Annotated in this window: 169 protein-coding genes, 1 tRNA gene and 1 riboswitch (2 of these 171 running past the window's edge); of the genes, 73 read left to right on the plus strand and 97 right to left on the minus strand. The window is 51.3% G+C overall.

Annotation, left to right across the window (positions count from 1 at the left end):
- The 3 genes in view from SH449x_RS04810 to SH449x_RS04820 are tightly spaced (at most 2 nt apart) and all read right to left on the minus strand, a layout consistent with a single transcriptional unit that may run on beyond the window.
- On the minus strand, nt 1-843 hold the 5' portion of the coding sequence (locus SH449x_RS04810; RefSeq protein ID WP_482380187.1) for a threonine synthase. It extends 267 nt beyond the left edge of the window; the window shows 843 of its 1110 coding nt (coding positions 1-843); it begins with the start codon at nt 841-843; its stop codon lies beyond the left edge, outside the window.
- Nucleotides 844-845: 2 nt separating this feature from the next.
- On the minus strand, nt 846-1616 hold the full coding sequence (locus tag SH449x_RS04815) for a CPBP family intramembrane glutamic endopeptidase (protein WP_482380188.1): 771 nt from the start codon (nt 1614-1616) through the stop codon (nt 846-848).
- Nucleotides 1617-5003: a tetratricopeptide repeat protein gene (locus SH449x_RS04820; RefSeq protein ID WP_482380189.1), complete on the minus strand. Its 3387-nt coding sequence runs from the start codon at nt 5001-5003 to the stop codon at nt 1617-1619.
- 257 nt (nt 5004-5260) lie between these two features.
- Between SH449x_RS04820 and SH449x_RS04825 the strand changes: the two genes are divergently transcribed.
- Nucleotides 5261-6247 carry an NAD-dependent epimerase/dehydratase family protein gene (locus SH449x_RS04825; RefSeq protein WP_482380190.1) on the plus strand — a complete coding sequence of 329 codons (987 nt, stop codon included), beginning with the start codon at nt 5261-5263 and terminating at the stop codon, nt 6245-6247.
- Here SH449x_RS04825 and SH449x_RS04830 read toward each other — a convergent pair.
- Complete coding sequence (locus SH449x_RS04830; RefSeq protein ID WP_482380191.1) at nt 6224-7189, minus strand: AEC family transporter; 966 nt, start codon at nt 7187-7189, stop codon at nt 6224-6226. The two genes, SH449x_RS04825 and SH449x_RS04830, sit on opposite strands and share 24 nt — an antisense overlap.
- Before the next feature lie 42 nt (nt 7190-7231).
- Nucleotides 7232-7783: a hypothetical protein gene (locus SH449x_RS04835; protein WP_482380192.1), complete on the minus strand. Its 552-nt coding sequence runs from the start codon at nt 7781-7783 to the stop codon at nt 7232-7234.
- A gap of 309 nt (nt 7784-8092) precedes the next feature.
- On the opposite strand from SH449x_RS04835, the gene SH449x_RS04840 reads away from it, so the two are divergent.
- The 3 genes from SH449x_RS04840 (at nt 8093) to SH449x_RS04850 (ending at nt 11209) form a co-directional block, all read left to right on the plus strand.
- Nucleotides 8093-8662 carry a hypothetical protein gene (locus tag SH449x_RS04840; protein WP_482380193.1) on the plus strand — a complete coding sequence of 190 codons (570 nt, stop codon included), beginning with the start codon at nt 8093-8095 and terminating at the stop codon, nt 8660-8662.
- Between the two features lie 183 nt (nt 8663-8845).
- Nucleotides 8846-9709, plus strand: a complete 864-nt coding sequence (locus SH449x_RS04845) for a tetratricopeptide repeat protein (RefSeq protein ID WP_482380194.1) — start codon at nt 8846-8848, stop codon at nt 9707-9709.
- Between the two features lie 3 nt (nt 9710-9712).
- Nucleotides 9713-11209 carry an APC family permease gene (locus SH449x_RS04850; RefSeq protein WP_482380195.1) on the plus strand — a complete coding sequence of 499 codons (1497 nt, stop codon included), beginning with the start codon at nt 9713-9715 and terminating at the stop codon, nt 11207-11209.
- 291 nt (nt 11210-11500) lie between these two features.
- Here the strand turns inward: SH449x_RS04850 and SH449x_RS04855 are convergent, their stop codons facing one another.
- Nucleotides 11501-12355: an alpha/beta hydrolase family protein gene (locus SH449x_RS04855; RefSeq protein WP_482380196.1), complete on the minus strand. Its 855-nt coding sequence runs from the start codon at nt 12353-12355 to the stop codon at nt 11501-11503.
- Between SH449x_RS04855 and SH449x_RS04860 the strand changes: the two genes are divergently transcribed.
- Complete coding sequence (locus tag SH449x_RS04860) at nt 12354-13514, plus strand: esterase/lipase family protein (protein WP_482380197.1); 1161 nt, start codon at nt 12354-12356, stop codon at nt 13512-13514. The genes SH449x_RS04855 and SH449x_RS04860 overlap by 2 nt on opposite strands.
- 35 nt (nt 13515-13549) lie before the next feature.
- On the opposite strand, the gene SH449x_RS04865 is transcribed toward SH449x_RS04860, so the two are convergent.
- Both SH449x_RS04865 and SH449x_RS04870 read right to left on the minus strand, forming a co-directional pair.
- Nucleotides 13550-14620, minus strand: a complete 1071-nt coding sequence (locus tag SH449x_RS04865) for a protein arginine kinase (protein WP_482380198.1) — start codon at nt 14618-14620, stop codon at nt 13550-13552.
- A gap of 230 nt (nt 14621-14850) precedes the next feature.
- A complete protein-coding gene (locus SH449x_RS04870; protein WP_482380199.1) occupies nt 14851-15180 on the minus strand; it encodes a HesB/IscA family protein in 330 nt (109 codons plus the stop codon).
- A 320-nt stretch (nt 15181-15500) separates the two neighbouring features.
- Between SH449x_RS04870 and SH449x_RS04875 the strand changes: the two genes are divergently transcribed.
- From SH449x_RS04875 to SH449x_RS04885, 3 genes are all read left to right on the plus strand, one after another.
- A complete protein-coding gene (locus tag SH449x_RS04875) occupies nt 15501-15599 on the plus strand; it encodes a 50S ribosomal protein bL37 (protein ID WP_482380200.1) in 99 nt (32 codons plus the stop codon).
- Between the two features lie 218 nt (nt 15600-15817).
- The gene (locus SH449x_RS04880; RefSeq protein WP_482380201.1) at nt 15818-16339 is read left to right on the plus strand and encodes a 3-hydroxyacyl-ACP dehydratase FabZ family protein; all 522 of its coding nucleotides are present in this window, start codon (nt 15818-15820) and stop codon (nt 16337-16339) included.
- Between the two features lie 323 nt (nt 16340-16662).
- A complete protein-coding gene (locus SH449x_RS04885) occupies nt 16663-17409 on the plus strand; it encodes a hypothetical protein (RefSeq protein ID WP_482380202.1) in 747 nt (248 codons plus the stop codon).
- 209 nt (nt 17410-17618) lie between these two features.
- Here the strand turns inward: SH449x_RS04885 and SH449x_RS04890 are convergent, their stop codons facing one another.
- The 8 genes from SH449x_RS04890 to SH449x_RS04925 form a co-directional block, all read right to left on the minus strand.
- Nucleotides 17619-19133, minus strand: coding sequence for an FAD-dependent oxidoreductase (locus SH449x_RS04890; RefSeq protein WP_482380203.1), 1515 nt, complete (start codon nt 19131-19133; stop codon nt 17619-17621).
- A 727-nt stretch (nt 19134-19860) separates the two neighbouring features.
- Nucleotides 19861-20901, minus strand: a complete 1041-nt coding sequence (locus SH449x_RS04895; RefSeq protein ID WP_482380204.1) for an exonuclease domain-containing protein — start codon at nt 20899-20901, stop codon at nt 19861-19863.
- A 7-nt stretch (nt 20902-20908) separates the two neighbouring features.
- On the minus strand, nt 20909-21463 hold the full coding sequence (locus SH449x_RS04900) for a cob(I)yrinic acid a,c-diamide adenosyltransferase (protein ID WP_482380205.1): 555 nt from the start codon (nt 21461-21463) through the stop codon (nt 20909-20911).
- On the minus strand, nt 21463-22707 hold the full coding sequence (locus tag SH449x_RS04905) for a hypothetical protein (RefSeq protein WP_482380206.1): 1245 nt from the start codon (nt 22705-22707) through the stop codon (nt 21463-21465). The genes SH449x_RS04900 and SH449x_RS04905 overlap by 1 nt, the downstream gene beginning before the upstream one ends.
- Before the next feature lie 52 nt (nt 22708-22759).
- Nucleotides 22760-23899 (minus strand): hypothetical protein, encoded by a 1140-nt coding sequence (locus SH449x_RS04910; protein WP_482380207.1) that lies wholly within the window; start codon nt 23897-23899, stop codon nt 22760-22762.
- Nucleotides 23809-24903, minus strand: coding sequence for a magnesium/cobalt transporter CorA (gene corA, locus SH449x_RS04915; protein ID WP_482380208.1), 1095 nt, complete (start codon nt 24901-24903; stop codon nt 23809-23811). Before corA ends, SH449x_RS04910 begins: the two co-directional genes overlap by 91 nt.
- Nucleotides 24904-24907: 4 nt before the next feature.
- Nucleotides 24908-25861 (minus strand): DUF1571 domain-containing protein, encoded by a 954-nt coding sequence (locus tag SH449x_RS04920; RefSeq protein ID WP_482380209.1) that lies wholly within the window; start codon nt 25859-25861, stop codon nt 24908-24910.
- Nucleotides 25822-26340, minus strand: coding sequence for a hypothetical protein (locus SH449x_RS04925; protein WP_482380210.1), 519 nt, complete (start codon nt 26338-26340; stop codon nt 25822-25824). The genes SH449x_RS04920 and SH449x_RS04925 overlap by 40 nt, the downstream gene beginning before the upstream one ends.
- Before the next feature lie 156 nt (nt 26341-26496).
- On the opposite strand from SH449x_RS04925, the gene fba reads away from it, so the two are divergent.
- The 4 genes from fba to aspS all read left to right on the plus strand — a co-directional run bounded on the left by fba (nt 26497) and on the right by aspS (nt 31236).
- The gene (gene fba, locus SH449x_RS04930) at nt 26497-27498 is read left to right on the plus strand and encodes a class II fructose-bisphosphate aldolase (RefSeq protein WP_482380211.1); all 1002 of its coding nucleotides are present in this window, start codon (nt 26497-26499) and stop codon (nt 27496-27498) included.
- A gap of 232 nt (nt 27499-27730) precedes the next feature.
- Nucleotides 27731-27803: transfer RNA gene (locus SH449x_RS04935), tRNA-Gly, on the plus strand.
- Nucleotides 27804-27855: 52 nt separating this feature from the next.
- A complete protein-coding gene (gene tig, locus SH449x_RS04940) occupies nt 27856-29325 on the plus strand; it encodes a trigger factor (protein WP_482380212.1) in 1470 nt (489 codons plus the stop codon).
- A gap of 114 nt (nt 29326-29439) precedes the next feature.
- Nucleotides 29440-31236 carry an aspartate--tRNA ligase gene (aspS, locus tag SH449x_RS04945; protein WP_482380213.1) on the plus strand — a complete coding sequence of 599 codons (1797 nt, stop codon included), beginning with the start codon at nt 29440-29442 and terminating at the stop codon, nt 31234-31236.
- Nucleotides 31237-31561: 325 nt separating this feature from the next.
- Here aspS and SH449x_RS04950 read toward each other — a convergent pair whose 3' ends face one another.
- Both SH449x_RS04950 and SH449x_RS04955 read right to left on the minus strand, forming a co-directional pair.
- Entirely contained in the window at nt 31562-32983 is a 1422-nt protein-coding gene (locus SH449x_RS04950) for an APC family permease (protein ID WP_482380214.1), read from the minus strand.
- Nucleotides 32980-34278 carry a NupC/NupG family nucleoside CNT transporter gene (locus SH449x_RS04955; protein WP_482380215.1) on the minus strand — a complete coding sequence of 433 codons (1299 nt, stop codon included), beginning with the start codon at nt 34276-34278 and terminating at the stop codon, nt 32980-32982. The genes SH449x_RS04950 and SH449x_RS04955 overlap by 4 nt, the downstream gene beginning before the upstream one ends.
- 168 nt (nt 34279-34446) lie before the next feature.
- On the opposite strand from SH449x_RS04955, the gene SH449x_RS04960 reads away from it, so the two are divergent.
- From SH449x_RS04960 to SH449x_RS04980, 5 genes are all read left to right on the plus strand, one after another.
- A complete protein-coding gene (locus SH449x_RS04960) occupies nt 34447-35778 on the plus strand; it encodes an MFS transporter (RefSeq protein WP_482380216.1) in 1332 nt (443 codons plus the stop codon).
- A 102-nt stretch (nt 35779-35880) separates the two neighbouring features.
- Entirely contained in the window at nt 35881-36492 is a 612-nt protein-coding gene (locus tag SH449x_RS04965) for a hypothetical protein (RefSeq protein ID WP_482380217.1), read from the plus strand.
- Nucleotides 36482-36874, plus strand: a complete 393-nt coding sequence (locus tag SH449x_RS04970; protein ID WP_482380218.1) for a transcriptional regulator — start codon at nt 36482-36484, stop codon at nt 36872-36874. The genes SH449x_RS04965 and SH449x_RS04970 overlap by 11 nt, the downstream gene beginning before the upstream one ends.
- 102 nt (nt 36875-36976) lie before the next feature.
- Nucleotides 36977-38683, plus strand: coding sequence for a DUF4153 domain-containing protein (locus SH449x_RS04975; protein WP_482380219.1), 1707 nt, complete (start codon nt 36977-36979; stop codon nt 38681-38683).
- A gap of 152 nt (nt 38684-38835) precedes the next feature.
- On the plus strand, nt 38836-40263 hold the full coding sequence (locus tag SH449x_RS04980; RefSeq protein WP_482380220.1) for a DUF1501 domain-containing protein: 1428 nt from the start codon (nt 38836-38838) through the stop codon (nt 40261-40263).
- Nucleotides 40264-40327: 64 nt separating this feature from the next.
- Here SH449x_RS04980 and SH449x_RS04985 read toward each other — a convergent pair whose 3' ends face one another.
- The 3 genes from SH449x_RS04985 to SH449x_RS04995 all read right to left on the minus strand — a co-directional run bounded on the left by SH449x_RS04985 (nt 40328) and on the right by SH449x_RS04995 (nt 44826).
- Nucleotides 40328-41326, minus strand: coding sequence for an AAA family ATPase (locus tag SH449x_RS04985; protein ID WP_482380221.1), 999 nt, complete (start codon nt 41324-41326; stop codon nt 40328-40330).
- A 75-nt stretch (nt 41327-41401) separates the two neighbouring features.
- Nucleotides 41402-42238 carry a DUF4159 domain-containing protein gene (locus tag SH449x_RS04990; protein WP_482380222.1) on the minus strand — a complete coding sequence of 279 codons (837 nt, stop codon included), beginning with the start codon at nt 42236-42238 and terminating at the stop codon, nt 41402-41404.
- Complete coding sequence (locus SH449x_RS04995; protein ID WP_482380223.1) at nt 42235-44826, minus strand: peptidase MA family metallohydrolase; 2592 nt, start codon at nt 44824-44826, stop codon at nt 42235-42237. The genes SH449x_RS04990 and SH449x_RS04995 overlap by 4 nt, the downstream gene beginning before the upstream one ends.
- Nucleotides 44827-45191: 365 nt before the next feature.
- Here SH449x_RS04995 and SH449x_RS05000 point away from each other — a divergent pair, with 365 nt between their 5' ends.
- Nucleotides 45192-46655 carry a TlpA family protein disulfide reductase gene (locus tag SH449x_RS05000; RefSeq protein ID WP_482380224.1) on the plus strand — a complete coding sequence of 488 codons (1464 nt, stop codon included), beginning with the start codon at nt 45192-45194 and terminating at the stop codon, nt 46653-46655.
- 160 nt (nt 46656-46815) lie between these two features.
- On the opposite strand, the gene SH449x_RS05005 is transcribed toward SH449x_RS05000, so the two are convergent.
- Nucleotides 46816-47520, minus strand: a complete 705-nt coding sequence (locus SH449x_RS05005; protein WP_482380225.1) for a zinc metallopeptidase — start codon at nt 47518-47520, stop codon at nt 46816-46818.
- A gap of 295 nt (nt 47521-47815) precedes the next feature.
- Between SH449x_RS05005 and SH449x_RS05010 the strand changes: the two genes are divergently transcribed.
- A complete protein-coding gene (locus SH449x_RS05010; protein WP_482380226.1) occupies nt 47816-49465 on the plus strand; it encodes a TlpA family protein disulfide reductase in 1650 nt (549 codons plus the stop codon).
- Nucleotides 49466-49472: 7 nt separating this feature from the next.
- Here SH449x_RS05010 and SH449x_RS05015 read toward each other — a convergent pair whose 3' ends face one another.
- The 3 genes from SH449x_RS05015 to SH449x_RS05025 form a co-directional block, all read right to left on the minus strand.
- Complete coding sequence (locus tag SH449x_RS05015) at nt 49473-49844, minus strand: hypothetical protein (protein ID WP_482380227.1); 372 nt, start codon at nt 49842-49844, stop codon at nt 49473-49475.
- 20 nt (nt 49845-49864) lie between these two features.
- Nucleotides 49865-50665 carry a 4-hydroxy-tetrahydrodipicolinate reductase gene (dapB, locus tag SH449x_RS05020; RefSeq protein WP_482380228.1) on the minus strand — a complete coding sequence of 267 codons (801 nt, stop codon included), beginning with the start codon at nt 50663-50665 and terminating at the stop codon, nt 49865-49867.
- Between the two features lie 198 nt (nt 50666-50863).
- Entirely contained in the window at nt 50864-52297 is a 1434-nt protein-coding gene (locus SH449x_RS05025; RefSeq protein ID WP_482380229.1) for an ammonium transporter, read from the minus strand.
- A gap of 444 nt (nt 52298-52741) precedes the next feature.
- On the opposite strand from SH449x_RS05025, the gene rpsP reads away from it, so the two are divergent.
- The 3 genes from rpsP (at nt 52742) to pepD (ending at nt 55542) form a co-directional block, all read left to right on the plus strand.
- On the plus strand, nt 52742-53065 hold the full coding sequence (rpsP, locus tag SH449x_RS05030; protein ID WP_482380230.1) for a 30S ribosomal protein S16: 324 nt from the start codon (nt 52742-52744) through the stop codon (nt 53063-53065).
- Nucleotides 53066-53304: 239 nt separating this feature from the next.
- Entirely contained in the window at nt 53305-54015 is a 711-nt protein-coding gene (gene trmD, locus SH449x_RS05035) for a tRNA (guanosine(37)-N1)-methyltransferase TrmD (protein ID WP_482380231.1), read from the plus strand.
- A gap of 9 nt (nt 54016-54024) precedes the next feature.
- A complete protein-coding gene (pepD, locus tag SH449x_RS05040; RefSeq protein WP_482380232.1) occupies nt 54025-55542 on the plus strand; it encodes a beta-Ala-His dipeptidase in 1518 nt (505 codons plus the stop codon).
- A gap of 72 nt (nt 55543-55614) precedes the next feature.
- Here pepD and SH449x_RS05045 read toward each other — a convergent pair whose 3' ends face one another.
- Both SH449x_RS05045 and SH449x_RS05050 read right to left on the minus strand, forming a co-directional pair.
- Nucleotides 55615-56682: a hypothetical protein gene (locus tag SH449x_RS05045; protein ID WP_482380233.1), complete on the minus strand. Its 1068-nt coding sequence runs from the start codon at nt 56680-56682 to the stop codon at nt 55615-55617.
- A 9-nt stretch (nt 56683-56691) separates the two neighbouring features.
- Complete coding sequence (locus SH449x_RS05050; protein WP_482380234.1) at nt 56692-57363, minus strand: metallophosphoesterase family protein; 672 nt, start codon at nt 57361-57363, stop codon at nt 56692-56694.
- A gap of 93 nt (nt 57364-57456) precedes the next feature.
- On the opposite strand from SH449x_RS05050, the gene SH449x_RS05055 reads away from it, so the two are divergent.
- Nucleotides 57457-57900, plus strand: coding sequence for an acyl-CoA thioesterase (locus SH449x_RS05055; protein ID WP_482380235.1), 444 nt, complete (start codon nt 57457-57459; stop codon nt 57898-57900).
- 96 nt (nt 57901-57996) lie between these two features.
- On the opposite strand, the gene SH449x_RS05060 is transcribed toward SH449x_RS05055, so the two are convergent.
- Entirely contained in the window at nt 57997-59358 is a 1362-nt protein-coding gene (locus SH449x_RS05060) for an alpha/beta hydrolase (protein WP_482380236.1), read from the minus strand.
- 433 nt (nt 59359-59791) lie between these two features.
- Between SH449x_RS05060 and SH449x_RS05065 the strand changes: the two genes are divergently transcribed.
- The 4 genes from SH449x_RS05065 to SH449x_RS05080 are packed head-to-tail and all read left to right on the plus strand — an operon-like array spanning nt 59792 to nt 66537.
- Nucleotides 59792-61282 carry a DUF3375 family protein gene (locus tag SH449x_RS05065; RefSeq protein WP_482380237.1) on the plus strand — a complete coding sequence of 497 codons (1491 nt, stop codon included), beginning with the start codon at nt 59792-59794 and terminating at the stop codon, nt 61280-61282.
- On the plus strand, nt 61279-62013 hold the full coding sequence (locus SH449x_RS05070) for a DUF4194 domain-containing protein (protein WP_482380238.1): 735 nt from the start codon (nt 61279-61281) through the stop codon (nt 62011-62013). The genes SH449x_RS05065 and SH449x_RS05070 overlap by 4 nt, the downstream gene beginning before the upstream one ends.
- Nucleotides 62013-65354 (plus strand): ATP-binding protein, encoded by a 3342-nt coding sequence (locus tag SH449x_RS05075; RefSeq protein WP_482380239.1) that lies wholly within the window; start codon nt 62013-62015, stop codon nt 65352-65354. The genes SH449x_RS05070 and SH449x_RS05075 overlap by 1 nt, the downstream gene beginning before the upstream one ends.
- Before the next feature lie 13 nt (nt 65355-65367).
- Nucleotides 65368-66537, plus strand: coding sequence for a Wadjet anti-phage system protein JetD domain-containing protein (locus SH449x_RS05080; protein WP_482380240.1), 1170 nt, complete (start codon nt 65368-65370; stop codon nt 66535-66537).
- Nucleotides 66538-66831: 294 nt separating this feature from the next.
- On the opposite strand, the gene SH449x_RS05085 is transcribed toward SH449x_RS05080, so the two are convergent.
- From SH449x_RS05085 to SH449x_RS05095, 3 genes are all read right to left on the minus strand, one after another.
- A complete protein-coding gene (locus tag SH449x_RS05085; RefSeq protein ID WP_482380241.1) occupies nt 66832-67047 on the minus strand; it encodes a hypothetical protein in 216 nt (71 codons plus the stop codon).
- A gap of 325 nt (nt 67048-67372) precedes the next feature.
- Nucleotides 67373-71899, minus strand: a complete 4527-nt coding sequence (locus SH449x_RS05090) for a PVC-type heme-binding CxxCH protein (RefSeq protein WP_482381808.1) — start codon at nt 71897-71899, stop codon at nt 67373-67375.
- A gap of 196 nt (nt 71900-72095) precedes the next feature.
- Complete coding sequence (locus SH449x_RS05095) at nt 72096-73184, minus strand: Gfo/Idh/MocA family protein (RefSeq protein ID WP_482381809.1); 1089 nt, start codon at nt 73182-73184, stop codon at nt 72096-72098.
- 250 nt (nt 73185-73434) lie between these two features.
- Here SH449x_RS05095 and SH449x_RS05100 point away from each other — a divergent pair, with 250 nt between their 5' ends.
- The 3 genes from SH449x_RS05100 (at nt 73435) to SH449x_RS05110 (ending at nt 77521) form a co-directional block, all read left to right on the plus strand.
- Nucleotides 73435-74634, plus strand: coding sequence for a XylR family transcriptional regulator (locus tag SH449x_RS05100; RefSeq protein WP_482380242.1), 1200 nt, complete (start codon nt 73435-73437; stop codon nt 74632-74634).
- Between the two features lie 452 nt (nt 74635-75086).
- Complete coding sequence (locus SH449x_RS05105; protein ID WP_482380243.1) at nt 75087-76121, plus strand: DUF1559 family PulG-like putative transporter; 1035 nt, start codon at nt 75087-75089, stop codon at nt 76119-76121.
- 47 nt (nt 76122-76168) lie between these two features.
- A complete protein-coding gene (locus SH449x_RS05110; protein ID WP_482380244.1) occupies nt 76169-77521 on the plus strand; it encodes a hypothetical protein in 1353 nt (450 codons plus the stop codon).
- 133 nt (nt 77522-77654) lie between these two features.
- Here SH449x_RS05110 and SH449x_RS05115 read toward each other — a convergent pair whose 3' ends face one another.
- The 3 genes from SH449x_RS05115 to SH449x_RS05125 are packed head-to-tail and all read right to left on the minus strand — an operon-like array spanning nt 77655 to nt 82911.
- Nucleotides 77655-79247, minus strand: a complete 1593-nt coding sequence (locus tag SH449x_RS05115) for a TolC family protein (protein ID WP_482380245.1) — start codon at nt 79245-79247, stop codon at nt 77655-77657.
- A 20-nt stretch (nt 79248-79267) separates the two neighbouring features.
- Nucleotides 79268-80695 (minus strand): HlyD family secretion protein, encoded by a 1428-nt coding sequence (locus SH449x_RS05120; protein ID WP_482380246.1) that lies wholly within the window; start codon nt 80693-80695, stop codon nt 79268-79270.
- On the minus strand, nt 80695-82911 hold the full coding sequence (locus tag SH449x_RS05125; RefSeq protein WP_482380247.1) for an ABC transporter transmembrane domain-containing protein: 2217 nt from the start codon (nt 82909-82911) through the stop codon (nt 80695-80697). Before SH449x_RS05125 ends, SH449x_RS05120 begins: the two co-directional genes overlap by 1 nt.
- A 220-nt stretch (nt 82912-83131) precedes the next feature.
- Between SH449x_RS05125 and SH449x_RS05130 the strand changes: the two genes are divergently transcribed.
- Both SH449x_RS05130 and SH449x_RS05135 read left to right on the plus strand, forming a co-directional pair.
- The gene (locus tag SH449x_RS05130) at nt 83132-84340 is read left to right on the plus strand and encodes a type I glutamate--ammonia ligase (RefSeq protein WP_482380248.1); all 1209 of its coding nucleotides are present in this window, start codon (nt 83132-83134) and stop codon (nt 84338-84340) included.
- A gap of 63 nt (nt 84341-84403) precedes the next feature.
- Nucleotides 84404-86128: a fatty acid CoA ligase family protein gene (locus SH449x_RS05135; RefSeq protein WP_482380249.1), complete on the plus strand. Its 1725-nt coding sequence runs from the start codon at nt 84404-84406 to the stop codon at nt 86126-86128.
- A gap of 41 nt (nt 86129-86169) precedes the next feature.
- Here the strand turns inward: SH449x_RS05135 and SH449x_RS05140 are convergent, their stop codons facing one another.
- Both SH449x_RS05140 and SH449x_RS05145 read right to left on the minus strand, forming a co-directional pair.
- Complete coding sequence (locus SH449x_RS05140; protein WP_482380250.1) at nt 86170-86997, minus strand: phosphoenolpyruvate hydrolase family protein; 828 nt, start codon at nt 86995-86997, stop codon at nt 86170-86172.
- A 75-nt stretch (nt 86998-87072) separates the two neighbouring features.
- The gene (locus SH449x_RS05145; protein WP_482380251.1) at nt 87073-88314 is read right to left on the minus strand and encodes a Tm-1-like ATP-binding domain-containing protein; all 1242 of its coding nucleotides are present in this window, start codon (nt 88312-88314) and stop codon (nt 87073-87075) included.
- A 157-nt stretch (nt 88315-88471) separates the two neighbouring features.
- Between SH449x_RS05145 and SH449x_RS05150 the strand changes: the two genes are divergently transcribed.
- Entirely contained in the window at nt 88472-88882 is a 411-nt protein-coding gene (locus SH449x_RS05150; RefSeq protein ID WP_482380252.1) for a Dabb family protein, read from the plus strand.
- 17 nt (nt 88883-88899) lie between these two features.
- Here the strand turns inward: SH449x_RS05150 and SH449x_RS05155 are convergent, their stop codons facing one another.
- The 4 genes from SH449x_RS05155 to SH449x_RS05170 form a co-directional block, all read right to left on the minus strand.
- Nucleotides 88900-92505, minus strand: coding sequence for an AAA domain-containing protein (locus SH449x_RS05155; RefSeq protein WP_482380253.1), 3606 nt, complete (start codon nt 92503-92505; stop codon nt 88900-88902).
- A gap of 167 nt (nt 92506-92672) precedes the next feature.
- A complete protein-coding gene (locus tag SH449x_RS05160; RefSeq protein ID WP_482380254.1) occupies nt 92673-93899 on the minus strand; it encodes an N-acetylglucosamine-6-phosphate deacetylase in 1227 nt (408 codons plus the stop codon).
- Nucleotides 93880-94500: an ATP-binding protein gene (locus SH449x_RS05165; protein ID WP_482380255.1), complete on the minus strand. Its 621-nt coding sequence runs from the start codon at nt 94498-94500 to the stop codon at nt 93880-93882. Before SH449x_RS05165 ends, SH449x_RS05160 begins: the two co-directional genes overlap by 20 nt.
- An 84-nt stretch (nt 94501-94584) precedes the next feature.
- Nucleotides 94585-95091: a hypothetical protein gene (locus SH449x_RS05170; protein WP_482380256.1), complete on the minus strand. Its 507-nt coding sequence runs from the start codon at nt 95089-95091 to the stop codon at nt 94585-94587.
- Between the two features lie 207 nt (nt 95092-95298).
- Here SH449x_RS05170 and SH449x_RS05175 point away from each other — a divergent pair, with 207 nt between their 5' ends.
- A complete protein-coding gene (locus SH449x_RS05175; protein WP_482380257.1) occupies nt 95299-96423 on the plus strand; it encodes a hypothetical protein in 1125 nt (374 codons plus the stop codon).
- A 48-nt stretch (nt 96424-96471) separates the two neighbouring features.
- Here the strand turns inward: SH449x_RS05175 and SH449x_RS05180 are convergent, their stop codons facing one another.
- Nucleotides 96472-97692 carry an amidohydrolase family protein gene (locus tag SH449x_RS05180; RefSeq protein WP_482380258.1) on the minus strand — a complete coding sequence of 407 codons (1221 nt, stop codon included), beginning with the start codon at nt 97690-97692 and terminating at the stop codon, nt 96472-96474.
- 465 nt (nt 97693-98157) lie between these two features.
- On the minus strand, nt 98158-100209 hold the full coding sequence (gene tkt / locus SH449x_RS05185) for a transketolase (RefSeq protein ID WP_482380259.1): 2052 nt from the start codon (nt 100207-100209) through the stop codon (nt 98158-98160).
- Nucleotides 100210-100385: 176 nt separating this feature from the next.
- Between tkt and SH449x_RS05190 the strand changes: the two genes are divergently transcribed.
- From SH449x_RS05190 to SH449x_RS05210, 5 genes are all read left to right on the plus strand, one after another.
- On the plus strand, nt 100386-101810 hold the full coding sequence (locus SH449x_RS05190) for a class II fumarate hydratase (protein WP_482380260.1): 1425 nt from the start codon (nt 100386-100388) through the stop codon (nt 101808-101810).
- A gap of 191 nt (nt 101811-102001) precedes the next feature.
- The gene (locus tag SH449x_RS05195) at nt 102002-102952 is read left to right on the plus strand and encodes an alpha/beta hydrolase (protein WP_482380261.1); all 951 of its coding nucleotides are present in this window, start codon (nt 102002-102004) and stop codon (nt 102950-102952) included.
- 269 nt (nt 102953-103221) lie between these two features.
- A riboswitch (glycine riboswitch) is annotated at nt 103222-103336 on the plus strand.
- A 317-nt stretch (nt 103337-103653) separates the two neighbouring features.
- Nucleotides 103654-106506, plus strand: coding sequence for an aminomethyl-transferring glycine dehydrogenase (gene gcvP, locus SH449x_RS05200; RefSeq protein WP_482380262.1), 2853 nt, complete (start codon nt 103654-103656; stop codon nt 106504-106506).
- A gap of 60 nt (nt 106507-106566) precedes the next feature.
- Nucleotides 106567-108456, plus strand: coding sequence for a phosphoenolpyruvate carboxykinase (GTP) (locus SH449x_RS05205; RefSeq protein ID WP_482380263.1), 1890 nt, complete (start codon nt 106567-106569; stop codon nt 108454-108456).
- Between the two features lie 489 nt (nt 108457-108945).
- Nucleotides 108946-110211, plus strand: coding sequence for an NAD(P)/FAD-dependent oxidoreductase (locus SH449x_RS05210; protein ID WP_482380264.1), 1266 nt, complete (start codon nt 108946-108948; stop codon nt 110209-110211).
- Between the two features lie 133 nt (nt 110212-110344).
- On the opposite strand, the gene SH449x_RS05215 is transcribed toward SH449x_RS05210, so the two are convergent.
- The 5 genes from SH449x_RS05215 to SH449x_RS05235 all read right to left on the minus strand — a co-directional run bounded on the left by SH449x_RS05215 (nt 110345) and on the right by SH449x_RS05235 (nt 119229).
- Entirely contained in the window at nt 110345-111232 is an 888-nt protein-coding gene (locus SH449x_RS05215) for a hydroxypyruvate isomerase family protein (RefSeq protein WP_482380265.1), read from the minus strand.
- Between the two features lie 58 nt (nt 111233-111290).
- On the minus strand, nt 111291-112457 hold the full coding sequence (locus SH449x_RS05220) for an NHL repeat-containing protein (RefSeq protein WP_482380266.1): 1167 nt from the start codon (nt 112455-112457) through the stop codon (nt 111291-111293).
- Nucleotides 112458-112610: 153 nt separating this feature from the next.
- Nucleotides 112611-116060, minus strand: a complete 3450-nt coding sequence (locus SH449x_RS05225; protein WP_482380267.1) for an efflux RND transporter permease subunit — start codon at nt 116058-116060, stop codon at nt 112611-112613.
- 3 nt (nt 116061-116063) lie between these two features.
- A complete protein-coding gene (locus tag SH449x_RS05230; protein ID WP_482380268.1) occupies nt 116064-117275 on the minus strand; it encodes an efflux RND transporter periplasmic adaptor subunit in 1212 nt (403 codons plus the stop codon).
- Nucleotides 117276-118050: 775 nt separating this feature from the next.
- Nucleotides 118051-119229, minus strand: a complete 1179-nt coding sequence (locus SH449x_RS05235; RefSeq protein ID WP_482380269.1) for an FtsX-like permease family protein — start codon at nt 119227-119229, stop codon at nt 118051-118053.
- 198 nt (nt 119230-119427) lie between these two features.
- Here SH449x_RS05235 and SH449x_RS05240 point away from each other — a divergent pair, with 198 nt between their 5' ends.
- Nucleotides 119428-119583, plus strand: coding sequence for a hypothetical protein (locus SH449x_RS05240; RefSeq protein ID WP_482380270.1), 156 nt, complete (start codon nt 119428-119430; stop codon nt 119581-119583).
- A gap of 88 nt (nt 119584-119671) precedes the next feature.
- Here SH449x_RS05240 and SH449x_RS05245 read toward each other — a convergent pair whose 3' ends face one another.
- Entirely contained in the window at nt 119672-121426 is a 1755-nt protein-coding gene (locus SH449x_RS05245) for a YeiH family protein (protein WP_482380271.1), read from the minus strand.
- Nucleotides 121427-121643: 217 nt separating this feature from the next.
- Here SH449x_RS05245 and SH449x_RS05250 point away from each other — a divergent pair, with 217 nt between their 5' ends.
- Nucleotides 121644-122966 carry a DUF3472 domain-containing protein gene (locus tag SH449x_RS05250; protein WP_482380272.1) on the plus strand — a complete coding sequence of 441 codons (1323 nt, stop codon included), beginning with the start codon at nt 121644-121646 and terminating at the stop codon, nt 122964-122966.
- Between the two features lie 299 nt (nt 122967-123265).
- Here SH449x_RS05250 and SH449x_RS05255 read toward each other — a convergent pair whose 3' ends face one another.
- The 4 genes from SH449x_RS05255 to SH449x_RS05270 are packed head-to-tail and all read right to left on the minus strand — an operon-like array spanning nt 123266 to nt 127847.
- Complete coding sequence (locus SH449x_RS05255) at nt 123266-124849, minus strand: DUF1559 family PulG-like putative transporter (RefSeq protein ID WP_482380273.1); 1584 nt, start codon at nt 124847-124849, stop codon at nt 123266-123268.
- A 48-nt stretch (nt 124850-124897) separates the two neighbouring features.
- Nucleotides 124898-126442, minus strand: a complete 1545-nt coding sequence (locus SH449x_RS05260; protein ID WP_482380274.1) for a hypothetical protein — start codon at nt 126440-126442, stop codon at nt 124898-124900.
- 2 nt (nt 126443-126444) lie between these two features.
- On the minus strand, nt 126445-127227 hold the full coding sequence (locus SH449x_RS05265) for a hypothetical protein (RefSeq protein WP_482380275.1): 783 nt from the start codon (nt 127225-127227) through the stop codon (nt 126445-126447).
- Entirely contained in the window at nt 127224-127847 is a 624-nt protein-coding gene (locus SH449x_RS05270; protein WP_482380276.1) for an RNA polymerase sigma factor, read from the minus strand. The genes SH449x_RS05265 and SH449x_RS05270 overlap by 4 nt, the downstream gene beginning before the upstream one ends.
- A 111-nt stretch (nt 127848-127958) precedes the next feature.
- On the opposite strand from SH449x_RS05270, the gene SH449x_RS05275 reads away from it, so the two are divergent.
- Nucleotides 127959-129347 (plus strand): neutral/alkaline non-lysosomal ceramidase N-terminal domain-containing protein, encoded by a 1389-nt coding sequence (locus SH449x_RS05275; protein ID WP_482380277.1) that lies wholly within the window; start codon nt 127959-127961, stop codon nt 129345-129347.
- Between the two features lie 257 nt (nt 129348-129604).
- On the opposite strand, the gene SH449x_RS05280 is transcribed toward SH449x_RS05275, so the two are convergent.
- The 3 genes from SH449x_RS05280 to SH449x_RS05290 form a co-directional block, all read right to left on the minus strand.
- Nucleotides 129605-130090 carry a hypothetical protein gene (locus SH449x_RS05280; RefSeq protein WP_482380278.1) on the minus strand — a complete coding sequence of 162 codons (486 nt, stop codon included), beginning with the start codon at nt 130088-130090 and terminating at the stop codon, nt 129605-129607.
- A gap of 54 nt (nt 130091-130144) precedes the next feature.
- Nucleotides 130145-131548 (minus strand): transglutaminase-like domain-containing protein, encoded by a 1404-nt coding sequence (locus SH449x_RS05285; protein ID WP_482380279.1) that lies wholly within the window; start codon nt 131546-131548, stop codon nt 130145-130147.
- Between the two features lie 168 nt (nt 131549-131716).
- Nucleotides 131717-132877, minus strand: a complete 1161-nt coding sequence (locus SH449x_RS05290) for an acyltransferase family protein (protein ID WP_482380280.1) — start codon at nt 132875-132877, stop codon at nt 131717-131719.
- A gap of 373 nt (nt 132878-133250) precedes the next feature.
- On the opposite strand from SH449x_RS05290, the gene SH449x_RS05295 reads away from it, so the two are divergent.
- Nucleotides 133251-133505, plus strand: a complete 255-nt coding sequence (locus SH449x_RS05295) for a hypothetical protein (RefSeq protein WP_482380281.1) — start codon at nt 133251-133253, stop codon at nt 133503-133505.
- 49 nt (nt 133506-133554) lie between these two features.
- Here the strand turns inward: SH449x_RS05295 and SH449x_RS05300 are convergent, their stop codons facing one another.
- Nucleotides 133555-134046, minus strand: a complete 492-nt coding sequence (locus SH449x_RS05300) for a four helix bundle protein (protein WP_482380282.1) — start codon at nt 134044-134046, stop codon at nt 133555-133557.
- Between the two features lie 289 nt (nt 134047-134335).
- On the opposite strand from SH449x_RS05300, the gene SH449x_RS05305 reads away from it, so the two are divergent.
- Nucleotides 134336-135580, plus strand: a complete 1245-nt coding sequence (locus tag SH449x_RS05305; RefSeq protein ID WP_482380283.1) for a tetratricopeptide repeat protein — start codon at nt 134336-134338, stop codon at nt 135578-135580.
- Nucleotides 135581-135629: 49 nt separating this feature from the next.
- Here the strand turns inward: SH449x_RS05305 and SH449x_RS05310 are convergent, their stop codons facing one another.
- The 6 genes from SH449x_RS05310 to SH449x_RS05335 form a co-directional block, all read right to left on the minus strand.
- Nucleotides 135630-136517 (minus strand): NAD(P)-dependent oxidoreductase, encoded by an 888-nt coding sequence (locus tag SH449x_RS05310; protein ID WP_482380284.1) that lies wholly within the window; start codon nt 136515-136517, stop codon nt 135630-135632.
- Nucleotides 136518-136521: 4 nt separating this feature from the next.
- On the minus strand, nt 136522-137361 hold the full coding sequence (locus SH449x_RS05315) for a purine-nucleoside phosphorylase (RefSeq protein WP_482380285.1): 840 nt from the start codon (nt 137359-137361) through the stop codon (nt 136522-136524).
- 132 nt (nt 137362-137493) lie between these two features.
- Entirely contained in the window at nt 137494-138000 is a 507-nt protein-coding gene (locus SH449x_RS05320) for a YraN family protein (protein ID WP_482380286.1), read from the minus strand.
- A gap of 35 nt (nt 138001-138035) precedes the next feature.
- Complete coding sequence (gene aroE, locus SH449x_RS05325) at nt 138036-139571, minus strand: shikimate dehydrogenase (RefSeq protein WP_482380287.1); 1536 nt, start codon at nt 139569-139571, stop codon at nt 138036-138038.
- A gap of 139 nt (nt 139572-139710) precedes the next feature.
- Nucleotides 139711-140322 (minus strand): anthranilate synthase component II, encoded by a 612-nt coding sequence (locus tag SH449x_RS05330; protein WP_482380288.1) that lies wholly within the window; start codon nt 140320-140322, stop codon nt 139711-139713.
- A 62-nt stretch (nt 140323-140384) separates the two neighbouring features.
- Complete coding sequence (locus tag SH449x_RS05335) at nt 140385-141839, minus strand: hypothetical protein (RefSeq protein ID WP_482380289.1); 1455 nt, start codon at nt 141837-141839, stop codon at nt 140385-140387.
- 285 nt (nt 141840-142124) lie between these two features.
- Between SH449x_RS05335 and SH449x_RS05340 the strand changes: the two genes are divergently transcribed.
- Complete coding sequence (locus SH449x_RS05340) at nt 142125-142832, plus strand: LuxR C-terminal-related transcriptional regulator (protein ID WP_482380290.1); 708 nt, start codon at nt 142125-142127, stop codon at nt 142830-142832.
- Between the two features lie 100 nt (nt 142833-142932).
- A complete protein-coding gene (gene tdh / locus SH449x_RS05345; protein WP_482380291.1) occupies nt 142933-143970 on the plus strand; it encodes an L-threonine 3-dehydrogenase in 1038 nt (345 codons plus the stop codon).
- An 87-nt stretch (nt 143971-144057) separates the two neighbouring features.
- On the opposite strand, the gene nadC is transcribed toward tdh, so the two are convergent.
- Nucleotides 144058-144996 carry a carboxylating nicotinate-nucleotide diphosphorylase gene (nadC, locus tag SH449x_RS05350; protein WP_482380292.1) on the minus strand — a complete coding sequence of 313 codons (939 nt, stop codon included), beginning with the start codon at nt 144994-144996 and terminating at the stop codon, nt 144058-144060.
- A 142-nt stretch (nt 144997-145138) separates the two neighbouring features.
- Between nadC and SH449x_RS05355 the strand changes: the two genes are divergently transcribed.
- Complete coding sequence (locus tag SH449x_RS05355) at nt 145139-145717, plus strand: hypothetical protein (RefSeq protein ID WP_482380293.1); 579 nt, start codon at nt 145139-145141, stop codon at nt 145715-145717.
- Between the two features lie 24 nt (nt 145718-145741).
- A complete protein-coding gene (gene nagB / locus SH449x_RS05360; protein WP_482380294.1) occupies nt 145742-146557 on the plus strand; it encodes a glucosamine-6-phosphate deaminase in 816 nt (271 codons plus the stop codon).
- On the opposite strand, the gene SH449x_RS05365 is transcribed toward nagB, so the two are convergent.
- Nucleotides 146533-148359, minus strand: a complete 1827-nt coding sequence (locus SH449x_RS05365) for an ABC transporter ATP-binding protein (RefSeq protein ID WP_482380295.1) — start codon at nt 148357-148359, stop codon at nt 146533-146535. The two genes, nagB and SH449x_RS05365, sit on opposite strands and share 25 nt — an antisense overlap.
- A gap of 295 nt (nt 148360-148654) precedes the next feature.
- Between SH449x_RS05365 and SH449x_RS05370 the strand changes: the two genes are divergently transcribed.
- The 3 genes from SH449x_RS05370 (at nt 148655) to SH449x_RS05380 (ending at nt 154859) form a co-directional block, all read left to right on the plus strand.
- Nucleotides 148655-150097: a sigma-54-dependent transcriptional regulator gene (locus tag SH449x_RS05370; protein WP_482380296.1), complete on the plus strand. Its 1443-nt coding sequence runs from the start codon at nt 148655-148657 to the stop codon at nt 150095-150097.
- Between the two features lie 296 nt (nt 150098-150393).
- On the plus strand, nt 150394-153393 hold the full coding sequence (locus tag SH449x_RS05375; RefSeq protein WP_482380297.1) for a DUF1553 domain-containing protein: 3000 nt from the start codon (nt 150394-150396) through the stop codon (nt 153391-153393).
- An 11-nt stretch (nt 153394-153404) separates the two neighbouring features.
- Nucleotides 153405-154859: a DUF1501 domain-containing protein gene (locus SH449x_RS05380; protein ID WP_482380298.1), complete on the plus strand. Its 1455-nt coding sequence runs from the start codon at nt 153405-153407 to the stop codon at nt 154857-154859.
- Nucleotides 154860-155171: 312 nt separating this feature from the next.
- Here the strand turns inward: SH449x_RS05380 and SH449x_RS05385 are convergent, their stop codons facing one another.
- The 5 genes from SH449x_RS05385 to SH449x_RS05405 all read right to left on the minus strand — a co-directional run bounded on the left by SH449x_RS05385 (nt 155172) and on the right by SH449x_RS05405 (nt 162176).
- Nucleotides 155172-156059, minus strand: coding sequence for a sugar phosphate isomerase/epimerase family protein (locus SH449x_RS05385; RefSeq protein WP_482380299.1), 888 nt, complete (start codon nt 156057-156059; stop codon nt 155172-155174).
- A 277-nt stretch (nt 156060-156336) separates the two neighbouring features.
- Nucleotides 156337-158955: a dockerin type I domain-containing protein gene (locus SH449x_RS05390; RefSeq protein ID WP_482380300.1), complete on the minus strand. Its 2619-nt coding sequence runs from the start codon at nt 158953-158955 to the stop codon at nt 156337-156339.
- A gap of 234 nt (nt 158956-159189) precedes the next feature.
- The gene (gene ribH / locus SH449x_RS05395; protein ID WP_482380301.1) at nt 159190-159699 is read right to left on the minus strand and encodes a 6,7-dimethyl-8-ribityllumazine synthase; all 510 of its coding nucleotides are present in this window, start codon (nt 159697-159699) and stop codon (nt 159190-159192) included.
- A gap of 124 nt (nt 159700-159823) precedes the next feature.
- A complete protein-coding gene (gene rho, locus SH449x_RS05400; RefSeq protein ID WP_482380302.1) occupies nt 159824-161224 on the minus strand; it encodes a transcription termination factor Rho in 1401 nt (466 codons plus the stop codon).
- A gap of 328 nt (nt 161225-161552) precedes the next feature.
- Nucleotides 161553-162176, minus strand: a complete 624-nt coding sequence (locus SH449x_RS05405) for a glycosyltransferase family 2 protein (protein ID WP_482380303.1) — start codon at nt 162174-162176, stop codon at nt 161553-161555.
- A 283-nt stretch (nt 162177-162459) separates the two neighbouring features.
- Here SH449x_RS05405 and SH449x_RS05410 point away from each other — a divergent pair, with 283 nt between their 5' ends.
- Complete coding sequence (locus tag SH449x_RS05410; protein WP_482380304.1) at nt 162460-163860, plus strand: undecaprenyl-phosphate glucose phosphotransferase; 1401 nt, start codon at nt 162460-162462, stop codon at nt 163858-163860.
- 57 nt (nt 163861-163917) lie between these two features.
- Here SH449x_RS05410 and SH449x_RS05415 read toward each other — a convergent pair whose 3' ends face one another.
- Nucleotides 163918-165306, minus strand: coding sequence for a hypothetical protein (locus SH449x_RS05415; RefSeq protein ID WP_482380305.1), 1389 nt, complete (start codon nt 165304-165306; stop codon nt 163918-163920).
- 353 nt (nt 165307-165659) lie between these two features.
- Here SH449x_RS05415 and SH449x_RS05420 point away from each other — a divergent pair, with 353 nt between their 5' ends.
- Nucleotides 165660-167075, plus strand: a complete 1416-nt coding sequence (locus SH449x_RS05420) for a phosphohexomutase domain-containing protein (RefSeq protein ID WP_482380306.1) — start codon at nt 165660-165662, stop codon at nt 167073-167075.
- Complete coding sequence (locus tag SH449x_RS05425; RefSeq protein ID WP_482380307.1) at nt 167075-169381, plus strand: heavy metal translocating P-type ATPase; 2307 nt, start codon at nt 167075-167077, stop codon at nt 169379-169381. Before SH449x_RS05420 ends, SH449x_RS05425 begins: the two co-directional genes overlap by 1 nt.
- Here the strand turns inward: SH449x_RS05425 and mutY are convergent.
- Entirely contained in the window at nt 169301-170473 is a 1173-nt protein-coding gene (mutY, locus tag SH449x_RS05430) for an A/G-specific adenine glycosylase (protein WP_482380308.1), read from the minus strand. The two genes, SH449x_RS05425 and mutY, sit on opposite strands and share 81 nt — an antisense overlap.
- A 378-nt stretch (nt 170474-170851) precedes the next feature.
- Between mutY and SH449x_RS05435 the strand changes: the two genes are divergently transcribed.
- Nucleotides 170852-171853 (plus strand): hypothetical protein, encoded by a 1002-nt coding sequence (locus SH449x_RS05435; RefSeq protein WP_482380309.1) that lies wholly within the window; start codon nt 170852-170854, stop codon nt 171851-171853.
- 113 nt (nt 171854-171966) lie between these two features.
- Here SH449x_RS05435 and SH449x_RS05440 read toward each other — a convergent pair whose 3' ends face one another.
- Nucleotides 171967-173094, minus strand: coding sequence for a prenyltransferase/squalene oxidase repeat-containing protein (locus SH449x_RS05440; RefSeq protein ID WP_482380310.1), 1128 nt, complete (start codon nt 173092-173094; stop codon nt 171967-171969).
- A 60-nt stretch (nt 173095-173154) separates the two neighbouring features.
- Nucleotides 173155-173889 (minus strand): UvrB/UvrC motif-containing protein, encoded by a 735-nt coding sequence (locus tag SH449x_RS05445; RefSeq protein WP_482380311.1) that lies wholly within the window; start codon nt 173887-173889, stop codon nt 173155-173157.
- 443 nt (nt 173890-174332) lie between these two features.
- Here SH449x_RS05445 and SH449x_RS05450 point away from each other — a divergent pair, with 443 nt between their 5' ends.
- Genes SH449x_RS05450 through SH449x_RS05460 form a run of 3 tightly spaced genes read left to right on the plus strand, consistent with a single transcriptional unit; the run spans nt 174333 to nt 176831 of the window.
- A complete protein-coding gene (locus SH449x_RS05450) occupies nt 174333-175106 on the plus strand; it encodes an arginyltransferase (protein ID WP_482380312.1) in 774 nt (257 codons plus the stop codon).
- A 22-nt stretch (nt 175107-175128) separates the two neighbouring features.
- The gene (locus SH449x_RS05455) at nt 175129-176031 is read left to right on the plus strand and encodes a serine/threonine-protein kinase (protein WP_482380313.1); all 903 of its coding nucleotides are present in this window, start codon (nt 175129-175131) and stop codon (nt 176029-176031) included.
- Nucleotides 176028-176831 carry a class I SAM-dependent methyltransferase gene (locus SH449x_RS05460; RefSeq protein WP_482380314.1) on the plus strand — a complete coding sequence of 268 codons (804 nt, stop codon included), beginning with the start codon at nt 176028-176030 and terminating at the stop codon, nt 176829-176831. The genes SH449x_RS05455 and SH449x_RS05460 overlap by 4 nt, the downstream gene beginning before the upstream one ends.
- Before the next feature lie 90 nt (nt 176832-176921).
- On the opposite strand, the gene SH449x_RS05465 is transcribed toward SH449x_RS05460, so the two are convergent.
- From SH449x_RS05465 to SH449x_RS05485, 5 genes are all read right to left on the minus strand, one after another.
- Nucleotides 176922-177470 (minus strand): YqgE/AlgH family protein, encoded by a 549-nt coding sequence (locus SH449x_RS05465; protein ID WP_482380315.1) that lies wholly within the window; start codon nt 177468-177470, stop codon nt 176922-176924.
- Nucleotides 177471-177526: 56 nt separating this feature from the next.
- A complete protein-coding gene (locus SH449x_RS05470) occupies nt 177527-179485 on the minus strand; it encodes an ABC transporter ATP-binding protein (protein WP_482380316.1) in 1959 nt (652 codons plus the stop codon).
- Nucleotides 179486-181972: an ATP-binding protein gene (locus tag SH449x_RS05475; protein ID WP_482380317.1), complete on the minus strand. Its 2487-nt coding sequence runs from the start codon at nt 181970-181972 to the stop codon at nt 179486-179488.
- A gap of 599 nt (nt 181973-182571) precedes the next feature.
- Entirely contained in the window at nt 182572-185022 is a 2451-nt protein-coding gene (locus SH449x_RS05480; protein WP_482380318.1) for a flagellar hook-basal body complex protein, read from the minus strand.
- A gap of 85 nt (nt 185023-185107) precedes the next feature.
- Nucleotides 185108-185551, minus strand: a complete 444-nt coding sequence (locus tag SH449x_RS05485) for a flagellar hook assembly protein FlgD (protein ID WP_482380319.1) — start codon at nt 185549-185551, stop codon at nt 185108-185110.
- Between the two features lie 191 nt (nt 185552-185742).
- Here SH449x_RS05485 and SH449x_RS05490 point away from each other — a divergent pair, with 191 nt between their 5' ends.
- Nucleotides 185743-186825, plus strand: a complete 1083-nt coding sequence (locus SH449x_RS05490) for a DUF3500 domain-containing protein (protein WP_482380320.1) — start codon at nt 185743-185745, stop codon at nt 186823-186825.
- A gap of 155 nt (nt 186826-186980) precedes the next feature.
- The gene (locus SH449x_RS05495) at nt 186981-187952 is read left to right on the plus strand and encodes a hypothetical protein (RefSeq protein WP_482380321.1); all 972 of its coding nucleotides are present in this window, start codon (nt 186981-186983) and stop codon (nt 187950-187952) included.
- Between the two features lie 50 nt (nt 187953-188002).
- On the opposite strand, the gene radC is transcribed toward SH449x_RS05495, so the two are convergent.
- From radC to SH449x_RS05555, 12 genes are all read right to left on the minus strand, one after another.
- On the minus strand, nt 188003-188947 hold the full coding sequence (gene radC, locus SH449x_RS05500; protein WP_482380322.1) for a RadC family protein: 945 nt from the start codon (nt 188945-188947) through the stop codon (nt 188003-188005).
- A gap of 66 nt (nt 188948-189013) precedes the next feature.
- Nucleotides 189014-189295: a (2Fe-2S)-binding protein gene (locus SH449x_RS05505; RefSeq protein WP_482380323.1), complete on the minus strand. Its 282-nt coding sequence runs from the start codon at nt 189293-189295 to the stop codon at nt 189014-189016.
- 13 nt (nt 189296-189308) lie between these two features.
- Nucleotides 189309-190577: an ABC transporter permease gene (locus tag SH449x_RS05510; protein WP_482380324.1), complete on the minus strand. Its 1269-nt coding sequence runs from the start codon at nt 190575-190577 to the stop codon at nt 189309-189311.
- 53 nt (nt 190578-190630) lie between these two features.
- Nucleotides 190631-191350 carry an ABC transporter ATP-binding protein gene (locus SH449x_RS05515; protein WP_482381810.1) on the minus strand — a complete coding sequence of 240 codons (720 nt, stop codon included), beginning with the start codon at nt 191348-191350 and terminating at the stop codon, nt 190631-190633.
- 77 nt (nt 191351-191427) lie between these two features.
- On the minus strand, nt 191428-193146 hold the full coding sequence (locus tag SH449x_RS05520) for a permuted SH3 domain-containing protein (protein WP_482381811.1): 1719 nt from the start codon (nt 193144-193146) through the stop codon (nt 191428-191430).
- Nucleotides 193147-193642: 496 nt separating this feature from the next.
- The gene (locus SH449x_RS05525; protein WP_482380325.1) at nt 193643-194851 is read right to left on the minus strand and encodes a 3-keto-disaccharide hydrolase; all 1209 of its coding nucleotides are present in this window, start codon (nt 194849-194851) and stop codon (nt 193643-193645) included.
- Nucleotides 194848-195195, minus strand: coding sequence for a hypothetical protein (locus SH449x_RS05530; protein WP_482380326.1), 348 nt, complete (start codon nt 195193-195195; stop codon nt 194848-194850). Before SH449x_RS05530 ends, SH449x_RS05525 begins: the two co-directional genes overlap by 4 nt.
- Complete coding sequence (locus SH449x_RS05535) at nt 195188-196288, minus strand: tRNA dihydrouridine synthase (RefSeq protein WP_482380327.1); 1101 nt, start codon at nt 196286-196288, stop codon at nt 195188-195190. The genes SH449x_RS05530 and SH449x_RS05535 overlap by 8 nt, the downstream gene beginning before the upstream one ends.
- 7 nt (nt 196289-196295) lie before the next feature.
- On the minus strand, nt 196296-197630 hold the full coding sequence (locus SH449x_RS05540; protein ID WP_482380328.1) for a DUF58 domain-containing protein: 1335 nt from the start codon (nt 197628-197630) through the stop codon (nt 196296-196298).
- Nucleotides 197631-197649: 19 nt separating this feature from the next.
- Nucleotides 197650-199245 (minus strand): Ppx/GppA phosphatase family protein, encoded by a 1596-nt coding sequence (locus SH449x_RS05545; RefSeq protein WP_482380329.1) that lies wholly within the window; start codon nt 199243-199245, stop codon nt 197650-197652.
- Between the two features lie 188 nt (nt 199246-199433).
- Entirely contained in the window at nt 199434-200591 is a 1158-nt protein-coding gene (locus SH449x_RS05550) for a TIGR03000 domain-containing protein (protein WP_482380330.1), read from the minus strand.
- Between the two features lie 192 nt (nt 200592-200783).
- Entirely contained in the window at nt 200784-203582 is a 2799-nt protein-coding gene (locus SH449x_RS05555; RefSeq protein WP_482380331.1) for a S8 family peptidase, read from the minus strand.
- 643 nt (nt 203583-204225) lie between these two features.
- Between SH449x_RS05555 and SH449x_RS05560 the strand changes: the two genes are divergently transcribed.
- The 3 genes from SH449x_RS05560 to SH449x_RS05570 all read left to right on the plus strand — a co-directional run bounded on the left by SH449x_RS05560 (nt 204226) and on the right by SH449x_RS05570 (nt 206512).
- Nucleotides 204226-204768: a hypothetical protein gene (locus SH449x_RS05560; protein ID WP_482380332.1), complete on the plus strand. Its 543-nt coding sequence runs from the start codon at nt 204226-204228 to the stop codon at nt 204766-204768.
- A gap of 250 nt (nt 204769-205018) precedes the next feature.
- Nucleotides 205019-206062 carry a DUF1559 family PulG-like putative transporter gene (locus SH449x_RS05565; RefSeq protein ID WP_482380333.1) on the plus strand — a complete coding sequence of 348 codons (1044 nt, stop codon included), beginning with the start codon at nt 205019-205021 and terminating at the stop codon, nt 206060-206062.
- Between the two features lie 39 nt (nt 206063-206101).
- Complete coding sequence (locus tag SH449x_RS05570; protein ID WP_482380334.1) at nt 206102-206512, plus strand: hypothetical protein; 411 nt, start codon at nt 206102-206104, stop codon at nt 206510-206512.
- Nucleotides 206513-206628: 116 nt separating this feature from the next.
- Here the strand turns inward: SH449x_RS05570 and SH449x_RS05575 are convergent, their stop codons facing one another.
- Nucleotides 206629-208905, minus strand: a complete 2277-nt coding sequence (locus SH449x_RS05575; protein ID WP_482380335.1) for a S9 family peptidase — start codon at nt 208903-208905, stop codon at nt 206629-206631.
- A 357-nt stretch (nt 208906-209262) separates the two neighbouring features.
- Between SH449x_RS05575 and SH449x_RS05580 the strand changes: the two genes are divergently transcribed.
- A complete protein-coding gene (locus tag SH449x_RS05580; RefSeq protein WP_482380336.1) occupies nt 209263-209667 on the plus strand; it encodes a BlaI/MecI/CopY family transcriptional regulator in 405 nt (134 codons plus the stop codon).
- Entirely contained in the window at nt 209657-211627 is a 1971-nt protein-coding gene (locus SH449x_RS05585) for a M56 family metallopeptidase (RefSeq protein ID WP_482380337.1), read from the plus strand. The genes SH449x_RS05580 and SH449x_RS05585 overlap by 11 nt, the downstream gene beginning before the upstream one ends.
- 16 nt (nt 211628-211643) lie before the next feature.
- Here the strand turns inward: SH449x_RS05585 and SH449x_RS05590 are convergent, their stop codons facing one another.
- Nucleotides 211644-213140, minus strand: coding sequence for an ISKra4 family transposase (locus tag SH449x_RS05590; protein WP_482376812.1), 1497 nt, complete (start codon nt 213138-213140; stop codon nt 211644-211646).
- A 763-nt stretch (nt 213141-213903) separates the two neighbouring features.
- On the opposite strand from SH449x_RS05590, the gene SH449x_RS05595 reads away from it, so the two are divergent.
- On the plus strand, nt 213904-215487 hold the full coding sequence (locus SH449x_RS05595) for a hypothetical protein (RefSeq protein ID WP_482380338.1): 1584 nt from the start codon (nt 213904-213906) through the stop codon (nt 215485-215487).
- Nucleotides 215488-215929: 442 nt separating this feature from the next.
- On the opposite strand, the gene SH449x_RS05600 is transcribed toward SH449x_RS05595, so the two are convergent.
- Nucleotides 215930-217072, minus strand: a complete 1143-nt coding sequence (locus SH449x_RS05600) for a hypothetical protein (RefSeq protein ID WP_482380339.1) — start codon at nt 217070-217072, stop codon at nt 215930-215932.
- Nucleotides 217073-217266: 194 nt separating this feature from the next.
- Between SH449x_RS05600 and SH449x_RS05605 the strand changes: the two genes are divergently transcribed.
- Nucleotides 217267-217470: a hypothetical protein gene (locus SH449x_RS05605; protein WP_482380340.1), complete on the plus strand. Its 204-nt coding sequence runs from the start codon at nt 217267-217269 to the stop codon at nt 217468-217470.
- 43 nt (nt 217471-217513) lie between these two features.
- Entirely contained in the window at nt 217514-217978 is a 465-nt protein-coding gene (locus tag SH449x_RS05610; RefSeq protein ID WP_482380341.1) for a hypothetical protein, read from the plus strand.
- A 44-nt stretch (nt 217979-218022) separates the two neighbouring features.
- On the opposite strand, the gene SH449x_RS05615 is transcribed toward SH449x_RS05610, so the two are convergent.
- The gene (locus SH449x_RS05615; protein ID WP_482380342.1) at nt 218023-219876 is read right to left on the minus strand and encodes an ABC transporter permease subunit; all 1854 of its coding nucleotides are present in this window, start codon (nt 219874-219876) and stop codon (nt 218023-218025) included.
- A gap of 172 nt (nt 219877-220048) precedes the next feature.
- Between SH449x_RS05615 and SH449x_RS05620 the strand changes: the two genes are divergently transcribed.
- The 3 genes from SH449x_RS05620 to SH449x_RS05630 all read left to right on the plus strand — a co-directional run bounded on the left by SH449x_RS05620 (nt 220049) and on the right by SH449x_RS05630 (nt 223074).
- Nucleotides 220049-220903: a hypothetical protein gene (locus SH449x_RS05620; protein ID WP_482380343.1), complete on the plus strand. Its 855-nt coding sequence runs from the start codon at nt 220049-220051 to the stop codon at nt 220901-220903.
- A 105-nt stretch (nt 220904-221008) separates the two neighbouring features.
- Entirely contained in the window at nt 221009-221425 is a 417-nt protein-coding gene (locus tag SH449x_RS05625; RefSeq protein ID WP_482380344.1) for a DUF2203 family protein, read from the plus strand.
- Between the two features lie 164 nt (nt 221426-221589).
- Complete coding sequence (locus tag SH449x_RS05630) at nt 221590-223074, plus strand: rhamnulokinase (RefSeq protein WP_482380345.1); 1485 nt, start codon at nt 221590-221592, stop codon at nt 223072-223074.
- Between the two features lie 52 nt (nt 223075-223126).
- Here the strand turns inward: SH449x_RS05630 and SH449x_RS05635 are convergent, their stop codons facing one another.
- Together SH449x_RS05635 and SH449x_RS05640 are read right to left on the minus strand one after the other, a co-directional pair.
- On the minus strand, nt 223127-224479 hold the full coding sequence (locus SH449x_RS05635) for a polysaccharide biosynthesis/export family protein (RefSeq protein ID WP_482380346.1): 1353 nt from the start codon (nt 224477-224479) through the stop codon (nt 223127-223129).
- A gap of 170 nt (nt 224480-224649) precedes the next feature.
- Nucleotides 224650-225309 (minus strand): hypothetical protein, encoded by a 660-nt coding sequence (locus SH449x_RS05640; protein ID WP_482380347.1) that lies wholly within the window; start codon nt 225307-225309, stop codon nt 224650-224652.
- A 20-nt stretch (nt 225310-225329) separates the two neighbouring features.
- Between SH449x_RS05640 and SH449x_RS05645 the strand changes: the two genes are divergently transcribed.
- Both SH449x_RS05645 and SH449x_RS05650 read left to right on the plus strand, forming a co-directional pair.
- The gene (locus tag SH449x_RS05645) at nt 225330-225608 is read left to right on the plus strand and encodes a hypothetical protein (protein ID WP_482380348.1); all 279 of its coding nucleotides are present in this window, start codon (nt 225330-225332) and stop codon (nt 225606-225608) included.
- Between the two features lie 319 nt (nt 225609-225927).
- Nucleotides 225928-228429 (plus strand): O-antigen ligase family protein, encoded by a 2502-nt coding sequence (locus SH449x_RS05650; RefSeq protein WP_482380349.1) that lies wholly within the window; start codon nt 225928-225930, stop codon nt 228427-228429.
- Nucleotide 228430: 1 nt separating this feature from the next.
- Here SH449x_RS05650 and leuS read toward each other — a convergent pair whose 3' ends face one another.
- On the minus strand, nt 228431-230686 hold the 3' portion of the coding sequence (gene leuS / locus SH449x_RS05655) for a leucine--tRNA ligase (protein ID WP_482380350.1). Its footprint extends 576 nt past the window's final position; the window shows 2256 of its 2832 coding nt (coding positions 577-2832); its start codon lies off the right edge, out of view; the stop codon is at nt 228431-228433.

The following is a 230686-nucleotide window of genomic DNA, read 5'->3' on the forward strand; positions in this document are numbered from 1 at the left end:
ATTCTTAACTGCCTCAACATGACTGCTACCACGCTCAAAGGCTCGAGCAAGCGGATTGCACCGACTCGATTGGACCGCGACGATCCGAGGCAGCTTGTCGATTAGCTTTGCCGCCATAAGCTCAGTAAAGCCGTAGTAGCATCCAAGCACTAAAGTCCCGTTCCCTACTGGCAGTATGATTGTATCGGGAGCGCGGCCTAATTGCTCCCACAGTTCGAATGCATAAGTCTTGGTTCCTTGGTAGAAAAAAGGATTGTAGACGTGACTTGCGTAGAACATTTCTTTTTGTGACGCAAGCTGCCGTGCTGCCGTAGCGGTATCCTCACGGGTTCCCGGAATCAATCGAATTTCGGCACCGAAGCTGGCGATCTGCTTGACCTTTTTGGCCGAAGTCGACTCTGGAACCAAAATGGTGCACCGAAGCTCAGCTCTCGCGGCATAGGCGGCTATACTTGTTCCCGCATTCCCACTCGAATCCTGGACCAAGTGACTTGCTCCAAGCGACTTGGCTTTTGCGACCAAGACGGCGGCTCCGCGATCTTTGAACGACAACGTGGGCATCATGTATTCCACTTTTGCGTAAAGATTCGGACACCTTCTGTCCAGCAGAATTAACGGAGTCCCTCCTTCGCCCATCGTGATCGATCGCCAGCAATCATCGTTAGATTCAAAGGGGAGGGCCTCAATGTAACGCCAAAGAGACGGCGGTCTCGAGCGGATTTTGTCCCACGGAAAGCGGATCTCGAAGGGCTCGAGATCCAGTAACTCTCCTCCTACGCCATGCCAAACCATGCTGTCCGGTGAATAGGAATGGCCACTCTCAATACCTCGATAGTTGATCATCTCTACCCACTGAAAACAAAAACGAGATGGTAACCGACCAAAAAGAGAGCTGCATCTACAAGTCCGTGCCCTATCCAAGTCGGCCACAAGCTACCCGTATACTTATACATCAAGCCCCAGATAATGCCCCCAATGGCAACCCCAGCAGAACAAAGGTAGGTCCAGACGGAATCGTATCCAAAGAATTTACCTAGGAGCAAAACGTGATGGGACATAAACCCGAGGCTGGAGAGAACCAGAGCGTACCGATCCGAAACGGTTTGACTCCAGCCTCGATACATAAAGCCTCGCCAGTAGAGTTCCTCGAACCCAGAATGGAACAAGGCGTAAAAGAGCCCGACGCCGGCCAACCCCAGAACAGACTCTCCTCCAAAGGCCGAAAGTTTTGCTTGAGACACCTCCCGAACACTATCCATTATTCCCAATGGTAACATCAACCAAAGATAGGTTCCAAATATAGCGGCTCCAATCAACAAACCACTCAATGCACCTAAGCTCCAAACCTTAGCTGATATCTTCCGCCAGCTCCCGAGCGATTGTTTGAATTCGGCTCCTAACCAGCCCAAGATGACAAATATTAGGAGAAGCAATTGCATTCCTTTGCCGAGACCGTAGCATGCCTGCTGGATGCTGGCGGGCGCGTCACCTAGCCACACAAAATAAACCCAGGTCGTGACAGTTGGCAGAAACAGACCAACTGTTAGGTAAAGCAATGGAACCTTTGCAGCGGTTCGGGATGGCAGATTCGTTCCCGCCTGGGCGTCCCCAGTCATCTATCGACTCAATTCCGCTAAGCGTTCCTGTGCTTGCTTAGCGATATCATGATCGGAGTGGTTATTGACCACAAATTCATAGAATTTGCGAGAAACCGCGATTGCCTTTGCTCTCGAATCCCCTTTCAAGTCGCTTATAAGCACCTCGCTGCACCGACCAGCTTCCCATGCAGCGAGTGCCTGCCAATTCCGAATCTCCTTGGGAGCTTGAGTTCCCCCGTAGCCGTACATCACTTTTTGGAATTCCGTGATGGCTTTCGCGTGGCTTCCCTCGGTAAACAGGACCTCGCCGATCATAAATCGAGAATGCGCTCCGATTTCCTCGCGATAGTTCTCTGCAACTTCAGTATAGAGCTCGATAGCCTCTTTCGCTTTCCGCTGCTTTTGCTTAGCGAACGCTAATTCGTAGAGCGCAAACGGCTTGTATTTCGAATCAGCAAATTTGCTTAGTAGCGCACTGGAGAGTGCCTCAGCTTCGTTCCACTTCTTGAGCTTACTAGCAGCCTGGGCACCATGGAGGTATACCAGGGCTTGAGCTTGCTCGGAAAGGGTGTTTTTGCTCGGCTCCTTCTCCAGCTTGGAACGCAACAAATTGTATTCTTTGAACGCCCCTTCGAAATCTTCTTTGGATAGTAAGCACTCCGCAATCATGAATCGTCCATCAGCTGCGAGTGGACCATTTGGGAAATCTTTTACCTGCTTGCGAAATTGCGACTCCGCGGAAGCGACATCGTTTTGTTGATAGAACGACCAGCCCAATTTGTAGAGCGATTTTTCCCCAACCCCACTGCTGACTCCCTTGGTTGCAGCTACCGTATAAGCCTTGATGGCGGAATCAAATTTTGAGCTCTCGTACTCAGCTTGTCCGACTTGGAACGATGCTTCTGCCACGTTCTTGCTTGCGGGAAATTTTTCGATTAGAGCTTGAAAGGATGCGATGGCATCTGATTGGTTTCCGACCGCCTTGTAGGCAAAGCCGAGTTCGAGCAAAGCTTCATCGAGCAAGGGGAAGTTTTTTGCAGAAGCGATCAGAGTCTCGAATACACCGATGGCATCGTTATTCCTTCTAGCGGCAACGTGGCTAAGCCCCAATTCGTAAAGGGCGTTCCATTTTTGGTTACCCTGTACCGATTCTCTGATCGATTCCAGCATCTGGATCGCTTGCTGGGCATCTCCTGTTTTCCTGAGGCAAATCGCTTTCGCGATTTTTGCTTCCGTCACGAGGAAGTCATTTTCGTTGCTTTCGCAAACAGGCGATAGCAATGCGAGGGCTCCTGCATAATCGCCTTGCTGCATATTGATAAAGGCTTTACCAAACTTTGCGTAGTTCCACTGCGGTTTCGATTGCGAAGATTGCAGGACGCTGTCGTAAGCCGACAGGGCGGTTTTGTAGTCCCCGGAATCCGCCGCGAGTTGTGCAATACGCAGCTCGGTTTGTCCTCGGAGTCTTGATTGCGGGAACTTGCTCACGGCTTGTTGCAAGGCATTGATACCATCTTTGATCCGCCCCACATTTACAAGAGCTTCACCGAGCTGCACAGCCGCTTCATCAGCCTGCGGCCAATCGCTCGAAGCGGCGACCGATTTAGATAGAGCCTCGACAGCTTCCTCGGTTTTGCGGGTTTTGAAAAGACTAAGACCTTTCAGATACAGTACCTCCGCTTGGGTCGGTGCATCAATTTGCTTGGATAGCAATCGGTTGCAGAGAGCAATACTCTTGTCGTGCTGGCTTGCGAGGCTGAGAGCCGAGGCGAGACGAAGCTCCCAAGTTGTGACGAGTGGATCCTCGGGCTGGGAAGCAATCAGCTGCTCGAAAGCATTCACAGCAGACTCGTACTGGCCCAGCTGCAAAGTGGATTCTGCCCCGACGTAAGCAACATCAGCTGCGAGAGGATCATTCGAAAATCTCTTGAAAAACGCTTCGCTCCAGCGCTGAGCATCAGCCAATGCTCCCAATTGCAACGAGATAAAGGCTGCATTGTAAGTGGCTCGTGGCGCGATAGGATCGTCTGGGTTCTCGAGAGCGATTTGTTCGTAGATTCTTTTGGCTTCGGCTCGTTGCGTTGGTAGAGAGCTTAGTCCATCTGCTAAGTCCATCTTTAACAACGTCTGCGTTGGGAACTTGGCGGCCCAGGTCAGGGCCGATTTCGCGACATCGACAACATCCTGAGGTCTACCTTGCATTATCTTTATTTGGCAGATCCAATGGGCTGCCTCCGCGCTCCGTTCATCTTTGAGGGGAAGGAGAGCATCGAATGCACGAAGTGCTTCGTCGTATCTCTTCTCGCGCATCAAAGCTTGCCCAGCAGCAAGACTCGAGTTTTGTGCAAAGCTCGAATTGGGAAATTGCTCGGCCAGTTTCTTGTAGACGGCAGCGGAGTCTTCGAAACGGCCCGATTTCGCTAGAGCGAATCCGTAGCGATACAGAGCGTAGTCCGCATTCGCGATCCTTGCTAGATTGGGATTGTTAACAAAAGGCGCAAGGATCTCAATCGCCTTGCGAGGTTCGTCTGCGGCGATAATCAAGTCTGCATATCGGAGCCGCACATCGGACGCGTAGGCATGGTTAGGGTAGCTTGCCAGGAAAATATCAAAAGTTTCCCTAGCAAGCTTTGACTGCTCCATCTCCTCGTAGGTGATCGCCATCCCAAAAATGGCATCAGGCCGGACGGAGGAACTCTCCAGTCGCTTGTTTTGGATCAGTTGTTTGTAAAGCAGCAAAGCACGTTGACGGTTCCCAAGCCGAGATTCCACTTCGGCGGCGTGCAGCAACGAGCGATCTAAGGCTCGGCTGTCGGGATATTTGTCGACGACGACCGCCAGGACCTTAGCTGCTTCGGAAAGTGCAGCCGTTGATGTTGAGTCGTCAGACAGCATCGCTTTCTGGAATAGGCTCCACCCGAGGTTGCTCAGCGCCTCCTCGCGTTGCTTTAAATCCTGATCTCTCAGAGCCAATCGAAACTGTTCAATGGCGGAGTCGTAGTCAGGAGACTCTTTCTGGATATAGCACATCGCCAGAAAGTGATGAGCACTGGACGCCAACGGATCGTTCGGAAACGCCTTCAGCATTTTCGTCCAATTCTCTATCGCCAGCTCAAACGCAAAATTGTTCTGTGCAACGGCGGCATCCGCGTAAAGTTCGCGTGCCTTTTCCGATTGCCTCTCCTGGTCCGAAAGCTTGGCCTTGACCCCTCCGGTTTGCGAACTCGACTTTTGTGGAGCCGATTGCTGAGGGCTGGTCGACTGGGCTTGTACGCAAGTCGCTGATAGGGTGGAGATCAGAATCGCCGCAAAGGTTTTTCGTGCTCGTCGACGGATTGAGCAGTTTTTTGCTGCCATCGCTCCCGATTCTGTTCCCGTTTGGTATAGTCGAGTTTGCTGATCCATATGACTTTAGCAATTCTAGGTCAGGACTTGGAAAACACTTATCGCTGGCGATAATCCTAAGAGTCAGTCTACCGCAGTAGGTTGGAATCGGAAAGTTTTCCCTGTTGCGTGAGATCAAATTAGAGTAGCGGAACCGTTTGCCACGATCTCACGAAGCAAACGGTTATATCCGCGAAACCCGTAGAGTTTACGTATTCCGACAACTGAACGCTCATCGCCATTTCGCAACTCCAAACCCATTTTTACGAAAAATCCCAATGAATATTCTGGTCACCGGCGGGAGTGGATTCATAGGTTCCCACCTTACCGATCGCCTGCTAACCGCTGGCCACACCGTCATCGTCGTCGACGATCTAAGCACCGGATCCAGACGCAACCTTAGCCATCATTCCGAAAACAATAGATTGCGATTTGTGCAGACCGATTTGGGGGACCCCGAGCTGGTTAGCCAGCTATGCGATTCGGTCGATGCGGTCTATCACCTAGCGGCTGCCGTCGGAGTCGCATTGATTGCAAAGTACCCCATTCAAACGATCCATCGGAACATTTATCCCACACAACTGTTGCTAGATGAACTGAGGCGTCAGCATCTCGCGGGCAGATCGATCCCGTTATTCTTGGCGAGCACCAGCGAGGTCTACGGCAAGAATTCCAAGCCGATCTGGAATGAGTCGGACGACCTCGTCTTCGGAGCGACCACGAAGCCGCGCTGGAGCTATGGTGCTAGCAAAGCGATTGACGAGTTTCTGGCTTTGGCCTGTGTTCGCGAGTGCCAGATGCCAATCGTGATCGGACGTTTTTTCAATGTTGTTGGCCCCAGACAAACAGGAGCGTACGGCATGGTACTGCCGAGGTTTGTCACGGCTGCCATGCAAAACCAGCCTTTGATTGTGCATGATGACGGCAATCAACAACGTTGTTTTGCACACGTGAGCGATGTGGTTACCGCGATTACCACGCTCATGGAGACGCCTAATTCCTTTGGGCGGATCTATAACATTGGCTCGGACAAGCCTATTTCCATATTGGAAATGGCTGAACGAGTCATTTCGGTAACAGGCAGTCAATCGCGGATTGTATTTCAATCTTACGCAGATGCCTACGACCAAGACTTTGAAGACATTCGAAGACGGGTTCCCGACTTAACGCGGATACGAGAGGCAATTGGATACGCTCCGAAGTTTGGGCTCGACCAGATCATCGCCGACGTTTGGGCTAGCCTACGAGAATCCCAGCCAGCTTGAACCAATCATGATCCACACCGGGATTGTGATTATGCCCATAAGAGATGTTCCGACGATGACCGTACACGCCGTCTCGACATCTTGATTGAAGAGTCGGGTCATCACAATGGGGAACGTTGCCGCAGGCATGGAGGCCTGGAGTAATAGCACTTCTTGCAGCTCTTTACTTGTGGTGGCATACTTGGCGATCACAAGAAAAACGATCGGTAAAAATAGCACTCTTACGAGCATCCCAAGAACGAACGATCGCCAAACACGTTTTAAGTTCAGGGCTTTGACGCAATCAAACACGATCGCTCCACTGAGAACTAACCCCATGGGGATCGAGCACCTTCCCAATTGCTCGGTCATTTGAATCACAGGGCGAGGCAAATAGAGATTGAAACCGGACTGGCGAATAAGCAACGCAACTGCAACGGATATCAATGGGGGACTAAAGACCATCCTTCGCCAAGAGCCCTTGAGTCCCTTTCCGCTGATAATGAACAAACCGACACTCCAGAGAGCCAAATCGACCCCGGCATTGTGCACCAAGAGGGTTACTAGGCAGGTTGGGAAAAATATCTCTGCAATCGGGATCGGGATATAACCATAGTTGCAGATCCCTGCGCTAAGCGCAAACGATCGTTTTGAGGAACTATCGATCAATCCAAACCAGTTGCCGATCGTGAAAGCGATTAGGGACGCCACTACGAATCCCATGGCGGTCATCCCAAAGCCGAAGAATGCGGGAGTCCAGGCCGCGAGCGAATTCACATCGTTTTTGTCTGTGAGGATTCGATGAAAGAAGAAGGATGGCAGCAGAACGTTTGCCAAAAACGCTGCCAAGTATCGATCTACCTCACTGGTCAGCCACTTCAGATATCTCGAGAGCGCGCCAACCGCCATCACGAGGAAGACGCCAAAAACGGTCGCTGCTATCGAAGTGTCGTACTGATTCAAAGTTTTAATTCTCCGGCCCAGAAGCCGGAGCCAAGCTGAATACTACCGCTTGGCGAACGGACTGAACCACTCGTTGAACATGGAGGTGTCGTCTCGACTAACAAGGACGTGATCTCCGGGGCGCAAAGAATAGTTTTGCCCCTCCATGACTTTTTGACCAGTGCTATCAAAGTCAACATCGAGTCTGACGGGGGGCATGTTGGAAGATGTTGGCCTAATTATTGTCAGCTTAACCTTGCCAAGACGCTTGTAGAGCTGGGCGTCAGCAACCATATCTCCCACGAACATTGGCTCGCCCGGCCGGAGTGGAATCTTCTCCACATGCCTCTTTCCGTCGCGAACCTCTAAAATAACGCAGGGTTCACCGTTCTCTGTAAGGGCAGACATCCTGCCCCTACTGGCCCCATTCGTCACCCCCGCTACCTTCATGCTGTCGGGATCTAGATTGCTCAGAGAGCTACGCGACCTGTTGAGCATGTTCGAGCAACCGGTTGACAGAACGCAGAAGGCGAGGCAGCACATGAGTCCCACCGCGCGGCACCAAGCAGAGCTGGCTTGTCTAGATGAGCTAGTTTCACGGTCGGATGCTTGCATTGCCAAAGTCCTTTAAAATCTCCGCTGGGAATCGAATATTCTTTGTTGTTATCGGACGGCTTATAAATTCACTTCAACGAAAAGTCCGCTTTATCGGAAAAATCTGTCCAAGCATCCTGAACCACCTTAACGATCCAATTTCACATGAGACTGCGTGCACCACACCCTTGTAGAGACTGCCTTGCCAATACAATGAATGCTTGTATTGTGGCCGCTTGCTGTTAAAACTGAAGAAGCGAATAATGTTTTCAAAGAACGTTGCAATAGGTTTGCAGCCAAACAATATGCCCTTTTTTGGAGAATCGAAGTATGAAACGAATTACGACAGCGGTGGTGTTAACTGGAGTATGTATCTCTTTCAGCGGATGCGAAAATGCAAAAGACGCCGCTGCAAAGGCATCCGCCGAAGCACGTTCAGCAGGGGCTGACGCAGGAGCTGCAATGGCAGAGAAGGCTCAAGAAGCCACCGAAATCACCAAGGACGCGGTATCTGATGCCGTCGCGAGTAGTGGCGTAACCGACGTCCTGAGTAAAGCAAAAGAGTCCTTAGCCTCTGTGGAGGGGGGCAGTGAGATGCTCGAGAAAGTACAAAGCTCGTTCGCCAGTTTGAGTAGTCTGCTGGGAGGAATAACTGATGAAGCGAGCGCAACCGGTGCGGTCAGCGAGCTCAATAAGCTGACGGAGTCCTTTGGAGGCATGAACGAGCTATTCGGCAAATTACCAGAATCTGCAAAAGGCATGGTGAGCCAATTATTCGAATCCTCAATGGGAGACATCAAGCCGATGCTGGAAAAAGTGATGGCCATTCCCGGAGTTGAGTCCATCATTAAGCCAGCTGTGGAAGCACTGATGGCTAAACTGGCAGAGTTTAAGGCCTAAGTCTTGGGTCGGTTTTCGACCATTTGTCCGGGGTCGGCAGCATTTGCCGGCCCGCGTTCAGGTGGAGGACTTAATTTGCGAGGCTGTCTCCCGTATCCCGCGTTGGCAGCATGCAGTCCTCGACACAAATCTTTCAATGGATCGGATGACACGGCTGTTTGTTGTCAGGTTATAATTCCATTCATGAACGCATCAGATAACCTTTCCACCTCAAATCTTGGCAACAAACTCCTGTCCAGGTACTCGGATACGGACAGTTTATTCGCAAAGCCCACCCCAGTGCCGGCCTCCGTTCGGACCATTGCGATTCCGTTGCAAAGATCGCAAGAGCTAGAGCAAGCTATCCGGCATTCTCCGGCGATCGTCGAGCCTTACATTGAGCTAACGCAAATCTACTTGCAACAAGAGCGTTGGGTTGACGCGCGACGAATCCTAGAGGCAGGGAAGCAGAACTGCCCTGAAAACGAGACGGTTCTTCTACTGCATGAAGACCTCATGCTGATTCTGTCTAATCAGCTGCTGGAGACCGCCAAGAAGGAGTTAGCCCAGCGACCGTGCGATGACACCCGTTATGCGAAAGAACAAGCAGAGGTCAACCTCATCAACGAACGCATACGTGTTTGTCGTGAACGTTACCATCGCAGTCCAGATCAGAAGGAAATCCTTATCACCTGGGGAATCGCGCTTCGTCAGCAGAAGAAATATGACGAGGCATTGACTCTTTTAGTTCAAGCGGCAAAGGACTTGACCCTTCGTTCGCGAGCCTCGCTGCAGATGGGAATGTGCTACCAAGCCTTGGATCGCCCACTGGATGCTCTGTCGAGTTTTCGTCGTGCCGCGCTGTTTCGTTCTCCTCCCCCAGATCCCAAAGTGGCATCTGTGGCGCTGGAGCTAGCTGCCGCACTGGCAGAGGAAAATGGATTAATCGATTCCGCGATTTATTATCTCGAGAACTACGCCAATCTGGTAACTGCTGCCGAGGATAAACGAGCGATTGCAGACAAAATCGAGCGCCTGAGGCCTCATCTTCCTCAAGCCCATTCCTAGATTTTGAAGCATTCATCGGAATCACAGGCGAGCAACGCAGGAAAGCCATCTTCGGCGACTTTAGGCCTCACATCGTTGGTTTGCCTAGTCATCGGGAATATGATCGGCGTCGGAGTTTACGTTTCCGCTGGCTACGCCATTTCCGATCTTCGCGATGCCAGGTATGTGCTCCTAGTCTGGTTCATCGCTGGCGTTCACGCTCTTTGCGGGGCAGTAGCCTACGCTGCAGTGGCAAAACGGTTTTCGGTTTCCGGAGGTGAGTACGCGATCCTTTCGCGATGGGCTCATCCAAGCTTAGGATTTGTTGCCGGATGGGTTTCCATCTTCGCAGGATTTGCTGCACCAATCGCTGCCTCCGCACGAGTTTTCGCCGATTACGCCTTGCAGATGGACATCTCGGACGCGAATCGCTCCACTTCGGTGCAATGGCTTGCCATTAGTGTTGTGGTAGGTGCTGCAATATTGCACTGGGTAGAGATCAGATGGAATGCCTGGATGAATAACTTGATCATCGCTCTCAAGTTCGTAGGGATTTTTGTTTTTATAGCATTCGGATTGCGCTGGCTCCTTGCAGGAAATGGTTCGAATGGAATCTTGGAAGTTGCTGGGGTCGCGGAACCGACAAGTCAAGATTTACTATGGCTGGGGCTAGGCTCTTTTTTCTACACAACGCTCGCTTACACCGGCTTCAATGCAAGCATCTACCTCGCCGGAGCCCATTCGAGAGATAGGCTATCCTCTGAGAATCGGTCCACCAAGCGTACAGAAGATTTTGGCAGTACAGAGGCGGAGTCCACACCAGAAAACCTGAGATCACCTAATTGGAATAGGCTCATTGCCAAGTCTATGATCGTATCCTGCATCTTGGTCACCGCTATCTATTTGGTCCTGAACGCGATTTTTCTCTATGCGATTCCTCCAGACCGACTCACCGGAGCAGGGGAACGTTTTGTAGGGGAGGTCGCCTTGGCAATTGGTGGCAATTGGTTTAGTACAATGATGGGGTGGCTGATCGTACTGTCCACAGGCACAAGCGTCTTGGCCATGATGATGACCGGGCCCTATGTGTACCTGCAGTTGGCCCGAGACCTAGGATGGACCAGACTTTTTGAACGAGAAAAAGCACCGACGAGAATAGCCATTGTTTGCCAAACCATCATCGCGTGTGTCATCATCTCTTTTAGCGATCTGTCTAATACGATTTCCTATCTTGGGCTTACCCTAACAGCATGCGGGGGATTAGCGATTGCGAGCATGTGGCTGGCTCAAATGCGAGGGGCATTTGGGGAACAGCTACGAATTCAGTGGTGGGAGCATCTGTGCGCGATGATCTATGTACTGGGAGCATTCGCGTTGTTGGTCATCGCCTTTATCAGACCAGAGCAACACTCCAAATTCGTTTGGAGCATGGGTACCTTTCTGCTCGGCCTGATAGTCTATGGCATATTCCGGTTATCAAGAACAGTTTATTCATCAATTGGTGCAGGCCCTAATGGATAAAGCCCAGTGGGTCGAAGGTTTTCCTGTAACCGGGGCGGCCCCTAATCTTCGCTAATCACAGATTGTTAGACGTTTCTTTTGACAATCTAAAGGTAGTGGGCTGGACGCAACTGGAGCCCAAGAGATGATTGCAATAGGCCACCGGTTTCAACTGTTGCTATTAGCCTTGCAGTCGCTTCTGAGTACTGCTTTTCTACCCCACTCTTGTAACGCGGGGTTGAGCACCTCCGATTTACCGAAGGCCCACCCTTAAAAAAAACCGACCGGCGCAGTGGAGAGATGGTAATCTCGTCATTTTAAGTGTTGCTCAAACCAGCCAATCATCCCCTGGAACATCTTGCTGTTTCCCGCACCGTCGAAGCCGTGGGCCGCCCCCTTGATGACGATTAGCTCGACCGGCACATCATTGGCTCTCAGTGCCTCCTCCATTTTCTCACTGTGCCAAATGGGAACCAATTCGTCTTTGTCACCATGTACAAGTATTGTCGGGGCATCATCCTTGGTTACATGCTTTATTGGTGAATAGCGGTCGGCTTGCTTTGGATCGAACTTGAGTGCAGGGAACTGTTCGCGAAGTGGGTTGTCGGGCTCAACATAAGGACCGAGGTCGGTCGGAGGAAAGACTGCTGCCACAGCGGCGATTCGCGGATGAGATTCCGGTGTGCCCTCGTGGTTGGTTTGCGTTCCAAGGATTAGTGTCAAGTGACCACCAGCACTGAAGCCAAAGACTCCCAGCTTGTTCTTGTCGATTTGATACGAATCCGCATTTTCTGAGATATGCTTGAGAGCCAGCTTAACATCTCCCACAATCTCAGGAATCACATACTTGGGACTGCTGCCATGACGCACTGGCAGGATGGTGTACCCCTCATTTAGCAGTGGAGCAAATAGAGCAGCTGCCATTTGTTCCGGTGGCATCCAGGTCGAAACCCAACCTCCGCTAACCATAAAAATGAGACCTATCCCCTTGGCGTTCTCTCTAGGAGTTATCACATCATACGTGAGTGCCATGCCATCCTTGTGGCCGTAAACGACATCAGGCTTGACGTCGAATTCCACTGTAGGAGATTTCCCCCAAGAGGGAGACGTTATCGTCGAAACTGCTATATTAAGAGTAACTGCAACTAGGAGGGTAAGGAGCTTCATGATAGGTTCTGCGATTGAGCAAATTAGTCTACAACAAGGTCGCCTGTGGAACACACATCATAGCACAACTCGACGAAAGGAGTCGGAGAGCAAGCCTCCGCTGCAATCTATGAGCCAAGGAATCTTTTACTCGACGCGACTATGTTTGGTTGTTTGGAGCCTGCTTGGTTGGGCGTGCTTGACCACCTTTTCCAGTGCTCGCGGACAAAATCAGGCTAAGGAGCAGAACATGGACGACGATAAAAAAGGTTGGAATGTGCCTCTACCGACGATGGGAGGAATGCAGTTCTGGACCGATTACCGATGGTGGCACGGTTGGCGTTTGCAATACAACAGAACTCTGGATCATTGGCGTTTGCTGGATCCGTCCGGAATTCGGAGAGCTTGGGGGGGCAAAAATGCTATGCTTGCGGAGCTAGAAAAAATCCAACGCCAATCACCGCCAACAGCGAAACTCGACGAAGTTGTTCTACTGGTTCACGGACTTTTTCGCACTAAGGATAGCATGGTACCCGTGCAGGAAGCATGGGAGGAAAGGAATAAACTGCATGCAGCTCTACAGCCCGGTGATAGTTTTCATGCGGGAGCGAGTCGGATTTGCTTCGCAATTTCTTATGCTAGTACCAGGGCGTCGATCGACAACCATGCTGCCGCATTTCGCGAGTTGGTTGAGAATCTGCCCGATACGCCTCGAATAAGTTTTGTCGGTCACAGTCTTGGTAACATCGTATTTCGTCGGGCGATCGGTGAGTGGCAAGCAAGCGGGGACCCTCGAGGAGTGTTGCCGAGGCTGAATCGGGCGGTCATGCTAGGGCCTCCCAATCAAGGCTCGGCGTTTGCTGCTAGCCTTTCGCGGCTAGGAGTTTTTGAAACGCTAACCGGTGCGAGCGGAATGCACCTGGGACCTGCATGGGAAAAGTTGCAAGCCTCGCTGGGGACTCCTCCCTGTCCTTTTGCGATCGTGGTCGGGGATATCTCTGGTTCTTATCTCAGCAACCCACTGCTGGAAGGGCCGAGCGATGGAGTCGTTACCGTTGAGGAGGCCCATTTGGACGGGGCGACGGAAACCAAAAACTACCCCGTGTTACATTCATTCTTGATGAACGATCCAGCAATCTTAAACTCGACTTTGTCCTTCTTGGAAGGTGGCCACCTCTAGCGGAGGGGGGTAACTGCCGCCAAACCATAGCCCGATCAATTGTTCTCGCCGCCCTGCTGATTGCGGAGGTGTTGCTGCAGATAGATGGCCCTTTCGATATTGCGATCGGCGACACTAAGCTTGTGTCCACGGAGCTTTTGCAAATGGGCCGGTTGAGTTTGGATAAATAGTTTGTTCAAGATCGGGATTTTGATGTCTTGCAAGAGACCGAGATTGACCCCCATACGCACCTTGCTCAAATAGTGCATGGTTTCTTCACTGCTAATCTTTTTGGCAGTGCAAAGAATGCCGAGCGCACGGCTGACATTGTCACTGAGATCAGCCTTACCTTGTTCGACCATAAACTCTCGTGCTCGTCGCTCGTAGTCGATGATCCTTGGAACAACCTCCTTGACTCGTTCCATCAGAGCAACCTCGGAGCGCCCGAGAGTTGTTTGGTTGCTTATCTGGTAAAAATCGCCCATGAATTGAGAGCCTTCTCCGAAAAGCCCTCTCACCGCAACGTTGATTTTGTTCAAGGCTCGAAAAACCTTGTCAATCTGTTTCGTTGCGACTAGGGCTGGCAAGTGCAGCATCACGCTGACACGGAGCCCTGTGCCGACATTGGTTGGGCAAGCGGTCAGGTAGCCCAGTTTGCTGGTGTAGGAGTAAGTAAGCTTTTCCTCGAGGATGTTGTCGAGCTCGTCCATTCGGCTCCAAGCAGACTCGAGATCCAAACCGCTCTGCATGACTTGGAATCGGAGATGATCCTCTTCGTTGATCATGATGCTAAATCGTTCTTTGGGATCTAGAATGACAGCTCGAGCCCCTTGGGCTTCACTGAGCTCATGGCTGATCAGTTGACGCTCCATTAAGAACTGCCGGTCGAGCTCGCCGAGTTTTGCAACGTCGACGTACTCCACCTCCCCCGAAATGGGAAGTCCGGTTAGCGCACTGTGGACCTCGGTAGTGATGTTGGCGCGGTCCTTAGGACTGCACTTACGGATAAAGGGGAAGCCCGCGATGTTGCGTGCGAGACGGATTCGGCTGCTGATGACGATATCGGATTCAGGGCCTTTTCCGCTCAGCCATTCCCCGCTTTGTTGAGCTAAATCGTCTAGTTTCACGTCTTGCTGACCATTTACCGAATAGACTGGATCATTCCATGTTCACGAGTGGCAGATTCTAGGCGGTAACCGTTGTCTAGGCAATTCTCGTGAAGTGCCAAATCCCAACCTTAGCGGTATTAGTTTTGGCGCGAGGTCAATAAAAAACGGGGAACTGCTAGCTCCCCGTCAGATCAATACCGACCGACAATCGCGATCGCTGGATCTATTTTGATCTAATGTATGTTGATCTACTGGAACGATTTGCCGCAACCACAGGACTTAACAGCATTCGGGTTCTCGAACGTGAAGCCTTGTCGCTCCAGGCTCTTGTGGTAGCCGAGAACGCACCCATCGAGCAAGAGAGCGCTTTTCTTGTCGACCACGAAATTGACCCCGTGCTGTTCGTATCGCGAATCTTTCTCGTCGTCGTACTTGTCGTCGAACTGCAGCGAGTACTGGAAACCGGCGCATCCGCCACCCATTACCCCAACTCGGACAAACATTTCGGGGCCAAAACTGGCCTCGGTGCAAGCCTTTTTCAGTTCTTCTGCTGCCACATCAGTCAAAGTTAGCGCCATCGCATCCTCACTAAAAACCGGGATATATTGAGCCCGCTGGGCACACCAGCGGATAAACTTGTCACAACAATAGTATAGTATCCAACACAAGCCCCCGACGGCAAGTCATTTTTGACTAGGCACTACCGTTTATCCTCGCTATCATACTCCCTCCGAAAATTCGAGGAATTTCGGTTACAAGGCCACGACGGGGGATGACGATAGTCTCCTGACTCCGTTCTGGGGCATTGTAAGTCACTTCAGGCAGCGGGCTGGAGCCATATCGTTGCGGTTGAGACAACTCACGGATTCGTAATTTTGTTGAAAAATCGGATAAAATCATGGCAAAACCACACCGAAAATTGAAAAAAGCAAACCACGGCCAACGGGCCGCCAACAGCAAAGCTCGCAAAGCAAAACGACGTAAGGTTCGAACCTAGGTTTTGACGTCTGTTGACTAGGCTCTGACGCTTTGCGTAATGGCAGAATTCAGCTGCTTGTTCATGCAGGCTTGGCTGAGGTGCGGTTCTGCGCACACCACGTAGTGGTATGGCGTCCTCAACGGGCCGAGTCGCCGGAAACAAGGGGCCACTCGTGGCGGACTATTACGAGCAGATCGAAGCCCCTACTCGGGTGATCAAACAAGGAAAAGTAATTCGTGACAGCCAAAGATTTTATCGTTGACCCAGACACCCTCGATTTTACGAAGGTGGTCGCGGACATAGACGAAATCCGAAAGTACAACCCTCAGCGTTTCGAAATGGAACAACTGACGGCGATCGTGCACGAAGATCCTGAGAAGATCATTTGCGTTGGCTATAAGGATATCACGGACCAAGAGTTCTGGGTTAGCGGGCACATGCCGGGCATGCCGCTCATGCCGGGTGTTGTCATGCTCGAAGCGGTTGCGCAAGTTTGTTGCTACTGCTGCCACAAATACAAGCTGCTTGGGGACTCTATGGTCGGATTCGGGGGGCTAGACGAGGTCAAGTTCCCTAGCCCTGTGGTGCCTGGTGATCGTTTGGTCGTCATGTGCCAACAACTCAAGCTTCGCAAGCCGAGGCTTATCATCTGTCGATTCCAGGGGATGGTGAATCGAACTATTGTCGTCGAAGGGATTCTCAAAGGGATCCCGATCCCTGTCGACTATCTAAAATCCCTAGGCACCAACCCAAGCTAGCTTGAGAGCGTAATGGCACAAGCCATACGGTGACCGGCGATGCAAAGCGAGCCGCCTTCGGCCTAGTCGAGGTAGGAACCTTATCTGCCCCACCATCGCTTTCAAGGTTACTGATCCGAACTGCTGTTATGATTGGGCGCACGGCGTGTGTCATCGAATCCGCCATGCGAAAACGGCAATGCGTTCGATCGTCGGAATCGAGCGAGTCAACGAATAATACCTTTGTTGAACGCAGCCGTTTTTCAAGCAGCCGCCGATTTTTCGGGTACGGCGTCAGCAGGTTGCTTTCTGTCCCGGTAGCACTTTGACTTAGGAGTCTCAGTATGAATCGCAAGGTAAGAAGAGCATTGTTGGTCGGTACGGTCGTTTTGGGTATGTCAACGCTGATTCCGTATGAAGCGTCCGCGCAGTTTTTCCGCGGGCGTGGATCAAGAGGATATAGCACAGGAGGGAATAGTGCTGGAGGGCAATATTGCCCTTCGGTGCAAGTATGCTGCACTCCGTCGTATAACCAGTCGTCCGTTTATGGGCAAACCGGAGTAGGCAATGGCTCGACCTCCTATACTACCGGCCAATCCACCAATTGTTGCGGAGCTACATTAACCTCGAGTGCCAACAACGACTCGGGAATGAATCAACAGGGGGGACAACAAGCTCGAAGGAGCTACGATTCGGAGGGAAATCGCACCGAGCCGAATACCCAATGGAACAACCAACAGGGTTTCGATTCCCTAGGAAATCGAATCGACACGGGTACTCAGTGGAACAACCAACAACGCTTTGACTCCCGAGGAGATCGCATCGAATCGGGTATTCAATGGAATCGCCAACGCTTCGATTCCCAAGGGAACCGCGTCGATGCAGGTATCCAAAGTAATCAGAGTGGCGCCCGAATCGATGGCAATCTCAATCGCTCACAGGGTGGCTTGGATTCCCAAGGGAGTCGCATTGACGCGGGAATCCAAAGCACTCAGGATCGCCCCCAACTCGATACCAATCTTAATCCAACATCGGGAGCTCAAGGTTCGGCCGATGTTGGTGTGACCAATCCGATTTCGCCCAAGCTTTAGTGTGTAACGGACGGTTCCAAACAAGGGGGATTCCTTGTTTGGCCGATTAGGAAAGTTTGGCAAACTTCGAAAGGAACGCGATCGATTTTGATCGCGTTCCTTTTTTCTGCTCGGTTCACGACGAAAAAAATACAAGACACCCTTTTCGCAAAAAACCAAACTTCTGTTTTGGCTAGCAAAGCGATCTCATTGCATTCACGATTTGGTGGCTATTCGACTGGCTTCAGCGGCGTTTCGGCGGGCCCAGCGATGATTTTTCCGGTCACATCAAATCGGGACCCGTGGCAGGGGCAGTCCCAGCTCGTTGCCGCTTCGTTCCAATGGACGATGCAACCCATATGGGAACAGATAGCTGACAACTTCGTGATTTGACCAGCGGCGTTTCGGTAGGCGGCAACCCGTTGGCCATCGACTTTCAGAATCATTCCCTGTCCGGGCAGGAGGCTTTCCGGCGACTGGTTTTCGCTGGCCATCAGTCGATCTTTGATCATGTAGTAGGGATAGTCCATATTCTCCGTCAGGTAGTTCCAAATACCGCCGCGCGTTTGCAGGCGACCTGGAGCAAACAAATCGCTCCATGGATTCTTGCGTCCTAGAATGGCGTCGCGAATCATCATTGCGGCCAGCGTGCCAAAAGTGATGCCATTACCCGAAAAACCGGTGGCCACGAACTGCCGCTCAACTGTCTGCCCGATCAATGGCAGTCCATCGTGGCTTTCAATGACTTGTCCTGACCAGCGTCTATCCACCTTGGCTGCCGGTAAAAATCGATTAAGCTCCCTTTCCAGCTCTAAGAAAAAATCGCTGGTCTGCAAGGCTTGTCCCGTCTTATGATCCATGCCTCCGAATATCGCGTAGTCTTCATTCGGGTGCTGATCGACGCGGAGGTAGAAGTAGGGCTGGCTGGTATCCCAGAATGTCGCGATGGGCGCGGTATTAGGTGGTAACATGGCACCAATGACGTAACTGGTGTACGGAGCCAGTTTGGTTTGAAACATTGCGGCATTTGCCACGTTGCTTAAGCCCGTCAACGGCACGTCCGTGGCTATCACAACCTGCTGGCAGGCGATCACGTACCCGTTGGCAGTGACGCGTACCTCATCTTCCCTGCTATCGTCGAACTTGGTAGCTTCGGTTAGTTCGAAGACGTGACTACCGTCGCCTGGAATCCGCGTCAACAATTCCGCGAGATACATGAGTGGATGAAATTTGGCCTGGTTGGCGAAACGGATTCCCTCGCGTCCGAACACAGGCACCTTCTCGACAAACTCGGCCTGAAAGCCCAGTTCTTGAGCCAACTCTGCTTCGCGTTGCAACTCTAGTGTCTCATCCTTTTCCTCAAGGATGCTGGCGTGGACGTACCCTGGAATCCGCATGAACTCACAAGAAATGTTCTCGGTCGAAATGATCTCATCAATCTGGTTGATGGCAGCTAGGCCCGCATCCCAAACAGCCTGCGCTTGATCGCGTCCGTGGTCCTTAACCAATTGCTGAAGCCTTAAATCCGTCACGCAGGTCAAATGGGAGGTCGTGTTTCCCGTATTCACTTGAGCACAACGGTCGCGCTCGACAAGTGCCACGCGGAGGCCCGATTGTTTGAGCAAATAGGCCGTGACAATCCCCGTGTTACCTCCACCTACAATCAGCACCTCTACCTCAAGCGATTCACTCAGCGGAGAAAATCGCGGTAACGAGTCATTATTCCAGAAAGATTGAGTAGACATAGGTGATCTGTTTTTCTAACTAGTTTTCTTCAAAGCAATTCCATCCATTTGTCCAATGCGGAATACCAACGACAGTCTCGGATTCCAAGGCATCGAGGAACATCCTCGTTTCCGCCAAAGCCGAATGGCGGATCTAACCAACTATCACCATAAAGGGTAAAGGGGTGTACTCACCGCGATTTAATGCAAAGAAGTGGTCGGCTGTTACGGACCTTGCTTTGGCAGTAGAACTTGCCAGATTCGTGCTGAATTGAGATTTAAGTTGTGTGCTTGGGTATCAGTCTGATCTCGGTCTGAATCTCGCTGCCCGCAGCTAGTCTTGAAGCCCGCCCATCTTGCCTAAATACTGTACCACGCCCTTTTTTTCGCCACTTCGCTTTCCGTTTTCTTTTTCCCGCTTGGCGAACCTATAGACTCGCGAACCCCTCCATTTCGACCTTGCGTCGGCGGGGCGATGACTAACGGGCTAGCATCACATATCTCTCTACGCATCATCAATGTCTAGCCGCAGGCGAGACCGAAGTGGTTTGGGGAAGGCATCGTTGCTATCATGTTAGTCGTGCTTCCATTGAGATGAACTCAATGGAGAGCAGACTGTGCTCGATAGTGGGTAAAAAAGTATTTGCTCGGAGACGTGAGCTTCGACCTTCGTTCGTTCCGTTTGGGGCGACATTGGCGATCTCATCACCGCTCCATTCATCATTTTGCCCTGCTTCATCAGGCTGGATTAGAACTGTCCGAGGACGATCGAGGTCGCCTCCGGAATCATCGCCAACAGTTGTCGCTGAGTGATCAAGTAGATCGGTTGACCAAGCTCCTTTCGTTTCTCAATCTCTTGAAGTTGTTTCTCGGATGCCGCATTGCTCGCGTCACCCAACGTGAGTGATGGATCGGGTCCAAGTATCACGTACTGAGTCTGCATGTTGATGCTCTTTTGGAGATTTGCACCGAGCGAACGCAAGAAATCTTCGGCTTCGGTACGCTCTAAGCCGAGTAGTGAATGGACTAAAAACACCGATTTGCCTTGAAGAGGTTTGCTGTCACCGCAATTGCTTAGGATCGTATTGGCGAGGAGACTGGCCTTTCGATTCTTGATCGGCTGCAATGGTAATCCGTCGCTCCGATAATGCCTGGGTTCGACGCGGTAGCTACCAATTTCTTGTTTTGACTCTCGCGTCAGTCTAGCAGTCCTGGGGTTGCGAACTTGATCAAAACCAAATCGACCGCGAATCAACCCAAGAGTTGCTTCAAGCTCTTCAAAGGATTGGCAATCATGAAGCTCCGCAGCACGGATGGCTACCAATGCGCTGGCACGTGCATCCTCGAGTGCGTTATGATGCCGAAACGTGATGTTCAGTCGCTCGGCGACTTTTGCGAGCCCATGACCAGAGTGATCAGGCCAAGCTCGTTTCGAGATCAAGCGGCTGCACTGAAGCTGGTTTCTTGGCGGCGCGATGTCGTAGTGCATGCAAGATCGCAGTAACACCGAAGCGTCGAAACCGACGTTGTGCCCAAGTATCAACGCTCCGTCGAGCACAGGAGAAGCCTTTTCCCAAATCGACTCCCAAGTCGGTTCGTTCATGCAATCTCGAGGGGTAATGCCGTGCACCTTCACGCAGAATGGAGAAAAGTACATGCGAGGCGGTCGGATCAACCACTCGTATTCGGCAACGATCTTCCAGTCTTTGACTATGACGATTCCGAGTTGGCAAGCCGAATTGGGTTGGTTGTTTGCCGTTTCGAAATCGATAGCAGCGAAGCACCCCATGACCTAACTACTTTCTCGGACTTTCCCAGATCACATCTTCCACACCCATGATCTTGTTAGCGTATCTCGCCATAACAAACAGCAAGTCGCTCAACCGATTCAAAAAGATAATAATGTGAGAGGCCTCGCTGACACGCCCCGAGTTGTTAAAGCTTACAATTTCGCGCTCGGTTCTGCGGCAGACGGTACGTGCGATGTGCAATTGAGCTGCCTGTAGGCTCCCACCGGGCAGAATAAAGTTTTGGAGCGGCGAAAGCTCTTTTTCCAATTGATCGATCCAATTTTCCATTTGAAGAACATAACCCTCGCTTTGCCATTTCAAGCCATGCTTGTCGGGGTCGGGAGTCGCTAGCTCTGCGCCGATAGAGAACAGTTGGTGCTGAATCATGGCCAACATTTCGTCGACGTTGTCAGGTTGCTTGTAAGCCCTCACGACACCGATGGCTGCATTGAGCTCGTCAATCGTGCCGTAGGCCGAGATTCTAGGATCGTCTTTCGGGACGCGTGGGCCTCCGAACAAACCTGTCGAACCGGCATCACCCGTTTTGGTATAAATTTTCATTAAACTCGTCCTGCTCGTATGTTGTCTGCCATGATTTCGTAAAGATCGAGATTCTCGCGGCCTCCCAGGATCGCGAACAACTCGCGGATCGATTGGTGACACTCCTTCAAACTCGAACCCAGCGAGATCGTCGTTTGTTCATCGGCACGGTCAGATCCAGAACCAATAACAAACGGCGAGTCACTCTGATCACCTCGCAATCGATAGTAACCAGGTTCGTGTGTGATAAATCGATGTGCGGTGCCATCCTGTAGAGTGAAACTCGTTGTGTCTAACTCGGGGAAGCCGGGCGCCTCGCGACCTGGAGTTCTTCGCACCAATTCATCGCACGTCAGCTCTGTGATCGTTTCATCAGAACGTACGCACTGCAAATGCCACTTTCCATCCACGGACCTTCGAACTTTGTCGACTCCCAATGTAGCCAGCAATTGCACTGGTCCAGCGGGGTCAGATTGTATCAGCTCGGCGAGCCTTTTCATTCCAGCAGGCCATTTCTCGCGATCTTCAGGGACTAGCCACAACAACTTAGTGCCGGGATAATCGACGCGAGCATCCCAGAATTCCTGCGCGAAAAGGGTCGCGTGCCAGGTCGAGCCTACCAAGCAAATTGACTTGTCTCGGATCGATTTAGCCTCGAACTTGCGGTCCTGAACGGAGTGTTTTAGCAAATGGGATTCGAACTCCTTCTCGCCTATGGCTTGGCCGCCTCCGGGTCCCATGCCTGACTGGCTTTGGAAGCACCCTCGGCAATCGAGAACAACATCCGCTTTGGAGATCCAGTCTCCTCGATGTTGGCCCGCAACGAGCAGCCGAAACTCATCGTTGCATCGTTCTTGCAGATCCTCGATCGTTTCCCGGTCGGTCTGACAGCGCGACACGTCTCGAACAGGGCTAAGAAAGTGGATATCGTCGAAGAGTAGATCGGTCTTCGCGAGAGGGATCAAATACTCCTCCGCGAACTCTTGTCCGGTCCAGATCTTATCCAGTGGCGGAAATTCATACTCAGGGTTTTGTGCCTTGATCGCAGCTAAGCCAAGTGGGGTAGTGCACTCTGAAACCGCGACTCCAAGCGGTCTGTTGTGCCAGTCATGCATGCGATGCCCCACGCGGCGAGTCTCGAATATCGAGACATGGTAACCGAGGAATCGGGCATAGATCCCCGCTTCGATACCGACGGGGCCACCACCGATAATCGCGATAGTAGCCGGGGTTTCAACTTCTGGATCCCAGGGGAGTTCGATCATAAAACATCAATAAAAGTGTCGGGAAAATCGCTTCGCCATTCAACGCTGATTGTCAAGGCAAGTTATCAAGTAGGTGTTGTAACGCGAGTCGAACGTCTTCGCGAGTTCCAATCGGAACTAAGACGCGGAAAGAATGCTCTCCGTGGGGTATCCCGTCAGCTTGAGATAGCCGAAAAACACAGTTCCACTTGACAACGTTCTCTTCACGGAACCGAAAACGACCGTATCCAGGCCCGTTATAGTTTCCAGCAGGAGACGCAACACATAGACATCCCATGGCATGATCCCCGCTCGAGGTTGAGAAAACGATAGGCATCGATTGTTCGCCTGGTCCATCACTTAGCTTCACTAAATTCTTGGAATCGAAGTCGAATCCCCAAAACTCGGAAAACTCAGGGGGCATGTAACCGGTTAGCACCTCGAACTGAGCGAATTGGTGAGGCTCATCTTCAGGAATCCGAAACGTAACGCGATAATCGATCACATTGGAAAGCAAGCGACCGTTCCATTCGGTTCCTATTTTCACATCTTTCGCGATGACGTGTTGGGAACGGACCGCAGGGTTCAGGGCGGAATAGCCCCCAGACGATTCGCCCGGGGCCAACCAAAATGCAGCCTCGATTGCTGTACGAAGGCGATTAGATTCCACCTCAATGCTCAGTAGCTTACTGGACGAGCGGTCTCCTGTTCCATCGCGACTGGATCCGGCTTCAGTGGGGTTAAATCTTTCCGACCAGAACGGATTTGGCTGGCCGGCGTCGAAACTCGATGCGCTTTGCAATTGCCGTCCATGATCATAACTGTCTATGAACTCCTGCCCGTTCCATTGAACCGAGTCGATGGCACCTGCAAGCCTTTGAGTCGTGCGGATTTGAATTGGGAAACCGCGAAATTCCCCTCGGATTTCCGCATCTCCCGAGGGGGCCTGGACTTCATGAAGTCGTGGCGGGTCGATTGGCATCCCGTACATGGTTGATGCCGCAGTGGGGACAAACCATCCCAATATGACAATGGTCAAAATTCGACTGACCAATACTTTTCTTGATAGGAACATTTCAGTGCACCGAACGGCTTCAATTGAGTTGATAAGGCTAGCTAGGGCTATATCCACTTTCTCCTCCAGAACGCGAACAAGAGTCCGAGCGAGATGGCGAGCATGATGGCTAACGCGAATGGGTAACCAAAGTACCATTTGAGCTCCGGCATATTCCAGGGGGATACTTCGCCATCGAAATTCATGCCATAAACACCAGCCACGAAAGACAGCGGAATGAATATAGTCGAAATAATGGTGAGCAACTTCATCACCTGACTCATGTTGTTATTCATAGTCGACATGTAGTAGTCACGCAAATCAGCCGTTAACTCGCGATAGGTATCCGCAGCATCGAGAAGTTGCGTAACGTGGTCGTAGCAATCGCGAAGATGGACTCGCGATTCCTCGGAAAAGCGGTCAGAGGAGTCACGAATCAGTTCATTGATGAGTTCTCGGTGGGGGCGGAGGGAGCGACGAAGCGCCAGTAGTTGACCTCGAAGCTCATGGATCATTCGCAGTTGCGATGGAGAAAATTGGTTACTGATATCGTCTTCGAGTACATCGACGGTATCGGAGATTTTTTCCATAAAGGGAAAGTAGCTATCGATGACCGAATCCAGTAGTGCGTAGAGCAAGTGATCGACCCCCGAGTTAACCACCTTGCCATGTTTCGATCGAATCCGCTGCCTAAGCGGCTCCCAGCAGTCGCCGGGACGCTCCTGAAAGGAGACTAGAATACCGTTCATCATAAAGAACGATAGCTGCTCTGACTCGCGAGCATCGTCTCCGTCGATCATTCGAGCAACTACGAACAAGTGGTTTTCAAAGCGATCCAGTTTGGCACGTTGATGCACATTGATTACATCCTCCATGGATAGAGGATGAAGCTTCAAGAGTTCTGCTAGGTCGCGAAGCGCACGCTCGCCGCCGAGACCGGTCACATCGATCCAAAGATTGCGAAACTTACCTATATAGCCATTAAGTTCCGAGACGTGCGCGATCGCTTGTTCTCTGACGTTTTGACAATCGAATGCAAGCACCCGAATAGAGGTCTCATGAGCGTTAGGATCAATGATCAAGGTGCCGGGAGCGGCCCCTGGGCTGGATCGTCGTTTCGCTAGGCCGTGGCTTAGCCGTTTGCGCTTGAGCTTTTTAACCATGTTCCTATCTGAACCGATATTCAGGATTTTCTACGTCAAAGTCGAGATCGGTCAGTGGTGGATTGAGCACTAAGTCGTCGTACTGGTATTCCTCTTCTAGCAGTGGCTCACCATCAACTTCATCTGGCCATCCGTAGCTGGCGTATTTAATGGGAAGCATGATGGACTCATCAAACCAAATGCGCGCAATATGAAACTCGTAGGGAATGACTTTGTCGCCTATGGTTACCGATTTCTCGTTATGAATCACCTCGATCAATTCGCATGATTTGTCTCCGACCATTTCGCCGGAGCGGCGATTCACGGTGCAATCGCCCAGCTTCAAGTCCCTTTCCCCTTTTTCGATTAATCGAACTAGTAGTTTTTCCAAACCAACGTCCGTGATCGGGTAGCGATTGCCCATCATGGCGATACGACTGTTGGGAGCGAGAGAAACAGTGATCAGACCAAAGAACCCGCCTTCGTGCGCTTGTAGCAAGTTGTCGTTCTTGCCGTGTTGAAAGATAACTTCGCGACCTTTCTGGCTCGAGGGGGCTATGAAGTCTAGATAGACAGCTACATTGCGTAGCTCGCTTCCTTCATCTGGTGGCAGATATCGGAGCTTTAGTTTCATGGTTGCCTGGGGAGAGAGCTTGCCGTCAATACGCTCAGTCTTGAGCATCGTGGCAGTGTAGCCCGTGTTTTCCGCCCGATGTCGAGCGAGAGCTTCCCGGGCCATCTCCAGGACGGGTGCTAGCGGATGCGACTTTAGTGCATCCGAATCCAGCACGGGCGCATCATTTTGTTCAGACTCGTAGTTTACGGGTTCGTTAACGCGGGAACTCGCTGCGCCGTTTGGGGGGGCGGGAGAGCGGGTGAGTTGCTTCCAGGCCGTGTTTGCTCCGATAGCGAGTAATCCAGCTACGACGGCAATAATTGCTATTCGTGTAATCCAAATTCGGTTCCTTTGTCCAGCCATGGTTGAACCTCCTCCTTTTCTAGTTGGCGTGCGAGTTCGAAACCTTTGCTCGTTAGGGAAAAGTCTCGATAAATGTGGTGCATAACCAGTCCCATCGAGCAAAGCTGACGGAAACCTTCGAGAAATCGGACGGTAATCTCAGGCACGCGTGGGTCGCGAAAGGCGATGGTTTGCGTTTCGTCGACCTCCACGTAGACCGCAATCATACGCGAGGGAGCCTCAAAGGCAGCGTTTTGGGCCTTTAATTCAATCATGCCTCGATCACGGGCGGCGTACAAAATCGCCTTGGCTTCTGGCAGAAGCCCAGCTGATTCTATCACCAATGCGTCCAAGTTGGCCATTGCTTGGCTACTAAGTTGGGAAAGGGCGACCAATACGGGTGCGCCGGCTCCCAAGGCTTCCCAGCTACCGCTCAAATAGCTGTCCACCGGTTGGAGTTTAGTCACCTTGGAAATGGGTTTCGAAAATTCGTCGTCCATGAGTGTTCGTGCCGAAATGCGGGTTTATGTATTGTCGAGCCGTTCCGGAAACGGATAATCCTACGCGAAATCGATGTCGATCGCACGACCAAGCAGCGAACTAGATCGTAATCGCTCCCCATTATTCCTCGAAATCCTCTCGGAGATCACACCGCTATGGCACTAGTCCCACTAAGAAAAGTTTTGGATCACGCAGCAGAGCACGGCTACGGAGTCGCTGCATTCAATGTGAACAACATGGAGCAGATCCAATCGATCATGGAAGCGGCCAAGGAGACGAACTCTCCCGTGATCATCCAAGCCTCGCGAGGGGCTCGATCCTATTCTCAAGACGCGTACCTTCGACATTTAATGCTCGCCGCCGTCGAGCTTTATCCAAATATCCCAATCGTTATGCACCAAGATCACGGGAATTCGCCTGCGACTTGCTTGTCCGCGATCGAAAACGGATTTACCTCGGTCATGATGGACGGCTCGTTGATGGAAGACGGCAAAACCCCCGCTTCCTTTGAATACAACGTGGCTGTCACCAAAGAGGTCGTCAAGCTGGCTCACGCACGCAACGTATCAGTGGAGGGTGAGCTCGGATGTTTGGGATCGCTCGAGTCTGGCATGGGTGAGGCTGAAGACGGCCACGGTGCAGAAGGTGCTTTGAGCCACGATCAGCTTTTGACCGATCCCGATGAAGCCGCACGGTTTGTCGAAGAAACCAACTGCGACGCCTTGGCCGTAGCGATCGGAACCAGCCACGGGGCTTACAAATTCACTCGCAAGCCGGACGGCGAGGTTTTGGCCATGTCTCGGATTGAGGAAATTCACCGAAAACTCCCCAATACTCACCTGGTTATGCACGGCTCCAGCAGTGTGCCGCAAGAGTTGCAGGACATCATTAATAAGTACGGTGGCCAGATTAAGCAGACGTGGGGTGTTCCTGTCGAGGAAATCCAGCGAGGAATTAAGAGCGGCGTTCGCAAAATCAATGTCGATACCGACTGCCGTCTTGCCATTACAGGGGCGATTCGCAAGGTTATAGTGGAATCCCCAGAAAAATTTGACCCTCGGGATTTCTTGAAACCAGCCCGCGAAGCTATGAAAAAAGTCTGCATGGACCGCATGGTTCAGTTCGGCCAAGCAGGAAATGCAGACAAAATCAAGTAATCTCGATCGGATGCCGATGATAGGGTTCCCCGGGACGAAAACCAAGTGTTTCCCGGGGAGTCCGAATGTTGAAAGCAAAATCATCGGTTCGCACTTGCAGCCAATCTCGGGATTCCTATAATTGCGATCCCGCTCAGGCGAAAAAGACTCGTTCCAAAGGATTTTTGAGGCGAGTGGCGTAGGTTTGAACCGGGAAACAGATTTGCAGCGGGCATAATTAGACAGGTCTCATGCGGGTGTAGCTCAGTTGGTAGAGCACAACGTTGCCAACGTTGTTGTCGTGGGTTCGAATCCCATCACCCGCTCTTTCTGTCTTGTTATGCCTTTTTTTCTTCATCTACAGGACGATAGTTAGAAATGTCAGCCGTCGAGACCCAGGACGATAGCAAGCTTCTTTTGAATGTGAAGATTGATCAGCCGTCGAGCTGCGTTCGTCACGTCGTGGTTACCATACCTCGATCGGAGATCGAACGATATTTCCGAAAGGTCTACGACGAAATCGCTCCGCGAGCTGACTTGCCAGGCTTCCGTGCCGGCAAGATTCCTCGCAAGTTGCTGGAAAACCGGTTCCGGCAAACAGCCACCGAGCAAGTTAAGAGCAGCTTGGTCATGGATTCGCTTCAACAAGTCACAGAGGGGGGCGAGTTTTCGGCAATCTCCGAGCCTGACATGGATTACGGTGCCGTTGACATCCCAGCCACTGGCGATTTCACCTACGAATTCAAGATTGAAGTTCGTCCAGAGTTCGAGACTCCGAATTGGAAGGGCTTGGAACTCAAGAAAACCGAATTCAAAGTAACGGACGAAGAGGTCGACCTGCAGCTACACAGAACGCTGGAACGCATTACTCAAGGCGAAGCGGTCGATGACACAGCCAAGCCAGGGGACAGAGTCGTCGTATCGATCGACTTCAAGCACGAAGGAAAGGTTGTAAGCTCTGTCGACGAAGTCGTAGTCACCTTGCGAAGCAAATTGAGCTTGGCGGACTGCATCATCGAGAACTTTGGCGAATTGCTAACCGGTGCCAAAGAGGGTGAAAAGCTTTCGACCAAGGTCAAGATTTTTGAAACGTCACTGAACGAAGCTTTCCGTGGTGTAGAGGTCGACGCCGAGATTTCTGTAGAAGAAGTGCGTCGGGTGAACGTCGAGGGCATGAGCAAATCGGTACTTGATACGCTGGGCTTCGACACGACCGAAGAGTTAAAAGACTTCGTGAGAGCGGAGCTTGTACGTCAGTGCGAGTACCACCAAAACCAATTGATTCGAACCCAGGTTTCCAGCCTGTTAACCGCTGGCGCCGATTGGGAGCTTCCTCAAGCTCTGGTACGCCGCCAAGCCGACCGCGAAATGCACCGTCGAGTTTTGGAACTCCGCCGAAGTGGTTTCACTGACGATCAAATTCGCTCTGTCGTCAACAACTTACGCCGCAACATCGAAGAGACGACCAAGGTAGCTCTCCGAGAGCACTTTGTACTCGAGAAGATCGCGGAAGATCTGACTATTGAGCCAACTGAGGCAGAATATGACAGCGAAATCGAGCTGATCGCACAGCAGAGTGATCTGTCGGCTCGCCAAGTTCGCGCTAAGCTGGAACGAAACGGTCAGATGGATGCTCTTCGCAACCAAATCCTGGAACGTCGCGTTATCGATACGATTGTTGCCGAAGCAAAGGTAACTCCAGAGGATGGCGGTTCGATTCTTAAGGAAGAAGCGGATGAGTTTGCACTCGAGCATTTAGTCGCTCCCGTTTCGCAAATTCTTCCCGAAGCTCGATACGACGAGCAGCCAGAAGACGGCTCCGAAAACAAGTCTGTTAAGCCAACTTAATTGATAAGTTGCTGACCAAAACTATCGTAAAGCACCTCTTCACAAGAAGAGGTGTTTTTTTAGGTATATCACGGAAGCGATTCACCGCGATCAACTCGAACGGGTACTGAATTCATGCACAGCTATCGAAGCCATCACTGCAACCAACTAACGATCGAAAAAGTCGGAGAAACGGTTCGTTTGTCAGGTTGGGTATTCCGAGTTCGGGACCACGGCAAACTTGTATTTATCGATTTGCGCGACCACTATGGCGTAACTCAGATTGTAGTGGACAAGGACAGCGACGCCTTCCATCTGGTGCAAAGCTTGAACTTGGAGTCTGTGATTCGGGTAGACGGCAAGGTTCTGGCCCGCAGTAACGACCAGATCAATCCCAATCTGCCGACTGGTCAAATCGAGGTTCGGGCTGCTACGGTTGAGCTGCTATCGGCAGCAGCGGAACTGCCGCTTCCTATTGCTGGCACCGCTGAGTATCCAGAGGAAATCCGCCTAAGAAATCGATTCTTAGATCTGCGACGTGAAAAGCTTCATGCCAATATCGTTCTGCGGAGCAACGTCATTGCAAGCTTGCGACGACGAATGATCGCTCAAGGATTTACGGAGTTTCAGACCCCTATCTTGACCGCCTCTAGTCCCGAGGGAGCGAGGGATTTTCTGGTTCCCTCTCGTATACATCCTGGCAAGTTTTACGCTCTGCCTCAAGCGCCTCAGATGTTCAAGCAACTTTTGATGGTGGCAGGCTTTGATCGATACTTCCAGATCGCTCCATGTTTCCGTGATGAGGATGCACGTGCGGACCGATCCCCGGGAGAGTTTTACCAGCTCGACTTTGAGATGAGCTTTGTGACGCAAGACGATGTTTTCGCGGCGATCGAGCCGGTACTGCACGGAGTTTTCGAAGAGTTTTCCAACGGCAGATCGGTTACCCCGCCGCCGTTTCCCAGGATTACTTACAAGGATGCGATGCTAAAGTATGGATCCGACAAGCCAGATTTGCGGAACCCCATCGAGATTTCGGATGTCACTCACATATTCCGTGGAGGCGGGTTCGGGGTCTTTGCGTCTGCCATTGAGGAGGGGGCGGTGGTTCGTGCCATACCTGCACCGGGGGCTGGCGTCCGAGCTCGCAGTTTCTTTGATCAAACTAACGCATGGGCCAAGACGGAAGGCTTTGCAGGACTCGGGTATATCAACTTCAAAGGTGGCGAAGGCGGAGGGGGGGTTGCCAAGAATCTCGGTCCGGAACGTGTTGCCCAGTTGGTCTCCGAAATGGGGCTCGGGCCGGATGATGGAGTCTTTTTCGCGTGTGCAAAGGAAGCCACAGCGGCGAAATTGGCGGGTATGGCGAGAACTCGCGTTGGTCAAGAGCTAGATTTGATCGAGCCCAATGCATTCAAGTTCTGCTGGATTGTCGACTTCCCTATGTTCGAGTGGGATGAGGTAGAGCAGAAGGTTATTTTCAGCCACAATCCATTCTCCATGCCGCAAGGGGAGATGACCGCGCTGGAAACGATGAACCCACTCGACATCTTGGCTTACCAGTACGACATCGTGTGCAATGGCATTGAGCTATCCTCAGGCGCGATTCGAAATCACAAGCCTGAAATCATGTACAAAGCCTTTGAGATTGCTGGCTACGACCGAAGTGTGGTTGACGAACAATTCAGCGGCATGATCAATGCGTTCCAGTATGGTGCACCTCCGCATGGTGGCTCAGCACCAGGTGTTGACCGAATTGTGATGTTGCTGGCTGATGAGCCCAATATCCGTGAGGTTATCCTCTTCCCAATGAATCAAAAGGCAGAGGATCTCATGATGGGAGCACCGTCGGCGGTGTCTCCCAAGCAACTTAGAGAGCTTGGGATCAAGATTGCAGCAGAACCCAAGCCGCCCGCCGCTGCTGGCAACTGATTACGGGTACGGATTCGTTTGCCTTAGCTTCTTAAGCGAGCGGCAAATAAAATACCTCCGCACCAAACTGGGCTGCATCGCGAAGCGATGCGAATAGTAGCGGACAGGGCGCAAGCCCTCCGGTAGGGTGTAAACTAATCAATCACCTATCAGTTAAACCAGTGATCCTTCTCCCCTGGTCTGACGAAACGGTTGAAAATCATAGAGGCAGAACAGAACCCCCGGCTCGCATCGCATCAACCTTCACCGTACAGACTGCACCGTGACGCTCCCATTTGCGAACTGGGCCGTCCTTACAACTCGAGGTAGATCTTCATCTGCCGATTTACTTACTAGTTCTTTGGAACAGGAAGTAAAACGGAGCCCCTAAGGCAATCAAGAACAATCCTAAGCCCGCCTCTCTGGGACGTTCTATCAAGGTATTGATGATCAGCCCGCTGCAGAACAATACGTACAGGATCGGGACGACTGGGTAGCCAATCGTCTTGTAGGGACGCGGGGCGTCGGGCATGCGATATCTCAGCACGATAACACCAGCTACCATCAATGCATAGAAAATAAACTGGGCAAAGACCAGCATGTCCGTCAACTGGTCAAACGTTCCTGAAAAGACCAAAAAGCAGGACCAAATGCCGAACATCCAAAGGGATTTGGCTGGGCTCTTGTTCTTTGGGTGCAAGTCTCCTGCGGACTTGAAGAACAACCGATTCTTGGCCATGGCATAGTAGATTCGCCCTGAGGTAAGAATTGTGGCATTGGTGCATCCAGCCGTTGTCAAAACAATCAAAATGGAAATAGCCCAAGCTCCCAATTCTCCGGCGGTTCCTCTCACGACTTCCACCGCCGCAACTGAGTTGCTGGTGCTTCTTATGGCTATGAAGTCATCGATTGGCTTCGCATAAAGGAACGATGCGTTCACAATCAAATAGATCGTAATGATTCCCAGCATGCCAAAGATCAAAATCTTAGGGATATTTCGTTCTGGTTGACGAATCTCGTCACCTACAAAGCCAACGTTAATCCACCCCTCATAAGCCCAGAACGATGCGAGCATGGTCAAAAACATGACCTTGACCCAACCATAGCCTCCCACCATCCCCTCAGGTGGGTAGGTGCTCGAATTGGTGACTAAGTTTTTTACACTGCCGGTGGGGGAGGAAAAGTTAAGGATCACCATGATCGCCAAGCTGATCAAAACCGTTACCGTAATGATGTTGCTGGCCCCACCACCTTGTTTCACTCCCATGGAGTTCAAAAAGGTCAACACCAGGATCAATGCCACGGCCGCCAGCTTGACTCCTATCTCGGCAAACGGCGTAAAGATCCACAGAACCGTCATCGATTCCCATTCACCTCCGAACATAGGAAGTGGAACAACTGCATTCAGGGATTCCGCAAACACATAGGCGATCGCAGCCGTGCTCGCCGACTGGATACACGCAAAGCTAGCCCAGCCATACGCGTAGCCAACCATCGTCCCGTAGATTCGGTGCAAGTAGATGAAAGTCCCGCCAGAATGGGGCAGCAGCATCGCGATCTCCGCCATCGCGAACACTCCCAGCATGGTCACCAAGCCCGCTAATCCCCAGGCTAAAAGCAACATGGTGGGAGATTGGCAACTGAGCGCCATATCACCCACCTTTTTGTAAATCCCCGAACCGACGATCGAGCTGATGATGAGAATGATCCCTGTCCACAACCCGAAATACTTGATCATCGAATCGCTGGAGTGCTCTTGATCGCTCATACAGCACCTCCGCTAACACTCGATAGGGCAACGAAGAAGCCAGCAATTGTTCCTGACATAAGATTCGACAGTGTCCCCGCTAGAACAGCCTTGAGCCCCAACCGAGCGATATCCTGGCGTCTGTCAGGAGCCATGGCACCTAAGCCGCCGATGAGGATTGCAATCGAGGACAAGTTCGCGAATCCGCACAACGCAAACGAGATGATAGCCTTGGTGTGTTCCGACATGGCTACCCCGTCGATCATCATGGTGTCACTTAAATAGGATTTGAAGTTCAAGTAAGCCACGAATTCGTTCACGATGAGCTTCTGACCAATGAAGGAACCGGCCACCGAGGCCTCCTCCCAAGAGACTCCGATCAGAAACGCGAGAGGGGCAAAAACTTTGCCGAGAACCCACTCCAGACTCAGACTCGGCATACCGACAAAGGAACCTGCGAAGCCGAGCATACCGTTGATAAGCGCGATCAAGCCCACAAAAGCCAGAAGCATGGCACCGACGTTGAGAGCCAGCTTCAGACCATCCCCAGCTCCCATGGCAGCGGCATCAATGACGTTGCTAGCCGACCCGAGATCCCCCTCCGTTGTCTCGATATTGGGATCATCGTTAGGTTTCTCGGTTTCGGGTATCAGTAGCTTGGCGAAAAGCAGTCCACCTGGTGCTGCCATAAACGATGCTGCGATCAAGTACTCCATCTTGACCCCCATGCTCGCATAGGCTGCCAGGACCGAGCCCGCTACGGATGCCAAACCACCGCACATCACGGCGAATAACTCAGACTCCGTCATCTTGCTGATATAAGGCCTAACGACTAGCGGTGCTTCTGTCTGGCCCACGAAAATATTTGCCGTTGCTGACATGGATTCCGTGCGAGATGTTCCCAGCAATTTCTGTAAGGCGCCTCCCAGGAAACGAATGACCAATTGCATAACGCCAAGATAGTAGAGCACCGATATCAACGATGAGAAAAAGATGATCACCGTCAACACTCGGAACGCGAGCACAAAACCTTGCCCTGCACCGAACGTTGTTTCCATTAGATCGTTGTTAACCAACGGTCCAAAGACAAACGAGATTCCTTGCTCACCATACGCTATGGTATGAGCCACCGCACCGGAGATGCTCTCAAGTACTTTTTTTCCCCAGGGTGTGAACAGAACAAAAGCACCTAAGCCCAATTGGATCAGAAATGCTCCCAGCACGGTTCGAACATTGATCGCTCGACGATTACTGGAAAATGCAACGGCGATCGCCATTAAGACTGCCATTCCGACGATACCCATCACTATTTTCACTGACAAAACTCCCAAGATGACGGCGTAAGATCGCGTAGTTATACTAAGCTTTTTGTCAAAAGTCGATTTAATAGCAAAATGTGGCGGTTGATATTTTGTCAGCAAGATGCCGTACCATTTTCTCTCGATTGCCCACCTTAAACATCCTCCCAATCCAATCGACCTCTCATGGCTCCAACACCCTCCCAGCGTCCGCCACTAGACCGCGCTCGATTCAAGGCATTCGTCAGATTGATGCCGATCCTTTTCGTGTGCTACGTCATCGCCTATATCGATCGCAATAACGTCGCGATTGCGAAACTGACCATGGGAGAGGATTTACCGGCCTTTGATAGCGCAGTGTTCGGCTTTGGCAGCGGAATCTTCTTTATTGGCTATTTCCTTCTCGAGATTCCGGGGTCCTTGATCGTGGAGCAATGGAGCGCTCGAAAATGGATCTGTCGAATCATGGTGACCTGGGGCATCATGGCATCCGCCACAGCCTTTGTAACGACACCCACTCAGTTCTACATCGTTCGCTTTTTGCTCGGCATGGCGGAGGCTGGATTTTTTCCTGGGGTGCTCGTCTATTTGACCCACTGGTTCCCTGCTAAGGATCGAGCCAAGGCGATCTCAATGTTTTTGGTCGCCTCCCCGATCGCCATGATCATCGGCCCAGCCATCTCCCAACTCTTTATCGAGATCGGTAGAACGACCATCGTCGAAGGTGTTCCTGTCACGAACCCAGATCTGATCGGGCTCAAGGGGTGGCAATGGATCTATCTTTTCTGGGGACTGCCCGCAGTGGTGGCCGGTATAGTTGTTCTCCTCTTCCTGACAGACAAGCCCAAGCAAGCTCGCTGGTTGACTGATGAGGAAAGGATCGCGCTCGAAGAAGAACTGGAACGTGATCGATTAGCCAAGGGCCCGAAGAGTCATCTGCCCCTAAGAAAAGCATTACTCAATCCCAAGGTTTTACTACTGGCACTCGCTTATTTTGGCATCGTTACGGCCAATTACGGGATCGAGCTATTTCTCCCTAGCATTCTGAGAGATTGGCACAATCTGGAGCCGAAGCAAGCGACACTGCTCGCGATCATTCCGCCGCTTCTAGTTATTCCTGCCCAATTGTTTAATGGATGGAATTCAGATCGCCTGCAAGAACGGCGATGGCATGCCGTAATTCCCGTGGTTTGCGGCGCGTTGCTCATTAGCAGTGCGACGCTCGTTCAGCATAGCTTACCGCTAACGATTGTTTGCTTTACGCTTGGGGCGGCTGGCATGAAGGCTTATATGCCCGCCTTCTGGAGCTTGCCAAGTCTCTTTCTGTCTTCAACCGCTGCCGCTGGAACGGTAGGTTTCATAAACTCCGTTGGAAATCTAGGTGGATTCCTGGGACCATCGGTGCTAGGTTTTGTTCATAAGAATCTGAATTCGTACGATTACGGTCTCTACTTTATCTGTCTCACGAGCTTGTGCTCTGCGGCCCTGATTTGCGTCATCCCATTTCGCAAAGCTTGAGAATTCTTTCAAAACGTAGAAAAAATGCTTTGCAACGCAAAGCTTTCTTGCTAGATTAGTCGGAACGTTCGAAAAGGAAAATTATCTCGAGGAGATTCAAGCATGCAGCTCCAACGCGCTATTTCGGATTTGCATTGGATTCATGAGCGGTTGCGATTCGCGGAACGGGCGAGTTGTTTTCGGCCGGGCACGATTGCCTTGGTCGGTGTCTCTGCGGTGCTTGCCGGATGGATTCAACCACAAGTGGCTTTGGAATCTGGTGGTGAACCATGGAGTTTCTTTCTCTATTGGACATCCGTAGCAGCAGCGATCGTTTTGGCAGTCAGTTTGCAGATTGCGTGGCGATATGCATTTCGGGCGGGGGAGCGTGAACGTTGGCTCGCGAGGCAGTCGCTGCTCGACTTTGCTCCATGCTTGATGGTCGGCGGTGTTTTGAGTTTGTCGATCATGTTGTCGACGCCTCAGCACGCAGCACTGCTTCCCGCAATTTGGTGTAGTTGCTTTTCCTTGGGAATCTTTTCGCTGCGTCATCGATTGCCAGAGGCGATGCTTACTGTGGCTGGATTTTATATGCTCTGCGGTATGCTTTGCGTCCATTCCTCCTTGTCGGCATGGGCCTATTCTCCGTGGACGGTGGGCTTGCCATTTGGTATCGGCCACTTCCTGACAGCAGGGATCTTGTATCGCTATGAGCGGGTGAAACATGCGCAATAAAGAAGAATCACCGATCCCCAGTCCAGGGCGATTCGCTTACGAGGGATTGCAGAGAGCTTTTCACGAAAAGGCAAGGCTCAGCATCATGACTTCGCTCGTGACTTATCCCACCGGACTGGCTTTCTCAGAGTTAAAAGATCTCTGCGCGTTGTCCGATGGAAATCTGAATCGTCATATCGAGGTCCTCAAGGAGGAAGGATATGTTCAGGTGGAAAAGACTGGTGCAGGAAGAACGGCCAAGTCAACTTGCACTGTGACATCCCTCGGGCGCGAGCGTTTCATGGAATACCTCGACGAGCTGCACAGAGTTATCGAGGATGCGGCTCGCCAATCCAAGAACACACCTGACCTGGTAGCACGCGGAAAATTGCGGCTGACCTAACTCGCGATAGCAGTAAAGTCCAGTTGTGGCCTTAAGGCAGTATATCCTTTCTCTATCTTGGTTCTTTATCCCACGTTAATATACTTTGCGAAACAAAGCTTTATGTCAAACGAAAACAATGAGCACACTCAAGATTCTCCGCTTCAAGCTGCTGTTTCGGCGTTTCCTGTACAGGAGCGAGTCGACTCTGCGTCCATCCTGAATCAGCAATCGATCGTTCCAACCGTTCGAATTCTAGATTTGATTCTCGTGATAGGGATGGTTGCAGTGAGTGACTGGATTCTCTTTCGGCATTTCAGTGGCTACGCTGGATGGGCATGCTGGGGGATTGTGGCTGCGGTGCTGCTGGTGATCGGAATTGGTAGCCGTCTGAAGTGGGAGACATCTAAGCCACTTACATGGCTAATCGGTGGAGCGGTCCTCTTTGCGTGTGGACGACTGGTTTGGCAAGGGGACTGGTCAATCGTTCTCGTTCTACTCGCCCTACTGATTATGCTAGTCATGGTGCTTCACGATCTGCGGTTGAAGGCGTTACCTTTTTTTTCGCTTATGGTTGGGTGGCTTCCCAGTGGCCTCGTGGCGTGGCCTGGAGCATTGTTCAGTTTATCGGGATGTGCCCAAGATCGTATTCGACGACGTTATGTCGAATGGGGAGTCCCCTCGGTGATGGGACTTGTTTTCGGCGGTCTTTTTCTCAAAGCTAACCCAGATGGATTTCTGCTTTTCTGGGAGTGGTACACTGAGCAGATGGATGTCCTCTACCAGTGGATGCATGGATTTTCCGTTGGACAAGCCTTGTTCTGGATCTTCGTGAGCTTGGTCAGCTTTGGGGCCTTGATGCCAACGCTGATGCCAACGCTGATGCCAATAACCGGCAAAGATCTCGAGCCTCCCCCAACCTATGATCGCACCACTCGTGGTGAGACGAACCCATCAGCAGTGAAATCTACCTACGCAATTAGTCGAAATACATTGTGTTGCCTAATTGGAGTCTTCGGAGTTTATCTTTGGATGGAGTTCCAAAACATGTGGTTTAGGGAGTTTCCGGAGGGATTCTACTTTTCAGGCTACGCCCATCAAGGAGCTGCATGGCTGACGATCGCATTAGGGCTTACGACGATAGTGTTGTCTATCATCTTTTCTCATCACAGTCAGGAAACTGCCATTAGCAATGACTCTAGCCTCTACACTCTCCGGCTCCTTGGGCAAATCTGGTTCATTCAAAACCTGTTGTTAGCGCTCTGTGTCTACAACCGAATGTACGTTTATATCGACTTCAATGGTATGACCCGTCTGCGCATCTTGGGATTGCTCGGCATAACCTGTGTCGTTGCAGGACTTGTTCTGGTGCTGATAAGAATTTATCGAGGCTGGAAATTCTCCAGTTTGGTGTATCGTCAGTTCTGGACGATGACCTGTTTTCTATTTATCTACCTGCTGATCCCGCTCGACGCAATCGTTTACCGGTACAACGTCCGGTGCATTCAATCGGTCAACCCGCGTCCGAGCGTTCAGATCGTAGCGCATGATCTCAGCCCAGAGGGAGTAATGGAGTTGATTCCCCTAGTCCACGCCAGTGACGATATTATCCGGGAAGGAGTGCGGGCGTTTCTGGCACAGAAGCAAATCGAGATCCAGGGGAGGTTGACATTGGCAGAAGACAATTGGCAATACTATCAAGGTGCGGACGCTCGGCTCATCGCGAAGCTGGATGCAATCCGCGAAGAATTGCATCTTTATCTTGACCCCGTATCCGACCGACTGACTCCGATCGAACGGTTTCGCGAGTTCGCCATGCGTTGGTACTAGCAATTTTTCCATAGACGCGGCAGTTTTCGATCCAACACAGCTTGTCATCACAAACTGTGTTATAATCCAGGGAGCCGCCATCTGCTCCATATCCATCCCAACCATACCCCCCTCCCACCTTGTTCGGCCTCCTTCCCTCAAAGGATCCTGCCATGCTTTCCTTTCAATTTCCTGGTGCCACCCGGTTTTCTGGAACGACCCTCTGCGATGGTATTTCTCGTCGTGAATGGTTGCGAGTCGGCGGATTGAGCGCTTTGGGCCTGTCCCTCCCGATGCTCGAAGCGGCTCGTGCTACGGCGACTTCTCCAGCCCCTGCCGTAAACGCACCAGGATTTGGCAAGGCGAAAGCTTGTATTTATCTGTTTTTACTTGGTGGCCCACCGCAGCATGAAACATGGGATCCCAAGCCCCACGCGACCGATGATGTTCGTGGAGATTTCCAACCGATCTCCAGCGCGACGCCAGGGCTGCAAGTGTGCGAACTGATGCCGCAGACCTCAAAACTAACCGAACAAATTGCCGTGTTGCGTGCGATGGCCACCGACGATAACGCCCACTCGTCCAGTGGATATTGGATGCTGACTGGGCGGCCGCACACTCCTAAAAATTTTGAGAACGCTCCTGCCGGTGCTCCCAACGACTGGCCTTCGATCGCTGCCGTAGTTCGGAAACTACGTGGCGATCAAAACGGTTTGCCAGGAGCGGTCTGCCTACCGGAAGAGATATGGAACACCGGACGAATCGTGTGGCCTGGGCAAAACGCAGGATGGCTGGGGGCAACAGCAGATCCGTGGCTACTAAGCTGCGATCCAAGTGATGCGGCGTTTCGCGTTCCCGATGTCAGCCTGCCCGTGAATATGACCCCTGAAAGGTTCGAACAACGCCAAGCGCTGCGTCAATTGATGAACCAACAATTTTCGACACTTGAACGATCCGCTTTCCAAGGCTGGTCGCAGTGGCAAACCAAAGCGTACGACTTGATCAATAGCTCATCGACTCAAGCTGCATTTGCCATCGACCAAGAGCCCGATTCGGTTCGCGATCGATACGGGAGAAATCGATTTGGTCAAAGCGTGCTCATGGCTCGTCGCATGGTTGAAGCAGGTGTGTCTCTCGTGCAAGTCAATTGGACTCGAGGCAAAGACGACGAAGACGTCGCTCCCGCTTGGGACACTCATGCAAAGAATAGCGAACGACTAAAGAACGCGCTCATGCCTCCTATGGACCAAGCCTACTCGGCGTTGCTCGAGGATTTAGCCGATCGCGGTATGCTGGACGAGACGCTGGTTGTCTGGGGAGGAGAGTTTGGACGATCCCCCAAGATCAATCCAAGTGGTGGACGAGATCACTGGGGACACGTGTATTCCGCCGCGCTGGCGGGTGGTGGAGTCCGAGGAGGAGTCGTTCATGGCCAGTCCGACAAACAAGGAGCCTATCCGATCGAAGGCCGCGTCGAGCCTCAAGACTTAGCCGCTACCATCTTTCACTGTTTAGGGCTACCTCCAGAAACCATGGTTTACGACCGAGCCAACAGACCGATGCCTATCTCCAACGGTCACGTCATCGAAGCGGTTCTTTAGCCAAAAGCATCAAGCGCCGCGCAGACGGTAGCTGATCGAGAAATTAGCTCAAGTCACTCCGAGGTTACTTTATTTCGGTGATAAGTCTTGAGATGCAATCCTCCATCGTGATTCCTTCTGCTTCCGCTTTGTAGCTCAAAACGATTCGGTGTCGCATAACAGGATGAACCAGTGCACGAATATCGTCGATCGATACATGGTTCTGTCCCGAAATCAGGGCTCGAGCTTTCGCTCCCAACACCAACATCTGAGCCGCTCTCAGACCGGCCCCCCAGCTAACCCATTGATTGACGAAATCCGGCGTGCCCTCCCGACCTGGGCGGCTCGCGTTGACCAGCTTTACAGCATAACCAGCGACCTCGCGGGCAATCGGCATCCGGCGGACCATTTCATGGAATTTGAGAATATCTTCGCCGGAAAAAAGTGGCTCGATTGGTTCTGGACGTCGGCTCGTGGTGTCCAATACAACCTGTAGTTCATCTTCAAAAGGCAAATAGTCGATCATTACATTAAACATGAAACGGTCCAACTGCGCTTCTGGTAGCGGATAAGTCCCTTCCATCTCGATTGGGTTTTGCGTCGCGAGCACGAAGAAAGGTTCCGGCAGTGCATAGCGTCTACCTGCCGCAGTCACCTGATGCTCCTGCATGGCTTCCAACAATGCCGCCTGGGTCTTGGGGGGAGTCCGATTGATCTCGTCCGCCAAAATCACGTTGGCAAATACAGGCCCTTGCACAAACTTCATCATGCGTTTGCCATCTTCCTCCTCGAGGATTTCGGTGCCAGTGATATCCGCTGGCATCAAGTCCGGTGTGAACTGAATGCGACGAAATTCTAGATGGAACACCTGCGAAACGCTTCGAACCAACAATGTTTTAGCAAGCCCTGGGGCTCCCGTGATCAAACAGTGAGTGCCGGAGAACAAACAGATCAGCAATTGTTCGATCACATCTTTTTGACCGACAATCGTCTTGGACAACTCTTTAGCAATTCGATCTCGACCTTGTCGAATTTGGAGAACGAGGGCCTCTTCTTCTTCGGTGGTTAATTGGAATGCACTCAAGGTAATAGCTTTCTAGTTATCGAACGGTCTGGATAGTTGAGAATAGGATGAGGCGATGACAACAGCGAGCTGTCGTCAGTGTGTCATGGCATAAGTAACGATGTTGATTCCTAAAGGATACGCTTTCTTGACAGAGAACTCTTCAAAGTACCAAGAATCCTCTCCCTCACGCTCCCAGCCGTCACCCAAATCAGTGTTATGACAAATAAAAACCATCATGCGTCCCTCCTTGTCAAAGATTGCACGATAATTCGCCTTGGTTGTATCCGATCCGTATCGTTGTTCCCATGTGATGCCGTAAGGGCGGCCGCGTCTAGCTATCTCGATAGCGGGAATTTGCGGTTTTTCTTTTAATGCATACACACACTGAAAAATCTCATGTTCGAGTGGTACGTCCTGAGGTTCGAACTCAGGGAAGACCATTTTCATTTCTCGATAAAGATTCTCGTACTCTTGGTCTCCCCAGAAATCATCCACCATGAGAAAACCACCATTAAGCAAATACTGACGTAAAGCGGTCGCTTCCTCGGGACTAAAGTACAGATCTCCAGGTTCGATAATGTAGATGAATGGATAATCAAAGAGACTCGGATCGGTCAGTTCCAAAACGATCGGTTCGGGGTTGACCTTGAGCGTGGTCATTTGCTGAAGTCGCAAAGAGAAATTAAGCTCGCTGTCACGAAAGTCTGTTGCCCAGCGATCACGATAACTTCGTGAGTTGTATTTAATTCGGACAAAGGTAAACGCATCTTTCGAAAACGATTTCTCTAATTCCCAGGTTGGAACTCCCTGGCGTCCCACCGATCGCCAATCCTGTCGCCAGCGTCGTTGGAAAGCGGATGCGACAGTCGCGAGGGCAAACGCGAGTATCCCCAAAGCTAAAAGTGTCCTAGATGGTATCCAACGACTCATTGCTCCTCGCCCTCCCTTTGCGATTCCTCTTGAACAGTTTTCTCAGCCTGCTTTGCCTTCAATTCTTTCAGCAGACGGAGCGCATCCATAAATCGTGGTGACTCCTCCAGTGCCAAAAGCACGCGAGTTCGTGCCTCGGTGAGCCGGTCGATTTTAGCCAGATTGAAACCTATCTTATAGTTCACCAAAGTCGGGTCGATCGGATCCAACTCAAAACAAGCAGTCCAAGCATGATAGGCTTGCTCGTGTGCACCGATTTGTTCATGCGATAACGCTCTGGTTTCTTGAACATCGTAACGCATAGGCTGAATAGCATGCTGATGTGCAGTCCATCTCGCGACAGACTCCCAATCCTGGCGTTCTGTATCGATAGCAACCAGACGTGTTAGTGCATCAAAAGGTGCACTGGCTAGTTCGGCAAGTGTTACTAGCGAGGATCGCTCCTCATCGGTTTTCTCGAGTCCACGATAGGCGATTGCTAGCAAGGCGTGGCAACCATCATCGCGGTGATCTTCTGGCCAAGCCTCTTTCAGCTTCGCGGCAAGCTCCAGCACATCATCCCATTTCTTTTGCTGAACCGCTTCGGCAACTCGCTTTTGAGTAACCCAATACGATTCTGGTTGATCGGCTGTTGTTTCGGATTCTTCAGCGGACTCGCTTTCGGATTCGGGTTTGGTTAAATCAAGGCTAGTGGCATCAGGCCGAGTCCAATTTACTTCAGGGCCGAACTCGTTCGCTTTGGCCCGAGCGTATTGTTCGAAGCCTGCATCGAGAGTTTCTAGCGAGCCAACCATACGTAGCAGTGCATCTTTCGTGGGGATCCCCAGAGCCAGATCGTCGAGCAGTCGTAGCATGGCCGGCATACCATGTGCTTCGATCAAGTACTCCACAGCTAGCGAGGATTCGAAATAAGCGAATTGCAAATGCATCGGCGTCTTGGGCTTTAAGAAACCGCTACTCAACTGACTTGCAGGAATAAAGTCTTCGTCGCTCAAGAGCATTTGGCGATAAATAGGATCCATCGGTTGTCCCCAACGGTTATCCTGAATTCGCTCCTCGTAAACCGATAGACCTTCGGAGAGCCAGCGGGGCATCTTGTTCTTGGTCTTGTTAAGGGTGATGACGTGGCAGTACTCGTGCCAAAGAACCGACTGCCAATTGGATTTGACCTGTAGGGCGGCTGGCGAATTAGCGGTTATCAAACGACCAAAGCAGACACCGAGAAAGCCTTCGCCGCCTGGCAAGCCGAACGTGCGGATGGCAAAGTCCTTTTGCTTGGGGAAGATCTCAACATAGATCGGCTCCTCCAGGGTTACCTCGTACTTTTTCGTGAGGACCTCTCGGGCTTCCGATAGCAGCTCCACCACTTCTGGGCCGTAGATCTTTGCCTCCTTTTTGTCCATGCGAATGATAAAACCGGGAGCGAGCAAAGTATCCAGGCTATCGAGTCTTTGCTGCAATTGCTTCAGATTAAAGATGGTGACGTCGTATGGGTCTTTTTTTCGAACTTGTTCGACCATCGTCCAGCCTTCGTCGCTTTGACCAGCCCGCAATTGATCTTGGGCAAGCTGGGCCATGGCCGGAACGAAGCCAGGGTCCATCTTTAAGGCTCGCTTTTGGTAAGTGATCGATTCCTCAAATCGATAGTGCAAGGCTAAGTGCTTGCCGATGAGATGGTCCACTTCCGGATTCAAAGCCCAGGTTTGTAGGGCATTTGTTCGGAACTCCCCTTCTAGTTCGTACTTCCCTTCGAGATGAGCGATCGCTGCCCGCAGAGCCCATAGTTTTGGATGCCGCGAGTTAATTTTTTCGATCGACTTCAACAACTCTTCCGCTTCACCATATTGTTCCTCGTTCATGCGCGACTCGGTCATGGCGAGAAGACTGGGGACAAAGTTCGGGTTGAGTTCGAGCGATTTGGCCAAGCTAGCTGTGGCACGTTTTCCGTCGGTAGAACGCCATGCCAAGAAATCCAGGTAATAGATTTCGGGATCCGATTGGTCTTGCTTGAGAGCTTTATCGGTAGCTTGCGATGCCACCTTGGCGTCGTTCTTGGAGAGAGCCATTCGCGCGGTCGCGACATGGGCAGCGGTGAGAGAAGGGTTTATCTTGAGAGCTTGATCAAAGCAACTCTTGAGAACTTCCTTCGGGTCTTCTCCGACGAGTAGAAAATACTCGCCGAGTGGAATGAGTTCGGTCGAACCGGTGAAACGAGCGGGCATGCGTCTGAGCATTTCGTCGATGATCGCAATTTGCTCGCGAGCTTTGGCATCCATATTGGTGAATCGACAGATTTCAATACCAAGCAATCGCAGCCGGAGGCTAACAGGGAATTGATCGATGGCCATAAGCCAATTGGCCAAGGCCCCTTCGTACTGCCCGCGAATCAGTTGGGCTTCGAGCAGCAGTTCCGGCCAGCGTTCGTTCCAGACCTTGCGATCGACTTGCATCTGGGCTATTTCGATACAGCGGTCGTACTCCCCTTTGCGTAGCAGGTCTCGAGCTTCGTTAACTGTTGGAATCGCGTCTTGTGCGTGGCAAATGCCGGCACAAGCAACAGTGATTAGAAGGATGGCTCCAAGTCGCATGGCTAACTGGTATTTCTGGGTAACGGGGGCGAGACCTCTCCGGACCAATATAACATTCTTGAGGGTCCCCCGCAGAAACCTTTGAGAAAATGTCAGGCTAATCTGCTTGGGTTTAGATATTCACGGTCGATCCAGCTATTCCGCATATCTCCGGAAATTAGGGCGGCTCCGCAAAGTTTTGGGAAAAGTTTGCCTCGCTCCAAATAGCCTGATAGCATAACGACTATCGTCGAGCGATGATGCAGCTTCGTCAGGCTTGTTCGAATGGATTGAGTTCCAGTTGGACAATTCACAACGCTTGGACTGCAACCGTCTCGACACCGGGTCTATGATCAATTTTTTTCTTAAGGAGTGTAGCGTCTATCATGCTTCACAAAATCGCATTCGTATCGTTCAAGCAACCAAGCCTCGCTCACCGGTTTGCATTGGTTGCCTTGCTGTCAGCTGCCCCCATGTCGCTAGGAACATCAACACTGTGTCTGGGACAAGATGAGGAACAGGGGGCGGTCGGTACAGCGGATACTTACAACCGCGATGTTTTCATGAAACTCATTCGCGATCAAAAAATCGCAGAAGCAGCTACCATGATGGACGCGGCCTTGGCAAAGGATCCGCTGAGTATCGAGCTTTTGCGGGACAATATTACAGTGATTTCCTCATTGATGAGAAGCGACCGAAACGCTGCTGCGGAACGCACGGTAACTCAACTGAAGAAATTTTCGGATGCCGACAGCTTGAATCCGAGTCAAGCATCAATTTACTTAAGCACTTTGAGTATTTACTCGGTTGTTGCGAATGATCCCGCTGCAACGCTCGCACAGATGGAGATAGCTCGGAAGAAGTTTCAGGGAACACCGCTCGCGAGTTCTTTTGTGACCATGATGGTTCAGTCTCTCGTTCGGGGTGGTCAATTCGACGAAGCTAAGAAAGAACTAGATGAATTGATTGCTGCCGCCGATGACGACAAGGCTTTCTTGTCCGTTGCTACAATTTACACGCAATCTTTGGCAAGCCATTTCCCTGAAGAGTCCAGTCAAATCGATACCAAAGCGACCAAGATCGCCGAGAGTCTCGTGGCATCGGAGGCGATTACCAAACCGGACTTTGATACCTACGCAAACTTCGCTCAATCCCGTGCGAGCCGCTTGTCGCGTAGCAATCCTCAAGAAGCACAGAAGCAATTGGAATCTCTCGAGTCCAACCTAGAGCGATTCCTGACAGCCAATCCGACCATGAGCTCAGAAGCGAGCCTCAAGAATGTCAGTCGTAGTCTTGAGAGTCTCAAACGATCCATCACGATGGAGCTGAAGCGAGCCGAGATGGTCGGGCAACCAGCCAAAGACTTTGGTGATTTCGGGGATAGAAATCACTTCGTAGCCATGGAGGCCAAATCGCTCGAAGAGCTAAAGGGTAAAGTCATCCTACTCGACTTTTGGGCGGTCTGGTGCGGACCATGTATCGCGACGTTTCCACATCTTCAAGAATGGCACGACGCTTATTCGGAAAAGGGGCTAGTCATCGTCGGAGCAACGAGACTCTATAACTACGATTGGAACGCGGAAACGGGCAAGGCACAGAGGTCGGAGGGGCAAGTCTCGGTGGAAGACGAGTTGCGGATGCTAGAGAAATTCCGTGAGTCCTATGAGCTCAAGCATGGTTTTGTCGTAACGGCAAATGAGGATGCGTTTGGCGATTACTATGCTGTGACAGGTATTCCGCAGGCGGTTGTCATCGACAAGAAGGGAGCCGTGCGGCTCGTTCGTGTTGGTTCCGGTGAAGCGAATGCAAAGGATTTGCACGATATGATCGAGAAGCTACTCGCCGAGTAGCAAGGTCGAAATTGAAGGGGTCTCGGTTGCAGTTCTTTAACTCAGCCCCCTTTCGAGTAGGCGGTATATTGGAATATTGGACGAGATGGCTGACTGCTAGGAAAGCCATCTCGACCTTACGGGCTCTGGCGAGCACGGTGCACACGATTTCTACCGACTTTTAGTCCCTGCTTCCCGACGACGTAATCAGCACGAACTGCAGTACGTAGTAGGCCAGAGTTGCGACCGATTGCAAAGTCGCTGCAACATAGGTCAAAGCCGCTGCACTAAGTACTTTGCTAACGTATGGGAGTTCGTTGTGGGTAACGATGCCCAACCCGACCAACTCGGTCTTGGCTCGACTGCTGGCATTGAACTCAACCGGCAGGTTCACGAGTTGGAAGAATACTATCGCTCCAAAACAAACGATGGCAGCTAACATCGCAAGCACACCGAGCTGACCCAAGCCAGCAAACATGAGACCAAAGGCTGCCAACAGCAGAATCGTTGACAAGCCACTCCCAAAGCTGGCAGCCGGAACTGCTAGGTTTCGGATGACAAGCGGTGCGTACTGCTTGGCGTCTTGCAAGGCATGTCCTACCTCGTGAGCGGCGATACCCACAGCCGACATGGTGTAGCCTTGGTAAACCTCTGGACTCAATCTAACCACCTTGGCAGATGGATCATAATGATCTGAGAGGTGTCCGGGAGTTTGCTCAATCGGCACGTTGTAGAGCCCATTGGAGTCCAGGATACGACGTGCGGCCTCCGCACCTGACATTCGGGCAGGCACCTGGTTCATTCGTCGATAAGCCGAGTGCACCATCCACTGTGCAAGCAACGCCAACAGCATAGGTGGAACTAGGAACAGGAGGTACAGGAGCATGGTTTTCCCTTTCTAGGAGCCAAAGTTTTGCGAAATTGACCGTGTTGTGAATTTGACAGTGACATCTAACATTATGATGTAAAAGCAGCAATTGATATGCCAATTGCTCCGAATCACGCCAACAATGGACTTGCCACAGTCAACTAGATCGGTAAAGCTTTTTAGGTTAGGAATCATCAAAAAGTCAAGCGACGCGGCGATTGATTTCCTTTAATATAGGACGGTCTCAATTTGAGAAGACTTTCCTCTCAATGTGTTACGTGTTACGCAATTCCGACCGCAAAGGTACTGTTCCGTGAAGAAATATTTCCAGCAAATCCGGTTTTCCCCCCTCAAACACGCACTTATCGCGGCAGTCCCTTTGCTGGGAATGATCGGCTGCAATTCTACCGAAACGAATGAAATTTCGGCCGAGACCAGCGGTTACAAGCCTGCTACAGCAGCTAGGGAGTCAGGTAACCGCCCCAGTGCGACAGATCCTGCTCCGGCTGATTCTGCTGACCTCAAAAATGAATTGGCGAGCCAGCCAGCCGCTCCCACCCTGCCCGTGGCCCCGAATCTTCCGGATATCCGAGTGGGAATGACCGATGCCGAAGCTGCCAAGCTCGACTTTATGACACTCGAGATTCCTACGACCGAGGATCCCGAAAAAATTACGGAGTACATCCGAGAGAACACGAGAGCAGTTCAGTCGGTCATGGAGGCAACATCTCAGCAAAAGCTGACTCGCGAGGCGGCGTTGAAGCGGGTCATGACGCTGGGACGCGATATGGTCACCGCCTCGACTCTGCTTGCAGCGAATGCGACAACGGATGAGCACAGAATCAATGCTTCCCTTTCGAAACTTCAGGCCTTGGCCCAGATGATGGCCATGGGGGACGTATCGTCTGCGGATGATCTAAGAACAGCAGCTGCGGAGGAAGCCTCGAGCGAGATCGCAGAAATTTCTGAGCAAGCGACCGGAATTCTTTTGGCACTTTCTCTAAGCGATTATGAAAAAGGCACGCTATCGCAACCGGTCTTAGTCGCCCAGCTCGAAAAGGCCTTGAAACTCCCAAGCGTCGGCCAACCCACTCTTGAAGCAGTAGCGACAGGGATTCAGCTTATCGAGAGCAAGACTGGAGAGAAGCAGTTCGATCTTGCCAAGAAATTGGCGAACGCGTTTCGTGATTCTGAAGATCCTCGCCTAGCTCTATCAGCGTGGAACCTTGCTGCTCAGCAAGCGCCATCGATGAAAATGCTCCAGCAACTCTTTCAAGCCAAGGAAATCGAAGACACTCAGGCGATGGAGGATGCCATCAATGCCCTCATCACGGAACTTGACTCACCTTGGACAGCTGCGTTTCTCGCTGATATCACGACCCAATTCGAGTACACGGGAAAGACCGAGCTAGCGGCGAAGTTGGTGAAGAAAGCCGAAGAGTTAGCAGCAGGTCTCAATTCCGAGGCTGCCAAACAACAGATTGCGGAAAGTTGCTCCAAATTCTGGAAGCGGGCCAGCGTCCTAGGCTCGGAGATTCCCTGGGATGGCCTCACCGAGCTGGATGGCAAGCCTTTTCAATTCGATCAATACAACGGCAAGATCGTCATTATGGACATTTGGGCCACATGGTGCGGCCCGTGCATTCGTGAGCTTCCTAATCTGAAAGAGGTTTACGCCAAATATCAGTCGCAAGGAGTTGAGGTTCTCGGGGTTAACATCGATGAGGAGGCAGATGAACTGAGTGCTTTCCTCGAGCGCGAAGAACTGCCTTGGAAAACGATTGTCTCTGGTGAAACCGCTAAGAGGGGATTCGAAACTCAGCTTGTGCAAACCTTAGGTATCACGGGGATCCCATTTATTGCGATCATCGATCGCGATGGGAAAGTTGCGGCCCTGCACACGCGAGGACCGGCTCTAGCGGAAAAAATCGAGGAACTGCTCGGATCGGCAAAAAACGACTGATTGCCCTTCAGTCCTTCCACCGCCCAACAACTTCGGGCAGTGGATAGTCGACGACAGCAAGGGAGCTCTTGCGACTTTTGCGGATCTCCCAGAGCCTAGTGTAGCCCCTAGAGACCAGTTCCCTACGCTCAGCAACGTAACTAGGGTCGAGATGCTGGGCGCCGAACAAAGGATCGTCGTAGGAAACCGGAGGAAACCGATCGTCGACGATGAATTGGGCGATGGATGGTGCGCAAGTCAAATGGCACTCGGGAGCTGTGTGAAGGATTTCTGGATCGACCTCGCCAATAACGAATCGCAGATAAAGCTCGCTATCGGTGATTTTTTCGACTTCTTCACCGCAAACACGGCAGAGATAGCCTTGGTCGCAACGAGCCATGCTGAGGGTCCTTGGATACCTTAGAGTCCTAGAACATCGAACATGTTGTACAGTTTGGCGGGTTTGCCCAAGAGCCATTTCGCAGCAGCGATCGCTCCTGTGGCGTAGCAATCACGATTGGATGCTGCCACCCTAAGTTCGATCGTCTCCCCCATCATTCCGAAAACAATCGTGTGTTGCCCGGCATCATCTCCAACCCGAATGGCATGGTATCCGATCTCGTTGTGAGGACGCTTGCCGCACAATCCTTCACGCCCGTGAACATGACGATCGAGTCCCATTTGTTCAGCAACAATTTGCCCAAAGCGGAGGGCAGTTCCGCTCGGGCTGTCCTCTTTGAATCGGTGGTGCCTTTCCAAGATTTCTACATCAGCACCACCGGGCACATTTCGCAGCGCTTGAGCCGCTTGTTCTACGAGCTTCATGGTTAAATTGACCGCAACGCTCATGTTGGGTGCAAAGCAAATCGGAATTGCCCTCGCTCCCTCAATAATGGCAGCAACCTGTTCCTGGGTAAGCCCTGTGGAAGCAATAACCAGCGGGACACTGTGTTTCACGCAATGATCGAGAGCGTCCATGCACCCCTCGGGCGATGAGAAATCGATGGCGGCATCAGCTGTCTCGGGCCAATTGCTAGACAGCGGCAGTCCAAGCGGAGATATCCCAGCGATGGAGCCCGCGTCTTGGTTGAGATAGCTTGATGAGCCGCGGACGATTGCCCCGACGATCTTGACCTCAGGATCGCAGCTACCCAGGGCAATAAGCCGCTTGCCGTTCCGCCCAGAAGCGCCGTGAATGACCAGTTTGCAAGGGGAAGACATGGTTGAAGCTGCTATTTTATCGTGTCAAAGGCTCGCGTGATTTCACCGTTCCACACCAGTTTGAACAAATTGCAGATTTCGTACAGCCCCAAAAAGAAACGGCAGTCCATGACTGAACTGCCGCCCTTTTGGTATGCAACCTTGCTCCAAGTCAAAAACCGGTAGCCGCCTGTTTCCATTGCCGAGTGGCAACCGACCTTACGAAATGGTGTACGCCGTTTCCGCGTGATCGCTCAGGTCGAGCCCCATCTTTTCCGCATCCTCGGTGCATCGGAGTCCGATGGTTAGATCGATTACCTTGAGAAGGATGAACGAAACGACCCCGGAATAAACAATCGTTACCAAAATGGCCCAGGCCTGAAGCCCCACTTGTGCGGAGTTTCCTTCGATGAGGCCCCCTAGCTGATCTTTACCGAAGCCCTTCATCGCAAATACGCCAGTCGCCAGTGCTCCCCAAACGCCGGCCATGCCGTGGACGCCGAACACGTCGAGAGAGTCGTCATACTTGAACATAGGCTTGATAATCGCAACGAATAGATAACTGACCACAGTGCCACCGACTCCGATGATCATTGCGGAGCCAGGGCTAACGAAGCCAGCAGCAGGAGTAATGGCGACCAATCCTGCAACGGCACCGGTGATCATGCCTAAAGCCGTGATCTTGCCATTGCGAACGAGCTCGATGATGGCCCATGTAAATCCAGCGGCTGCCGTAGCGACTTGCGTGGTAACAAACGCCTGAACCGCTTGTGAGCTAGCACCGAAAGCACTGCCACCATTGAACCCGAACCAACCGAACCAGAGCAAACCGGCACCTAGCACCGCAAACGGTAGGTTGTGGGGCTGAGTCATTTGTGCAGGATAGCCACGTCGAGGCCCTAGGACTAAGCAGCATACCAAAGCAGCGATACCGGCATTGATGTGAACAACGGTTCCTCCGGCAAAATCGAGGGCCCCTTCCGGGGTTCCATCGACGGCGTTAAAGGATCCTAGTCCAAATATGGCCGAATCGGGCCCGAACCAAACCCAGTGACAAACCGGGGAATAAACGATCAGAGACCAAGCTCCAATGAAAATCATGTACGCGATGAACTTCATTCGCTCGGCGAATGCGCCAACGATTAGTGCGGGAGTGATGATGGCAAACATCATCTGAAAGACCATGAAAAGCTGCTGACTGATACCCAGCTTTGTCTCCCCAGCCACCAAGGACTTAACAGCGTCCACGCCAGCAGCCATAAAGTGGGTCATCGGGTTCCCGCAAAAGCCCCCACCGAGCTCGTCACCGGAAAACGCGATGCTATACCCGATCGTGATCCACAATAACGTAATTAGACACATGCTCATAAAGCACTGGACCAAGATGCTGAGCACGTTCTTTCTGCCTACCAATCCTCCGTAGAAAAAAGCAAGTCCAGGCGTCATGAGCAATACCAGGGCGCAACTGGTGAGCAGCCAAGCCTGATCGCCCGTGTCGAGCGGGTCGGGAGCAGCAGTAACTTCTGGAGCCGCAGGTGCTTCGGTCGTCGTGGCAGCCGTGTCGTCAAGTGGCCCGGACTGCGCCGCTATCGCAGCACCAAAACCAAACAAAAGTAAAACGCACATTCCTGCGTGCGACAGAATTCGAAACATATTATTCTCCGCCTTAGAACAAAACATTACTGATGCGACTTCGTTACGCACGATGCCGTGGCAAAAGCAGTAAGCAAAATCTGGTCCGAGATCTCAGATTCTTAGAAAACTATTTGCTAGCAACGAAAAACGCACCCTTTTTAGGCATATTACTGTTTCTGATGACAATATCAGTGAAGTATTGCCCACAAATTTAGCACTTGATCTCTAATCATGCCAAAGGTTTGCACAGACTGCCAGCGGATTGCTGTGCATGGGAACTTGGGCGTACCCTATTGAATGGCAGTGACCGGATCCTGCCCCTTGTGGACTGCTCATGGTTCAAGGGATGGAAATTTTTGAGAGGTGTGTGGAAATTTTCTTGAAAAACGACTCGTCACTCTCTCGATTACCCGGTATTATCTCAGCCCTTGGTTTTTAAAAAACAGATGGAGATCATTAGACGTGGCAGTACGTATTCGAATGAAGCGAATGGGACGAAAAGGCCGTCCTTTTTATCGAGTTTGCGCAGTGGATCAGAGAAATCCTCGCGATGGACGCGTTCTCGAGGAACTAGGTCACTATGACCCCATGTGCAAGGAAGTGGACGCACGAGCGGTGCTGAACGGACCACGTATCGATTACTGGGTTAGTGTTGGCGCACAACCTAGCGAGAACACTGCGGTACTGATTAAGAAGTACGGCAGCAACGGAACCCATCTTCAGCAGCAGCAAGAGGCTCTACAGAAGCTAGGTCGTAAGCCAGTTTCGGCTCCCGTGGCTTCGTAGAGGCTTAGCAGCACGATTTTCCGTGCTGAAATTTTTTAGTGTATGCAATGCGGGTTGGGTGTCGCTGCCCATCCGCGATGCACGAGTTCGGGAGAGAGCAACCAACCTGCTACCAGTTCGAATAAGGTACGGTTTATCGACGCTATGCGTCAAGGTTCTGGCTAGACCCATTTGCATTAACCACGCCATCTACTCTCACCAAACCATCTGCTCAAAGCACCACGTTGGCGAGTCACCGAATGTTCCGGGTTGACATCATCACTTTGTTCCCCCAAATCTTCTCGGGGTACCTTACGCAAAGTTTGCTCGCCAAAGCGATTACCAAGGGGCTAGTAGACATCCAGACCCACGACCTGCGCGACTGGTCCGTCGATGAAAAGCATCACAAAGTGGATGATCGCCCCTACGGCGGAGGCCCGGGAATGCTCATTTGCGCGGAACCTGTTATCCATTGCGTTGAAGCAATCCAGCGACTCGATAGCCGACCGGCTCAGGTCATTCTGCTCACGCCCCAAGGGGAGCGGTTAGAGCAACGCGGGGTCGAGAGGCTCGCCCAAGTCGAGCGACTGATTGTTCTTTGTGGTCGATACGAAGGCTTCGATCAGCGTGTAATTGACATATTAAAGCCAGTTGAGCTCAGCATCGGAGACTACGTACTCAACGGCGGAGAAGTGGCCGCCATGGTACTGGTAGACTCGACGATTCGCATGATTCCTGGCGTGCTGGGAGACGAGTTCAGTTCCTGGGATGATTCTTTTTCTCGCGGAAACCGCTTGTTAGAATTTCCACAGTACACTCGACCACCAGAGTTCCGTGGGCACCGTGTCCCGGATGTCCTGGTTAGTGGCGACCACAAAAAAATCGCAGACTGGCGACAAGCTGAATCTTTGAAGAAGACGGAGCTTCGGCGCAAGGATTTGCTCACCCCTCCTTCAGAAACCAACACTTAAAGAAGAATAATGAAACCGACCTTCCCAACCCCAGAGCCCACCACAGTTTGGAATCACTTCTTCGATTTGGTTGCAACCCCACGTCCGTCCAAAAACGAAGGGGCAGCGGTTGACTTCGTCGAAGCCTGGGCGAGCAAGCTGGGATATCGCACTTGTCGTGATAAAGCAAACAACATTGTGGTGCACGTCCCCGCTACTGCTGAATTTACGGCACCACCAATCATCTTGCAGTCTCACGTCGATATCGTCTCAGTGACTAAACAAGGCAACACGGTGGGTGCCGATGCATCAGCTGGTAAGATCCCGTTGGCGCGAGGCGATTTCGACCCAACCAATGAAAAGCAACTCATTCCGAACGACAAGGGGGATTGGATCAACTCTCCTTACACGACCCTCGGTGCAGACAATGGCATGGGCGTCGCCATGATGATGGCTGCTGCTGAGCAAGTCACTCGTCCCGTTTCGATGGAACTCCTGTTCACAACCGACGAAGAGCAAGGCATGACAGGTGCCATCGGAATGGAACCCGATAAGCTAGGGTTATCAGGAAAGTATCTGATCAATATCGACACCGAGGACGACGATGAAATCACCATCGGTGCAGCAGGTGGTCGCGACGTCGATCTGACCTTTTCCGGTGAATGGGCCCCCTGCGACAACCTAGCATTCGTAGCACTCCACCTAGACGGCTTGAAAGGTGGGCATTCAGGCGTCGAAATTAATCAAGCCCGAGCCAATGCTAACCGCTTGCTCGCACGTATTCTACAAAAGCTCTCAGACACCATCGACCTTCGAATCGTCGAGTGGAATGGAGGAAGTCGCCGAAATGCGATTCCTGATAAGAGTACTGCAATCATTGCCGTGCCAGCGTCCGACTTACCAAAAGTTAGTCAGCTCGCTCAGGAGTTTACTCACGAACTGAACTGCCTGTATAGCAACCGAGACAACCCTCTTCATCTAGAGGTTGCCGGGAACAAGGCTGCTGAGGGGCCTGCATTGACGCTCGCTTCGTCGACCACATTTATCCAGATTCTACAAGCGATTCCGACTGGCATCTGCGAAATGACTCCCGAGATCCCCGGTTTGGTGGAGGCGTCGTGCAACATGGCCATCATCGAGCTTGCTCCTGGACAGACCGGCAACGTAACGTGCAGCGTTCGAGGCACCACCCCCGAAGCTCTCAACGATGTTACGGCAAGCATTTTGGCAATCGCGAAACTAACGCAATCATCGGTCAAGGTGGCGGATGGCTATCCAGGCTGGAAACCCCACCTTGACTCACCTCTGCTACAAGCAGCGATCGCCACCTACAAATCCTTGTTCAAGGAATCACCCAAGGTGCACGCTATCCACGCAGGCTTGGAGTGCGGACTGCTGATTGAACGTATGCCTGGGCTGCACGCTATTTCGATTGGACCAACTATTAAAGGGAACCATGCCGTCGGAGAGCGAGTCAGCATATCCTCCGTCGCCAAATCCTATGAGTACTTGATTCAGCTTCTTAATGAACTGAGCAAAACTGCGTAGGGTCACAGCGGCGTGAAACCCTCGCCAAGCCACTGGCAACGAGACCTGTCACGTGCCTCGTTGGCTGGCGAGTTACTTAATTCGCCACCAAGCCGACTTCTCAGGTCCATGGTTCGTGGACAGGCTTTCGATTTCCCTAGCGAAACGCATAGCGTCGACGTAGTAACCTGCTGTTGGTTTCGGTACCGCATAGCCGTGTGACTCGGACTTGCGAGCCCAGTAAGCATTCAATGCCTTCATGCTCGTTTCTCGGGTCCATTTGGCCAATATCGAAGCAGCAGCCGACGGGATAATGGAATCTCCCTCGACGCGAAACTGAATCATGAGCGGGTGGTCTGCCCAATAGGCGGTGTATCTCGAGAGTTGGCTATTCTCGGCGAGAGCTTCAAACCACTGTCCGTCGAACGCCTTCATCAAATGAGCTTGGTATCGATTCCTGCCACCGTGTTTGTCGCAGTAGATTTCAACAGGTTCGTTAGAGGTGGCATGTGCAGCCACAACATCACGAGCGAGTCCTAACGAAAGCTCGCTGAGAACCAAACTCTTGTTTTGATACTGCTCGATCAAGCGATTCCATTCGATCTCGTCGATTAAACGTCCGCTTGCCCCGATCAGTTCTATCTCTAGGCTGTTAAGCTTTGACGCGCCAAGTTGTAGGAGTTCGTGGGAATCCAGTGCAGGCGACTTGCTCTGAGCCACGCTTGTTTGCAACTGGAGATCTAGCTCCTGCAACCATGGAACATTCTTGATCCGGTGCCAGTCACGCGGGTATAGCCGAGAGCCCAACGACATGTTCTCTGGTTCTAAATAGTCCGCCGCGTCAACAAGCTCGGTATCATGAGACGCTCGTTTGTTTGCAGGTGAGACCGACTCTAAAAGAAAGCGAGCCCCTAGTTGGAGGCTTTCCTCTGCATGTTTGCCTGCGTAGATCTTTTTTGAGTCACCCAGCGGAATATGGGATGGATTTGCGGCACGAACCGCTCCGAGCGGGCGAGATTGAAATTCCGGATCGAGCCGTTCTTCCAAGTCCTCAACGGATAATTCGGAGGGAACACGCCAAGCTGTCGCGACGACTACAAACGGCCCCATGCTTGGTCCATAGCCAGCTTCATCGATACCAATAACGAGCTTATTGGCCATGACTAGACGCTAAATCGGTTCTGGCTGACGAACCAGTTCACCGGCGGGAGTGCTCTGCCAAACTTGCCCGTTATCCAGATCTAAGGCCGTTAGCCAACGCCCACCGTAGCAATAGGTATCAATACAAACGAGGTGCGGCACCTCGAATATGCGGCCCTCCCGATCATGGGTATGCCCGACAACCGCGCGCTTGCCTGAAAAGTGAGGGCCTGGCAGATGCTGAGAAATCTTGGTCCATCGCAAAAGATCGAGAGGCTGCTCATCCAGGCTTAGCTCCTCGTCGTAGTTCGCATGCACACAAAAATGCGTCTCGTTTTCGAAGTAGTTCGCCATTCGATCGAAAAAATCTAAATGCTGCTTGGGGATACAGTTCAGATCCCCTACGAAGCCATAGGAGTCCATCGTATCGACGCCACCGTGATTGAGCCACGAATAGGGGGGAATGCTTCCGGAAATCACCTCGAGCAACATGTCTTCGTGATTGCCTCGCAAGGGAACTAGATTTGTTCTTTGCTCCAAATCCAGCAGTCGGTCGATGACCCCTTTTGAATTTGGGCCGCGATCCACATAATCTCCTAGCGTTACAATCGTATCGTCTGGTTTCGGGTTGATAGCCGCCAGCACTGCATCAAATGCTGCCAGGCAGCCGTGAATGTCACCAATTGCGATTGTTCGAGCCATATTAGAAAAATGAGTGGGGAGGAACGGTTCCTACGGTCCACTAACATAGGCGACCTTTCCCGTCTGGAACATGCCAAATCAAGCAGCAGCACGATGAACATCGATTACCTAGCGGACCATATCACTAGCCTCAAGGTTAGGTATTGCGAAATTGACGGACAAGGCCGCGTCCATAATTCTCAATATTTGAATTATTTTGAGAGGGGACGGGTCGAAATGCTCCGTTCCTTTGGCATCTCCTACAAGGAGCTCGAGACGACCGGCATCATGCTCGTCGTCAAAACGATGGAGGTTGAATTTCACTCCCCCGCAGAATTTGACGAGGACCTAAAACTCTACACGAAACTAACTCATTGCTACGGAGCACGTATCCATCATGAGTATCGAATCTGTCGCGAGATCGGACCGCAATCCGATCTGCCACAACTTGTGGTGTCGGGGCGAAGCAGCATCGCCTGCGTGGATCGGAGCGGCAAAGTCAAAAAGCTCCCAAAAATATTGCAAATTTTTCGAGGCCAAAAGGAACTGGACACCTAGGTTTTTTGCGATATCGAAAGCTATCGAACGGGCTTCACCAGTTCGATAGCGCATGGCACTCCGCAACGTGTAGCGACTCGGATGATTATCCAATGGCTACTCTTTTCTCCCCACCCAGCGAGTATCTCGTTGCGTGCCCCCCATAACATTCATCGACCAGCCCTCCAAGCGATCTCCCTTGACCACTCCGGAGTATGTCGTTTGCATCTGCATGTCACGGAATCGAGTCATCGCGTTAAAGCTCACCTTGTTTCCACTTAGAACGAGATCCGAGATCGGCTGGTCCACCGCTTCGCCATCCCCTCGTTTGACCACCAGCTTGCCGGTCAACTCTCCGCTCTCCTTACTTAGGTTCAGCTCAAAACGGCTGCTACCATCCCGTCCAGGACGCTCCCAACTCCACACACCAGACGGATCGACCTCAGCGTTTGCATCAAATCCAGGAAACGGGTCTTCAATCTTAGGAGCGATCGCTGCCGCTTGAGCAACCAGGTCATCGCTTGTTGTCTCAATTCCTAGTGCATCACGCCAAATCCATCGCAACATCAACGGCAACATGGCTCCGCCATGATCATCCGAATGCCCGCCTTCTCCTAACACGCATGCATAATCGTATCCCTTCTCCTCGAACGCTGCTTTCATCTTCTGATTCTGCAGATACCAATCTCTCTCGACGTTCTGTGGGCTTCGCAGATCATGGATTCCGTCTTGCAGGAAAATACGGATTGGCTTTTTGTCTTCTTGTCTTACCAAGTCTGGGTAAACATGTCCTCCGTGAATATTGGTGTAGCTGCCAATCAAACTGATAACGTTTCGAAATTGATCAGGTCGATGCCAAGCTACTGTGAAGGCACAGATCGCACCGCTGCTCGAGCCACCGATCACCCTCATGGCGGGATCGTCCGATAGCTTGTATTTCTCACCTACTTCAGGCAGCATCTCGTCGATAACAAATCGTGCGTAGCGATCATCAAGCACGTCGTACTCGCGATCACGATTGTTGGGGTTGCCTGTACCTATGCTTTCGGGAAACGTATCACCTCGTTGCCCCGGAGTGATGAAGATCCCGATCGTCACGGGAATCTGATTCTTGGCGATCAGATTGTCCAAAACGTTTTGCACTCGCAAGACTCCATTTGGATTCGTCGCTCGCGCACCATCTTGAAACACCATCACTGCAGCCGGTTTCTCGCCTGAATACTCTTGTGGAACGTAGACCCAATACTTGCGGACGGTATTCTCGATTATCTTGCTATGAAACAAAAACGGCCCCTCGAGACGACCTCTTAGGGAATCCCCTTTTAGCTTCGAATCCTCCTGAAGCGGGTAGGAGACGATAGCCTGAGGAACGAGGTGAGTCGCCTTGTCTTGTGCGCAGCATGTTCCAGGCACAAAGGCAACGCTCGCAAAAGAGGCGACATAGGACGATGCCATGAAAAGAAGAGTGACTTTTCGCATAGTGATTGATAGGTTGAATAGAGAAGTGAGAGGAGACCTACTCGGCAAACTTTCGATATAGTTTAGCAATCAATTCATTGCTTTTGTTCCAGGGTTACCCGGCCCGACAAAAAAGTTGCGAAGAGTTCTAACGCGAGCAACGAATGGAAAGCGACCGGGTTGCTTCACGCCGAGAGACCATCAGAAGCGGAAGGCCGAAAGGCCTCCGGTCGGGCCCCAGCGTGCTCACCGCCCTTCAACACCGCCAGCGACTATTCCCTGCGCAGGGCCTCAATCCCGCCTAAAATTTCCACAGGCATGAGTGGAATTCGATGGGAAACCGCACAAAAATGCTGGAAATCTTTCAAAAACAACATTCTACAGTGCGGTTTCGATAAGATAATGGAGATCGTATCAGCACCGCCCCGCAGCACCCCAGAAAAAATGCCGTGCAATGTCACGAGAAATCGTCAACCGGTTTATCGCTCTTCGTCGCAATCACCCCGCTTGGTTATTGCTAGCCTCCGCAAAAGGGCCGCTCATTCTGGCTAGCTTGAAAGGTCTGATGGAGACCAATCCCAACGGAATCGAATTCGAGGAAGCGGTGGAACGATTGGCTCTCGTGTTCGCGGATCACGCCAACGATTCCGATTTTGACTTGGGGGACGATCATCCGCTAGCCGCTCGACGAGAACTGCGGCAGTGGATCAAACGGGGACTTATCGTCGAACGCAGCGGAAAAATCATGGCGACCGATGCGTTCCAGAAATCGCTGATGTTCCTTGATTCTCTCGAGGATCAAACAATGACCTCAACGGCCTCGCGACTCGCAACCGTTCAACGTGCTATCGAAATTTTAGAACTGCAGTTGAGCCGAAGCCAAGACGAAAGAATCCAATCACTTCAGACCCGCATCACACTCCTGGAACAAGAGCTTAAAGCGGTCCAAGAAGGTAAGTTTGAAATCCTCGATGGCATCAAAGCCGAAGAAGGAATTCGTGAGGTCTATCAACTAGCCATGAGCCTCCAAGCGGACTTTCGTCGCGTGGAGGATTCGTATCGTGAAGCCGATCGCGTGCTCCGACAACGCATCATTAGCGAGAACCAAAATCGGGGTGAGATCGTCGACGAGTTGCTCAATGGTCATGAGCAATTGGTGAAAACGATCGAGGGCCAAGTCTTCGAGAGCTTCCATGCCCAGTTGGTCAAGACCTCCGAGTTGCAAGAAATGAAAGCTCGAATAAGAAACATTTTAGAGAATATCAATTCGGAACGGGCTCTTGCTCGAAAGCAAAAGGCTGAACTCAGACAATTGGTTTCAAGATTGGTTCAGGAATCCGAGCGCGTCATTCAAGCTCGGGCCCGAAGCGAACGAGATGTGCGAGGTTTCTTGAAGTCGGGATTCGCAGACGAACAGATGCGCGTCGGTGCTTTGCTTCAAGAGATCTTTCAGAACTCCCTGGATCTCGATTGGCAATCTCAAAAGCTGCGACGTTCCCTGGGGCCTCTCCCTCCTATCGCGATCTCGCTCGCCAATCTTCCACTCATCGAGCGATTGCTTCCTAAACAAGTTGACGAGGAGAACGAGAGTTCGCTAGACCTGGATGTTGCCGAGACAGATCCTACGATGCTCGACGACGAGTTCTGGCGTGCCTACCATGCTCTGAATCGGCATGAGTTGTTCCAAAAAACTCTCGAGCACCTCTCTGCACGTTCCGAGCAACTCTCACTAGGGCAGCTTGCAGAAGCACTACCACCAACGCATGACCTAGAGACTCTAGCATTCTGGCTAGCCATGGCGCGACAAGCGGGCATACCTCTCGAAGAGGGCACGGAATCGATCGAACTGTCGAATGAAGAAAACGAACGTACTCGATTCCACGTACCTGCGGTCAAAGTAGACTATCCGACGGTAAAAGAACTACATGTGGAGAGCCTCGAGTGAGCAATATCTTTGATCAGTTCGCACAGGAAGCGACACACGAGGAATCGCGAAGCATTGCTCCTGCCTTTTCCTCTGAAGCATCGGATGCTGAATCCGCCACTCCCACTCCTGGCACTTCGGCCGATCTAAAGCTCTCGATACAAGAGCTCCTGCGTTACGGTTACCTGGAAGAAGCGAATCGGAACGATGTGTTTCGAAAAGTCATTGTGAACGCGCAAGCGATAGAGACCGCGCTCGAGCCGCTAGGTCTGTCTCTCCGAATCGATTCGCATCGTGGGGTCGCTTTCCTTGTGTTGGCACCAAATCCTCAGGGCACGCCAGAAGCATCGGAGGAGGAAGATTGGAGCCATCCGTTGGTCAGGAAACAACGTCTCACGCTCGAGCAGTCGCTGCTGCTGGCGATCTTGCGACAAGCCTTCGCAATGCATGAGCAAGAGTACGGCGTTGGGCAAGCGAATGCAAAAATAGCAATCGATGAATTGCTTCCTCTCTTTATGACTTACGTCGGAGATTCAGGAAGTGATGCAAAGAACGAAAACCGTCTCTTGCAACTCCTTGACCAATTAAAGACCCACGGTGTTGTCTCGGAAGTGGACAAGAAACAAGAAGTCACAATTCGACCGTTGATCGCACATCTTGCGAATCCGGAATCCCTTTCGGCACTATTGCGAGTGATCCAAGAGAAAAAGAACAACAATAATCCCGTCCAAGATGGCGAGGTTGAGGAATAATGCTTGATCGATCGCGTGAATCCGAACTAGACACCCAAAAACGCGGCCCAACCTCGAGGCAAGATCTGGATCTTGACGATATTAGTCTGGAGAATTCCGATCATTCGTACACGTTGAGCCAATTAGAGGTCTACAACTGGGGGCCTTTTCGAGGGCTGCACCGTGCAGATTTCGATCCAGCAGGAACAGCAATCATCGGTCCCACGGGTAGCGGCAAAACGACCTTGGTTGACGCCTTGATGACTCTGCTCGTGTCGCAACCTCGCTACAACCTTGCTTCCACCGGCGGTCATGAAAGTGATCGCACTCTGATCGAATACGTTCGTGGCGTTCTGGGTGGTGATGGTGCGGATGGGCGATCGGAAGTTGCTCGACCGGGCAAAACCATGAGCGGAGTCTGCGCCACGTATGTAGGTGGCGATCGGATCGTCAAGTTAGCAGGACTCTTTTGGACCGAGGGGACGGGTAACTCTGCCGAGGACCTTAAACGAAGATGGATTTTCTCGCTAGCACCCGATCAAACGTTAGAGAAATGGTTGAGGATGCTCCATGACGATGGCATTCGAGATCTGCTGAAAATGGGCCGAGAAACTGCCGACCTTCGGTTCTTCGACAGCAAGAAATCGTACTTGGAACGCATTCGCAAATTCTTTGATGTTAGCGAAAACGCATTCACACTCCTTAATCGCGCGGCAGGGCTAAAACAGCTCAATAGCATCGACGAAATTTTCCGTGAGCTCGTATTGGATGACCGATCCGCTTTTGATCGAGCGATTGAAGTCGCCAAGGAATTCGACAACCTATCAGAGATTCGAGCCGAACTGGAATTGGCGCAGAAGCAGCAAGAGTCGCTGCTTCCTGTTCAAGAAGAATTCAACAGACTTAGTAAGTCCAAGAAAGCAACCGAGGATTGTCGGGTACTCAGACGTGTGGTTCCCATCTGGTTCGCTGAGATTGGTGTTCGGAAATGGAGCGAAGAAGTTCAAAGGCTTGAGGGGGCAATCGCAACCTCCGAGAAAGCTGTAAGGGAAACGGAAGCCAAGATCGAAGTCATGGCAAGCCAAGTGGATTCCTTAAAAGATCGGTACTTTGAACTCGGTGGCAGCGTTATAGGCGAGCTAGAAAATACCATCGCAGTCCAAATAAAATTGGTCGACGAGCGACAAAAACATGCCCGGCAGTATCAGGCCATGGCGGACCATTTTCAATTGAACAACGAACTTTCTCAGACAGCACTCATCGCAAACCAAGCGATTCTTGCTGAACGACAAACAAAAGAGCAACAGCAGTACGATGCTTGCAGGGAGGCTACACTCGACTCGCTAGCCAAGCTGCGAATCCAAGAGGACCGAGTTCAACAGATCGAAGAGTCGCTTCGCAAAGTCAAAATGCGCCCCGGTTCCAACATACCACCTCATTTCCAGGACTTCCGATCGGATCTAGCATCCCAGATCGGCGTGCTGGAGTCCGATGTCCCGTTCCTTGCGGAGTTGATCGAGGTACAAGCGAACCAAGCCGATTGGCGTGGTGCCATTGAGCGAGCGATCGGTTCGGAACGGCTTCGTATCCTGGTTCCGGAAGAGTATATCAACGACGCCTTGCGTTGGGTCAACCATCGCGACAATCGGCTTCACGTAAGATTGCAATCAGCCGGCGTTCCTAAAAAAGGCATTACATTCTTCGATGATGGCTACGTGAAGAAGCTTAACTTCAAATCTCATGCGTTAGCATCTGCTGCAAAGGAAATGCTTTCCGAACGTGATCTCCATTGCGTCTCGTCCCCTGATGCGTTAAAGAAAACGGAACATGCCCTAACCAAAGAGGGAATGATATCGGGCCGAAGGGGAAAATTCGAGAAGCAAGATCAACGTCGACTTGAGCAAGATTGGATGACCGGGTTTGATAACAAAGATCAACTAGAGATGCTGGCCCGTCAATTGATCGATGCACGCCAGGAAGTAGACGGCGCCGAGATGTTGGCTCGCAAGAACGAGCAAGCGATGAAGCAGTCGGAGGATTTGCTGAAGATGCTTGAGGCTCTGCTCGCTCTCCAGTTTTCGACGATCGACTTGCCAAGTGCGGAATCCGATTTGCAGCGATCGCAAGAGCGATTGAAATCCCTCCTCGATCCGAAATCCGATGCGAGCCAGGCAAAAACGCGATACGAGAAGGAGAAGAAAATTCTCGAATCGCTCCGTCAAACATTGACTGAGCAGCGGACCGAGATCGGTGTCTTCGAAAGCAAACTGAGCGAAGCCCGACAGTTGCTAGTCATGGTACGCGAACGGCTTGGAACGGGCCTTAGCGAAGACGAAGCAGCTATAGCTAAGAAGCACTTAAATATCGATTTGGATTTGCCGCCAAAGAAACTCGATATGGAGGAGCGACGCATCTCGAAGGAGGTCGAGGAACAACTCAACAAGCAAATCGCACGTGATAGCGAGATCGAATTGCAATTGGTTCGCCGCATGGAGAATGCTAAACGAGTCGACACCGGTGCGCTCGTTGAGATCGGTTCTACCATCGACGATGTGCCTCATTATTTGGAGCGATTGCGAGTCCTTACCGAGGAAGCTTTACCGGAAAAGCGAACGAGGTTCCTGGAATACCTCAATCGTTCATCGGATCAAGGAGTAACGCAATTGCTGGCTAGCATCGACGAAGAGGTCGATGCTATCGAGCAACGGATCGCAGAGTTGAATCAAACGTTGGTCAAAGTCGATTTCCGTTCGGGCCGATATCTACAGTTGCAACCGGTTAGAATGAAGGATGAGAGATTGCGGGCTATCAATATCGCGATGCAAAAAGTTCGGAGTGCGGCTTTAAAAGATGACGGTGGCGAAAGTCACTACAAAGCCTTGCGAGAGATGGTCAACATTCTCAGAGATGCGGGAGAGAATCGAAGATTGCAAGGCTCTCGGGCTTTGCTGGACCCCCGATTTCGATTGCAATTTTTCGTTGTGGAGGTGGATCGCAAAACGGGTGATCGCTCTCCGCCTCGCACCGGTTCGCAAAGCGGGAGCGGTGGAGAAAAGGAACTCATGGCAAGTCATATTTTGACAGCCTCCTTAAGCTACGCGCTTTGCCCACCCGCTGCGACTCGGCCGTTGTATGGTACTGTTATTCTCGACGAAGCCTTTTCCAAGAGTTCACCATCTGCGGCGAGCCGCATCATTGAGGCATTACGCATCTTTAGTTTGCACCCCATCTTTGTAACTCCCAACAAGGAAATCAGCTTGCTCAAACAGCATACGCGCAAAGTCATCTGCGTTCAGCGACCTGGGAAGGAAGCTAGTTTGGCATCTATCTCATGGGAAAAGCTCGAAGCACTCGCGCGGTGAGACGGACGGCAGCATGTTAAAGTCCCCGGCAGATCTGAGAGTTGTGCTGCGAAGGCAATGGGAGAACGCGAACTATCGCGAGGCTCGTTTGCTCGGCACGCAAGGCGCTTGGCCCATTTCTCTATCGATAGGTCGTCCAACGTCCCGAATGGTACGGGATGATTTGGACACTGTGAAACGACACATCGAGGCTTGGAGAAAGGTCTCTATTGGCGAAGTGATCACAGAACAGATCCCTTATCGTATTGCAGCCGAGCCGATTTCGATTCCCATAGCTTGGCAGTTGTCCAAACCGTCGGAATGGATCGAAGCCACAGGTGACAGATTGATTCGTAGCGAGTTCGAAACCCTTGGACGCATTGTCCAGGGGGCGAATCCGATGTTTCATTCGTTGCTTTTGCGTAAGAGATCCCTTTGGTCGGGACGCTCTATCGATGAGGTGATCGTAGCGACCAAGATGGCCATGCGATTGGAGCCAGGATGTGCGGAGGGAAGGCCACTGAGGACATTTACTATTGAGGGGATTGATACCAAGTTTTTCGAGCGGAATGCATCGTTAATTACTGCACTGCTCGATGTTCGATACGAAGGCGAAGTGAGTCAACTCGGGCTTGGAACCTTTTTGAACGCCTTTCAAGAGGGAGAGCATTGGTTATTGATGGTCGATTTGGATGGCGGCTTGTTGCCTTTTCAGAAGATGAGGGTCCGTTCATCGGAATTGCGAGAGCGACAGGTTGCTGGTAGCCGATTGATTCTGATTGAGAACGAATCGTGCCAGCATCACTTGCCGCCCGTTACGGACGCCATTGCTATTCTCGGAACCGGTTTCGATTTGACTTGGACCGATGCATCATGGTTGGCAGAAAAGCAAGTTGCCTATTGGGGAGATATCGACACATGGGGATTGCAATTCTTAGCTAAGGCACGAACAGCCATCCCGCATTTGGAGCCGTTGATGATGACAGAACAGGTCTTTGATCAATACCAATCGTCGGCCGTTTGCGAACCCGTGATTGCTGGATCACAGATCCCCGAGGGGCTCTTGCCCAACGAAGCAAAACTTTACGCGAAGCTTTTGGAATCGGAACGCGGCCGCCTGGAACAAGAGTTCCTACCGATAGACCATGTCCAGCAGGCCATTGCAGCTTGGACACTCACGTCCGATGCCTCTCACATGTTCTAGGGTATCGTTGAAACAAATTGAAGCGATACCAATCAATAATTGGCAAACGTTTTATTCGATTCTGGCAACTGACCGACGGAGCGGTCAGCGACAATGTCGCGGATCGCTCCGCCGATCCGACTCTCCGTATCCCAGTTATCCCAACAACTATTTCAGCCACCACGCCGTGAAAGGATACCCTGAATCATCGACATCGAGAGACAGTACTGGATTCTGCCAAGCGACCAAAAGCCGCCGCATCTCCAAGATTTCGACCTGCAACCTGGGCGTTATTTCTTTACACGCATTCAACTATCAATTCGTTGGTTCCAGTTGTTCGATCTTGCTCATTGTGACCAAAGGGTAGACATGATGCCGGTATTTTCCATCATCACATTTCACTAAGACAACGGCACTCATCGAGCTAACCAACACCATTTCACGATGCAGAATATCGACCTTATTACCGCTATTCATCGTAATCCGAATCGGCCCCCGCCGAATCCACTCGTTTAGCTCTTCTCGATCCATAGCACCTCCCAAAGCTTTTACCGAACCCAGCCTATTATAGTCTCTTAGCTTAAAATCCGAAGTCTTTGCGCTCGTTGATCCAGGGCTATTCAGTTTCGAAGAATGCTAGTGGACTTCGCCATAATGCCAGATGACAAGGATTGGAATTGCAGGATTACTCAATGATTTTGACAATAGGTCAGTCGGCCATTCGTAGGCCCGTTTGAAGATCGCATCCTATCGTTCTCTCGACTGTCCGCTGATGGAGAACGAAAAAGGCCGCAACAGCATGGAGCTTGTCACGGCCTGAATTCACTTTGGAGCTTGTTGTTCCAACGAACGAATACTACTCCGTCGTCTGAATCGTAATGGCCATCACAATCGGTGCCGTTACGTCGTTACCCTTGATCAACTCTAGCTTCTCAAGCGGTTCTCGCGACTTTGGAATAATCGACAGATACCGTAGCTGGCGTCCGCCCAAGTTAAACGCAAACTCGCTCTTGGGGACATCCACGCGGTTGATGTAATCCGCAAAGTGGACACCGTTAAGCAATTCGTGATCCTCTGTCTGACCGTTCTCGTAAGTCAAACGAACAATCATCGACTTGGTGCCGACTTCAGCAGCAGGGTGCCCCCATCCAGCGACGCCACTTAGCATGTGAATCGCAACGGCAGACGTTCGGCATGGCAGCTCCACTTGCTTCGGCATCTTCGGTGCCTTAATTCCATACGGACCGTAGAGCATGATCGCGTTTGGCTTAGTGCTTCCTTGAGGATCGACCAACGTGAATGGAATGTCCTTAAACTTCTTCTCGCTCCAATCGCGGAAAACTAGTCGCTCGGACCGTCCCTCATCATCAAAGAACATGCCCTTTGTCGTGATCGAGGTTGCAACGGTGTCAATCGCCAGCGGTACATACTTGCCCTTGCTGGTAAGGAACTCCAGCAAGTCTCTCATTTCAACCTTGGTCATCTGATTCTCGAACCCTTCGGGCATCAAGCTCTTCTGGGAGGCGACCAACTGATCGATGTCCTCTCGCAAGACGACCTCTTTCTTTCCCTGAGAATTGATAATCTCAAGCGCCGTCTGGCTTTCCCCTGCCAGCATGCCTGTCACGATGAGGTCATCAACGGTGCGAATACTGTAGGTTCTGAAGTTTCCTTCGACGCTTCGGCTCGGATCAAGAATGTGAATCAGGAGTTCCTCTTTAGGGTGAACTGCCATGCCGGTCAAGTTTGGACCGATTTGAACACCGACAGTCCCGTGCACATGGCACAAGGCACAGTGCTTAACGTACATGGCTTTACCGTTCTCAAACTCACCCACTTCATGAGTGATATCCATCCAAGCGTCAACGACCTTTTGGCGGTCGGCATTCATAGCCAAGCCTTTGGATTTTAGCAACTCATTGGCACGCTTTTGAATCGTGGCAGATGGATGGTCCCTAAGGGCCTGCTTTTGATCGAGCTGGAAATCATTCCATGTCAACTCTCCGCCTTCGATTAAATCCAACAGTTCAACTGTTGTTTGAGGCCGAGCCAACAAAGCGCGGATCGCATTGCGACGAAACTCGGGTGGCATGTTCTTGCTCTTGTCAACAAGCTTCTTACCCAAGCCTTCGATACGAGCGGCACCGACACTTTGTAGGACCCCATCGTAAAGCTCAGGGCTGCTTTGGGCCGACAACTGCTCGACCAATTGATCTACCAATGCTGGATTGTCCGACTGTAGAACCATCGCTTGCTTAGCTGCCGCGACGCGGGCCGCTACGGTGCGCTCCGAATCGGTCGCTGCATCCGCGAGTTCCGATACGATCCTCGACAAAGCCTCGGTGACTTCCTTGATGCCTGCATTGTTTGCCACCATCAAAACTTGGCTCTTCACGTCGACTGGTACATCCGATCCCAACCAAACCTCGGTGATCTTTTCGCCCAGCCCCGCAGGTGCTTTGAAGTCGTAGTCTCGCGGCCACCCCTTTGCGATACCAGCCACGATGGAGCTAGCCACTTCAATTTGGGCGGGCTTTTGACCTAGCAATGCGAACGACTCGGGAGACATGCGTGATCTCGATGCATGTTCAGCCACGATGGCGATTCGCTTCAAGGATTCGTCTGCTTGACGCTCCTTGGTCTCGAGCAACTTTGGTAAGACGGCTTCCCAATGGGAACTCGCCGCACTTGTCCATGCATCGAGCAACCACGAGTCAACCTTGTTGGTACCAGGGAGCGTAGCCACAAGGGTAGGATTAGCAAGGGAATCCGCAATTAGGGGATCTATCACCTTGCTATCCGAGACCTTTAGCAGAGCTGCCAAGCGAACTTGAGCATCCACATCAGCCAAAAGATTTGCACTAGCCATCACCTGCGTGGTTGCAAGCGAGTCGTCCGCGGTTTGAATACCATTGCGTCGAACCGCTGGGCTCGGGTGAGCCAGAACGGTGGCAGCCGGCACGGTGGCTCCAATACCCTTCATCACCCAAAGGGCGTGAATCGCACCAACGTTCAAACCAACCGAGTCAATCGACTGATCTGCCAATAGATCCGCGAGGGCAGCCATCGTGTCTCCGGAGAGCTTGCCCTTTTCGATCAACAAACGTTGAGCCGTCTTACGCCACAAAAAGTTGGGGTGCTCTAGAGCTGCAACGAGTTGCAACTCGTTCGCAGGGTCCAGGCCCGAGGCAACCATTCGGTTAGCTTCTTCCAATTTCTCCTTGGCTAAGCCATCGTTTCCTTCATATACAACTCGATAGATTCTCGCATGCTTCTTATCTCGCAGCTCGCTTTCGTACGCATTGCCCTTACCGGTCTTGAAACCTTGCGGTGTTGGATTGTGCTGAATAATGAAGTTGTACCAATCGATGACCCAAACGTTTCCATCGGGGCCTACCTCTGCCATGATCGGCGAAGCCCATTCGTCAACACTTGCAAGCAAGTTGAATGGACTGGTGCTCTTATAGCCTGCACCATCACGACTCAGAACGAACGAGCCCACCAAGTGGCCGGTCGGTTCGCACACGAACGCCAAGCGATTCCACCAATCCCGAGGGTAGTTTCGGGCCGTGTACAAAGCGTGTCCCGCTCCTGCGGTATAGCCATCAAAGAAGTCCACTTGTCGGACCTTGGGAGTGATAGCTTGGAACTTAAAGGTATCCGCGATCGGTCCCAGCACTTGAGCCGACCAACCATTGACTCGTTCGTAATAACGATTCGCGATTGGCATGAAATTGCTCGGGTTGCCGTTCGCCGTCGAACCGAAAATGAGTCCCTCTTCGCTGATTCCTATCCCCCAGGTATTGTTGTTGGTCGAACGAACAAACTCCAGCTTGGTCACGCGGATGCTGTGCTCGTCAAAATCCTTCGACTTCTTGAGAGTATTCACACCATTCTTCATCTCGAACACCGGCGCGTTGTCGTCTGATGCTCCCGCTTCGACGGCAAATCGCCAGAAGCCTTGGCTGAATCCTTGGTGTCGCTCGCCGTTGAACATTGGACGAGAACGGTTGTAGCCTTGCATACCCCAGATCCAATTATCCAGGCCATACTTGAAGTTGCTAACGCCACCGTGGGTATCACCCATCGCCCAACCGGTGATCAACTCTTGACGGAAATCTGCGACATCGTCTCCATCGGTGTCCTTTAGAAAGACCGTCGTGGTACCATCTTGAACAATGACTCCACCACGATAACAAACGATAGCAGTCGGAATACTCAAGCCAGATGCAAAGACGGTAAACTTGTCGGCTACACCATCACCGTTCGTGTCTTCGCAGATACGGATTCGATCCCGTCCTTGACCGACGGGTTGCAGTTCGTTGGGGTAATCGATCGTTTCACATAGATAGAGACGACCTCGATGATCCCAGGTCATAGCCATTGCTTTGCCCGCCAAACCTGCGAACGAAGAACGCTCGGATCCACCAAGGGAATCGTCTTCGCTAGCCCACAGCTTCAATGAGAATTCGACCGGAGTGGAGTAACGCTTAACCGAATCGACGGCTAGTAAAGGATTTTGCATCTCGCTAAGGATTTTGCCGTCCTCTGACCGCTGCCCTCCGCGATAGTTTGGGATGGCATCACCGACATTAGTGAATGTGAACGGAGGCAGGTCCTTGGCGATCTCGGTCATATTAGGAACAGAGAACAGACTCTCGTCCTTGAACGGCGCAACCTTGTCAAGCGGCTTCTTGGCGGCCCATCGGATCCCGCGTTCCAGTAGATTCACGAACCCCTTTTGCCCCCAGGTATCCATATTGTGTCCCCAGGCGGTGTAGAACACTCGGCCTTCACCTTGGGTGCGAATCCAAGTCCACGGTTCTTCAGTAGTTCCTGGAGCAAGCTTACCTTGACGCCGAGCCTCGAGAACCGTCCTGCCTTCGGGGTTGTGTTTGTGGTGAATGTAGGTCTCGTCCCAGCTTTCGAAGCCTTCAAAGCCCTTCATGAGTTCATGATCTGGTGCTACGATCGCGGTGCGGAATCGTTCGCCACCGTGCTCCTTGAACTGCCCCCCGGTGAGAGCGATGAGCTTCGGTGAGTTCAAAAAACAATACGAGGCGCAGTGAACGGGGACGTAAGCTCCCCCGTTTTCGACATACTCCAACAGTGCAGCCTCTTGTTCTGGAGTAACGTTGTTGATGTTAGCGTAGACCATCAAGGCGTCGAATTGTGTTAGTCGATCCTTAGACAGAGACTCAGCAACATTTTCGGTATACTCGATTGCAATCCCGTTCTTAGACAAAGGTTCGCGGATTGCTCGATAGAAGTCGGAGGGACGATGATGCCCATTGTCACCCAACAACAAAACCTTGATCGGTTCCTCAGCCTGCAAATTCGTGCCTAGCGGAACACTGAAGAAAGCGACCAATAACGCGAACATCGCGCCAAAGGCCCCTATCGGATTACCTGACCGGACACCCGTGAGGCGGGTAGAGTTTGTCTGACTCATAGATTGGTTTACCATGGAAAATAAGGGTGGGATGGTACTCGGCTCGAGGGGCAGTAGCTCCGAACAAGCTGCTGCTTTTGGGTTGTACACAAGTCTACTCTAATAAACCGGCGTATTACTTATAGTTTCACTCTAGAGTAAAGGCTGGCAATTTTACAACCTGACCGCCTGCCACAGCGCTTTCATGTGCACAAAGACCAACGCACGTCCAGTTTGCACTGGTAACCGCATTGGGCCACGGATCGCGATCCTCGACCAAGGCACTTACAAACTCGTGGACCATGTGTGGGTGAGAACCTCCGTGCCCCCCACCCTGGATAAAGGATAGGTGGTCGGCGTCTTGGATGGATTGCGTAAACGGGCGAATCGGTTCGGGCAATAAGTGGGCATAGTCCGGAACCTCGACCTCGGAAGCGATCTCGTGCTCAGGCAGCTTAGCGGTGTGCAAGATGTGTTTCTTTCCCTCAACCAATGACCACTCAAAGCTCTTCTTGGTCCCGTACACATCGAAACTTTCTCGATACTGTCTAGCGGTGTCGAACAAGAACCGCCAGATGTGTGCAGAAATATCCGAGTCTTTGATTTTGATGTGGCAAGTTTCCACGGCGAATCGATTGCCTGATTTCTTGGCAAGATCATCCCGGATCGAGCCAGAACCGAAGCAAGAAACGTACTCTGCACGCCCATTAACCAAACCGAGAACTGGTGACACGACGTGGGTCGCATAATGCATCGGGATCATTCGCTCCCAATACTCAGGCCAACCGTCCATATCTTGCGGGTGACTGGCTGACATGTACTGGATTTTGCCCAGATCGCCACGTTCGTAGAGTTCTTTAATAAAAAGAAATTCCCGGCTGTAGACAACCGTTTCCGCCATCATGTACTTCTTGCCGGTGTCCGCCACCATTTGGCAGATCTTGTCGCATTCCTCAATGGTGGTCGCCATGGGGACGGTGCACATCACGTGCTTGCCTGCTTGCAAAGCCCGCATGCTCATCCAAGCATGGTCAGGGATGGGAGAGTTAATTTGCACAAAGTCCACCTCTGGATCTTCGAGCACTTTATCGAATTCTTGGTACCGTTTCGCAATGCCGAACCTATCGCCAACCTCGTTGAGATCGCGTTCGTTGCGTCGGCAAATCGCGATTACATTCGCATTAGGGTGACGCTGGTATATAGGAATAAACTCGGCACCGAAACCGAGCCCGACCATGGCGACATTAACTTTCTTAGACACAACAACAAATCCTAGAACGGTAAGGAAGGAACGGGGAGGGAACCGGCCCCTGGCATACGGCACAGGAACACCCTTGGCGAGCCATGCAACACTTTTAGTGAGCCTCCACAATCCACTAGGCACCCAACAAATGTCACGAACTCGCCATTAACCGTGTTTAAATAATGGATGAAAGCGATGACAAAGGCTATGATAAAATGCGCAAAAAAATTGAGGTATTTTACAAATGGCCAAAAAACGAAGAACGGTAGCCCTTTTAATCGAGACATCGAACGCCTACGCGCGCGGAATTCTGGAGGGAATCGTAGAGTACCAGAGGACGAGAGACCAGTGGTCGATTTTCCTTCCAGAACTGGAACGAGGAGCTAGGCCGCCGAGCTGGCTTTCTCGATGGAAAGGGGATGGAGTGATCGCCCGCATCGAAACGGAGGAGATCGCGAAAGCCGTTTCCGGCCTGAGGGTTCCCACTATCGATGTCAGCGCAGCGCGGAGAGTGCCTCGGATTCCGTGGGTCGAAACAAACGATATCAAGGTTGCGGATTTGGCATTCGAGCACCTACGGGAAAAAGGCTTCAGACATTTCGCCTACTGTGGTCCTCAGGGATTTAACTGGGCTCTATGGCGAGGTGAACAATTCGAGCGACGCTGCCAGGAGCAAGGACTCGATTGCGCAACTCATTGGACGGAGTTTCAAGCTAGGAGTCAATTCCTCGGATCTCCTTCCAAAAAATCGCCGGAGTCACCACTGGACCATTGGCTTATGGGACTGCCGAAGCCAACGGGTGTGTTCTGTGCGTTTGACATCCAAGCCCAAATTGTTCTTGATCATTGCCGCAACCTAGGAATCCAAGTCCCCGAGCAACTGGCAGTGGTCGGGGTTGATAATGATTCGATCGTTTGCAATTTAGCCCACCCCTCCATTACCAGCGTCATCCCCGATTCCAGAGGTGCTGGCCAATGGGCAGCGAAACTGTTGGATGAGTGGATGGAGCAGAGTCCCAACCGCACCACCGATGGACCACCGGAAGCGATGCAGGATTCCGTGCTCCTCGAGCCGTTAGGAGTCGAAGCACGCCAGTCGACCGACGTGACCGCGGTTGCTAATCCTGAGATTGCGGCTGCCATTCGGTTTATCCGCGAACACGCTTGCGATGGCATCGATGTGAGCCACGTTCTCGAGCAGAATCCGCTTTCGCGACGCAAGCTTGAGTATCAATTTTTAGAAGCGACCGGAATCACTCCGCACGAAATGATCACTCGGGTTCGGATGGAAAAGGTCCGGCAATTATTGCAAGACACCGAACTATCTCTTGAACAAATCGCCGATCGGTGCGGCTTTGAACATCCCGAATACATGAACGTGGTCTTCAAACGGCGCTACAAAATCACCCCGGGGAAATTCCGCAAGCAACAAAGCATTGGATAGTTACATGCCGACTGTGAGCGACAACTCGCGTGTTCGTAGTGGCCAAGGCGACAAGGCCAGCCCCCATAACACGATTCTGATTCTGCTCACCACTCATAACGAACAGCCGGTCACCTTCGATCCGCACGGATTTTCTGGACCTTACCAAGTTTCGCATCAAAAGCGCTCGCGAGATAAATTGCTTGCTTCGAGAGGCAGATGGCCGTGCAAGCTCTTGGAAGTTGCCGACACTTAGAGACCTTGAAAGTCCCTTTGCCGACGAAAACTTGCGAAAAATGGGTGCACAGCACAGCCCCCCGCTACTGGATGAGCCCTAATCCCGATTGCTTTTGCAATTGTTTTGCAAAAAACAGAACAAGCATCTTGACTTTAGTAGGTTTTTGCAATTCAATTGCAGAGTGTCCCGATTTCAGATATTCCGTTTGCATGGATTACCAATTTTAGGAGTAACAATGAAAAGCTACTTGGTCCGGCGCAAAGCATTCACTTTGGTGGAGCTCTTGGTTGTCATTGCGATTATAGGCATTTTGGTTGGATTGCTTCTGCCTGCCGTACAAGCTGCGAGAGAAGCAGCTCGAAGGATGTCTTGCTCGAATAACGTCAAGCAGCTCAGTCTCGCGACGCTTAACTACGAGTCGGCATACAGACGGCTGCCGGGGCTGATGGGATCGAGTACCTATTCTGTTCATGCAAGATTACTGCCTTTCGTGGAGCAGGGGAACATGAACAACCTTCTCGACTACTCTAGCCCACTATTGCTGGGGCCAGCTTGGATGGCGCGATTCGATATCCGCCTTATGGGGCCGGTTTCGACCCCACTGCCCATGATGCTTTGTCCAAGCGATGGAGAATCACCTCTGTTTCCTGTTGTCTTTTCCGATGGTACCCAGGGAATGTCGGCAGGTACCAATTACCACTTCAGTATCGGAAGCGGTCGCGATACCCATTATGACGATCGCTTTCCAACGGACGGTATGATTTGGGAACGATCCTTTGCATCATTAGCTCGTTGCACAGATGGAACCAGCAACACCGTCCTTCTATCCGAGGGGCTCCTCGGTAATAAGCAAACGCAAACCGTAATGCCGGATCGACAAGCACTTCGCCGAATGAGCGCTAATTGGGGCGGCACGACCAGCAATCCGAACGGCCCTGGCTTCATGAAGGGCGGTCTCATTGCTAATCCCGATCTAACCACGATCGTCCCGGCAGAAATCGTCAGCTATACAGGTACGCGGGGGCAAAGCTGGATTCGCGGCGTTCCTTTTGCGACGATCACTAATGGCTACATGACTCCAAATCACCCATTGCCAGATGTCGCGATGCACGGGCGAGGTTTTTATTCGACTCGCAGCAATCACACTGGGGGAGTCCAAGTCGGCTTCCTAGATGGGTCGGTGCGATTCGTATCCAACAACGTTGATACGATTGCATACCAGAACACGTTTTCAGCGAACGGCGGGGAACCGCTTGTTATCGCTGATTAATTACCTCCGTTTCGTGAACCTTTTTCTCAATCATACAACGTGATCTAATGAAAACGAGCATCAAATTTCTAAGCCCAATACTATTGGCATTGATTGGGTTGAACACGACCACAGCACTATCGCAAGATAAACCTGCACGAACCATGTTTCGCCTGTTCTGGCAAGACAATGAGGCGAACAAGCTCATGTGGGGAGACGTTAAGCGATCTGATGCAGGATGGACAATCGACGCACAATCTGTTCCTGGCTTTCCGAGTCTAGATGCAGAGCGACAAAGCCTCGTTCAGTCGCAACCGATCGACGGCGTTATCGTGGTGGGAGTACGCGACGACGATTCCGGAAATTTCCAGAGCGGTTGGGTCGCGATCGAATCCGGTGTGACTGTCGAGGATCACGGTGATCACTCCCATTGGTACTACAAGGAGGCCCCCAAGGTCTTGGCCTCTCGACTGGATGACCAACAGGGTAACCCAGCTCACGTCTATCTGTACGATGAGCAAGTTGTCTTGGCCAACGACTCCAAGAACGGCTTCACGATTCTCACCAAGGATCAGCTCAAGTCGGGTAATGCTAACGCGGCTGGTACCTTTTTCTCCGGTGGTGGCAGCCACATCACCTTGGCAGCTCATGCGAAGCAGGTTGTTTACTCAACATGGGTCGATCGAGAAGGAGACAACATGGGCAGAATCGATGTGGTAAACATCGACTCCTCGCGAACCAATCCAGGTTACTCCTGCAAGCTGCCTGTGGGTGGTCTTCATGGAGCAACTGCCGCTGCCGGCCGCGTCTTCTTTGCCCCGAGCGACGGCGTCTACAGCTTGAAAGCTGACACAGCATTGCAGAATCCCCCTACAGATTCAGACTGGGAGCACATCTCCTTGGGGACCGATTCAGCGACCGGGCGACCTAATCGAACGGGAGCGTTTGCAAACCTCGACTCATGGGTGCTGTTCACCTACGGCTCGGGCGATGATGCGAAGATCGGCATGTTGGATGCATCCAAGCCGAAATTGAACTTGGTTAGTCTTGAGCTACCTGCTGGCGATGGCTTGAGCTTGGTCACGCCGACTGTCTTTCAAGCGAACGATGGACGCAAACTAGCGTTGGTTCCGCACGATCGCAAGCAGAGCGACAATCAAGAAAAGGTCTCCGTCATCGACCTGGATCCCAACAAGGACTCTGACTTTTCCGACGCAAAAGTGATCGGTTCGTTTAAGGTAGGTCCTAGCCAGATCGACGGTCACTCAGGACACCATGACATCTCGATTACGCCGAACAAACGCTTAGCATGCATCACCAATTCTGGGGATGGGTCGATCTGGATTGTTTCTCTAAATGATCTTTCGATCCAAGCAAAGCTAAACGTCGGTGGCTCACCTGCTCGAGCGATCGCTCAGTAGTAAACGTTATGGATAGGCCTGTCCCCCGACTCTCAACCAATAATGGCTGAGGCAAGAGATAGGTATGATATCGGCACCAAAGTCCATCGGCTTTGGTGCGTCTTACTCAGCCCCGAACTTTGCAGATTCTCAACTAGCGGGCGATGATCAGTTCTGCTTGATCCAATGGATCTAGGCCTAGTGTCGCTTGCATCGCTGCGAGCGATATGAAATACATACGCTCAGCTTCTAGCAATTTGAGTTCGCTGTCTGCGACTTTGGATTCTTGCTCTAGCAAAAGAATGAACTGAAAATCCCCTTCTTGAAACGCCTTTTCAAGATACTCAAGTAACTGACGGCTCGATTTAAGGAGCGATTCACTGGCTTTGACGTTTGCATAAGCGAGTTCCACGTTGTTTCTTGCTTGATTGAGTTCTGAGAACACTTTGTTTCTAAAGAACTCCTGCTTTTGAGCCAATTGCGATAGCTTTCCGTTCAAGCTCTCGATTTTACCGAAAGCTTTGTTTCGCTGAATTGGGACCCCACCAACAATACCCGCTTCGAGTTCGAAGCGACCTTTTTCGTTGATGGGGGTAAGCCTCGGGCCAACATCCTGAGATCCCTGCAACGTTACGTCAACTTGCGGCAAAGTCTGGTTTCGCGCCAGTTCCAAATCCCAACGTGTTTGCTGGATGTCGAAATTAATGAGTGCCAACTCAGGTCTGGTATTGAACGCGTTGCTTAATGCTTGATCGAGTCGTTCCATTTCAATGTCGACGACTTCGGGGAAACGACGAGGCAACCACTCAGGAGGTGGGACGATCGGTTGTCCCTGCTCATCCCGAAGGAATAGGGATAACTTAAACGCGGCATCTCTGAACTTAATGACCGAGTAATTGTAGCGTATTTGGCGTTCAAAGATTTGAACGTTGTTGGCTTCCAGAAACACCAAGGTACCGACCCCTAGGGCTAACTCCTGTCGAATCAGGTTGTCTCTTTTCAGGGCGAGATCGAGCAACTCCTTCAATACCAACATCGCATTCCCCTGCTCGACCCAATCCCAATAAGCAAATGCTGCATCTCGTGAAGCAACGAGAATTTGGAATTGCACTTCAGGGCCAACTGCTTGACGACGCAGGTTCGCCTGGAACAACTCGACTCTTTGCGGATCTATGGCGCGGCCTTGCAACAATGGCTGCTGGAGAGCAACTTTAAATTCGCCCCCTTCGTTCGTCTCACGCTCTTTGTACCAAGGCTCGAAGGTACCACGACCGTTGCGATATCCTGCCCCTACGTAGCCACCGTACCATGTTTGCCTAGCGACACCAATCCCGTTTCTGTAGGTATCATAGAACCCGACAGGCTGATTCAACGAGTAGTACTCGATTTTTGTATCGTAAGCACCGATCGCGGATTGAATCTCACCTCGAGCAACTAGCTCCTGGAGCCTCGCGATTTCCACTAATGGGAATGCTCTGTACAACGAGGCCACGATATCAGCAAGCTGTAGCACCTCGGTAGGATCACTAGGCTGCCCGAGACGCATGTCGGGAGCCTGTCTAACCGTCGATTGGGGCCCCAACCCCATCGGGCCTGTAGGATTGGTCGATGTCGCAGTAGGGTCTGCTGGCTCTGCCAATACACTCTCTGGTAAGCCTGAGCCTGGATTAGGCTGGCGAGGTGACGGGATAGTTGGCGGAATGGACGAATCTTGGGCCTGGACGGTGCTAGGGACCGTCCAAGACAACGAAATGAACAATAGGCTAGCTATTTGAGCTTGGGAGCTTTTGGCTCTTTTTCCTTTTTGCCTTTGTCTCCCAGGTCGCGGGTCGCTGGGAATCCGTTTACTTGTCGCCATATTTCGAAACCGAGGGAAACAGTATCCATCAATACCCAAGCGTTTGCCCGAACCCCCTGTTTCAGGTAATCCTTGCTCGGCCAATCATCTTTCGACACGTCCGCCGGGTCAGGCCCAACAAAGATCTTAAAATTACCGGATCCTCCATCATCGGCAGGATTGATAGCACTCACCACGCCGCCGAATGTTCCTTTCGCAGCACTTGGCCAGCCAACAAACTGGATGGCAGGCCATCCTTCGAATTGAATCCGAACCTTGTCGCCGACATGAACGAGGGGCTGATCCATACCCCGGACGTTCAGTTCAACCCACAAATCTTCTGTATCAGGAATGATTTCGAATAGGGCTTCACCGTTGCTTACGGCTCTGCCAACTTGACCGATGATAGATTGGACCCAACCCGTGCTGGGACTCTTGATCTCCAATTGCCGCAGTTCCTGTAAATCGATAGTCAGTTTACTATATTGTTTCTCATAGTCAGCCAGCTTTTGGCTGTATTCGTCTACAGACTGGGTCGCTTTGGCAATCGAATCCCGTACAACTCCTCTCTTGCTTTCCAACTCCTTCGTTTCCGCTTGCCAGTCTTCGTAAGCCTGTGATGCTGACTGTTCCAAGTTCAGAAGTTTTTGTTGCTCTGAAAGAAGTTTATTCAGCAGTCCTTCATACTGGACTTCAGATACGGTGAGGGTGCGTAGTGACTCGCGTTGCTTCACTTCTAGTTCCGCTTGCTTCACATTCGGCTTTTGAGCTTCTATGTCGGAAAGAGCCTTTTCATGCTTGAACTTGGCAGCATTAACCTTGAACTCGGCTGCCTCGATCGACGCCCTCCCATAATCCCTTGTAAAATCGACCCTCTCTCTCGCCTGATCTAATTGTTGTTGAGTCAAGACTCGTTGAGTTCCAATTTGGACCAATTGATCCTGTATCAATTGGAGCTCACCTGCTGCGATGGTATCGAGTTCCATGATGATCTCGCCTTCTTCAACCCACGTGCCTTCCTGCAAGCCAGCCTTCTGGCTCTTGATCACCCCTTTTACAGGGCTCAAAAAGAATTGCCGTCTATCGTTGGGATTTCGAGCTACTACTAGCCCTTCACAACGCGACGACTGCTGCCATGGCAGAAGGGTCGAAGCCAGAATGAACACAACCAATAGCCAAAAAAGCACGCGACCGGTCGCTCTCGCAAACCAACTAGACCGGACTAAATGCATGGCGGGAAGCCTATCCCCCAGCGAATCGCTCGGCTTCAGCCGAATCATTCTGCGCTCAGTCTTACGATCACGCTGAGGAGCAACGGCAGTGTCAGTACTCGGGTGTTCTTGTAAATTGGTTGCCATTATTCGATCTCCAGTTTTCCGTCACACTCGTCAACAATCGATTGTTCATGGGTTGCAATGATCAGCGTCCAAGGCTGCTTGCGATCCTTGATCTCACTCCAAATGGATTCTCGCAAATCCGCAGATACCAGATCCAAAGCTCCATCAATCAGGAGTAACCTCGGCTTGCCTGCGATAGCGCGTGCGATCATGAGGCGCGCCTGCTGCGACTTACTTAATGGGTATCCGCCTGTCTGCATCATAGTCTCGACACCTTTTGGCATCGAAAGCACATCGTTCCAAAGACCGACTCGTGTCAATGCCTCCCGAACATCCGCAGGGCTGACCGAGCTTCGGTTCAACGAAACGTTTTCCTGGATCGTTCCGTGGAACACCTCGGGAGCAGAAGCAATCGATACCATCGAACCGTCTGCAAATCTATTTACGTCTCGCGAGTCTATTCCTCCGATTTCAATCAAGCCCTCCTCCGGCTCGCGAAGACCGCATAACGCATGCATCAAAAGTTCTGCAGTTTGATCCCCACCACTCACTGCAAACCGCTCGCCACTGGCGACACGCAATGAGTCGATGTCCAGCGAGGATGCCCGTTCCGGACAAGGGATATGCAAACCCTTAATTCGTACATCCGCAGGGCCAATTCCCGCATGCATAGTCCGGGAGGGGGGCAATGTGGGAAGATCCAGCAAATGCCCAACCTTGTCCATAGAAGCCATGAGGTCGTAGAACGACTCGAGTGCTTTGCCGACCTTCGCAAACGCACCGACCACCAACGCGATAACAGACACGCTCGCGACCAACTGTCCAACCGTTAAGTCTTCCGAAATCACCAGCCATAAACCGAGCGATAATATCGAGGTTAGTGCCACGGCGTAAAGCATCAAGGCAAACAAGGTTTGCCGAATCAGAATGGTAAAGTGCTTTCGCCTAGCTGATAAATATTCTACCGTAAAACGGTTCGCACGATCGGTCACTAGATCCATTGCTCCGTGTACCTGAAAAGCCTTGGGAGCACCGATAACGTCTTGAAGCCAATGAGCTAGCTTATACTTTACAATGGACTCGTTTATCGAAGTCTTGATCGCGTTCCGTCCAAGTGCCAAAAGTATCAACGTCATGCAGAACACGAGAACGACGTCATAAAGCAATAAGAACGGACTGTAGACCGCGAGAAGAACCATCCCCGTCGTCGTCTGGATGACTAGGAACAACCCCTCGATAAGCAACGTCGAAGTCGCCTTTTGGATGGACATAATGTCAAAAAAGCGGTTCGCCATCTCCGGGCCGTGAATTCCTCGCATGGCATTTCGGTCCAGCCGGGGGAATCGCTCGGTCAAGTCCCCCACGATGCGTACAAGCAAACGCCGCTGCAAAATTTCTATGACGAAGTACTGCAACCCTTTGATCATGGCGGAGAGCGAAAGCACGCAAAACAGCAATAACGCCAACCAGAATAAAGGTTGGGCAGCCATGCTGGCAAATCCGATCGTCGTCACCATCTGCTCAATGGCGAGAGGTGTCGCCAGATCAAGTACACCGACGATGAATCCGAAAATCGTCAGCATCCAGATATCGTTCTTCTCAATCCGTAGCAGCTTGAAGTATCGATTCAGAGGTGATAAATGCTCATGATGATGGTCGTCGCCGTGACCATGACCGTGACCATGGCCCCCACCGTGACCTCCGTGGGCCGTGTTCGCATGACTGGTGGAGGAATGTCTGGAGGATGCTTCGTCGCAAGTTAGCGAGGCTTCTGCGACAAAAAAATGTGCCCCGTTATCTACTAACGCCTTGACCCCCTTGATCAGACGCCCTCTCGTCATCGACTCGGACTCCATGGCGTCTCTAGTGCATGGGATCTTAGACACTTCCATCCTACCGAAGTGAATCTTGCAAAAGATCCAGCTCGATGGTGCACGCTCTCTAATGTCGACCGCGATCACCGTGAAGCCCTCGGAGACCAACTCCCAGATCTCTCCGCCGTATACATCCACGGGCGCCAGACGAATCCCAATCCCCCTAGCTGCACGCATCAGCAAGTAATCGGAGTCGTCAAAATTTTCCACGGAATAAGAATTTTTAGAGTCGGCTAAAGCCTGCATCAATAGGCCAGACTCAATCGGGATATCGTTTCTTGCAGCTACCTCGACGAGAGTCTTTCTCATCAGCTCTATCAGCTGCTCCTCAGTCCTTGCTGTTGTTCCCTCGGCCTTTAGCATAAGTTTTCCTTATGTAAAAAATCTTTCCCTTTCAGATTACCCCTCATTATTCCTCCCAGATTGGAGTGGCAAGTTCTAAACCCCATTTTTTTGTTCCGATTTGGCCCGATTCTTGCCATTCTCTTCCTGTCGTAAACCTGTCGAGGTTTACAATTCGGCTCTCGGAACGACTGGCTGGACAATTTAAGGCGTGGATTCTCATAGGAATTGGGGTGTTGGTTTGAAACCAAAAGCGGTTTTGGCGTATTGTCGAGAAAAAGGTATTCGAACCATCGATCTTCGATTTACAGATTTGACCGGGGCTTGGCAACATCTGACGTTCCCTGTTTCTGCGATTTCTGAGGTTTCGTTCGAGGATGGGTTTGGACAGGAAGTTTCCTTTGGCTTGGAAGCGAGCCCGCCAGGTACGGCCGAAATGGCCTATGTCGTCCTTGTTCCTTACAGCGAAGCCAATTACCTGGACGCTTCGACAGATCCCCCTACCTTGGTGCTGCTCGCAGGGATCCAAGACATCCTGCACAGACAGGAATCTCCTTGGGACTCTCGAAACGTTGCCAACCAAGCAGTTCGGTTTCTCGAGTCGACTTCTATTGCCGATGAACTGTACGTGAGAACGCTATTAAAGTTCGACCTTCATCACAATTCCGACAAACATTCAGGGTCCGGCTTCGATAAAGCCTTTCAATTCCGATGCCAACTAATGAATCGAGCCATCGATGCGGGAGTTAATGTCGAACGACACTTTCACTATTCATCGGCAGGATCCTTCATCGCTCTTCAACCAACGAAAATACTAGAGTGCTGTGACGATATCGCGATGACTCGATATCTAATGGAACAGATTGCCGCCGAGGAGGGCGTTTCTGTCGATCTTTCCAGCCACTATTCGGCGACGCAATGGAAGCTCGTCAAGAATGGCGAGCCGGTTTTCCCTGGCAACTCGTCGCGGGGTATCAGCGATGTCGCACGATACGCACAAGGGGGAATCGTCAAACATGCTGCCAGCTTAGCTGCCATTTTCTTAACCCCAGTGCTCGAAAATGCAGCAATGGATTTCCCTTTTGCCGCGAATGCAGCAGTCGATACCCCTATGTCGCTGACTCGATCTCTGCAAGATAATCAATCTTCTCGATCAAGAGTGATCGAAGTTCGCGGAATTCCAACCCATGGAAACCACTATCTCGCTGCCGCAGCCACTTTGATGGCTATGATCGATGGCATCCTCAACAAAATCAATCCTGCTCCATTCGATTCTCCTCCGACTCGCATCATCGATCCTTCAGTCTCGGTCTCAGAGCGAGCTCGAGTCCTATCTAAAGCACTCAGTTCCGATACCGATTTTCTGCTCATGGGCGATGTGTTTAGCAACGAACTCCTCGACTCGATTTCCGCCTATCTTGACCACATCGCTTCCACCAATTTTTTTTAGCAAAGCCACGCCCTGGCCAGCGTTCCTCACCCCTCTCCAAACTCGCTTTGCACCACCTGTCGCATGAATATTGCAAGTCGGTTAAAAGTCCAAGCAGAATCAAGCCCTAACCAGATCGCCATCGCGTCTGCGACCGATCGATACAAACCGTGCCGCACCAGAAACTACCGAACCGTATCGCTTCAAGATTTGGACGCGCGATCGAGTTCGATCGCAGCCGGGCTCCAGTCAATGGGAATAGGTCCAGGGAAACGTATCGCACTATTAGTTCGATTTGGCGAAGACTTCATTACGCTCGTTTTTGCCCTCCTTAAAGCAGGCGCGACCATGATCCTGGTCGATCCCGGGATGGGAAAAAAGAATCTGATCAAATGCCTAGAAGCAACCCAACCAGATGGCTTTGTCGCCATTCCCATGGCCCACGCAATCGTTAAGGTTCTCGCCAGTCGCTTCCCTAAAGCCAAGCACAATGTTCTCGTCGGCCCCTGGCTACCATTTCTCCCCACGATCACACTGGCCAAGCTGGAGAGGCATCGCGAATCGGACTACCGAGATCCCATCCAAGACAGTTCTGCCGAATCGGCAATCATCTTTACAACAGGTAGCACCGGTCCACCCAAAGGTGTTCTCTATTCGCACCAAACCTTTCTCTCTCAAGTGGACTTGATCTCAAGCCATTACGGTATAACCGCAGGCGGGAAAGATCTAAGTTGCTTTCCACTCTTCGGCTTATTCAATGCGGTGATGGGAACGACAACCATCCTCCCCGATATGGACCCGACTCGCCCCGCCGATGTTGATCCACCGCGCCTGCTCGATGCAATTGATCATTGGCAGATCAACCAGTCATTCGGATCGCCTGCCCTGTGGAACAAGCTGGGCCGATACTGCGAAGAAACCGGTCGACGTGTCCCTTCGCTAACCCGAGTCCTCTCGGCAGGAGCGCCAGTCCCTCCCAAAGTTATGCAAAGAATGCGAAATGCCATCCATCCTGATGCATTGTTCTTCACTCCCTACGGAGCAACGGAAGCCTTACCGATCGCCTCAATCGAGTCTCGGACCGTTCTCGAGGAAACAGCTACCAAGACCGAACGAGGCGGCGGCACCTGCGTCGGAAATCGCTTTCCCTCCATCGAGTGGCGAGTCATCAAAATTAGCGATTCGCCGATGACCGAACTCGGCGAAACCGAAGCTTTGCCTAGGGGAGAAATCGGAGAGCTCGTTGTTTCTGGTCCCGTCATATCCGAGCGATACGTGACCCGCACCGAACAAAACGCCCTCCATAAACTAAACGACAACGGTCGCGTTTGGCATCGTATGGGGGATGTGGGCTATCTCGATGAACAGGATCGTTTCTGGTTTTGCGGACGCAAAACCCATCGGGTCGAAACGAAACAAGGTACGATCTTTACCGAGCCAATCGAGGGCATCGCTAACACACACCCCCAAATCTATCGTTCAGCACTAGTCGGCACGGGAAAGGCTCCCGACCAATCACCATTGCTCATCCTCGAACCAACCTCTAAGTCTCATGCCTCCACGCCTCATGCCTCGACGTCTCATGCCTCGACGTCTCATGCCTCGACGTCTCATGCCTCGACGTCTCATGATCGTTCGGAACAACAACTCATCCAAGAAGTCCAGAAGATCCTCACTTCACACCAGGTTTCAAACGGGATCGATCGGATCGTTGTCTATCCAACCAAACTCCCAGTGGATATCCGACACAACTCCAAGATCTTCCGCGAACAGTTAACCGATTGGGCTAACCAGAACCACCGTGCTTAAGCAGTTGCAAAACAACGCATGTCGGGACTTCGTTCGATTGTTCATCGCTTGAGTTGCATGAACTCGGATACTTGCTGCTTAATCGCTAACTCGGTCGGTAATCTCTCCATAGAACTGGCTCCATAAAAGCCATGGATGTCGCATCGATCCAAAACGTATTGAGCGTCCTTGGGCATCGCGATAGGACCTCCATGGCATAGAACGATCACATCGGAGCGAACCGATCTGCCAGCGTCGGCGATCTCGCTAACTCGTGCGACGCAATCATCGAGCGTTAAAGCGGACTCGGCCCCGATGGCTCCCCCCGTGGTGAGCCCCATGTGAGCGACCAAGATGTCCGCCCCCGCCTCCGTCATCCCGATCGCTTGCTCGGTGTCGAACACATAAGGGGTTGTGAGTAATTCGAGCCGCCTAGCAGCCGCAACGCAGTCGACTTCCAGAGCGTATCCCATTCCGGTCTCTTCCAAGTTGGCTCGAAACATGCCGTCAATGAGCCCCACGGTAGGAAAGTTCTGGATCCCAGAAAACCCGAGCTCGATCAGCTCTTTGAGAAAGTGATCTCGAATCATAAAGGGATCGACCGCGCAAACCCCCGCAATCACCGGCGTCGAGTTGACTACAGTTAAAACCTCCCTCGCCATCTCCTTCACGATCTCATTGGCATTACCAAAGGGAAGCAACCCCGACAGCGAACCTCGACCCGCCATACGATATCGGCCAGAGTTGTAAATCACGATCAGGTCAATGCCCCCAGCCTCTTCGCATTTGGCGCTGATACCCGTCCCCGCCCCGCCACCGACGATAGGCTCGCGCCGATCGATCTTTTCTCGCAGGCGTGCCAAGATCTCTTCCCTGGTTTGTCGTGCCATTTCTATTGTCCCGAATTCCTTCTAAGTATCGTATTGCTGCGAAAGTGAAAGTTTACAGCAAACGGGTAAATGTGACTATTCTGGCTGATGCTTGAGGGCTGACTGGCGTTCCCAAAGCTCTAGAAAGTTCCCGACCAACGCCTCAGCAAACTCAGGTTCATTGATGTGGTAAGGCAATCGAATGATTTTGCGATCGTCTTGGCAAACAAGGCATCGCTCCAACTCATCAATCAGTGCTCGGTCCGCATCCGGGTCATGAAAAATTTGGTCAGGTGCGTCGAGCGAGGATACGCCCCCCATCGGTACAAGAATCCTGAACGGTGAACGAGAACTATTGAGCTTATCTGCAATGAAGCTAGCTGCTCGCAAATTCTCATCCACCGTAGTTCGCATCAATGTTACTTGTGCATTGTGAACATGAAGCAATCGATTGCGATACGGAATAGGCACCGTTTCCTTTGCCCCAAAATTCACCATATCTAATGCCCCTAAGCTGAGCACTAGAGGAATCTGAGCCTGTAGCAATTTCTCAAAGCGATTCGGTCCGCAGGAAAATACCCCGCCAGCGATTTGGTCCGCGACCTCCGTCGTTGTGATATCGAGAACTCCGTTGATCAAGCCCGATGCTACTAACGATTCCATCGCCCGCCCCCCACTACCCGTCGCATGAAAAACGAGGCAATCAAAACCTCGCTCTTCCAAGGCTTTGCGAACCTGATTCACACACGGCGTCGTCACACCGAACATGGTCATTCCAATAGTCGGCTTGTTACTTATCCGAGCAATCGGATGCCGCACCATTCCCGCCATGGCATGCGCCGCATTGCTCAATACAACTTGCGAGACGGCATTGACGCCCGCAATATCCACTACGGAAAACAGCATGAGAATATCGCTGCAATCGACATAGGGAGCGATGTTACCACTCGCCACTGTCGACACCATCAATTTTGGAAACCCGATTGGTAACGCACGCATTGCGGTTGTAATGAGCGATGTCCCGCCGCTCCCCCCTAGCCCGACGACCCCAGCAATTTTTCCGTCAGCAAGTTCTTTCAAAAGAAAAACTTTCAGAGCTTCGGCCATCTCAGCAATGGCGGTCCCCCGATCAGTTGCACCAGTAATCGCGAGCCTTTCCATTCCAGCAGCTGCGAGCACTTGATCTCGATCAATATCAGGCGACACCGTAGGCGGTTGCAGCGTTCCGACGTCGACCATCCGGACAGCGATTCCTAAATGGACCAGCCGGTCTCGCGCAAAAGCGAGCTCTTCCCCCTTTGTGTCCATGGTCGCTACCAAATATACATATGCAGACATTGTCAGTATCTCATTCAGTATCCCATTGTTGTTAACTTCTCCCTTAGGGTAGCAAAAAACGCTCGATTGCTACAGCACCCTTTGCAACAGGTACTCGAGGCAGGTAAGCTTTGCGGAAGAGTTTTCTCTTTCCTTTCAATTCGTTTGTGAGTCAATTATGAAGAACCAGCTCAGTTCCCGAGTCCTGTTCGCAATCCTAGGCTTCACTGTTTGCAGCCTTGCCCTGACCTTTTCCCTACTAGTCGCACAAGAAAAAGAGGATCGAATGTTGCGTCACGTTGTCTTGTTCAAGTTCAAAGAGACCAGTTCAGCAGAAGAGGTCCAAACCGTCGTTGACGCGTTCCGATCTTTGAAAACCTCGATCCCAGAGGTCGCAGATTTCGAATATGGTACAGATAACAGTCCAGAAGGGCTGTCGAACGGTTTTACACACTGCTTCTTGGTGACATTCAAAAGCGAAGCGGATCGCGACGTCTACTTGCCTCACCCAAAACACAAGGAGTTTGTCGAAGTCCTAACGCCACATCTCGATAAAGTGCAAGTCATCGACTACTGGGCAACCAAGTAGCTTGATTCTAAGCTGCCTCATCGCCCGATGGTGAGAATGACAACGCTACGATCCTCCAACTCTTGCAGGACTCGCTGAGGTAGAGGTTCTTTTCCAAAACACGCATAGATCCTGCCTATATCGCGATACCAAAAAAGAGGTTCGGCGATAATCTGTCCGTTCTGGTCCGTTATAGGTTCATGCGAGATCAAGTGACCTGCCCACACACGTTGTAACCATTTTCGATGTTCCGAACCGATTATTTGCAGGATATCCTCCATGTCATCCTGTTGGCTACTCTCCGAGTCGATTTGTGATGTTTCCTGCAAGCAGTTCAAACACAATTCGACTGCTCGGAATATCTTCATGGCTTGCGGATTCGCATTACGATGTGCAAACAAAGTTAAAATCGAACGAGCCCGGGTCATGGCCACATAAAGACTGCTCGCAAGCACCCCCTTATCCTGGGCACGAAAGAAATCGATCCCTGGAATGATCACGACCTCTGAATCGTACCCTTTAAATGAAGCAGATGTGGTTGCCAAAATCGCATGGGGGCTTCGCTGAAACGCCTGATTGGTCTGAACGCTGAGCTCGACATTAATGCCCTTCAAAACCGGTGCAACGATTTGCTCCAAACGTGCTCGAATAAATTTAGAATTGTAAATGATGGTGATATCCGAGGGGCGGACACCTTCGTTCTGGATCAATTGTCGACAATACTCCGCCAGAGCGAGAAACTCTTGGTCTAGCGTCTCAAATTTTCGAAACTCCGGTTTCGGTCCATCTACTTGGTTAAAACGAACGCTCCACCAGTCGATTCCACATTTTTCCACCTGCTCGATCAAACCGCGAGCTAGCAACTCTTTATAGTCCTGGTTGTCTTCTTGGGATTGCAACTGACACAGGACATTCAGTGCAAATTCGGTGATTGGTTTCGTGCTTCGAAAGCTCTCCTTCATGACCGTCGAACGTCCACGCATATCGAGCCCTAGTTCGGACCATTTGGGAACGCCGCGATCATAAATATTCTGGGCGTTATCGTAGAATATGTTGACGGATCGACTGTTAGCGTCGATCAAATTGGTCTGCCTCGTCAACGCCGTGAGAAGCTTTAACGTAGAGGGTCCCATATCCTGTGCTTCATCAATGAACAATGCGTCGCACCGAGGTGCAATCTCGCTCACATCAACGCGATCCAAGTAAGCTTGGGCAGCCAAATCGTAGTCGAAACCGAAGCTCTGTGCGCTTAAGCCCACCTCTGGTAGCACGACTTGCAACAAATCCCGAATGTGTTGCAAAGAGACGCGATTCCAAGGAAACGGTTTTCCGCCGGTCGTTTGCTCCCACGCTGCTAGAATCGATTCGGAGATGAGAGTTTGAAGGGATCGATTCGCGAAAATAGCCCAAATTCGAATATTCTGTTCCTGCCGCAACCGGTTCACCGTTTGCATCAACCAATGTGCAAGTACGACGGTCTTGCCGCTACCCGCTACCCCACGGACAAGACGCGGCTTTCCATCTAGCTCCAAACCACATAACCGCTGTTGTTCATGAGACAGGACCGGACGCAGCTCCTGTCTCCTGGTAATCTGATACCCCACGCTGGTTGTTTCGTTGACCACCATCGACTGCGGTGGAACATAATCGACCGCAACAGGTACTTCTTCCCATACATGAGCTCGTTGGGAACTTCTAAGAACCAAAGGCTTTAGATGTCTAATCAACGGCTTGAGGTACGGTTCGTTCATTTCCGCCCGGCTAGCGAGCAAGATCAACGACTCCCGTGCACGACTCATGGCGACGTTTATCATCCGCTGCCATTCATCATACGGCCAGCTATAACTCCCAGCGTTGACCGTATCAAAGATGATGATATCCGCTTCGGAGCCTTGCTGACTGTGTACTGTGGAGGCGGTCCAGTTTTGAATATGATTCTCCGCAATGTATTTTGTAACCCATTGCGTTTGTGCTTTGAACGGAGAGAGAAACAATCCGTGACACTCACGAAACGGCATATGGGAAAAGAATCGATCGAGAATATTCAGCGTGGCTCGTCGGATCCAACTCCGGTTTCCAGGCCCTCGCTCCGCTCGAATCGACGGCAGATCGGCCCCATCCTCATCCAGTACATACCAAACAGCCCGCGTCTCGTTCGTCAACGGGGTTGGCAATTGGTAGTGTCGATCCCGCACTTCGGGAGCTGTCACTAACTGGGAGTCGTATTTATAACTTGAAACGATCCGGCAAATGTCCTCGTGCATCCTGCGTTGCTCGCGCAGGACGTGCACTCCGTCGAGCTCTGTTGTGACGGTATCGAGATGACTCAAACCGCTCATGGCGAGCCATTTCATCTGATTGGTCGGCAAGATTCTACTGATGCGGCTGATCGGTGCTAATTGTTGGGAATCTCCAACCAAAACGATCCGTCGACTGGCCAAAAGCGATAAGGCAGCAATCGCAGTCCGGGACAACAACCCGGCTTCATCAATGAAGACCGACGTGAACGGTGCATATCCGCTCTCGATACTCGACTTCACCTCGGGACGTTTTATCAGAGTGGTCGCTTTAAAAGCCGTGGTAACAATGACTCTAGCCTTGGAGTCGAGAAAGTTCTTCAGCGAAGAATCACGCATCTCGCGGCTTAGCGTCTTGATTTGGCTCCGTAGTACTGCTTTCTCCTCCGAGTCTCTCGCCCTAGCGAGTTCATGCGAAAGAAGCTCGATTTGTCCCAGATACTCAGTCTCTGTTCCGCGAAGCATATCGACGAGCTTTTCCGATTGATAACGTTCCAGCGTCGCCCCTTTGCCAACCCTTAACAAGCTGCCTGCCGCCAACTCTTTCGTGCACCCCATGTTTTTCGCAGCTCGACCGACCGACAAAGCCACTGCATCGGTTGCTCGATTCGTCGTGGAAACAATCAAAATACGTTCGGTCGGGTCCGAAAGAACGGCTGCTACCTGTCGACCGGTCGTGTAGGTTTTGCCAGTACCAGGCGGCCCCCAAAGCACACTCCACGACTTGTTCCACCAAGTCCTCAAGTGCTCTAAGCCTGCCTCGCTCGGTTGGCATACGTTGGGATGGATCCCACCCTCCGACGCGAATAGTCGGTTCGGCAGCAGTTGGCGAAGGGAGTCGTAAGCAGGCTCGTTAAATATCGAGTTCAGAAACGCAAGAAACTCGAACGGTCGAACAAAGAACGATCCTTTCGTCGGCGGATATTCCGGATTCGAGACAGAAACAAAAATTCTCCCACCCGCCTCGTCAACCTCGAGTACCTCGCCAGACCAAAGAATGGAGTCTTCGGCTTCATCGTCTTCGGAGCGTTGTTGATCAAAAAGGGATTGGGTGTGTAGTCTTTCCTCGAGCATGTGGACCGGTCGGAATGCCATCGAGCCTTCCCAAGTCCAATCGAATTCGACCGAGTGCCCGACATGCAAAACATAGATTGTGCCACTTTCGGATTCCGAGAGCAGGCTTACTTTGCGGCACCGTAGCTGTTTCCATTGGACGGAGTCACGGTACTCACGCTTGATGGCTTGCTGAGCATCGGCAAGTGTTGAGTTCGGTGCATCCGGCAGTTCGATCTGAATCGGGAAACGGGCTTGTTCGAATCGATCGTCTTCTAGCTCGTCTCTTAGCATAAGTGATAGAAAAACCGAGCTGTCAAGTTGGATAAAAAGGGTAGACGGGGAAAGCCGGTTGAGACGCCCGCGATTGCTGTTTCATTGCGAATCATGCGAGCCCTCCAAAATGTAACAATACAATCGAACTTAGAGTAATCCAACTTGCTGCCTGTGACTAGCCGTAGCTAAACAGCTCGCTGGCCTCCGAGATAGACTCGCTCAACCTGCAATTGATCAGACAAAACCACAAAATCAGCCAGTTTGCCGACCGCAATGCTCCCCACGCGTTCCGCAATTCCCGTTCGTTCCGCTGGCGTCAACGATGCCATGCGAACGATTTCATACAAGGGAATATCAGTCCAGTGAGCCATGTTCCTAACCATGCTGTCCAACGCCACCACAGAACTGGCCAATCCGCCCCCTTCGCCACGTCCAACACTCCCGTCGCTGTAGATCCAGTTCTCGTCCCGTTGGTCGCCAAAAGCGTACTTGCCTGGGGGCATGTCTAAAGCTCGATTGCAATCACTGACCAGACACAACCGACGGCTCGTTTTCATTTGCCATGCAAATCGGAGCAGTTCCGGGCTAAGATGGCAGCCATCCGCAATCACCTCGGTGCTCATCTCGGGATTGGCTAGTACAAACTCCGTCATGCTAGCTTGCATCGGAAAGCCGAACCTGGGACGCAACGATACCACCGAACTCATGGCACACCAAAAGTGATCGACATGCCGCATGCCAAGGTCAAAAGCGGCTTGCATCTCCGACCAACTAGAATTGGAGTGACCGCAGGTGATGAGGCACCCGTAGTGAGACGCGAGTCGATAGAAATCAGCTGCACCAGGTAATTCGGCCGCACAAGTTGCAATCTTAACGATCCCTGTATCGAAATATGCTTTCGATTCCCTCAGAGTCGGCGGACGGCATCCTGCCTTCGTATGGCAACCCGCTTTATCCTCGGCAAAGTAAGGCCCATAGAGATGAACCCCCGGCAACCGAGGTAGGAATTCTCTATCTTCATCCGCTTGCATTCCAGTCTTGGACCCAAGGGCATTAATTTGTTCCATCACCTGCTTTGTGCTGCATAGCATCTCCATAATTTGCTCGTGAGTTCCGGTTGTGCAAGTCGGAAAGAGCGATGTAACCCCGTGCCGGAGGTGCGCTGCCGCAGCCTGTCGGATTGCAGACTCGGTGCCATCCATAAAATCGTGGCCACGCCCACCGTGTACATGAATATCGATAAATCCCGGTGCGAGATATCCACCTGCGAGCGAGATAGTCTCGGTCTCAGCAGGCAAGTTGTTTGGCAAAGGGCCAATGTAATCAACTATACCATCCTTACAGATTACACATTGGTCCGAGACGACGCCTGACTCAAGTATGACGCGACCATCATGAAACAGGCTTATCATTTTTTGCCCACCAATCGTACATGTCGAAGAGAGATTCTCGGAGGTTTTGTTCATGCTTGGTTCGCGATTGCTTCCAGTCTTGAGAAGCGAGCGCGCTCTCGACCGATGAGGAGTCCCGTTCGCCAAGCAATCTTTGTATAACCCATTGCTCGGTTGTTTGATCGACGTAGGTACGCCATATCACCTTGCATCCAGGGAACGGTCGATGGGAGGTTGCGATCACAGGCTTTCGATGGCAGTATGCGTACGCAACCACTCGAAATCTACGTAACAACGACAATTGCTCAATGCCATCCAACAAAACCATGTCGGCCTGTTTCCAAAATGGAAGGGATTGAACAAAATCCTGCGTCGCTCTCCCGTTGTCGTGAAGGAATAGGCTCGCGATCCTTATGTCAACCTCTGCTTTTTCCAATCGTTTCTTCAGCGTCATGAGCAGGGTCGACTTGCCTGTTCCGTGGGGGCCAACGATCAAAGAGCAGCCATGGCTGTTACGGCACGATCGCGCGAAGGTATCCCATTGCTCTTTCTCGAAAAACTCGTACTCGATCGCTCCCGGTAGAAAATACTTGGTGCAGAATGGATTGGAGTGCTCTTGCAAAACTCAAGCCCCGTCGAGAAACCATCAATTGGAACCGCCCGATCCGCGACAACTTAGTGGGACATTATGGACGAATAGCATAGTTTATTTGGAACGCCTTGTAGAGGTAGGCGTGATGCTCCATACTGCCAAAGCACCAAGCCAAACGGGTACCAGCAACAGCCAGATGCCGAACCCCACTGAGTCGTAGGTTGTAGCACCGCTGGTTGTCATCGTTCCATCCTGAATCTGCTGAGGACCTAAGTCCGGGTGGGTCAACGCGCTAGCCAAGGCCGGGGAGTTTGTGGTGGAAACAGGCATACCCGGCATGGTTCCCATACCGTTCTGCTGTTGGGTAAGAGGGTTCCCCCAAGGATCGAGAGGGGGTTGATCGAATTGAGATCGTGCGGGATCCATCCCCATTCCAGCACCCTGCATATTCTGCTGCTCCCAGGCATTAGAAGACATGGCAGCGTCGGAACGCATCCCGTTTTGGCTTGGATTGCCTGATAAATGCCTGGGGAACGGAACCACCCCAATCGCAGGTAGAAACAATGCCATCGAGCTGGTCGCGCACAAGACGATTAGACTTATGAACTTGATCGACTGCATGCTGACTCCCGGAAATGGAACAAACGAACCGAGCATTGACTTATGAATAGGCAACGCCGCCCGGGAAAATACCAAAAACACTCCGTCAAAATCGATCCGAATAGGGAGTTCCGAGCCGAATTCCAAGCAAATTTCGGGGAAAAAGTCGCATCGGGTACTATAATCGAGCCGTACACAACGTTTCGAACCATCAGGAGTCTATCAGGCATGTTCATCAAGCTAGCAAAATCCGCTTCGCAATTGGCTCTCCCCATTTGCGCGGCCATGACTCCGTTCTCTACAGCTTTTTTGCTCTCCACCGACGGGTACGCACAAACAACGATTAACCGCTACAACGTTCCAAACCCCTATTCAAGGCCCAGCCAAGCTCAGCCACCCAGCCAAGTTCGGCCCCTTGAGATCCGTCAGTATTCTGTGAGTCCCAGCAATACTCGAGTCTATGAAACAATTCCTCGGCAAGCCATACCGCCTCGAACCATTGCACCTGGGCAAGGACCTCAACCCGCGCTTGGACTTGCTCAGCCAACACCCCAATTGCAAGTCCCGCAGTTGCAATCGCCGGCGAATTTTGCAGATGTTCAAGTGGTCGGACGCGGGCTCGGGACGCCAGGCTTAATCACATCAGGTGCAGCGGAGCGTATGCAGCAATCGGGACTTGTTGTGGAAGAGTTTCGTCCACCGCAACCTCGAGTCGAAGACTTTTCGCTTGATGGGTTACCTCCCGAAGCACGCCGACAATTCTACCAACAGCTCGATCTACCTGAGGGAGCGCGTGTCATGTCCGCACGCATCGTCACGGCTGATCAACAAGAGTTGTCAGTGCAAGATCCGGTACCGCTTGTTGCACCCGCACCACCAGTCTTGCCATCAGTTTCGAGTGAGACCACCCTGCTGCCTGCTGTACGAGACGCAGACGAATCACAACCCGAGCCAGCGGCTGCAAGTTATGCATCGTCGGAGTTAGTTCAAGAGCTATCGAATCAGAATATCGCACTCCTCAAAGAAATCCAATCGATCAACGAGCGGCTAGCGAAATTGGAACAAGCGTACCATCTGCTTGAAGTTCAAATGATTCAAGTCAAAGAGAGTTTGCCAGCAACCATTGAACCCGTTACCGAAGTACAAAGAACCGAACCGGATACTGCACCACCCGCGACAGAGCAACCAGCCACAGAGCAACCAGCCACAGAACAACCAGCCACAGAACAACCAGCCACAGAACAACCGGTCGAGGATAAGCCCGCAGCAGAGAATGACACCGCATCTGGTAAAGAGAAGGCTCCTGGAAAGAAAAAGAAGAACAAGAAGGTCGCCGAGCGAATCGAGGTTTGATTGGCGTAACGCGAAAGCGGCCTCAGAAGTCTCCGAAGGATGCTGACGTCATTTGCTCGAATCGCTTGCGCCCACAGCACCGTTTTCTAGTCGCTCGCGAACTCCTGGTATCACCCGAATCGCGTTTTCGTAATAGATTCGCCTCAGCACATCGTCAGGCAAATCAATCCCATAAATTCTCCACAGACCTTGGGGAGGAATAGATTTCTCCGAGTAGGAGAAGTACTCGTCTCGAGATTCCAAGAAACGCCAATAAGCCTGATACCTTTGTTCTGGCCATGGGCCATCGGTTCCGAAGAGTATGCGCTCGGAATGAGACAGAAAAAAATCTCGTGCTGTGTAAGGCTGGCGTCCCAATTCGCTGATCCTTGAAGCGAACTCGATCACGACGTTCGGGTGTCGAGCCAACATCGCCGCCGTTTCTTCGAGATCCTCAGCATCGTTTCCAAAGTGGGCTGCGATAAATGTTGTTCTAGGATGTTTTGCGAATAATCGATCTCTTGCTGCGTGCAAGTCTTTGCGGCGTGGAAACTCACCTTCTGGGAAATGCCATCCCGGGCGTCGCGAAAGTTCTTCGTATCGTTCGTTACTTGGGTCGATGGGTTCGAAGAATGCACTCGGATCGGCCGTGTGCATTATGACAGGCAGGCCAAGCTGACCACATACTTCCCAAATGGGATCAAAGCGTTCATCGTCGATGGCAATGAACGAACCATCTGCATTCTTCAGCTCCAATCCGAATGATTTAAAGACTTTGAGGCCCGAGATACCACTCGCTTTCGCAGCTTCCAGTTCTCGAACAATCTTCCGAGCAAAACCGGGTTGGTTACAGTCCCATGATGCAGACTCGTCGATTCGACCTCGTCCTCTCCAGTCGATATTGGTGAAGATGAGGAACCGGTTCTTATGATTTGTCCACAAATACGATATATGGTCCTCAAGCTGTTGGCCGAGTGTTCCGTCCAAACTCACACTGAGGGCGATGTTATTCCGCTCCATAAGCTGAACGAAATGCTCCAGAGCATCTGTATCATGCTTTAGTCGAATCGAAAAATGGGAGTGTACGTCTACAACCGGGAAGCGTGCTCGTTCGATGCGAGTACTTTTTACTCGCAATCTAGGGTCTGGAGTGAATTCACCGATCGATAACGGTGACACCGATTCGTTAGTTTGACCGTGCCCCCATCTCGGAAACACCAAAGTGCCTGAGATGGCGAAAAACGCTAAACTGCACCGTAGCAAACAAATCACGAGTAGCTTTGTACGCATCACTAAAGGATTCACCCAAACGCGAAATCGGATGAGTCCGGGAAACAACTCAGACTCGTCGACGACCCCAATATAGTCCCCCTTAGATCGTTGTTGCCAGATAGAATCTTAACTTCCAGTATCCCGGTTTCAGAACGAGCGCAGGCAAATTTAACTTCCGGGGATAATTCCCGAAAATAGACGGTTCGTCTTAGTGGTCTGATTTGCCGTTCTCTTAATCTTTTCTGGATAGGATTTGCAATCGTTCGGATCGGGGCTCAAGCGAGCCGTTAGACACCGAGTTCGAGCATTTTATCGCCCCGAATTCGATCGTCCGCTCTCCAATGAGTTCATCTCAGTGACAGCACGACTAACAAGCTAGCCACGATGCCTACCCCTTAGCTGACACCCTCGATCATTCAAAAGTACCTCTATTTTGAAAATCAAAATACATCCGTCGGCCCTCTACAGCCATACCAAGCAAACTTATCCGCCGATCTGCGATTTTGCCTGCAACACAATGTTTGCCGACGTAATTCCAAAGTGCTCGTACAACAAATTAAACGGTGCAGAAGCCCCAAAGCTCGACATTCCGACAAAGCTACCCTTCACCCCAAGGTACTTGTCCCAGCCTTGTCGAATCCCTGCCTCGCAAGCTACCCGAGCGGTGACACTGCTCGGCAATACCGACTCGCGGTACGCTTCTGGCTGCTCGTCAAACAGCTCCATACATGGCATCGAGACGAGGCGCGACTTGATGCCCGCCGCTGTCAATTCCTCATGAGCCTTGATTAAAATCGGAATCTCGCTTCCTGTTCCCATCAAGATGACTTGAGGCACTCCCTCGCAATCCGCCAAAACGTAACCACCCTTCTCACATCCCGCAGCATCACCCATCGTGCTGCGGTCCAGAGTAGGAACGTTCTGACGCGAAAGTACCATCGCCGATGGATTCTTCTTGAGCTGCATCGCTGCTCGGTAACAGTAAAGCACTTCGTTCGCATCGCCAGGCCGAAACACATATAGACCTGGGATCGCTCGGCATGCGGCCAAATGCTCAACTGGCTGGTGGGTCGGTCCGTCTTCTCCAAGTCCAATCGAATCATGAGTCAAAACATATAAGACTGGTTGATGCATGATGCTGCTCAATCGCATCGATGGTCGCATATAGTCTGTGAAAACAAAGAACGTAGCACCGTACGCACGCAAACCGGACAAACTCATGCCGTTGAGAGCAGCCGCCATACCGTGCTCGCGGATGCCGAACCGCATGTTCCGCCCTGCAAAGTTCGAGGCGGAGAAGTCACCTTGTCCGTCGAGCAACGTCATCGTCGATGGAGCCAAGTCGGCTGAGCCACCAATCAAGGCGGGTAGGTGCGGCGCTAACATGTTAAGAACCTTGCCACTGCTGACGCGTGTCGCCAGCCCCTTGGGATCGGCCGCGAACGGCTTGAGACCAGCGTCCCAACCCGATGGCAATTCCCCAGAAACGATCCCCTCGATTTCCGCAGCTTCTTTCGGAAACGCCTTGGCATACTCCGCAAATTGCCCGGACCACTTTGATTGCAACTCGCCACCACGTTTGCCCATGGTGTCGGCAAAGGCCTTTGTAGCGGCCTCTGGAACCAAGAACTTCTCGTTCTCCGGCCAGCCATATGCTTGCTTGGTCAACTTGATCTCATCGTCGCCTAGTGGAGCTCCGTGTGCACCGTGCGTGTTTGCCTTGTTCGGCGAACCAAAGCCGATGACCGACTTTACCACGATCAATGTTGGCTTGTCCGTCGTCGCTCGGAAAGTCTCGAGAGCCTTCTTCAACGCATCCAAATCGTTTGCGTCAGCTACCGATACGACGTTCCAGCCCAAGCCACGGAACTTCTCTGGCATGTTTTCGCTGAAAGCCAGGTCGGTATGCCCCTCGATGGTGATGCCGTTGTCATCGTAAATCCAACATAGATTCGAAAGCTTTAAGTGCCCTGCCATCGAAGCAGCTTCGGTGGCAACTCCCTCCATCAAGTCTCCGTCTCCGCACAAAGCGTAGACGTTATAGTCGAACAACGTATAACCAGGCTTGTTGTATTTGGCTCCCATATGCTTGCTCGCAATGGCCATTCCCACCGAGTTCGCAATACCTTGCCCCAAAGGTCCCGTCGTGGTCTCGATACCAGCCGCATACCCATACTCAGGGTGACCCGCACATGGGCTATGCAATTGGCGAAACTTCTTGAGGTCATCTATCGTGAGGGAAGGTTCCGCTGTTGGTTTGCCAGAAGCATCCAGTTTGCGAATCCCGGCTAAGTGAATCAACGAATAAAGAAGCATCGAGGCATGCCCGCAAGACAGCACGAAACGATCGCGATTCGGCCACAATGGCTGCGCAGGATCGTAGTTCATCGCTTCGGTCCAAACTTGGTAAGCCACCGGAGCCAATGCCATCGGTGTGCCCGGGTGACCACTATTGGCGGCTTGGACCCCGTCCATGCTCAAAGTGCGAATGGTATTGATCGCTAACTGCGTCGCGCTGAGTGCCGGTGCATTCATGGTGGCTTTATGACCTCTGCTTATTTTGGGCTCAAGAAAAGTGATTGATATGATCAGACGAAAGGGTAACCCTTTTTGGATTGAGCTGCAACGGCTAGAAAGCTCCCCCATTGCTCTGTTAGAATCCCTGCTCGAACAATCGTTAGATTCCTCGTGGATATGAAGAAAGCGTGAACATGGCCGAATTTAGAACAGAAGTGGACTCGATGGGCGAGGTTCAGGTACCAGCCAACGCCTATTACAGTGCTCAAACCCAGCGAGCGGTCGAGAACTTCCCCATCTCGGGGTGGCAGCTTCCAGTACCTTTGCTGCGTGCCATGGGGCGTGTGAAGCTAGCGTGTGCAGTCGCCAATCACGACCTCGGTAAGCTGACTGGGACCGGAAAGAATCCGCTCAACGAAGAGCAAGTCTCGGCCCTCAAGACCGCTTGCCAAGAGGTCATCGATGGCAAAATGGACGGCGAGTTTCCCATCGATGTCTTCCAGACAGGCTCGGGAACCTCGAGCAATATGAACGTCAACGAAGTCATCTCGAACCGAGCCATCGAGATGATGGGCGGAGATCGATTCTCCAAGGTGAAACCAATTCACCCCAACGATCACGTCAACATGGGGCAAAGCACGAATGACACTTTCCCAACCGCGATCCATGTCGCCACGGCAGTCGAAATTCACAATACGCTGCTTCCACAACTCAAGCGGCTCCACGAGTCGCTCAGGGACAAGGCTGCGAAGTGGGACAAGGTAATCAAGATCGGACGAACACACCTCATGGACGCCACTCCGCTCCGTCTCGGACAAGAGTTTGGCGGCTTTGCGCGACAGATCGAGCTATCGATTGGCCGAGCAGAACTCGCAGCAAAAGCGGTTTACGAACTACCAGTTGGCGGGACTGCCGTTGGTAGCGGCATCAACACCCATCCAGAATTCGGGGCGCGAGTGGCTGCCTCGTTGCAATCGCAAACCGGTATTCCATTCGTGGAAGCGGTCGATCACTTCGAAGCCAACGCACAGCGCGACGGATTGGTAGACAGCCACGGCTACATCAAGACGATTGCGATGACCCTTTTCAACATCTCGAACAACATTCGTTGGCTTGGCTCCGGACCTCGCTGCGGCTTCAACGAAGTGATCCTACCCGACCGCCAACCAGGTTCGTCGATCATGCCGGGTAAGGTGAATCCGGTTATGTGCGAAAGTATGATGCAGTTGACGGCACGCGTCATGGGTAACGACACCACCATGACCATGTGCGGCGCATCGGGCGGTAATTTCCAGCTCAACATCATGATGCCAGTCATGGGGCACGCGATGCTCGAAAGCTTGATGCTCCTGTCAAACGGAATCAGTGCCTTTATCGAGTTCTGCATGGACGGGCTCGAAGCCAATCCAGAAGCCTGCGAAGCCGCCGTTGAGCAAAGTTTGTCGATGGTTACCAGCCTTAATCCGTACATTGGCTATGAGAAAGCTGCTAAACTTACCAAAGAAGCGTTTGCCTCCGGTAAGACGATTCGCGAACTATGCCTGGAACAAAACGTGCTTCCGAAAGAGACGCTCGACAAAGCACTCGATCCATTTGCGATGACCGAGCCACAAGCGTAAGTCCCAACTGGTAAGAAATTTTTCCTTTGTCACCTCGTTCATAGCACGCACAGTTCTCGTTAGCTAACCTCCTTTTGGAGGATAGCTAACGCTTTCACCCTCCCTTTGGGAGGGTCGAGCGAAGCGAGGGGAGGGAAAAGTGCTTCTTGAAAACCAGCCTCATCCCCCCTCTTCAGAATAGGTATCGAGCTATGGATCTCACAAATGATGTCGCAAGAATCAGCAACGTTAACCGCTGGTTGCTGACATCGCTGTTTATGTTCCTTCTAAGCCTCAGCACTCTGCTGACTAATTCTCAACGAATGCTGGGTGCCGAAGTGAGATCCCTCACGGTAAAGCTCTGGGAAGACGGTGCTCCCGGTGCTCTTGGAAATGATCCTAAAGACGTTCCGATGGCCATTGTTCACTTACCTCCGTCGAGCAAACCAACCGCTGCACTGGTGATCTGTCCTGGCGGTGGCTATGGTGGGTTAGCGATGGGGCACGAGGGGACCGAGATTGCCAAGTGGGCGAATGATCAAGGTATGGCGGCCATTATTTGTGATTACCGTCATCGTGGTAAGGGCTACGGGCATCCGGCACCTTTGCAAGATGCACAGCGAGCTATTCGCATAGTTCGCGCCAATGCAACGGATTGGAACATTGATCCGAATCGAGTTGGCATTCTCGGGTTCTCCGCCGGCGGGCATCTGGTTTCCACGGTCCTGACTCGATTTGATTTGGGGGATGCGAATAGCGATGACCACATTGCCAAACAATCGAGTCGCCCAGACTTTGGAGTGATGGCCTACCCGGTCATTCTCTTTGGACATCCGCGAGGACATCGAGGTAGCGAAGTCAATCTCCTTGGGGCAGATGCGAGCAAAGAGGAGCTCGTCCCCTTTCAAAGCGACTTGAACGTCACTAAGGAAACCCCACCAACATTCTTGTTTCATACTCAGGAGGACACTGCAGTTCCACCTGAAAACGCTTTGGCCTTTTACACAGCCATGGTCAAGAACGGGGTGCCGGGTGAGTTGCACATTTATGAGAAGGGACGCCATGGCGTGGGACTAGGTCGCGACATCGCAGGCACACGCGACTGGTCTGATGCACTTGCAAGATGGCTGCTCGCAAGAAACGTCATCTCTCCCAAAGACTAACGGCTCGGAAGCCCATTCTGGCTCGAAATTTTGCCACCAAGGGCAAAGCCAACGGAAAAAGCGCACTGGCAACGCCCTGCGTCCGGGTGGCTCGCTCTGAGAAACGAAGGGCCTGATTGAGCTACCTGCGAATCGCCATGATGGGCCACCTTGGAAACCTCATCGCAGGGCATTGCCCATGCGGATAAACAATTCTCACCTCACGGACCGAAATATGACGGCTACGGTTGCGGGATGCTTGATTAGCACCTAAACTGTTCTATACGGTTTTAGAGAAATCGGGAGAGAATTGGTCGGGAGGGGGTAAAGCTCTGACCAGATCCAATCGCCGAAGGCGCAATATTGACCCAGAATCGCTCAGGCCTCAAGAACTGTTTTCTTATCGACCGTCTCTGGAGAGTGATCGCGTAGGTACGTTTCCTCCCTATCGGAACTAAAGTCCCGAGCGGCAGGAATCCAGCCTGCCCGATCCACCGAAGGGGAAAGATCCCTCTCCCGGATCAATATCTCTCAGGTAAATGGACAGAGGGGCAAGCGTTCCTGACACTTTCAGACTTACACACTCAGACTTGATGGCACAGTGACTTCCGCAGAATCAATCGCGGTTCTCCACAATGCTCCCACTAAGTCACAGTGCTCCCATTAAGTCGGTATTAGTGTCGGTTTTTCGTCGATTTGAATCGCTTACCTGAGGTCGTTCCATGTCTAGTCTGAACAAGCCCCTGTCGTCTTTCGTTTCTCGCCACATCGGGCCTCGCGACTATGAGATTCGCGAAATGCTTACCTTGCTCGGGTACGAGTCCCTCGACCACCTGACCGACACGGTCATTCCCAACAATATCGCGTTTCGCGACCGGCTCGACATCTCCCAAGGTGTCAGCGAAGAAGAAGCCCTTGCCGAGCTGCGAACCATTGCCTCGAAGAACATCGTCCTCAAGAGCCTCATTGGACAAGGCTATTACGGTACTCACACGCCCAAGGTGATTCTGCGAAACGTTCTCGAGAATCCAGCTTGGTACACGGCGTATACTCCCTACCAACCAGAGATTTCCCAAGGCCGTCTGGAAGTGCTGTTTTATTTTCAAACGATGGTTTGTGAATTGACCGGCATGGATGTTTCCGGTGCCTCGCTTCTAGACGAAGGAACCGCAGCCGCAGAAGCAATGACTTTGTGCCGACGCAGCAGTCGCAAGTCCGGTCAAAAATTCTACGTCGCCACCCAATGCCATCCTCAAACCATTGAAGTCATCGAAACCCGCGCCAAACCACTTGGCATCGAGATCGTGCGGTTCGACCAGAACGATACCGAGCAGGATTGGCAGAACGCGTTCGGCGTTCTTTTCCAGTATCCCGCCACCGATGGTTCTATTCGCGATTTGAGCAAGCACGTCGCGGCAGCTCACTCGCACGATTGTTTAGTCGTGATGGCAACCGACCTGTTAGCGTTGACCATCATGAAGTCACCAGGAAGCATGGGAGCCGATATCGTTGTCGGAAACGCACAACGCTTCGGTGTACCCTTTGGTTTCGGAGGTCCGCATGCTGCGTTCCTGGCGGCTAAGGATGCACTCAAGCGAACTCTTCCAGGTCGACTTGTAGGACAATCGATCGATTCGCACGGAAAGCCCGCCTACCGGCTTGCTTTGCAGACACGCGAACAGCATATTCGCCGCGAAAAAGCCACCTCGAACATTTGCACCGCACAAGCCCTGCTAGCGATCATGTCGACGTTGTATGCTTGTTATCATGGCCCGCAAGGTCTGCAATCCATCGCTCGGCGTGTAAGCGCCCAGGCTGCATTGCTCCTAAGAGGCATTCGTTCGGCGGGCTGGAACGTGATCGCCGAGAACGTGTTCGATACGCTTGTGGTTGAGACCGGGGCGAAAACACTTGCGATTCATGAGCAAGCGCGAGCAGCTGGCTACAATCTGCGGGAATATGATGACTCGCACGTGGGAATTGCCGTCGACGAGACCACCACCCATGCAGATCTAACGCAAATCGCGAAGCTGTTTAACGCGACTATCTCATGCGAACTCGATTCGGATAGCAACGCCATTCCGAGCGAATTGCATCGGGATGATTCTTATATGTCGCAACCGGTCTTCCACAGGTATCGTAGCGAAACGGAGATGATGCGGTACCTACGTCGATTGTCCGAAATGGATATCGCGCTTGATCGGGCTATGATTCCTCTCGGTTCCTGCACCATGAAACTCAACTCAGCTGCCGAAATGACCCCGGTGACTTGGCCTGAGTTTGGAAACATGCATCCCTTTGCACCAGCCGATCAATGCGAGGGCTATCGCGAGATGATTGCATCGTTGGAGGCCATGCTGTGCGAAGTTACAGGTTACGATGCGATATCGTTACAACCCAACGCAGGTTCGCAAGGTGAGTATGCCGGACTGCTTGCCATCAAAGCCTATCACGAGTCTCGCGGGGACATGGACCGCAACATCTGCTTGATCCCCAGCAGCGCCCACGGCACGAATCCCGCTAGCGCTCAAATGGCAAACATGAGCGTCGTTGTCGTTAAATGCGACGAGTATGGGAACGTCGACTTGAACGATCTCGATGCCAAAATCGCAGCTCACCCAAACCGGGTCGCGGCAATCATGATCACGTACCCTTCGACGCACGGCGTTTTCGAGGAAGTAGTCACCGAGGTTTGCGAAAAGGTGCACGCAGCCGGCGGACAAGTCTATATCGATGGGGCGAATCTCAACGCTCTCGTGGGAGTTGCCAAGCCGGGCAAGTTCGGCGGCGACGTTTCGCACTTGAATTTGCATAAGACATTCTGCATTCCTCACGGTGGTGGTGGTCCTGGTGTTGGACCGGTTGGGGTACGCAGTCATCTCGCTCCGTTCTTGCCCAAGGATGGAGTCAACGCCGATCGAACCGGACCCAAGGTAAGCTCCGCTCCGTTTGGCAGCAGCAGCATCCTCCCCATTTCGTGGATGTACATTAGGATGATGGGTGCAGAAGGCTTGAAAAAGGCGACTCAGGTAGCGATTCTGAATGCCAACTACATAGCCCATAAACTGAAGAAGAATTACTCGATTCTTTATACAGGTCACCGCGGTCTGGTCGCGCACGAGTGCATTATCGATACCCGTCCGTTGGGAGCTCACCATGTCAGTGTTGAGGATGTGGCCAAGCGACTAATCGATTACGGATTCCATGCACCTACCATGTCGTTCCCGGTTGGAGGCACTCTCATGATCGAGCCAACCGAGAGCGAATCGCTGCAAGAACTGGATCGCTTTTGCCGAGCCATGAATGCGATTTTTGCAGAATACGAAAAGGTTCGAGATGGACACTGGCCTGCGGAAAACAATCCACTTCACAATGCTCCCCATACGCTCGAATCGATACTAGAGGGAAACGAGCTCCCTTATTCACGTCGCGAGGCGGTGTGTCCTGACGTAGAAGCGAATTATGCTGTCAAATATTGGCCACCTGTTGGTAGAGTCGACAACGTTTTCGGCGACCGGAACCTAGTTTGCTCATGTCCTCCGGTGGAAAGCTACGCGGCAGACGCGACAAACTAGACTTGGCAGTTGGGCTCATGAAAAATCAGTCCGGCGTTATAATATGCGTCCTGATTCCGATTGAGCCCTTTTTATTTTCCGGGTACGTTTTCAAGCGACTGGAAACGTTCGCATCAGCCTCCTTATCCCAAACAGACACGACAAACCACGATGACAACGCAAACTTCCGCACACGCTAAACTTAACGAGTGGGTCGAAAAGACGAGTCAGTGGTGCGAAGCGGCGGACGTGGTTTGGTGCGACGGGTCGGAACAAGAATGGAACCGCCTTACGGAATTGTTGGTCTCCCAAGGGACGTTCCTCCGGTTAAACCCTGAGAAGCATCCCAATTCGTTTCTGGCTCGCAGCCATGAATCGGATACTGCACGGGTCGAGGATCGGACGTTTATCTGCTCACTGCGAGAAACCGATGCTGGGCCGACCAACAATTGGCGTGACCCCAAGGAGATGCGAAACCTTCTCAAGGATAAGTTTCGAGGCTCCATGAAAGGCCGGACCATGTATGTCGTCCCGTTTTGCATGGGACCTCTCGACAGCCCGCTGGCCTTGATCGGAGTTCAGCTGACCGATTCCCCCTATGTCGTTGTCAGCATGAAGATCATGTGCCACATGGGGACCAAGGTGCTCGAGAAGCTCGGGGATTCGGGGGGGTACATCCCATGCTTGCACTCGGTCGGGGCTCCTTTGGAGCTAGGTCAGGCCGATGAAGCGTGGCCATGCAATGACGAGAAGTATATCGTTCACTTCCCTGAAGCTCGCGAGGTCTGGTCGTTCGGCAGCGGGTACGGTGGCAATGCGTTGCTCGGAAAGAAGTGCGTTGCCCTGCGGATCGCTAGCTCGATTGCTCGCGATGCAGGATGGCTAGCTGAGCACATGCTCATTATGGGGATCGAATCACCAGATGGTGCCAAGACCTACTTAACCGCCGCATTTCCGAGTGCTTGCGGTAAAACCAATTTGGCCATGATATTGCCTCCCGATCAGTATCGCGAAAAAGGTTGGAAAACGACCTTGGTTGGCGACGATATCGCTTGGTTGTGGCCCGGCTCGACTGGCAAGCTGCATGCGATCAACCCTGAGACAGGATTCTTTGGTGTTGCCCCTGGAACTTCTTGGGAATCCAACCCCGGCGCGATGCAGGCCATGTCGGCGAATACGATTTTTACCAATGTTGCACTCACCGACGATGGCAGTGTTTGGTGGGAAGGACATTCGGATCCGCCAGCCCACTTAATCGACTGGAAGGGAGAGGATTGGACACCGGATTGCGGTCGATTAGCGGCTCATAAGAATGCTCGATTCACGGCCCCCGCAGGTCAATGTCCGAACATCGACCCACGGTGGCAGGATCCCGAAGGCGTGCCGATCGATGCCATCGTTTTTGGTGGCCGGCGTCCCACGACCATGCCTCTAATTTTCCAATCGTTTGACTGGACTCACGGCGTTTTCTTAGGCGCCACGCAAGGTTCAGAAACCACCGCTGCCGCAACCGGTGCGATTGGAACCGTCCGACGAGATCCGATGGCCATGCTCCCGTTCTGCGGATACGACATGGGAGATTACTTTGGACATTGGTTGGAGATGCGCAGAAAAATTCGCAGACTTCCTCGCATCTTTCACGTCAATTGGTTCCGCAAGGATACGAACGGCAAGTTCCTGTGGCCAGGCTTTCGGGAGAACTTGAGAGTTCTCGAGTGGATCGTGATGCGTTGCCAAGGAAGAGTGGCAGGCTACGAGACCCCGATCGGCTGGACGCCGGATTGGAAAGGGTTTTGCACCTCAGGGCTGGACGGATTTACTCGAGAAATGTTTGATGAAGTTATGAAATTTTCGCAGGAGGAGTGGCTTGCCGAGCTCACAAGCCAATCCGATTTGTTCCTGAAGCTCTACCACACCATGCCAAAAGAATTGATGTGCCAGAGAGAGCTACTTATGGCACGTCTTGTTTAAGCGATCGACACAAGAAATCTGCCGTAAGTCGTAGAAACAACGTCGCCCATAAATAATAGCGTAATGGCGCAAGCCATACGGCGACTCCCGCAATGCGTCAAACTCGTTAAAAGGCTACCCCATATCATCAAGCTCCAGTTATACTTTCAAACTCGTTACAAGGCTCCCGCCTTGTAACGCGCTGTCCCCGAGGCTCCTGCCTCGCGACATCAGCCGATCGGGCGATAGCCCCGGTTCCCTTCACCCGCCCCTCAGGGGAGGGTCGAACGTCAGTTCGGGGAGGGGGGACTCGGGCGGGTGAGCGAGATAACTGGCGAAGCTGATGGCCGGCGAGAGCGCAGAAGCCCTCAACGCAGGGCGATGCCCATGCGGTTTAACGAAATAGGAAAAAGGCTACCCCATATCATCTGGCTCCAGTTATACTTTTGCCTGAGACTCTCTAAGTTTTCTAATAACTCATCCACAAGCATAGAAATCACGAAGATCAGAATGGTTGGAAACGAACGCGGAAAGCTAGTCATTGTCGGTGGCGGTATCATCGGTTTGTCGACGGCCTACTTTGCCCAAGAAAAAGGCTGGGATGTGACGATTCTTGATCGCGGACAACCGAACTCCGATAGCTGTTCGCTCGGGAACTCCGGAATGATCGTCCCGAGTCATTTCATCCCCTTGGCCGCACCAGGCACTATGGGGCAGGCGCTGCGTTGGATGAAGGATCCCGAGTCTCCATTCTCTTTAAATCCTTCGCTGAGTTTGGATATGCTGAAATGGGGACTTCGCTTCTTCCTGGCTTCTACTAAGGCCCAGGTAGATCAAGCTGCTCCGCTCCTGAGAGACTTAAACCTCGCCTCGCGTGAGCTATATGTGAAATGGGCCGAGAGCGGAATCGATAGCGGATTGGTACAAAAGGGATTGCTCATGCTCTGCAATTCCAGCACGATGATGCACGAAGAAGTGCAATTAGCGTTGCAAGCTCAAAAGCTAGGAGTTCCGGCCGAGGTTTTCAATGCCGAACAGACAGCATCACTGGACCCGGATATCGACATGAATATCGAGGGGAGTGTTTACTATCCCAAGGATTGCCATCTGTCACCGGACGTGCTGCTGCAATCGTTACGCAAGAAGCTTGGGATTCGAGGTTGCCAATTCCTCTGGGGGCACCATGCAACCGACTTTGTGACCCGAGGGCGATCGGTTGTGGCTGTGAAGACTTCTCACGGGGAAATCGAAGGGGACAAGTTCGTCATTGCGGGAGGAGTTTGGTCTGATTCCCTCGTCAGAGCGATGAGGCTTTCTATCCCTATGTTGGCGGGCAAGGGTTATTCGTTGACATTGCCAACACCGGCACAGTTACCTTCCATTTGCTCCATTCTTTGCGAAGCGAAAGTGGCGGTCACACCGATGGGAAGCCGGCTCCGCTTTGGCGGGACAATGACAATCGGAAAGCCCGACAATATGATTTCGCCTGAAAAGCTCAATGGGATTAAGAAGAGTGTGGTTTCTTACTTCCCCAAGTTTTCCATGGACGACTTCCAAGGCATCGAGCCATGGGTTGGTTTACGACCGGTAACTCCGGATGGTCTGCCTTATATTGGCACCACCAAGGACTGGGATAACATAGCGATTGCTGCGGGGCATGCGATGATGGGCTTGAGTTTGGGGCCGATTACCGGTCAGCTAATCGCTCAATTGGTCAGTGATGAGCGAACATCGATCCCTGTCGACCGCCTAACCCCCGACCGTTACGCAGCCTAGAACCTGAATCTTTGTCCAGGTAAAAGGAACGCTCGCTAGTATACGCCAACGGCTTATGAGGCTCGCTACGGCTCGACTCGCTCAGTGACAGGTACTAAGCGAGATACAACCAACACTGCGTTGCACAACGCTGTTAAACCGTGCACTGGCGAATTGCATCCGCAAGTCCCTGTATGGGATCTCGCTTGGGAATAAATTCGTGGGCAAAATAGCCATCAAACCCCGTGTCAGCAATCGCCCTGGCGATCGGCGGGTAGAATAATTCTTGGGACTCATCTAGCTCATTGCGACCGGGGTTGCCAGCGGTATGGTAATGCCCAAAGTACTGATGATTCTTCTGGATCGTCCGAATTAGATCTCCCTCCATGATCTGCATATGGTAGATGTCGAATAGCAATTTGAAGTGATCAGAACCGACCTCTTTGCATAACTCAACTCCCCAATCCGAACGGTCACACATGTAGTCAGGGTGATCGACCCGGCTGTTGAGCAACTCCATGTTCAGAATGACATTCTTGGTCTTGGCTACGTCGACGATCTGCCGCAATGCTTTTGCACAGTTCTTCAAGCCCGTCTTGCGATCGATACCGCGCGCGTTCCCCGAAAAGCAGATAACATTCCTATAACCAACTGCCGATGCGACCTCGATCATCTCATTGATTTTCTTCAATGCCGATTCATGGTATTTCTCATCGCATAGACCGTCTGTAAGCGAATGCGAGGAGACCATCGTGCAGACAAGGTTATGCTTCTTCAAGGTCTCGAAATCATCCGGCCCAAGCAGATCAATCCCGACCAAACCCAACTTAACTGCCGCCTGGCACAATTCCTCGAGGGACATATTGCCAAAACACCAACGACAGACCGATTGGTTCAGCCTGCCTGGCGTGAGCGACGATTCGTTGATGAGACCAGCTGCGGTGGGGCTGGCATCGGCTCGTGATACGGCGAGAGCAGAAGCGGCCGCTCCTGCGGCTATTCCAAAATGCCTTCGATTTAGTGACTTGCTTGGTTTTGACATGGTGATGTGACTATTGAAAAAGAGGAGAGGTAAGGATTAATCGTATTTGACTACGATCTTACGACTGCTTGACGAGCTTGGAAATTCGTCCGGTTTGCACCCACTCGGCAACGTAAATATTGCCCTTGAGGTCGAAACATGCGTCGTGTGGATGGACAAATCTACCTTGCTCCCAAGCTGACTCGTCCTGGCGAATTTTGAAACCACTATCGGCTTCGATTCTTTCTACATCAGAACCGAGCGTAGCCACAACTTTATAGTCTTTGTCGAGCAAGGAAACGCGGGCTTTGAGCTCCGGCACCATAAAAAGATCCCCCTGCGAATCGACGTTCGCGGGTAAGCCAAAACCTGTAATGGTTCTGAGATAGGTCCCTTTGAGGTCGAACAACTGCAGCGTATTGTGAGCACGATCGGTTACAACGATTACAGGTGCGTTGGGATCGCGATCATCAATCCAAAGACCATGCGGAGTGTTGAATTTCCCCGTTCCATCTCCGGCACCACCAAACGCGCTGAGCCATTTTCCGTCCTTGTCGTAGTGGTGAATATAAAAGGCCCCGTAGCCATCCGCGAGAAAGAACTCGCCATTTGGCAAGAAAGCAAAATTGGTTGGCATGAATCGATCTCGGCCCCAAACCTGGGCGGGATTAGTCGCTTCATCGGGGTGATAGATCTTGGCTTCCGTCGGGGCACGCTTTTCCCAGATGACATCGCCTTTGAGGCTTAGCTTCGCAAACGATTTCACTTGCTGATAGGCAGCCACGTACAGGAACTGCTCTGTTCCCTCGGTTCGAACCTCGATCCCGTGTCCTCCACCTTGGAATTGATTTCCAAAAGCTCGGATAAACTTTCCGGTTTCATCGAACACGAAAATGGACGGATGGTCTTTCAGATTGGAACGGCCCTCATGGATTACGTGTAGATTGTTCTCAGCATCGACCGCAACGTTGTGTGTTGTCTGCCACGAAAATTGCGATGGTAGCTGCACGCACTGATGTTGGATTTCGTAGGCGTGCTCGTCGGTCCCTACCACGTTCTTTGCGAATGATCTACTCGTGATCAGATATGGAGCAGCGGAAACTCCTGCAATCGCCGTCGTCATGGTCTGGAGAAAGGATCGACGATGGGCTTGTGTTTTAAGGCCCGCAGTAGACACGACGGAATTTGTGTCTTTCGCAATTTCGCTAACATTCGAATCTTTTGGAGCAGGAGTACTTTTTCGCATGGTGGGAAATCCTGGAGAGTAGGGAATGCGGGTGGGATGTACAAACTGCCTATTAGCATACACGAAACGATAGACTCCGTGTTGCATTCTGACCAATCTCATATTTTTCACGCGGGCCAGGAACGAACTCGTCGGGGAGCATCTTCCGCGTGCTTATTCGCTGGGTTTTGCAGATCGGTTCAGAATCTGTTGCCACCAGCGTCGTCGCTTCGGTGCAGCACTAGGTCTGGTTAGCCCCTGGTTCGATTGCTCATCTCCTTTGGGAGTCTTAGCAAAGAACGAGCCCATCTTGTCGATCAACACGTAGAAAAGAGGTGTGAAGATTAATCCGAAAACCGTCACACCTAGCATTCCGTAAAAAACCGCCATTCCCAATGACTTGCGCATCTCAAAACCAGCACCTTTACCCAGCAAGAGTGGTAAAACCCCAAGAATAAATGCAAACGAAGTCATAAGGATCGGTCGCAACCGCACGCGGCATGCTTCGACCGCCGCAGCATAACGATCCGCCCCCTCCTGTTGCAATTGCTTAGCAAACTCAACGATCAGAATCGCATTCTTTGCGGCTAATGCAATCAGGACGATAAACCCAATCTGCGTAAAGATATTGATGTCGGACTTGTAGATCCACAAGCCCCCCAGCGCGGCCAACAAACACATAGGTACGATCAGCAGAATTGCCAATGGCATGGACCAGCTTTCGTACTGCGCGGCTAGCACCATGAACACAAACACAACCGCCAACGGAAACACCAGCTTGGTCAATAAATCACCGCTGACTTTGATCTGTTGTAATGCCAGTTCAGTCCATTCGAAACCCATAGTCTTGGGGAGTTCTCGATTCGCGATTCCCTCCATTAGTTGAATTGCATCACCCGATCCTAGGCCTGGTGCAGGATTGGATACGAAGTCAGCAGTCGGGTACATGTTGAATCGGTAGACGATGCCAGGGCCGGTGACGTCCCTTACATCGATGAGGGTGGCCAGTGGCACCATATCGCCCGATTGGTTTCGTACTTGCAGCCGTCCGATATCCGCTGCATTGGCTCGAAATTTAGCGTCTGCCTGCACGTTAACTTGCCAATTACGACCAAACCGGGTGATGTCATTCGCATAGGCTGCGCCCAGATAGATCTGCAAGGTTTGGAAAACATCATTTAGTGCTACACCTTCGGATTTTGCCTTTTCTCGATCGATGTCGATGTAGAGTTGCGGCTCGTTTGCGCTGTAACTGGAATAAGTCCCCGCGAGCCTTGGTTCCGCCGCACCGCTGACCACCAAATTCTCGATCGCCCCCTGCAACGCAGCTGGCCCGACACCCGCGCGATCTTGGACCTGCATTTTCATCCCGGCACTCGAAGCTAAGCCGTCGATCGGTGGAGCCCCTAGCACCACAATCTGTGCATCTTGAATAGTGCTCAGCTTCTTCTGAATCGACTGTATCAACGAATCGGCATACAGCTCAGGCTTTTTGCTTCGCTCCTCAAATGGCGAAAGGATGACAAACAAGCCTGCACTGTTCGAAGCGTTGGTGCTGGTCAAAATCGAAAAGCCAGGCACACTGACCGTATGCTCAATGCCCTCAGTCTGTAACAAAATCTCGTTGATTCGTCTCGTCACCTCCTCCGTCCGCTGCAAGCTGGCACCGTCGGGAAGCTTTGCATTGACGATCATGTAGCCTTTGTCTTGCGCAGGGATGAATCCAACCGGCGTTATCTCAAAGCCTTTGAACGTAAGGCCAATCAACCCCGCGTACAATACCACGAAAACGACACTGAGCTTGAGAACGCCAGCGACCCCTTTTCCATAGAGATTCGTCAACGCTTCAAAGACTCGGTTGAATACCACGAAAAAGGCTTGTAGGATCCGATTCACAAGTGGGTGGAGGAAAAGGCCACCAACAAATGCCGCCCCACACACAACCGCAAAAATAGTCCAGTCAAATGCTCTCCAAACAACTGGCTCGGCACCATGCCCTCCCGAACTCATCGGAATTCCAACGAAGTGGGCTGCTGTGGGAAAAAGAAATCGATAAACGAGATAAGCAGCGATAAGTCCCACCCCCCAGGTCGGAAGAGCTTCGCGAGGATGCCCCTCCTTGTGTGGTTTGATCAACGTAACGGCCCGCGCAGGTGCCATCGTCATAGCGTTGATAGCAGAGATGATGGTCGAGGCGGCAATCGTAAGAGCGAACTGCTGAAAAAACTGTCCTGGTATACCAGCAATAAAGATGGTGGGTAAAAAGACGGAGCTGAGTACCAAGGTGATCGCAATCACAGGGCCGGTGATTTCTTCCATGGCTTTTATAGTTGCTTCTCGGGCGGGCAATCCCTTGGCCATCCAACGTTCGATGTTTTCCACCACGACAATGGCATCATCCACCACGATCCCGATCGCGACCACCAAACCCAACATGGATAGATTGTTCAAGGAAAATCCGAGCCATTGCATTACCGCCAACGTCCCGATCAAAGAGACCGGTACGTCGATCATCGGCATCAATGTGGCTCGCCAATCTTGCAAGAATACGAGCACGACTATAAAGACCAACACAAAAGCTTCGAGCAAGGTCTTATACACTTCATGAACCGATTCCTCCACAAAGACGGTCGTGTCGTAAACGATGGCGTAGTCGACCCCCTCCTTGAATCGAAATTCTTTGAGCTCCATCATCTTTTCCTTGATGGAGTTCGCAGTAGTCAAGGCATTGGAGCCCGGCAGTTGAAACACAGCGATGGTCACACTGGGCTTGCCATCAAGCGCACTGCTCACATCGTAATTTCGTGCCCCCAGCTCCGTCCTTGCAATATCTCGTAGCTTAACGAATTCCGTACCGTTCCCTTTGACGACAATTTCATCGAACTCTTCGGGCTCGAGCAATCGCCCTTTGGTGCTGATTGCGAGCTGAAATTCTTGCCCTGGGTCGGCTGGTTCCTGTCCGATTCGCCCCGCAGCGACCTGTACGTTTTGCTCTCGCAAGGCGTTGAGCACGTCTCCTGCGGACAGATTTCTTGCCGCCAATTTTTGTGGATCGAGCCAAATGCGCATCGAATAATCGCGAGCTCCTAGCATGTTCACATCCCCCACCCCAGGGAGTCGCATCAATGCGTCGCGCACTTCGATCGTGGCAAAGTTGGATAGATAGAGCTGATCGTAAAGAGGATCGGTCGAGACCAAGTTCACTGCGAGTAGGATGCTAGGAGACTTCTTCTTGGTCGTGATACCTTGTCGTCGCGTTTCCTCCGGAAGTTTTGATTCTGCGATCGCAACTCGATTCTGAACCTGCACCTGCGCCTGATCGATGTCGGTTCCTAGTTCAAATGTCACGTCGAGCGACATGACACCATCGTTGGTGCATCGCGAGGACATATACAACATCCCTTCGACGCCGTTGACTTCTTGCTCTATTGGCGCAGCAACAGTGTCCGCTACCACCTGTGCATTGGCACCAGGGTAAACGGCGGTTATCTGAATCGTAGGAGGAGCAACTTCTGGATACTGAGCGACCGGCAATTGCATCAAGGAAATCCCTCCCAACATCACAATGATGATGGAAAGAACCGTCGCGAAGACAGGCCGATCGACAAAGAAACGTGCGAGCATGAGTTACTCCCTGACCGTATTAGCTAGCGACTCGCCCGTAACGGCATTGACTTTTCCACCGGGCCTAGCACGCTGAGTCCCGTTTACAATGACCCGGTCGGATGGATCTAGCCCAGACCGAATGACTCGCATGTTGCCTTCCAGTATACCTAGGCTTACATCACGCCTTTGCACAACACCATTCGCGTCCACAACGAGCAGGAACTTGATGCTTTGATCGCTTTGGATAGCGCGCTCGGGAACCAACAGGGATTCCGAAGGCTTCCCGAACGGAATCCTGACTCGAACGAAAAAACCGGGGGCAAAAATTCCATCTGGGTTTGGCAAAACAGCTCGAACTAACAGGGTCCCCGTATTGGGTCTAACCCGATTGTCGATAAAGTCCAAAACGCCTTCGTGAATGAAATCACTTTCATTCGACAAGGCTACCAAGACTTTTTGATTGATATCGCGAACGTGAGTAAACTGAACGCTTTCTCCTTGTTCACGGCGGAGCTCTCGGAATCGCAGCACCGCAGTTTCATCCACATCGAATAAAACGTGGATAGGGTCGACGCTAGCGATCGTCGTGAGTGGACTCGCATTGATTTGCGTCGAGGAAATTAAATTGCCAACCGTAACGTTGGCTTGACTCAAACGCCCGGAAATAGGAGCCTTGATGCTGCAAAACTCGAGATCCAGTTCTGCTTGGGCGAGCGCTGCTCCAGCCGCATTGACCTCGGCTACGGAATTGGATTGTTGTGTCGCTACTTCATCGAGATCTTGCTGAGAGACGGAGTTGGTCGCAGCGAGCGTTTTGTTTCGTTCGAGCGTTATGTTGGCGAGTTTAAGCTGGGATTCGGCTTGTTGAAGCCTGGCTGTCGCGTTATTAAACGCGAATAGGTAGGGCCGGTTATCGATCTCGAAGAGGGGCTCTCCCGCCTGAACTCCTTGTCCATCGGTAAAATGGATCTTGGTAAGGTAGCCTGTTACCCGCGCTCTAATCTCAACAAACTCAGGTGCCTCTGTCCGTCCGATGTATTCGTAAAATTCGGTAATTTGTCGCGATTCGGGGAGCTGGACTGTCACATCGGGCAAGGGTGCAGATACCGGCTCGATTTCGCGTGGGCTGCAACCTACGAAAGCGAGTAAGCAGAGCCAGCAAGCGGCAAGAACGCTTGTGAAGAGTTGACGATCCCCCCGATAACTAAAACACTTGATGACTATCTGCTTCATGAGCATGATGTGCTCCATTCCCGATCAAAAACCAAAAACTTAGGCCCAGCGCACCTGCTGGTTTCCTGGGTAACGCCCAGTGAGAAGAGCCCCCATTGAGCAGAGCCCCAGTGAGAAAAACTCCGCGAGAAGATTGGAGCACCTCAGGTTACCTAGAGCAAGATCCCTGATTTGTAAATTGACGGACGAAAGCTCATGAAAAATAGGTAGGATAGAGTGAGTGGGTAGTAAAACGACTCAGCGAAAAAGCTGCGCCACATGGATTTTAAGCCGATACGTCATGCCTATGGATAAAAAATGTCAGATCACAAATTTTTTGATGTTGACACATTCGTTCAGAATTGCGTATTCCGCTTTTACGTGAACCAATTACGGGCTCTGTCGTCGATCGAGGGTTTGCGGGAATACTCGATCGGCCTTCCTCCTGGGTTGGAGCAGCATAGAACCCACTCGATAGTTACTGGGTCGACTGTCGTCTTGGGTGCTTCACGATAGAGCTTAATACTGTGCATCGGGGCGAATTGCCATTCGCCCCGATGCCAGGACACAAAAGCCGAGCTGGATTTATCCAGCTCGGCTTTATTTTTTCTATTCGCACTTCTACATCGGCGCAAAGCCTTGTTACACCAAGAGGGAGAATCTTCGAGAATGATGGGGCTTCTGCCCTGGAGATCTCAGCGCAGGGCGATGCCCGTGCGGATAAACGATTTGTCAGACCTCTCCTACCTGTTCCACTACGATTGGCATCGCTGCACAACGCAGCCCTATTGATTTGCTATTTAAACAACGAAGCGGGGTCCGCAGAGATCAGTTTTCGAACAGCTAGTAGCCCACTAATGGTGCACATCAACAACGTTAGGCCAAATACGAGAACAAGCCGACCGGGCGTCAATCGCATCACCAAACCAGTCCATTCGGCCAAGAACATGTAGAGAAGCCCACTCAAGAGCCACCCAGGCAAAAAACCTATGATGCTCAGGTAAAGTGATTGCATGAATACGAAGCGCAAGAAGTATCCCGTGCCATACCCCATCGCTTTGAGCGTCGCAAACTCCGGAAGATGATCGGTGATATCGGTAAACAGAATCTGATAGCAAATGATAATACCCACGAACAATCCCATGATGGTACCGATGGTAAAGATAGCACCGATGGGAGTGTTCTTTTGCCAAAAGCCAATCTCGCGTTTGATAAGCTCGTCTTTCGACATAACCTTGACAGATTGTCCTAACACCAACGAAATACCCCGGACCGTCTGGGCTCGCTCGTCTACTGATAGGTCGGGAACTAATTTGATCAAGCCTAGGTCGACTGCATCTAAGGGGGCACCCTGTGGATTCCGAAACGGAAAGAAATGCTCAACGGCTCGATCCGTCATAACCAAGCTTCCGTCGTATACGAAATCGGTTCCAATCTCGACCCAGTCAACGAACCGGACTCGTTTTCCCGAAAGCTCAGCAACTTGTTCGTTTAACAGTTTTTGGTCCCGCTTCTCGAATCCGTACCTATCCTTACTTTTACGATCCACGAGTACATCGTCCGGCCGATTAAGTTTCTGGCATCGTTCATTCATCACCGGATCGACAAAGACGGTGCCATAACGCGGCACACCTATGGAGCGAATGGATCTAGAGGCAGATCCCATCACTCGAATATCCGCAAGCGAGCGATCAATATAGATCGGGTAGGCCGACTCGACTCCAGAAACCGAGCGTGTGCGATTCAGGATCTGGATATCAAATCTCTGCTCGCTAGGAATGGTGTACCGCGCGGGACTAAGTAATACGTAATCGGCATCTAACAAGCGAAGAATCTGGACAGCTGAATCGAAGAGACCATTCAAAAACCCTATCTGCATAAACATCAATACGACTGCAAAGCCTATCCCTGATGAAGCAAGGGCTAGCTTGGGAATTTTCGAAGTAGTATTCAGCCATGCGAGTGGGGTCTTCATGCACACAGTCTAACAGATGATCGGCGCCATGAACTAAATCCGCTTCCACATACTTTTTGAACCTCCCGCATATTCGGAACAACCCTTTCGATCGATACATCAACTCTGTCTGCATTCGCAGATTTCGTCGCAATTCGTGCTTTACGCGGCAAAGTGGAAACTACGTTTCGTTGCATCTTGTACGTAAGGGGAGCAATTGTGGACAACATTATCAAGCGAATCGGGACAGGTCTTGGCGACTTTTGGAGCTCACTCCTCTACAGCGTCGATCACATGACCCCCACCAACTGGGCAATATTCGGCGTGGTCAGCGTCGCGATCGGCTTCATGCTGCTTCGAACCCAGCGGTTCTAGCAACGATCAAAGCCTGCAACCGGTAGCTTGAATTCAGCCGGAAAGCAGAATAAGTACGGACTACTTGCCAATTCACCTGTTCACCCTCTCATTTTGCCAAGTTCTTGGCAACCTCGGCAAACGGGTAAGTGAAGACCCACCAAGCCATCAGCAAAGACAAGGCCAAATTGAACGCTTGACCGCACACGTAGAGAACAACCGGTTTCCCCGAGGCCAGCATAGGAGCATAAGCCCGGAAATTAGTGCCTAAACCAATGCTCACAAACGCTAAGCAAAAAAGCCACTCCCGAACAGGTTTGGAAACGCTCGTAACACTTTGAACAAACGCATTCCCAAGCAACCCCTGGGATGCTACCAATGACATAACCAAAGACACACCAATAAAGCCAAGCGTGAAGCGTGGGAATCGCTTCCAAATCTCAGATATCTTGGGTCTATCACCCGATTCCTTTTTCTCAACAAAACTGACCCAATAGGTCGCAACACCAAAGGCGATAGCCCCTATCAATACGTTCTGAATCATCTTGATGACCGCTGCCACATCCTTGGCCGGCCCACCCACCAACTCCCCAGCAGCCGCGACCGCCCCGGTCGAATCAATGGTCGCACCGATCCACGCACCACCGATGACTGGCCCCATACCCGATATGCGAATGATATACGGCTGAACCACGATCATGATCACCGTGAATATCAATGACAATCCGATCGCCAACGACAACTCTTCCTTCTTGGCTTTACAAGCTGCCGCGGTCGCTACTGCCGCAGAAACCCCACATACGGACATGTCAGCCGAAATGACCATGTTCAACGACCTGGATGGCATCTTCAAAATGTACTGTCCGAAGACATAAGTGCCGATCAATACGATGGGAGTCACGACCCACGAGATCAGAATGCCCGGTGCTCCCATGGCGAGTAGCTTGTTGAACAAAACCTCTGCACCGAGCAACACCAAACCGGTCTTGATATAAAGCTCCGTCACGGCAGCAGGAGCTAGCCATCGCGGAGTTCCAATAGTATTGCTAATGATCAGGCCAAGCAGCAGCGCCCAAAGCACGAACTCCAAATTGTATGTCCGAATCACCTCTTGACCTGCCAGAACATAAGCCAGAATCCCAAGAATAAAGACCCCTAGAAATCCTCGGCCAAACGCGATCGCAGATTGACCCGATAGACGCACCGCCATTCCAAATATAACAACAAATAGCACCGAGGCTCCCACTAGCCCGGTCAAGATCAACTGCCTCGACGGCTCCTTGCCGACATAAAATGCGTCGAGCGGGTTAGATACCCATTTTTCTGGTTTCGCGATCCAGTCCTTCAGCGGTTTGGGAGCTAGCTTGGCTTCATGTTTCGCAAGATTGGCATTGAGCTCCTTTTCACGGTCCTCAAAGTCCTCCGCCGTTGGGTCGAGCCGACGGATCAACTCTTTTGTGAGCGTGATATCCGCCTGAATATCCGCCGAATTGTCCGGTGACAAAATGAGCCAGCCGATCGCGCCGGTGAATAAGAAAAAGAGAGCGATACCAATCGATAAGTAGTCTTCGTGTTGGTACCACGCCCGCGATGGCGGCCCGTTGGGAGCCGAGGCGGTAGGGTATTGGTTCATGAGCAAAGTAAAAAACGAGTGAAAATTGGACAGTTCTCGGTGATCGCCAACGACTTCACCCTCCCAAAACACCGTTTGGGGAGGGTCAGCCCGCGAAAGCGTGGCTGGGGAGGGGGGCGATGCTTCGGTCGGATCACGATCGACGGCGTCCTGCCCTCCCCGGCAATCTCGCTTAAGGCTCGATTGCCGACCCTCCAGGTCGCTTCGCTGGGAGGGTGAAGACACGTTCACGGTGGCGATCACCGAGAAGTGTCGAAAATTTTTCTCTTTGGCAAACGGGGACCAAGTATAAGCTGGAACTCTGCTAACGCCACTACCCCAAAGTGATAGGTACGCGTTCGTCGTCTTTCAAAATCGTCCTAAGTCTACTAACATGGTGGGCGACCCGAATAGTTTATCGCTTGGACTAAACGCGATTCGAGCAACCTTTCCTTTTTGAACCCTTCTAATGAAAATTGCTGCCAAAACAATCCTCACGCTCTTGTGCTCATTCGCTTTCGCAGAGTTCTTGGTTGCAGAACAAGAGTGGTTTGTTCCTGCGGGTGGCAATGTCTTCCCAGAAGCCGTTGAGCGAAACCGGGATGGGCTGCAACGAAATGGTTGTTTGAGCTGGTCTGACCCGGACTCTCTTTTTGCGTTGTATTTTCATGTCAACCAAGCCGCCACCCTAGAACTAGCCCTAGAGGCCCGAAATACGGACGGCATATCAAAGATTGAGATGACCGCCCCAGGTTTAACGGAGATGATCGATGTTCGCAACAAAGAGTTCGAAAGGCTCCCGTGTGGCAAGCTTGAAGTTACCGGGCCTGGTTACGTTAAGATTCAAGTACGTGGCTTAGAGGAATCAGGACGTAGCTTCGGCGAAATCAAGGGACTGGTAATCGAATCCGAAAACGAAGGTCTCAAACTTACTTCAGTCGCCGCGAACGATGGCAACATGTTCTACTGGGGAAGACGGGGCCCCTCGGTACACATTCGCTATTCCGTTCCTCGGAATAGCGATATGGAATACGCCTATAGTGAGATCAAGGTGGAGCCAGGTGACGATCCAATCGGGTCTTATTTCATGGCCAACGGTTTTGGAGAAGGCTACTTTGGTATCCAGGTAAACAGCGAGATGGAACGTCGAGTCTTGTTCTCGGTTTGGAGCCCCTTCCAAACTGACGACCCAAAAGCGATTCCCGCAGACCAACGCATCGAATTGCTCGGCAAAGGTCCCGATGTCCGAACGGGTGAATTCGGCAACGAAGGCTCGGGGGGACAGAGTTACCTTATCTACCCATGGCAAGCTGGACGGACCTACCGATTCCTTACGCGAGTGGTCCCGGATGGAAAGGGGAGCACCATTTACACTTCGTGGTTTGGTGACAAGGAGAAAAATGAGTGGCGACTGATCGCCAGTTTTCGTCGCCCTAAGACCAACACGCATCTCACCGGTTTCCACTCTTTCTTAGAAAACTTTAATCCGGCAACGGGGCACATCCCGAGACGGGGCCAACACGGAAACGTTTGGGTTCGCGACACGAAAGGGAACTGGACCGAGTCACTCACTGCAAGGTTTTCAGTAGATGCCACCGGTGGCGGAGGTCATCGACTGGATTTCACCGGCGGAGCTGTTGGAAACATGTTCTACATGAAAAATTGCGGTTTCTTCCATGAGCCAGTCTCGCCTGGAACGAGCTTTACTCGGGAATCTAGCGGAGGTCGTTCCCCCGATATCGATCTGGAATCGCTGCCGGGTGAAGGTAAGACCGAGACGAAGTTGAACTAGTCGTCGGTCATCGGACACCAGAGCAAAGCGGATATTAAAAAGACAATTCTCGGTGATCGCCAACGACTTCACCCTCCCAAAACGCCGTTTGGGGAGGGGCAGCCCGCGAAAGCGTGGCTGGGGAGGGGTGACGCGCATCATGGGAACGTCGATCGACCGCGCTAGCCCTCCCCGGCAATCTCGCTTAAGGCTCGATTGCCGACCCTCCCGATCGCTTCGCTGGGAGGGTGAAACCTGAAACACGGTGGCGATCAACAAGACTTGTCTTTAATCCGATTGTTTTTGTTCTACTGCTTGCCCTAATCCAGCTCTACCACCTCGCCACCGTTGCGAGTAAGCAAAGCCAGCCATGTCTCTTTCGGTAAGCTTAACTTTAAGTTAAGCACAGCTCCGTCAAACAAAGCGATGACAGTCTTGCCGTTGTAGTCGCGGAGCTTGGCTGTCGGGTCTGCCTCGTCATAGGGATACTCCTCTGGGCTGGTCCATGGAATGGCGTGCTCCGGCTTGAGCTCGACAAAGGCAATCGTGTTGCTCAATCCATCCGTTATATCGCGAAAGTACATCGGTTCCTCCTGCCCAAAGACCGTTTTGCTTCCTATCGGAGCGACGTAGGTCGTGTGATAGGGTGCGAGCTCTACGTTTTCGTTCATGTCTGACAAAGGCCGATAGATGGCCGGCATCTTGGCTAGCAGCTTGATATTGTGCGGACTGTCCCAGGCTTCAGCCAACTTGAACTCTTGATAGAGTTCCGGGAAGCCGATGAAGGGTAGAATATGAACACGCCAGCTAAGTCCACTCTTTTCCTTGGTCTTGACCATTTCGGCGTACGTAGGAATGGCTTGGTAAGCACTTTCGTAGTTGTGAAATCCGAGAGCAAATTGTTTCAAGCGGTTCGCAGTTGTGTTTGCCGAAATTGGTGCCAGCATGGAACTGGCTACCGATGCCCCAAATTGCACGAATGAAAGGTTCTGTTCGTCGTCTGTCAGTGTTAACACGACGCGATCGCCTGATTGTTCAGGTTTGATCAAGCCGAACAGAACTGAAAGCGCCAGCGAAGTTTCTTTGTTCTCCACGGAATTACTGAGTATTGACCGAAGCAGTTTCGGTACGTTCTGAGCGAAAACCTTGGCACTCTCTTCGGATCTGGATTGCACGACAATCCGAGCCGTTGCGTTTTTCGTATTCACTCCTATTGAGATCCATTGGGCACCATTCAGTAGCCATTCCGCTGATCCACCACCTAGAATCTCTGGTAGATCAGGATTGATTTCCTGGAAAGTCTTGACGACATATTCTGGTAAAAGCAACACGCATTGGACAGGAAACTCCTTCGTGGCCTCCAAAGCTGCTTCCCACTTCGCAGCTTGCGCTGCCGAAGTAACCCCCGAGGCAACTGTTGCACCCGAGCTCAAATCGCTTCCAATATCGAGCTTGGTCAGCTCTGACGTCGATCGGTCAACGACTCCAATATCGGGTGCTACATAGTTAACGATTTTCTCAAGATTTCCAGTGGCTACCGATTTGGGAGCAACAGCACGTAGTAGGACTGCCGCCGTATAAGGCATGTCGAGAGAAACACAGACAGTCTGCCCGTTCATAAGCTCACGGATAACCTGAAAATTCCGTTCGGAAGCGTCCACCATAGTGGCGATCGGCTTATCCTGTTGTCCATCACTTAACTCTTTGATCGACTCGGGAATTTCTAGTTGGCTAGAGTTGACCTTAATGAGGAGTATGGATGAGGGGTTAAGAGCCTCAGAAAACAGCGGTCGAATCTCTTGGGCACTGCTATAGCCAGTGCAGCTGAGACCTATCGCTGCAACTCCCAGTAGTTGCTGGATATATGGTGGTTTTTGGTATGAAGTGGATAATCTGTATTTCATTGGATTACTCATAGAACGAGAAAGGAGGTTGCGAATGGTCACAAATCGTTACGGACGGGAAGACTTGGTACGAAGTTCAAATTGATATTGCAAACCGGGATTAGCAGCCCCCTTCAGAGTCACGCCTTTCTCATGAATCATATATTCGAATGGTTCAGAGGAGACCGGATCATGGGGGACCGGGAGTTCGAGTTCCGCAAGCGTTACAGGAAACGTGTTGTTATTTGTAGCCAAGTGATGGCGTATCGACTCGATTGTTTGCCAAAGGGCGATTTGTTGCTGGTATCTTGCCGAAGCTGCCTGGGCTACTTGAACTGAGGGAAGAAAGGTGAAAGTGGGTGTGATGATAACCCCGTATTGTCTAAGCAAACCTCTTGTTTCCGCAAAGTCCGACTTGGCCTTTTCTCGCGCATGGTTAGGCAAAAAACTGTATTTGAACTCCTCGTCCCGATATCTTTCATAGAATCGACGCATTGCGAGAAAAAAGATTTGAGTGTTGGGGAGCATATCAAGCTTTTCCTCGTCCATGCCCTCGATTGCAACCAAATACTCGCGCGCTTTCGGCACGTTTGCACCAATAGCCAGCGTCAGACCTGCCTTGCCAGATGAGAGTATGACCTCCATTTCGTCGGATGAAGACCCCATCCCCTTCATGGATTGTGTAAATCGATCTAAGAACTCATTCCAGTAAATATTTGGTTTCGGAGTCTCGTCTACTTCTTGTAGTACTTTCACTTGCTGAAACAAGAATTCCCGCTCGTAAGCGAGTGATTGACTGAGGTCGATCAAAGGATTAGGCAACTGTGCAATAGCCCAGTACAGATTCGGTGCATCGGCATGCTCGGACAGATAGTGGGCTTGTTGCATACCAAGTCCAACGCATGCGGCCCCTACCAGATTTGACACGAGAAAGGGTTCCTGGGACAAATGTGGCCCCATCGCGATCATTTGTCCGAGGATCTTGACTGCATCATCGGTTCGGTTCTCAGCCATCGCTACGAGGAATCGCATCGCTTGCAAACGAGCGATGTCCCGTATCGATTGAATTTCCGGCAGTAAATAACCAATTGGATTCTCGATCGTTCTCATTTGACGATCAAAATCGCAATGCAGTCTTGCGGAAGCCTCTTCGAGAAACAGTCGTTGAAACGATGTGAAACTAAGAAAAGTTTTCATCTCGTCAACGGGTAGATCTTTCATCTCAGTTTCAAGCCAAATATAGGGAGCGTATTCTTTACCATTGGCCGCTTGACGGGACTCTTCTTCGAATTTTCGTCTAGCTTGCTGGGTACTGGACTGCTCAAAGTAGCCGCCAGCTTTTAAGTAATAGATCGCTGCATTACCTGGCTTCGCATGGAAGGAGTCAGGGATGAATCGGATCGCAAGTGCAGGTTTGTGCTCCGCCTTGGGTGCAAGAACAAGCGTCCTCCGGGCAATGGTGTTTGCCCCTCGAATGTAATCCCAAGCACCTTCACGACTAACGTTTGTTTCGATTTCAGATGATGCAAGCTCCTGGGAGATTGCCACATGCGGACACACCGAAAACGTCGTCGCAGCCCAAATGCTACACTTAATGAAAGTTGTTGCCATCATTCTCATATACGAAACTCCGATTGATATAGGGATTGCAATAGTTGACGCTGATTTTGAGGAACAGATTGCTGGGCTGGCGGAACCGGTTTTAATGCACTTGGAGCTGCGTTCGGTTCATCGCGGATCTCCGCATTTTCCCAACTTGGAATATCAACAAACGTTTTATGTGTAGGACGGCTTGTAAAGCGCCAATCATCGCTGAAATCGTAGAGCGGCGAAAAAGGACGCAACACATCCTGATGGTTTCCCTGGATGGCCACATAGCGACCGCCGCGGAAAGTGTTTCCTAATCTCGTTCGTTGGGAATCTGGCCATGGGTTCGATCGACTATTCGAAGCACCTCCCTCACTAGGAGGTGGCGAGTTACTATCCAGACCGGGGGGCGGGAGATCGTTCGTTGAAGCAAAACTCTCACCACTCGTGATTTCTCCACTGATATCAAGCCCCCCCGTATTCCATTGCGTCCAGATCGCCGACAGCAACAATCCCGCTGCGAGTCCTGATGACCAGGATACCGCAACGGTTCTCCACCAATTTGACTTGGTAACAGAAGGAATTGCGGGCGTGCAAGCAGATTGCTGGCTCGCTAGAGGAGGACCACCCTCTAGCCAGTCGCGGCCCAGCATGTGCGACATGCCAGCATCGTTTGTCAGGGATGGATCGCTCATTGATACTCCGGACCTGGCAGTGAGAGACCTGGGAGTGAGAGACCTGGGAGTGAGAGACCTGAGCTCCTGTTCGAATACGTTTAGTTCCTTATCCACCTGATGGTTCGATTCGTTCATTTGGTATTCCTCGCATGTGTTGTGATGCCCTTCGGTGCGTCTTCCGCAAGAACGATGCTTTTCAGTTCCGTGAGGGCGGCTGTGTATCGTCGATAAGCAGAGCTGGCGGAGCAGTTCATGAGTTCACCGAGTTCTTCGAAACTGAGTTCGCCCCATACCTTAGCCACGATCATTTCTCGTTGATCCCCATCGAGTACTCCGAGGCCCGCTAGGACCTCAGACGCGTCGATGCCGTTGCGAGTCTGTGGCTGGAGCCAGTATTCCGTCGCTCGCGTGCCGTCCTTTGATTGAACCATTTGTTCGAGATGGTTCCGATGACGAGATTCCGCGCGGGCGATATTCTGCGCCTTGCGTCGGGTCGTCGTATAGAGCCATGCTTTGGGCGAGTTAGGTTCTGGTGAGCATCGAGCCAAATCCATAAAAGCTTCCTGAACCGCATCCTCCGGGTTTCTACACCACTGCCGAGCGTACAGAACCAAGGCATTGCCTAGGTTTGCGAAAAGCTCTTGAAGTGTATGCCGATGCATGGTTTTCCCAAAACGTGTCATAATCAGGAGCGGGGGGCCGGCCGCATCTAGAAAATAGTCACCGCCGTAGACCAAATCTTCCAGGATCCACACTAGAATTCGTAAAAAGATCGGCCCAAAGCGAATACGCCCCCCCCTTGAGAACACTAATTGCCAGTAATCACCACTAATAAGATCCAGAAAAGCCCAAACCTCCCCAAACTTATGACACAACCATCTCGCAAAATGCCAGTCATGATTCTCCGCTCTTCCCTGTTTTCGTCAAAGCTTGCGGCGCGAGGCGTGCAATTTATTGCCTTGGTCGCATTCGGGATTGCTGTTCAGAGCACCATTGATGCTCAAGAGTCCAAGGAGCTCCGCGCTGGAGCAGCGAAACGGGAAATCACCCCCAAGGAACCTGTGCCCATGTGGGGGTACGGAGCTCGACATGCGGATCTATCCACCGGCACCATGGACCCACTCATAGCAACCGCCTTGGTAATCGAGTCCAAAGGGACCAAGGTAGCAATTGTCGGAACGGATTTGGGACGCGCTCCGGTCGAAGATTCTCTTCAACGAATTCGAGCCGCGCTACGGGATCGTGCAGGAATCCAAGTCTCACTCATCGCAGGCTCTCATACACACCATGGTCCTGTACTAGAGCTATCCGATCGGCCCGGACGAGGCAAAGGTCGCTTTGACTCAGCCATTCGATACGGTCAATTTCTAGAAGAGCAATTGATCGAGGTGATTCTCGAAGCGGACCGAGCACTCGAGCCGGTCAGGATGGAGGTCGGTTCCACTGAGCTTGAGAACTTTAATCGCAATCGCCATAGCAAACGAGAACCGGTCCCAGTCGATCGCAGTCTGACCGTTCTTCGATTGCAGACGACCAATGAAGATAAAACCGTTGCAACGCTGTTTAATTTCGCAGCTCATCCAACGAGCATTCCGACTGAGAAGTACGAATTCTCTGCGGACTTTGTCGGCGCAGCCCGCGATACCATTGAGCGAGAGCTTGGGGGCATCGCCGTGTTCATGCAAGGAGCCGCAGGAGACTTATCGACAAACCGCGGCCCACACGGCGACTATGCGGAGTATGGCAAGGCTTTGGGAAACAGAGTCGTTTCGCTTGCCCATTCGCTAGAACCAGTGCCGATCAAGACACCCAACATTCAATTCTACGAGGAGCAATTCCAGTTTTCGTCTCGAACGAATTTCAGGAACCCTTTGGTGCAGGGGGCATACTCCGTCGCCTTTTTTCCTGAGTTGGTAACAAACTTTATCGATGAGTACGCCGATGGAATCAGGCCCCGATTGACCGTCGTAACGATTCATCGAGACATCGCATTTGTGGGAGTATCTGGCGAATTTTTCTGCCAGCACGCTATCCGACTTCGCGAGCGAGCTCGCGTGCCACATCTATTCTTCTTTGGCTACAACAATGGGTATCACCAGTATTTTCCTACGATTGAAGCCGCCGATGAAGGCGGTTACGGTGCGGATACGTTGGTCGCCCCTGCCGAGCTGGGAGCTGGCGAGGCCATGATGGACCGGGCTCTTATCAAGCTCTACGAATTACGTTCCAAATTAGCGCCCAGGAGGCAACCATAGGACAGTGTATAGGCATCAGGCTGTGACCTCCCGCTACAAGGGCAATAGTTGCAAGTGCGGCAACGTCTATGCTAATCTCCTTGCGAGTTCGCTTGTGACATGAGCATTTTCAACAAATCGTTCAACCGCACGGGCAACCCCCTGCACTGAGATCTCAGGCCAGGAGCGGCATTATTCCCAGAGATCCTTCATCTAGGCCGATATTCTCGGTCGATCCATCGACGCGCGGTAGATTTCTATCTGTCGTTGCCTAAGTTCTAGTTTGCTGAGTTGGTCATCTCGCGGATCAGTTTGTCAGCTGCGAGATTCTTTTTACCAAACTTTTCCAGGTCGCCCTCCTCGCCGCTTTCGACGTAGGTCTTCAAGGCTTGCGCCTCGGTTTTAATTGCTTTAAAGCATTTGACCAGGTCGCTCAACGCTTTCTTGTCTCCTTCGTCGCACTCCTTGTAATTGCACAACTGCGCCACGTACGGCCCGACTTGGTCCAACAACCTAACACTCGTGTCCAAGAGTTCCACGGCTCTTTCGTCGTCGATCACATCCCCCTCGTAGGAATCGGAAATCAGAGAGATATTGAGATGTGCATCGAACGCATAAGCGAAAAGTGATGCGCCGAGCGTTTCCATTTTCTTGTGCTCGAATGGAATATCGTCTCCGGCCTTCGCTGGAACGGTAGGAATTGCAACGACGCCTAGTAGGGCCAACAATATGGACAAAATGGTTGTTGGTAAGACTTTTTGCATGGTAATGCTCCTTTGGTTGAGGTGATTGATAGGCATGGTTTCAAAGTGATTCGCTCATTCCCAGGACACTGCCGAGCTGGACTTTTGTTTCTTCACAGCTTTTTTTGATGTGCTCGACTTGCCCGATTTCTTTTTGTTTTTTAATGCGTCATCCCAACGAACTTTGTCGCTGTCATCCTCGTCATCGCCGTCATCTTCCCCGTCTGAGCTGGCGACCTCTTCAGAACTGCTATCCGAATCTGCGGGTTTCGCCCCAGCCGATACAGCCTCGTCGTCTGCGTAATGAAAGACTGTTGGGATAAATACCTCATTACCACTGAAGGGAATGGGTAGGATGCCATTTAAGCGTGCGACGTTCACATCCACCAAGGCAATCTCGCGTTCTTCTTTCTCGAGCTCCTCGTGAATATTTTGCGTTCCCAGAGCTAAACCATGGGAAAAGCTTGTCCAGGAGTACTCCCAGCGTATGTCGCGGCTAAGGATCTTATCGAAAACCTTAGGAGCTTTCCGATCCGATAAATCCTCGCCAAGAAGTGTAGTCTCGAGACCGTAAAGCACTTCATGCTCGGCATCTGCCCAGAACGCTAGATAGCAGTGATTCGATGTGATTACTAGGCATGCGTCGATTCCAATCTTTCGGAGCATTGATGCGAATAGCACCGTTCCATCAACGCAGTTTGCTTGAGTATTGTTAATGGAATCTTCGAGTAAGCGAACGTGCTGACTTCGTACACTCCGGGAAAGTGATGAGGTTGCGGTAATGTTGCTGTACCTGATCTCTCTGGCGACCAAGAGGTCCCAAATGGCATACACTTGCTTCAGAACATCGTTGGGATTTCCCGATTGATATCCAGAGAAATTCCTAACCATTTGCACCTTGAGCGCTTCTTGAAGCAATTTGTCCAAGAAGGGATGTTGTTCGTTAACGTAAGCTGCAAAACTTACGTTCATGGGTGCCATTTCGTCGTCGATAACCAAGCCAAAGGGGCAGTCATTGATCGCTCGCATCGTGATGGTTGTCGACTGCGTTTCCTCCGGATAATTCCCGATTCGAACACGGTATGTCGCCGAGGTTGGTACAGCTTGTTTGCAATTGATGAGTTTGTCGAATTGAAATCGCATTTTTGGAAAGATTCGGTAGGTGGTTCCAGCATTCGGTAGGACACCAACAAACTCACTTACCTCTGAAAAGCCTTCGCAGAGGATCGAAACGCGGATGGGTTGATTGGAGCGTTTCGTTGTTACCTCCACCCCGAGACTGCCATAGGGATCACCGAGCGAATCGCTGGACGCCTCAGTATCTCGTTTGAGCGGGGCTGTCGATATTAAGTAAGAGGGGAATAGTTGCGAATCCCATCCGGCGATTGGACGAAAATCCGCAATGCATACTGAACAGCTGGCCAGAAGTGAAACGAATGCCGCTACCAGTCTTTGAGTGTGAATGGCGAAATGACTCATGCTATTCCTGAACGAAAGAACTACAAATTCGGACTTCAGTCGCCTAGCTGTGACTGTTTGTTCCAGACGTATTGAATCCGGGGAATAGTAGGTCAGGAATCGATTAGGAGGGAGAATGTCATAGAAAAAAGTTCTATCAAAGCTAGTTTGGTAGGGATTTTAACGGCCTCAAACACTTGTCGATGAGTTACGAGCGTGCTTCGCGTTGGTGAACGACGACTTTAATCGCAAAAAGTGGACTTCGTAACCGTGGTAAGTCACAATCGCGACACTGAGAATACAACTTAACATTGAGACAACGTAGATACCACAGAGAAGGGGATAGTTCATATTTACGATCTCTTGTGTGAACTCTAATGGGATCAAGGTCACCAGTGGCAGTTGGACCACATACATGCCGTAGCTGTATCGCCCCAGCGTCCGTAGCGGACTGCTTTGCATCAGACGGACCACGAAGGAATAATTTGAACTAAGGAGTAGGTACACCATCCCCGAAGCGAATAATAGGCCGCAAAGAGTGCTAGGTATCTCCAGAAAGCGGCGTCCCGAGAATGCGACAACCAAGAGCAGTGGCAGCACGGTACAAAATGTAAGTCCGGCAACCTTGAGAGCCAGCCCACGATGGGTCGTCTGCATTGCAGGGGAGTTTAGAAATATGGCTATAGTCCCCCCAATGAGAAGTGAATCAGCACGGAAAAAGGTCGCCACGGAAACCGCAACATCCCATCCACTAAAACTTGCCGCGATCGTCCTAGCAACGCCCACCAAGACGATCCCAAGCGTGCAAGAAATCGCAAGAGAGCGTCTGCTCAAAAGCAACACGACTGCGGGCCATACCAAGTAAAAATGTTCCTCCACGGCGAGGGACCAAAAATGATCGAATGCCCCAAAACACCATTGATTCTCCCATGACATTTTAAGGTTAGACGTATAGGTCCAAAGATACCACTGATTCCAACGGGCGAGGTCGAATGCCTCGGTCCCCATGAGACGAGGCAAAGCATACAGCCCAACGATAAGGCTCAAGAAATACAGAGGGAAGATTCGCAAGGTTCTTCGAACGATGAAGTTGCGAAAGTAATGAGGCTCGTCTCGGCTGCGAAGCAAAATTCCAGTGATCAAAAATCCAGACAACACGAAGAAGAGATCTACACCCCGTTCTCCTATGGGGGCTAATCGACGAACCCAAGCTAAGGCGTCATTCCCGTTGGGGTCAATCTCTTTGCACAATCGATAAAGGGTGACTGCTAAAATGGCTAGACCGCGGACGCCATCCAATACCGGACAATGAGCGCCAGGGCTCCAAGCGGATTCGGTCGGTTTGTCCATTAGCTTTCCTCCAGGATTATCTCATCGCGAAATCGCTAAAGAGATGCCTGTTCAGAAGGTTTCCACAGAAAAGAGATTAATGGATCGGGCCTTCTTAATTTTCTCGGAAAGAGTAGCTGGTAGTCTTTCGTGAATCGACAAAATCGATATGTTCGTTACAGGTTACAGATAACATCTCGAGCGGGGATGGTTGACCGCTCAAGCCCCAGGGACCAAGTCGTTGAATGCATCCGCTGGTTAGCGGAGCCAGCGTTCTTGCCCGGAGGAGTGAGTGCCGTCGTACGCATTTCTGACGTGCCATCCTCAGTCCGAGACAATCTTTGACATATCACTATCGTACCACGGGGGACTTCAACATTCAGCAGGGGTGAGAGTGCAAGCGACCGACTTTAGATACCACTGGCTTGTCCAGTGGAGTTTCATGTTTCTCGCTAATACGCTGGCACCACCTGCATCCCCCCTCTTTGCTCGGCGGCTTTGCCGCCGAGCAAAGAGGGGGGGGACGGGGGCTGAGCGGTTATGTAGCGAGAAACGTAACAATCCACCCGGCAAGCGGGAGGCACTCCAGAGCCATGACGCTCGTCGTGTTACTTCTGAGCTAACGGTAGCATTGACCGAGTGCGAGTAGCTGACTCAACGCAAGTCAGAAGCGCTCGATCGAGCACTTCGGTCCAATGCTACCGTTCGTGCGGTTTTTCGTACTCGTACTCAGCATCGCGGTACTCGTACTCGTACTCAGCATCGCGGTACTCGTACTCGTACTCAGCATCGCGGTACTCGTACTCGTACTCGATCGATCCCTCCAATACCGAATCAGTTCGTTGGATCAATCGAGTCAACATCGACACGATCCGTTTCAGGTTGGTCTTGCCAACCCGATTCAGTTCAGGATCGATCGCCTCGAACGATAGGAGTATATCGTGAATCGCAGCGCATTCCAAAGCTGAACCACGCGCGATGTCGAAAAATCGATTCTTGTCCTTAAGACTTTGTTTCCCGTTTCCCTCGGCAATGTTGAGCGGAATGGATTGTGCCGCTCGCAGCCACTGATCCCGAGCATGACGTTCCGCACCGTTTAATGATTTCGCGATTCGATAAGACGAAGCAACGTACTCGATAGCAAGTCGATAAACATCGAGTCGTTCGTGGTCAAAGATTGGATCGGTCATCTGCGTCCTTTCGAGTACGAGTACCGTTTCACTGAGTACGAGTACGAGGAAATCCGACCTCAAGCACGAACATCTAGTATACGGAATTTGCCATAATCCCGCTGGGGAAAAATTTACTATGTTCCGGCGGGCGTTGCCCATCGTTTGCCCCCATCTTCTCCTCACGTTTTAGAAATAACGCTTGGGGTTTGGATAGGATTTTCTGCGGCCCAGCGTTGAGGCAATTCGTGGCAAGCAATTGCGAATTGAATTACAATCCGATTGAGATCCAAGCCAATAGGGGGACAGAATGTACGTCATCAAGTGGTATCGGGGTTGGTTAGTTTTTCTCTTTATATGGATGTTCGTTACCTCTAATGCTTTAGCACGACAGGACTTTCAATCATTCGTATCGAATGCCAGCTACAACGAAGCAATCGCCTACTATCGCAAGGCCGTCGAGCTAAACAAAGGAGATGATCAGGCCCGTTTTCGGCTCGGCGTCGCTCAATTTTTGAAAACGTTTGAAGAATTGGGCCAATCGTGGTACCGATACGGGCAGGTAGACAATTTCCTACTCGGGTCCGTACCTCTTTTTCGATTGAATATTCCGAGCAATCCAACGCCTGAGTCCATCGACTATCAGCAATTTCGTTCGATTATTCAATCAGCATTGGATGGACTTCAACATGCTGAATCGACCTTGATGGGGGTCACAGCTGACGATGTCTTTATCGAATTGGATTTGCTCGGCATTCGATTGGACTGGAATGCGAATCAACGAATCGATCATGACGATAACTTATTTGCAAGCTTGCGAGCGGTTTTGGGAAATCAAGCCCCTGCAAATGGTGCGCAAAGCTTTGTGGTTCGATTCGATGCGGCCGATGTGCAATGGCTGAGAGGGTATTGTCATCTATTGATGGCTGTATGCGAGTTTTTCTTGGCATATGATCACCAGGACTTTTGGAATGTCGCGGCTCGCCGCATCTTCGCGAAAGCTCAAACCTCCTTCGAGTTTTTGAATGAGGAACCATCAAGGCAAGGTTACTACGAAACCAACATGATTCTAGACTTGATTGCCAGTATCCATCAGCTTCGCTTTACGCTTCGCGAACCAGAACTAATGCCCAAGGTGCTGGCTCACGTTAAGAAGACAATTCAATTGAGTCGAGATATGTGGAAACTGGTCGAGGCCGAGACAGACGATGATCGAGAGTGGATCCCTAATCCAAACCAAAAGCCACCATTTCCTGGAGCAGAGGTGTCGCGGGAAATGATCGATGGCTGGCACGATTTCCTGAACGAAGCCGAGGCAATTCTAGACGGCGAGAAATTGGTACCGTTTTGGAGGGGCGACAATCCTAAACGAGGAGTAAATCTAAATCGCTTTTTTAATTCCCCTGCGGACTTAGACGTCGTGCTGTGGGTTCATGGCAGTGGGGCAATCCCTTTTTTGCAATCCGATCTGCCTGTTACTTCTAAAGAGACATGGAATCGCTTCGAACGTATCTTTCAAGGTGAGTTTATCGGATTCGCAATTTGGTTTAATTGAATGCACATCAACGAGACAAGCACAAGTTTCTCACTGTCACATTCTTGAATTATTGTCGATTAACGACCAGCCACAAAGCCTGGGTACCTCGATCACCATAGCCCGCTGATTGAAGGTCTGCGTACAAGGATTTAGCGAGTTCTACGCCCGGAAGGGAAATCCCCAGTTTTGTTGCTTCGTCCAGGACAATACCCAAGTCCTTGACGAAATGGTCGACAAAGAAGCCAGGGGAAAAATCATCCTTGAGGATTCTTGGTGCAAGATTACTCAAAGACCAACTGCCAGCTGCACCGGACGAAACGGAACCTAATACAGACTCCGGATTTAGGCCACTGCGAGTCGCGTAGAGCAACGACTCGCACAAACCGACCATGCTGGAAGCAATCAAAATCTGATTGACCATTTTGGTATGCTGACCTGAGCCAGCGGGACCTTGATAGAGATAGGTCTTGCCCATCAAAGCCCATAACGGCTCGAGTGCTTCGAATACGAATCGGTCACCGCCGACCATGATCGATAAACGGGCCTCTTTGGCTCCGATATCGCCGCCCGATACGGGAGCATCCAATGCGGCAACTCCTTTACTCGATGCAACAGAGTATATCTGCTGTGCTAACGAGGGCCGACTTGTCGTCATATCAACCAGAACAGATCCAGGCCGGAGCCCAGTCAGGACACCATCCGCTCCCAGTATCACTTCTTCGACATCGCTAGGAAAGCCAACCATTGTAAAGACGACATCACTCTGCTCCGCTACCTCGCGAGGCGAGGAACAAACTGCTGCGCCTATGTTAACAAGGTCTTTCGTTTTCGAAGCCGATCGATTGTAGACGGTAGCTTTGTAGCCCGCATTTATGAGGTGGGAACACATGCTGCGTCCCATCACTCCCGTGCCTATCCATCCGATTCGAGTGGTTTCCGGAGCAACGTTTATCATGATATTATTTCTTGAACTTTTCTTTTTCGTATTCTAAAACCCCGGTCACAAGCTTGGTAAGGCGAGGTTCCGCCTCGTTTGCAATGGCGATGATTTTTTGAACGTCAGCTTCCTCCAGTGCGTCTGGTAGACACATATCGGTAATCACCGAAAATCCGACGCATCGCATTCCCGAGTGTACCGCAACGATGACCTCTGGAACGGTTGACATACCAACAACATCGGCACCTATCATTCGCAAGAATCTGTACTCGGCCCGTGTTTCCAGATTGGGACCAGCCACTGCCACGAACACTCCGCGATGAGCAACAATATCGTTTTTGCGGGCTACGCGGAGGGCCGCCTCGATCAAGTCGTGATCATAAGGTGCAGACATATCGGGAAATCGAGGCCCGAGTCTATCGTCGTTAATGCCGATTAGCGGATTGTCGCCCAGCAAATTGATCTGGTCGTCGATGAGCATAATGTCACCGGCTTTGTAGAACGGATTCATGCCACCGCAAGCATTGGAAACGACCAACAATTCGGCTCCCATCGCCTTCATGATGCGAACCGGCAGCGTGATTTCTTTGAGCGAGTAGCCCTCGTACATGTGAAACCGCCCTTCCATCGCCATAACAGGCAGTCCACATAGCATCCCGCAAACCAAACGTCCTCGGTGCGAAGTGGCTGTCGACTTGAGGAAGTGAGGAATATCTCCATAGTCCAAGGTAGCTTCGACTTCAATACGTTCCACCAATGGGCCCAGCCCGGTACCGAGAATGATCCCAGCGTGTGGAGTGCGATTCCACGCTTTTTTGATTACAGTACAAGCGTCCTGGATTTTATCGTAAAGGTCTAGCATTTGGTTCCGGTCGGTGTTGTTTGGTATGTGGCTTGGGATCCCTGGGAAGACAGTAATCCGCTTTTACGTTTTCGGCTCTTCGTCACGAGACGAGCGTTCTAGACGAGCATTGTAGTGGACTTCGCCAAACGCTCAACGAAACATCTGAAATTGGCCAACGGCTTCAAATGCGTATTCGAAATGCCGAAGCGATGGGCCTCCGTTGGCAGAGTTAGCGATGACTTCGATGACATCGGCCCGACCAGGCGTGCCCCATAACCGATGCTGCTTGTAGTAACGGAGTGCGGTATCAGTGATCTTTTTCTGCTTTTTCTCATCCACACGATCTGCTGGACCAGTTCCGTCAAGCGACTCATTCTCCCAGGCTTTTACCTCAACAAAGACAATCATTCGATTCTTGTACGAAGCAATCAAATCGATTTCGCCCGTTCTCGTCCGGAACGATCGTTCTAGAATGAGATAGCCCTTTCGTTCCAGCAGCATGGCAGCCAATCGCTCTCCATAGGCACCGAGCGGCTCGTCCGGATTCTTGGGAGGGTAGGGGAGGGCTAGTCGTCGACGGAGCCGTATTCTTTGAAATGTTTCCCATGGCATTAGCATCCATGCGAAGAAACGAGCCCAATGATGTGACCGACTCATAGCAGGCTCCCAGAAAGACGGTTTCCACCCGAGCCCTAAATCTCGAACACTGCGGAATCCTCGTCGTCGTCTTCCTCTAGATCTTTGTAGTTTATTGGTGAAATCGCCTTTTTGATGGTTTTGACCATAACGGGTATTGGAGGCTCTTTACCTGTGAAGAGACGATATTGGTAGGCAGCTTGGCGGACGAACATCTGCAATCCAGTTACGACAGGACATTTTGCCGCCCTCGCTCCCTTGATAAACAAAGTCTGTTCCGGGTTGTAGATGGTGTCAAAGACGAGAGTTTCCCCGTTCAGCTTGGCTGTCTCAAATGGGCTTTCGTCCATCTCTGGGAACATTCCCACGGGAGTACCGTTTACCAAAATGTCGGGCACAACGATGTGCCGATCAGCCCAGGTGACCGTTTTGCCATTGACGGCGGCAGCAAGCTCATTCGCGGCTTGGGCATTACGAGCAGTGATGGTAACTCGGGCTCCTCGTTGAGCTAACCCGTATGCGACAGCTTTCGAAACTCCTCCTGCACCGAGAATCAGCACGGATACTTTTTCAAAGCCGTTCTTTGGACTGCGGAATTTGTCATAAGCCTCCGTGAGACAGTCCATTGCTGCACGGTAGTCTGTGTTGTATCCAACAAGTTCTCCGTCGGCAAAGATCACGGTGTTACAAGCACCTATGCCGTGCGCCGCCGATTCGGCTTGCGTTAGTTTGGAAAGGATCGCTGATTTGTGAGGAATCGTAACACTGAGTCCGCCAATGTTTTGCTCCTGACACCATTGGAGAAAGAAATCGAGATCTTGTGGAGCAACACGAAAAGGCAGATATCGGCTATCGACCTCGTGAGCCTGGAACGAAGCGTTATGAATGAGCGGACTGTAGGATTGGGCAACGGGATCCGCGACAACTCCAAAGAGTTGGGTTTCCGGGCGTATCGTCTCCGCACGGTAGATATTGACCATCTGCTCGTAACTTAGCTGACCTGGTGCAACGCGTTTGTCTGCATTGAAGACGCAATAAGTAAAAGGAGCTCCGTAGCGACTAGCCAAGATTCTGGTGGGGGTCCCATAATCCCCCATGCTGATCCCAATCGTAGGAACCTTGGCAGACTTCATCAACTCAAACATCCTCGCGGTATCGCGAAACGAATTGGATTGAGCTGCGATTTTGACGATATCGGCATCAACTTTGCAGAGCCCATTGTGGATGCTGTGGAGATCGGTCGGCGTTCCCTCAAAGTTGTGTACGCTGACAATTCGTTTCGTCTTACCGTACCTCGGTATTTTGGTCGCCGTATCGTCCTCCAGATCAACATACTCGACCCCCATGGCAATCGCTGATCTCAAGAGCATTAGCCGCTCCTCTTCGGTCCGTTCCCAGCGCCCCCCATCCTCACGGCGTCTACAGGTAACAACGACGGGGGTCGGGCGATTTTTTAGAAGTCTCGAAAGGTCGATGCTCCGACCGATATAGTCCAGCCTGAGCTCCACGAGCTTTGCACCTTGTTCAGCAACCTGCTGATGTTCGGTGATCATGTGTTTGTGACGTGTTCTGGCAATCGTGACGCAAAGCATGCTGTTAGGGCGGGGAAAGAGTAAATTTGGGAAAAAGATGCACGAACAAGCTAGGTAAGACGAACGAGCTAGGTGGGACGAACAGGCTATGTGGGCCGAAATAGAGGGTGGAAATCAGAACTCACAGACGCAACAACATTCAATTCGACGGCGACATGGTGACTGTACCACCCCAGTTTAAAAATCGACTGAGTAGCATTACGCCCGGCTCCGTCAAAAAGCTTTCGGGATGGAACTGCCAACCTTCCACTGCGAATTTTTTATGTCTAACCCCCATAATAATTCGATTTCCCTGTTCGTCTTCTACCCAAGCCGAAACGTCTAGGCATTCTGGAAGGCTTTCTGGCAAAATCACCAGGGAATGATATCGGGTCGCGATGAATGGATTCGGGATTCCCTCAAACAGTCCTTGATTGTCATGCGAAATCTGATCTGTTTTGCCGTGCATTAACTTGGGAGCCCGAACGATTTTTCCACCAAAAGCTTGGCCAATCGACTGGTGCCCCAAACAAACGCCGAGAATGGGGTACTCCGAATGCAACTCTCGCACAACTTCTAAACAGACACCTGCCTCGTTGGGCGTACAAGGACCAGGCGAGAGGATAATTCGGTCCGGATTCAGTTCGCGGATGGCATCAATGGAAAGCTCGTCATTTCGGTAAGTACGGACATCCAGCTTCGGGTCAATCTCCCCCAGTCGCTGCACGATGTTGTAGGTAAACGAGTCATAATTATCAATGAGAAGAATCATGAAGCGATTATAGGCGGCTGGATACGAATTGCCAGCCGAGAACCCGCCGTCCCAACCGGGATCTAGGCAGCATTGGAACTCTCTAGCGGTGGAATCACCTTAACGACCTTGCGCCGGCGTGGCTTTACGACCTCTAAAGCCAAGCAATAATCCAAGTTCGGCCTAAAAATGGTCAAGAGAGCTAAGGGGACGAACCAAGCCAAATACAAGCCACCGCCAAAACCATGCCATACCTGAGTGGCGGCCATCAACGCAGCTGAACAAGACATTAGTGTCGATAAGCTTTTCTGAGGGGGCCAGGCCACAAAGGACAAGCTCAAAAGCACGAACAATACGATGAGCGGCAATCGGACCACCGGGTTCCAGCCCAAGCCCCAAATTCCATCCATCCCTGTCATGGCGATTTGCTTTACTCCGAACATGTATCCGAGATGCTGCAAAACGTCATTCGGATGCAAAGCAATCATCACGACCACCAGCGATCCTATCGAAACAGCAATACCGCCTGTAAATCGGCGAATACCTCTCTGCCAATAAAAACTGCACCAAAGGGGCAGCAATGAAAATGGGTAGTAAACAATCCCTGCGGCACAACCGAGACAAAGTCCGGCCGCAAAGGGTTGGCGATACAATAAGACGGCGAGCAACAACAAAGCGCTGGGCAGAACATGGTCCACACGCCCTGTCATGTGTAACGTGTAGGGCAGCAACAAATAAAATGTGGCCACACCCACGCCGGTTTTAAAGTTTCCGAAATGCCAGTAACCGATCGCAACAATGGAAAGCACCATGACGAGGCTTGCACCAATCGCCAACGAGCGAGCGAGTAACAATTTCACTCCTCCCGCTCCCGAAGCCCCCTCTACCGTCGGGCCCGATACAGGATCGTGAATCGTCGAAATACTCGGCAATGCCGCCATTAATATGTAGCCAGGCCCAGCCGATGGACCTTGCTTAAGAGGTTCACTCGGTTGGCTCACCGCGACGTTTACCAACAAATACACCAGCATCGATATGCCGAGAAACAGCATCCCGCCGCTGCTTAGGTTCGGATCCAGCATGGGCCGCCTAACAATGGATGTATCCAACAACATCCTAGTCACAAGCAATACAGCCATCACAATCAGCCAGAGGTAGCCGATATAAAGCAACGTGTTGTTCGATGCCTCGGCCTTGCGTTTGGACGCAAGCAACGGGGATGCGCCTTGCGAATCTGTAGATGAAGAAATCACCGAGGTCGAACCGCCGACAGCTTCCGAAACGCTTACCGAAGAATTCTCGGCCGTTGTCTCAGCAGGAGCTACCATCTCCGTCTTTGCTGCGGCGATCTGCTTTCGGCTGGCTCCCTCGTATACTAATAGGATTCCAGGAGTGAAAAGTAGGATCAAGAAGATGTCCAGATTCCTAAGCGACCAGAATCGATGGAACATCAGGAACAACCCAATCACCAAAAACGAAGACAGAAACACCCACACGGGGGGATCTAGTCTAAGATAGTGGAATAGGAATTCGTTCATACCGATAGCATGCGCGATTCGGCCCAAAAGTACAACACAGCTCGCATCTGGAAAATAAATTTAGAAAATCTTCGCTTTTCCAATTGCACCATGTGCCCCCTTTTCACGGCATTTACGGCACTCTCCCCCACTGCGACTCTACGACTCCCCGCCAGAAGTAGGGGGCGAGTCATGACTATCCTTACTCAAAGCCTTCGGGAAAAAGGATACAATCTCGCGTATTGGTTGTAGTAGGTAGCTCAATTCGAGTCGGCTTGTTCGGAGTCATAACAACGCCAAATCGCCATGATCCAAGAACCACTTCAATCGCTTCACGTGTCAACAGACAGTCAATTTGCCATCCGAATACTGAGCCAACCCTCGCTGGTTCTCCTGGACCTAGCCAAGTCCTCGACTGCGCCGTTCTCGTTATTTTCGCGGGACCTGTTTGGGAGATTTCTCTTTATAAGTCCGTCCGCAGAGTCGGTTTTGGACCGCTCGGCGAATGAGCTAATTCAGTTCTCGCTATTGGCCTACTTGACCGACAACCCGTGCAACCAAAAACTTCGCCAGGCTTGGGGGCCCAAATCAAGTGCCGAAACGGGTAGTTTTCTGGTGGAAATCTATGGCTCTCATGGAGAAATTGTTCGTGCCGAACTCACCGAGATCGCCATTCGATCTGAACATAAAATTATTGGTTACGCCGGATTTATCAAGAGAGCAGAGCTTACAGAACATGCTCTTGCGACAGATGTAGAACTCGATGATCGCGAGGTTATGCAACGTGCTGCGTCGCTTTCTAAGGTTGAGCGACAAGTGGCAGAGCTAGTTGTAGATGGACATATGAACAAACGCATGGCTAACATTCTCGACGTCGCGGTTCGCACGATTGAAACCCGTCGGGCTAGGGTTATGTCAAAGATGCGTGCGAAATCCTTGCCGCACTTGGTCCAAATGTGGCTGAGAGTGAGACAGATAGAAGCCGAATCCAAGATCTCACGAGACTTTGATTAGACGATTCTGACTGGCAATCTCCCCCCTCTTTGCGTTATCTTTCTTCGCTTCACTAAGCAACATTCGCTCAGTCGACGCAGAACCACCAAAGAGCAGATCTATGCAGGCGCTTGTTAAATCGAAACGGGAACCAGGACTCGAACTACAGGAGGTTCCAGTTCCCAAAATTGGCATTAATGACTGTCTAATTCGCGTTCACAAAACCGGTATTTGCGGAACGGACCTTCACATCTACAACTGGGATGCTTGGGCTCAAAAAACGATCCCTGTTCCCATGGTGGTTGGCCATGAATTCGTGGGCGAAATCGTCGAAGTTGGTTCGAATGTTACCGACTTTTTTCCGGGAGAAATCGTCTCCGGTGAGGGGCACGTCGTGTGCGGACGATGCCGAAATTGTCTAGCTGGTCGACGGCATCTGTGCAAAGATACATTGGGTGTCGGCGTGAACAGACAAGGTGCCTTTGCCGAATACGTCGCCTTGCCAATGACGAACATTTGGCATCACAAACCAGGCATTGATCTCGACATTGCGTCCATCTTTGATCCACTCGGAAATGCAGTTCACACCGCCCTCGCGTTCGATTGCCTCGGAGAGGATGTACTGATTACAGGTGCCGGCCCCATCGGTTTGATGGCGTGTGCTGTGACGAAGTTCTCTGGGGCTCGCCATATTGTGATATCCGACCTCAACCCCTATCGCCTCGATCTTGCACGAAAGATGGGGGCTACGGTTGCATTCGATCCGAGGCAGCGCGACATCCAGGAGGTCACGAAATCCCTAGGAATGAAAGAAGGCTTTGATGTCGGCCTAGAAATGTCGGGTTCCCCCGCAGCCCTGCGAACTATGCTCGAAAACATGTGCCACGGAGGAAAAATCGCTATGCTCGGTATCCCCTCAGAGCCCATCGCTATCGACTGGAATCTCGTCGTTTTTAACATGCTGACCATTCGCGGGATCTACGGTCGCGAAATGTACGAAACTTGGTACAAGATGAGCGTTCTACTGGAAAGCGGAATGGATATAAGCCAGGTGATTACGCACCGGTTTGACTATCGCGATTTCCAAAAAGGATTTGAGGCCATGAGACAAGGCAATTGCGGTAAAGTCGTTCTCGATTGGACGACTGCTGGGGCCTAAATTCCTATCAACCTGGAACTCTGTCAACCTGGATCGCCGTGCCGAATGCCAGACACGGGATCGCTCGCTTTTTCCGGAAAACCAAAACTACTGGAATCGCCAATCCAACCCGAGATCTAAGTTCACTGCCGAATGCGTAAGAGCACCCACGCTGATTCGTTCTAAGCCCGTTTTTGCGATGGACGCGATGCTTTCGAGATTTACTCCACCAGAAGCCTCTAACTCCACAGCGGGGTTCATGCGGTCTCGGATCGCTACGCACTCCATCAGTTGATCGCAGCTCATATTATCGAGCAAAACGATATCCGGTCCCGCTTCGATGGCGGACGCCAATTGTCCAGGCGAGTCGATCTCAATCTCGATAAACTGGGGATTTTCTGACTCAGGCAAACCCCGCAGAAAGTTCTTTGCCTGCCGCACAGCATCTCCCGCATCCATAACGACGCTATCAGAAACCGCCCGCGACGCTAGGTGATTGTCCTTGATCAGGATGGCATCGAACAAGCCCATTCGATGATTTGCACCCCCTCCGCACAATACTGCGTACTTCTCAACCCGCCGCCAGCCCGGGGTCGTTTTTCGCGTGTCGAATACCTGTGCCCTTGTTCCCACAACTTTTTCGGCGAACAGGGCAGTCAAGGTAGCGATCCCGCAAAGCCGCCCCAAAAAGTTCAGTACCGTTCGCTCGCATGTCAGTAAATCTCTGGCCTCTCCTCGTAGGGTGGCCAGCGTTTGCTTAGCTTCAAAGGGCTCCCCGTCCTCAACGTGCAGTTCGCATTTCACCGTGCACTCAAACTCGGACAATATCGCCTCTATCAAGCCGGTACCGGCCGCAATTCCGGCCACCCTAGCGACAATATCCGCCTGACCGCTCACCCCTTCTGGAACGATCGCCATCGTCGTGAGATCCATTCCACGATCCAAATCCTCACGGATCGCTAACCGAGTTAAATGGCTCAAGTCATCTAGCAGCATCAGATCGCTGGATCGAGAGCGTATCAACTCACGAGAAAGGGCAGTTTGCATAAAAGTCCTTGCGATGCGGATTGTTAGATCGTGGCGATGCCGTATAGTGTAACTGAGAGGGAACGGTGTTCGCCTCCGTTCCCGCCTGCGAGAGCTACCTGCTTCTTGCCTTTAACCGTAACCGATTGAGAGAACTAGTAAAATGCGTCTTCGACTAGCTTTGACTTTGTTTTTGCTCCCCCCTTTCGTTTGCCTTCACGGTTCAAGTGGATTTTCCCAAGATCAGGCCGCCGAAAAGCCCGCAGAGGTTAAACCTTTTGCGTTCGAAGGCACTAAGGTTTCTTTGACCCCACCCGCGACCTGGAAAAGTGCTCCCCCCAAAAACCAGATGATCGAGGGAGAGTTTCGATTCCCAGCTGAGGGAAAAGAGTCCGTTCGCATCACTTTTTCTAGATCCGGTGGTTCGATCGATGCCAACGTGAAACGATGGATTGGACAATTCGAAGGCGTAAACTCAGAAGAAACCAAGGTCGACAAGAAAGAGATCAGCAAATTGACGGTCCACACCGTCGACGTTTCCGGTACCTATCTTGACTCGATGGGGGGTGGTCCCTTTGCTCCTGGCCCAACCAAAAAACAGGAGAACTATCGCATGATTGGGGCGATCATCGAAATGCCAAAGGGGCAAAGCTTGTTTATAAAAGCCTACGGTCCGAAGGATTTGGTAGAAAAAACCAAGTCCGATTTTGACAAGATGATCGACGGCATCACCAACAAGTAGTAGCCAATCTAGCTGGGATCAAAATTGAGAGTTGTTATTTTGCAGGCCGCAGATGATGTGGCTGAGTTTGCGGCGAACGTCGTTTCCGATTTGGTGAATGCACGAGCCAGAGAGACGCAACCTTGCGTTTTGGGATTAGCCACCGGCGGAACGCCCCTCGGGCTCTATGGACGCTTGGTGGATCGTTACAGGTCAGGCGAGATCTCCTTTCGAGGTGTCGAGAGTTTTAATCTCGACGAGTATGTGGGAATACCGCCTGACCATCTCCAGAGCTACCACCATTACATGAACGAGGCTTTGTTCAAGCACGTAGATTTTGCAGAGGGCTCGACTCACGTACCCAAGACTTGGGAGTGCGATCTGGAGGAAAGTGCGTCAAGCTACGAGCAGGCAATCAAGCATTGCGGCGGTGTCGATTTGCAAATCCTCGGTATCGGGACCGATGGGCATATCGGTTTCAACGAGGTTGGCTCCTCCCTCGCATCGCGAACCCGCTTGAAAACCTTGACCCGCCAAACGCGACTCGACAATGCGCGTTTCTTTTCGATCGCTGAAGACGTTCCGAAAATGGCTCTAACGATGGGGATTGCAACCATTCTGGAAAGCCGATCAGTGCTACTCATGGCGACCGGCAAGTCGAAAGCTAACGCAATCGCTGGTTGTGTAGAAGGCCCTGTTTCTGCGGGTAACCCATCGAGCGCATTGCAGCTACACCCTAATGTGGTCATTGTTGTCGATGAAGCTGCCGCGAGCTCGCTCAAGCATCAGGATTACTACAGGGATTCGGAAAACGTCCGCAACAGTTTGCCGTCCTCTCAACTCCATGCAAATCGAACATAGTTGAAGTGGCGGTACAGCTCACTTTCTTCAAGCAGCTTTTGATGGGTTCCATGGGCCACGACTCTACCCTCATGGAACATGATAATCTGATCGGCGGCTCGCAGAGTGCTCAATCTTTCTGGCACAACGATCACAGTCGCTCCTCTGCTCTTCAGATTCTTGAGTGCAAGCAGCGAGTCACTCTCTTCCTGAGCTGAGACGCGGGTTTTAGGCTCGATCGCAACGATAATGGTAGGCTTTCGGATCAAAGCTCGTGCGATTCCCAATCGAAACAGATGGTCGGGCGGCAACCGTTCGTCGTTGCTTGAAAGAACAGTGCCTAATCCATCTGTGAGATTCAATATCCCCTCGGCCACGCGTGCCTCGCGTGCGATGGCTATCAGATCCATGGTCGTATCCTTCTTGACACCGGCCAAAAGATTTTCCTCGACTGTACCATCCAAAAGCGGACCGCGATCGTTGATAAGCAGCGCGTTCCGTCTCAGACTAGAGTTGTCGAGATCAATAAGATTAACGCCATCTATCAGAATCCGACCACTAATCGGCTTTCCAAATCCCAGCATCATCTCGCTAAAAGCTTGGGCGGTTCCGTGATCCAAAGAAACGATCGCCGTCATCGTTTTGGGGTACATTGCTAACGATACATCGTCGAGCAAACGGTTCCTGTTACTATCTCGAAAGGCAACGTGTTCCCAAATCACCGCACTTTGTACGGGGCTCACGGTCGCCCCGGATTCCGAGTCAGGTCCGATGGTGGGAAGCGACAAGTACTGCACCAGTTTGTCCGCTGCTGTGCTTGCGTTGATGCGTTTGCGAATCCCGCGATTCAATTGGAACAAACTGCTAACGGAAATAACAACACTCCCGATTAACGCGAGCACATCTCCAACATGCAGTACCGAGTTGGGCTCCAGAACGCGAATGCTCAGGACGAACATGAGCAAAGCACCCAGCATGGTTATACATGATAACAACCAAGGGGATCTTAGGCTTTCCTCATCAGCGATTCGAAAATGAGCTCGATGAAAATTCTCAACCTGACCATGAAAGAGCGACTCGATGTTGGCTCTTTGGTCGATCGATTCCAGCAAAGTCGATGACTCGCAAAGATAGATCAGTTGCTCGTGAGCATTCCTCCGTTGCTCGGCCAGAACGGGTCGATTCTTCCGCTGGTTGGCTTCTAAACGCAGATACAGTCCCCAACCAACAACCAGCGCCAATAGTGCGAGTATTGTGAACCAAAAGTTTATACAGCATGCTAAAGCGAGAGCCACTCCCGCCTGAATCAAACAGCGAGGAAAGATGCGAAACCAATCGGTCCAAGCATCCCGTACCCGTGGCACATCCGCTTGAATCAGTCCACGCAGCGTGCCGCGCTGCCCTGAAAGTCCCTGCTCAACGGATAGATCGCGAGCTTTGTGAAAGAGCCTTGTCAGAAGTGATGATGTCAACTCCAAGGATGCCTGCATAGCGGAGCGCCGCGAAAGCAAATAGAAAAAACGTTCCGCGACAAACGCGACTAAGATAATGGCAACCAAGGCGATCGCGACTCGCAGCAGATTTGGCTCTGCGGACAGTGTCGACGTATCGATTTCAAAGTAAGGACTCACGTTCAGAGTCTTGGGTAGACTTCGCTTTCCAAGCTCGTCGGTTTGGACCACGAAGAGTAACTGCGTCAGCCAACCTAGAGCCACCAACAACAACGGGAGCAAAAGTGAGGAAACCACCCCAAATATCAACGCATACCACCTTGAGACGGGGATCAGTTGCTTCTCTTGAAGCTTGGTCCAGGAAGCTTGCATGGATTGCCCTTACTACTAACGGGATCATGGAGGATGGAATCTGTTCGAATGAGCTGTGCAGTCGATTGGTTAAGCAAACCTCGACTCGATTTGTCGTCCGACCCTCTCACTATAACCAAAACCACAGCCCATTCGATCGCAACCGACGTTGGTTTGTAGCGGTTTTTCCTTTTGGGTGACTACAAAATCGCATCGGTTGCCAGATTGCGACACGACTACCAGGACCTGTTGAAAAAAATCAACCTAACATTCCCTAGTAGAAAGGCACCGTCTCTCCCCTCCCAAACTCGCAACTATGACCGCTCCTGTCAAAATATTTTTAGCAGACGACGATCGCTGGCTCCTGGAATCGATGTCTGACTGGCTCTGCAGCGAAGGTTTCGCAGTCAGTACAGCCGATAGCATAGAAAGTGCTAAATCAGAGCTATTGCGAATGGAGCCAGACCTCATGTTGTGTGATGTCCGATTCGAAGATGGAGACGGCCTCAAATTTCTGCGACATGTGCGTCGCTCGTATCCAGATCTCCCCGTCATCATGATGTCCGGTTACGCAGGCCCTGACGCGGCTCGTGATGCCTTGGCTGGTGGTGCTTTTGAACTCCTTTCGAAACCGATTATCGACGAGGAATTGAGGACGACGATTCAAAGAGCCCTGAATCAGCGAAACATCGAACAAGAAAATGCCCGCCTCAAAGAAGAACTTGATCGTCGGTTTGGCATGGAGAGTATCGTGAGTCACGATCTCCGTATGCTTAAAATCTTTGAGATGATCGATCAGGTCGCTGATACGAAAGCTACGATTTTGATCACGGGCGAAAATGGAACGGGCAAAAGCATGATAGCGCGAGCTATTCATAAGAAATCGTCCCGTCGGAAAAAGCCATTCGTCGAGGTCGCTTGCGGTGCCCTGCCAGACAATCTTTTAGAGAGCGAACTGTTCGGTCACGTCGCAGGTGCCTTCACAGGTGCAATCGGAAATAAGACGGGCAAGTTCTTGCAGGCAGACCAGGGGACACTTTTTTTGGATGAGATTGGAACAGCCTCGACAGCACTGCAAATTAAATTGCTGCGTGCCTTACAAGAGTTCGAGTTTGAACCTCTCGGTGGATTAGATACGATTTCCGTTGACACTCGGGCGATTCTCGCCACCAACGAAAATCTAGAAAAGGCAGTCGCCGAAGGTCGCTTTCGTCAAGACTTATTCTATCGCATCCAGGTCATCCATATCGAGCTTCCTTCCTTGCGAGAACGACGAGATGACATACCAATTCTTGCGAATCATTTCCTTAAAAAGGTCTGTACGGAATACAATCGCAAGATTCATGGTTTCTCGAGCCAAGCTATGAATGCCTTGATCTCTCACTCGTGGCCAGGCAACATTCGAGAGTTGGAGAACGCAATCCAACGTGCCGTGTTGCTTGCGAAGTCGGATGCAATCGAAACCGACGTCCTCCCGATTTCGATAACGCACAAATCTAGCAGCACGACTTCAGGCCAAAATGAACCTTGGACAAACCGATCGATCGAATTAACGACGAATCCGAATGAGCTCCCAATAGCTAAATCGATCCTTCCCTTAAGTGAAGCTCTCGAAGGCCCTGAGCGGCAAATCATTCTTGCCGCACTGGAAGCCAATGGCTGGAACCGCAACATCACCGCAGACTTACTCGGAATCAACCGTACGACACTCTATAAAAAAATGAAGAAGCTGGGGATCGAAGAGCCGACGCCTCAATGAGTCCCAGGGGATGCGGAACGAGGGAAAACGACAGCAAGTTGCAGGAACCGTCTCGTCCGTAAATAGGAGCGTAACAGCCCAAGCCTCACGGTGACGGGCGATGCCAAACGTGCCGGGAGTCGCCTTGGGCGACGAAACCCTAAACTAACCTGCGGAGGGGAAGAAAATGGTCGCACGGATTTCTTAATCAACTGGCTTGATACCGTTGCACTCTCGAGTCTGTTCGCTGCTATAATACAGCCAGCCGGAATGGTATGTATGACTCGCCTCCTCTCCCACCTTACTACAGTCTAACCATGACCCATCGTTGCCTATGGCTCCTGTGTGTGAGCTTTCTTATTGCTTCCAGTGCCTGCAATTGTGCAAAGGCCGCTTCCGATGATGATGCCCTCGCGATCTTTTCCTTTAGCGAGCTTCAAGGAATGGTGGTTCGGGATTTGACTCCAATTGATCCAATAGAACTGCGGTTTCGTCAACACTCTGCAAGTTGGCGACCGGGAAGATTGCAACTGAATGCTTCAGGAATTATCGAGACTGCTGTTCCACCGAGCAAGCTGTACGCTGCATTCAAGGAATCGCAAGCGTTTACGATAGAAATGTGGATCACTCCTACCGGTATGAATCAATCAGGTCCCGCTCGTATTCTCTCCCTATCCAAAGATACGAGCTTACGCAATCTAACCATCGGACAAGATGGCGATAAGATCGATGTTCGCCTCAGACACTCTGCCAGCGATCAGAACGGAATGCCTTCGCTGCAAACTCCGTCGGGGGCTTTAAAAAATGGGAGAAACCACCTGGTTGTTTCGAGAGATAAGACCGGTTTACTTGCTGTTTATCTCAACGGTCTCGAGGCTGCTAAAAAGACAGTCGAAGGCGACTTGAGCAATTGGGACACATCGTTTCGACTGATTCTCGCCAACGAGGCCACTGGCGATAGGCCTTGGCTGGGTTCTTATGAGCACCTAGCTATCTTTGCAAAAGCTCTTTCTCCCGAGGAGATTTTGGAACGGTATCACTCGGGAGAAACGCAAGCGACGATATTGAGTCGCAAGCTTCCGCCATCCATCGAGCGATCAGTAGACTTCGTGACAGATGTATTGCCAATCCTTCGTGATCGCTGTTTTGACTGCCATACTTCAGGCAATGAGGAAGGGGGGCTTAATCTTGGCCTTAGGGCTAGAACGCTCGAGGGTGGGGCGCACGGACCTGCGATGGAGCCGGGTAATAGTGCTTACAGCTTGATGATTCACCTCGTGGCTGGGTTGGACTCCTCTCGAGTCATGCCACCTGATGATGAGCCCCTCTCCAAAGAGGACATTGGTATCCTTAGGGCTTGGATTGACCAGGGAGCAATCTGGCCATCGAGTGCAGAGGTTGCCGATGCTCGAGAGGAAAAGGGACGCGAACACTGGGCGTTTCAAAGGTTGCGATCTGTCGAAGTGCCTCCCGTTGTTTTGGGGAAGATTGACGACGCACCAGCGACGTGGAAACGGCCACAGACGCCGATCGATGCTTTTGTCCTGGACAAACAGCGATCCTTATCGCTCCCGCATGCTTTGCCCGCCGCACCTGAGCAGCTGGTGCGGCGCTTGACATTCGATCTAACGGGTCTCCCACCAACGCCTGAGCAAATCGAACGCTTTCTCGCCACTTACGACCCACGCGAGAAGTGGCCAGCTGGGCGATTTATTGACGAGCTTCTAGATTCTCCTCACTATGGAGAACGCTGGGGACGGCATTGGTTGGATGCCGCGCGTTTCGCCGAAAGTGATGGGCAGGAATCGGATGAGGACCGACCTCAGGCGTACCTGTACCGCGATTTCGTGATCAACGCCTTCAACTCCGACATGCCCTACGATCAATTCGTTCGTTGGCAAATCGCTGGCGACGAGTTTGAGCCCAACAACGACCAGGCCATTATCGCAACTGGCTATTTGACCGGCGGTCCTCACTCGGCGCTCGGAGATACCTTTATCGAAGAGGAGCAACTCTTTAATCGATACAACGAACTCGACGATGTGGTGTCAACCATCGGTTCCGGGATGCTCGGGTTGACGCTGGCATGTGCTCGTTGTCATGATCACAAGTACGATGCAATCTCGGCACGGGAATACTATCGACTAATCAGTGCGTTTCACAGTGGCGATCGCAAGAAAGGCAAACTCCCCGGCGGGCAAGATGCACTCTTCTTCCGAGACTTCGACGATAAAGTCCGCACGACATGGTACTTTCGCCGAGCAAATTTTTACGATCGTGAACTCGAGGTACAGTTAGGTTTCCCTGCTGTACTTTCTATGGGGACGCAAGCAGAGGATTATTGGCAGCGAGCACGCACAGCGGTCGAGAATCCCAAAAGCACTTTGCAGCGTCGGGCACTAGCAGATTGGCTGGTAGATGTCGATCATGGTGCAGGTCCGCTGCTAGCTCGTGTTCTGGTGAATCGTGTTTGGCAACACCATTTTGGAGTCGGTTTGGTCAGTACTCCAGGGGATTTTGGAGTACAAGGGGACGCGCCGTCACATCCGGAATTGCTCGAGTTCTTGGCGAATGATTTCGTCTCTCATGGTTGGAAAATCAAACGGTTGCACCGAATGATCCTGAACAGTGCGACATGGCAGCAAAGTCGAAACGTTGATGCGAATGTGATGAAGATAGTGTCTGCAGACCCGAAAAGTATCGACTTGGCAAATCGATACTTGTGGAAGCGAACGCCTACTCGATTAGAAGCCGAGGTCATCCGCGATAGCATGCTGGCAGTGTCGGGTACGCTCAACTCTCAGGTCGGGGGGCCTAGCTTCAAACCGCAAATACCGGCGGAAGCGAACCTGGCTCGTAATCTCAAAGGGGAACGTTATCCCGAAAAAGTCCCCGACAGTCCCGACGTGCGGCGACGCAGTATTTACTTGTTTCACAAGCGATTACTTCCCTATCCGCTTCTTCAAGCCTTTGATCGTCCCGATCTGCTCGTGAGTTGCACCATCCGGCAAAATACGACGGTGGCACCGCAAGCTCTAGCATTAATGAACGATGAAACCGTCCGGCTCTACGCTAGCGATTTTGCGTCGCGACTGCGATTTGAGTGTCTGTCGGACGGTGAGCAAACAGCGAAACGAGCATTCTCATTGGCCTTAGGACGACAGCCAACGGAAAAGGAAGTTACCCAGTCAGTCGAGTTTTTATCTACTCAAACGCATCGACGAAGCGAACGAGGCGAGGCTGAGGCTGAACATCAGGCGCTGACCGATTTTTGCCAAGTCATTTTCGGCCTCAATGAATTCCTCTACGTTGACTAGGAGACAACCAAATGAACAACAGCAGAAATCTTTTAGGGTTCCCGTGTGGTCGCATAGCTTCACCTATGGATCGCCGTCAGTGGTTAACTAGGTCAGGCGGAGGATTGGGCATGTTGGCCCTGGCAGGCTTGATGAAAGAGCAAGGGCTACTGGCGAGCGACGGTCCCAGAGCAAACATCGCAGCTCCAGATCCGTTGCAGCCACTAAAGTCTCGTGTTGGACACTTTCCTGCGAAAGCGAGATCGATCATATGGTTGTTCATGGAGGGAGCCCCCAGCGCCGTGGATATGTTCGATCCCAAGCCGGAGCTTACCAAACGGGATGGTGAAAGGACCGCGATTAAAGCATTCTTTGGCAATCCTGGTCCTTTGATGAAATCACCATTCAAATTTCAACAATATGGTGAAAGTGGCCAACCGGTTTGTGAGCTCTACACGAATGTGGCCAAGCATGTCGACAAGATGGCATTCGTGAAGTCATGCTACAGTGAATCGAACGATCACGTGCCTGCCATTTACCAGATCAATAGCGGTATCGCTCGGCCCGGATTTCCAACAGCGGGGGCTTGGATTACATACGGCTTGGGTAGCGACAACCAGGATTTGCCTGGTTACATAGTGCTCGGTAATACTAACGGAGCCAAAGGGGGACCGCACAATTGGGGAGCAGGCTTTTTGCCAGCTGCCTATCAAGGAACGCTGTTTCGTTCGACTGGATCGCCGATTTTGAACTTGAAAAGGCTGGCCAGTTTGACCGACGAGGACCAACGTGCTCAGCTTGATTTGTTAGCTAAATTCAATGACAGTCATTTTCAGGATCGGTCCGAGGAGTCGGAACTACTAGCAAGGATTCAGTCCTATGAACTTGCTTATCGCATGCAAACTGCGGCCACCGATGTCGTCGACATCAACCGCGAGACCGAGGCGACGCATAAGATGTACGGGATAGACGACCCAGCGTCGAAGTCGTACGGTACAAAATGCTTGATGGCTCGCCGATTGGTGGAAAGTGGAGTTCGGTTCGTACAGGTTTACAGCGATGGAGAGTGGGATGCACACTCAAACCTCAAGGAGAACCATAAAGGTCATTGCAAAGCGACCGATGTCCCGATTGCTGGGCTTTTAACAGACTTGGAGCAACGGGGCTTATTGGATTCGACGCTGGTTATATGGGGAGGAGAGTTCGGGCGAATGCCGATGTCGCAGAATGGAGATGGTCGCGACCACAACCCCAATGGATTTCTGCAATGGATGGCAGGGGCTGGGATTCGTGGAGGCACTAGTTATGGCGAGACCGATGAGATTGGATACGCTGCTGTGACAGACCGAGTTAGTGTGAATGATTTGCATGCTACGATGCTCCATTTGATGGGAATTGACCACAAGCACTTGACCTATTTCCACAACGGACGCAGTTATCGACTTACCGACGTAGCCGGGGTAGTCATCGATAAGATCCTTGCTTAACGCATATCTACTGATGAAACAAGCTGCAGCAACCTGGGAGTAATTTGACAGCAATCCTATCGCGAAAAGAAAGATACAATCAGTTTTTGGGCTGATTCTTTTACTTGGCGATTAGCTCGTCTCTACGAAGCTGTCATCTACCACAGGGAGCACCAACATCACCTGCATTACTCAATCTGATCGCCTTGCGACTAGACTGCCGACTCGAAAGTTTGGCAAGCAGAATGCGAGCGTAGTACAGTCGATATGGAGTAGTACAGTCGATTTGGAGATGATCTTTTTAATTTGACGCGGCACGCCCACCCTGGTCCGCTACATGCATGCTTCGAGCAGTCGCTTTGTCGCCATGATGCCTTCATCGGGACTGAGAACGCTTCCTTCATATTCGATACCGACCCAGCCGGTGTAGTTCGCGTCCTTTACGATTTTCATCATTCGATGAAAATCAATCTTGGTCTCCTTGCCGTTTTCGTCAAAGTCATAACTCTTAGCACTCACCGCCTTGGCAAAGGGCATCAGGTCCTCGACACCTTGGTAGCGATCGTAGTCATAAAAATTGCCAAAGTCGGGTAGGGTTCCACAGTTTGGCATTTCGGTCATCTTGATCGTTTCGGCAAGCCATTTCCCATTCGAGCTTAGGCCTCCGTGATTTTCTACAATTACGTTGATCCCGAATGGCTTTGCAAACTCAGCCAATCGCCGTAGCCCGTCGGCGGCGAGCTTCTTGCCTTCTTCATAGTCAGCTTTGGTTTCAGCATTGACGCGAATGGAATGACACCCAAGATACTTTGCGGCTTCGACCCACTTGTAGTGATTCTCAATTGCCTTGGTTCGCGAGTCGTTGTTTTGATCTCCTAGAGCCCCCTCACCGTCTATCATGATAAGCAGGCTAGTCACTCCGACATCCGCAGCACGCTTCTTCATCTCGGAAAGATAGGCCTCATCCTTTGCCTTGTCCTTGAAAAACTGGTTGACGTACTCGACTCCCTCGATGCCATACCTCTCTTTCGTAATCTTTGCAAAATCTAGGTGATCGATCTGTTTCGCAAACAGTGGTTTGTGCAAAGACCACTGAGCTAGCGATATTTTGAATGGTTTGTCGTCTCGGTATGCCCATGCGGCCCCGGTTAGAGAATACGCCAAGCCGCTACCGGCTACTGCTGTGAGGGAGTTGATCAGAAAGTCGCGTCGCAGTGTCATAATTGGATTCGGCCGATCGATGCTAAAAGGGAAGGGATGGATTGAGGGAGGAAGAATTCGTTTCAGGACGGTAATCCCCGAATCCCCATCACCATCGGATTGTATTTGGCCCCTAACCTACAATCAATCGCGTTACGTCGTGTTTCCCCCACAGAATGGAGATTTTCAATACCCTATCGTCCCCACTCCCAATGTTGGGAAAGGTGCGACGGTGAGGTAACCACCAGCCCGAGAGAGGGCATGAACAGCGGGGGATACGTGCAGATTGTCTCGTTTCCTAGGCAAAATTAGCCTTGGTACAAAGCGCAGCGGGGTTCATTACCAGGTCGATCACTCCCTCCCCTTCACCGATGCTGGCACACGATGGACAGCAACAGGAATCCCCAAGTCCGAAGAAAATTTGGTCGGTACTGGTGGCCCTGGGGAGTGCGATTGGGGTAGCAGATTTGTTTATCAAAGGATGAGCATCTTCGAACGATTCTGCGTCCGAGTGATCGTGGTCGCATTGGTATCTATCGAGTTCATTCTCGCCAACCATGTTTATCCCGAATCCAGACATTGCGACGATGCGCATCGGAGGCAGAACACTACGGTAATCCAAAGCGAATGTTGTGATCGGTTGGATGGGAACAGACCCACCTTCTTCGGCATTCACCCCAACGAACTCTCCCCCAAGCATATTCGGTGGGGAATTGATGAAGTTAATGACCATCAAGACATCCAACGCATCCAGAAAACGATCTCCGTTCGGATCGTAGAAAGGAGGTGAGGTCAATCCTGCCCCGTCCAAAGCCCTAGAGCCCCGCTGGTTGATCTCATTGATTAACGTCAGTACGTCGAGCGGTGTTACCAGGCCATCATTATCTATATCCTCGGGTAGATTGGGATTCCGCCATGGGCTGATCGAGAGGCTCAAACCGAAATTTAGGTCGGCGATGGTTTGACCGGCACTGAGCGCCACGGTGTGCAACCCACTTTCTGGAGAGCTGATTGACGCTCCCATGGGCCCATTAATCATTCTTAGGTTATACGTTCCGGCCGGCAGGAACGGAAAACGATAGCTGCCGTCGCTCGCGGTGACTGCTGTGCTGGGGCTTCCGTATCGGAAATTGTCGAACATCGCTGATGAGCCAGAAAAAGCCCTCGCGATAACGTATGAAATGTTGGCGTCTTGTGAACCTACCTCGAGTGTAAGTCTTTGACCGACGGCCATCCCACGATGTTCTGATCGTGTGATGAGTTGATTGTTGCTGTTGAAAGCCTCGAGTAAGACCCTGGTATTGTCGGTCGCTGCAATAGCGTCGATCGATGCGTAACTCGTCAATTGGTCAAATCGTATTCGCAATTGGTGATCGTTACCACGGAACGCGTTCTGCACAGTACCGTTAAAGGAAACGGGTTTAAAGACCCGCACTCCAGTCGATGCTGCCATGTCAAAGACTGCGTGAACTCTACCATTGGTATTCATGCCGATCGCATCGATCATCAAGCCTGGCTGGCTGGTCGGGATTTCCCCTAGCGGCAAGTCATCTGGCTCCAACCGCCGTTGCAGGTTTAGTGGATTACCAAACTGATCGACAACAGCTACAGTTACCCCTGCTAGCCCATGTTCCGAGCGGGACCAAGCCCTATTCTGATCAGAGTCCTCCCAAACGAACCCTTGTATGCCTGTCGTTGTCGTGACAGAGGGAGAAGTCCCAAGGTTGCCAACGAACAGATTGCTTGTAATACCCAGTTGGTCGCTCAGGGCTCGAATTTCGATCGTGCCGGTTGCCCCAGCGGGAATGGGTATTTCGAGATTCAGGTCGAGTGTGAAGGTATTGTGTGTAGAGTAGTCGGTCCAGTTCCCTCCGTTGAGGCGATACTGAATCCTATTAATTCTATTGAGTGTGATATCGTTTTGATTGCCCGACGAATTGCGGTTGTGTAGGGCTCGGGCCGCAGCGGTTCCAACAAAGTTAAACGTCTGCCCATCGACCGATATTCTGCCAGTCCCCTTCAAATCAAGTGGGACATCCAAAACATCAAAAATTTGATTGCCATTGCTATCCACCCAACCCAGTTGCGCCAAGGTAAACGGACTGGTGATTAGGTTGTCATAAGCAAATTGCAGATTGCTGCCTGCCGACATAATGCTGGGGGCCTGAACAAAGTTCGGATTCGGATTTAGATCTACAGCATTCATATTCTGAGAATCGTAGTATCCGCGACGCTGAAAGAAATTGCCCCCTCCCGAGTACTCGTCACGCGCCCAAAACATATGCCCCGTCTCATGTGCGTAAGTAGACGCTGGACGGGTCGATGGTATGACTTGGAACAATCCACCCGCGAAGGCGAATGCTCGCGAGAACGAACCGCCTGGCGCAAACGCACCGTCCGCATCGTTGCTGGAGTTCACGACAAAAATCGTAAACGACCAGTCTGTGTCATGCTTGATTCTTTGGTCGTGATTGAAGGCACGAATGTTTGTGGCCAAGTCGCTCGTTGTTCCATAGCCTACATCGGTGAGGAACTGGCCAACCCATAGCGTGAAGTTATTCGAAATTCTCGAGATGGGTTCGTAAGGAGTCGGCGGACGGTTGTCGAGATATGTGGTATCGATGACCCATTCCAAGGTGTGCAGCGAACTTTGCGTAGCGAGCAAGTCCGTCCACCACTGAAGCCCTTCTCGGATGTTTCGCTCGACTTCAGCCACGTGAGCCGGTGTCCAATTCTCTGTATTCGAATCGATGCGTCCGTCGCTCTCAAGCAGAACAGGGGTGACCGCGACGCGCCCCAGCATAAACTCTCCCAAATCACTCGGAACTGCCCCAAAGGGCAGCGTCATCAAGCGACGGTCCTCCAGCGACTCCACAAAGAGTCGGCGAAACCTATTTTTTTTATTCTTGGAAGCCATAGGTGTCGGGAAAAAGAAACGGATTACCACACCTTTTTGATGGTAGTTCAGGGAAAAGATTCCCGCAGAAGCCCATCAAAAGATGGGAATTCTTGTCCTAAGTTTTCCTTCGAAGCTACCGTCTTTGTCCTTTATACCGGCTGTCCTAGAATTCGAGCTCAAGGAAACTAGAAATCGTCAAAGCTGAGATCTCAGCCTAGGCGTATAAGTCTAGAAGGTAATGCAACACCGGGCCTAGCCTTGTGGACCCGCTGGTAAGTGGCTGGGAAGTGCGGCACTTAACTTCAAGCACTCCAAAACCGCCTGGGCTGCCTCTTCCCCTTTGTTTCCGACATTGCCGCCACTTCTTTGAATCGCCTGTTCCAAATTATTCACCGTCAACAAGCCAAATCCCACGGGCTTGTTGTGGTCCAGCGATAACTGCATCAAGGCCATGGAAACGGCTCGATTGATATGCTGATCGTGTGTGGTTTCGCCTCGAATGACCGCCCCCAACGCTACCACACCGATACAATCGCGGTCTGCGAGCAGTTGTTGAGTTCCGTAGGCGAGCTCCCAAGCCCCCGGTACCCTCGCAAGCAGCAGATTTTGAGACTGAAACCCTGCTTGCTCAAAAGTTCGGATAGCACCCTCGGCTAACTTATCCGTGATGTGATTGTTGTAGCGAGAAACGACTATTCCAATTCGCTTGGCGACGAACAGCTTGAGGTCTAGTTCGTTGGCAAGTTCTACTTCGACCGCCATGCTATTGCATACTCCCTTTGAAAACTCGTAGCTACCATTCTTTCTCACTCTCTTGAAATCATACCGCTCGCCGATAAATCTACGAGGGGATATAAGCCCATCTGGTATACGTGAGTCGCCATGGCTAGGTAGGTCGAATGCCTAACAAGAACTCTGCATTAGTCTTTGTTTTCTTCAACTTCGAAACCAACTCTGACATTGCATCGACGGGACTCATTTCCGCGAGGGTTTTCCTAAGCGTGCATACACGCTCATACTCGCTTGGGTCCAGCAACGCTTCCTCACGCCTCGTACCCGACAAGGAAATATCGATTGCTGGCCAGATTCGCCGATCGACGAGGGATCGATCCAGGACCACTTCCAAGTTCCCTGTCCCCTTGAATTCTTCAAAGATAACATCATCCATCTTGCTACCGGTCCCTACCAATGCTGTGGCGATAATGGTCAAGGAACCTCCCTCTTCGACTTTCCGAGCGGCACCAAAAAAGGATTTTGGTTTCTGCATAGCATTGGCATCCAAACCGCCTGTAAGCAATTTACCCGATTGTGCACACTCACCATTCCATGCCCTGGCAAGCCGAGTGATGGAATCGAGGAAGATTACCACATCGACCCCATCTTCGACCAAACGCTTTGCTTTCTCCAGAACCATTTGACTTACCTGAATGTGCCTCGAAGCTGGTTCGTCAAACGTACTGCTAACAACCTCGCATTTCGGTCCCCTGACCTCGCGCTGCATATCGGTCACTTCCTCCGGTCGCTCGTCGATCAAGAGGACAATAACATAGGCGTTCGGATAGTTCGCTAAAACCGCCTTGGACATTTTCTGTAGCAACAGAGTTTTGCCTGCTCGGGGCGGAGAGACGATCAAACCTCTTTGACCGAACCCTATCGGAGCAATTAGATCCACCACACGCGTCTCAATACTTTCTGAATTGGTTTCAAGGACCATTCGATCACGAGGGTGAACCGGAGTTAGCGAATCGAACGGCTTGCGAGACTTCGCTTCATTAGGATTCCGATGATTGATGGCTTCTACTCGGAGGAGTGCAAAATATCTTTCGTTTTCCTTCGGGGGCCGAATCTGCCCCGAAATGGTCATGCCTGTCGTGAGACCGAATCTCCTGATTTGAGAAGGGGATATGTAAATGTCATCTGTGCAGGACAGATAGTGATGGCTCGTTGAACGCAAGAACCCGAATCCGTCGTTCAATATTTCAAGGGTCCCTTCACCATACAGCATGCCCGAGGTGAGTAGCTTCGCCTTGAGAACTTGGTAAATCAGTTCCTGTCGATCGAGCAGTTCCGGTTGAGGTATGCTGCTCTCCACAGCATGCTGCAACAGCTCTTCGGTAGTCATCTTTTGAAGCAATCCGAAATCGATCGGGCTGGATGACTCTCCTGCCGTCGCATGTCTACGCTCTCTGTAGAGTTCCTCAGACAAGGACAGAGGATCTTCTCGTTTTTTGTACTGGGCAGGATTCCTGCGTTTGCGAAAAGACTCCGATGGTTCTTGGTCGTTCATAAGTGATGGTGCGCACAGCACGCTTGAAAACCAACATCTCGACGAGGCTTGATGCTAGTGGGATGCGTGTCGCCAATTAGGTGCGAAAATAAGGTGCGAAAATAAGGTGGGTAGAGACAAGAAAAGAGGTTTGGCAAACAATCGTTTGGCCCAAGGTTTACCTGAAGCATTTCGAACTAATTCGCCCGAAACCAAAGGAAATCGCCCCGCTGAGACCAACGAAAGTATAGCCGAAATGCTGGACTTTCGGCAACCCGGTAACCGAACGGTTTTGAGACTCAGTCCTTCGGTTTCTTAGTCAATGCCTGCCGAATTGACTAGTGGTCGGTCAGCTAACATTAACTGGCTTTACGGTACCGCTTCGTGACTTCGACATGTTGGGAGCCCCGATTCTGCGATGGGATTGGTGTGTGACTTCCAGCTCCTCCAAGGTATCCTTCACTCCGGACAAGGACGTTAGTCCCATCCGTTTCATCATTTGGAGGCCGCCACTGATGGTTTTGGTCTCAGGCCAATTCTCCTCAAGCTTTCGTCCCCAGTCTTGCAATCGCTGGACTAGATGATGATCAACCTTTCGCACCCTAGTTGCAGCTCGCGCAATGACCAACTGGTCGTCTTTTCGCAAACTCCACAATTGCTTTACCTCCTCCATTTCCATGGGATCATAGGATTGGTGAAGGAAGATAAACTCCCCCCTTGCTAGATGCAAATTCGACTCCACCGCTGCCGTAGGCCCGACGGCGGATTGTTTCCTCTGTACCTCAATTTGCGGGTACTTTCGCCGGAGGTCGTCGAGAACCTCAGGGGTTGCATCGCTTGACGCATCGTCGACAACGATCATCTGTACATCGTTGGAAATTTCGCAAAAGTGCTCCAGCAAATCCTCCACTCGCGATGCGATGGACTCTTGCTGATTTCGGACTGGAAAAAGAATGCTTAAGGAATCTTTCATTCTCACACTTTGGCTTGCATCAACGAAATGGGGGCAGGTAGCTGGATTGCCCCCGAGGAAGTCCTCACCTGGCCCTGAGTAAATCGGTTTCCTTTGATCCGTGGTTTAATTCTCGCTCAGATTCTTCGACTATGCCGGTTGTAAGGATTGCATCGCCGCTCATCGTCTTTGAAGTCAGGATTGACGTTTGGTTAGCTCCCATAGCGAAAAGTTTAACCTAGGAGTACTTGTCTAAAGCGGCCCCATGACACCGAAAACCCAAACTGCCACGAATCCAATTAACATGAACGCAATTTCGATCCGTCCCACTCGATCCACCATTCCCGTTATCAAGCATGTTTCAGACCTGGCATTGCTCTGTCTCGGTCTCCCGGCCGTGCAATGGCTGATCGGCCAGCCACTTAATAGTTCGACAACTATCGCCTGCTTGCTCGCGTGCATCCTTTTGTTTGCCGTTGGAGAGGCGTTGGGTATTTACCGCCCGAGCCGCGATCGATCGGCCAACGAAGAAGTAGGGTTGTGTACGCTGGCCTGGACGGTCTCTTTCATCCTACTCATTCTTATTGGTGTCTTTACTAAACAGATCGAATCCTTTGCGCGGGCAACGATCTTGTCCTGGTACCTGTTCGGCGGACTTTCGCTCATGGCTTCCCACATGACTATCCGTGCCGTCCTCGAATGGCTAGGCAATAACGGCTTTGGCGTGCGAAACACTGCTATAGTGGGTGCGAACAGACTGGGTTACGACATTGCTAAGAATGCCAAAATTGCAACAGATTCTGGTATCAACATCGTCGGGTTCTACGACGACCGAAACGCGGAACGACGTCTTGAGGAAGAAGCAGACTTGCCTGCATTCTGCGGCAACATTGATCAGCTTCTCGAAAAAGTGCACGCTAATAAAATCGATACCGTTCTCATTACGCTTCCGATGCGAGCCGAGAAAAGAATTCAAACATTGCTGGACCAACTCGGCAACACGACCGCGTCGGTCTATATCGTTCCAGATTTCTTCGTTTTCGAGCTCCTGCATTCGCGATGGACGCATGTCGGAGGACTGCCGGTGGTCAGCGTGTTTGAATCACCGATGTACGGCGTAGACGGTTGGCTCAAAAGGCTACTTGATCTCTCGCTAAGCCTAGTCGGTTGCATACTAGTTTCGCCTATTCTTCTAATCTGCGCACTTTTGGTGCGACTTTCCTCTCCAGGCCCAATCTTCTTTCGTCAGAAACGATACGGTCTCGATGGTAAGGAGATCCTGGTTTGGAAATTCCGCTCGATGTATACCTGCGACAACGGGCCAGTCGTCAAGCAAGCGACAAAGAACGACCCTCGCGTGACTCCAATCGGTCGCATTCTGCGTAGAACTTCCCTAGATGAACTGCCGCAACTGTTCAACGTTATAGAGGGCTCCATGTCACTTGTGGGGCCACGTCCTCACGCCAACGCCCACAATGAGCAATTCCGAAAACTGATTCGGGGCTATATGATGCGACATAAGGTCAAACCTGGCATAACAGGCTTGGCCCAAGTCGAAGGTAGCCGAGGGGAGACAGACACGATTGAAAAGATGGAAGCCAGAATCGCTCTCGACCATCGTTATATTCGCGAGTGGTCGCTGTGGGTCGATATTAAAATCTTATTCAAAACGATATTTGTTGTCGTTCAGAAAGAAGCCTATTGAAGCCCCAGAAGTGGTCCACCTGCCGCTCGACTAAAGACTCGCCGCAGCGAATCTCTCCTAGTTTGCAGCCGGAACAACTAACTTCTTGGTTCGTTTGTTGTAGATACCGATCAAATCTCGGTAAAGGGCTTCCGCTTCTTGGCGTCTTGTCTGAAGCTCGTTCTGGATGCGAACCGCCTCCGAGGAAACGCGATCAAGCTCGAGTTTGTACTGGGCTTGGTCTGCTTCCAATCGTCGCTGCTTGTCCTCTGCTTTGATCAACTCTTCTTGAGTGATAGATTGGGATCGCTCCGTCACACGAACTTCTCGTTCAATAACCGTTAACTCATCTAGGGCTGTAAGGGTCAACCGCCTTGTGCTCTTTAGTCCGAGACTGTAGTCGTTGAGCGGACGAACAAAAATCGCAGCACCTAACTTTACGATACCCTCCATCTCGAGCTTTTTAGCGGCCGGACCGTATAGCTTGAAAACATCTTTCTCATTGGCTCGAAAGACGAAAGTCTGACCTTCTTCTCGCTTGATTCGAGAATCGACTGCTTGTCCTTCGGGATTGAAGAATCCACCCGTTTCGGCATTGTTGGTGATGTTCGAGTCTACTTTAAGCTCGAAATCCTTCAGGAATTCAACTTCGTAAACAATAGATTCGAGCGGGGTCCCCTCGGAAGCGCGTGTTCCATCACGCAAATAAGCATTGAGAATCCTAGCCCGGTTCGCCTCCGCGACGCTCATCGTACTTGGATCCCTAGTGCTGAGCTCTAGCGGAATCTCGAGTAGCCTGGATATCGCCTCTGGATCCATCGCGCCAAAAATTTCCTCTTCGGTCGGTTCAGAACCTGGATTCGCGAAAGCCACGTGGGAGTCGATCGGCAACAAATCGTAGATCGCAAAGGTCAAGCTGTTGTTAACGGCTTGCAACTGTCGTGGAGTTAGCGGAGTGGTGGGAACAACCGTAACCGTGCTTGCTGCTACAGTCTCAACTTTAAATTCACCGACATAGGCACGAGGGGTGAAATCCTCCGCCTCGCTGAACAAGTGAACGACATCGGTGGGCTTGAGCGTTTCTCCACCTGCCAAAACGGCCGGTGCACCATCCCCTGGACCGACGCCCTCTGGAGCGTCTGGCTGTGAATTGGCCGTTTGGGACGGAAGCTCAAAAGTCAGCGATCGTTGATTGACTTGTCCAACACGTGCCCCCCGCCAAGCTCTTCCCCGCTCGATGAGCACTCTATTCAACTCATTGCTAAGCGGAACGTATTTTTGTAGATCGGGTTTCGGATCGTACGCTTCACCATAGAGCAATACGTTCTTTTGCTGTTCTAAATCTTTGACCTTCTTCAGCAGCGTGTCATGCTGCTTTAAGTTGGCTAAACGTTTGTCGTTGATAACCGCAGTGAAGAATAAAAAACACCAACCCTCTATAAATAGAACGACAAACAACACCGTCATCCATGCCCCCCACCCTTTGAAACCCTTTACCAAAAAAATGATAAGGGCGATCAGGGAAACAAGGACAGCTGCCCATACAAGCATTCCTGAAAGTTCCATGAAGCCAGCCTACACGAGTGTTGAGTCGATGACAAAAAAGGGGAATAGAGTTAGAGTTTTGGTTTCCAACCTAGTCGATATCTTAGTTGGAACTCGTCCAGATTCTCCACAAATTTTGGGCAATTCGATGGTAAGTTGGCTAAATTGCCCTGTCAAGCAAAGAGCCAGTGCCGGACGGTCCGCCATTACGGGTTTTACCCGTTATTCCTTGTTTTTCTTCCAATTCGATTGCTCCAGCCCACCTTTTTAGCACTATGCCAGAACCAATTATCAGTATCAGCGGGCTCAGAGGTATCGTCGGCTTGGAGCTGACCCCCGAAATCGCGGTGAAATATGCGGCCGCTCTTTGCAAAATCGCACCACCCGGGCCGATCGTCGTGTCTCGGGACGGGCGGTCTAGCGGCCCCATGCTTCTGGACGCGATCGCCGCCACAATTCTTGCCTGCGGGCGAAAATGCCTGGATCTCGATGTCGCCAGCACGCCTACTGCCGGCTATTTCGTCCGGTTTTCTCAAGCCGCCGGCGGCATCCAAGTCTCAGCGAGCCACAACCCGCCCCCCTACAACGGAATGAAACTCTTCAGCCCCGAGGGACGGGTTATCGGTGCCGAATCCGGCTCCAAAGTACTCGAAACCTACCGATCGGGCAGTTTTCATTGGGCCTCCGTCGACCAATTAGGTGTTCGAACAAGAATCGGGAACCCCTACGAACCCCACTTGGCAGCCGTCTTGACAACCGTAGATGTCGATCTGATTCGAAATGCAACCGGCTCAGCCACGACTACGGAAAGCAATAAATCTTCGTCAGAAAAATCGAGCCGCAAGGGCTTTAAAGTCCTGCTTGATAGTAACCATGGAGCGGGAAGCAGCTTGGGTAGAACACTTCTCGAGGCGCTCGGATGCAGGATCGAAGTCCTAGGAGATACACCTGACGGTCAATTCTCCCATCCCCCCGAACCCCTCGCCGAAAATTTGGCCGGAGTCTGCGAACTTGTTCGGTCAGGGGGCTTCGACGTCGGTTTCTGCCAAGACCCCGACGCCGACCGATTAGCCATCATCGATGCCAATGGACGTTATATCGGCGAGGAATTTACCTCCGTGCTGTGTGCCCTAAATCGACTGAAACGCAATCAAGTAACCGGGCAAACCGGACCTCTCGTTACGAACTGCGCCTCTAGCAGTATGATGAAACAACTAGCGTCGCAGTACGGAGTTTCCTTCTTCCACAGCGCTGTCGGCGAAGCCAACGTGGCCGACATGATGGTCCTGAACAACGCCGCTTACGGAGGCGAAGGAAGCGGTGGGCCGATCGATCCCGAAGTCGGACTCATTCGTGACAGCTTCGTCGGGATGGCTCAAGTCTTAGAACTTATGGCGCGCGAGAATCTATCCATCGCCGACCTGGTGGCTAGCCTCCCTCAATCGGTCATGATCAAAGACAAGATGTCGATGACCAAAGCCGACCTTCTTCAATCAATCGACCGTTTAAAGGAAGGGTTGCAAGCGGATTCCCTCAGCCAACTCGATGGTGTTCGACTCGATTGGAGCGACCGTTGGATTCTCCTGCGCGGTAGCAATACAGAACCGATCGTTCGGTTGATCGCCGAAGCACCCACCCAGGATGATGCTCGCGCCTTGATCGAAAAAGCCAAGAACTTAATCGGTGTGTGATGAATACAGCCAACCCCGCTCACGACACACTTCGTATCCATGTTTCCAGCATGAGCTGTGCGGCTTGCGTGCGTCGGGTGGAACGAGTTCTTACCCGAATTGATGGTGTCTCCGGGGCTTCTGTGAACTTGGCCACCGAAGAAGCCTTGGTCGTGGGAACTGAACTAGACCAATTGACCGCCAGTTTGCTAAACGCACTGGAAGCTGCTGGATACCCAGGACGAATCATTGAGCCTCAGCAACAACAGGAATCGTCTTCGAGGGATATCGGAACTGAAACAGAGTCTACCCACCGATTGGAGCTTCGTGCACTCCGCAAACGCCTTATCTGGTCCTTCGTTTTCACTACCCCTCTGTTCCTGCTGTCCATGGCTCCCATGCTCTGGACACCGCTGATGGACATGATGATGCTATGGCTTCCCATGACAAGCTGGAATCTTATCGCTTTGTTGTTGTGCATGCCTGTTCAGTTTTGGATCGGGGCCCCATTTTACCGAAACGGAATAAAAAGCCTACTGGCTGGTTCTCCAGATATGAACACCTTGGTGCTCCTGGGGACCAACGCAGCGTTTGGTTACAGTTTGGTCGCGACCTTTCTTCCCAATTGGCTCCCGCCCGAGAACCAGCATGTCTACTACGAATCATCTGCGGTTGTCATCTCCCTGGTACTATTGGGCAAGTATCTTGAATCGCGGGCGCGAGGAGAAGCGACCCGAGCCATGCAAGGTCTACTGGAGCTACAACCAAAAATCGCAACGGTTTATCGCAATGGTCAATGGATGGAATTGGATGTCTCGCAAGTTCACGTCGGCGAGCTAATCGAAATCAAACCAGGCTCCAGCATCCCGCTTGATTCAGTCGTTGAGGACGGGGGTTCCTATGTTGACGAAAGCATGCTGACCGGCGAACCCATTCCCGCCTCGAAGTTGCCAGGCGACAAAGTCATCGGCGGAACCATGAACGGTAACGGTCGCCTGCAGTGCCGCGTTTTGCAGTCTGCTTCCGGTAGTACGCTAGCTCGGATTGTCGATTCTGTACGAGCCGCTCAGAGCGCTAAGCCTCAAATCCAATCGCTGGCGGATCAAGTGGTAGCCTATTTCGTCCCTGTTGTGCTTTGTATCGCCCTAGCAACGCTGCTTGGGTGGTGGCTCGGAAGCCAGGGAGGGATCGAAGCGGGTATGATACATGCTGCTACTGTTTTGATCGTCGCATGTCCCTGCGCCATGGGCTTAGCCGTTCCAATCAGCATTATGGTGGCATCCGGCACTGCGGCGAGAAAGGGAGTCTTATTCCGAAATGGTCAAGCGATCCAGAGTCTGGCAGGTATCCACATTGTAGCCTTGGACAAAACAGGAACTATCACCGAAGGAAAACCTGTCCTCCATGAATTCGTAACGCTCGGAGACTATTCAAAAACCGAAGCGCTCAATATGCTTGCAGCGTTGCAGTCTAGTTCTGAGCATCCGATGGCGATCGCGGTCTTGGAAGCAGCCAAAGCACAAGGGATCAGTTACCACATTCCGATCCAAAATTTTCGTGCACTTCCCGGACTAGGCCTCGAGGGAACTCTTCCCGATGGGCGAACGATAGCAGCCGGTTCAGAGCGGTTTGTGAGGGAGAAAAATATCGCTCTCACGCAAGCGAATCCCTACATCACGCAATGGGAACGAATCGGTGCTAGTTGGTTTTTCGTTGCCGTGGATAATAACTTGGTTGCACTGGTTGCCGTGACCGACACGATCAAGCCATCTGCCATTCCATGTATTCAGTTTTTGAAAGAGCACGGTATTGAGCCCTTGTTAGTTTCCGGTGACCATGCAGCCGCCGTGAACTACATCGCCCACCAAGTCGGCATAGCGCCACAGAATCTGCACGCAAGTTGCTCACCCACGGATAAATCCGAGGTCTTACGGACAAGATCGTCACAAGGAAAACGCCTTGCGTTTGTCGGAGACGGAATCAACGATTCTTTAGCGCTTAGTTGCGCTGACGTTGGGGTTGCAATTGGCACGGGAACTGACCTGGCGATAGAGTCAGCCGACGTGGTACTCATGCGTGGAGATTTAATCAGTCTTTGTCATGCATGGGAAATGGCTTCCGCAGCGCTTCGTAATATCAAGCAAAATCTACTCTGGGCGTTTGGGTATAACATCATCTTGATCCCGATCGCTACAGGCATGTTCCAACCGATGCTTGGGATTAGTTTTTCCCCGATGCTCGGGGCCTTAGCGATGAGTCTTTCGAGTTTTTTTGTTGTTACTAACGCGCTTAGACTTCGTAACGTTCGCTTCTTTCAAGCGAGTTGAGAGTTTCTTGCCCGTTGAGTTCAGAGGCAAGTTCTCAATCTCAGAAAGAGTACACCAGTTGTGTTCTGGCGCAACGTGTGATGGGAGCTTGGACTCCGCGACCATCAAAGAGTCATTGACGATACCATGAAAACAACGCAGCGTGATTTTGTAACGGGTAACACCGTGTTTTATGGATTCAGACTCCGAGCGTAAATCGTACGACAGACCGAATTGCTCCGTGAATTGTGATTGGATGGAATCGATCGCTTCTGCATCCGTCTTACAAGCAGTCACGTCATAGCGAGGAAAATCCCAAAGACCGGCCCAGCGTTCCCCCTGTTCACAACGTCGCATCAGGAATTGTTGATTATGATTTTGAAGGAGCAAGACTGCTTCACGACGTTCCTCATAGATGCGAGGAGGTTTTGGAGTGGGGATTAATTCTTGTTCGGAGTGTTTGTAGGTGGGGCAAAGTTTTGCGAGCGGACACTCCTGGCAGCGTGGTGATTTTGGAGAACAAATTTGCGACCCCAGTTCCATCATTGCTTGATTGGCTTCACCGCTGCCGGGTCCCTCGGGCAAGAAGGACTCGGCGAACTTCCACAACTCCGATTGTACGGTCCGATCCGTCATTTGCCCCGGTAAACGAAGCAGTCTTGCATAGAGTCGCTGCGTGTTGGCTTCCACGATTGGATAGGGTTTATCAAACGCGAAGGACATGATAGCCCCTGAGGTATAGCGTCCTACACCGGGTAGACTAGAAATCTCGTCAAAGGCGGTTGGAAACTGCCCCGCAGACTCATCGCGGATTTTCTTGGCAGCCGCATGCAACTGTTTGGCTCTGCGATAATATCCTAATCCAGCCCAATGCGTTAAAACCTCCTGTTCGTCTGCGTTGGCAAGGGATTCGACGGTAGGGAAGGATTCCAGAAATCGAAAGAAGTAGGGAATGACGGCCGCGACGACGGTCTGTTGCAGCATGATCTCGCTCACCCAGATTCGATACGGATCGAGTGTGTTCCTCCAAGGAAGTGGTCTCCCGTGTTGTCGATACCAAAGGACGACTGCATCACGGAGCAGGTTTAATTCTCGCTTGCTCCAGAGTTTCATGACTATCCTTGAGCTATTCCGCTTCTTACTCGAATCCATTCCCTGCCCCCCCCCGAATTAACTACTATACCGTAAAGAATCTGGTTGGTCGGGAGCTCTTTACGCTGCCACAGCAAAGTGAGCCATACGAAAAAATACCTAGGCGACGCCAATTGTATCGAGACAAATTAGGGCCGTGTAATTTTTGCACAGATGCAGCGAGACAGAAAGTTTTCGTGTGCCAAGTCTGTTTAACATTACCGATTCTGTGGACTATGGAGTTAAAAGTTGGAGCGAATTCCTGTGAGTTTGAATCCAGTCATTCAGGCCGTTGGTGAATTTTTCCGATAGCCCTCCCACCTATAGGGTTCCAATTTTTTTGTTACGAAGGAAACAAGGATGTTACGAAAAATTTTCTTGGCAAGCTTTGTGTCTTGCCTAGCCACTGGAGTGGCGACTGCAAATGACAGCATTCAACTAGCTTCCTGTGAGACAGGCGGATGCTTCACGTCCTCACTGTGCGACGATAGCAGGTGGGCATTTGGTGGCTGTGATGGTGGATCGTCGTGCGACGGCCTGTCATTACGCGACCCAGGGCTGCTCGGCTTGGGAATCATCAAAAGATCTGAACAATGTTTTGATGATTTTATCAGCCCGATGACTAACCCGGTCTTCTTTGAAGATCCACGTCAGCTGTCAGAAGCTCGAGCAATTTACGCAAATCACAAGCTTCCTGAAGGCCTCGGACGTGTCCAAATCTATGCGCTTCAACTGAGAGCTAGAATCACCGAAAACTTGTCCGTTATCGCAGTGAAGGATGGTTTCGCAGATACGAACAGCCCCATCCTTCAAGACGGATGGATGGACCTTTGTGCAGGTTTAAAGTATAGCCTCTATCGCGACGCATCGGCTGGAAGGCTGCTTTCGGCAGGGGTCACCTTTGAGGCTCCGAGTGGTTCGCGACGCACTCTCCAAGGAAACGGAGACGGTGTCTTCAACTTCTTCCTGTCGGGTGGAACTCGGGTCGGTACTCAATCGCACTGGCTGAGTACTGTAGGCTTGGCTCAAGCTATCGACGAAAATGCCGAGAACTCCTTTTGGTTCTGGTCGAATCACTTCGACTACAGAATCAGTGGAACACGAGTTTATGCGTTCACCGAGTTCAATTGGTTTCACTTCAACAATAACGCAACGGCATTTCCGTTATCGATCGAAGGCGGAGACCTGTTTAACCTGGGAGCACCCGGTATCCGAGGCAACGATATCGTAACCAACGCTTACGGTCTCAAGTACAAGCCCCGAAGCAACATCGAAACTGGTATCGCCTTTGAGTTCCCGCTGACCCAGCGTCGCGGAGTTCTTGATAATCGTATCACTGCTGATTTCATCATCCGCTACTAGAGATAAAATCGAGCAGTCGAGAAAAGAATTAAAAAAAGGCCAAGACAAATGTCTTGGCCTTTTCTGTTTTACCAGGGCAACAACCTATTCGATGCTGGCACGATATTCCATTTCTACTTTAAGTAGGAAAGAACGAGCAGAGCGTAACCAGTTACGAGATTTGGGTCACCCTCCATCCATCGTGGATTGGAATTAAGCCAAGAACCGTTTTCCTGTTGCGTTGATTTCAGCTGGTCGCCGAGTTCGTTTTTCCAGTTACGCTTTCCTTTCACAGTCTCGAACTCGTCGCTGCCGAGTGCAGACAGCGCCTTGGCCATCGTATGCTGATAGTAGTAGAGTCCAGTATCCCCCATACCAGGATTCGAGTTTACAGAGTAGTTCTTGCTCAAGAAATCGGAGACGGCTTTTACACGAACGTCCGACTTGTCGACTCCGGCGTAAATCATGCTCTTCAAGCCCGCATAGGACATCGAAGCATACGAACGTAATGCACCGGTCGTCTCGTCAACACCCGCCATAGATTCGCCGCCGTTTGCGGGAGTGTAGTAAAAACCACCATCGTTAGATCGATTTGCAAACGGGGTGTCGTTGTGGGGGGATTCCAAATTCTGACAGCGAGAAACGAAAAGCAACGCTCTTTGGATCGCTGGGTCATCCTCGGCGCAGCCTGCGTCTCGTAAAGCCTCGATCAGGAATGCCGTATTGGATAGATCAGGACGAGATTTACTACCATAGCCTGCTCCTCCATATTCTGGACTCTCGGCTGTGATCCCTTCACCCTCGTCCCATTGCTGCTCCTTAACAAATCTCTCTGCATTCTTGAGGATGAGGTTGTATTCGCCATTTGTATTCAATTTCGAGAGGGCGGAGATGGCAAGACATGTCTCATAATTGGCATGTACCGACCCCTCAGCATAGATGCCTCCATTGTCGCGAACCGATTTCAAAAGGAACCCGAGTGATTTGTCCACCATGGGATCATCGGTGGTAAGTCCCGAAGCGAGCATGCTTGATAACAACAACCCCGTTACTCCAGGGCCGCGAGTCGTGCTAAAGGAACCATCGGGAAGCTGGGACTCTCGAAGGAAGTTCAGCCCCTTTTCGACAATCCGAGCCCGTTCGTCGTTACGAACAATCGCAACATCGCTTTGTTGAGAATAGCAATGCGAAATCGAGAAACTGAAAAAGGGGGCAGCGGGGAGGAGTACCGCCGCCAGAAACTGAAGTTGTTTACTTTTCATGTTGCTGTTGAACGACAAGTTGAAGTTGATAAATGATCGTTAAGGTGAAATTTGTGCAGGCTAGTGTGCATGCTTGCGAGCCAGCTCATCTCTAAGCTTAGCTGCCAGCTCGTATTGTTCATCTCGTACCGCAGCCGCCAACCTTTCTTGCAAGCTATCCCCGACCTCATATTCGTTTCGGATCGATTCGCGCAGCTTCACAAGTTGTTGGACCATCTCATCTGATTCAAATTCATCGCTTGCCTCGTGCTCTTCAAACACGGCGCGGATTGTCTCGAGTCCTTGATTGATCTCCTTGATGGCCGTTTCAGGAGACGAATCATCTAGCGAGGCAAGAGCAGCAGCCTGGGTTCTATGAAACAATACGAACGGCCGATACTGTTCGTGGCTCATCGTCCATTCCTCTTCGGGAGAGTGGTCGCGACAAACATCCATAAGAGCTAAGGTGTGATCGGCGTCTTCAACCGCTCGGTGATAGTGTTCAAGTCTTAGCCAGGATATCCGACGATGATAGAACTGTACAAATTCTCGGTCTGCCTCAAAACACTGCTTTTCAGACATGACGAACTCGGGCTCCTCCTTCTCGTGTTCCAGCAAAGCGTCTAAAAAGGTCTGGCACCCTTCAAACTTCCCACCGTCCGGACGGCCGTTCGTTTCCATCTGCAAAACCCCTAGATCGACTCTCATCTGGATCACGTCTCTTCCATCGCTTCCCTTGACCAAGCGTACAGAGAGGGAGTGCGGGTCAAAGTGCCAGTTCTTAAGAATGGCGTCGAGGCCCTGGTACGAACTCATCTCGACTGAACTCACTTTTTTACGAACAACATGGCTGGGATTGGAGACGGGCTCCTCCCCGTATCTCTTTTGGTTTGGTTTCACGGCGACGCCTTTACTGGTGTTAGACAAAACCGTTATTGAGAGTATAACATCGATCCCAACAATGCGAACTGGTTTTGCCAAACAAGTGTTCGCATTATGGAGCCCAAGGTAAAGTCATTGCAGCCAAAAATGACTCTCTTGAGACTACGATTTCAAGGAGTCGCAGGGAGCCACCGGCCTCCACTGAGAACGAATGGCGGCAATTTTTTTGGACCAAGAAGGAGTTTGGTGCGGCGAAAAATTATCTTTTCAGCTCGCGGCTAGTAGAAATCTGAATTTGTCAAGCCGTGACAATATGCTAGCCAGCACTCCCCGGAAAGCTTACAATTCAACCGCTGTTCTCCTTCAATGGGATCCCTATGCCTGCCGAAAAACCGCCTCGAACTTTGCCGATCGCAGGAGGAACTCAGAAGCGAATCCCAGCTTCAGTTCCCGCAGATACCGTTTTGCCCAACGTGCATGCATGCGCTTATCTAGAGCACCGAACGGCAAACTTGCCGCTGGTCCTTTGCAAACATCGATTGCCGGGGAAAACCATGGATGAGGTCTTCGCTGCTGGCTTGAGACGTGCGGGGGTCTTTTTGTATTTTACAGCATGTGAAGGCTGTCGTGCTTGTGAGCCAACCCGTGTCGACGTCGATCACTTTGCGTGGACGCGATCTTGGAAGAGAATCTTGTCTAGAGGAGATCGACTTCTTCGGTGCGAACACGGCCCTACGGTTTGTGACGAGGAACATCTGCTGCTCTTTAACAGGCATCGTTCCGAGAGAAATCTGGGCGAGGACAACTCGGAATACGGACTGGACGACTACGAAAGTTTTCTCGTCGAGAGTTGCTGCGAACAAACCAATGAACTTAGGTTTTATCTCAATGGACAGTTAGTGGCGGTTTCCGTGATCGATTTTGGCGACAATTCGATTTCTGCCGTTTATACCTATTTTGATCCCGATCACTCCAAATTGTCCATTGGGACCTACTCCATTCTGAAGCAAATAGAGTTCTGCCTCAAAACCAAACGAAAGCATCTCTATTTGGGTATGTACGTCGCGGAGAATCCACATCTTAGTTACAAAGCGAGGTTCGTTCCGCAACAACGGTGGATTCAAGGTTCCTGGATGGATATCGACAAATAAAATCGGTAGCTATACTGGGTGCATGGGAATATTCGAGAAACTCTTCAAAAAGGATGCTGCAACCACCAGTGGCGTTGCCTCCTCAAAACGGGTGGATGTAGAAGCTCGCTTCGAACGTATTCGTTCCGCTATTTCCGGAACGATGAGCAATTTTTTTGTTGCCAAAGATCGAGAGAACAACAACCGCATCGTTGGAGTAAAACTATGCGATGTGGATAAGGTCGAGTTTTTTGAAGCCAGATTTAAGGGTCTCAACAAACCGTCCGAGGGGGAAATCGGCGCTCAGATGAACCACCCGAATATTGCGCAGACCCTCGAGTATGGGCTTACGACGAAAAACCAACCCTACATCGTCATGGAGTTCGTGGACGGCCCTGGTTTGCAGGTTCTAGTTCTGGAAAAGGATGAGAAGGCGCTCCAGGGGAATAGACTGAGCTTGATCACCCAGATGGCGGAGGCTCTTAACTACGTCCATAAAAAAGAATTCATTCACAGAGACGTCTGCCCCCGCAACTACATCTGCAGCCAAGATCTAAAGGTTGTTAAGCTGATCGACTTTGGATTGACCCTGCCAGCAACCAAGCACTTTATGTTGCCAGGTAATCGGACTGGGACTCCACTATACATGTCTCCAGAGATTGTGCGGCGTCGCAGTACCGACAAGCGAGTCGATATCTTCTCCTTTGGTGTAACCTGTTACCATATCATTACCTTTGATCTGCCTTGGCAAACGTCCGATACGACTGGTAAAGCGGCCCTGCACCACGACACTGCCCCACCGACCGAGATTTTGGAGCTTCGACCAGATCTGGATAAAACTCTTGCAAACGCGGTGATGGGCGCAATCAAAGCCAACGTCGACCAACGAACACCCGATATGGAAACCATGTTAAGACAACTCAGACAGGTTAAGAAGTCACCTTGATCGACCCCCTGTCGCCCACGGAATTGCAAAATCGCAACGCTTACAATCGCATGGCGAAAGCAGGCCATGTTCTGGCACAACCTGTTACTCCCGAAGAGCTAAAGTGTCCGCTCGAGGTGGTGGATGGGCGAGGTTGGTTGGGAGGATGTATTCGAGGTTGGCGGGTGCTCTGCTTGGCTGCTGGCGGGGGTAGGCACAGCGCTCTTTATGCCGCCGCTAGTGCCGACGTCACCGTTGTCGATATCAGCGAAGGAATGCTGGAACTCGATCGAGAAATATGCGCACACTACAGGTTTAATGCACGGTTGATTCAAGCGTCCATGCTGTCGATGCCCATGCTGAAGGATGAAGAATTCGACCTTGTGATTCACCCCGTGAGCACTTGCTATGTAAGCCAGTTGCAACCGGTTTTCGAGGAGGTTGCACGCGTGCTCCGACCGGGAGGACTCTATGTCTCCCAGCATAAATCCCCCTTTAGTTTGCAATGCTCGCTTTTAACAGATCGTGGCAAATACTGGGTGGAATCCGAGGTGGGTAGCGTTTCCAAACCGGTCCCGCACGGTCAGAAGAGTCCGCTTCGCGAAACCGACGCCACCGAAATCTCCCACTCGCTCGAGGCGATTCTCGGCGGTATCTGCCGGGCAGGTATGGTGATCGAAGACCTTACGGAACCCGATCATATCAAGACCGATGCGGAGATCGACTCGTCGGGGCATCGTGCAAAATTCATTCGGCCCTACCTCCGGATCAAAGCCCGTCGCGCTTCTCAAAAGAAAACAAGCGGACTAATACTTCCGTGAAATCCAATTTCCTGGCGGCATGCGTGCAGGCACGACGTTGGTGGACCTGGGTGGCAAGCTCTGGGGAACGAAGAGCGTGATTGTCCCCTCCTAATTCAACTCAGGGTTAGAGTTCAGCGGTGCATCGATCTGTTTAAGTACGATCTCGTCGCCAATCTGTTTCACCAGATCGTCCCAGCAGTCATCTTCCTGCAAGATCACAGGATCATCGATCTGGGAAATCAACCAGCTTCCAGAAGCAAGTTCCAGCTCCAATTGGCCCGGCCCCCAGCCTGACAGACCATCAAAAAGTTTGAATCGGACGTCCTTAAAGGTAAATAGTTTCTTCAGAATTTCTTGATCGGTCGTTACCCAAAGCTCGTCCGACAATTTGGTCCCCCCCAATGAACTAGAGTCGTGTAAAGCAATGAGGGGACCATCAACCGGCCCGCCATAATGCAACCATCCATCATGGATGCACTCGACCTCGCAAACCATCGACACGACTTTGTGAAGCGTAAAGTCTGTAGGGCGGTTGAGAACTAGTCCCAAGGCTTCCTTATCCGAGTGCTGAAGCATCAGAACGACCGTGCGAAAAAAATTGGGGTCCTCAAGAAAGGGAGACGCCAAAATAGCCTTTCCTGCTAACGATTCGAACATAGTGCTACATACTTTCCAAACCGAACAATGAATGTACCCTCGTACACAATGCTTATTTAATCCTCGTCTGACGAGATTGCGATGGGGTTCTCTGTTTGCAATCGAACCATCTGTTGATACACCCCTTCGCTCTCGAGCAAACTCGCATGATTACCGACTTGCACGATCCTACCCGCGTCCATGACCAAAATCAGGTCGGCGTTCATAATTGTACTCAATCGGTGCGCGATGACGAAGGAAGTACGGTTTTGTAATAGAGTTGCCAAGCTATTCTGAATCAATCTTTCGCTTTGGCTATCCAAGTTGCTAGTCGCTTCGTCGAGAATCAAAATCTTGGGATCCGCCAGAATAGCACGTGCAATCGCGAGCCTTTGTCGCTGCCCACCGCTGAGTTTGAATCCCCTTTCCCCGATTTTCGTCTGATAGCCCTTTGGTGATTCCATTATGAACTCGTGGGCCGCTGCGGAACGGGCCGCCGCCTCGACCTCGGCTTGCGTAGCTCGACGGCGACCATAGGAAATGTTCTCCTGAATAGTACCGTCGAAAAGAAACACGTCTTGCTCGACAACTCCGAGCAGCTTGCGATATGAGTGCAATTTAATGTCTCGCAAGTCGACACCATCGAGGCGAATCACACCGGAAGTGGGATCGAAAAAACGTGCCACCAGATTGCATAGGGTGGTTTTGCCCGCACCACTCCGACCAACAATCGCTACAGTCGAACCAGGTGAGGTGGTAAAAGAAATGTTAGAAAGGACACTACTTTCCGATTCCGGATATCGAAACGAAACATCTTCAAAGGTCATCACCCCTGCTACATCCCGACGCGCGAGTCTTACAGCACCATGACAGTCTTGAAGTTCGCGGGGAGTCGCCAACAGATCAAGCACCCGATCCAGTCCAGCGAGATTGTTTTGAAACTGAACGGCACTGCCTGTCAAAGTTGCAATTGGTCCGAGAAGCATGGTCAAATAGACCAAAAACATCATCAAATCACCTAGTGTTAGTTGATCCTGCATTATTTGCCATCCCCCGTAGACGAGGAGTGCGGTCGAAGCCAGCGGAATAAGCACCTCCCAGATGATCTCGATCATTCGTGTCTTCCACCACACAAGAAGATTTTGTCGGACTAGGACATGGCTCCACCACGTGAACCTCTTGGTCTCGGTTTTTTGCCTCGCGAATGTTCGAACAACCCGAATCCCACCAAAGGTTTCCGTTGTACTGGAATCAATCTTTTGACGCCTTTCCCGAGCATCCTTGTATAGAGGGCGAATCGCGTAAATCCAGGTCCGATGGCTTAAGTAGACTGCGGGCAAAAGAAGTATTCCGGCAGCAAGAAGCTTCCAATCGACAAACGCCAGTATGATCAGGCTGCCTGTAAGCTGTACGATGGCTTGCCATGGATTATAAACCATACTGAAAATCAATTCCGCAATACCACCAGCATCCTCACGGATCAAACTCGTTGCACCTCCCGACTTGAGCTGTTGAATTTTGTGCAAGGGCATATGCAACATATGCTCGAAGACACGTTTCCGAATCGACATGGACACCTGCTGCACAGTCTTAGTGCAAAGCCAACGCCCCCAAAGGTGAATAATAGTGCGAATCAACGTTATAACGGTCACGCCGATCGCAATCCACACGAGGAGCTCCAACGGTGTCCAACTCGAAAACGAAACTCCAGCCCAATCTCGCGGTGCAAGAGGCGGTTTGGTCAGCGCATAATCAATTGCAAACTTCGTACCCAGCGGAGGGATCAACGCCAAACCTGTCGAAATCGTCAAAGTGAACAATCCAACAAGCAGCTTCTTGTAATGCCCTCTCAGCATCCCCCAAAAAGACCGAAACAATTGAAAGAACGATCGATGAGATCGAGAAACCAAGGCATCCTTTTCCTTGGAACTCATCGAGGCGTGAAAGGATTCCACCTCGCGTCGTTTCTGCCGCTCCTTGCGTCGTTCTGCAAGGCCCGCCAGATATTCGACATACTCCGATTTACTAGTTGGCATCTATACCTCGAATGAAACAAGCGGTGAGGCGGCCCCTGCCTGTGAAACTTGCCAAGGGATCCACGCCAGCCCGATGAGGCCGATCTTGGTATCCGCCTTCCTGAGTGGGATCTCGATTAGTTCGAGTTCCAAATTCTCCGCCGAGAAACGTGAATGAAGTATAGCCACCTCCCCTTCAATCTCCTGCTCCAATTCTTCTCGTTGCCGCAAAAGTTCATCGAGAGACTGCTCGGCCCGAGCCAAACCACCAGCCGCCGCATTCGCCTTACTGATGTTCTTCACGGCCGAGGCGGCTTTGGTAGCTCTCGCTTGACTAGATGATTTATTGCTGAATAACGCGCCCAGGATCGACGTGCCCGCGTTGAGAAACCCTTCGAGCTTCCGCGTTTGCGATTGTTGACGCTCTTTATCGATTCGAAGCTCAGCAGCTGAGATCCTAGTTTGCAGAGTCCGGAACCGAGTCGCATATTTACCGCGTATATCCTCGATAGCCTTGTCTTTTGCTTCTCGCGCTGCCATTGCGAAGTAAATTCTGGCATCGGGCTCTGACAAGTCCGGTGCAGAGGTTTGTTTAAGAGCTTTACACAAGTAAACCCGACAAGGAAGATGCCGGAACGCAAAATCCGCAAAAGATTTTTCGAGGCGTTTATAGGTTTTGTCGGATAGCAGTTCGCTGGGAACTGGTTCGTAGGAAAAGGAGTCCTCTGGATTTGTGCTCAGCGACCAGGTACCAGATGGACAAGCCAGAGCGGCAGGCCAAAGATCTTCAGGTATTGAATCTGTGACTTGCGATACGTAATGCACATCCCGCCACACATCGATCGAATTTGTTGCTCTCACGTAATGGAGCGAAGCGTTGACGATCACCGCCGGACGATAAACTAGACTGCTGGTCGCAGCCGGAAGCTTCGTCGGTGCAACAAAGCGTTCTTGAATCTCGGGGCGTATGATCGGTCGTGAACCAGCCGACGAAGAAGTACTTCGTAAAGAAGCTGAATTCGACGTTAGAGTGCCGGTTGGATTCATGCTTGATTCCACAGCGCCCAGCAGTGCCTGAGATGCCTCGCGTTTCGCTTTCATCAAGCTGGAGATTTGCTGGCGCGAGAGAGGTCCTCGTAAATAAGAAAGCGCCCAACGCGTTTGAAAGATCGTTGGCCCATCGTTATGAACATTGTTCATCAAGAATACGCGATTTCCGAGGGCGGATAAAGCTTTTTCCATGCTGGATCGGTCAAACCCGCTGCCTTGTTGCAGTGCAGCTCCCTCAAGCCCATCCAGCACTCGATCTTTATCCCGCTGTGTCTGGAGCCTACCAAGGAACCATGTTCCCATATTGGCGAGCCCTTTATAATCCAAATCGACTGGGTTTTGAGTCGCCAGTACGATGCCCAATCCAAAGGCTCGCGCTTGCTTGAGCAAAGTCAACATCGGAGGCTTGGAGGGTGGCTTGGCAGATGGTGGGAAATAGCCATAAACCTCATCCATGTAAAAAATAGCACGAAGGGAGCCCGTCCCAGGTTGCGAACGCATCCAAGCCAAAAGCTCACTTAAGAGAATGGTGACAAAGAACATTCTCTCTGCATCATTGAGATGGGCGATCGAGATAATCGAGAGCCTAGGCTTGCCCTCGGTGGTGTAAAGCAGTTGCTTAATATCGAGCGGTTGTCCTTCGAGCCAACCCGCAAAAGCCGGCGATGCAAGAAGATTGTTTAGAATCATGGAGAACTTTAAGCGATCCGCAGATGGGAAGAACAACTCCAGATCTATAACCCCAATCTTTTGGATAGGAGGTGATTGAATTAGTCGAATCAAATCTTCTAAGCCGAGATTGTTTCCCTGTTTCCACGCATGGTCCAAAATCTTGGAAATTAGGATGTGCTCGCGACTTGTCAAGGGATCGGCCTCGATCCCTAGTAGCGCCAACACTCCTGAAGCGGTCGAGGAAATCTTCTCACGGTAAGTCTCTGTATCATCGATCACGCACTGCGACGGCGCGTCGAAACTTTTAAGCACCGTCAGCGGAACGCCAATGTTGCTGCCTGGGGTAAAAATCGTTAGATCAACATTGCTTCGAAGCTTTTGAATTCGCTCCGTGGGCATATCCCAACTTTCTAGTCCATTGCGCCACCTAGCCGCTGTTTCCTCAGCAGCGACAGCCACATCCTTACCTTGCCGCCTAGCTTCGTCCAAGTCAATCCACGGCTCAAAGTCGGAAGGCATAAGTTCTGGGAACGTCAACAAGAGATTGCCGAGATCCCCCTTGGGATCTATACAAATCACGGGTATCTCGTCGATCGCAGCCTCTTCGAGCAAGCTTAAGCAGAGACCTGTCTTACCGCTCCCTGTCATGCCGACGCAGAGGGCGTGAGTCGTTAAATCCTTTGACTCATAGTTAACCTTTTCCTCGAGCAAAGCTCGATTCTGAAGGTCGTACTTCTTGCCCAAGTAAAACCATCCCAGCTTTTCATAGTCATCCAACGAGATCATTCTTTCCATCCCAAATCATTCACGGCCCGACAAACTTGAGAGCCTGATTATATGGCGTATTGATTAAGAGATAATCCCTAACCCAGCGAATGAACCAAGCTGAAGGATGGCTAGAACAACTTAATCAGGAGGTCTCCCAAGGGTGTTGACCAGACAGAGTAAGTAGTAGGACCTCTAGCGATTATCCCTGGGTAGAGGCGGAATGATCGGTGGCGAGATGAGGGGCTGGCTCGACACCGGCTGGGAAGCGGAACGCGAGGCTGCATGAGAATTTGGAACGGGCGGGCTAATGTTTACCCCGTTTTGCGGATTCCCCGGAATCTGTTGCGCGCCGCTCACGACTTGATGGGAATGACCGAGAGTTGGCTCTACCGAAGGTTGAAACCTTCCGGTTTGTCTGCCGAAAACCTCCCAAATGCGGCTAGGTTGCTCCGTTGGGAGCGTATTGCGGCAACCGGCTATCAAGCAACAAACCATAAGCAACACAATGGGCGTTAGATCACCCTGTGCGTACACAAGATCGCTCCGTCGCGTGCTGCTATGCAGTTTAACCATAAACGCTACCACTTAACCGTAACCGCCACCAACGCGAGCAGGTACTATCGTCGAATGTTGAGCAACTCGTCAAAGAGCTGTTGTGTTGCGGTAATGACTCGTGCATTACTTCGGTATTGGGTGCTGGCCAGAACTAGGTTTACCAAATCACCACCAACGTCCGTGTTGGACAACTCCAAGGCACCGGCAGAAATCGTACCGAGACCGTTTTCCGACGGGCGACCTTCGATCGGTAGACCGGTGTTGATACCTTGCGCGAAAAGGTTCTGTCCACGTTGCTCGAGACCGCCTGGGTTAGAAAAGCGAGCGAGTCGGATCTGGCCGAGGTCGCGAGAAATACCGTTGCTAAAAACACCGCGAATGGTTCCATCTTCACCAATAACGTAACTCGTAAGAACCCCAGGGGGCGAACCGTCTTGACGAGCAGCGGCAATTGTCGCCGACGATGTGGCGAGGCCGTTCACCGAGCTAAAGTCGAGATTGATCTGCAAAGGTTTGGTGCTAGGCAATCCGTTACGGTCTACTGCGAGAACGCTATTTGGGGCCGAGATTAAGTTTCCATTTCCGTCGAAATAGATTAGGCCGGTCCCCACGGCGATAGCTGGAGAATCCTTGACCGAATTGTCGGAGCTATCCGCATACCAGCGGTAAACGGTCTCTTGGTCATTCCGTGATTCCATCACAGCAGTCACTCGTAACCGTACGGGAAAGCCTAACGAGTCGTAAGCGATGAAATCGGTGACAGCACTCTGCCCCTTGGCTTCCTGAAGCGTTCCGAAAGACAAGTTTGGCGTTGTGATGATTCCGTTCGCATCTCGAAGTCTAAAACTTGTTAAATCAATCGAGATTCCGTTCGCTTCGCCAGTGTTACTGACAAAACGCAGTGCACCGTTGGTGATATACGCATTGGGCTGAATGGTCCCCCCCTCACCTGGAATCTCGTTCAACGAGGATTTGATCGGGTTCGTGGCGTCACCACTATCGCTGACGATACCCATCGAGTTTTTCATAAACCCGATCAGATCTTGGACAGTTGACGTGTTGGTAATCGTAAAGGTCCGCTCCTCTTGGAGTTTTTCCCCCTTCCGAGCGCGGAAGCTTAGCTCCCCAGGCCTAAAGGGTTGAGTATAATCGAAGCCATCGCGTTTCAAGAGGTTGACTAACAATGTGTTACTATCGATCGGTGGTCCGTCAAGATTGACGCGTTGGTTCCCAGGCAAGGACAGATTGCTAATCTCAGCATCGGTCTTCGAGTCCGTGAAACTCGATCCAGGCGTTACCGTGTCAACTAAGTAGAAAGTATTGGGATCGTTAGCCAAGTTTCTGTAGATTCGAATTTGATCATAGGCAGGGAATCCCCCCTCTGGTGGCGGAGGAGGAGGGACAGGAAGATTGCTTAGATGAACCCGTCCGTTAACAACGCTTTGAGGCCCAAGCAAGGGAGATGGACGAGACTCCGGCTCACCAAGTTTAAAGTATGTCACCATGTAGGTGTAGTTGCCCGTCAAACCTTGTCCTTGCAGTGGCGTTGCAGACGATGCGGGGTTGGTATCTACGAAGCTACCACCGGCCGCAGCGGTGCCAGCCAGGAAGAACTCGCTACCGCCAGGTGCCGTTCTGTAGATTCGAACTTCCGAATACTGCGTATTTGCCGCAGGTAAGTTGTTCAAGACAATTGTGTTGTCGGCCAGGGCATTTCCCCCTGGTACGGTGACTGTAATAGGACTGCTAGGCATGCTCTCACGCCCGCTCGAATCAACATACGCAAATCGATACTGATAAACTGCTCCCTCCGCGTGAGTGCCACCTCCACCCTCGACATGATTTACCGAGACACCCGCAGTTAACGGACTCACCGAGCTTTGGACGTTTACTGTTGCCGGAGGACGGGGAATGCTGCTGTTTCCGAGAACCGCGCTCTGGATAATCTTTGATGTATCAGAAACATCACCGAGAGCCGTCAGGTTTCCTTGCATGTTGACCACGGTGGTCGCTTTGGCTACGGCTTCCGTACCTATCGGAATGGTTAGTGGCACCGTCTGTGTTGTTTGCAAGTTGAATTGGTCATCAACACCGAACCCAAGCAGTCGATTGCCGGTAGAGGTGACTAACTCGTTAGCACTATTTAGTCGAAAGATGCCATTGCGTGTAAACAGCTTTTCTCCCTGCCCACCCTCTACCTGAAAGAATCCATCACCTTGGATAGCGAGATCCGACGGGTTCGAGCTGATCTCAACCGTGCCTTGGCGGAAATTGGGATTGATAGCTGCAACCTGTACCCCCAAACCGGTTTGACGAGGGTTAGTCCCTCCGTTCCCACCAGTGGGGGCTGCACCCAATGATAGCGTCTGGAGAAATTGAGTGGCGAATACGACACTCGAGGATTTGAAGCCAACCGTCTGAGAGTTGGCGAGGTTGTTACCGAGCACATCGATCTGCGTCTCCGCAGCGTTCATTCCTGTGAGTGCTGTACTCAGTGATGATGCTAATCCCATCGAATCCTACCGCTCCCTGCACATTGACGTCTAGTGAAACCGATTCGTCACATCCATAAGGGAGGGCGGGTACCCAAACCATCCCCTACGTTATTTCACGAACATTTCTCATATCGACAAGTTGCGAGCCAACATGAACCTGTACCGTCCGTTTGTTGCGATCTTTTTCGTCAATCTTGATGGAAACACTCGAAACTTCCCCGTTTACCGAGTCTCCCTTAACATCCAAACCGCTCACCTTTTTCCCAATCAAACTGCTGGCGGTCGTCAGCTCTTGGGTGTTCGCAAAAGAGCTAAGCGTCGTCACCAACTGATCGTTTGCACCGATGCTTCGTAGCTGACCGATTTGTTGCAGCAGTGCCGCGTTGTCAGTGGGGTTCAATGGATCTTGGTTTTGCAATTCTGTGATCATGAGCTTCAAGAATTGGCTCATATCTATATCATTCAAGCCATCCCCCCGAAGAGAGTTTGCTGCGGAACTGGTTGCTTGGGACGTACTTGTGTCAAATGCGTTAGATACTCGCGACATGGGTTCAACCTCCAAAAATCCAATATTTACGTGCACAGAACAAGGCTCAGCCTTGCCCCCGCAAGGATAAGGCACAAGACTTTATTGCCGAAAGGTCAGAACGAACGATTGGAGGGGCATAGACCAATTCTTTTCATAAGCCATAATGTATAGAGTTGCCCATCCTTCCCACCTTAGCAGTGCACACAGTTATGAATCGCATTTTCTTCGCAGCTTGGCTACTCTTCGGCAGCGTCTCAATGTTTGGGTTGACTCAACCTCATCTGTACGGACAAGATGGGAGACCATCCCTGGCCCCCGTAGAAGCCGCTCAGCGGTTTCTTTCATCACTCGATGAACCAAAACAAAAAAAAGCTAAGCTCAGTTTCGACGATGAGCGTCGACTCGAGTGGCATTTCATTCCTATGGAAACCCGCAAGGGGCTACCCATTCGAGATATGAGCGAACCTCAGGCCAAGGCCGCTTTTGACCTGCTCCGAAGTGTGACTAGCACAGCCGGCTTCAAGCGTGCAACCGACATAATGAGCTACGAAGCAATACTGCTTGAACTAGAAGGGCCAGGTTCCGTAGGCCGCCGGGATTTCAAAAAATACTACTTTACCATCTACGGCGAGCCCAACACAACCAATCTCTGGGGACTCAGCATTGAAGGGCACCATATATCTTTAAACTACACTTTTGACCGAGGAGATATTGTCGATTCCACCCCCCAGTTGTTCGCCTCGAACCCAGCCCAACTGTCACGAAATTTTACAACCCCAAAGCCTACTAGACCAAGTGAAACAAACCAATTCACCGAGGGCAACAGATTGATTGCCAGCGAAGAGGATGCGGGCTTTGCTTTGCTCAACAGCCTCAACGATGCTCAACAGTCCAAAGCGTTGTTCAATGAGAAGTGCCCCGAAGATATCATGTGGGCAGGAGAACCTCAGCCAAAGCAAATCCCATATGTTGGTATTGCTTCCACTGAGCTCGATGACCACCAACGAGCCCTTCTTCGAAAAGCTATCGATACTTTTTTGCATTGCCAAACAGAATCCGTGATCCGAGAGCGTTTAAACGCAATCGCAGCCTCCGACGAGAATGCGATCCATTTTGGCTGGGCGGGCAGCAAGGCTAAGGGGGATGCGTTCTACTTTCGCATTCATGGCCCAACGTTCATTGCAGAATTCTGCAATTTCCAGGCTGATGCAGCGGGGAAAAATGCCAACCATGTGCATTGCGTCTGGAGAGATATGACGGGAGATTTCAACATGACAATATTTAAAAACTAATACCACCACAGTTTACTAGCAGTCGCCCCCGAAATTGTCTGGGGCGACATGGTAAAGTTTAAATTCTGACCAGCCTTACTGTCGGAACCCCTAGTGCTGAAACGGGTTCACAGATAACGAGTTAATGTTCTCGTATTTGTGAATGGTACCGACAAATGTTGATGACGGGTAATTACGACCTCAATCTAATCGCTCTGTTCTCTGCTATGTGCTTGAGCGCGGCCGTGCTGGTAAGTGTATCCGTCGCTCTGGTCAGAAACCGAATCGGAGGCCCCGTTTTTGGAGGAATTATTTGTTTGGTGTTAGGGATCTCGCTCACTTTGTTCTGCCTAGACTTGGTTTCGATACTAAACCAAAAGTTTTACGGTGACTCCCTTCTAGTTCTGCAACTCTTCTGCTTGATGGGGTTCGCATTCGCGGTCTGTATTCTCGGGGTAACCACGATGAAATGGAAAGAGATTAGACCGCCTAGACGCAGCGCCAGCATCTGGGGGGTCGTCGTCGTCTCAGCCGCACTTAGTTTTGTATGCTCGAATCGTATGCAAACTCTTAAGGCCATCGACGTCTCATTACTGACCAGCCCCGAATTGCGGGGTGAAGTAAAACCTATAGAGTCACACTATGCAGTATCGGATCAAGGCAGGCGTATCACCCTTCATTGTTTCGAGCTAAAGGGACCATTACCTAGCACGGATTTTGCAAATCACGTTGCCAACAACACGTATCCCGGTGCATTGATTCACAGAAAGAACATTGACGTGAACACGAATTGCCACGGATGGGTATTTGCAAACGGCGAGTTTCTCGTGGATTCACGCGGGGTATCAATAATATTAGAGGATAACGGTTATACACGGGTGGACGCCCCCGTAGAAGGTGATGTCGTTATCTATCGAAACACAAGAGGGGATGCAATTCACACTGCGATTGTGTGCGCTCGCCTTCAAGATGGTACGATTCTTGTAGAGAGCAAGTGGGGAGTCCATCAGCGGTTTGTTCACCTGCCTGAAGTTCAACCCTATTCGACTCTAATCGAGTACCACCGCTCTACTCGCCCCGGACATATGATTGAAATTCGGAATGCCGACGGTTCACAGTTCGAGCCAGAAACCGAAATGGGTGGCTAGTATTGGGAGGAGTATGGTGAGTGAACAGTGCAGTCACTCCCATTCTTAGATTAGCTGGCCAACACGGAGCGGCCGCTCTCTCGAGCTACAACAATGTGGTCTAATACGCGAATACCCAATAGATCGCCAGCTTGAGTCAGCCTCTCCGTGACAGATCGATCTTCCCTGCTGGGGGTCGGGTCCCCAGACGGGTGATTGTGGACCAAAATAATGGCTGAGGCACTGTCTCGTATCGCTGGTCGAAACACCTCTCGTGGATGTACCAAGCTGGCGTCGAGAGTGCCCGTGGTAATGTGATGCGTTCCAATTGGCCCAAGTTGCGTATCCAATGTCACGATATGAAACTCTTCCTGCAAACCATCCACAGCCAGACGATGGAATTCTCGCATGCAAAACCGAATCGCATCATCCGACCCCCTAATCCTTTCGGGCGGCTTGTTGGATCGGTCTCTAAGTATCGAAATACGCCGCCCCAATTCGACACCAGCCATTATCTGGGCATAGCTATCCTTTCGAATCGTCTTCGATATGCTTCGGAGCTCCTGTAAACTCGCATCGGCAAGTTTCGCAAGTTGTTCGAGCGGAAAACGATTCGAGATCCTGCGCCCACCGTGAATAGCTGATTCGCCTGGAATTCCAACACGAATTAAAATGGCAATGAGCTGAGCATCGGTGAGTGAGTCAGCCCCATTCTGAAGAAGCAATTCACGGGGGCGTTCTTGCTCCGGAGACGATTTGATTTGCTCTCCATGTACCTGATTTGATATCCAGCTATCTATATCGATCTGATCTCCCTTGCTCCAGCGAAACACCTCGCTCGCACTTTCAAGATGCTTGTCGAGCAGTCCCTCTTTGCTAAGTTGCTTGATAACTCGGGTGACATAAGCCGGATGCAAATCGCTGCAAATGGATTTTGCGGTTTCCGTTGAAAACGAATCGAGGTCTTTGATTGCGTAGAGTATTTTCTTAAGCTTTTGGGTGCGTTCGTCGGTCATAGAATTGGCGTTTCGTGAAGCATTTGGTCGAAACCCCTATGATAACCAAAAACTTTCTGCTCAGGGCTAGGGTAACGAATCCCTATACTTTTGCCGGCCCGCAGCATAGTTCTCTTTGGTGGGAGAGCGGTCCTCGAGCCATTCAGCCACCGTGTCAGCTGTAGGTGGACAAGTTTGAATTTCAGAAGTTAGCTTGGCCAATTGTTTTCGACACCATCCGCATCCGGTGCCAGCACCTCCACATTCGCTAAGCAAACTGGGACGAGTCACATTGTGTATGCGAATGTAATTGATGACTTTCCGCCAAGTCACGTGAAAACACAGGCAAAGTTCGTCGTCCGGCTTCATGATGGAGTCGACTTTACTCGTGCCGCAAGGCTTCGATAGGATTCATCTTAGCGGCCCGAGTTGCGGGATAGATTCCAAAGACGATTCCTACAACCAAAGAGATGAAAAACGCCCCTGGGATGCTCGCTGGAACGATCGACGGCTGAACCGTTCTTACGACCTCAGGAAGCTCAGCCATGACATCGCCAAACCATTGATTGGCCAACAGTCTAGCAATATTGACCGCAGGTCCACACAGTAGTCCAAATAGAATGCCGGTCAGCCCACCCGTGAGACTCAATACGCTTGTTTCCACTAAGAACTGACGCACAATATCCCGACGCTTCGCACCCAACGCACGCCGAATTCCGATTTCTCGGGTCCTTTCCGTGACGGTCGCTAGCATGATATTCATGATCCCAATGCCACCCACCAGCAAAGAAATCGCGGCAATCATCCCCATAAAGACCATGAACATCGCTCGCGTCGTCCGGGCTTGTTCGAGCAATTCCAATGGCACTACGACTTGGATATCTTCCATCTTGTCATGACTGGCCAAAGCGGCTTCTACGAGCTCGGCTGTCCTCTTTACATCCTTGACGTCAGTAACTCTCAAAGTGATTTGATTCAGCTGGATGACCTCACCCTCGCGTGAACCAGATCGAAAACTCATTACCATGTCGCCGATCCGCTGTTGCAACGTTCGGAGGGGTATATAAACGTCATTCGTGAAGTCTTGAGCAGCCATAGAGCCTCCTACCGCCGCCGTTGCGCCCTTAGGTTTCAGAACGCCCACTACTAAGTAGAAATCTCGATTCTCTGGCATATAGATCCGCTTGCCGATCGGATCTTCTGCCGGGAAAAGACGCTCTGCGACTTTAGCAGATACGACGCAATGGGTATCCTTAGCAAAATTCTCGGCATCGGTAATGAAATGGCCACGATCCATCTCCAGCTTATTGACGTCATAATACTCGGGCGTGCAGCCGACGAGACGTCCATCCATTTTGCGATCTTTGTACTGAAATTGACGTCGCATCTCGCGAATAGGAATGGCGCTAGTGACCGTAGGTATGCTGGTCGACAAAAATTCAAACTCGTCACGAGTCAATCCATAAGGTGTTAAACCCTGAGCCGCCATCTTTTCGCTCGGTGGCTTAATGGTCCGAATCATGATCGTATCTGCACCGAGGCTCTCGATCTGTCGCTGGGCTTCGTCTCCAATTCCCTTGCTGATCGCTAGCAACCAAATAACGCTAGCCACTCCGATAAAAATCCCCAAAACCGTGAGGATTGATCGCATCGGATGCAACCACAGACTTTTTACTCCGAGCTGGATTGTGCCTAACCAAATGTTCATACTTCTACCGGCATATTTTCTATGGCGTGTCTAGCTGCGGCATCCCTGACCTCTTGCGTGTTAGTTTTATCCCACTGCAGCAAACCATCTTTGAGACGAACAACACGCTTCGCTCGTTTGGAGACTTCGTCCTCGTGCGTCACCAAGATGATCGTCCGCCCCTCATTGTTCAACTTTTCAAACAGCTGGAGAATTTCCTCTGTGGTCCGTGAATCAAGGTTTCCTGTCGGCTCATCCGCAAGGATAAAATAAGGGTCGTTGACCAAAGAGCGCGCGATCGCCACACGTTGCTGCTGCCCACCCGACAATTGGGTCGGTCGGTGATCTAGTCTTTGTCCCAAGCCCACCATTTTTGCGAGCTCGAGAGAGCGAGTCTGCTGCTCCTTGGTTAATGGTTTCCCCTGGTAAAACAAAGGGACCTGAATGTTTTCCACCACAGTCAACTGCTGTATTAAATTGTAAGACTGGAATACGAAGCCAATTCGCGACGATCGAATCGTTGCTAACTCATCGTCATCCATCTTCGCCACATCGTCCTCGCCAAGAAACAAACTTCCCGAGGTAGGCTTGTCCAAGCACCCGAGCATATTGAGCAGGGTACTCTTTCCCGAACCAGACGGTCCCATAATCGCAACGTAATCACCCTCAGGAACATCAAAAGTTACCCCTCGAAGAGCCCTTACTGTCTCGCTCTTGAGCACGTATTCCTTTTTCATTTCCACAACACGACATGCATATCGTGTTGTATCACGCGGAGCGTTCTCAACGGCATTCACGGCTAAGCTCGACGCGTTCAATTGCTACCTCGTGATCCTGGGGGGCCGCCCATGCCGCCAGCCGACCTAGCTGCCATCATCTTTCTCATGCCTGACATCAATTCCCCTTTGTCCATAAAGCCGTCTTTGTTCAAATCGCCATCGTCGAACCGTGCACCGAAATCGGAGTCCGCTTGTGCTTCTTCTCGACTAATCTTGCCATCGGAGTTCGTATCTAACCGCTCAAAGATCGCTTGCACAATAGCCGCAATGTCCGGCCCACTACCGTTTCGTCTCTCCTGTGAACGAGCCTCTCCCGCTGGCGAGTAAGATGCCGTCGCTGGTGCATCTGCCGATATTTTGGCGAATGCCTCGCTGTCGTCTTGTTCCACGATCTCAGGCAAATCCATCTTATCCAAATGATTTCTGGGGTTTAGGACCACTTGCTCTCCCACTTTAATCCCCGTCTGTGCCGTTACGAACTTGTCGTTCGCCCCGCCGATCTTGATGGGGCGTGTCTCAAAACTACTTCCGCTTTGGACTAATACAAAGTGATGCCTCTTGGTTTCGTATACCGCCAGAATCGGAATTTGGATCGCATCGGGAATCTGTTCCACGAAAATGCGGACCTCAGCCGTCATACCCGTGCGGATCTCCCTTGGAGGATCGATAATCTGCACGAAAACAGCGTACTCCTTAACCGCCGGCCCAAACCAATTTCCCGGCTCCGCATACTTGTTTACCTTTACGACTCGTCCGAACAAATCGTTATCTACCGCCCCTACCCGAATCTTGACTGGCATCCCCTCGCGGATCAACGTAATCCTGGACTCGTTGACCTTTGCCTTAACCTGCATACGGGTGGGATCTGGAAGAAGGAAGATGGTTTGCTGCTCGCGGACATATGCACCGGGTTCCACAACGAAATCGGACCCACCTCGGTTCCCGTACTTGTTGGCGTATACTACTTGACCGTCGGCCGGTGCGCGTATGTTACATGCATCGACCTGCGTCTGAATCTCGGAAAGTTTGTCGCGTTCTTCCATCAACGATGTTTCATCTGACTCCAGCTTGGCCTTGGCAGTGTTAATATCGCTATCGAGTTGTACGAGCATCTTTTGCTTGGTTAACTCATCAAGCACCCTCAACCGTCCCTGAGCTGATTCCAGTGTGCTCTTTGCGTTTTGAACTGCAAACTGTTCAGCTTCAATTTGCAGAGGCTTAAGCGTGCCCTTGGCCGCCAATCGCTCCGCACTCTGCAATGCCAACTCCGCCTTTCTTAGGTTTTGCTGCGCAACCGATATCTCACTCAAAATTGCCTGACGCTCGGTCAAGTAAGTACCCTCGAGATACTCCTGCTTGGAGATTACCGCCTTTTCCACGGCTGCCCGACTGGAAATAACCGTCGATTCCGCCACACTCACCGCAATCCGCTGAGTTTTGGCCTCTTGATCTAATGCCGAGGAATCCAGCTGACAAAGGAAATCACCCTTTTTGACGATCGTTCCCTCAGGAATGACCTCCAAAATCGGAGTACCACTGCCTCCACGAGCCTTAACCTCACACTTTACCTCATTATTGCTGCTACTTTCGATCTCTCCGGTCTCCAGAACCACGTGATCGAATGGTCCCCGTGCGACTAATTCGAGGATCGGTTTGCTTTTACTTCCCGCAGCCTGCCCCGACGCTCTGATGTACCACCAGTACCCTCCCCCTCCCGCTACAATGAGGGTCGCTACGGTACCCAGCAACACCATACTCACCCGGCCGAATCGTCTGGGAAGTTTTGACCTTACGGGTCTCACCGATCGCTCAGAACGAGTGGTTGTCGAAAAAAATTTATGTCTCATGGCTCGCAATTGGGTAGGTGTTCGTTGGTGGGAGGGGAGCGTGGTCGTACCCGTCCAGGACTCGGGACACTGCATTCGGACTATATTCTACATGAATCAAAGGATGTCGGCCGCCGCCCGCACACCGTAGACTCCGGATCAAGCTAAAGGTATATCCGAGATGGATCCTTCCGCAAATCCTTTAATTGTCCGAATCAATCAAGCCCCAAACCCCTAGAGCTCACCCTAGTATAACCCCGGGGAATATTATTCGGCTACTGGATGAGCTGCTTTGCATATTAAACCCAGAAAAGGGTTACAAGTTCCGCCTAGACGATCGAATGCACTCGCGACCCAAGGGAGCCCCCCCCTGGACGGCGGTACCCCAAAAAGTGACCTAAGTGCAGCTTTCGAGCATTTTGCCTCATTGGATCTTAATGGAGTGAAATCTCACCTTGCAGTCAGGATCATGCCCTTGGAGCATCACAGTTCCCGGATCTACTCTCAAACCACGCCTTGGGTTGGAATCAGGTTTCCTAAGGTCTCTCCACTCCACAACCTGTACACCTTGTACCCAAGTCGAAATTTGTGGTCCGTCTGCAATAATCGTCACGTACGTGAGCTCTCCCTCGTCCGACAGCACGGCCCGGGCGGCCTGTCTTCGAAAAATGGCACCGGTACCCGAATCGAGCGGCTTGAGCCTGCTACCATCAAACCCATGATGGATTTGGCACTCGTATCCATTCATATCCTCACCTGGAATGCAACGGAAGAATACGCCCGAGTTCACATTCGGAGCGAGCGTTTCGGCGGTGATCTGCAATACTCCGCTTCCGAACAAAAAGGTGCTCTCCACGAACCCCCTTCCCCCGGCAATGGTCATTGCTCCGTTTTGCTCGTAGTTCGCATTAACGTTGACGGGCGACTTAAACGCAATCTGGTTTCCAATCAATTTCTCCTCCGCAAAAGGTCTGAGCTTGATGTCGCGGAACTCGATCTTGCCCTCGCGAAATTGCAGACCTATCCATCCACTTTTCAGATCGGTCGTATCAACGTACTCGCACGTTTTGTTCCCATTTAGCCAGGTCTCCACCTTGGGCCCATCCACAATAGCCCTAAGCTCATGCCACTCTCCCGCTACAGGATCGACAATTGCCTCTGCCCGTTTCTGACGGAACACGAGTGAACCGGTGGGAAAAGGGTTGTCCAGCGGTGCAATGTTTAGCTCGAAACAGTCGCGCCCCGGGTCTTCAGGAACTGCAGGTGTCCTCAAAAACACGCCGCTGTTGGTTCTCTCCTCCGCCCGAAACTGGAGCTTGATTTCAAAGTTGGTAAAGGGCACCGACGTGCACAGCAGACTGTTGGTCCCCCCTGTGGCTTGAAGCACTCCATCGACAACACTCCAATTCGCCTCCTGAGTCGGGGTCCAACCCATCAGCGTTTGACCGTCGAAAAGTCGAATCCATCCGCGCTCTAGCTCTTCGGAAGTCATCCTCGCCGACAACAACTGCTCCAGATCAAATGGACCGCCAGGATGGTTGCCATTCTCCGATTGCGCTCTCAACGCAGAAAGCTGCACCAGAACAACACTCAGCACAATCGAAGTTTTAACGATCAAGCGGCCCCAATTCATTCCTCAATCTCCAGGTAAACGTCTCTTACTTTGCTCCAACACGCCTCGCTGTCTGATGCTCCATCACTCGCAAACCAACTCAAATGAAGAGCGTTTCTTGAAGCAAGCGAATCGGGTAATTCGTACTGCATTAATTGACCTCTCACAGTTTTAGGCACGAGTGCGACCTCATTGAGGAAGACTCGATCCGGAGGCAACTCACTTATGATACTCAAACAAAGACCGCTCGCTCGGTTCAAACCATCGGTGGACTGAAAAGTTCGCCGCCATGAGATTTTGTCGGCCTCCATCTGAGCCGACCAAGCCCTCGGGTGGAATAAACCGATCCGATGTCCACTACTCACACTCGGTCTCCAGCTCGGAAAACGGCGGATACCTGCCCGGTTTGTCGTCGCTATACCACTTATCGAGCACATTCTTCCACTCCAGCAGATTTTTCACTTTCGTAAAATCGCTGCGAACTTCTAATCCTTCGGGATGCAACTGCGCGTACTTAATTCCAAACTTTCTCATCGGGACACCTGCCCGATCCGCACCATACAACTGCTCTGCCAACCGAAAATGCTCCAGAATGACCTCTCTCTGCTCATGAAGCGTCGGAGGTGCCGGCAGCGGCTGTCCCGCAAATAAGGCCCGTGCCTGGGCGAATATCCATGGATTTCCAATGCACCCTCGCGCCACCGTCACTCCATCAACCCCTGTCTGCTCCATCATCCCAAGGCAATCCTGGGCACTGAACAAATCGCCGCTCCCTAAAATAATTCTCTCTCCAACGTGCGATTTGACCTCTTTCAGAAACTCCCAGCGACTCGCGCCCACGTAACGCTGCTCAACCGTACGACCATGAACGGTGATGGCAGCGATCCCGCTTGCAAACGCACCATCAAGAATCTGGAAAAACCGATCCCTGCTCTGAGCAGAGTCATCGATGCCTCTTCGCATCTTGATGGTCACTGGTATTTCCGGAGGAACAATGTCCCTGGTCCGCTTGACGATCTCTAACGCAACATCCGGTTGACTAAGATGAAAGCCCCCCCGACACCTGCCCAGCACCTTCCTGACGGGACACCCAAAGTTGATGTCGATGACCGCAAAGCCCGCCTCGACAAGCTTTTGAGCTCCCAACGAAAATTGTTCAGGCTCAGCCCCCATCAACTGCCCCGCAACAGGCTGCTCCTCAGGCGTGTTATGAAGAAAATGCCTCGTCCTTTGACGATCCTTTAGACTGACCAGAAACTGGTCCAGCATAACCTCGCACAACGAGTACGAAGCCCCCAACCGCCTTGCAATCACCCTCATGGCCCAATCGCTATAGCCACTCAGCGCAGCTTGCACCACAGGGAAACCAATATTAACCGCCCCGATTTCCAACGGTTTGTAGGTAAAAACTGCAGGGGAACCCAATTGGGGAACGTCTAATTTTTCGCCGATACTCATGCCTTAATCATCGCATGAGGAGCAAGTTTTGGCAAACGTGGGTGATGGACGCCTCCCCTTCCAGCGAGTAGACCGGCAGCCGCAATGCGATGAGCCTAGAGGCCATATAGGTTCCTTCATCATCCTGGCTATGATTAAGAATGACCGAGACCGAATATCCTTGCCGCCGTAACATCTCGAGAGCCATGGCGGTCTCATCGGTAACCATTTGCAGAATAACCACCAAGGTAAGATTGCGTGGAATTCTACTTTGCGTTTCCCTTACCAACTCAAAGAACGATAAACCATCCGATCGCTCCAGCCTGCCGAGCATCTTGTGGATTTGAGTAAAAGACTCTACTCCGTTGCGATGCTCGATGACAATCGGTTTTAGCCGATTCTCGCGACGCTCCTGCTGCACGCTTTGACGCATGGTCTCGCGATCGGTGTAATCGCCGGTCAATTCCTGATACGAGTAACGCTCTGCCATATCGCTACCATTGCTAATCATCCCGCACGGTTGATTCATTTGATAGAGTGTGTGAGCGATCGAAGCGGCTACGGTCGCGGCCAGGTCTGTTCGCACCGGTTCGTGCTGGCTGGGATTTGATTCCCTTTGAAAATCGAGCAGCAACATGGCTCCCTGCACACAAGTCGGCTCAAAGACTCTCGTATGCAACAAACCCGAACGAGCTGTCGCTTTCCAGTGGATTCGGTTTAATGGGTCTCCCTGTCGATACTCACGAACTCCCGCCATCTGCGTTGGATCCTCCATGGCTCGATCGGTAACTCGCATGTCTCCTAGCGGACGCCGCGACGTTAGCTCCATGCCCTGTAGAGGGATGAGTTTAGGCAACACGAGCAAGTAATCCAACCCTGATACCACGCGATGCTGCCGGTTCAATCCCAACAAATCGCCTGTCTCCAATAGCGTCGGTCCTAATCGAAAGTAGCCTCGGCGAATGGCACGCAATTCGTAAGTCAGCAAGCCCACTTGTCCAGCTGCGAGTTCAAAGAGCTTTACATTGCTACCGATTAGCTCCAAAGATCTGTGCGGCTGCGAAATCGCTGACTTGGATATGGTGTCCTCGATGAGGATCCAAGGAATGGGACGCTTGGAGCAATTCTTTACTTCCAAACCGATCGTTACCTTCTCGCCGATCTGGATCTCTCTGCCAGTACCGGTCTCTGTCCCGGACACTTTCCCGGTCCTGACAATCGCGACCTGTTCCGACCAATCTCGCGATAACGAAACAGACAGTCGAAAAACCAAAATCAATGCACAAACGCATAGAGAGAACCAAGTGGTTCCGGTAACAATACCTAATGCCACCACCGCTACCAGTAAAGGAACTATCGCCATGTGACATCTCGCTTGCGCCCTATCCAGGCTCGCTTCTCAAGAACACGCTCATGCCGAACACCTCTTCAAAAAGACCACTGGACTGACGAATAGTAAGCTGTTCGAGAGAAACCTCCTCAACCCCGAAAGCCGTGATCAACCAACGATTGTGGTCCCGATTGCATCGGATATTCCCGATCCGCTGCGAACGGGATTCGTCCAAAGCAATCGCTAAGCGAAGAATGGCTGACAGCTTGGAAACATAGACTCTTTGCCTACGATCCAGTGTGCTATATCCCTCATGCTCCGGTCGAGGCGAGGATCGGCGATGATAACGCACTACGAGCGATACGATGAGTAGATCTCGCTCGGAAAGCCCGAAAAGCTCGCTATTCCTTACGATGTACATGGCATGCTTATGGTGGCTCCGCGGACTGATGAAAAGCCCAACTTCATGTAGCAGTGCAGCCAAGTAAAGGATCAACTCCATCCGCTGGTCGAGTTGATGCTCTTCCTGTAAATCGGCAAAAAGCTTTCTTGACAAGTTAGCTACGTGGCGTGCATGCGTTTCATCGAACGCCATTTTGCGACCTAAATTGATTGCCGATCGTACAATTTGATTCCTAAACTCCTGGGTCCAGGAATCTTGTTGAGCAATGTCACTCAACAAACCATCACGCAAATTGGTGGGAGCGACGTGAATCGTATCCAGCTGTAACTCGCGAGCGAGATGAATGTAAGCGATCAATGCCGGCCACAACGTCTCGGCGTCCCAATAACTGATTCCAAATCGGCTGACCAAATCTTCTTCCTTGAGACTGTTTACGGATCGAGCAAAGTCGGTCAGGTCCTTTAGCGAAAGGGAACGCAACTGATCCCCAAGCGGAATACACTCCAAATTATCAGCCGCGAGTCTTATGTCTCCACCCAATGCGACCAATTGCAAGCTCGAGTCTGTGTCGACATGCTCTGCAATCTGCTGAACACGGCGTTGCACCTGGGACTCTATAATGATCCTTTGTTTAGCGAGCGAGGTGTTCAGCCTGTCCACTTGGTCGAGCAGCCTCAGTGACCCGAGCCGGTATGTGTTGGAGAAGAGAACATTCCCTCCCCGAACGAGCATGGCTTCTGTGCTTCCACTCCCAATCTCCACGACCAAATTTTTGGCAGCCGCGAGCTCAGGATTGCTCTGAAGGATTGACTGCACCCCCATGTAAGTGATTCGAATTACCTCGGCCTCATCCAAGGCTTCGATTTCTAGGCCAGTTGCAATGAAGACTCGATCCAAAAAGGCCAATTGATTGTTGGCCTCGCGGACGGCGCTCGTTCCCACCACGCGGATTTGTTGCGGCGAGGTGATACCGTACTCCTTCATCAGCCTGCGACAGCTCTTGAGCACGACGACACATTCTTCAATCGTTTTGCGGTTGATGTTCTGCGTAGAGAAAACGTCCCTGCCCAAAGATACCATTTGGGAGACCTCCTCGAGGATCCGGAACGACCCACGCCCTACCTCCGCGATTGCCATGCGTACACTCGTCGAGCCGATGTCGACAACGGCAACAGTGCGTACACCTCCTGCCGCAGGGGAGCTGCTACCGGAACTTGTGAGACGTGAAACTGAGTCAAATGGCATCTTAAGCTGACTGGGTTAGGGACAATATCCCCTTGATGATACGTCCCCCAAGATTCGGCGACCATCCGACTTCCGAGAATTCCCGAGTAACTCAGGAACGAAAAAAGGCCCCGAGATTGCTCTCAGGGCCTTGCGAGGTTTCGTATTATGTCGCTAGACATTCGTATTGTGTCGCTAGAAAGACGACTCTACTTGCTGGCCAGCAATTCGTCCGCTCCAGTTACGCTGAAATCAAAGCTGAGCTCTAGATTATCTCCGCCGATGAGCCTGATCGTCTGATTCTTGGTGACCCCGTCAAAGGTAACCTTGATTTCATAATCATCCCAAGCCTCGCCGTCCCGGAGCTGTCGCGTGCGATAAATCCGACTGCTGCCTTGGGTCTTGGTCTCATTGTTTCCTAGAGATACAACGGCTCCCTCGGGAACATTTAACTGAAGAACTGTCTCAACTGGATCAGTTGACTCCGCTAGTGAAATACCGTCGAAGGTAACTTCTTCGCCTCGACCACTCTCCAACACGACCGTCTTCTGCTTTTCTACAGTCTCACCGTCTTGCTCGATGACCATCTTCAGGTCAAACCGATAGCTCTGGCCTGGCTGGAGTTCGCGGCTCACGAAATGTCGTGCCTTTCCGGTCGATGTCGTTGGATTTCCATTGACGAACATCTGTGCTTCTTCTGGCAAATTAACGATCAAATGAATTTCGTTGTACCCGATCGCCTCAGGAGCTACACGGCTTACAGCATAGTTGTATGCACTAGCAGACGCATAGCTTAGCCGGGCTCCCGTGCTTGCCGAGGTTTCCGATTCGTAGGAAACGTTTGGATCTGGCACTTCGTACGACTCTCGAACTGCTCCATAAGATCCGGAGCTCCCGTACGAAACAGACGAGTAAGCACCACCAGAGGACCCGCCCGATGATCCATGACTAACCCTAACTGTGGAGTAGTAGCTGCCTGAAGATCCACCACTCGAACCTCCGCTAGAACCGTAGGTCACATAGCTACCGCTGCTGCCACCGCTGCTGCCATTGAAGGCGTGCCTTCGCGAAAAATGATTATGAATCTTTTCATGCAGATGATTGTGGAGCCGGCGCAAAGGGCCTACGTGGTTGTACCCCCCAGAGGACCCATAACTTCCGGACGATCCAAAACCTCCTGAAGAACCGTAGCCTCCAGACGAACCAAAGCCGCCGCTCGAACCATAGCCAACGGAATATCCGCCGCTAGATCCGTAACCTGACGAACCACCGCTCGATCCCCAGCCTGCATGAGTTACACCCATGAAGCTGGCGATGCAACCTACAATTGCGATGGCCGAAACTGATCTCAAAAATCCTCTTCTCATGAAGCTCCTCCAGTAGCTTTTCTAGGAAAACACCCGCGCTTGCAAAATGCTTACTCTCAACCTAATAGATGAGGATAGCCCGGGAACATAGGTAATTCAAGCAGACTGCGCAGATTTTACGCTTCTGAACCAACGAAAAAAAGGGGGACAACACACATGATGAAAACGGGGACCACCATTTTTCGCAAACTTCTAAAGTAGCCGCACCTCACTCCCCTCTTCCTGGGAAAATGCTGCGAAAAACGCCGTTTTCGCGATGTCTTCTTCATCCTCCGGACTCTCTCCGGACAACAAACGGATCGCGGAATCGAGCTTTTGAACGATCCGATCTCCCAATTCTAACGATATCGCTTCCGAGCTGGACTCTGACGAATTTTCACCCTCTAAACCGGTTTCGAATGCCGCAGAAGCGCCAGTAGCGAAAACCTCGCCTCCAAAATCCATCCCGGGGAAATCGGCCCAAACTGGACCATTAGCGCTCTGGAAGCTGGAGTTCTCGCCAATCGAAGTCAAGCTTTCGCCCCTATCCGATCCGCCGAAGGCTTCCCCCCCCACTTCGACCTCACCCAGCATGGCTGCCGCTGCTGACGGGGAGGAAATCGCCGATATTTGAACTTGTTCGAAAAAGCGAGCAATACTAGTCCGGTTTCCGTTGACCACACCCGCAAAATCTCCATTGGTAATGATCTGCGATGTCCCTGAATAATGGATCACTGCCCGATCATTGCCACCTGCATTGGCAATCGCTTCGACTTCACTGAAGCCTCTCACGAAGGTGGAGAAACCCGGCCCAACGATCGATGTAACGATAGGCCCTGCATTGAACAAATCGTCACCGACCGAGTCGTATAACTGAGCCCGATCGACCCCACCATTGATCGAATAAGCGAACACCCTCTCGAAACCAGATAGATAGTTAAAGTAGCCAGGCCCCGTGATGCTCGAAAACTGAGGCCTCACCGTCAGAACATCATTCCCGCTCGAATCGTATACGAATGCCTGATCGTCACCTCCCGATAAGGCATGCACAAAAATGCGATTCACGTTTTCTACGGAAAACCGATAACCCACTCCCTCAAGCTCTGCACGCAAAGGATGGATGATGAGTCGGTCGTCCGTCGGCTGGTCATACAAGAATGCCCGATCCGGCCCCCCAGCCCCAACAAAATGGACATTTTCAACATTGCGAATATCGACAGTCAAGCTTTCGGTGGTCAACCATGATTGCCCCGCTCGCATCTCCACTTTGTCAGCTCCAGGCGTCCCAAATATTTGAATCGAATCATTATTCAATCCGCCATCAATAACGATCGTTTGAATTTGATGCGGGCTCCATGTCTGAGTTGCACCATCTACACTCACCTTGATACCGTCTCTCAGATCCAACAAGAAATCATTGGCTTCCGCAGTGCCCAGGATAGTCAATGTTGTACCACTTACCGTTCCGAAGTTTGCGCCGTTTGAGCCAGAAGAATTCCCACTACCCTCACCGTTGGCCGCAGATGATTCCTCAAAAAACCAATTCACCCGATAACGACCGATGGCCTGCCCATCCTCTAGCTGTATGCCAAACGTCTCTCCCGCAACGATGGAAATCGATGCGATGCCATCCTGGAACTGTAGGGGACTGTTACTGCCCCCCCGCAACAATGATGCGGTTAGGTTTTCTAAGTGTTCGCTCTCGATCGAAAGTTGCAATACACCTGACTTCGGTGCAGTCAAACGGAATACATCGCGATCGCCCAACGTATTGATCCAACTATCAGTCTGCCAGGATGGTTGAACGGGCAGCGCTAAACCCGTATCCAAAGTCGATCCGATTTCATCGGCAGGTATGATCGAAGCGATAGCGTTTGCGAGATTGAGCGACCTGTACGTTTGATTCGTAATGGGATCGAATATGGAATTTGCAGTATTCATCAAGGTGTTGTAGATAGACTGTTGGTTAATGCCCCCCATACCAACCAATTCCATCGCCTCCCGAATCAACACGCTAGCACCGGAAACATAAGGTGCAGCCATACTTGTCCCACTGGCGCGTGCCCAATCATTGAAAACACCATCCGCCCCCCAAAAGTGATCGGGGACGGTGCTCAAAACGTTTCTCCCCGGTGCCGCGATAACTCTCGGATCTCGTTGACTGAAACTGCTCAGTTGACCGTTGGCGTCAACACTAGATACCGGAATGACATATGGACTTGCCGCCGGATAGGCCAGACCCGGTGTAGGGTTCTGCTGAAAGGAATTGCCTGCCGATGCCACCACGACGATGCCAACTTGGTTAAGCCGCATCAGCTCGTCTTCCAATGTGGCCCAACTTGGAATCGTACTCGAGTTCCAGGTAGCACCGAGTGAGAGATTAACCGTCGTGATGGGATTCGTGAAAGCGTTGCGATTATCGTAAACCCACTGCAAGGCCGACTCCACCCAAGCCATCTGGCCGTGCCCGGTATCAGTGAATGTCCTCAAGGCAACAAAATCCACATTCGGTGCAACGCCTTGTTGCGTACCGTGGTTTGCACCAATTATCCCAGCTACGTGGGTGCCATGATAGCCAGCGGGTGCATCATCAAAGGGATTGGCATCGTTCTCCGCGAAATCCCAACCTCCAACAACCCGATAGGAAGACCCGAAACCACCACCGAGCGCAACGTGATTATAAGCGATTCCGCTGTCGATGACCGCTACCGTCTGGCCTCGCCCCATGAGTCCAAATTGAGTCTGCACACTCGTCCAGCCCGTCTGCTGGTGAGCCCCCGACAAATGCGACTCTAAACTATTGTTTAACGAAATGCCTGGTAAGTCGTCTGCAAATGCATGATGCGAAACCTGCGACATTTCACCAGAGGAGCTCCAGTCGAAAGAGTTGAGGTCCATCGGGACTGCCTCCCACTCGATCGGTCCCCATGGCATAGCTGACAGGGCCAACCTCTTTTCGCATTTCTCCCAAGCGCTCTGGTGCGGCCACAGATCTGATGGAACGTCTAACATTCTATCCTTGCGGACAATCGGGAGATCCACGTGCGTAGACGTTCGTCCTACGAGACGGGGATGCTGTAAAAGTTTTGTAAGAAACCGAATCATACATTTCGTCGAACGTAGAGTATTTCTGCAAAGGGGCTATGCGTCGTCCACTCGATCCTTCGATCAGTCGTAAAATCGACGACAACATCTTCTTGCCGAAACCGTAGGTCAGCCAATCGCGAGCGATCGCACCACCTAGAAAACTTCGCTCTAAAGCGACGTTTCAGACTCGACGCAACCACTACAATCCACCCAAGTATCGCAGTGAACTCCCTCGCGACAGCAATATCTGCATTCCCGGTAGATCCCGCGAAAACGGTAAGCCTGAAAAACTAGGGGATATGGCCCGTTTTTAAGGCACTTGGAAAGCCTGGCAAAGTGTAATGGTCGAATGTTTCGAGACTAAATGATTCGATTTCAACGATCCGATATTACACGCATAGAGTCTTCTCTTTTGCTCACGGGCTCATCAGAATGCTAGCCACGGATGGTCATGCGTCTGATTGAGAGACCGAGAGCACGACCGTTCAAGGTGCCGTGTGTCCGCACGGATGCAGCCCATCGCACCTTGGTCGGTTTTCAGTAATTTCCGGTTGAATCAGAGGAAAACATGTCTCGGCTAAGCTGGACGCAGCGTCTCTACTGGCGATATCTCTCCAAGCCAGTCATGGAACGATCACTTTTCCTACACGTCCTGGAGTCACCAGTCTCATCGATCCTTGAAATCGGGCTCGGAGACGGAGAGCGTTTCGGACGGTTAATCCCGCTGTGTCAAAAGCCAGAGGGGATCACACAGATCCGCTATGCTGGGGTCGATCCTTTCGAATCCGCGAATGATGGGGCAAAGCACCTGCCGCTCAAAATCGCGCACAAGCGTCTGGCAGAGTTAGGCGTGAAAGCCAACTTGATACCCGGCGATACCGTCGCGGCTGTTGCTCGCGTCGCGAACATGGTTCTACCAAGCGATCTGATTATCATCGATGGTCACTGGAACACCGGTAATGGGATCGATCAAGCGATCCAGCAGTGGTTGCCAAGATTGTGTCATGATCGGTCAGCCGTCTATGCCAGATCTTCGGTCAACGAAGCCTTTGTTAAGCAACCGCTCCCGACGACTGCGATTGCAAGCGATTCTCTCCGCCGCGCAGCGTAGTCACCCGCTAGCGTGATCGCCTTCGCTAAAATAATGGCGTTTAAAATGTCACTCATCGAGTCCGGATTCGCCGCAAATTAGTCGCTTCACGGTTTCTTAATCCAATATCAATCTGTTCTTCATTCTGAGCAGCGGTCCCCACTGTACCCTTCGCAAAATTATTGTGGTTAATGGGCAGCGGAGGATCGTGAGAACAACGGCTCATCTTTGCTGTCCGACGTTTGTTTCCGTTGCGATAGGAATTGGATTGATGACTGTTAAGAGAAGGATGAGTAAGGGGTTTACTCTAGTCGAGCTGCTGGTCGTTATAGCCATCATCGGAATCTTGGTCGGGCTGTTGCTACCTGCTGTGCAAGCTGCTCGGGAAGCGGCAAGGCGTATGAGCTGCTCCAACAACATTCGACAACTCGCCCTCGCGATGCACAATTACGAGAGTGCACACAAGAGATTCCCACTGCCAGGACTTCACCGTCGAGACATTATTGTCAATGCGAGTAGCACTTCCTCAAGTCATTCATGGCTAGTCATGCTCCTGCCGTTTATCGAGCAAGGTAATCTGCAGATCAACTACGACATGGCCGACATGGGGGGAAGCCGCGGTTTTCGTGATAATCCCAATAATCTGTTGCTGGGGTCTATCGAGATTCCCAACTTCCGTTGCCCAAGTGACGCGGAGCCCAAAGATCTGTATAGCCCCACCAGTTCGTGGACGTTGCCCGATGGCTCTAGAAGCGGACTAGCTCGCGGAAATTACGCTATCAACTGTGGTGCTGGAAATGCGTTTTCCAGGACTGACTACCGGATTAGTGCGGAGAGAGGTCCGTTCCACTTTGGTGGTAGCGGTTCCCCTAGCCCAGGACGACCGGTTTCCGCAAAGATGGCAGAATTCACCGACGGCACTTCCAACACAGCTCTCCTAGGCGAGATTATTGCAGGAAGACCGGCCAACGACATTCGCGGTGTTTGGGCGTACGCTTCCGGAAGCTATTTTTCTGGCGGAGAGCCGTCTTACAGAGCGAATCGAATCCTTCTTGCGCCGAACGGTGTGGCTTTGGATGACCGTCGCATGGATCGCCCAGGTACATGCGGCTATGTTGGAGAACCAGATCGCAACATGCGTTGTGTTGGTGGCGGTTCGAGAGGTTTTCAAACAGCACGTAGTCGTCACACGGGCGGTGTGCACATTGCTCGTGCGGACGGGTCAGCCAGCTTTATCAACGAAAACATCAACCTTCCCACTTGGTTAACGCTTCTCTCTATGAGCAGCGGAAACGTTTTGACTCTCGACGAATAGTTCGATACCCCCAAACGATAACGAAGACAAAGGGAAGTTATGAAAAGATTGAGCATTCTGGCATTAGCGGTATTGGGGTTCGTGTTAGGTTGTGGTTCCACACCGGAATTCACCGACAACTCGCGCGATCCTCTTGCTTTTGCGACCTCGTTCAAGCAAATGGTAGTGGATACAGTTGCCGATGCAAAAGAGAGCCGAGAACCGGCTGACTCGCTAGAAGCACTGGTTTCCGCAATCGATGGCAAAATTGACTCGGGGCGTGTTCCTGTCGGGGACTTCAAGGAAGTCTACAGACAGATACTAGATTCCGCCAAAGCCTTGGTTTCTGAATGTGAACAGGCCTCAAACGGCAAGCCAGCAGGTTTGTCGAACAAGCTGAAGGACCTGGAGAAGCTTGCTGAGAAATTGCCTGGAGAGGTTAAAGCTGCACGCTCTCGGAACAATATGTAGTAACAATTTTCGACGTGCGGGCAGGCGAACCTGTGCGTCAAAACATTCGAGCACTCCGGCCAACCTGTCGCACAAGCGATTGTGTTGGCCGGATTCGTTTACGAGTCTGTTGACCGCTACCTCGGCCCTGGTGGAAGCGTCCGCCGAAAATGATCCGTGATCATCTGATATAGATGCCGCGTTGTGTTCTCCCCTTCGCGGATCGCATGAGTCCGATTGGGATACGCGAACATTGAGAACGGCTTGTTGTGCTTGATCAATTCGTTGATCAGCAATTCGGTCGTTTGATAGTGGCAGTTGTCATCTCCCGTACCGTGGATGAGCAGCAGCTCCCCCTCTAGCTTATCCGCAAAGGTGATGGGAGAACCCAATCGATATCCTTCTTGGTTGTCGCTCGGCAAGCCCATGTATCGCTCTTGGTAGATTGTGTCGTAGTAAAGTTGATTCGGTACAGGCGCGATCGACACACCAGCAGCGTAGATGTCGGGATAACGAAACAGTGCGTTCAGCGTCATCGATCCGCCACCACTCCATCCCCAAACACCAACCCGCTCGGAATCTAGATAAGGACGCTCCCTAAGCACCGACTGCACCGCCGACGCTTGATCGGAAGAGGCGAGTATTCCGATTTGGCGATAAATGCTTTTTCGCCACTGGCGCCCGCGCGGAGAAGGTGTGCCTCGATTATCAAAGCTCATTACGACGTACCCTTGTTGAGCTAGCATGCAGTGCCACAACATTTGATCTCCGCCCCACTTGTCCACAACGGTCTGCCCGGCTGGCTCACCATAAACGTAAACCAAAAGCGGATACTTTTTGGACGGATCGAGATCAGGCGGCAGAATGCACCAAGCGTCTAGTTCAACACCACCGCCAATATCGACCCGAAAGAACTCGGCCGGAGGCAATTTTGCAGATTCCACTCGAGCACGAAGTTTCGCGTTATCTTCAGCAACGAATTGCGTCGCATGATCGCTAAGCCGAATCACTTCGGTGGTCGGTGGTGACTGAAACTGGGACGTGGTAACCAGTGCACTCTTGCAATCAGGCGACAACACATAACGATGAGTTCCGATGCTAGTCTCAGGTGTAACGCGTTGCAATTCGCTACCATCGTAGTGCACGCGGTAAAGGTACATCTGCGTCGCATCGGATGGGGATGCATAGAAATAGAGCCATTGAGCATCCTCATCAACACCGAGGATCTCTGTAACATCGAAATCTCCGGATGTAACAGCTCGGAGCGATTTATCTTTGACAGAAACCATATAGATGTGTCGCCACCCATCTCGTTCGCTTAGCCAAGCGAATTGTGACCGAGCAGAGAGCCAGTAGAGCGAATCCTGTACATCGATCCATGCTTCGTCGCGCTCGGTCAACAGAACTTCGACGTGCGAATTGGCAACGTCCGAGAGATAAACGACAAAATGGTTTTGCAAACGATTGAGTTGCTGGATTACCAAGCTGGTGTCGTCGACCCATTCCATGCGAGGCAGATAGTTGTCTCTCGCATCTCCTGGAACTGGTATCCATGACGTCGCTTGATCGGCCAAGTCAATCACACCGATTCTTGCAGCCGGGTTAATCGTTCCCACCTTGGGATAGGGGATGAATTGAATCGTTGGGTATAGCGTGGAGGTATTGTCAACCAACGGAAATGACTCAATCCCTAACGAATCGATCTCCCAAAAAGCGATTCGCTTCCCATCAGGGCTGAATCGAAAACCGTCCCGAATCGAAAACTCCTCTTCATAAGCCCAGTCAAAAGTGCCATTGATCAGCGTTGGCGTTCCGGTGTGGGTTAATTGAGTGATGGAACGATCCGCCAAGTCTTGCAGAAACAGATCGTTCTTGTAGACGTAACCGACACTGGTGGCATCGGGAGAAAACTTAGCGAACATAAGATGCGATGCGGTCGCATCGCTACCGATTTGCATCAGCGACTTGGAGTCAAGGTCGAGAACCCAGTAGTCACCGCGAGTGTTGTAGCGCCAAACACGCTCAGTATTGGTAAAAATGAGCAGTTTGGTTTTGTCGTGCGACCATTGGTAAGAATCAATGGTAAGCGGTTTCGAAGCACCGGCAGGTATCAAGTCCGTACTGTCAACCAAGACATGTTCCTGGGTAGGGTCGACGAGATCAATTCTGACGATTGATGAATGAACGGTGTCAGCATCCCTTCTGATACGCTCAAAACCTTGGCTGTCGCTTTGCCATTGCCCGACAAAAGCTTCCCCGACGAAATCCTTGTTATGGAAGATAGAATCGATCGAGAGTGACGCGGTTGGTTGAGACGGGCTTTCTTGACCATGGTTGATCCCCCCTAGCATTACGATGTGAACCACGGTCGCGATACCGAGGAGAGCAACGGACCGAACAAGCTGCAGATTCATAGAGTTAAATCCAGGGCATCGGGGGTAGGAGTTTTCTGTTCAAGCATCAAACAACGCAAGAACAGTACGGAAACTTCCAAGATAGTCATTACGCAAAGGCGTGTCCATTGTGCGCGTACCAGCCAAAATTCGTGTCCATTAAGCAAGTGTTCCTGAAACCCAAGTCGAACCAAATAGCGAGACTCCCCAGCTTAACTCAACGCTTTAGCACACAAAGCAAGTAGTAAATACTTCCAAAGAATTTCGAAAACCCCTCTTGCAGCACTTACAAACGTACGGGTAGCATTATGACTTACAGATGTAAGCGTGCGCAGTGAGCTAGCCGTTGAAACGTTCCCAGGGAATAATGGAGTTGTTGTGGTTGAGAAACCTGCTTTATCTAAGAGCGAAATGGAAATAGTAAGAATACTATGGGAAATTGGACCTGCGACAGTACGTGAAATTCATGCGGAGGTCTGCAAGGGTCGCCAAGCAGATTTCTCCACGATACAGACTTTTTTACGTCGAATCGAATCTAAGGGATATGCGACATCCAAACTGTCTGGTCGTAGTCGGATCTACTCTGCTAAGACACGTCCTCGTACCGTGATCAGAGAAACGGTAGACGACCTTATTGACCGTCTATTCGGGGGGGAAACCATGCCCTTGGTTAAGCACTTGATCGAAGAACGCGGAATCGGTGGTTCCGAAATTGATGAACTACGCAAACTTATCGATCAGCTTGAACGTGATCACAAGCGAGGAGGGAGCGATGTCCACTGAATCGATTTTTCTAGGTTTTTCTAATCAGATTCTCCAGGTTTCTTGCGTCGCTGTGCTTGCTGTTTTCGTCACATTACTGACGAAAGGAACGCGACCACATTTGGTGCATGCTGTTTGGCTGATTGTCTTGTTAAAATGCGTGACGCCTCCTATCGTGTCTAGTCCGCTGAGTCCGTTTTCCTGGGCGCGAGCAGCCATCCACGAACCAAAGGAAACAAAAGAACTACACAGCGTAGCGGCATCGAGTGTACAACCGGACAGCGGAGCCCAAAGGTCGCAGCTAAACGATTCGATCGTTTCAGTGGATTTAGGTTCCGAACTAAGTAGCACTACCGCATTTCTTTCTATAAACGATCAGAATTATGCCTGGCCCAGTTTTCATGCAATCGCTGATTGGGCGAGCATTATCCAGTTTCTGCTGCTAATTTGGTTATCGACAGCCAGCATAGTGCTGGCAGTATTTGTCGGCCGGTTTTTAACGTTTCTGATGTGGGTGAAGCGTACGAGGTTAGGCGGCCGAAAGCACCAAGGCGTCATGTTACGGATGGACCGTTTATCAAGAGAAGTCGCAACAAAATTAGGTATGCGTCGCCTAGTGCGTATCGAGGTGGTGGATGCGCTAATCGGCCCGGCAATCGTAGGCATCTTTCGCCCCACCATCCTGCTCCCAAAGGTTATTGTGGACAAGATCTCCGACAAGAATCTGGGAACGCTGATCGCCCACGAGCTTGTACATTTTCGGCGAGGGGACCTGTGGTGCTCAGCTCTGCAAACCCTTTCTTTGTGCGTTTATTGGTTTCATCCATTGATTTGGATAGCAAGCTCCATCATGAATAGTGAAGCGGAGAAGTGTTGCGACGAAGAGACCATTGGGAGCTTAAAGTGCGACCCGGTCGAATACGCCCGTTGTTTGATAGATGTACTGGAGTGCAAGCACACACTCCGTGCAGCGCCGTTGCTGCCGGGGGTAAGACCTTTGGATATTACTACGAAACGATTGGAGAGAATTATGAGACTTCAGCAGGGATGTTACAGTCGATGCCCAGGATGGGTTCGAGGGATTTTGGTACTAGGAGCTTTGATAGTACTGCCAGGTGCAGCTCTGGCGATGGCTCAGCAAGGAAACGATGAAATGCCTTCGAAGACAAGTAAAGAATCTACCCAACTGCCCTCACGACCAGGATCGAAGGATAACGAAAGCAAGCCGGCTTTTGAGGAAAGTAATTCACTCGAGGATGACGAATATCGGACTGAGTCGATTGACATCACTGATTTACTCAGAACCTTGCAAGAACTTGACGATGGGTCGTACGAGAAAGTAGTCGCTGGGCTGATGGCTCGTGCACCTTCCCGCTCCGCCAATTCGATGCTTGAAATGGACATGGTCGATTCAAGGAACTCTTTGCAGGCTGATGGTGAACTAACGAAAATTAAGGAAATTAGCAGTCAACTCGTTATTCATGGGACTCAAGTCTTCGTACATGGCACAGAGAAAGAGCGTCGGGCGATCCGAGCATTTCTCGAGCACTACCGTGTTTTAGGGGACAAGTGTTTGTTTTATGAAGTCGTGATCTTGAACGTGCCAACAAAAAGCCTCGATTCACTTTCCTTTCTACAGGACCCAGAGCACTTGATTGAATCGAGTACTGAGACCAGCACCGACTTGTTGGCTGTCAGTTTCGAGAAAACGTCCTTGCTTGCTAATCCTAGGGTGTATCGATTAAATTCAACCGAAGTCAGTAGCATTTTAGAATGCGAGGGCTGCAAGATCGTATCGCTTCCCAAGTTTTTGGCGCATCATGCTATGACTGTCCATGCATATTTCGGAAGTGAACAGGCATTCGTAACGGGATTCTCGCCCATCCTTGACGACGATGGAAAACCAACTGGTGCAAGTCATCCAGAAACTCGAATTATCAGAGAGGGGCTAGATCTGAAACTAGAAGGGACAGGGGTGTGACCGGTTGTTCTGTTAGTTACGACGCCATTGCCAAGAACTGATCGCTATAGTTCACTCGTTTCTTACCGTAGATCGAGAGGTTTACCGTTCGGTGCGTTGTGGCTAAGACATCCCAAAGCTCACTCGCTTCGATGCAGCGAAGGTTCAGCATGGTCTGGGCTCCTTTTTCCTTCCATCTCATCCCACTCTTTTCCATTCGATCCTTGGGCACATGCCGACAGGCTCCTTCAATATACCCAGTGCATATCGGATAGCCTTTTGCCAAATACTCACCGTACTTGATTCGTGAGCGGTTGTTTTCCAAATACTTCACGATCTTGCCAAGCTCTTCGCGTTGTGCTTTTTTTATGCCCTTGCGTCTCATCGCAGTCTTGATTCCTATGATCATTAGACCTTCGGTTCCCTTAAGCAGTAGCAGCAGCTGTTCGCGAACATACGAGCTTTGCGAATCTGGTTGGATGATCTTCGCGGCTGCCCAGATTCGCGGAAGTACATGCATCAGGTCCAGTATTTCAATCGTGTTCCATCCCTCCTGGTACTCATGCGCTAAGTTCCAAAGTGATGGTTGCCCGTCGTGCATAACCAAAATCTCTTGACCCTCTCGGTGGCGTCGGAGCGTATTGGCAGTTAGCCATTGCTGAGCTTGCTCTTCAGCGGACTTACCGATCACGTTTCCGTTAGAATCATGCTTGGTCAACGCCCCAAAGTACCGAGGATTCTTCGGCTTAGCTTCTGATCTACTTGTCTCGCCTGACTCAGGCTCATGGAATAAAGCATCAATGATTTCTGTAGCCGTTCGAACATCGCGATCTACGGTATACACTCCGGCCATGCACGCCATTTGTTTCTGCCCCGGCTTGGGGCCCATGCGTTCGACAGAAGCACCCACAGGTGTTTTTTCCGTTTGCTTGCGTACCATCGGGATGCCTTTGTTGTCACTGGTTTGGACCAAGAGTTCTGCCTCGGTAGCTCGATCGATCGATGGCGGATTATCGAGTACCAAGGCCGCTGATTTTCCCAATCGGCTTCCGATCCGTTCGGCGCTGTCGACTGGGACGTGGAGTGACGTGATTCGTTCCAGTAACCCAACCGCTTTATGGAAGGAAGATTCGGTCGCATGAGTTCCGACCCACGACTCGAAGACCAAGGAATAATCATTCTGCGGGAGCCCTAAATGCTCGTCCAAAGGAATGGCTTGGATCGCTTGATCGGGTGTTGTTCCATAGACGTAGCGTTCGATTCTGAAATCGCCAAAGATGGAGCGATACCTCCGAGTCCGTTTGGGCATTCGATTATAGACTCGCCCTTTCTTCTCGATGGTAGGTCCAACATCTCCCTGGCCTGCTTGCTCGATGATTGTTCCAATCAATGCATGTCCGAGAGCCATTAGTCGCTTGTGTAAATCAAGCTCCGTTTGGTCGATCGCTTGCCCCGTACGAAAAGCTGTGTTAGCCAGCTCTTTAAGCTGTGCGACAATACAATCTACATTCTGGAAATCCAACGATTCGTTCATGATTTGACTCCGTGATTGAGAACCGACGAAAAAGCTCGCCGTTACCCTTATTATCTCTCTCAATACTGAAAACGAAACCAATTGGTTGTCGCCGGAAATGATGCCACAATATCTTGTGCTAGCAAATCGCGACTCACTACCGACTAAGCAACGATGAGCCGGTCACACCCAAGGGACAGTAAGTGATGAAGAGGCGACTAAAGTGCGATTGTGTGTTTCACTCACGGAGTCAAAAGTCACCGATCTCAAAACTACGAGTATTGAGTTCAACGGAAAAGATTTGACTATCCAAAACCCAGAAATCTATCGAAGAATCTCAAAAATCCAATTCGACCAAACACTCGGATCGACCGTTGCTGTCGTAGGTGATCAACATGTCCTCGAAACCGGCGCCACGCGTCGAGTCCCATTCCTAAGCAAGATACCCTATGTAAATCGATTCATTACGAACCGAGTAGAACGATCCGAACCTCATTCACAGTTGTTCATAGTAACGACTCGACTTGTAAACTGAGCTTTGACGATTCCTGCGATCACGGATCACGTGGAGAATGACACGAGCGGGGGTAAGAAAAAACTACGCGACATACAGAAAGGCGAGTTTTGGTAAGAATCCGTCCGAGCCGACTCGCTGAAGAGATCTGTTGCTGTCGAGGGGCTCCTTCAGAAAATCCTTGACAATCGGCTCATGCAGAGGAAACAATGCTTGTTTGGGTATGTTTGGTGGGTGTTGTTCGTGCGTTGAACTTGACAGGAAATCGAGATGAAAGTGCGATTGGAACGTCTGGAGAATAGGATCGCCAAATTGCTCTTGCTTCTTGGTATAGCTTTGTCGAGTTTCACTTGCAATGATTTCGCGTTAGCTTTGCAGAGTTTGGAAGACAAAGAATCACACCGTGATGAATCAGATAGCAGGCTTGAATCGAAACAGAAAACTCGCGTTCGGTTGTTCGGGCGAGTCGCTACGTTCGAAGGTCAAGCCGTTGAAGCGTCTCGAGTACAGTTGATTTCACCCAAGATGCCATCGGATGTTCATACTCTTACGGATGCGAACGGGCAGTACGAACTAGGTTTTGATTTGGAAAGAACAAAATTATTTGAGGTTCTCCTGATGGTAGAGACCGGCGATGGCTCATTGCTTGGTTACGCAGCGCCAACACTCGATGCAGGGTTTCTGGAAACAGCGGAAAGCCGACTTGACTTAACCTTGTATAAACCACGTGACATTGAGATTGTAGTTATTGATGAGAATCGTTTCGCCGTCGACGGTGGGATGGTGTGCCTGTCCCAAAGTCCAAACGTTTGCTTGGGACCTTATACGACCGGTAAAGACGGAGTTGTAAAAGTTCGCATCCCTCATATGGACCAGCAATGGACTATTTTCGCTGGCAAGAAAGTGGTCGGCTTCTGCGTAAAAAGTTTACCGATCATCAATGCTGTCGGGATGCCAACGACCGTCCACGCAATGCTGGAACCTGCACAGCCAATGCGGATTCAGCTAAGCGGTTCGGAAAACCAGCCCGTCGTCGGTGCTCAAGTCCGCGTGGAGGGTTTCCGTCGCGAGGCACAAGATTTCCAATTTCCGATTGCAAGATTCTTTGACTTCGTTACCGAGGAAACTGATGACGCAGGCGAAGCATGGCTGGATGCTTTACCGTTCGGTGTTGTCACGTTGTCCTGCTCTCATACGAACTACGAAGCTTACTTTAGGATTCTTAATCACGATAAGGGGCCAGAGTTCGTACACAAGGTTTCTCTACGGGAGATGGTCACCAATCGGTGTTTAGTAGTCGATGAGATGGGGCAACCGCTCGTTGATACGAACATTGATATCCGATCCAATTCGATTCCTTGGTTTTGGAACGAAGACACGTACAGGACCGATAGTAATGGGATGATTAAGTTTTCGGTCGTGGTTGGGAAGCCATATATGCTCATAGCAACTTTGGGTGAAAGAGGATCTCCAGCGATAACCGGCTTTGGCATTAAAGATCAATTGAGGGAAGAGGTACAAGAGTTGCGATTAGGACCAATGAGAACGATTACTGGGACGGTACGCAGCAAAGGAGCAGAAGAAGTTGTCCCTGATCGAATCGTATACCTATCGCAACTAGGGGCGGGTTTGGACTCGATTCGGCACATGCGAGGTGCTGAATTAATCGCCGTTTGGATGCGACCAGTCATCACCAAACTAGCCAAGACGGATGCAGAGGGGAGGTTTCAATTCGTAGTGCCGGAAGGAGAGTATAATTTGTCGCTCTCGCCAAGCGAAAACCATTCCAACCGGTTTCGGATTCCAACGAACGGCATTCAGGAATTCGATCTGACTATCGAAGAGAATAATTGAGTGGAAGAATTCAGTCTCCTGCCAAATTTCCACAACATGTACCATCCATTTTTTATCCGAGCGGATTTCTATAATCTTTTCGGCGGATGACACCGCGAGAGATGGGAGTGACGCAAGAGTTGTCTTGAATATCGTCGATCGCTGATTCTTTTGCGTTTCTCTAATCTCTGGCGGTGTGAATATCTCAAGGTGGGATCGGTTCGTCCAGCGGGTCGTTCGGTTTCTGGATGACGAGTCACGTCTTGCGAATCAGGCCGAAAACACAAGCTTCTTCGGGATGAGCCAGGAGCATTCGCGGAGGGGTTCGTTCGTACTACTGACGTTTGGTTCCTATGGAACGAAGAGAGCTTCGATAGACAGAAAGCGTCGAAAGTCCAGTTAGGGACGGTAATGTTGGTAATACGAAAATTCAGAAACTGTTTTTTGCCTTGAACACCATGGACTAGTTAAGCAAAGTTGTAATCAAGCTGTTCCATTGCAACTGGCCTGTCTCGGCCGCTTGATCGAAAGCCGCTTGAGCAAAGATCCGCCCTCTTTCGCTTTCACCATCTAGATTCAAAAGAGTGGCTACAATCAGCAATTGCGAGATGGCGGTTTCCTCACTGCTGAGGGCTAACCGTGAGAACTCGTTCAACGTATTGGCAACGTCGATGCGAGATTCTGCAAGGTAGTCAGAAACCGTTGAACCTAGGGCCCATTGGTTGAGAGGAGCCCCCGCCGCACATGCGGTGTTGAATCGATCCAATACCAACTCCACTGCAATGGGGCCGTTGTGTGCGAATAGCGAAAGTACAGCATTCCGTAACTGCAAAGATGCGTCAGCCGAGTTCGCAGCGACCAATGATTGCATGAACGAATAAGCTTCGACTGCATTTCCGCTGCGAACCATTTCGTCAATGAGCGAAGAAGGAGCAGAAATAGTTACTGATGTTGGCGAGCTATTCGGCAAATCATTTCCGTTTGCCAACGGGCTCTGGTAGGAAACAAAACGTACAAGCGGTGAGGAGTTCGGGTCGCCATAAATAGCTTCCTCCCAGGTGAGTGTCTTATCGGTTGGCTTAACCTGACTCGAGGATGCGACGCTAGGATTTGAGTTCCGTTTCGGTTCGTTGGCGTTCGTAAAGAGTTGGCTGTCGCTCCAGACCTCTGCCCCCCAGGCTCCATCGTCGTTCACCCAGTGGCCTGATTCCGTTGCAGGCTGGAACGAATCCGAAAAATCGATTCCAGACGAAGCGTCAAAATGATCAACGAATCGAACGTGATCGTGAGTTCCTACGGTACTAACGATCGGCCAACCAATAACATGTCTCCGAATCACGGGGCGATAAACAATCGGTTGGTAGACGATGGGGCGGTATACGATTCTAGAGTAGGTCAATGGATGATAGCACCCGACGGTGTACCAATGAGCATAGGATGGAAAAGATAGGCTGCTGTAGCTGAAATGTGACCATCCGTAACAGGAAGGAACTGCATAATGAGCCCGTGCGTAACACCGGTTCCACCAATGAGCTTCTGCGCTATTTGATAAACCCGCAGTCGTGCATCCGGCGGCGATAGCGACCGTCAATAGTCTTTTCCACATTGGCTTAATCCGAGAACTGACACTCATTTCTCTACCCCTTATTGCTGAAACTCGCATCGCACACCGTTTTGCTCGCCGATCTGTTCGGCAGACTTCTCATTATCCCATTTTCTATGCTCTTCGCCAACATTTTTACAGGATTTCCTGGCTAGCGGAATGGTTGCCGCTGGGGACATGTCGAGGATACGCGTCGGATGGCCAAAACCGAATTGTTTAAAGTCAATGCCGCCACTCGGTTCGCTTGGAATTGGCCGAATCTCGGTGCTCCACCGGACACTTGGGCGGTTAAGAAACAAATGAACTGCGGTGCACAGCCCCCCCTACAGTCGTTACAACCGGCATGTATTGTCATCGAAAACGCACCCAGAAGCATTGAACCAGGGCCGAGCCGTAATTAGCCTAGAACAGAACATTTGGGAGTCAACTTTTGGGGGTGCATCGATGAGAAAAACATTTTTGGGATTGCTATTGGTTGCAGGTTTATGGGCTGGGACTGGCCAATCCGCTACGGCACAGGATCCATTTGCGTTTCAGTTCGGTTATACGCTGGGCTACCAAAACAGCTTCAGGTACCGTGTTCCAGCCCCCCCCTATTTCTCGGTGCATCCACCAGTTTATTACGGTAAACGATATAGCCGCCCCTATGGCGAAAGCCCGTTTGCTTCTTGGCCACTTCTCCAGCCGAACCCTAGTTACATGCCAATGCCGACGGTTAGTCATGCTGCGACCAGTGTCGTCAACACGCATTGTGTCGACTTGCATTGCTCGACTGAACGAGACGCCGATACCGCACCGGTCGCGAGTCGATCAGATGCACCTCTCACGTCGCCACCTCAAATCGTAGAAGCCATCGTCATTATCAATCCCTATGCATTAGAACAGTATGCAAAGGTAAACAATCAATAGATTGGTTGTTTATGGGCATGGAGCGTTACTTCCTTTGGATGCATCTATTCTTCATCCAAAGTTCTAGCTCTTCCAAAAGCGAAATCGAACTCGCTGAGGGCTGGAACCATCATGGCCGCTGTTGCGAACGCGTAAGAAATGGTGACGGTTAAAAAGACCGTCAATTCTTGGTCGCGGAGCAAAAAGCTCGTGATGGCGAAGAAGGTCAAAAACGGTAAAAGGAATGAGCTTGCCGTAATGGCTGGCGATGGGTTTCTGCTACCCAATGCAATGTAGAGTCCGGTTCCACCACCAAGAATGATGAACAGAAACGGTGCGAGCTGTCGTCCAAAAGAACCACGGAACATAAGCATGATGAGCATGCAGACCGCGATTCCGAGGAAAAGAAAGAAGACGGTACCCAAACTGGTTCCAATCGCGACGCGACTCTGTGCGTAAATCATGCCGCAATGGATTCCGAGCATGGTCACGAATACGACCATCACCAGGATCGTTAAACAAGTGAAGATATAGTTCTCCGTTCCGAGGGCTCCTCCCCACCATAAAAACGTGCAGAGCGCGAGAGGTGCCAATACCATTTCCTTCGTAACGTACATAACGCCGAGCAGTTTGCCCAGCAAAAACGACGGCGGCGTAATTTCGGTGACTAGAAGCAAATCGAGAGCTCCTCCGTCCCGTTCATTCGTAATCGAGTTCACAGCGAGGGCGTTGATGATGATTAGGGACAACACCAAGAACGGAGCTAGCAGCGAAACCGTTTCTGGGATCAGCTTTTCTTGGAAGGAGGTGATTTCGAAAGCGACACCCGAAGCCATCGTCTGCTGTAGCCCAAAGCCAACGACCAAGGCGAAGAGCAGGTAAGCCAAGCGAACAAAGACGACTTTTCGACCGTAAGCCCAAGTCCTCATTTCTCGCCAAAGGACTGGATTGTTCCAGACGGTTCGCGGGGCTCGGCTCTTCCAGGCCTTGACCTCTCGCTTCGTTGAGACGTTCGCGTTCGGTAAACTTGTCACTACGACCGAGTCGCCTGTTGGACTTGCTGCCTCAACGGCGAGAGTTGCCCGATCATCTTCCTCGCTAGCGGCCGTTACAAGGCGGCGTTCCCGTGAAGGATTCCATACTCGCAGTAAACTTACAGAGAGCAATGTCGTAAAGCCACCGATTAACAATACAACTGAGCCGGCAAAAAATGCATTTCCTCCTGGTACTGAAATGGGGAACAAGGAGGGACTGGGGAGTGGTTGCGTAATCTCAATCACGGCACGCAAAGGGCTGATAAGGCTCGCCCAAGCGGAAGGGATAAAGGAGATCAGTCCTGAGGCAACCGCCTCTCCAAAGGACAACCAGAATGCAAGAAGCAGAGTCGTCACAGCAAGTGCTTGAAAGGTTTTCTCTCTCCAGAACGCTAGAGTTGCTCCCAAGGCAGCGCAAGTGATAAGGGTGCTGCCGGTGATCCAAGTCGCGGACAAGACTTGTTCAACGGAAACGCCACCCAGCAAGAGAACTAAAAACATTACAGGACAAGCAGCCAGAAAGGCGTTGAACGATGCGAGCAGTCCCGCACCGATTTTTCCAATCACAACCTCCGCGTTGGTCAGTGAAGTCATCAACAGCAAAATGATCGTTTGTTTGTCCTTTTCGTGGCTCACTGCCGTCGTCCCCGCGAGAGCGGCGGTAAACATCAGAACGACCAGCTGAAACGGAGCGATTAGCTGAAAAATCAAAACGCCAAACTTGGCCAAGTCCCCCGGGTTCTGGACGGGCTGGATGCCCGCCATGAGAAGCCATGTCGTGCAAATGATTCCAAACACCATCAGCGAGAAAACGACTCTTGTGATGAAGTGCCGTCCCCGACGAGGGAGAGTTGCTATTTCGCGTTGAAAAATCGGTCCAATCATGATGCCAAAAGTTTAGCTGCGAATTCCAGTAGATGCTATTCGTAACTGATTCTTCACAGAAAATGACAAACTTTTCAAAGTTTGTGGCCTGCAACCTCCAGAATCGATCATGAGTGGGCTCTCTATCCGCCGACCACTATTTATGAAGAATGCACAAACATATGAGGTGTCTATGAGCTATTTACGGCATTGGAAACTGGCAGCCGCTCCCTTTCAGCACCCTCGCACGACCGATGACGTCTTCCTTGGCGGGACCGTAGCAGAAGCGATTGCACGCTGTGAATTCGCAGTGGGACAACGAAAACGTTTATCTCTTCTGGTCGGCCCGACCGGGAGCGGGAAGACCGTTGTAGGCTGGCGAATGGCGCAACAGCGAATTCTCAAGACCGTTAACGAGCACCCGAGTATCATCTCTTTGCTGGGACAGACGAACTACGACATTCTTGGATGTGCTCTGCAGCAAATTGATCCAGACTGCACAGGACATTGGGAAAGTGTCGAACAGCAATTGCTCAAGTTTTCAGAAGCCGTTTCTAGCTATCGAATCGTCGGGCACCATTGCATTTTCTTTGCCGACGAGGGGAACGAAATTTCTGAAACACAACTCGAATTGATCTGGCGAATGATTCGGATTCCCGGACTTTCCGTGTTTCTGACCGTTTCGGAGGAGACTTTGGTCGATCTGCCAAGAGGCTTCCTTGAGGCGGTGGATCTGCGAATTCAGGTCCCTGCGTGGGATCTGGGACAAGTAGCCGATTATTTTGATTTTGCGATTTCTCGCGTTGGTGGCGATCCCAACATTTTTGACGCTCAAGCGATCACGCGAGTACACGAGCTGTCAAGTGGAATTCCGCGTCGAATCTCACAACTGGGGGACTTGGCGCTCATTTCCGGCGCTGTGAGGCGATTAGGGCAGATTAACGCAGAGTTGGTCAATGAGGTTTGCAACGAGTTTACTTTCTCAATCGGACCGAATTTTCCGATTTTTTGGGACAGTCAACAATTGAACCCTACCGTTCTCGAGTAAGAATTGATTGGAGGGCAGAGCTCACATGCGTAAGTGAACTTTTCCTTTTTCTCTCATGTCGGTATTTTCAGTTCACCCACAACACGACATGGAAAGGCGATGGCCATGAGCAACAAGAAAAAAAACTTCACGATCGATCAAGCACGAGCGATGCTTCCATTGCTCAGGCTTATAGTGACGGATATTGCTCTAGCCCATCGCGAGCTGACGGAACGAAAGTCCATCATCCGTAAGGTGCAGCGCCAACACGACAACAAGCCACGTTTTCATCTGTATGGGGACGAGGTGCTCGCTATCCACGAAGAGCTCAAGCAGGATGAGCTGCACTTGGAGAACTACGTGACTGAGCTGGAGGGGCTGGGTGTCATTCTTCGCTCTGCACATGACGGCGTCGTCGATTTTCCGACCGTCGTCGATGACCAGCCAGCTTTTTACACTTGGCAAATGGATCAGACCGACGTCGTCGATTTTCACTTTGCTGGAGAATCGACCGCAGATCGCAAGCCGATCGTCGCAGGCTAATTGACTTTGGCTCAGGAAATCTATCTTCTGAAAAACTCGTTTGTGATTGCGCCATACATGTTTGTTTCCATGAGGAAGTTTGGGTAATCCCCCATCCACTAGTCGTTCAGATCCATTAGAATGCTCGGGCGGATTCGTTTCCTCCCTCCAGCCGTCTAAGTCTTATGTCGAACGAAGTCTTTCTTGCCATCGATCTTGGGGCATCTAGCGGGCGTGTTATCGCCGTGGAACTTTTGGAGAACGAACTTTCGTTGCAGGAGGTTCATCGGTTCGAGAATCAGCCAATTGGAATTGGAAAGCGGTTACTCTGGGACGTGCTGGGGCTCTGGAATCAGGTAGAACAAGGGCTTGGTAAGGCGGCGCACATGTACGGGAGTCGTATCCGAAGTGTCGGGGCCGACACCTGGGGGGTCGATTACGTGCTACTCGACAAGAACGATGATTTTGTCGGACCCGCGTTTTGCTATCGCGATTCGCGTACCACGGGAATGTTGGAGCAAGCTTTCGCTCGGATGAGCAAACGTGAGATTTTTCAAAACAGTGGTGTTCAGTTCATGGAGATTAACACCTTGTACCAGCTCTTAAGCATGAGGTGCGAAGGCTCTCCACAGCTGGACATCGCGGATAGCTTTCTTATGATGCCCGATTTTTTTCACTGGCAGCTTTCCGGGGAAAAGACCAACGAGTACACGAATGCCAGCACGACACAAATGCTCAACCCAGTCACTCGTGCGTGGTCGCAGCCGATCCTAGAATCGATGAATTTGCCAAGCAACATATTTCGGGATCCGATTCAACCAGCTACTCAGTTAGGTCCCATTAGAGAGAAGGTGCTGAAGCGAACCGGTTTGCCCAAGGATTGCATCGTAACCGTCCCGGCAAGCCACGACACGGGATCGGCAGTAATCGCCGTGCCAGCTAGCGATTTCGCTCCGGCAAAACCTGATTGGTGCTACATCAGTTGTGGCACATGGTCACTCATGGGAGTCGAATTGGCGGAACCAATCTTGGACGATCGCTGCTTGGAATTCAATTTTACCAATGAGGGAGGAGCCCAAGGTAGCGTTCGACTTTTGAAGAACATTGCCGGGCTCTGGCCATTTCAGCAATTGCGGGTGTCATTGCAACGCAAGGGGCGTTCGCTGAGTTGGGAATCCATGGCGCAGATGGCGGAGTCGGCACCCGTTCATCAAGCCTACATCGATCTCGATGATCCTCGATTTGTAGCACCCGAGGATATGTTGGAGTCGGTAGTTGGTTACTTAGCTAGTACCGGGCAGAGCGTTGACAGTGAATCGACGCTTTTGCGTGTTGCGTTGGAGAGCTTAGCCTTCAAGTATCGCACCTATTTCCAAGCGTTGGAGAAGCTTGTTGGGACGCGAATCGAGGTCATACACATGGTAGGTGGAGGGATCCAAAATCGACTACTCTGCCAGATGACCGCCGATGCATGCAATCGGCTTGTGGTTGCAGGACCGGTTGAGGCTACAGCTTTGGGGAACGTCGTGGCCCAGTGTGTTGGACTGGGACGGTTTTCGTCCATTCTGGAAGCGAGGCAGTGGATGCGAGGTTCTCCAGACATTGTCACCTACCATCCGCAGAACCCCGCCGCTTGGGATGACGCATCGACAAGACTTAGAATTGCATAAAAAAACAGCGGCCCAGTGAGCCGCTGTTTTAGGTTTGGTTCCGATCGGACGATTATCTTCTTCTAACCCCTTGGAGGATCAATTGCACCCCGAAGGTGAAGAAGGTACCGATGCTGAAGTTAATTACTTCTTCGATCGGCTTGTGACGTAGGATCAGCGTGTCGCCGGGCTGGACAAGGGGCCTTTCGCGAGGATCTTGTTGTGCTCTGGCCAAGTCAACTTCGATGGTGATCTGCCCACCGCACGGTGTCTTTCGAAGGATGAATAGGGCACCTGGAGCGACACCCCCTATAGAGCCAATACCGAATCCACCACCGCCACGATTCATCTGCCCCCCTACGCTAGCACCTGCCATTGCCATCGCTCCAAGGACGTCCAGGTCATAGTCACGAGGTACCAGGAACTCACCGCCCGGTAGCAAGCCACCTGTGTAGAATACTTCGGCATCGCGAGATTCGATGTAGACCACGTCTCCTTCTTCGAGGATGATATCCTCGAGACTGAAGGATGGGATAACACCTGGAGGAAGCCGCAACGGAATCTTCAGAACCGAGGGGTCATCTGGCAAAGGAGGCGGACATGTGCAAGGGTTCGGATTGCTGTAGTAGCTCTCATAAAACTGGCGGATAAACGAATCCCGTTCCTGCTGCTTGGCGCGGTTCGTCCTAAGAATCTTCACCTCGTTCTTTGCGTTAAGGCCAGGTAGCCCCCCAGACTCCATCAAAGCGTGTAGCACATCGTTTTGGTAGGCGGGGAGTTTAACGACTTGACCGGAAGAACTCTGGTCAGAACCTCGAGTAAAAGTCCCACGCGGGCCAAACTGTTGCCACATGTTATTCTGTGATGTCATGTTGACGTCTTGACGCACTACAACGATGTTATAGGTGCGTTCCTTCATGAGAGTAACGCTGGGCTGCAATAGGGACTCTTGAGGGAAAATCTTTTTCCGTATGTATTCCTCCCGAATCAAGTCCCGGATCTGAGAAATTGTCAGGCCCTTGACTTTGAGAGGATCTATGGATGGCAGCGAGATCGTACCGTCTTCCTGCACTAAAATCGGATAACCGATTGAAGGATCAAGAGTGCTATCCCTGTCGGGGAAATTAACAGGAGGTGGTTCAGGTGGGACGTCAGCACTGGCAAACGGGAGGATTCCCTGAATGTAGATGCCGAGAATGTCGCCATGATCAACTAGGTACTGTCTCGGAGGATCCTGCTTGAGTCGCGAAGGATCGAGAGGCACGAGATTGCTCTTTGATTCCGCCAGGAATTGGGGAGGGAGGCGTCTGGCGGGAACGCCCGACAGGGGCTGTGTGAGATTCGTACAACCGCTGCTAAAACCTGCCGTCAGCAGGAGCCCCGTGATACAGGCTGATTTTTTGATACGACCTAATGTTTGGCGCATCGAACTTACAACTCTATTTCGCGTTGTCGCAGGATTCCATTCCATAGACATTTTGGTCACCTCAGAGCCTCGGTTGGGCTATTGTTTTATTAATTTCGTGTATCAAGTAGTTCTATGTTGCTCAGCGATGCTGATGACAACTTATAAAGACAAATTCCGAACGCAGAGAATCACTGACTCTCTAAATCTGTGTAGGTCATCGTCATGTCAGATGGCGAACCTAGGGGCAGTGCCATTCCTCCCGGAGCGTTAATCCTCTTCCCTTGGATAAGTGGGTTAGGAACCGCGTTGGCGGGAACCGGATAGATTCCCTGATATTGAGGATCTAGTTTTCCGTGTTCCGCATACTGATGCTGAACGTTGGCGGATGTCTGGATTTGATAGTAGCCACCTATCCCATCTTCTTCAGCAGCGCGTGCGCCGTGCGGATACCCTGCGAACCAAGCAGCAACGCGCGCTTGTCCTTCGCATGACTGGTACCTCCACCCCCAATACTCCCGAGGTGGGAAGATGGGAACACAACCGGTTCCACCATCGGCTACGTCCATGTATCCTGCCCGGAAACCCTTGCGGAAATCGCCAATGTTGGGCTGATTGACAAAATGTTCAAAACGAGAGTTCCAGGCATATTTAGAAGCGGTGTTATTTCGGTGGCGGAGCTTTGTTTCGTTCCAATAGTTGCCAACACCTAGCCCCGTATAAAGACTCTGGCAACCAGTGGCAGGCAAAAGTACTGCTGCGAGAAAGGTCAGCAAAAGCCGTCGCTTGACGGGTCTGAACCTTAACCATTTACGCGAGAACGACTGTGGTTCTCTCCATGTGACCGACATTCGGAAGCCCCCTTATTTCGATGCAAGCGTTGAGGCACCAGGAATCCGAACGGCATTTCCTTCCCTCACGCATCATCAGCTATCGACAGTCGGTGCAAGCTGAGTTTAACGAATTTAACTACGATCCCGTTATTGCGGCCTGTATCGCGAAGTCCGAAGGTAATGGTTTTAGTGCAAGTACCAAGGTTCGTAGCGTTCATTTTGGGCGTTTTCAGTATCGTGGAAACTTTTCCGGTGAAGATTCATTCCTTCCCACTAAACTAGGGCCGGAAGAGAGGGCCTATGTCAAACGATTCTGACCGTAGCGATTTAGATAGCAATCGAAGCAGTTCTACCCGGAGGCGTCAACACGGTAGCGGCCGTGGGAGATCATCGTCTTCGTCTAGGCGATCGTCGTCCAAAACATCCTGGAGCTTGCCAGCGCCTGAGCGTTGGTTGCAATTTACCAGCCAGGCGTATTGTTTGCTTTTCCTTGTTCTAACTCCGTGGTTGTATGGGTCTGTAGAATGGGGAACGCAGCTAAAGATTTTGGTTGCCGCTGGTGGCCTGTTCTTGTTGCTGTCTGCTTACTTGATTTTGTGTTGGTTTAAGAAACTTACCACTCTCAGAATACCTTCAGTGAGTTGGTTATTTCTTGGGTTGTCAGTCTATGCTTTCGTTCAAGGAGCAGCAATTTTCCCTCGCGATTCGGAGGGACCGGCTCCCCCGTCAGTAGCTTTGCAAAAATGGGCATTGGGGGAAGAGAAGTCCGATCTACTCGAAGAACGGCTGATCCTTGCAGACTTGGTTATCCAAGATCCGTTGGCTCCATGTGATGCTGTAGATCTTCGAGGAACCACTTTGTCTTGGAGTATTGAACCGCTGCATACGCAAGGGGCGATTGGAGCCTTACTGCTTTGTGCTTTGTTTACGTTTGCGGGCGCGACGCTCTTTTCCGATAAAAAGAGCCAGGTGATATTGCTGGTTGCCATGACGGCAATGGGGATCGCGGTCGCTTGCTTCGGCTTTTTGGGTGCTTATTCCTACCGATCTGAGAATTTCCTAGGATTAAGAACCGGCTCTTCTTTTGCCTGCTTCAAGTCGAAAAACTCAGCAGCTGCGTATCTGAACATATGTTTGGCAGCTAGCCTCGGACTTGTAGCTTGGACCCTTATTAATTTGCAACGCAAAGATTCGGATCTAAGATACAAAGTTGTCGATGGCACAATATTGAGTAGGGTACGTGGTGCCCTGGAAGACTTTTTATCTGATCTTAATACACCCCAGATTGCCGCTGTGATCTGCGCTGTGGTGATCGGAATCTCTGTCGTGATTAGTCAATGTCGCGGTGCCGTTATGGCGGCAGTTGCTGCAATCGTAGCAACTGCATTCATCGTCGGTAAAAAGAGCTCCCGAGGTGGCAATATAATCGCCCCGACCTTAATTGTCCTTGCAGCGTTAGCGGCTAGCGCAGCATTCCAATTAGATGAGAATTCCTACGAACGACTGGAAACGTTGGCAGAATTTGATATCGAAGCAGATTCTATTTCTGGCCGAATCTACATTTGGTCTGTCGCGATAGATGCCATGAAATATTTTGGCTTTTTGGGTAGTGGCCTAGGTACATTTCATTTCGCATACCTTCCTTTTCAGCATCCTACATCTCCCGGATGGTTCTACCATGCAGAAAGCTTGTACCTTCAGATTGGTGTTGAGCTTGGGCTAATCGGCTTGCTCCTGGTGTTCGCTTGGATCGGGCGTATCGGCATCAAGTTACAATCGCGAGTGTCAAGCGAAGCTTGGAAAGCTGTCACTCCCATGCGCATCGCTGGAGCATTCTTGTTCTTCAGCCAATTAGTTCACTCGTCTGTTGATTTCGGTCTGATTTTGCCCGCCTCTTTCCTACCTGCTTGCCTTCTTCTTGGATCCTGTTTGTCAGGGATTGATGCCGCAAAAGAAAGCTCGATGAAAAAGAGGGATCAACGTCATTTGAAGGATGATGAAAAGAGCTCGAAATCAAAAATGAAGAGTCCAATCATCGTTCTTGGATTCTTCCTTTCGTTAGGTGGTTTGGGATTTCTGATAAAGCCGAGCCTCGAAATCCTAGCTGCAACCGAAGCTATAGAGTACAAATTTAGAAACTTATCACGCCTCCGCCCATCAGAGAAGCAACCGGGTAGTTTAGAAACCCTGCTCGACACATGGCACTTATCGGCCAAAGATCTTAATCGTAGTCCCGATGCGTTGCGAATTCTCGCTCAGTCTGCTATTCAGGATCAACGCCTAGAAATAATCATGGCAAGTCCTTCAAGCGATTGGGATTCCACGTGGAAACTTACAGATCCTATTTTACTTCAGCTTGGCTTGGATCGAGAAAAGTCACCAGATAAGCAGGCGGAAATATTGAGGTTAGCGGGTGGGAATAAAGCTTTAGAGACGATGAAAAACGCATCCTATTGGTACTCACTTGCTCATTCTCGTTCCCCGTTGGATTGGCGGCTTAGTTGGGGAAGGTGCCGAAACACCCTCACATGCTCACGTGAAAACATGTTACCGCTTGTGAGCCCGGTTGTTCAGCTAGGACAACATGCCACTAATCAGCTCATCGAAAGCTCCTTATTATTTCGCGCCCAATTGAGTGATTACCAGATCGACAAAATTTGGCAGCAGGCGATGAAGACAAAGCCATCTACTGCGATTCAAACGGCGCGAATGATGATCGCAGAAAGAGATCTTGAATCATTAGATATTGCAGTCTTTCCTCAGCGCTCAGACATTTTGCGTTCACTTGCAACTCAAGTGTTCACTTCGTCGGAATTTCCGGAGATACATAAGCGTTTGTGGACTAGAGCTAGAGAGGTTTTGGATAAGACAAAACCAAGGGCCTTGCGTGAGCTTTGGCTTGCTGACGCAGCGAGAGCCCTCGGAGAATTAGAGCAGGAAATCCAGCACCTCCGCGTCGCGTCCAACTACGAGCAGAACAATAATCGACTCTCCCATCGTTTAGCGCTTCGGCTCTTAGATATCGGTGACATCGATGGAGCAAAAGCTGTTTTGGATCGAATGAGAAGGATGGATGCCGATTCATCGGAGGTGAAGGACCTTACTGCCAAGATAAATAACCGTCGCAATAAACCATAACTCACTTCACCACGAAATTCACCATCCGCCCGGGAACAACGATTGCCTTGACGATCTGTTTGCCATCAAGCAGTTCGTTGATTCGCTCGTGACTTCTGGCTGCCTGCTCAAGCTGGTCTTGGGTTGCATCAGCTGCAACCATCACTTTGGCTCGGACCTTTCCGTTGATTTGCAGCGGGACTTCAATTTCGCTGGTTTTAGTCAACTGCTCATCGTACACCGGCCATTTTTCGTAGGCTAATGACCGACTGTGCCCAAGAGCCTGCCACAATTCTTCGGCTATGTGCGGTGCATACGGAGCGAGCAACAATACCAGAGCTTCCATCCCTTTCTTCGGACGGACTTCCTCTTTGGTGAAGAAATTGACGAACTCCATCATCCTCGCAATGGGCGTGTTGAATCCCAGCGTCTCAATGTCGCGAGTCACGTTCATGATCGTGCTGTGAATGACTCGATTCTGCTCCGGGGTAGGCTCGACATCTTGAATCGAATCGAGCAAAACGTTGTCGTCCGCTTGAGTGTTGATCATCAATCTCCAGACGCGATCCAAGAAATTCCGAACCCCATTAACCCCTTTGGTGCTCCAAGGTTTGGTTGCCTCGAGTGGCCCCATAAACATTTCGTAGAGCCGAAGAGAATCGGCACCATATTCTGAGACAACAGCATCAGGATTGATGACGTTACCGCGAGCCTTGGACATTTTGTGTGCGCGGCTTTCCAATCGAATCGTTGGATCGCTAACCAAAACAAAGCTGTCCCCTGATTTGGTGACATCGGCTTCCTCGACTTTAACGGGACTTACCGGTACCTTGGTCCCCTTCTCGACCAACCCCTCGTCACCCTTCATCAAAGCACTCGTGCTGACCCATCGCTGATCAGCCGTTTGGTAACCCGTGTACTCGACTTCGCCTAGAATCATTCCTTGATTGACGAGTTTCTGGAATGGCTCTGTATGCGAGACGTGACCACGATCGTACAGAACCTTATGCCAGAACCGTGCATACAACAGATGAAGCACCGCATGTTCCGCACCTCCAATGTAGAGATCGACAGGCATCCACGCTTTTTCTTTCGCCTTGTCCACCAGTGCATCGGAGTTCTTGGGATCAATAAAGCGCAAATAGTACCAGCACGAACCTGCCCATTGAGGCATGGTATTCGTCTCGCGGCGATATCGCGTACCGTCAATATTGACATACAGCCATGAGTCATCAGCCTTAGCCAATGGGGGTTCGGGACGACCGTGCGGTTTGAAATCTTCTAAGTGAGGCAAGTCAACGGGCAATTGATCGCGATCCACTGACCTTTTGCGTCCTGTCGGATTACCGTTCGCATCCAGTTCATGCAAAATAGGGAACGGCTCACCCCAAAAACGTTGTCTACTAAAGAGCCAGTCACGAAGCTTGTAATTGACCGCCTGCTTCGCGATTCCCGCTGCTGCCAAGCTCTCGATGATTTTCGCTTTGGCCTGTTCGGTATCCAGCCCATCGAGCTCGCCACTGCTCATCGCCGTTCCCGGCCCGGTGTAACACACGGTACCCGTTAGGACTCCTTCGAGGTCCTCGACAGACGACGAGGGGCGAACTACACATGTCACTGGTAACGAAAACGCTTGGGCAAATTCAAAGTCCCGATCATCATGAGCCGGAACTGCCATAATGGCCCCCGTTCCGTAACCAATCAGCACATAATCCGCTACCCAAATGGGGATCGGTTTGCCTGTGACAGGATTGATGGCATAGGCACCGGTAAAGACTCCTGTCTTTTTCTTGTCGCCATCGGTGCGGTCTCGATCACTCTTAAACGATGCAGCATCGGCATAACTCTGAACCTGAGCCGCTTGCTCGGGGGTAACAATTTGCTTAACGAGCGGATGCTCCGGAGCAATGACCATATAGGTCGCACCGTAGAGGGTATCGGGACGTGTCGTGTAAACCCGTATCGTTTTCTCGGGTTGGGTCGCGGGAAATGGTATTCCTCGTCTCGCGTTTCTCCAGTTTTCGAAATCTGCTGGTTCGATGATGGGGAAATCAACCTCAGCACCGGTGCTGCGACCGATCCAATCGATTTGCAATTTCTTAATGCTCGGCGACCAATCCAATCCTTCTAAATCGCTCAAAAGTCGATCCGCATAGGCGGTAATGCGCAACATCCATTGTCGTAACGGGATTCGTTGAACAGGGTGCCCTCCTCGTTCGCTCTTCCCGTCGATGACTTCTTCGTTGGCTAAAACAGTACCCAGACCTGGGCACCAGTT

Source organism: Brakhagea baltica (genome assembly GCF_052161605.1).
Lineage (GTDB): Bacteria > Planctomycetota > Planctomycetia > Pirellulales > Pirellulaceae > JBKCUI01.

Excerpts from the sequence above, each read along its gene's own strand:
- SH449x_RS04815 (WP_482380188.1), bottom strand. The coding sequence starts at position 1,616 with ATGACTGGGGACGCCCAGGCGGGAACGAATCTGCCATCCCGAACCGCT.
- SH449x_RS04820 (WP_482380189.1), bottom strand. The coding sequence starts at position 5,003 with ATGGATCAGCAAACTCGACTATACCAAACGGGAACAGAATCGGGAGCG.
- SH449x_RS04825 (WP_482380190.1), top strand. The coding sequence starts at position 5,261 with ATGAATATTCTGGTCACCGGCGGGAGTGGATTCATAGGTTCCCACCTT.
- SH449x_RS04835 (WP_482380192.1), bottom strand. The coding sequence starts at position 7,783 with ATGCAAGCATCCGACCGTGAAACTAGCTCATCTAGACAAGCCAGCTCT.
- SH449x_RS04840 (WP_482380193.1), top strand. The coding sequence starts at position 8,093 with ATGAAACGAATTACGACAGCGGTGGTGTTAACTGGAGTATGTATCTCT.
- SH449x_RS04845 (WP_482380194.1), top strand. The coding sequence starts at position 8,846 with ATGAACGCATCAGATAACCTTTCCACCTCAAATCTTGGCAACAAACTC.
- SH449x_RS04860 (WP_482380197.1), top strand. The coding sequence starts at position 12,354 with ATGATAGGTTCTGCGATTGAGCAAATTAGTCTACAACAAGGTCGCCTG.
- SH449x_RS04855 (WP_482380196.1), bottom strand. The coding sequence starts at position 12,355 with ATGAAGCTCCTTACCCTCCTAGTTGCAGTTACTCTTAATATAGCAGTT.
- SH449x_RS04870 (WP_482380199.1), bottom strand. The coding sequence starts at position 15,180 with ATGGCGCTAACTTTGACTGATGTGGCAGCAGAAGAACTGAAAAAGGCT.
- SH449x_RS04875 (WP_482380200.1), top strand. The coding sequence starts at position 15,501 with ATGGCAAAACCACACCGAAAATTGAAAAAAGCAAACCACGGCCAACGG.
- SH449x_RS04885 (WP_482380202.1), top strand. The coding sequence starts at position 16,663 with ATGAATCGCAAGGTAAGAAGAGCATTGTTGGTCGGTACGGTCGTTTTG.
- SH449x_RS04890 (WP_482380203.1), bottom strand. The coding sequence starts at position 19,133 with ATGTCTACTCAATCTTTCTGGAATAATGACTCGTTACCGCGATTTTCT.
- SH449x_RS04895 (WP_482380204.1), bottom strand. The coding sequence starts at position 20,901 with ATGGGGTGCTTCGCTGCTATCGATTTCGAAACGGCAAACAACCAACCC.
- SH449x_RS04900 (WP_482380205.1), bottom strand. The coding sequence starts at position 21,463 with ATGAAAATTTATACCAAAACGGGTGATGCCGGTTCGACAGGTTTGTTC.
- SH449x_RS04905 (WP_482380206.1), bottom strand. The coding sequence starts at position 22,707 with ATGATCGAACTCCCCTGGGATCCAGAAGTTGAAACCCCGGCTACTATC.
- SH449x_RS04910 (WP_482380207.1), bottom strand. The coding sequence starts at position 23,899 with ATGGTACTTTGGTTACCCATTCGCGTTAGCCATCATGCTCGCCATCTC.
- corA (WP_482380208.1), bottom strand. The coding sequence starts at position 24,903 with ATGGTTAAAAAGCTCAAGCGCAAACGGCTAAGCCACGGCCTAGCGAAA.
- SH449x_RS04920 (WP_482380209.1), bottom strand. The coding sequence starts at position 25,861 with ATGGCTGGACAAAGGAACCGAATTTGGATTACACGAATAGCAATTATT.
- SH449x_RS04925 (WP_482380210.1), bottom strand. The coding sequence starts at position 26,340 with ATGGACGACGAATTTTCGAAACCCATTTCCAAGGTGACTAAACTCCAA.
- fba (WP_482380211.1), top strand. The coding sequence starts at position 26,497 with ATGGCACTAGTCCCACTAAGAAAAGTTTTGGATCACGCAGCAGAGCAC.
- tig (WP_482380212.1), top strand. The coding sequence starts at position 27,856 with ATGTCAGCCGTCGAGACCCAGGACGATAGCAAGCTTCTTTTGAATGTG.
- aspS (WP_482380213.1), top strand. The coding sequence starts at position 29,440 with ATGCACAGCTATCGAAGCCATCACTGCAACCAACTAACGATCGAAAAA.
- SH449x_RS04950 (WP_482380214.1), bottom strand. The coding sequence starts at position 32,983 with ATGAGCGATCAAGAGCACTCCAGCGATTCGATGATCAAGTATTTCGGG.
- SH449x_RS04960 (WP_482380216.1), top strand. The coding sequence starts at position 34,447 with ATGGCTCCAACACCCTCCCAGCGTCCGCCACTAGACCGCGCTCGATTC.
- SH449x_RS04965 (WP_482380217.1), top strand. The coding sequence starts at position 35,881 with ATGCAGCTCCAACGCGCTATTTCGGATTTGCATTGGATTCATGAGCGG.
- SH449x_RS04970 (WP_482380218.1), top strand. The coding sequence starts at position 36,482 with ATGCGCAATAAAGAAGAATCACCGATCCCCAGTCCAGGGCGATTCGCT.
- SH449x_RS04975 (WP_482380219.1), top strand. The coding sequence starts at position 36,977 with ATGTCAAACGAAAACAATGAGCACACTCAAGATTCTCCGCTTCAAGCT.
- SH449x_RS04980 (WP_482380220.1), top strand. The coding sequence starts at position 38,836 with ATGCTTTCCTTTCAATTTCCTGGTGCCACCCGGTTTTCTGGAACGACC.
- SH449x_RS04990 (WP_482380222.1), bottom strand. The coding sequence starts at position 42,238 with ATGAGTCGTTGGATACCATCTAGGACACTTTTAGCTTTGGGGATACTC.
- SH449x_RS04995 (WP_482380223.1), bottom strand. The coding sequence starts at position 44,826 with ATGCGACTTGGAGCCATCCTTCTAATCACTGTTGCTTGTGCCGGCATT.
- SH449x_RS05000 (WP_482380224.1), top strand. The coding sequence starts at position 45,192 with ATGCTTCACAAAATCGCATTCGTATCGTTCAAGCAACCAAGCCTCGCT.
- SH449x_RS05005 (WP_482380225.1), bottom strand. The coding sequence starts at position 47,520 with ATGCTCCTGTACCTCCTGTTCCTAGTTCCACCTATGCTGTTGGCGTTG.
- SH449x_RS05015 (WP_482380227.1), bottom strand. The coding sequence starts at position 49,844 with ATGGCTCGTTGCGACCAAGGCTATCTCTGCCGTGTTTGCGGTGAAGAA.
- dapB (WP_482380228.1), bottom strand. The coding sequence starts at position 50,665 with ATGTCTTCCCCTTGCAAACTGGTCATTCACGGCGCTTCTGGGCGGAAC.
- SH449x_RS05025 (WP_482380229.1), bottom strand. The coding sequence starts at position 52,297 with ATGTTTCGAATTCTGTCGCACGCAGGAATGTGCGTTTTACTTTTGTTT.
- trmD (WP_482380231.1), top strand. The coding sequence starts at position 53,305 with ATGTTCCGGGTTGACATCATCACTTTGTTCCCCCAAATCTTCTCGGGG.
- pepD (WP_482380232.1), top strand. The coding sequence starts at position 54,025 with ATGAAACCGACCTTCCCAACCCCAGAGCCCACCACAGTTTGGAATCAC.
- SH449x_RS05045 (WP_482380233.1), bottom strand. The coding sequence starts at position 56,682 with ATGGCCAATAAGCTCGTTATTGGTATCGATGAAGCTGGCTATGGACCA.
- SH449x_RS05050 (WP_482380234.1), bottom strand. The coding sequence starts at position 57,363 with ATGGCTCGAACAATCGCAATTGGTGACATTCACGGCTGCCTGGCAGCA.
- SH449x_RS05055 (WP_482380235.1), top strand. The coding sequence starts at position 57,457 with ATGAACATCGATTACCTAGCGGACCATATCACTAGCCTCAAGGTTAGG.
- SH449x_RS05060 (WP_482380236.1), bottom strand. The coding sequence starts at position 59,358 with ATGCGAAAAGTCACTCTTCTTTTCATGGCATCGTCCTATGTCGCCTCT.
- SH449x_RS05065 (WP_482380237.1), top strand. The coding sequence starts at position 59,792 with ATGTCACGAGAAATCGTCAACCGGTTTATCGCTCTTCGTCGCAATCAC.
- SH449x_RS05075 (WP_482380239.1), top strand. The coding sequence starts at position 62,013 with ATGCTTGATCGATCGCGTGAATCCGAACTAGACACCCAAAAACGCGGC.
- SH449x_RS05080 (WP_482380240.1), top strand. The coding sequence starts at position 65,368 with ATGTTAAAGTCCCCGGCAGATCTGAGAGTTGTGCTGCGAAGGCAATGG.
- SH449x_RS05085 (WP_482380241.1), bottom strand. The coding sequence starts at position 67,047 with ATGGATCGAGAAGAGCTAAACGAGTGGATTCGGCGGGGGCCGATTCGG.
- SH449x_RS05090 (WP_482381808.1), bottom strand. The coding sequence starts at position 71,899 with ATGTTCGCGTTATTGGTCGCTTTCTTCAGTGTTCCGCTAGGCACGAAT.
- SH449x_RS05095 (WP_482381809.1), bottom strand. The coding sequence starts at position 73,184 with ATGGTCGGGCTCGGTTTCGGTGCCGAGTTTATTCCTATATACCAGCGT.
- SH449x_RS05100 (WP_482380242.1), top strand. The coding sequence starts at position 73,435 with ATGGCCAAAAAACGAAGAACGGTAGCCCTTTTAATCGAGACATCGAAC.
- SH449x_RS05105 (WP_482380243.1), top strand. The coding sequence starts at position 75,087 with ATGAAAAGCTACTTGGTCCGGCGCAAAGCATTCACTTTGGTGGAGCTC.
- SH449x_RS05110 (WP_482380244.1), top strand. The coding sequence starts at position 76,169 with ATGAAAACGAGCATCAAATTTCTAAGCCCAATACTATTGGCATTGATT.
- SH449x_RS05120 (WP_482380246.1), bottom strand. The coding sequence starts at position 80,695 with ATGGCAACCAATTTACAAGAACACCCGAGTACTGACACTGCCGTTGCT.
- SH449x_RS05125 (WP_482380247.1), bottom strand. The coding sequence starts at position 82,911 with ATGCTAAAGGCCGAGGGAACAACAGCAAGGACTGAGGAGCAGCTGATA.
- SH449x_RS05135 (WP_482380249.1), top strand. The coding sequence starts at position 84,404 with ATGAATATTGCAAGTCGGTTAAAAGTCCAAGCAGAATCAAGCCCTAAC.
- SH449x_RS05140 (WP_482380250.1), bottom strand. The coding sequence starts at position 86,997 with ATGGCACGACAAACCAGGGAAGAGATCTTGGCACGCCTGCGAGAAAAG.
- SH449x_RS05145 (WP_482380251.1), bottom strand. The coding sequence starts at position 88,314 with ATGTCTGCATATGTATATTTGGTAGCGACCATGGACACAAAGGGGGAA.
- SH449x_RS05150 (WP_482380252.1), top strand. The coding sequence starts at position 88,472 with ATGAAGAACCAGCTCAGTTCCCGAGTCCTGTTCGCAATCCTAGGCTTC.
- SH449x_RS05155 (WP_482380253.1), bottom strand. The coding sequence starts at position 92,505 with ATGCTAAGAGACGAGCTAGAAGACGATCGATTCGAACAAGCCCGTTTC.
- SH449x_RS05160 (WP_482380254.1), bottom strand. The coding sequence starts at position 93,899 with ATGATAAGCCTGTTTCATGATGGTCGCGTCATACTTGAGTCAGGCGTC.
- SH449x_RS05170 (WP_482380256.1), bottom strand. The coding sequence starts at position 95,091 with ATGCAGTCGATCAAGTTCATAAGTCTAATCGTCTTGTGCGCGACCAGC.
- SH449x_RS05175 (WP_482380257.1), top strand. The coding sequence starts at position 95,299 with ATGTTCATCAAGCTAGCAAAATCCGCTTCGCAATTGGCTCTCCCCATT.
- SH449x_RS05180 (WP_482380258.1), bottom strand. The coding sequence starts at position 97,692 with ATGCGTACAAAGCTACTCGTGATTTGTTTGCTACGGTGCAGTTTAGCG.
- tkt (WP_482380259.1), bottom strand. The coding sequence starts at position 100,209 with ATGAATGCACCGGCACTCAGCGCGACGCAGTTAGCGATCAATACCATT.
- SH449x_RS05190 (WP_482380260.1), top strand. The coding sequence starts at position 100,386 with ATGGCCGAATTTAGAACAGAAGTGGACTCGATGGGCGAGGTTCAGGTA.
- SH449x_RS05195 (WP_482380261.1), top strand. The coding sequence starts at position 102,002 with ATGGATCTCACAAATGATGTCGCAAGAATCAGCAACGTTAACCGCTGG.
- gcvP (WP_482380262.1), top strand. The coding sequence starts at position 103,654 with ATGTCTAGTCTGAACAAGCCCCTGTCGTCTTTCGTTTCTCGCCACATC.
- SH449x_RS05210 (WP_482380264.1), top strand. The coding sequence starts at position 108,946 with ATGGTTGGAAACGAACGCGGAAAGCTAGTCATTGTCGGTGGCGGTATC.
- SH449x_RS05215 (WP_482380265.1), bottom strand. The coding sequence starts at position 111,232 with ATGTCAAAACCAAGCAAGTCACTAAATCGAAGGCATTTTGGAATAGCC.
- SH449x_RS05220 (WP_482380266.1), bottom strand. The coding sequence starts at position 112,457 with ATGCGAAAAAGTACTCCTGCTCCAAAAGATTCGAATGTTAGCGAAATT.
- SH449x_RS05225 (WP_482380267.1), bottom strand. The coding sequence starts at position 116,060 with ATGCTCGCACGTTTCTTTGTCGATCGGCCTGTCTTCGCGACGGTTCTT.
- SH449x_RS05230 (WP_482380268.1), bottom strand. The coding sequence starts at position 117,275 with ATGAAGCAGATAGTCATCAAGTGTTTTAGTTATCGGGGGGATCGTCAA.
- SH449x_RS05235 (WP_482380269.1), bottom strand. The coding sequence starts at position 119,229 with ATGAAGACCCCACTCGCATGGCTGAATACTACTTCGAAAATTCCCAAG.
- SH449x_RS05250 (WP_482380272.1), top strand. The coding sequence starts at position 121,644 with ATGAAAATTGCTGCCAAAACAATCCTCACGCTCTTGTGCTCATTCGCT.
- SH449x_RS05255 (WP_482380273.1), bottom strand. The coding sequence starts at position 124,849 with ATGAAATACAGATTATCCACTTCATACCAAAAACCACCATATATCCAG.
- SH449x_RS05260 (WP_482380274.1), bottom strand. The coding sequence starts at position 126,442 with ATGATGGCAACAACTTTCATTAAGTGTAGCATTTGGGCTGCGACGACG.
- SH449x_RS05265 (WP_482380275.1), bottom strand. The coding sequence starts at position 127,227 with ATGAACGAATCGAACCATCAGGTGGATAAGGAACTAAACGTATTCGAA.
- SH449x_RS05275 (WP_482380277.1), top strand. The coding sequence starts at position 127,959 with ATGACACAACCATCTCGCAAAATGCCAGTCATGATTCTCCGCTCTTCC.
- SH449x_RS05280 (WP_482380278.1), bottom strand. The coding sequence starts at position 130,090 with ATGCAAAAAGTCTTACCAACAACCATTTTGTCCATATTGTTGGCCCTA.
- SH449x_RS05285 (WP_482380279.1), bottom strand. The coding sequence starts at position 131,548 with ATGAGTCATTTCGCCATTCACACTCAAAGACTGGTAGCGGCATTCGTT.
- SH449x_RS05290 (WP_482380280.1), bottom strand. The coding sequence starts at position 132,877 with ATGGACAAACCGACCGAATCCGCTTGGAGCCCTGGCGCTCATTGTCCG.
- SH449x_RS05300 (WP_482380282.1), bottom strand. The coding sequence starts at position 134,046 with ATGACCGATCCAATCTTTGACCACGAACGACTCGATGTTTATCGACTT.
- SH449x_RS05305 (WP_482380283.1), top strand. The coding sequence starts at position 134,336 with ATGTACGTCATCAAGTGGTATCGGGGTTGGTTAGTTTTTCTCTTTATA.
- SH449x_RS05310 (WP_482380284.1), bottom strand. The coding sequence starts at position 136,517 with ATGATAAACGTTGCTCCGGAAACCACTCGAATCGGATGGATAGGCACG.
- SH449x_RS05315 (WP_482380285.1), bottom strand. The coding sequence starts at position 137,361 with ATGCTAGACCTTTACGATAAAATCCAGGACGCTTGTACTGTAATCAAA.
- SH449x_RS05320 (WP_482380286.1), bottom strand. The coding sequence starts at position 138,000 with ATGAGTCGGTCACATCATTGGGCTCGTTTCTTCGCATGGATGCTAATG.
- aroE (WP_482380287.1), bottom strand. The coding sequence starts at position 139,571 with ATGCTTTGCGTCACGATTGCCAGAACACGTCACAAACACATGATCACC.
- SH449x_RS05330 (WP_482380288.1), bottom strand. The coding sequence starts at position 140,322 with ATGATTCTTCTCATTGATAATTATGACTCGTTTACCTACAACATCGTG.
- SH449x_RS05335 (WP_482380289.1), bottom strand. The coding sequence starts at position 141,839 with ATGAACGAATTCCTATTCCACTATCTTAGACTAGATCCCCCCGTGTGG.
- SH449x_RS05340 (WP_482380290.1), top strand. The coding sequence starts at position 142,125 with ATGATCCAAGAACCACTTCAATCGCTTCACGTGTCAACAGACAGTCAA.
- tdh (WP_482380291.1), top strand. The coding sequence starts at position 142,933 with ATGCAGGCGCTTGTTAAATCGAAACGGGAACCAGGACTCGAACTACAG.
- nadC (WP_482380292.1), bottom strand. The coding sequence starts at position 144,996 with ATGCAAACTGCCCTTTCTCGTGAGTTGATACGCTCTCGATCCAGCGAT.
- SH449x_RS05355 (WP_482380293.1), top strand. The coding sequence starts at position 145,139 with ATGCGTCTTCGACTAGCTTTGACTTTGTTTTTGCTCCCCCCTTTCGTT.
- SH449x_RS05365 (WP_482380295.1), bottom strand. The coding sequence starts at position 148,359 with ATGCAAGCTTCCTGGACCAAGCTTCAAGAGAAGCAACTGATCCCCGTC.
- SH449x_RS05370 (WP_482380296.1), top strand. The coding sequence starts at position 148,655 with ATGACCGCTCCTGTCAAAATATTTTTAGCAGACGACGATCGCTGGCTC.
- SH449x_RS05375 (WP_482380297.1), top strand. The coding sequence starts at position 150,394 with ATGACCCATCGTTGCCTATGGCTCCTGTGTGTGAGCTTTCTTATTGCT.
- SH449x_RS05380 (WP_482380298.1), top strand. The coding sequence starts at position 153,405 with ATGAACAACAGCAGAAATCTTTTAGGGTTCCCGTGTGGTCGCATAGCT.
- SH449x_RS05385 (WP_482380299.1), bottom strand. The coding sequence starts at position 156,059 with ATGACACTGCGACGCGACTTTCTGATCAACTCCCTCACAGCAGTAGCC.
- SH449x_RS05390 (WP_482380300.1), bottom strand. The coding sequence starts at position 158,955 with ATGGCTTCCAAGAATAAAAAAAATAGGTTTCGCCGACTCTTTGTGGAG.
- ribH (WP_482380301.1), bottom strand. The coding sequence starts at position 159,699 with ATGGCGGTCGAAGTAGAACTTGCCAACGAACTAGACCTCAAGCTGTTC.
- rho (WP_482380302.1), bottom strand. The coding sequence starts at position 161,224 with ATGAACGACCAAGAACCATCGGAGTCTTTTCGCAAACGCAGGAATCCT.
- SH449x_RS05405 (WP_482380303.1), bottom strand. The coding sequence starts at position 162,176 with ATGAAAGATTCCTTAAGCATTCTTTTTCCAGTCCGAAATCAGCAAGAG.
- SH449x_RS05410 (WP_482380304.1), top strand. The coding sequence starts at position 162,460 with ATGAACGCAATTTCGATCCGTCCCACTCGATCCACCATTCCCGTTATC.
- SH449x_RS05415 (WP_482380305.1), bottom strand. The coding sequence starts at position 165,306 with ATGACGGTGTTGTTTGTCGTTCTATTTATAGAGGGTTGGTGTTTTTTA.
- SH449x_RS05420 (WP_482380306.1), top strand. The coding sequence starts at position 165,660 with ATGCCAGAACCAATTATCAGTATCAGCGGGCTCAGAGGTATCGTCGGC.
- SH449x_RS05425 (WP_482380307.1), top strand. The coding sequence starts at position 167,075 with ATGAATACAGCCAACCCCGCTCACGACACACTTCGTATCCATGTTTCC.
- mutY (WP_482380308.1), bottom strand. The coding sequence starts at position 170,473 with ATGAAACTCTGGAGCAAGCGAGAATTAAACCTGCTCCGTGATGCAGTC.
- SH449x_RS05435 (WP_482380309.1), top strand. The coding sequence starts at position 170,852 with ATGTTACGAAAAATTTTCTTGGCAAGCTTTGTGTCTTGCCTAGCCACT.
- SH449x_RS05440 (WP_482380310.1), bottom strand. The coding sequence starts at position 173,094 with ATGAAAAGTAAACAACTTCAGTTTCTGGCGGCGGTACTCCTCCCCGCT.
- SH449x_RS05445 (WP_482380311.1), bottom strand. The coding sequence starts at position 173,889 with ATGAGTTCGTACCAGGGCCTCGACGCCATTCTTAAGAACTGGCACTTT.
- SH449x_RS05450 (WP_482380312.1), top strand. The coding sequence starts at position 174,333 with ATGCCTGCCGAAAAACCGCCTCGAACTTTGCCGATCGCAGGAGGAACT.
- SH449x_RS05455 (WP_482380313.1), top strand. The coding sequence starts at position 175,129 with ATGGGAATATTCGAGAAACTCTTCAAAAAGGATGCTGCAACCACCAGT.
- SH449x_RS05465 (WP_482380315.1), bottom strand. The coding sequence starts at position 177,470 with ATGTTCGAATCGTTAGCAGGAAAGGCTATTTTGGCGTCTCCCTTTCTT.
- SH449x_RS05470 (WP_482380316.1), bottom strand. The coding sequence starts at position 179,485 with ATGCCAACTAGTAAATCGGAGTATGTCGAATATCTGGCGGGCCTTGCA.
- SH449x_RS05475 (WP_482380317.1), bottom strand. The coding sequence starts at position 181,972 with ATGATCTCGTTGGATGACTATGAAAAGCTGGGATGGTTTTACTTGGGC.
- SH449x_RS05480 (WP_482380318.1), bottom strand. The coding sequence starts at position 185,022 with ATGGGATTAGCATCATCACTGAGTACAGCACTCACAGGAATGAACGCT.
- SH449x_RS05485 (WP_482380319.1), bottom strand. The coding sequence starts at position 185,551 with ATGTCGCGAGTATCTAACGCATTTGACACAAGTACGTCCCAAGCAACC.
- SH449x_RS05490 (WP_482380320.1), top strand. The coding sequence starts at position 185,743 with ATGAATCGCATTTTCTTCGCAGCTTGGCTACTCTTCGGCAGCGTCTCA.
- SH449x_RS05495 (WP_482380321.1), top strand. The coding sequence starts at position 186,981 with ATGTTGATGACGGGTAATTACGACCTCAATCTAATCGCTCTGTTCTCT.
- radC (WP_482380322.1), bottom strand. The coding sequence starts at position 188,947 with ATGACCGACGAACGCACCCAAAAGCTTAAGAAAATACTCTACGCAATC.
- SH449x_RS05505 (WP_482380323.1), bottom strand. The coding sequence starts at position 189,295 with ATGAAGCCGGACGACGAACTTTGCCTGTGTTTTCACGTGACTTGGCGG.
- SH449x_RS05510 (WP_482380324.1), bottom strand. The coding sequence starts at position 190,577 with ATGCGATCAATCCTCACGGTTTTGGGGATTTTTATCGGAGTGGCTAGC.
- SH449x_RS05515 (WP_482381810.1), bottom strand. The coding sequence starts at position 191,350 with ATGAAAAAGGAATACGTGCTCAAGAGCGAGACAGTAAGGGCTCTTCGA.
- SH449x_RS05520 (WP_482381811.1), bottom strand. The coding sequence starts at position 193,146 with ATGGTGTTGCTGGGTACCGTAGCGACCCTCATTGTAGCGGGAGGGGGA.
- SH449x_RS05525 (WP_482380325.1), bottom strand. The coding sequence starts at position 194,851 with ATGAATTGGGGCCGCTTGATCGTTAAAACTTCGATTGTGCTGAGTGTT.
- SH449x_RS05535 (WP_482380327.1), bottom strand. The coding sequence starts at position 196,288 with ATGAGTATCGGCGAAAAATTAGACGTTCCCCAATTGGGTTCCCCTGCA.
- SH449x_RS05540 (WP_482380328.1), bottom strand. The coding sequence starts at position 197,630 with ATGGCGATAGTTCCTTTACTGGTAGCGGTGGTGGCATTAGGTATTGTT.
- SH449x_RS05545 (WP_482380329.1), bottom strand. The coding sequence starts at position 199,245 with ATGCCATTTGACTCAGTTTCACGTCTCACAAGTTCCGGTAGCAGCTCC.
- SH449x_RS05550 (WP_482380330.1), bottom strand. The coding sequence starts at position 200,591 with ATGAGAAGAGGATTTTTGAGATCAGTTTCGGCCATCGCAATTGTAGGT.
- SH449x_RS05555 (WP_482380331.1), bottom strand. The coding sequence starts at position 203,582 with ATGTTAGACGTTCCATCAGATCTGTGGCCGCACCAGAGCGCTTGGGAG.
- SH449x_RS05560 (WP_482380332.1), top strand. The coding sequence starts at position 204,226 with ATGTCTCGGCTAAGCTGGACGCAGCGTCTCTACTGGCGATATCTCTCC.
- SH449x_RS05565 (WP_482380333.1), top strand. The coding sequence starts at position 205,019 with ATGACTGTTAAGAGAAGGATGAGTAAGGGGTTTACTCTAGTCGAGCTG.
- SH449x_RS05570 (WP_482380334.1), top strand. The coding sequence starts at position 206,102 with ATGAAAAGATTGAGCATTCTGGCATTAGCGGTATTGGGGTTCGTGTTA.
- SH449x_RS05575 (WP_482380335.1), bottom strand. The coding sequence starts at position 208,905 with ATGAATCTGCAGCTTGTTCGGTCCGTTGCTCTCCTCGGTATCGCGACC.
- SH449x_RS05585 (WP_482380337.1), top strand. The coding sequence starts at position 209,657 with ATGTCCACTGAATCGATTTTTCTAGGTTTTTCTAATCAGATTCTCCAG.
- SH449x_RS05590 (WP_482376812.1), bottom strand. The coding sequence starts at position 213,140 with ATGAACGAATCGTTGGATTTCCAGAATGTAGATTGTATTGTCGCACAG.
- SH449x_RS05595 (WP_482380338.1), top strand. The coding sequence starts at position 213,904 with ATGAAAGTGCGATTGGAACGTCTGGAGAATAGGATCGCCAAATTGCTC.
- SH449x_RS05600 (WP_482380339.1), bottom strand. The coding sequence starts at position 217,072 with ATGTGGAAAAGACTATTGACGGTCGCTATCGCCGCCGGATGCACGACT.
- SH449x_RS05605 (WP_482380340.1), top strand. The coding sequence starts at position 217,267 with ATGGCCAAAACCGAATTGTTTAAAGTCAATGCCGCCACTCGGTTCGCT.
- SH449x_RS05610 (WP_482380341.1), top strand. The coding sequence starts at position 217,514 with ATGAGAAAAACATTTTTGGGATTGCTATTGGTTGCAGGTTTATGGGCT.
- SH449x_RS05615 (WP_482380342.1), bottom strand. The coding sequence starts at position 219,876 with ATGATTGGACCGATTTTTCAACGCGAAATAGCAACTCTCCCTCGTCGG.
- SH449x_RS05620 (WP_482380343.1), top strand. The coding sequence starts at position 220,049 with ATGAGCTATTTACGGCATTGGAAACTGGCAGCCGCTCCCTTTCAGCAC.
- SH449x_RS05625 (WP_482380344.1), top strand. The coding sequence starts at position 221,009 with ATGAGCAACAAGAAAAAAAACTTCACGATCGATCAAGCACGAGCGATG.
- SH449x_RS05630 (WP_482380345.1), top strand. The coding sequence starts at position 221,590 with ATGTCGAACGAAGTCTTTCTTGCCATCGATCTTGGGGCATCTAGCGGG.
- SH449x_RS05635 (WP_482380346.1), bottom strand. The coding sequence starts at position 224,479 with ATGCGCCAAACATTAGGTCGTATCAAAAAATCAGCCTGTATCACGGGG.
- SH449x_RS05640 (WP_482380347.1), bottom strand. The coding sequence starts at position 225,309 with ATGTCGGTCACATGGAGAGAACCACAGTCGTTCTCGCGTAAATGGTTA.
- SH449x_RS05645 (WP_482380348.1), top strand. The coding sequence starts at position 225,330 with ATGCAAGCGTTGAGGCACCAGGAATCCGAACGGCATTTCCTTCCCTCA.